The 230,686-nt window shown below is 60.5% G+C and carries 206 protein-coding genes, 4 tRNA genes and 2 pseudogenes (2 of these 212 cut by a window edge); 99 read left to right on the forward strand and 113 right to left on the reverse strand.

What is annotated here, in order from left to right:
- Both A0U93_RS02515 and A0U93_RS02520 read left to right on the forward strand, forming a co-directional pair.
- On the forward strand, positions 1-188 hold the final stretch of the coding sequence (locus A0U93_RS02515) for a capsule biosynthesis protein (protein WP_245825036.1). The gene continues 1,027 nt to the left of window position 1, outside the view; the window shows 188 of its 1,215 coding nt (coding positions 1,028-1,215); the start codon falls outside the window, past its left edge; the stop codon is at positions 186-188.
- Between the two features lie 32 nt (positions 189-220).
- Positions 221-868 carry an ABC transporter ATP-binding protein gene (locus tag A0U93_RS02520; protein WP_077805960.1) on the forward strand — a complete coding sequence of 216 codons (648 nt, stop codon included), beginning with the start codon at positions 221-223 and terminating at the stop codon, positions 866-868.
- Positions 869-990: 122 nt separating this feature from the next.
- Here the strand turns inward: A0U93_RS02520 and A0U93_RS02525 are convergent, their stop codons facing one another.
- The 4 genes from A0U93_RS02525 to A0U93_RS02540 all read right to left on the reverse strand — a co-directional run bounded on the left by A0U93_RS02525 (position 991) and on the right by A0U93_RS02540 (position 5,293).
- Positions 991-2,181, reverse strand: a complete 1,191-nt coding sequence (locus A0U93_RS02525) for a polysaccharide biosynthesis/export family protein (RefSeq protein ID WP_077805961.1) — start codon at positions 2,179-2,181, stop codon at positions 991-993.
- A gap of 16 nt (positions 2,182-2,197) precedes the next feature.
- Positions 2,198-3,517: a glycosyltransferase family 4 protein gene (locus A0U93_RS02530; RefSeq protein WP_245825038.1), complete on the reverse strand. Its 1,320-nt coding sequence runs from the start codon at positions 3,515-3,517 to the stop codon at positions 2,198-2,200.
- A gap of 67 nt (positions 3,518-3,584) precedes the next feature.
- A complete protein-coding gene (locus tag A0U93_RS02535) occupies positions 3,585-4,748 on the reverse strand; it encodes a glycosyltransferase (protein ID WP_077805962.1) in 1,164 nt (387 codons plus the stop codon).
- Positions 4,749-4,756: 8 nt separating this feature from the next.
- Positions 4,757-5,293 (reverse strand): sterol desaturase family protein, encoded by a 537-nt coding sequence (locus A0U93_RS02540; protein ID WP_169852679.1) that lies wholly within the window; start codon positions 5,291-5,293, stop codon positions 4,757-4,759.
- Positions 5,294-6,132: 839 nt separating this feature from the next.
- Between A0U93_RS02540 and A0U93_RS16725 the strand changes: the two are divergent.
- A pseudogene (locus A0U93_RS16725) lies at positions 6,133-6,262 on the forward strand (IS5/IS1182 family transposase); the annotation flags it as partial.
- A gap of 30 nt (positions 6,263-6,292) precedes the next feature.
- Here the strand turns inward: A0U93_RS16725 and A0U93_RS02545 are convergent.
- On the reverse strand, positions 6,293-6,859 hold the full coding sequence (locus A0U93_RS02545) for an HNH endonuclease (RefSeq protein ID WP_077805964.1): 567 nt from the start codon (positions 6,857-6,859) through the stop codon (positions 6,293-6,295).
- A gap of 137 nt (positions 6,860-6,996) precedes the next feature.
- Here A0U93_RS02545 and gluQRS point away from each other — a divergent pair, with 137 nt between their 5' ends.
- Positions 6,997-7,833, forward strand: coding sequence for a tRNA glutamyl-Q(34) synthetase GluQRS (gluQRS, locus tag A0U93_RS02550; protein ID WP_077805965.1), 837 nt, complete (start codon positions 6,997-6,999; stop codon positions 7,831-7,833).
- Between the two features lie 105 nt (positions 7,834-7,938).
- Here the strand turns inward: gluQRS and argH are convergent.
- Positions 7,939-9,359, reverse strand: a pseudogene (gene argH, locus A0U93_RS02555) (argininosuccinate lyase).
- On the opposite strand from argH, the gene A0U93_RS02560 reads away from it, so the two are divergent.
- The 11 genes from A0U93_RS02560 to A0U93_RS02610 are packed head-to-tail and all read left to right on the forward strand — an operon-like array spanning position 9,358 to position 18,918.
- Positions 9,358-9,975: a TlpA disulfide reductase family protein gene (locus A0U93_RS02560; protein ID WP_077805966.1), complete on the forward strand. Its 618-nt coding sequence runs from the start codon at positions 9,358-9,360 to the stop codon at positions 9,973-9,975. The pseudogene argH and the gene A0U93_RS02560 sit on opposite strands and share 2 nt — an antisense overlap.
- Complete coding sequence (locus A0U93_RS02565) at positions 9,972-10,526, forward strand: TlpA disulfide reductase family protein (protein ID WP_077805967.1); 555 nt, start codon at positions 9,972-9,974, stop codon at positions 10,524-10,526. Before A0U93_RS02560 ends, A0U93_RS02565 begins: the two co-directional genes overlap by 4 nt.
- Positions 10,523-11,290: an N-formylglutamate amidohydrolase gene (locus tag A0U93_RS02570; RefSeq protein ID WP_077805968.1), complete on the forward strand. Its 768-nt coding sequence runs from the start codon at positions 10,523-10,525 to the stop codon at positions 11,288-11,290. Before A0U93_RS02565 ends, A0U93_RS02570 begins: the two co-directional genes overlap by 4 nt.
- Positions 11,287-12,129, forward strand: a complete 843-nt coding sequence (locus tag A0U93_RS02575; RefSeq protein ID WP_077805969.1) for a shikimate dehydrogenase — start codon at positions 11,287-11,289, stop codon at positions 12,127-12,129. Before A0U93_RS02570 ends, A0U93_RS02575 begins: the two co-directional genes overlap by 4 nt.
- A complete protein-coding gene (gene coaE, locus A0U93_RS02580) occupies positions 12,130-12,723 on the forward strand; it encodes a dephospho-CoA kinase (RefSeq protein WP_077805970.1) in 594 nt (197 codons plus the stop codon). It begins immediately after the preceding gene.
- Positions 12,720-13,397 (forward strand): DNA polymerase III subunit epsilon, encoded by a 678-nt coding sequence (dnaQ, locus tag A0U93_RS02585; protein WP_077805971.1) that lies wholly within the window; start codon positions 12,720-12,722, stop codon positions 13,395-13,397. The genes coaE and dnaQ overlap by 4 nt, the downstream gene beginning before the upstream one ends.
- Positions 13,385-14,317, forward strand: a complete 933-nt coding sequence (locus A0U93_RS02590; protein WP_077805972.1) for a glycosyltransferase family 9 protein — start codon at positions 13,385-13,387, stop codon at positions 14,315-14,317. Before dnaQ ends, A0U93_RS02590 begins: the two co-directional genes overlap by 13 nt.
- A complete protein-coding gene (locus A0U93_RS02595) occupies positions 14,314-15,375 on the forward strand; it encodes a glycosyltransferase (RefSeq protein WP_245825040.1) in 1,062 nt (353 codons plus the stop codon). Before A0U93_RS02590 ends, A0U93_RS02595 begins: the two co-directional genes overlap by 4 nt.
- Positions 15,375-17,132, forward strand: coding sequence for an asparagine synthase (glutamine-hydrolyzing) (gene asnB / locus A0U93_RS02600; RefSeq protein ID WP_077805973.1), 1,758 nt, complete (start codon positions 15,375-15,377; stop codon positions 17,130-17,132). Before A0U93_RS02595 ends, asnB begins: the two co-directional genes overlap by 1 nt.
- A 27-nt stretch (positions 17,133-17,159) precedes the next feature.
- The gene (locus A0U93_RS02605; protein ID WP_077805974.1) at positions 17,160-18,479 is read left to right on the forward strand and encodes a dihydroorotase; all 1,320 of its coding nucleotides are present in this window, start codon (positions 17,160-17,162) and stop codon (positions 18,477-18,479) included.
- A gap of 55 nt (positions 18,480-18,534) precedes the next feature.
- Positions 18,535-18,918, forward strand: a complete 384-nt coding sequence (locus A0U93_RS02610) for a hypothetical protein (RefSeq protein WP_147150916.1) — start codon at positions 18,535-18,537, stop codon at positions 18,916-18,918.
- A gap of 59 nt (positions 18,919-18,977) precedes the next feature.
- Here A0U93_RS02610 and A0U93_RS02615 read toward each other — a convergent pair whose 3' ends face one another.
- Positions 18,978-19,277 carry a hypothetical protein gene (locus tag A0U93_RS02615; protein WP_077805976.1) on the reverse strand — a complete coding sequence of 100 codons (300 nt, stop codon included), beginning with the start codon at positions 19,275-19,277 and terminating at the stop codon, positions 18,978-18,980.
- Positions 19,278-19,341: 64 nt separating this feature from the next.
- Here A0U93_RS02615 and A0U93_RS02620 point away from each other — a divergent pair, with 64 nt between their 5' ends.
- The 4 genes from A0U93_RS02620 to A0U93_RS02635 are packed head-to-tail and all read left to right on the forward strand — an operon-like array spanning position 19,342 to position 23,525.
- Positions 19,342-20,145, forward strand: coding sequence for a hypothetical protein (locus A0U93_RS02620; protein ID WP_245825042.1), 804 nt, complete (start codon positions 19,342-19,344; stop codon positions 20,143-20,145).
- Complete coding sequence (locus A0U93_RS02625) at positions 20,145-21,536, forward strand: PQQ-binding-like beta-propeller repeat protein (RefSeq protein ID WP_077805977.1); 1,392 nt, start codon at positions 20,145-20,147, stop codon at positions 21,534-21,536. The genes A0U93_RS02620 and A0U93_RS02625 overlap by 1 nt, the downstream gene beginning before the upstream one ends.
- Positions 21,529-22,914, forward strand: coding sequence for a ribosome biogenesis GTPase Der (gene der / locus A0U93_RS02630; RefSeq protein ID WP_077805978.1), 1,386 nt, complete (start codon positions 21,529-21,531; stop codon positions 22,912-22,914). Before A0U93_RS02625 ends, der begins: the two co-directional genes overlap by 8 nt.
- The gene (locus A0U93_RS02635; RefSeq protein ID WP_077805979.1) at positions 22,911-23,525 is read left to right on the forward strand and encodes a cysteine hydrolase; all 615 of its coding nucleotides are present in this window, start codon (positions 22,911-22,913) and stop codon (positions 23,523-23,525) included. The genes der and A0U93_RS02635 overlap by 4 nt, the downstream gene beginning before the upstream one ends.
- 18 nt (positions 23,526-23,543) lie before the next feature.
- Here A0U93_RS02635 and A0U93_RS02640 read toward each other — a convergent pair whose 3' ends face one another.
- Positions 23,544-24,887, reverse strand: a complete 1,344-nt coding sequence (locus A0U93_RS02640; protein ID WP_077805980.1) for a GntT/GntP/DsdX family permease — start codon at positions 24,885-24,887, stop codon at positions 23,544-23,546.
- Between the two features lie 206 nt (positions 24,888-25,093).
- On the opposite strand from A0U93_RS02640, the gene A0U93_RS02645 reads away from it, so the two are divergent.
- Genes A0U93_RS02645 through A0U93_RS02655 form a run of 3 tightly spaced genes read left to right on the forward strand, consistent with a single transcriptional unit; the run spans position 25,094 to position 28,670 of the window.
- Positions 25,094-26,512, forward strand: a complete 1,419-nt coding sequence (locus tag A0U93_RS02645; RefSeq protein ID WP_077805981.1) for a sugar porter family MFS transporter — start codon at positions 25,094-25,096, stop codon at positions 26,510-26,512.
- Positions 26,513-26,525: 13 nt separating this feature from the next.
- On the forward strand, positions 26,526-27,266 hold the full coding sequence (locus A0U93_RS02650; protein ID WP_077805982.1) for a dienelactone hydrolase family protein: 741 nt from the start codon (positions 26,526-26,528) through the stop codon (positions 27,264-27,266).
- Positions 27,267-28,670 (forward strand): MFS transporter, encoded by a 1,404-nt coding sequence (locus A0U93_RS02655; RefSeq protein ID WP_077805983.1) that lies wholly within the window; start codon positions 27,267-27,269, stop codon positions 28,668-28,670.
- Positions 28,671-28,700: 30 nt separating this feature from the next.
- On the opposite strand, the gene A0U93_RS02660 is transcribed toward A0U93_RS02655, so the two are convergent.
- The 3 genes from A0U93_RS02660 to A0U93_RS02670 all read right to left on the reverse strand — a co-directional run bounded on the left by A0U93_RS02660 (position 28,701) and on the right by A0U93_RS02670 (position 32,286).
- Positions 28,701-30,545, reverse strand: coding sequence for a cobaltochelatase CobT-related protein (locus A0U93_RS02660; RefSeq protein ID WP_077805984.1), 1,845 nt, complete (start codon positions 30,543-30,545; stop codon positions 28,701-28,703).
- A gap of 13 nt (positions 30,546-30,558) precedes the next feature.
- Positions 30,559-31,578: a cobaltochelatase subunit CobS gene (gene cobS, locus A0U93_RS02665; protein WP_077805985.1), complete on the reverse strand. Its 1,020-nt coding sequence runs from the start codon at positions 31,576-31,578 to the stop codon at positions 30,559-30,561.
- A gap of 84 nt (positions 31,579-31,662) precedes the next feature.
- The gene (locus tag A0U93_RS02670) at positions 31,663-32,286 is read right to left on the reverse strand and encodes a J domain-containing protein (protein WP_077805986.1); all 624 of its coding nucleotides are present in this window, start codon (positions 32,284-32,286) and stop codon (positions 31,663-31,665) included.
- Positions 32,287-32,337: 51 nt separating this feature from the next.
- Between A0U93_RS02670 and A0U93_RS02675 the strand changes: the two genes are divergently transcribed.
- Together A0U93_RS02675 and A0U93_RS02680 are read left to right on the forward strand one after the other, a co-directional pair.
- The gene (locus tag A0U93_RS02675; protein ID WP_077805987.1) at positions 32,338-32,619 is read left to right on the forward strand and encodes a BolA family protein; all 282 of its coding nucleotides are present in this window, start codon (positions 32,338-32,340) and stop codon (positions 32,617-32,619) included.
- A gap of 2 nt (positions 32,620-32,621) precedes the next feature.
- The gene (locus A0U93_RS02680; protein ID WP_245825044.1) at positions 32,622-33,194 is read left to right on the forward strand and encodes a LolA family protein; all 573 of its coding nucleotides are present in this window, start codon (positions 32,622-32,624) and stop codon (positions 33,192-33,194) included.
- Between the two features lie 28 nt (positions 33,195-33,222).
- On the opposite strand, the gene lipB is transcribed toward A0U93_RS02680, so the two are convergent.
- Entirely contained in the window at positions 33,223-33,897 is a 675-nt protein-coding gene (gene lipB, locus A0U93_RS02685) for a lipoyl(octanoyl) transferase LipB (RefSeq protein WP_077805988.1), read from the reverse strand.
- 94 nt (positions 33,898-33,991) lie between these two features.
- On the opposite strand from lipB, the gene A0U93_RS02690 reads away from it, so the two are divergent.
- The 8 genes from A0U93_RS02690 to A0U93_RS02725 all read left to right on the forward strand — a co-directional run bounded on the left by A0U93_RS02690 (position 33,992) and on the right by A0U93_RS02725 (position 38,690).
- Positions 33,992-34,077, forward strand: a tRNA-Leu gene (locus A0U93_RS02690).
- Between the two features lie 234 nt (positions 34,078-34,311).
- Complete coding sequence (gene galU / locus A0U93_RS02695; protein ID WP_077805989.1) at positions 34,312-35,181, forward strand: UTP--glucose-1-phosphate uridylyltransferase GalU; 870 nt, start codon at positions 34,312-34,314, stop codon at positions 35,179-35,181.
- A 115-nt stretch (positions 35,182-35,296) separates the two neighbouring features.
- On the forward strand, positions 35,297-35,482 hold the full coding sequence (locus A0U93_RS02700; RefSeq protein ID WP_077805990.1) for a DUF3553 domain-containing protein: 186 nt from the start codon (positions 35,297-35,299) through the stop codon (positions 35,480-35,482).
- 7 nt (positions 35,483-35,489) lie between these two features.
- On the forward strand, positions 35,490-36,254 hold the full coding sequence (locus A0U93_RS02705; RefSeq protein ID WP_077805991.1) for a ComF family protein: 765 nt from the start codon (positions 35,490-35,492) through the stop codon (positions 36,252-36,254).
- A complete protein-coding gene (gene grxC / locus A0U93_RS02710) occupies positions 36,251-36,511 on the forward strand; it encodes a glutaredoxin 3 (protein ID WP_077805992.1) in 261 nt (86 codons plus the stop codon). Before A0U93_RS02705 ends, grxC begins: the two co-directional genes overlap by 4 nt.
- Positions 36,508-36,936 carry a DUF1178 family protein gene (locus tag A0U93_RS02715; RefSeq protein WP_077805993.1) on the forward strand — a complete coding sequence of 143 codons (429 nt, stop codon included), beginning with the start codon at positions 36,508-36,510 and terminating at the stop codon, positions 36,934-36,936. The genes grxC and A0U93_RS02715 overlap by 4 nt, the downstream gene beginning before the upstream one ends.
- A complete protein-coding gene (locus tag A0U93_RS02720) occupies positions 36,929-37,414 on the forward strand; it encodes a DUF2147 domain-containing protein (RefSeq protein ID WP_077805994.1) in 486 nt (161 codons plus the stop codon). Before A0U93_RS02715 ends, A0U93_RS02720 begins: the two co-directional genes overlap by 8 nt.
- Before the next feature lie 25 nt (positions 37,415-37,439).
- Positions 37,440-38,690, forward strand: coding sequence for a lactonase family protein (locus tag A0U93_RS02725; protein WP_077805995.1), 1,251 nt, complete (start codon positions 37,440-37,442; stop codon positions 38,688-38,690).
- A gap of 53 nt (positions 38,691-38,743) precedes the next feature.
- Here the strand turns inward: A0U93_RS02725 and ubiG are convergent, their stop codons facing one another.
- A complete protein-coding gene (gene ubiG / locus A0U93_RS02730) occupies positions 38,744-39,478 on the reverse strand; it encodes a bifunctional 2-polyprenyl-6-hydroxyphenol methylase/3-demethylubiquinol 3-O-methyltransferase UbiG (RefSeq protein ID WP_077808276.1) in 735 nt (244 codons plus the stop codon).
- Positions 39,479-39,659: 181 nt separating this feature from the next.
- Between ubiG and A0U93_RS02735 the strand changes: the two genes are divergently transcribed.
- The 6 genes from A0U93_RS02735 to prfA all read left to right on the forward strand — a co-directional run bounded on the left by A0U93_RS02735 (position 39,660) and on the right by prfA (position 46,714).
- Positions 39,660-40,898, forward strand: a complete 1,239-nt coding sequence (locus A0U93_RS02735; RefSeq protein ID WP_077805996.1) for an aspartate kinase — start codon at positions 39,660-39,662, stop codon at positions 40,896-40,898.
- A 7-nt stretch (positions 40,899-40,905) separates the two neighbouring features.
- A complete protein-coding gene (locus tag A0U93_RS02740) occupies positions 40,906-41,985 on the forward strand; it encodes an NAD(P)H-dependent flavin oxidoreductase (protein WP_147150918.1) in 1,080 nt (359 codons plus the stop codon).
- Between the two features lie 26 nt (positions 41,986-42,011).
- Positions 42,012-43,172 carry a helix-turn-helix domain-containing protein gene (locus tag A0U93_RS02745; protein ID WP_245825046.1) on the forward strand — a complete coding sequence of 387 codons (1,161 nt, stop codon included), beginning with the start codon at positions 42,012-42,014 and terminating at the stop codon, positions 43,170-43,172.
- A gap of 87 nt (positions 43,173-43,259) precedes the next feature.
- On the forward strand, positions 43,260-44,402 hold the full coding sequence (ispG, locus tag A0U93_RS02750; protein ID WP_077805998.1) for a flavodoxin-dependent (E)-4-hydroxy-3-methylbut-2-enyl-diphosphate synthase: 1,143 nt from the start codon (positions 43,260-43,262) through the stop codon (positions 44,400-44,402).
- A 3-nt stretch (positions 44,403-44,405) separates the two neighbouring features.
- The gene (gene hisS, locus A0U93_RS02755) at positions 44,406-45,650 is read left to right on the forward strand and encodes a histidine--tRNA ligase (RefSeq protein ID WP_077805999.1); all 1,245 of its coding nucleotides are present in this window, start codon (positions 44,406-44,408) and stop codon (positions 45,648-45,650) included.
- A 5-nt stretch (positions 45,651-45,655) separates the two neighbouring features.
- Positions 45,656-46,714 (forward strand): peptide chain release factor 1, encoded by a 1,059-nt coding sequence (prfA, locus tag A0U93_RS02760; protein ID WP_077806000.1) that lies wholly within the window; start codon positions 45,656-45,658, stop codon positions 46,712-46,714.
- Between the two features lie 4 nt (positions 46,715-46,718).
- Here prfA and A0U93_RS02765 read toward each other — a convergent pair whose 3' ends face one another.
- A complete protein-coding gene (locus tag A0U93_RS02765) occupies positions 46,719-47,153 on the reverse strand; it encodes a hypothetical protein (RefSeq protein ID WP_077808278.1) in 435 nt (144 codons plus the stop codon).
- Positions 47,154-47,183: 30 nt separating this feature from the next.
- Between A0U93_RS02765 and prmC the strand changes: the two genes are divergently transcribed.
- Positions 47,184-48,038, forward strand: a complete 855-nt coding sequence (gene prmC / locus A0U93_RS02770; RefSeq protein ID WP_077806001.1) for a peptide chain release factor N(5)-glutamine methyltransferase — start codon at positions 47,184-47,186, stop codon at positions 48,036-48,038.
- A gap of 285 nt (positions 48,039-48,323) precedes the next feature.
- Positions 48,324-48,755 carry a DUF4167 domain-containing protein gene (locus tag A0U93_RS02775; protein ID WP_245825048.1) on the forward strand — a complete coding sequence of 144 codons (432 nt, stop codon included), beginning with the start codon at positions 48,324-48,326 and terminating at the stop codon, positions 48,753-48,755.
- 18 nt (positions 48,756-48,773) lie between these two features.
- Here A0U93_RS02775 and A0U93_RS02780 read toward each other — a convergent pair whose 3' ends face one another.
- Positions 48,774-49,649 (reverse strand): glycosyltransferase family 2 protein, encoded by an 876-nt coding sequence (locus A0U93_RS02780; RefSeq protein ID WP_077806003.1) that lies wholly within the window; start codon positions 49,647-49,649, stop codon positions 48,774-48,776.
- 79 nt (positions 49,650-49,728) lie between these two features.
- Positions 49,729-49,803, reverse strand: a tRNA-Met gene (locus A0U93_RS02785).
- 175 nt (positions 49,804-49,978) lie between these two features.
- Between A0U93_RS02785 and A0U93_RS02790 the strand changes: the two genes are divergently transcribed.
- Positions 49,979-51,199, forward strand: coding sequence for a mechanosensitive ion channel family protein (locus tag A0U93_RS02790; RefSeq protein WP_077806004.1), 1,221 nt, complete (start codon positions 49,979-49,981; stop codon positions 51,197-51,199).
- A 12-nt stretch (positions 51,200-51,211) separates the two neighbouring features.
- On the opposite strand, the gene A0U93_RS02795 is transcribed toward A0U93_RS02790, so the two are convergent.
- Complete coding sequence (locus A0U93_RS02795) at positions 51,212-52,777, reverse strand: APC family permease (protein WP_077808279.1); 1,566 nt, start codon at positions 52,775-52,777, stop codon at positions 51,212-51,214.
- A 58-nt stretch (positions 52,778-52,835) separates the two neighbouring features.
- A complete protein-coding gene (locus A0U93_RS02800) occupies positions 52,836-53,681 on the reverse strand; it encodes an undecaprenyl-diphosphate phosphatase (protein WP_077806005.1) in 846 nt (281 codons plus the stop codon).
- A gap of 124 nt (positions 53,682-53,805) precedes the next feature.
- Between A0U93_RS02800 and A0U93_RS02805 the strand changes: the two genes are divergently transcribed.
- The gene (locus A0U93_RS02805; RefSeq protein WP_307725016.1) at positions 53,806-54,282 is read left to right on the forward strand and encodes an MlaD family protein; all 477 of its coding nucleotides are present in this window, start codon (positions 53,806-53,808) and stop codon (positions 54,280-54,282) included.
- Positions 54,283-54,291: 9 nt separating this feature from the next.
- Here the strand turns inward: A0U93_RS02805 and A0U93_RS02810 are convergent, their stop codons facing one another.
- Positions 54,292-55,377, reverse strand: a complete 1,086-nt coding sequence (locus A0U93_RS02810; protein WP_408887686.1) for an ATP-grasp domain-containing protein — start codon at positions 55,375-55,377, stop codon at positions 54,292-54,294.
- 54 nt (positions 55,378-55,431) lie between these two features.
- Positions 55,432-55,989, reverse strand: coding sequence for a DedA family protein (locus A0U93_RS02815; RefSeq protein WP_077808282.1), 558 nt, complete (start codon positions 55,987-55,989; stop codon positions 55,432-55,434).
- A gap of 254 nt (positions 55,990-56,243) precedes the next feature.
- On the opposite strand from A0U93_RS02815, the gene A0U93_RS16730 reads away from it, so the two are divergent.
- From A0U93_RS16730 to A0U93_RS02880, 13 genes are all read left to right on the forward strand, one after another.
- On the forward strand, positions 56,244-56,651 hold the full coding sequence (locus tag A0U93_RS16730) for a hypothetical protein (protein ID WP_245825050.1): 408 nt from the start codon (positions 56,244-56,246) through the stop codon (positions 56,649-56,651).
- 52 nt (positions 56,652-56,703) lie between these two features.
- A complete protein-coding gene (locus tag A0U93_RS02825; protein ID WP_077806006.1) occupies positions 56,704-57,672 on the forward strand; it encodes a lytic murein transglycosylase in 969 nt (322 codons plus the stop codon).
- Positions 57,659-58,528 carry a septal ring lytic transglycosylase RlpA family protein gene (locus A0U93_RS02830; protein ID WP_077806007.1) on the forward strand — a complete coding sequence of 290 codons (870 nt, stop codon included), beginning with the start codon at positions 57,659-57,661 and terminating at the stop codon, positions 58,526-58,528. The genes A0U93_RS02825 and A0U93_RS02830 overlap by 14 nt, the downstream gene beginning before the upstream one ends.
- A 9-nt stretch (positions 58,529-58,537) precedes the next feature.
- Complete coding sequence (locus A0U93_RS02835; RefSeq protein WP_371862847.1) at positions 58,538-59,770, forward strand: D-alanyl-D-alanine carboxypeptidase family protein; 1,233 nt, start codon at positions 58,538-58,540, stop codon at positions 59,768-59,770.
- A 7-nt stretch (positions 59,771-59,777) separates the two neighbouring features.
- Complete coding sequence (gene tmk / locus A0U93_RS02840; RefSeq protein ID WP_077806009.1) at positions 59,778-60,422, forward strand: dTMP kinase; 645 nt, start codon at positions 59,778-59,780, stop codon at positions 60,420-60,422.
- Positions 60,419-61,372 carry a DNA polymerase III subunit delta' gene (locus A0U93_RS02845; RefSeq protein WP_077806010.1) on the forward strand — a complete coding sequence of 318 codons (954 nt, stop codon included), beginning with the start codon at positions 60,419-60,421 and terminating at the stop codon, positions 61,370-61,372. The genes tmk and A0U93_RS02845 overlap by 4 nt, the downstream gene beginning before the upstream one ends.
- Positions 61,369-62,910: a methionine--tRNA ligase gene (metG, locus tag A0U93_RS02850; protein ID WP_077806011.1), complete on the forward strand. Its 1,542-nt coding sequence runs from the start codon at positions 61,369-61,371 to the stop codon at positions 62,908-62,910. The genes A0U93_RS02845 and metG overlap by 4 nt, the downstream gene beginning before the upstream one ends.
- A gap of 1 nt (position 62,911) precedes the next feature.
- Positions 62,912-63,691, forward strand: a complete 780-nt coding sequence (locus A0U93_RS02855; RefSeq protein ID WP_077806012.1) for a TatD family hydrolase — start codon at positions 62,912-62,914, stop codon at positions 63,689-63,691.
- Positions 63,688-64,476 carry an MBL fold metallo-hydrolase gene (locus tag A0U93_RS02860; RefSeq protein ID WP_077806013.1) on the forward strand — a complete coding sequence of 263 codons (789 nt, stop codon included), beginning with the start codon at positions 63,688-63,690 and terminating at the stop codon, positions 64,474-64,476. Before A0U93_RS02855 ends, A0U93_RS02860 begins: the two co-directional genes overlap by 4 nt.
- 302 nt (positions 64,477-64,778) lie before the next feature.
- Entirely contained in the window at positions 64,779-66,725 is a 1,947-nt protein-coding gene (locus A0U93_RS02865; protein WP_077806014.1) for a PrkA family serine protein kinase, read from the forward strand.
- A 50-nt stretch (positions 66,726-66,775) separates the two neighbouring features.
- Entirely contained in the window at positions 66,776-68,089 is a 1,314-nt protein-coding gene (locus A0U93_RS02870) for a YeaH/YhbH family protein (RefSeq protein WP_077806015.1), read from the forward strand.
- Positions 68,089-69,585, forward strand: coding sequence for a SpoVR family protein (locus A0U93_RS02875; protein WP_077806016.1), 1,497 nt, complete (start codon positions 68,089-68,091; stop codon positions 69,583-69,585). Before A0U93_RS02870 ends, A0U93_RS02875 begins: the two co-directional genes overlap by 1 nt.
- Positions 69,586-69,817: 232 nt before the next feature.
- The gene (locus tag A0U93_RS02880; protein WP_245825054.1) at positions 69,818-71,203 is read left to right on the forward strand and encodes a peptide MFS transporter; all 1,386 of its coding nucleotides are present in this window, start codon (positions 69,818-69,820) and stop codon (positions 71,201-71,203) included.
- Positions 71,204-71,226: 23 nt separating this feature from the next.
- Here the strand turns inward: A0U93_RS02880 and A0U93_RS02885 are convergent, their stop codons facing one another.
- From A0U93_RS02885 to mutM, 14 genes are all read right to left on the reverse strand, one after another.
- Entirely contained in the window at positions 71,227-73,833 is a 2,607-nt protein-coding gene (locus A0U93_RS02885) for a cation:proton antiporter (protein WP_077806017.1), read from the reverse strand.
- 93 nt (positions 73,834-73,926) lie between these two features.
- Positions 73,927-74,553, reverse strand: coding sequence for a thiamine phosphate synthase (gene thiE / locus A0U93_RS02890; RefSeq protein ID WP_077806018.1), 627 nt, complete (start codon positions 74,551-74,553; stop codon positions 73,927-73,929).
- Complete coding sequence (locus A0U93_RS02895) at positions 74,550-75,323, reverse strand: thiazole synthase (RefSeq protein WP_077806019.1); 774 nt, start codon at positions 75,321-75,323, stop codon at positions 74,550-74,552. The genes thiE and A0U93_RS02895 overlap by 4 nt, the downstream gene beginning before the upstream one ends.
- A 3-nt stretch (positions 75,324-75,326) precedes the next feature.
- Complete coding sequence (gene thiS / locus A0U93_RS02900; protein ID WP_077806020.1) at positions 75,327-75,524, reverse strand: sulfur carrier protein ThiS; 198 nt, start codon at positions 75,522-75,524, stop codon at positions 75,327-75,329.
- A 40-nt stretch (positions 75,525-75,564) separates the two neighbouring features.
- Positions 75,565-76,542, reverse strand: coding sequence for a glycine oxidase ThiO (gene thiO / locus A0U93_RS02905; RefSeq protein WP_077806021.1), 978 nt, complete (start codon positions 76,540-76,542; stop codon positions 75,565-75,567).
- A gap of 220 nt (positions 76,543-76,762) precedes the next feature.
- Positions 76,763-78,586: a glutamine--fructose-6-phosphate transaminase (isomerizing) gene (glmS, locus tag A0U93_RS02910; protein ID WP_077806022.1), complete on the reverse strand. Its 1,824-nt coding sequence runs from the start codon at positions 78,584-78,586 to the stop codon at positions 76,763-76,765.
- Positions 78,586-79,953 (reverse strand): bifunctional UDP-N-acetylglucosamine diphosphorylase/glucosamine-1-phosphate N-acetyltransferase GlmU, encoded by a 1,368-nt coding sequence (gene glmU / locus A0U93_RS02915; RefSeq protein ID WP_077808285.1) that lies wholly within the window; start codon positions 79,951-79,953, stop codon positions 78,586-78,588. The genes glmS and glmU overlap by 1 nt, the downstream gene beginning before the upstream one ends.
- A gap of 135 nt (positions 79,954-80,088) precedes the next feature.
- Positions 80,089-80,889 (reverse strand): DUF3108 domain-containing protein, encoded by an 801-nt coding sequence (locus A0U93_RS02920; RefSeq protein ID WP_245825056.1) that lies wholly within the window; start codon positions 80,887-80,889, stop codon positions 80,089-80,091.
- Positions 80,882-83,335, reverse strand: coding sequence for a DNA topoisomerase (ATP-hydrolyzing) subunit B (gene gyrB, locus A0U93_RS02925; RefSeq protein ID WP_077806023.1), 2,454 nt, complete (start codon positions 83,333-83,335; stop codon positions 80,882-80,884). Before gyrB ends, A0U93_RS02920 begins: the two co-directional genes overlap by 8 nt.
- A 65-nt stretch (positions 83,336-83,400) precedes the next feature.
- Positions 83,401-84,525 (reverse strand): DNA replication/repair protein RecF, encoded by a 1,125-nt coding sequence (gene recF, locus A0U93_RS02930; RefSeq protein WP_077806024.1) that lies wholly within the window; start codon positions 84,523-84,525, stop codon positions 83,401-83,403.
- 12 nt (positions 84,526-84,537) lie between these two features.
- The gene (gene dnaN, locus A0U93_RS02935) at positions 84,538-85,662 is read right to left on the reverse strand and encodes a DNA polymerase III subunit beta (RefSeq protein ID WP_077806025.1); all 1,125 of its coding nucleotides are present in this window, start codon (positions 85,660-85,662) and stop codon (positions 84,538-84,540) included.
- 131 nt (positions 85,663-85,793) lie between these two features.
- Positions 85,794-87,218: a chromosomal replication initiator protein DnaA gene (gene dnaA / locus A0U93_RS02940; RefSeq protein WP_077808287.1), complete on the reverse strand. Its 1,425-nt coding sequence runs from the start codon at positions 87,216-87,218 to the stop codon at positions 85,794-85,796.
- A 295-nt stretch (positions 87,219-87,513) separates the two neighbouring features.
- Positions 87,514-87,783: a 30S ribosomal protein S20 gene (rpsT, locus tag A0U93_RS02945; RefSeq protein WP_077806026.1), complete on the reverse strand. Its 270-nt coding sequence runs from the start codon at positions 87,781-87,783 to the stop codon at positions 87,514-87,516.
- Between the two features lie 164 nt (positions 87,784-87,947).
- On the reverse strand, positions 87,948-88,796 hold the full coding sequence (mutM, locus tag A0U93_RS02950) for a bifunctional DNA-formamidopyrimidine glycosylase/DNA-(apurinic or apyrimidinic site) lyase (RefSeq protein ID WP_077806027.1): 849 nt from the start codon (positions 88,794-88,796) through the stop codon (positions 87,948-87,950).
- A 30-nt stretch (positions 88,797-88,826) separates the two neighbouring features.
- Between mutM and A0U93_RS02955 the strand changes: the two genes are divergently transcribed.
- From A0U93_RS02955 to A0U93_RS02975, 5 genes are read left to right on the forward strand one after another with little or no spacing between them, the layout of a single operon-like run.
- The gene (locus tag A0U93_RS02955) at positions 88,827-89,609 is read left to right on the forward strand and encodes a class I SAM-dependent methyltransferase (protein WP_077806028.1); all 783 of its coding nucleotides are present in this window, start codon (positions 88,827-88,829) and stop codon (positions 89,607-89,609) included.
- Positions 89,610-89,622: 13 nt separating this feature from the next.
- Complete coding sequence (gene coaBC, locus A0U93_RS02960; protein ID WP_077806029.1) at positions 89,623-90,840, forward strand: bifunctional phosphopantothenoylcysteine decarboxylase/phosphopantothenate--cysteine ligase CoaBC; 1,218 nt, start codon at positions 89,623-89,625, stop codon at positions 90,838-90,840.
- Positions 90,841-90,887: 47 nt separating this feature from the next.
- A complete protein-coding gene (dut, locus tag A0U93_RS02965; RefSeq protein ID WP_077806030.1) occupies positions 90,888-91,367 on the forward strand; it encodes a dUTP diphosphatase in 480 nt (159 codons plus the stop codon).
- Positions 91,368-91,400: 33 nt separating this feature from the next.
- The gene (locus A0U93_RS02970) at positions 91,401-93,089 is read left to right on the forward strand and encodes an ABC transporter permease subunit (protein ID WP_077806031.1); all 1,689 of its coding nucleotides are present in this window, start codon (positions 91,401-91,403) and stop codon (positions 93,087-93,089) included.
- A gap of 1 nt (position 93,090) precedes the next feature.
- Positions 93,091-94,410, forward strand: a complete 1,320-nt coding sequence (locus A0U93_RS02975; protein WP_077806032.1) for an ABC transporter ATP-binding protein — start codon at positions 93,091-93,093, stop codon at positions 94,408-94,410.
- On the opposite strand, the gene A0U93_RS02980 is transcribed toward A0U93_RS02975, so the two are convergent.
- The 15 genes from A0U93_RS02980 to A0U93_RS03050 form a co-directional block, all read right to left on the reverse strand.
- A complete protein-coding gene (locus A0U93_RS02980; RefSeq protein ID WP_077806033.1) occupies positions 94,407-95,111 on the reverse strand; it encodes a CBS domain-containing protein in 705 nt (234 codons plus the stop codon). The two genes, A0U93_RS02975 and A0U93_RS02980, sit on opposite strands and share 4 nt — an antisense overlap.
- 45 nt (positions 95,112-95,156) lie before the next feature.
- Positions 95,157-95,837 carry an ABC transporter ATP-binding protein gene (locus tag A0U93_RS02985; RefSeq protein ID WP_077806034.1) on the reverse strand — a complete coding sequence of 227 codons (681 nt, stop codon included), beginning with the start codon at positions 95,835-95,837 and terminating at the stop codon, positions 95,157-95,159.
- Positions 95,830-97,077 carry a lipoprotein-releasing ABC transporter permease subunit gene (locus A0U93_RS02990; RefSeq protein WP_077806035.1) on the reverse strand — a complete coding sequence of 416 codons (1,248 nt, stop codon included), beginning with the start codon at positions 97,075-97,077 and terminating at the stop codon, positions 95,830-95,832. The genes A0U93_RS02985 and A0U93_RS02990 overlap by 8 nt, the downstream gene beginning before the upstream one ends.
- Positions 97,077-98,393 carry a proline--tRNA ligase gene (gene proS / locus A0U93_RS02995; protein ID WP_077806036.1) on the reverse strand — a complete coding sequence of 439 codons (1,317 nt, stop codon included), beginning with the start codon at positions 98,391-98,393 and terminating at the stop codon, positions 97,077-97,079. The genes A0U93_RS02990 and proS overlap by 1 nt, the downstream gene beginning before the upstream one ends.
- 58 nt (positions 98,394-98,451) lie before the next feature.
- Entirely contained in the window at positions 98,452-100,098 is a 1,647-nt protein-coding gene (locus A0U93_RS03000) for a ribonuclease J (protein WP_077806037.1), read from the reverse strand.
- 21 nt (positions 100,099-100,119) lie between these two features.
- Positions 100,120-100,941, reverse strand: coding sequence for a type III pantothenate kinase (locus A0U93_RS03005; RefSeq protein WP_077806038.1), 822 nt, complete (start codon positions 100,939-100,941; stop codon positions 100,120-100,122).
- Between the two features lie 10 nt (positions 100,942-100,951).
- Entirely contained in the window at positions 100,952-101,680 is a 729-nt protein-coding gene (locus A0U93_RS03010) for a biotin--[acetyl-CoA-carboxylase] ligase (protein WP_077806039.1), read from the reverse strand.
- A gap of 21 nt (positions 101,681-101,701) precedes the next feature.
- A tRNA-Val gene (locus tag A0U93_RS03015) sits at positions 101,702-101,776 on the reverse strand.
- Positions 101,777-101,825: 49 nt separating this feature from the next.
- Positions 101,826-102,110, reverse strand: coding sequence for an HU family DNA-binding protein (locus A0U93_RS03020; protein ID WP_077806040.1), 285 nt, complete (start codon positions 102,108-102,110; stop codon positions 101,826-101,828).
- Between the two features lie 200 nt (positions 102,111-102,310).
- Positions 102,311-104,779 (reverse strand): endopeptidase La, encoded by a 2,469-nt coding sequence (gene lon / locus A0U93_RS03025; RefSeq protein ID WP_077806041.1) that lies wholly within the window; start codon positions 104,777-104,779, stop codon positions 102,311-102,313.
- A gap of 160 nt (positions 104,780-104,939) precedes the next feature.
- Positions 104,940-106,205 (reverse strand): ATP-dependent Clp protease ATP-binding subunit ClpX, encoded by a 1,266-nt coding sequence (gene clpX / locus A0U93_RS03030; protein ID WP_077808288.1) that lies wholly within the window; start codon positions 106,203-106,205, stop codon positions 104,940-104,942.
- A 138-nt stretch (positions 106,206-106,343) separates the two neighbouring features.
- Entirely contained in the window at positions 106,344-106,988 is a 645-nt protein-coding gene (locus tag A0U93_RS03035) for an ATP-dependent Clp protease proteolytic subunit (RefSeq protein WP_174807247.1), read from the reverse strand.
- Between the two features lie 130 nt (positions 106,989-107,118).
- Positions 107,119-108,450 carry a trigger factor gene (gene tig / locus A0U93_RS03040; protein WP_077806043.1) on the reverse strand — a complete coding sequence of 444 codons (1,332 nt, stop codon included), beginning with the start codon at positions 108,448-108,450 and terminating at the stop codon, positions 107,119-107,121.
- A gap of 160 nt (positions 108,451-108,610) precedes the next feature.
- Positions 108,611-108,695, reverse strand: a tRNA-Leu gene (locus A0U93_RS03045).
- A 64-nt stretch (positions 108,696-108,759) separates the two neighbouring features.
- Positions 108,760-110,184: an NAD(P)H-hydrate dehydratase gene (locus tag A0U93_RS03050; RefSeq protein ID WP_077806044.1), complete on the reverse strand. Its 1,425-nt coding sequence runs from the start codon at positions 110,182-110,184 to the stop codon at positions 108,760-108,762.
- A gap of 99 nt (positions 110,185-110,283) precedes the next feature.
- On the opposite strand from A0U93_RS03050, the gene A0U93_RS03055 reads away from it, so the two are divergent.
- The 3 genes from A0U93_RS03055 (at position 110,284) to A0U93_RS03065 (ending at position 114,360) form a co-directional block, all read left to right on the forward strand.
- Positions 110,284-110,733 (forward strand): hypothetical protein, encoded by a 450-nt coding sequence (locus tag A0U93_RS03055; protein WP_077806045.1) that lies wholly within the window; start codon positions 110,284-110,286, stop codon positions 110,731-110,733.
- A 357-nt stretch (positions 110,734-111,090) separates the two neighbouring features.
- Positions 111,091-113,049 (forward strand): DEAD/DEAH box helicase, encoded by a 1,959-nt coding sequence (locus A0U93_RS03060; RefSeq protein WP_077806046.1) that lies wholly within the window; start codon positions 111,091-111,093, stop codon positions 113,047-113,049.
- Between the two features lie 27 nt (positions 113,050-113,076).
- Positions 113,077-114,360: a class I SAM-dependent RNA methyltransferase gene (locus tag A0U93_RS03065; RefSeq protein WP_077806047.1), complete on the forward strand. Its 1,284-nt coding sequence runs from the start codon at positions 113,077-113,079 to the stop codon at positions 114,358-114,360.
- Between the two features lie 23 nt (positions 114,361-114,383).
- On the opposite strand, the gene A0U93_RS03070 is transcribed toward A0U93_RS03065, so the two are convergent.
- The 8 genes from A0U93_RS03070 to A0U93_RS03105 form a co-directional block, all read right to left on the reverse strand.
- Positions 114,384-114,749, reverse strand: coding sequence for a HesB/IscA family protein (locus A0U93_RS03070; protein ID WP_077806048.1), 366 nt, complete (start codon positions 114,747-114,749; stop codon positions 114,384-114,386).
- A gap of 16 nt (positions 114,750-114,765) precedes the next feature.
- Positions 114,766-115,128, reverse strand: a complete 363-nt coding sequence (locus tag A0U93_RS03075) for an SUF system Fe-S cluster assembly protein (protein WP_077806049.1) — start codon at positions 115,126-115,128, stop codon at positions 114,766-114,768.
- Positions 115,129-115,155: 27 nt separating this feature from the next.
- Positions 115,156-116,391, reverse strand: coding sequence for an aminotransferase class V-fold PLP-dependent enzyme (locus tag A0U93_RS03080; protein WP_077806050.1), 1,236 nt, complete (start codon positions 116,389-116,391; stop codon positions 115,156-115,158).
- Positions 116,391-117,611 carry a Fe-S cluster assembly protein SufD gene (gene sufD / locus A0U93_RS03085; protein WP_077806051.1) on the reverse strand — a complete coding sequence of 407 codons (1,221 nt, stop codon included), beginning with the start codon at positions 117,609-117,611 and terminating at the stop codon, positions 116,391-116,393. Before sufD ends, A0U93_RS03080 begins: the two co-directional genes overlap by 1 nt.
- Positions 117,608-118,378, reverse strand: a complete 771-nt coding sequence (gene sufC / locus A0U93_RS03090; RefSeq protein WP_077806052.1) for a Fe-S cluster assembly ATPase SufC — start codon at positions 118,376-118,378, stop codon at positions 117,608-117,610. Before sufC ends, sufD begins: the two co-directional genes overlap by 4 nt.
- Positions 118,379-118,389: 11 nt before the next feature.
- Positions 118,390-119,877, reverse strand: a complete 1,488-nt coding sequence (gene sufB / locus A0U93_RS03095) for a Fe-S cluster assembly protein SufB (protein ID WP_077806053.1) — start codon at positions 119,875-119,877, stop codon at positions 118,390-118,392.
- A complete protein-coding gene (locus A0U93_RS03100; RefSeq protein ID WP_077806054.1) occupies positions 119,878-120,381 on the reverse strand; it encodes an SUF system Fe-S cluster assembly regulator in 504 nt (167 codons plus the stop codon).
- Between the two features lie 89 nt (positions 120,382-120,470).
- Positions 120,471-121,784 (reverse strand): DUF445 domain-containing protein, encoded by a 1,314-nt coding sequence (locus tag A0U93_RS03105; RefSeq protein ID WP_077806055.1) that lies wholly within the window; start codon positions 121,782-121,784, stop codon positions 120,471-120,473.
- A 245-nt stretch (positions 121,785-122,029) separates the two neighbouring features.
- On the opposite strand from A0U93_RS03105, the gene A0U93_RS03110 reads away from it, so the two are divergent.
- Positions 122,030-124,708, forward strand: a complete 2,679-nt coding sequence (locus A0U93_RS03110; protein WP_174807253.1) for a phosphoenolpyruvate carboxylase — start codon at positions 122,030-122,032, stop codon at positions 124,706-124,708.
- A gap of 3 nt (positions 124,709-124,711) precedes the next feature.
- Here A0U93_RS03110 and A0U93_RS03115 read toward each other — a convergent pair whose 3' ends face one another.
- On the reverse strand, positions 124,712-126,130 hold the full coding sequence (locus tag A0U93_RS03115) for a pyridoxal phosphate-dependent decarboxylase family protein (RefSeq protein ID WP_077806057.1): 1,419 nt from the start codon (positions 126,128-126,130) through the stop codon (positions 124,712-124,714).
- 42 nt (positions 126,131-126,172) lie between these two features.
- Positions 126,173-126,991, reverse strand: a complete 819-nt coding sequence (locus tag A0U93_RS03120) for a DUF1217 domain-containing protein (protein WP_077806058.1) — start codon at positions 126,989-126,991, stop codon at positions 126,173-126,175.
- A gap of 167 nt (positions 126,992-127,158) precedes the next feature.
- Here A0U93_RS03120 and A0U93_RS03125 point away from each other — a divergent pair, with 167 nt between their 5' ends.
- Genes A0U93_RS03125 through A0U93_RS03135 form a run of 3 tightly spaced genes read left to right on the forward strand, consistent with a single transcriptional unit; the run spans position 127,159 to position 130,561 of the window.
- Entirely contained in the window at positions 127,159-128,622 is a 1,464-nt protein-coding gene (locus tag A0U93_RS03125) for a circularly permuted type 2 ATP-grasp protein (protein WP_077806059.1), read from the forward strand.
- Entirely contained in the window at positions 128,619-129,596 is a 978-nt protein-coding gene (locus A0U93_RS03130) for an alpha-E domain-containing protein (RefSeq protein WP_245825058.1), read from the forward strand. The genes A0U93_RS03125 and A0U93_RS03130 overlap by 4 nt, the downstream gene beginning before the upstream one ends.
- A 44-nt stretch (positions 129,597-129,640) precedes the next feature.
- The gene (locus A0U93_RS03135) at positions 129,641-130,561 is read left to right on the forward strand and encodes a hypothetical protein (RefSeq protein WP_147150922.1); all 921 of its coding nucleotides are present in this window, start codon (positions 129,641-129,643) and stop codon (positions 130,559-130,561) included.
- Positions 130,562-130,577: 16 nt separating this feature from the next.
- Here the strand turns inward: A0U93_RS03135 and A0U93_RS03140 are convergent, their stop codons facing one another.
- Complete coding sequence (locus A0U93_RS03140) at positions 130,578-131,375, reverse strand: SDR family NAD(P)-dependent oxidoreductase (protein ID WP_408887658.1); 798 nt, start codon at positions 131,373-131,375, stop codon at positions 130,578-130,580.
- A gap of 61 nt (positions 131,376-131,436) precedes the next feature.
- Positions 131,437-134,898 (reverse strand): transcription-repair coupling factor, encoded by a 3,462-nt coding sequence (gene mfd / locus A0U93_RS03145; RefSeq protein ID WP_077806062.1) that lies wholly within the window; start codon positions 134,896-134,898, stop codon positions 131,437-131,439.
- Positions 134,899-135,062: 164 nt separating this feature from the next.
- On the opposite strand from mfd, the gene recG reads away from it, so the two are divergent.
- Positions 135,063-137,177 (forward strand): ATP-dependent DNA helicase RecG, encoded by a 2,115-nt coding sequence (recG, locus tag A0U93_RS03150; protein ID WP_077806063.1) that lies wholly within the window; start codon positions 135,063-135,065, stop codon positions 137,175-137,177.
- Positions 137,178-137,319: 142 nt separating this feature from the next.
- Complete coding sequence (locus A0U93_RS03155; protein WP_077806064.1) at positions 137,320-139,044, forward strand: putative bifunctional diguanylate cyclase/phosphodiesterase; 1,725 nt, start codon at positions 137,320-137,322, stop codon at positions 139,042-139,044.
- Positions 139,045-139,095: 51 nt separating this feature from the next.
- Here A0U93_RS03155 and A0U93_RS03160 read toward each other — a convergent pair whose 3' ends face one another.
- Positions 139,096-140,076 (reverse strand): lipid A deacylase LpxR family protein, encoded by a 981-nt coding sequence (locus A0U93_RS03160; RefSeq protein ID WP_245825060.1) that lies wholly within the window; start codon positions 140,074-140,076, stop codon positions 139,096-139,098.
- A gap of 371 nt (positions 140,077-140,447) precedes the next feature.
- Between A0U93_RS03160 and A0U93_RS16915 the strand changes: the two genes are divergently transcribed.
- The gene (locus A0U93_RS16915) at positions 140,448-141,131 is read left to right on the forward strand and encodes a cold-shock protein (RefSeq protein ID WP_077806065.1); all 684 of its coding nucleotides are present in this window, start codon (positions 140,448-140,450) and stop codon (positions 141,129-141,131) included.
- 96 nt (positions 141,132-141,227) lie between these two features.
- Here the strand turns inward: A0U93_RS16915 and smpB are convergent, their stop codons facing one another.
- From smpB to A0U93_RS03185, 4 genes are all read right to left on the reverse strand, one after another.
- Positions 141,228-141,722, reverse strand: a complete 495-nt coding sequence (gene smpB / locus A0U93_RS03170) for an SsrA-binding protein SmpB (RefSeq protein WP_077806066.1) — start codon at positions 141,720-141,722, stop codon at positions 141,228-141,230.
- 3 nt (positions 141,723-141,725) lie between these two features.
- Positions 141,726-142,619: a 4-hydroxy-tetrahydrodipicolinate synthase gene (gene dapA / locus A0U93_RS03175; protein WP_077806067.1), complete on the reverse strand. Its 894-nt coding sequence runs from the start codon at positions 142,617-142,619 to the stop codon at positions 141,726-141,728.
- 94 nt (positions 142,620-142,713) lie between these two features.
- Positions 142,714-143,556, reverse strand: coding sequence for a prephenate dehydratase (locus tag A0U93_RS03180; protein ID WP_077808291.1), 843 nt, complete (start codon positions 143,554-143,556; stop codon positions 142,714-142,716).
- A gap of 19 nt (positions 143,557-143,575) precedes the next feature.
- Entirely contained in the window at positions 143,576-144,304 is a 729-nt protein-coding gene (locus A0U93_RS03185; RefSeq protein WP_077808292.1) for a 3-deoxy-manno-octulosonate cytidylyltransferase, read from the reverse strand.
- Positions 144,305-144,448: 144 nt separating this feature from the next.
- On the opposite strand from A0U93_RS03185, the gene A0U93_RS03190 reads away from it, so the two are divergent.
- The 3 genes from A0U93_RS03190 to A0U93_RS03200 are packed head-to-tail and all read left to right on the forward strand — an operon-like array spanning position 144,449 to position 148,110.
- Positions 144,449-145,258 (forward strand): inositol monophosphatase family protein, encoded by an 810-nt coding sequence (locus tag A0U93_RS03190; RefSeq protein WP_077806068.1) that lies wholly within the window; start codon positions 144,449-144,451, stop codon positions 145,256-145,258.
- A 34-nt stretch (positions 145,259-145,292) separates the two neighbouring features.
- Positions 145,293-146,546 (forward strand): phosphoglycerate dehydrogenase, encoded by a 1,254-nt coding sequence (gene serA, locus A0U93_RS03195; RefSeq protein ID WP_077806069.1) that lies wholly within the window; start codon positions 145,293-145,295, stop codon positions 146,544-146,546.
- Between the two features lie 55 nt (positions 146,547-146,601).
- On the forward strand, positions 146,602-148,110 hold the full coding sequence (locus A0U93_RS03200) for a YifB family Mg chelatase-like AAA ATPase (RefSeq protein ID WP_077808293.1): 1,509 nt from the start codon (positions 146,602-146,604) through the stop codon (positions 148,108-148,110).
- 7 nt (positions 148,111-148,117) lie between these two features.
- On the opposite strand, the gene metC is transcribed toward A0U93_RS03200, so the two are convergent.
- Positions 148,118-149,353, reverse strand: a complete 1,236-nt coding sequence (gene metC, locus A0U93_RS03205; protein WP_077808294.1) for a cystathionine beta-lyase — start codon at positions 149,351-149,353, stop codon at positions 148,118-148,120.
- Positions 149,354-149,382: 29 nt separating this feature from the next.
- On the reverse strand, positions 149,383-150,222 hold the full coding sequence (locus A0U93_RS03210) for a sulfurtransferase (protein WP_147151262.1): 840 nt from the start codon (positions 150,220-150,222) through the stop codon (positions 149,383-149,385).
- A 135-nt stretch (positions 150,223-150,357) separates the two neighbouring features.
- On the opposite strand from A0U93_RS03210, the gene A0U93_RS03215 reads away from it, so the two are divergent.
- Together A0U93_RS03215 and A0U93_RS03220 are read left to right on the forward strand one after the other, a co-directional pair.
- Positions 150,358-151,431: an AI-2E family transporter gene (locus A0U93_RS03215; RefSeq protein WP_149026861.1), complete on the forward strand. Its 1,074-nt coding sequence runs from the start codon at positions 150,358-150,360 to the stop codon at positions 151,429-151,431.
- A gap of 17 nt (positions 151,432-151,448) precedes the next feature.
- Positions 151,449-152,153 (forward strand): endonuclease/exonuclease/phosphatase family protein, encoded by a 705-nt coding sequence (locus tag A0U93_RS03220; protein WP_169852796.1) that lies wholly within the window; start codon positions 151,449-151,451, stop codon positions 152,151-152,153.
- Here the strand turns inward: A0U93_RS03220 and cls are convergent.
- On the reverse strand, positions 152,144-153,559 hold the full coding sequence (gene cls, locus A0U93_RS03225) for a cardiolipin synthase (protein ID WP_077806071.1): 1,416 nt from the start codon (positions 153,557-153,559) through the stop codon (positions 152,144-152,146). The genes A0U93_RS03220 and cls overlap by 10 nt on opposite strands.
- A 124-nt stretch (positions 153,560-153,683) precedes the next feature.
- On the opposite strand from cls, the gene A0U93_RS03230 reads away from it, so the two are divergent.
- On the forward strand, positions 153,684-154,433 hold the full coding sequence (locus A0U93_RS03230; RefSeq protein ID WP_077806072.1) for an arginyltransferase: 750 nt from the start codon (positions 153,684-153,686) through the stop codon (positions 154,431-154,433).
- Here the strand turns inward: A0U93_RS03230 and parC are convergent.
- Positions 154,430-156,640: a DNA topoisomerase IV subunit A gene (gene parC, locus A0U93_RS03235; protein ID WP_077806073.1), complete on the reverse strand. Its 2,211-nt coding sequence runs from the start codon at positions 156,638-156,640 to the stop codon at positions 154,430-154,432. The genes A0U93_RS03230 and parC overlap by 4 nt on opposite strands.
- Positions 156,641-156,685: 45 nt before the next feature.
- Here parC and A0U93_RS03240 point away from each other — a divergent pair, with 45 nt between their 5' ends.
- A complete protein-coding gene (locus A0U93_RS03240; RefSeq protein WP_245825061.1) occupies positions 156,686-157,099 on the forward strand; it encodes a hypothetical protein in 414 nt (137 codons plus the stop codon).
- Here the strand turns inward: A0U93_RS03240 and recO are convergent.
- The 5 genes from recO to A0U93_RS03265 form a co-directional block, all read right to left on the reverse strand.
- Positions 157,093-157,857, reverse strand: a complete 765-nt coding sequence (gene recO, locus A0U93_RS03245) for a DNA repair protein RecO (RefSeq protein ID WP_077806075.1) — start codon at positions 157,855-157,857, stop codon at positions 157,093-157,095. The two genes, A0U93_RS03240 and recO, sit on opposite strands and share 7 nt — an antisense overlap.
- 24 nt (positions 157,858-157,881) lie before the next feature.
- Positions 157,882-158,787: a translation elongation factor Ts gene (tsf, locus tag A0U93_RS03250; protein WP_077806076.1), complete on the reverse strand. Its 906-nt coding sequence runs from the start codon at positions 158,785-158,787 to the stop codon at positions 157,882-157,884.
- A 127-nt stretch (positions 158,788-158,914) separates the two neighbouring features.
- Entirely contained in the window at positions 158,915-159,694 is a 780-nt protein-coding gene (rpsB, locus tag A0U93_RS03255; RefSeq protein WP_077806077.1) for a 30S ribosomal protein S2, read from the reverse strand.
- A 191-nt stretch (positions 159,695-159,885) separates the two neighbouring features.
- The gene (gene dnaE / locus A0U93_RS03260; protein ID WP_077806078.1) at positions 159,886-163,308 is read right to left on the reverse strand and encodes a DNA polymerase III subunit alpha; all 3,423 of its coding nucleotides are present in this window, start codon (positions 163,306-163,308) and stop codon (positions 159,886-159,888) included.
- A gap of 44 nt (positions 163,309-163,352) precedes the next feature.
- Positions 163,353-164,513, reverse strand: a complete 1,161-nt coding sequence (locus A0U93_RS03265) for an MFS transporter (RefSeq protein WP_077806079.1) — start codon at positions 164,511-164,513, stop codon at positions 163,353-163,355.
- Positions 164,514-164,682: 169 nt separating this feature from the next.
- On the opposite strand from A0U93_RS03265, the gene A0U93_RS03270 reads away from it, so the two are divergent.
- On the forward strand, positions 164,683-166,002 hold the full coding sequence (locus A0U93_RS03270; RefSeq protein WP_077806080.1) for an aspartate aminotransferase family protein: 1,320 nt from the start codon (positions 164,683-164,685) through the stop codon (positions 166,000-166,002).
- A gap of 99 nt (positions 166,003-166,101) precedes the next feature.
- Positions 166,102-167,508, forward strand: coding sequence for an NCS1 family nucleobase:cation symporter-1 (locus A0U93_RS03275; RefSeq protein ID WP_077806081.1), 1,407 nt, complete (start codon positions 166,102-166,104; stop codon positions 167,506-167,508).
- Here the strand turns inward: A0U93_RS03275 and A0U93_RS03280 are convergent.
- From A0U93_RS03280 to A0U93_RS03295, 4 genes are all read right to left on the reverse strand, one after another.
- Positions 167,469-168,212, reverse strand: coding sequence for a CDP-diacylglycerol diphosphatase (locus A0U93_RS03280; protein WP_077806082.1), 744 nt, complete (start codon positions 168,210-168,212; stop codon positions 167,469-167,471). The genes A0U93_RS03275 and A0U93_RS03280 overlap by 40 nt on opposite strands.
- A gap of 3 nt (positions 168,213-168,215) precedes the next feature.
- Positions 168,216-169,721 carry a Ppx/GppA family phosphatase gene (locus A0U93_RS03285; protein ID WP_077806083.1) on the reverse strand — a complete coding sequence of 502 codons (1,506 nt, stop codon included), beginning with the start codon at positions 169,719-169,721 and terminating at the stop codon, positions 168,216-168,218.
- 8 nt (positions 169,722-169,729) lie between these two features.
- Positions 169,730-171,892, reverse strand: a complete 2,163-nt coding sequence (locus tag A0U93_RS03290; protein WP_245825237.1) for an RNA degradosome polyphosphate kinase — start codon at positions 171,890-171,892, stop codon at positions 169,730-169,732.
- Positions 171,893-172,080: 188 nt separating this feature from the next.
- Positions 172,081-172,851 carry an HdaA/DnaA family protein gene (locus A0U93_RS03295; protein WP_077806085.1) on the reverse strand — a complete coding sequence of 257 codons (771 nt, stop codon included), beginning with the start codon at positions 172,849-172,851 and terminating at the stop codon, positions 172,081-172,083.
- Positions 172,852-172,945: 94 nt separating this feature from the next.
- Here A0U93_RS03295 and purM point away from each other — a divergent pair, with 94 nt between their 5' ends.
- Positions 172,946-174,013 (forward strand): phosphoribosylformylglycinamidine cyclo-ligase, encoded by a 1,068-nt coding sequence (gene purM, locus A0U93_RS03300; RefSeq protein WP_077806086.1) that lies wholly within the window; start codon positions 172,946-172,948, stop codon positions 174,011-174,013.
- Complete coding sequence (gene purN / locus A0U93_RS03305) at positions 174,010-174,600, forward strand: phosphoribosylglycinamide formyltransferase (protein ID WP_077806087.1); 591 nt, start codon at positions 174,010-174,012, stop codon at positions 174,598-174,600. Before purM ends, purN begins: the two co-directional genes overlap by 4 nt.
- Here the strand turns inward: purN and A0U93_RS03310 are convergent.
- The 3 genes from A0U93_RS03310 to ndk are packed head-to-tail and all read right to left on the reverse strand — an operon-like array spanning position 174,591 to position 177,839.
- A complete protein-coding gene (locus A0U93_RS03310) occupies positions 174,591-175,997 on the reverse strand; it encodes a DUF2142 domain-containing protein (RefSeq protein ID WP_077806088.1) in 1,407 nt (468 codons plus the stop codon). The two genes, purN and A0U93_RS03310, sit on opposite strands and share 10 nt — an antisense overlap.
- Positions 175,994-177,400, reverse strand: a complete 1,407-nt coding sequence (locus tag A0U93_RS03315; protein ID WP_169852684.1) for a DUF2142 domain-containing protein — start codon at positions 177,398-177,400, stop codon at positions 175,994-175,996. The genes A0U93_RS03310 and A0U93_RS03315 overlap by 4 nt, the downstream gene beginning before the upstream one ends.
- A 16-nt stretch (positions 177,401-177,416) precedes the next feature.
- Complete coding sequence (ndk, locus tag A0U93_RS03320; RefSeq protein ID WP_077806090.1) at positions 177,417-177,839, reverse strand: nucleoside-diphosphate kinase; 423 nt, start codon at positions 177,837-177,839, stop codon at positions 177,417-177,419.
- Between the two features lie 202 nt (positions 177,840-178,041).
- Between ndk and A0U93_RS03325 the strand changes: the two genes are divergently transcribed.
- A complete protein-coding gene (locus A0U93_RS03325) occupies positions 178,042-179,934 on the forward strand; it encodes an ABC-F family ATP-binding cassette domain-containing protein (RefSeq protein WP_077808297.1) in 1,893 nt (630 codons plus the stop codon).
- A 159-nt stretch (positions 179,935-180,093) separates the two neighbouring features.
- Positions 180,094-181,230 carry an AI-2E family transporter gene (locus A0U93_RS03330; RefSeq protein WP_077806091.1) on the forward strand — a complete coding sequence of 379 codons (1,137 nt, stop codon included), beginning with the start codon at positions 180,094-180,096 and terminating at the stop codon, positions 181,228-181,230.
- A gap of 50 nt (positions 181,231-181,280) precedes the next feature.
- Here the strand turns inward: A0U93_RS03330 and A0U93_RS03335 are convergent, their stop codons facing one another.
- From A0U93_RS03335 to A0U93_RS03345, 3 genes are all read right to left on the reverse strand, one after another.
- Positions 181,281-181,742: a hypothetical protein gene (locus A0U93_RS03335; RefSeq protein ID WP_077806092.1), complete on the reverse strand. Its 462-nt coding sequence runs from the start codon at positions 181,740-181,742 to the stop codon at positions 181,281-181,283.
- A complete protein-coding gene (locus A0U93_RS03340) occupies positions 181,739-182,899 on the reverse strand; it encodes a DegT/DnrJ/EryC1/StrS family aminotransferase (RefSeq protein ID WP_077806093.1) in 1,161 nt (386 codons plus the stop codon). The genes A0U93_RS03335 and A0U93_RS03340 overlap by 4 nt, the downstream gene beginning before the upstream one ends.
- 62 nt (positions 182,900-182,961) lie before the next feature.
- Positions 182,962-184,905, reverse strand: coding sequence for a polysaccharide biosynthesis protein (locus A0U93_RS03345; protein WP_077808298.1), 1,944 nt, complete (start codon positions 184,903-184,905; stop codon positions 182,962-182,964).
- A 65-nt stretch (positions 184,906-184,970) separates the two neighbouring features.
- On the opposite strand from A0U93_RS03345, the gene A0U93_RS03350 reads away from it, so the two are divergent.
- Positions 184,971-186,005: a glycosyltransferase family 4 protein gene (locus A0U93_RS03350; protein ID WP_245825063.1), complete on the forward strand. Its 1,035-nt coding sequence runs from the start codon at positions 184,971-184,973 to the stop codon at positions 186,003-186,005.
- Positions 186,006-186,063: 58 nt separating this feature from the next.
- Here the strand turns inward: A0U93_RS03350 and A0U93_RS03355 are convergent, their stop codons facing one another.
- Entirely contained in the window at positions 186,064-186,462 is a 399-nt protein-coding gene (locus A0U93_RS03355) for a MarR family transcriptional regulator (protein ID WP_077806094.1), read from the reverse strand.
- A gap of 273 nt (positions 186,463-186,735) precedes the next feature.
- Positions 186,736-188,130, reverse strand: a complete 1,395-nt coding sequence (locus tag A0U93_RS03360; RefSeq protein ID WP_077806095.1) for a leucyl aminopeptidase family protein — start codon at positions 188,128-188,130, stop codon at positions 186,736-186,738.
- A gap of 100 nt (positions 188,131-188,230) precedes the next feature.
- Between A0U93_RS03360 and A0U93_RS03365 the strand changes: the two genes are divergently transcribed.
- From A0U93_RS03365 to fdxA, 3 genes are all read left to right on the forward strand, one after another.
- On the forward strand, positions 188,231-190,855 hold the full coding sequence (locus tag A0U93_RS03365) for a helicase-related protein (protein ID WP_077808300.1): 2,625 nt from the start codon (positions 188,231-188,233) through the stop codon (positions 190,853-190,855).
- 3 nt (positions 190,856-190,858) lie between these two features.
- On the forward strand, positions 190,859-191,167 hold the full coding sequence (locus A0U93_RS03370) for an RNA-binding S4 domain-containing protein (RefSeq protein WP_077806096.1): 309 nt from the start codon (positions 190,859-190,861) through the stop codon (positions 191,165-191,167).
- A 141-nt stretch (positions 191,168-191,308) separates the two neighbouring features.
- Positions 191,309-191,641 (forward strand): ferredoxin FdxA, encoded by a 333-nt coding sequence (gene fdxA / locus A0U93_RS03375; RefSeq protein WP_077806097.1) that lies wholly within the window; start codon positions 191,309-191,311, stop codon positions 191,639-191,641.
- Positions 191,642-191,743: 102 nt separating this feature from the next.
- Here fdxA and cyoD read toward each other — a convergent pair whose 3' ends face one another.
- Genes cyoD through cyoA form a run of 4 tightly spaced genes read right to left on the reverse strand, consistent with a single transcriptional unit; the run spans position 191,744 to position 195,641 of the window.
- Positions 191,744-192,091, reverse strand: a complete 348-nt coding sequence (cyoD, locus tag A0U93_RS03380) for a cytochrome o ubiquinol oxidase subunit IV (protein ID WP_077806098.1) — start codon at positions 192,089-192,091, stop codon at positions 191,744-191,746.
- Positions 192,091-192,708 carry a cytochrome o ubiquinol oxidase subunit III gene (cyoC, locus tag A0U93_RS03385; protein ID WP_077806099.1) on the reverse strand — a complete coding sequence of 206 codons (618 nt, stop codon included), beginning with the start codon at positions 192,706-192,708 and terminating at the stop codon, positions 192,091-192,093. The genes cyoD and cyoC overlap by 1 nt, the downstream gene beginning before the upstream one ends.
- A 2-nt stretch (positions 192,709-192,710) precedes the next feature.
- Entirely contained in the window at positions 192,711-194,696 is a 1,986-nt protein-coding gene (gene cyoB, locus A0U93_RS03390) for a cytochrome o ubiquinol oxidase subunit I (protein WP_077806100.1), read from the reverse strand.
- 6 nt (positions 194,697-194,702) lie between these two features.
- A complete protein-coding gene (gene cyoA, locus A0U93_RS03395; protein WP_077806101.1) occupies positions 194,703-195,641 on the reverse strand; it encodes a ubiquinol oxidase subunit II in 939 nt (312 codons plus the stop codon).
- Positions 195,642-195,771: 130 nt separating this feature from the next.
- Between cyoA and A0U93_RS16110 the strand changes: the two genes are divergently transcribed.
- Entirely contained in the window at positions 195,772-196,125 is a 354-nt protein-coding gene (locus tag A0U93_RS16110; protein WP_149026862.1) for a hypothetical protein, read from the forward strand.
- Between the two features lie 117 nt (positions 196,126-196,242).
- On the opposite strand, the gene A0U93_RS03400 is transcribed toward A0U93_RS16110, so the two are convergent.
- Positions 196,243-197,028, reverse strand: a complete 786-nt coding sequence (locus A0U93_RS03400; RefSeq protein ID WP_077806102.1) for a Bax inhibitor-1/YccA family protein — start codon at positions 197,026-197,028, stop codon at positions 196,243-196,245.
- 169 nt (positions 197,029-197,197) lie between these two features.
- Between A0U93_RS03400 and thpR the strand changes: the two genes are divergently transcribed.
- Together thpR and A0U93_RS03410 are read left to right on the forward strand one after the other, a co-directional pair.
- On the forward strand, positions 197,198-197,755 hold the full coding sequence (gene thpR, locus A0U93_RS03405) for an RNA 2',3'-cyclic phosphodiesterase (RefSeq protein ID WP_077808301.1): 558 nt from the start codon (positions 197,198-197,200) through the stop codon (positions 197,753-197,755).
- Complete coding sequence (locus tag A0U93_RS03410) at positions 197,752-198,369, forward strand: uracil-DNA glycosylase family protein (protein WP_077806103.1); 618 nt, start codon at positions 197,752-197,754, stop codon at positions 198,367-198,369. Before thpR ends, A0U93_RS03410 begins: the two co-directional genes overlap by 4 nt.
- Here the strand turns inward: A0U93_RS03410 and A0U93_RS03415 are convergent.
- From A0U93_RS03415 to A0U93_RS03425, 3 genes are read right to left on the reverse strand one after another with little or no spacing between them, the layout of a single operon-like run.
- Positions 198,360-199,085, reverse strand: a complete 726-nt coding sequence (locus A0U93_RS03415) for a MarC family protein (protein WP_077806104.1) — start codon at positions 199,083-199,085, stop codon at positions 198,360-198,362. The genes A0U93_RS03410 and A0U93_RS03415 overlap by 10 nt on opposite strands.
- Positions 199,085-201,172, reverse strand: coding sequence for a lysylphosphatidylglycerol synthase domain-containing protein (locus A0U93_RS03420; protein ID WP_077806105.1), 2,088 nt, complete (start codon positions 201,170-201,172; stop codon positions 199,085-199,087). The genes A0U93_RS03415 and A0U93_RS03420 overlap by 1 nt, the downstream gene beginning before the upstream one ends.
- 4 nt (positions 201,173-201,176) lie before the next feature.
- Positions 201,177-202,796, reverse strand: coding sequence for a lysine--tRNA ligase (locus A0U93_RS03425; RefSeq protein ID WP_077808302.1), 1,620 nt, complete (start codon positions 202,794-202,796; stop codon positions 201,177-201,179).
- An 88-nt stretch (positions 202,797-202,884) separates the two neighbouring features.
- Here A0U93_RS03425 and A0U93_RS03430 point away from each other — a divergent pair, with 88 nt between their 5' ends.
- Entirely contained in the window at positions 202,885-205,761 is a 2,877-nt protein-coding gene (locus A0U93_RS03430; RefSeq protein WP_077806106.1) for an ATP-dependent DNA helicase, read from the forward strand.
- Entirely contained in the window at positions 205,758-207,326 is a 1,569-nt protein-coding gene (locus A0U93_RS03435) for an amidase (protein ID WP_245825067.1), read from the forward strand. The genes A0U93_RS03430 and A0U93_RS03435 overlap by 4 nt, the downstream gene beginning before the upstream one ends.
- A 5-nt stretch (positions 207,327-207,331) precedes the next feature.
- Here the strand turns inward: A0U93_RS03435 and A0U93_RS03440 are convergent, their stop codons facing one another.
- The 4 genes from A0U93_RS03440 to A0U93_RS03455 form a co-directional block, all read right to left on the reverse strand.
- Positions 207,332-207,886, reverse strand: coding sequence for a TlpA family protein disulfide reductase (locus A0U93_RS03440; RefSeq protein WP_169852686.1), 555 nt, complete (start codon positions 207,884-207,886; stop codon positions 207,332-207,334).
- 162 nt (positions 207,887-208,048) lie between these two features.
- On the reverse strand, positions 208,049-209,692 hold the full coding sequence (gene groL, locus A0U93_RS03445) for a chaperonin GroEL (protein ID WP_077806108.1): 1,644 nt from the start codon (positions 209,690-209,692) through the stop codon (positions 208,049-208,051).
- A gap of 47 nt (positions 209,693-209,739) precedes the next feature.
- Positions 209,740-210,030 carry a co-chaperone GroES gene (gene groES / locus A0U93_RS03450; protein WP_077806109.1) on the reverse strand — a complete coding sequence of 97 codons (291 nt, stop codon included), beginning with the start codon at positions 210,028-210,030 and terminating at the stop codon, positions 209,740-209,742.
- A gap of 155 nt (positions 210,031-210,185) precedes the next feature.
- Positions 210,186-210,377 carry a DUF4169 family protein gene (locus tag A0U93_RS03455; RefSeq protein ID WP_077806110.1) on the reverse strand — a complete coding sequence of 64 codons (192 nt, stop codon included), beginning with the start codon at positions 210,375-210,377 and terminating at the stop codon, positions 210,186-210,188.
- A 41-nt stretch (positions 210,378-210,418) separates the two neighbouring features.
- On the opposite strand from A0U93_RS03455, the gene A0U93_RS03460 reads away from it, so the two are divergent.
- Together A0U93_RS03460 and A0U93_RS03465 are read left to right on the forward strand one after the other, a co-directional pair.
- Positions 210,419-211,108, forward strand: coding sequence for a dienelactone hydrolase family protein (locus A0U93_RS03460; protein WP_245825068.1), 690 nt, complete (start codon positions 210,419-210,421; stop codon positions 211,106-211,108).
- Between the two features lie 49 nt (positions 211,109-211,157).
- Positions 211,158-211,478 carry a hypothetical protein gene (locus tag A0U93_RS03465; protein ID WP_077806111.1) on the forward strand — a complete coding sequence of 107 codons (321 nt, stop codon included), beginning with the start codon at positions 211,158-211,160 and terminating at the stop codon, positions 211,476-211,478.
- Here A0U93_RS03465 and A0U93_RS03470 read toward each other — a convergent pair.
- The 4 genes from A0U93_RS03470 to A0U93_RS03485 all read right to left on the reverse strand — a co-directional run bounded on the left by A0U93_RS03470 (position 211,475) and on the right by A0U93_RS03485 (position 217,517).
- Positions 211,475-214,552 carry an efflux RND transporter permease subunit gene (locus tag A0U93_RS03470; protein ID WP_245825070.1) on the reverse strand — a complete coding sequence of 1,026 codons (3,078 nt, stop codon included), beginning with the start codon at positions 214,550-214,552 and terminating at the stop codon, positions 211,475-211,477. The genes A0U93_RS03465 and A0U93_RS03470 overlap by 4 nt on opposite strands.
- Complete coding sequence (locus A0U93_RS03475) at positions 214,542-215,741, reverse strand: efflux RND transporter periplasmic adaptor subunit (RefSeq protein ID WP_077806112.1); 1,200 nt, start codon at positions 215,739-215,741, stop codon at positions 214,542-214,544. The genes A0U93_RS03470 and A0U93_RS03475 overlap by 11 nt, the downstream gene beginning before the upstream one ends.
- 64 nt (positions 215,742-215,805) lie before the next feature.
- Complete coding sequence (locus tag A0U93_RS03480; protein ID WP_077806113.1) at positions 215,806-216,606, reverse strand: SDR family NAD(P)-dependent oxidoreductase; 801 nt, start codon at positions 216,604-216,606, stop codon at positions 215,806-215,808.
- Positions 216,607-216,626: 20 nt separating this feature from the next.
- Positions 216,627-217,517 carry an S-methyl-5'-thioadenosine phosphorylase gene (locus tag A0U93_RS03485; RefSeq protein ID WP_077806114.1) on the reverse strand — a complete coding sequence of 297 codons (891 nt, stop codon included), beginning with the start codon at positions 217,515-217,517 and terminating at the stop codon, positions 216,627-216,629.
- A gap of 218 nt (positions 217,518-217,735) precedes the next feature.
- On the opposite strand from A0U93_RS03485, the gene hemF reads away from it, so the two are divergent.
- Positions 217,736-218,674 (forward strand): oxygen-dependent coproporphyrinogen oxidase, encoded by a 939-nt coding sequence (hemF, locus tag A0U93_RS03490; protein ID WP_077806115.1) that lies wholly within the window; start codon positions 217,736-217,738, stop codon positions 218,672-218,674.
- A 94-nt stretch (positions 218,675-218,768) separates the two neighbouring features.
- A complete protein-coding gene (locus tag A0U93_RS03495; protein WP_077806116.1) occupies positions 218,769-219,872 on the forward strand; it encodes a hypothetical protein in 1,104 nt (367 codons plus the stop codon).
- Here A0U93_RS03495 and A0U93_RS03500 read toward each other — a convergent pair.
- The 5 genes from A0U93_RS03500 to A0U93_RS03520 form a co-directional block, all read right to left on the reverse strand.
- Positions 219,869-220,435 carry a Smr/MutS family protein gene (locus A0U93_RS03500; RefSeq protein WP_077806117.1) on the reverse strand — a complete coding sequence of 189 codons (567 nt, stop codon included), beginning with the start codon at positions 220,433-220,435 and terminating at the stop codon, positions 219,869-219,871. The two genes, A0U93_RS03495 and A0U93_RS03500, sit on opposite strands and share 4 nt — an antisense overlap.
- Before the next feature lie 65 nt (positions 220,436-220,500).
- A complete protein-coding gene (locus A0U93_RS03505; protein WP_077808306.1) occupies positions 220,501-221,943 on the reverse strand; it encodes a cytochrome-c peroxidase in 1,443 nt (480 codons plus the stop codon).
- A gap of 94 nt (positions 221,944-222,037) precedes the next feature.
- Complete coding sequence (locus A0U93_RS03510; RefSeq protein WP_077806118.1) at positions 222,038-222,883, reverse strand: DNA-methyltransferase; 846 nt, start codon at positions 222,881-222,883, stop codon at positions 222,038-222,040.
- Complete coding sequence (gene mltA, locus A0U93_RS03515; protein ID WP_077806119.1) at positions 222,884-224,041, reverse strand: murein transglycosylase A; 1,158 nt, start codon at positions 224,039-224,041, stop codon at positions 222,884-222,886.
- A 76-nt stretch (positions 224,042-224,117) separates the two neighbouring features.
- Positions 224,118-224,807, reverse strand: a complete 690-nt coding sequence (locus A0U93_RS03520) for a Tim44/TimA family putative adaptor protein (protein WP_077806120.1) — start codon at positions 224,805-224,807, stop codon at positions 224,118-224,120.
- Positions 224,808-224,995: 188 nt separating this feature from the next.
- Between A0U93_RS03520 and secB the strand changes: the two genes are divergently transcribed.
- The gene (gene secB, locus A0U93_RS03525) at positions 224,996-225,523 is read left to right on the forward strand and encodes a protein-export chaperone SecB (protein WP_077806121.1); all 528 of its coding nucleotides are present in this window, start codon (positions 224,996-224,998) and stop codon (positions 225,521-225,523) included.
- Positions 225,524-225,565: 42 nt separating this feature from the next.
- Here secB and A0U93_RS03530 read toward each other — a convergent pair whose 3' ends face one another.
- The gene (locus tag A0U93_RS03530; protein WP_077806122.1) at positions 225,566-226,681 is read right to left on the reverse strand and encodes a Gfo/Idh/MocA family protein; all 1,116 of its coding nucleotides are present in this window, start codon (positions 226,679-226,681) and stop codon (positions 225,566-225,568) included.
- 113 nt (positions 226,682-226,794) lie between these two features.
- On the opposite strand from A0U93_RS03530, the gene A0U93_RS03535 reads away from it, so the two are divergent.
- Complete coding sequence (locus A0U93_RS03535) at positions 226,795-227,103, forward strand: plasmid stabilization protein (RefSeq protein WP_077806123.1); 309 nt, start codon at positions 226,795-226,797, stop codon at positions 227,101-227,103.
- A gap of 13 nt (positions 227,104-227,116) precedes the next feature.
- Here A0U93_RS03535 and A0U93_RS03540 read toward each other — a convergent pair whose 3' ends face one another.
- The 4 genes from A0U93_RS03540 to hemC are packed head-to-tail and all read right to left on the reverse strand — an operon-like array spanning position 227,117 to position 230,487.
- Positions 227,117-228,202, reverse strand: a complete 1,086-nt coding sequence (locus tag A0U93_RS03540; protein ID WP_245825072.1) for a PQQ-dependent sugar dehydrogenase — start codon at positions 228,200-228,202, stop codon at positions 227,117-227,119.
- Positions 228,199-228,639 (reverse strand): DUF1810 domain-containing protein, encoded by a 441-nt coding sequence (locus A0U93_RS03545; RefSeq protein ID WP_077806124.1) that lies wholly within the window; start codon positions 228,637-228,639, stop codon positions 228,199-228,201. Before A0U93_RS03545 ends, A0U93_RS03540 begins: the two co-directional genes overlap by 4 nt.
- On the reverse strand, positions 228,632-229,342 hold the full coding sequence (locus A0U93_RS03550) for a uroporphyrinogen-III synthase (RefSeq protein ID WP_077806125.1): 711 nt from the start codon (positions 229,340-229,342) through the stop codon (positions 228,632-228,634). Before A0U93_RS03550 ends, A0U93_RS03545 begins: the two co-directional genes overlap by 8 nt.
- 50 nt (positions 229,343-229,392) lie before the next feature.
- Positions 229,393-230,487, reverse strand: a complete 1,095-nt coding sequence (hemC, locus tag A0U93_RS03555) for a hydroxymethylbilane synthase (RefSeq protein WP_077806126.1) — start codon at positions 230,485-230,487, stop codon at positions 229,393-229,395.
- Between the two features lie 89 nt (positions 230,488-230,576).
- Between hemC and tsaD the strand changes: the two genes are divergently transcribed.
- A protein-coding gene (gene tsaD / locus A0U93_RS03560; protein ID WP_077806127.1) for a tRNA (adenosine(37)-N6)-threonylcarbamoyltransferase complex transferase subunit TsaD crosses the window boundary here: on the forward strand, positions 230,577-230,686 show its start. It continues 970 nt past the right edge of the window; 110 of the gene's 1,080 nt are visible here — the first part of the coding sequence; the start codon lies at positions 230,577-230,579; its stop codon lies off the right edge, out of view.

A 230,686-nucleotide genomic window follows, 5' to 3' on the forward strand; every position in this document is an offset into this window, starting at 1 on the left:
ATTCTGCGCGCGCGCAGGCAGATAAACAGCAACTTTATCTCGACGAGGTCACGCAACCCAATCTTCCGGACTATCCTCTTTATCCGCGAAGCCTGACGAATATCGCCATCGTATTTCTTACAATGGGTGCTCTATATGTCATGGCCAGCCTAATCATTGCGGGTGCGCGCGAGCATAAGATTCACTAATAGTTTGCTGTTTTGTTGTCTGGGCTGTTCTGATGCTTCGATGTATTGACATTGTGAAAGATTATCATGGGCACTCAGGAACCCGCCGGGTTCTGAATCATGTCAATCTTGAGCTTCGTCCTGGGGAGAAGCTTGGTATTCTGGGACGCAATGGTGCGGGGAAGTCAACACTTCTTCGCATTATAGGTGGCGTGGAACCGATGACCGGCGGTCGAATTGAACAGGATATGTCAATATCCTGGCCTATCGCATTTGGCGGCGCGTTTCAGGGAAGCCTCAGCGGACTCGATAATCTTCGTTTTATCTGCCGTATCTACGATCTCGACTACCACTCAACGCGCGCCTTCGTTGATGATTTTGCAGAACTCGGCAGGCAGTTGGCTGACCCGGTCAAGACATATTCATCCGGGATGCGCGCCCGCTTGGCGTTCGCTCTTTCCATCGTTATCGAATTCGACTGTTACCTGATCGATGAAGTTATTATGGTTGGCGATGCTCGTTTTCACAAACGCTGCCACGACGAATTATTTACCAAGCGGGCAGATCGAAGCCTGATTATTGTTTCTCACAGCATGGATTTTGTTAAAGAAGTCTGCAACAGAGGCGTTCTGTTGCACAACGGTCAGTTACACGATCATGATAGCGTGGCCGGGGCGATCGAAGCGTATGAACGCCTTTGATAATACCGGAATCCGACTTAAATAAAAATCATCCATCCAAAATAATTAAAATTTCCACAGCTTTTCCCGACGCGCCCCATACCGCAAGGTAGGAAGCGCGCGCAATAGTACGACAGCCGCTATTAGTGCGCTATATAAGCTGCTGTCACACCCTGACCAATTAATGTACCAATCAACTGATTGAATTTGTAAAAGCGGTTGGTTTTTGCGTTGGCAATGAAAATCAGGTCCTTGTTTTTCATTGGCAACTTTTGCGCCAGGAAGTAACTATTGGGGTTCATCATATCAAGCTTGTAAACAACTGGCACCCACTGACCAATGGCTGGTGTGGTTATTCCCATACGCCGCGCAGCGGGTATATCTTCAAATCGGAATAGGAATACGGCGTTGGGATCGGCTCGCTGATCCGCAGGTCCACCCACTCGAGCGATAGCCTCGGCCAATGTTAGATCTGGGGAGCGGAACGGCGTTTCTGTGACCCGTTCGCTTGCACCGAAAACCGTATATGTACGCGGCTGATAGATGACGTGAATTCTATCGCCCGGCTTGGCGCGAATGTCCTGATCGGGATGTGCTTCCAGCGTTCCGAGATCGGTTCCGCCCATTCGACCGCCACGCAGCAATTCGACATGCGAATCTTCGGGCGAGTAGGTTGCGCCTCCAGCGATCGCCACAAGGTCAGACAGCCGCTCCTGTGCCGTCGTCAACAATTGTCGCCCTGGCCGACGAACCTCGCCAGAGATGATGACGGTATTGCCGATATCTGTCCCGATATGAACCATAACCTGCGGATTTTGCGATTTTCCGAGAAGTTGTTGACGAATATGGTCAGCAAGGACCTCTGGCGTTAACCCCGCCGCCTTCATCTTTCCGACATACGGAATCAGTATGGTACCATCTTGCTCTACCTGGGTCGGTGGCAAATTGACGTTCGTAACACCCGTGGATGGTCCACCAACCGATCCGGCGCTGCTCAGGCTACCACTCGCGCTTGTAAAAAGGCCGCTCCCGAGTTCAAAGACGGTGATCGCCAGCATGTCACCAGCGCCTATGCGATCATTGGCCAGTGGAATATTATTATTTGTATCTATGTTGGAGATCAGCGGCGGATGCTCACCAGCGAGCACAGAAATGAGCAACGGCGACACCGGGAGGATCTGATAACCCAGTGGATTATCGTTTTTCGCGCTGCTTAAAACTTTTTGTTCCGTCGGGCCACTGTCCGGTAAGGCGTTACAGCCCGCCAACAAAGCGACGCCAGATAAAAGCATACCGAGAAGAGTTGGACGTCGCGAAAAAGAAAGCTGGTTCATAGTAAAGGGTTCGGCCTTAGATGGTTGGATTTGCTGCGATGATCTGGCGATACATTGAGTCCAGTCGGTCCTCGAATTTCTTCATGTCGAAATTTTGAGCCTGCTTGGTGCCCATTTCCTGAAGGCTTTGGCACAGTTCGTCGTCGCGATCCAGACGCTCGAACCCTTGCGTAATCGACGACACATCATATGCATCGACATAGAGCGCTGCTTTTCCTGCGACTTCCGGGATAGCCGTTTCCTTCGACGTCATAACAGGAACGCCGAACGACATCGCTTCCAGGATTGGCAGACCAAATCCCTCCGCCAGAGATGGAAACACAACGGCACGGGCGTTCCTGATCAAGGAATGGAGTGCCAGCTTCGGAAGATATTCGATCGATATGATGCGGTTACATTCTATCCCGCGCTGGAGGAACCGTAACTCGTGTTCGTTCTTCCATGCCATCGCACCAACAAGAACCATTTGCCGATTTGTATCAGCCGATAAAAACGCTTCGATAATTCGCCCTATATTCTTCTTGGGCTCCAGAGAACCAAAGAAAATGAAGTAACTGTGTGGCTCCAAGTCAAAAACACCACGAACTTCCTTTATCGTCTCCGCAAGCGGCCTGCTATCGGATTCTTGGTCCCTAACAAAAGACTGATACGTATTGTATGTTTTATTTTCAACATGAGGAAAAAAAGAAAGTATTTCTTTCTTAGACGCCTCTGATACAGTAGCGATTCCGTCAGAAGTCTCGGTTAACATTTTTATAAGACGAAAATAGTATCCCTTGTCATCCAGTGTCGTGTTCGGGAAGCGCAGGGGCACAAGATCATGGATTGTATAGATATTGATGCTGTTCCGAACCCTTATAGGCAACGGATATGTCCAATGCATGATCTTCGGCGAATTAGGAACCGTAACTGTTAGACAGCGTCCTGTTCGCCGGAAATATCGGCTGGCGCGTTGAAAAACTGCGGGGCAATTCAGAATTCGATCATAGGCAGGCATACGATCAGAGAACTGCCTTTGCTCAACACGATCGGCCATGGGCACTTCGACAGCGTCGTTTCCGCGTAGATAGGTGACTTGGTCCCGCCACCAGGGGAGCGTCAACGGAACCCTTTTTTTTCGTGTATCAGCCTGTCCGAAACTGTTGAAAAACACGACCTCCCGCAAATCGGGCGCCATCCTCCTTGAAATATGCATACCAAAGAGAACATCAACGGGATGGTGCATCTGACGGAGTGCGAAGCTCAGCGTTCTTGCATAGGTGGCGACACCGGTACCGCGCGGCAATGCTAGGTTGAATCCATCGATCCCCACGCGGAATTTTTCAGATGCCGTCAACAGTCATAACCTCTCGGGGAAAGCGTTCGCGTGTTCTGTTCGGGTATAGGCGCACGTCCAGCACGCGTCAAAGCGGCAAGGACCTGACCGGAAGTTGCGTATAGAACGCATGCAAACGTTGCGCGAAATGATGCATCGAAAAATCGCTGGCCCGCGCCAGGCCACGCTGCACATAGGCGGCACGAATGTCGTCTGAGCGATCAAGCGACGCTATCGCTCGCGCGATCTCCTGAACGTCGCAGGGATCGATCAGAAAGGCGCCAGCACTGGCAATTTCTTCAGTTGCATGTCCTCTGCTCGTGATAACGGGCGTTCCCAAAGCCATGGCTTCGACGATCGGCAGGCCGAATCCCTCCGCTAGCGAGGGGAAGACCACAGCGCGCGCTTCGCGGATGGCACGGAGCAGGGAAGGGCGTGAGCACCAGGCGACGCGCCTCACAAGTTCGGGATTCGGATGCAAGCGAAGGGCCGCCCACTCGTTATCTGCTTCCCATCCGTCATTACCGATAATCGTTAAAGGGCGCATGGTGCCGCTGGCAGCATGTGCTGCGATGATCCTGCCAACGTTCTTGCGACGTTCCACTGTGCCAAAATACAGAAAACCACCTTCAGGCGCCACGGAAGGTGAATAAGCTGATTCAGCGACCTCGTGATCCTCAAGGCAGATAGGCTGTCCGAGATTGACGACCTTTTCTGGCGAGATTGGCAGATTTGCGAGAATGTCCTGCCGAACCACGTCGCTGACAGTCACAACAGCGTCTGCACGAGATACGCACGCCAGTAGTAATGATCTCAATCTCTTCGCTGAAATACCGGACATCTCTGGCTTAATGACAGGAATTATATCATGGATTGTGACAACGTTCCGGACATTCCGCCAGTATATAGGCAATGGATACGTCCAATGCATGATGCTTGGTGCCATATTACCAGAGATCGCGGTCATACATCTGGTCAGGCCATATCGAACGTGAGCAGTTCGGTAGAGGTCGTCGCAAACGAACAAATTGTCTTCATGAACATCAACGACACGGCTGGAGCGTATGGCTCGTCCATGACGGCGCACGTAAGCCCTAAATCCCTTGTGTCTTACGACAGTCGACTCGCCGTCTGAAATTCTTGCAACATCCAGGCCCGTCAAGCGAGCCGCCATCTCCAACGCTCGCGCGTATGTTGCAACCCCCGTACCGCCAGCGCGACCCGTATTCCGATCATCGTAGCCTATCAGCATATTTAGTTTCAGCGGCGATGATGGGGCGCCTGCGTACCGAAGAGTCGATCCCAGAAAACAGCTGTGATAGCGAAATTATGCTCGGGAACGGCAAAATGATGTTTGAGATGATGACGCCGTAAATATGTGAGTATCCGATTTCGACTACGCGATTGATGCCCGGCATAGTGAACGAGATCGTAGGTGAAATAGCCGCTGACAAAGCCCAGAAAAGCCGCGTTTCCGGAAGGACCCAACACGCGAATCAATGCAAACCAGATCAGCGCCGCTATCGGTATCGTCACGATAAGGGGCATCATGTTGCGCATGCGATCATTTGGATCGGCATGATGATTGCCATGGATCAGGAAAATGAACTGCTGACCCCACTTCGACTTGAGATCCAGATGAAAGAGGAAGCGGTGGGCAAGATACTCGATCAGCGTCCACAGCACGAATCCACTGACCGCCAGAGCGATAGCCTGTAGTATCGGGAGGCTACCGCACTGCCATGCCACCACAGCCAGAAGAACTGACCATACCGACAGAAACCAGGACATCGGCATGAACGTCATTCGTTCGAGCAATGCATTATGAAACAGTCGAACGCTCAAGCCGGCCTACCTTCACCCATATCGAATCCCCCCTTAATGCCATCAATATGGTTCAGGTGGGAGACGACAATACGGCCATACAGCAACATTTTATGACGGGCTTTCTTGTCTCGTCGGTCCGTCATGACACCCGAGAACATCTGCGCGAAGCTAAATCTATATGAACAGTGGAGAATGTTCCAGCATTTCCCACGGTATTGCCCTCAGTCATGATGCGCTGTCGGATGACAGCCTCATCACCGAGACATATGTGATGCAAGCGGGCTCCAAAAAAGCGAAATATTTTGTTACATAAACACCGAATAAAATATCTGTAGAATAAAAATTGTCACCTTAAGGACAAATATCTTAAATTATCAGAAGCGTAAAAATGATCGGAGTATGACACCAGAGAATAATAATGGACGATTTGAGGTGCGCTCATTATCCGGATACTTATTTTAAAAACTGGAGTAGAATCATATATTTTCGAAAACGCCCCCCTCCATTACGCGTCGTTATGAACCAGATATATTGATAAATCTTTGACGGCATCGTCTACAACGCGTCAGTGATGCCCCGCAGTCTCGCCAATCATTTTATCGCCCACCTCTTGACACCGCACATCGCTGAAGGCGCCGAAGCGGATAAGCGATGGCAACTTGCTCATATAGGTGGAGGTGCCGTCGTACCCCAACTCGTACGGAGTGCCCTTACTGCCTGAGTGAAGGCAAATTGAGTGATCCCAGTGGGTTATGATGCAGGTTTTGTAAGAACCTGATGAGGTGGACTGAAATCGCCTGTGCGCGGCTTTCAGCAGGCGCCCAAATCGTGAACGCAACTTGATGAAGCGCTTCTTACAAACTCAAGCACTTCCGCCGCGTCGTCACCCGCTATGATATGCTCTCCACCAACTTCTTCGCCCTGATGGAACTCGCTTAAATGCGGCCCTGACTCCGTGCTTATAAGTTCCTAGTCGCGGTCCAGTTCGGAGTCCCAATAGAGATAATCGCGCCAACTTTCGTGGAGATAATTGGGGGGGAAGCTGCGACCATTTTCCTGAAGATGTCGGGTAATAGGCTGGACAGGCTTTCTTCTGGGAAACATGCTGATCTCGGATGGCAGCTTGGACCCTTTCAGCAGATTGCAGGGGCTGCACGCCGTCACGACATTCTCCCAACTCGTCTGACCACCTCTTGCACGCGGTATGACGTGGTCAAAGGTCAATTCGTGAGTGGGCAATCGGTCATGACAATATTGACATGAGAAATTATCACGCAGAAAAACATTGAACCGCGTAAATGCCGGCTTACGCGCCATCTGTATATAGTCTTTGAGGGCGATGACACTTGGTAATCGCATGCTCAGACTGGGCGAATGCACTTCAATGTCGTCATATTCGCTCAGGACGGATACACGATCCAGGAATACTGCTTTTATCGCTTCCTGCCAGGACCATAGGGAAAGCGGAAAGTAGGAAAGGGGGCGGAAATCGGCATTCAGGACAAGAGCCGGAAAGTGCTGATTGGTTGCGAGCATTCGTTCGGCTCCTCACTACAAGAATGACGGCCCAATCGATGCATTCGCACGCGAAAACGAATGCTTGTCGATCAGCGCAATTCGTTCTTATCAGTTGACTATTTCAGGAAACCTCCGCCGCCGCAAGCTAAAGAATAATGACACCTATCAGGACACGTTTTGCCCCCAGCCCCACGGGATTCCTTCACCTCGGCCACGTTGTGTCCGCCGTTCATGCGCAGGATCTGTCGCGAAATGGCGGCTTCATCATCCGGATAGAGGACATCGACAAACAGCGCTGCACACCAGCATTCACGACGGCATTGATCGCGGATCTCATGTGGCTGGGATTTACGTCAGGACACCCTATACGACAGCAGTCGTCACACTTCGGCGAATACGAGACCTGCCTGGAATTGCTGCGTCGACGCGGCCTGCTTTACCCCTGTACCTGCAGCCGGCAGGATATTGCGACCCACGCACGGCTCAAAGCACCCGACGGCAGCCTTGTCTATCCCGGCACCTGTCGCCACCGGCCCGTCCCAACCGATCGCCCCGTGACCTGGCGGCTGAACATGGCGGCCGCGACAGCAGAAGTCGGCAGCCGCATGCATTGGCAGGAAATCGACGGCAACCGCGTGGAGCGCGATGTCTCAAACTTCGGCGATATCGTGCTGGGCAGACGCGACAGCGGTGTGTCCTACCATCTGTGCGTAACACATGACGACCATGTTCAGGACATCGATATCGTCACAAGGGGCAGGGACCTTTTCGAGGCCACGGCGATTCATCGGCTGTTACAGATTCTGCTCGGCTATCGAAAGCCGCGTTACGCCCATCACGCGCTTCTTATGGCACCGGATGGGCGAAAGCTTTCAAAACGGGATGGCTCGGAAAGCGTCCGTTCCATGAAGTCACGCGGCATGACGCCCTCTGAAGTGCGAGCCGCGGCAAGATCGGCACTTATTCGGGCGGATAGGTCTGCGGATACGTAATCGCACTGGCCGGACCAGGCGCGTGCGGCGCACCCTTTTTACCGCATGCGACCAGCAACGACGCGCCCAGGACGATACAGCATGTGAACCTGATCAACGATGTCATCACGCTTTCCCCTCCAGACGTTCAAGCCATTCAATCGCGGCGCGACGTACGTTCCCGGGCGCCGTGCCACCTTCGCTTGTGCGTGATGCGAGCGACGCCTCGACCGTCAGCACATCAAAGACGCTTGCATCGATCAGCGGTTCGACATCCTGCATCTCCGACAGGCTGAGTTCGCTCAGATCGCAGCCCTTGCTTTCGGCAATGCCGACCAATCGCCCCGTCACATGATGCGCCGTCCGGAACGGCAGGCGCAGGACACGGACAAGCCAGTCGGCCAGATCGGTCGCTGTTGCAAAGCCCATTCCGGCGACCGCACGCATTCTTGTCAGGTCGGGCGTGAAATCCCTTATCATGCCGTTCATGGCGGCGAGTGACAGCGTCGTCGCTTCCGTTGCATCGAAAACCGGCTCCTTGTCCTCCTGCGTATCTTTTGCATAGGCCAAGGGCAGACCCTTCATTACCGTCAGCAAGCCCATCAGGTCGCCAGTGATCCGCCCCACCTTGGCACGGACAAGCTCGGCCGCGTCAGGGTTACGCTTCTGCGGCATAATCGACGATCCGGTCGTAAAAGCGTCGGTCAGGCGGATAAAGCCGAAGGGGGACGAGCACCACATGACGATTTCCTCCGCCAGTCGGGAGAGGTGCATACCCAGCAGGGACAGGGCCGCAAGATACTCCAGCGCAAAATCACGATCCGACACCGCATCGAGCGAATTGGCGCATGGCCTGTCGAAACCGAGCTCCTGCGCCGTGAAGCGGCGGTCGATCGGAAATGAGGTGCCCGCCAGCGCTGCCGAGCCCAACGGACATTCGTTCAGTCTCGCGCGCGCATCGCGCAACCGTCCGGCATCACGATTCAGCATTTCGACATAAGCCAGCAGATGATGGCCGAACGTCACAGGTTGCGCAACCTGTAGATGGGTAAAGCCAGGCATAGGCGCGTCGGCGAATTCGCGCGCACGCGTTGCCAGGGATGCCATGAGTGTCTCGACCTGCCGGGTCGTCCCGTCGATCGCATCACGCACCCACAGGCGAAAATCCGTTGCCACCTGATCGTTGCGGGAGCGGGCTGTATGCAAACGCTTGCCGGCCTCACCAATCCGTTCCGAAAGGCGCGCCTCGATATTCATATGAATGTCTTCGAGTGCCGGGGAGAACTGGAAGCTGCCGTTTTCGATCTCGTCGGCAATCGCCAGCAGACCGGAGCGGATCTCCGCCTCTTCAGCTTCCGTCAGCAGGCCGACCCGTTGCAGCATGGCGGCATGTGCCAGTGAACCACGGATATCCTGCCGCCACAGGCGCTGATCAAAGCCAATGGAGGCATTGATATCAGCCATGATCGCTGCCGGACCGGCGGCGAAACGCCCCCCCATTGCGGATTGGCGAGGCGGGATTTAGTCTCGTTCACGTCGTTTTCCATGGAGATATCGATTATGCCGGTCAGTCCGCTGAATCGTCGCGCGTTCATGGCCGGAACTGGTGGCCTGACTCTAACGGCGAGCGGCATTCTGCGCAATTCCGCAAAAGCGGCAGTGGAGGAACAGGGCATAGAACCCTTCTCCAAGGCGATGCAGCCCCTCGCAAGACCGCTGCCTGTACCGACAACAACGTTTCAGGACGTGCAGGGCGAAGATGTTTCCCTGTCCCACTGGAAGGGTCAGGCGTTCCTCCTGCATCTGTGGGCCACGTGGTGTCCGCCGTGCATTCGGGAACTTCCGGACGTGGACAGTGCCATTCATGCCCTCGGCAGAAATGGCCCGCCCATCGTCGCCATCAACACGCTCGGTGGGGATGTAGCCATGACACAGGCATTTTATGCCGCCCATCATATCGGCGCCCTGCCGATCTATATCGATCTTCATGGTGAGCTTCTGAAGGCTCTCGGTCCCCTGCCGGGCATGGAACCCGGACAAAAAGGCATTCCGCGCTCATATGTCGTGGATGCGAAGGGTGAGATGCGTGCTGCGTCCCTCGGACTGACGGCATGGGACCCCAGGGACGTGCAACAACATTTTGAAACGTTGACGAAGTCATGATGCCCGCGCTGACCCGCCGTTTCATCCTGGGTGGAACACTTGCCGCAGCGTTGGCAAACCGCGCCGCCCGTGCGGAGGACGATGCGCCCATCCCACTGTCGGCGCTTCGTGCCCTGTCTCACCGGACACTATTCGATATTCCCCTGGTCGACGGCAAGACGCAGATCACGTCTCTTGCGCGATGGCACGGTCAGCCGGTCCTGATCCACTTCTGGGCAACCTGGTGCGCGCCATGCGTCAGGGAACTGCCACAGCTCGACGCTTTTTTTGCCGCCAATGGTCAGACCATGGCCATTCTTCCGGTTGCACTGAAGAGCGGCAAGCCGCAGCAGATCCAGGATTTCTACAGGAAGAATGGCATCACTCATCTGCCGATCTATGCGGCTGAAGCAGCGGACGTCGCGAAATCTCTCGGGGGAACGCCGTTGGCCATCCCCATGACGGTCTTTCTGGATCGGCAGGGACGTCGCATGGCAGAGGCCGATGGTCCCGTCGCGTGGGACGCGCCGGGCGCAACCAACGCCTTGGCACATCTGGCAAAAAGCGCATGATATCGACGCTGCTCGGCTCCGGCGATCCGCCACCTGTCATCATCCGCGCCGCAACACGCCAATCGCCGTTTCTGCTCGTCAGCGATCACGCGGGTCGCGCCGTTCCCGAGGCACTCGGCGATCTCGGCGTTTCGCCGGAAGACTGGACGCGCCACATCGCGTGGGACATCGGAATCCATGGCGTGGGCCGCCTGTTGCACGAGAGTCTGGGCGCGACGCTGATCGAGCAGGTTTATTCCCGACTGGTCATCGACTGCAATCGAGCGCCCGGCCATCCGACATCAGTTCCCAAGCTGTCAGACGGAACGTCCGTTCCCACGAATGCCAACGCTGACGAGGCATGCCGCACGCGACGTGAACGCGAGATTCTGCATCCTTATCATGATTGCATCCAGGAAGCGCTGGCCGCGCGTCGGAGCCAGCCGACGGCCTTGATCGCATTGCACAGTTTCACGCCACGTATGAATGGAGCAGATCGCCCGTGGCATGTCGGCATCCTGCACCATAAGGATACGCGGTCGGCCCATATCATGCTCGACCTGCTGCGTCAGGAAGGCGATCTCACGGTTGGTGACAACGAACCTTATGTCCTGACAGCGACGTCGGACTATACGGTGCCTCGCCATGCGGAAGCTGCGGGCCTGCCTTATCTGGAAATCGAGATAAGGCAGGATTTGATCGCCGAAAATGCGGGACAGGCCGTTTGGGCGGACAGGCTGGCACGGCTGTTGCCGCGCTACTGGGATCAGTTGACTACAGCATGACAATCACAGGCACAACGAAGCTGGCAGGCGTGATCGGCTGGCCGGTAGAGCATTCCCGGTCACCATTGCTGCATAACCATTGGTGCGCGTCTCACGATATCGACGGCGCCTATGTACCACTGCCGGTCCCGCCGGGATCGCTCGACGTCGCGCTGCGAGGCTTGCAGGCCGCAGGATTCCGCGGCATCAACGTGACGATTCCCCATAAGGAGGACGCGTTCCGCTTTGTCGATCGCAAAACGCAGTCTGCCCTGCGCGCGGGCGCCGTCAATACCATCGTCTTTGAGGATGACGGCACGACAACGGGCGACTGCACGGATGGCAAGGGCTTTCTGGCAAACCTTCATGCGCATGGTGTTGGAAACAGCAGGCACGCCATGATCCTGGGGGCAGGGGGAGCTGCAAGAGCCGTCGCCGCGGCTCTACTCGATAGCGGTTGTCGAATAACGATCGCCAATCGGACATTGCAGCGCGCCATCGCCCTGCGGGACGCCCTGGAAGGCGGCGAGGTTGTGGAATGGGACGCGTGGCCAGGACAGCTGGCAAGCTGCGACCTGCTGGTCAACGCCACCTCCCTGGGACTTGGCGGGAGCGCGGGCTACGACTGGTCAGGGTCACTTTCCGGTGCCGCGCCCGATCTGATCGTCAGTGACGTCGTCTATGTACCATTGATGACGCCACTTCTGCAGGCCGCCCGCATGCGCGACCTTAAAATCGTGGATGGGCTCGGCATGTTGATCCAGCAGGCACGGGCAGGCTTCAATGCCTGGTTCGGTATCCTGCCTCAGGTCGATGATACCGCGAGAGCGCTGCTGTTACATAGCCTGAACGGGGACTGATTGCACATTCTCGGCCTGACCGGCGACATGGGCGCGGGCAAGACTTACGTCGCCAACCTTTTCCGGCGGCGTGGCTGGCCGGTGTTCGATGCAGATGCCACCGTCCACCGGCTGCAAGGACCCGGAGGCGAGGCTGTGGCGCCGATCAAGGCTCTGTGGCCAGAGGCCGTGCCGGGAGATGCCATAGACCGAACAGCACTGCGCCACATTGTTATCGGTCATCCGGATCGTCTCAAAGCGTTGGAGGCGATCGTTCATCCACTTGTCAGACAGGAACGCCAACGTTTTCTCAGGCGCATGCAGGCTCGTGGGAAACGCTGGTGCGTGCTCGATATTCCGCTTCTGTTCGAGACGGATGCCTATCGGGCGTGCGACCGTATCCTCGTGGTGACGGCCGCCGAGTCCACCCGATTACGCCGCATCATGCGCCGCCGTGGAATGAGTGAAGAGCAGGCGCGGAATCTCCTTGCCCGGCAGATCGGCGACGCGAAACGCCGCAGGCTTGCGGATGTCATCATTCGAACGGACCTTTCCCGCGCCGCCACATTCAGGCAATTACGGCGCCTGCAACATGATCTGGAGGCCATGCGATGAAACGCTCCATCCTGTTCGATACGGAGACGACGGGGCTGGACCCCGCAACAGGCGATCGTGTCATCGAGGTTGCGGCGATCGAACTGATCGACGATCTGCCGACGGAGACGACCTTCCACGTCATGATCGATCCCGAGCGCGATATTCCCGCTGAAGCAACGCGCGTCCACGGCTTCACGATCGAAGACCTGCAAGGCAAGCCAAAATTTGCCGAGATTGCGGACGACTTCCTGACGTTCATCGGGGAGGATGAAATGATCGCGCATAATGCGCGCTTCGATTTCAATTTCGTCAACGCCGAACTACGTGCCTGTGGAAAGCCGGAACTGGCCATGTCTCGCATGGTCGACACGCTGGAAATGGCGAAGAAGCGCTTTCCCGGCTTACCGAACAGCCTCGACGCCCTTTGCCGACGCTACAGCATCGACCTGTCCGCCAGAACCACCCATAACGCGTTGCTCGACTGCAAACTGCTGGCGGAAGTCTATGTTGAACTGATGGGCGGACGGCAGCGCGGCCTCGGACTGACGCACCAGGGCGGAAAGGGCATGACCGCCGTCTATGAACGGAACCCCGACAGACGGCCGCGCGTCATGGCGCCTCCGTCCGAAGCGGAGGTCGCGGCCCATACCGCCTTCGTTGAAAGCCTGAAGGAACCGATTTGGCTGCAGTGAAAACGCCGCGCATCCTGTTCATCACGGCCAATCGTCTCGGGGATGCCGTGATTTCGACAGGCCTGCTTGCCGAACTTATCCGGCGAAATCCCGGCGCGCGCATAACGGTAGCGTGCGGTCCCGTGGCCGCATCCCTGTTCGAAGCCTGTCCTTCTGTCGAGCGGGTCATTACGGTCGTCAAGCAGCGGTGGGATCGGCACTGGTTCACGTTATGGCAGGCATGCGTCGGCACGGCCTGGGACCTGGTCGTCGATCTGCGCGGCTCCGCCGTCAGCCTGTTTCTCTGGACCCGGCAACGACGGATCCTGCGTGGCGGTCGTCGCCCGGGTCCGCGCATCAATCACATCGGCGCCCTGATGAAACTCTCGCCACCCCCATTGCCCGTCACGTGGTCGACAGCTGGACAGAACGAAAAAGCCGCGCACATTCTGCCACATGACGCAGGCTCCTGGCTTGCACTGGCACCGACAGCCAACTGGGATGGTAAAATCTGGCCTGCCGAACGTTTTGTGGCGGTTGCAAGGGACTTGATGCGGTCGGGCCTCAAACCTGTGGTGTTTTACGGTCCGGGCCGCGAGGAGCAGGCACGCGCGGCGCCCGTGCTTGCCGGATTGCCCGAAGCGCGTGATCTGGGCGGCAACCGACCGATCGGGGAAGTTGCCGCCCTCCTCAAACGTTGCGCACTGTTCGTCGGCAATGATTCAGGCCTGATGCATCTCGCCGCGGCCGGAGGCGTGCCGACATTGGGGCTTTTCGGTCCTTCCAAAGCCTCGGAATATGCACCGAGTGGCGTCGCGGCAAGCCATGTTGCCGCCGACGGACCCGAGGGAAGCGCGGACATCCACAATCTATCGGTCGAGACGGTTCTGGTCGCCGCGCGCCAGCGTCTTGGATCACCCGAGGGACATGCGGCGGCATGACGGGCACCGTGTTATCATCGACGTCCCATCCAAATCCGGTCCGCGTGGCGCATGTGATGGCTGGTGCGCCGTCCGGTGGTGCCGAACTTTTCTTCGAACGTCTCTGCGCGGCACAGGTCGCTTCGGGCGAAATCGTCAAGGCCCTGATCCGGCGCAACCCGGAGCGTCTCGTCCGCCTCGCGAATGATCGCGTGGACACGGAAAGCTTCCGGTTCGGCGGGCGATGCGACCTGTTCACGCGTCGGAGAGTTTCACGAAGCCTTCATGCCTTCGCGCCGTCCGTTACGGTGGCATGGATGAGCCGCGCCGCCCGCTTCCTGCCATCCGGACCATGGGTGCCCGCAGGGCGGCTCGGCGGTTATTACGACCTCTCGAACTATCGCCGCTGTCGCCATCTGATCGGCAATACACGCGGTCTGACACGATGGATGGTCGAACAGGGCTGGGCGCCCGAGCGCGTTCATTACCTGCCGAACTTCGCCGCGGAACTGGCCGATGTCTCACCTCAACGACCGGAATTTCTGCCCACAGGCCAACGTTTCGTGCTCGCGCTGGGTCGCTTGCATCGCAACAAGGCCTTCGACGTGCTGATCCGTGCGATGGCGCATGTGCCGGACGCGACCCTGGTCATCGCGGGCGAGGGACCGGAGAGGGACGCGCTCGAAACGCTGGCCCGAAAGGAAGGTGTGGCCGATCGCGTTTATTTGCCCGGCTGGATTCATCATGGCGGCGCGTGGCTCAAGGCTTGCGATCTGCTCGTCTGCCCCTCGCGGATCGAACCTTTGGGAAATGTCGTGATCGAAGCCTTTTCCGCCGGCAGGCCGGTTGTCGCCGCCGATATTCAGGGTCCACACGAATTGATTGCCGGAACACGGGACGGGTTGCTGGCGCCGGTCGAGGACGACAAGGCACTGGCTTGCAGGATTCGCGATGTTCTCGGGTCGCCAACGTTGGCGACGGAATTGGGGCGTAACGGCCGCACTCGCTATGAAAGAGAGTTCTCCGCACCGACCGTCCTCGCACGCTGGGCGCATTTCCTCCGGCACGAGGTTGTCTGATGTGCGGCATCGCTGGCCTTGCCTGCAAACCGGGCGTTAGTCCGGATCCGACATTGCTGAAGGCCATGTCGGCAGCGCTGCGTCACCGGGGACCGGATGGCATGGGTGAATACGTTACCGATCGCGCCGCGTTGTGCCATCGGCGTCTGTCGATCATCGATCTGGCCGGCGGTGCTCAACCGCTTACGCTGGGTAGCATCGCGCTGGTCGCCAACGGCGAAATCTACAATGATCCAGCATTGCGGCAATCGCTCCCGGATATCCATTTCCGGACTGGCAGCGACTGTGAAACGCCTTTGGCCCTGTGGCCGCGACTTGGCGTCGATTATCCGGCAGCCTTACGTGGGATGTATGCCATCGCATTGCTGGATGGTTCGACGCCGGCAAATGACATCATTCTCAGCCGTGACCCGTTCGGCATCAAGCCACTCTATATCGCGACATATGACGGCGGAATTGCCTTTGCTTCCGAACCTCAGGCCCTTCTGAGCGCCGGCATCGGCGCGCGCGCGGTAAGACCTGAGATACGTGACCAGTTGCTCGCCTTCCAGTTCACATTCGGCTGCGAGACGATCTATCCCGGTATACGCCGCCTTGCGCCAGGTGAGACGTTGCGCATCGTGGACGGACGTATCGTGGAGCGAAAGCTCCATCCGGCCATGCCACCGCGCCCCGCCGGCCCACCTTTGCTCACGAGTGAAGCAGCCGCGCTCGAGCAACTTGATCGCGCGCTGATCGACACCGTCACGGCGCACGAGCGCGCCGATGTTCCGTTTGGGCTGTTCCTGTCGGGCGGCATCGATAGTTCCTCGCTGCTTGCCGCCATGGTGAAAGGCGGATGCCAGAAGCCACGCGCCTGGACGGCCCGGTTCGATGTCGGCTGTGCCGATGAATCGCGGCATGCAGCCGAAATTGCAGCGGCTGCTGGCGCCCGACATGAAATCCTGACGATCGACGATGACATGCTATGGCGCGATCTTCCCAGAATTGTCGCCGCGATGGACGACCCCGTGGCCGATTACGCCATCATCCCGACCTGGTTTCTGGCGCGCGCTGCCAGAGCAGAGGCCACGGTCATTCTGAGCGGCGAGGGCGGGGACGAGCTTTTCGCCGGCTATGGTCGGTATCGGCGCGCCACGACGCCGTGGTGGCGCGGTGGAAAAATGCCGCACAGGAAAAGCGCCTTTCGTGGCAGAAATCATCTCGCACGCACCAAATCACCCAAGCCCTATGCTTCATCGTCAAGCGGCGGCAGAATGTCTCACCTTGAACGGGCTCAGGCCAGCGACATTTCCGAATGGCTGCCCAACGATCTGCTGATCAAACTTGACCGATGCCTGATGGCCCATGGGCTGGAAGGCCGGACACCGCTCCTCGATCCCGTCATGGCAGGCTTCGCCGCAACCTTGCCCGATCACCTGAAAATCCGGAACGGGCAGGGCAAATACCTGCTTCGTCGCTGGCTCCAGAACAACATGCCGGCCGCCCGACCTTTTGCGCCCAAACAGGGCTTCACCGTGCCGATCGGAACGTGGATCGCACAAAAAGCGCCCGCTCTTGCACCGCTGGTCAGCCGAAATGCCGGCATTCGCGCGGCTGGCCAGTCCACGAAAGTCCAGCGCCTGTTCGAAGACGCCGCGAATCGCCGATTCGGTCGTGCCGCATGGCATCTGCTCTTCTATGCCTTGTGGCACCGTATCCATATCGAAGGCGCATCGGCTGACGGTGATGTCTTCGATACGCTTGCCACCCACTAGAACTTTTTTTTGAAGGGGAGCCACCACGTGCATTTCGATCTGATTATCCGCCATGGCACCTGCATGCTGCCCTGGGGTGCAACCGAGACCGATCTCGGCGTCAAGGACGGCAGAATCGCCAGCCTGCGTGCCGCGATCACCGATACGGCGGACCGGGAGATCGATGCGCGACACCTCCATGTCCTTCCCGGAATGATCGACAGCCATGTCCACTTCCGCGATCCCGGCGATCCATCCATCGAGTCCATCGCCACGGGTTCACGCGGCGCGGCACTTGGGGGCATTACGACTGTGTTCGACATGCCGAACACCACGCCCTCGACGACCAGCGCTGCTGCAATCCGCGACAAGTCTGCTCACGCCGAAACGACAAGTCTGGTGGACATCGCACTCTACGTCGGCGCCACGCGCGCCAATACGCCGGAACTCGCAACGCTCGAACGTCTGCCGGGCATATGCGGAATCAAGCTGTTTGCAGGCTCGTCCACCGGCGACCTGATGATCGAAGATGACGCAGGCATTGAGGCCGTCATGAGGAGCGGGCATCGGCGCATCGCTTTCCATTCGGAGGACGAATATCGCCTTCAGGCGCGTCGCGCATTGTTCGAGATCGGACAAGCCCATGAGAAGCATATGGAATGGCGTGATGTGGAATGCGCGTTCCTGGGCACGCGTCGAATCGTCGATCTGGCACATCGCACGAACCGTCCCGCACACATCCTGCACGTCTCGACAGCCGAAGAACTCGACTATCTGGCAAACCACCGTGACATCGCGTCGGTAGAGGTGCTGGTCAACCATCTCTCGCAGGTGGCGCCGGAGTGTTACGAAAAGCTGGGCGCCCTGGCTGTCATGAATCCGCCGCTTCGTGATCGCCGTCATTATGAAGCGAGCTGGCAAGCTGTCCGGGATGGACGCGTCGATGTCGTCTCATCCGATCATGCGCCGCACGCCCTGGCCGCCAAGGCAAAACCCTGGCCCACCTGCCCGGCAGGGCTGACAGGTGTGCAAACAATTCTGCCGATCATGCTGGATCACGTGACACAAGGGCGGCTGTCGCTGTCGCGACTGGTCGATCTCATGGCGGCCGGGCCGGCCAGAATTTACGGCCTGATGTCGAAAGGCCGCCTCGCGGTGGGTTTCGATGCGGATTTTACAATCGTCGACATGCAGGCACGACGCGAAATCCGTAATGAATGGATCGCGAGCCCGGTCGGCTGGACGCCGTTCGATGGCCAGACCGTTACCGGCTGGCCGATGGCGACCGTGGTGCGGGGACATGTTGTGATGCGCGACGATGAAATTATCTCGCACCCCGTGGGCCGTCTGGCCCGATTTGCGCCGTAAATTGCAGGCATGTTCAGAACCTTGCACAACATCCTTCGCAATCAACATGAGTAACATGGCCAAATCCCCGTTCAGCTTCACGCGCGGCGTGGCACTTGCCCTCGTCCTGGCAGCCGCCCCTCTTTCAGCAAGAGCATATGCCGATCCGACTGCCCGTTGCGGCCAGGAACCGGATGCGCCTGTCATCACGGGCGGCGACGCGGCGCATTACAATGCCAGCGTGGACCGCTTCAGCGCCTACGAGAAAGCAGCGCGTGCCTATAATGCCTGCGTCAGTGCGCAGGCATCCAAGGAGGAGACGGCGATCAGTGAGGATGCACGGGCACGGATTGCGAAGGTGCATGCCACGAGTGTGGCGGTACAGCAGCGTATTGCCGCGAACTTCGCAAAACTTAGCGCGTCGCTGACGGCCGCGAGCCATAAGCTCAGCCATCACTGAAGCATCCTCGCGCAGGCGGATAACACTTTGCCTCCTCGCGATAACTACCGATCCACCCTCTATTCGTTCATACGTTTACGATTCTGCAACGGCGTCAGTCCGGTCGGTCCCTCTGCCGTCTGACGCGCCACATTGGGCATCAGGTCCGGTCGCGCCCAGCAATCCGTACCTTCAAAACCAGTGGTGCAATAAGGCTGTGGCGGCGGTGGCCCTTTCGGCGCGGCGCAGAAATCATCGCCGTCATACAAGTATGCTGTATTGCAATCGCGGCCTGTCAGGGTCGAGGCAATGTAGTCCGGACCACAGGACGACAGGCCGAAGCTCATCAGGAGCAGGGTAGAGAAAAAACGAAAGCGCATCCGCGATGGCACTCCTCAAGATCATGCGGAGCATGCCATCGTAGAGTTAACGTGCAGTTAGCCGATGGATCAGGATCGATCATCTTCTGCCGCCGTCGAACGATGCCCGTTTGCCGCGCATCGCGAGCATCTGTATGGTCACGCCGGGCTTTCACGCGAGAGGAAAAGAGTGGCGGACGATATCTTCAGTCAGGCGCAATCGGAACTGCGCGCGCAACAAATGCGCGCCATGGCGCGCCGTTATGCCGCGACCGCCATCGGCTTGGCCGTGGTCGTCGGCGCGGGCATTGGAATCTGGCAATGGCGCGTTCACGACCGGCTTCAGGTGGAAGCCGCTGCATCCAGTCGCTATTTCGAAGCCGTTCATCGTCTGGAAGCCGCAGGACCGGGTGGGAGCAGCAAGGGGCTGACAACGGCGCAACGCGATGCCGAGACAGTCTTCGCGGATCTGGCAGTCCACGCATCCTCGGATATTCGGGATTATGCGGGGTTGAGGCTCGCCGCACTGCGCCTTGCCGATCATGACGCAGCGGGTGCACAGCATGCGTGGTCGGCCATCGCACACGATGCTGATGCCGACCCTGATCTAAGGGCGCTGGCGCGGCTGTTAGGGCTGAACGCCTCCATGGAGACCGCCGATCCGGCAACCTTGCGCGCAGGATATGCGGACCTTGCCAGCAGTGCCGGCCCGTGGCGCGCATTGGCGCAGGAGGGTTTGATCGCGCTCGATCTTCGGGCTGATGCGAACGCGGCACAGCAAGCAGAAGCACGACGCCTGCTGACACACCTATCGACAGCCGCGGACGCACCCGATGGCGCGCGCCAGCGTGCCAATGCCCTTCTTCAGACCTATGGCGGAGCCGGCTGATGCGCCTGAAACCGATTCAATCGTCCTCTCCACTGACCCGGCGCCTGTTTCTCGGCTCTTCCCTGGCCGCCAGCACGGCGCTGACCGCATGCGGCGCATTCAAGGACGAGGAAAAGCCCCGCCTGGCCGGCAAGCGCATCGACGTTCTGTCAACAGGCGCTGGCCTGACGGTCGATACAGAGGATCATACACCGATCGTCCTGCCTCCCGCGGAGGCTGTCTCGGCATGGCCGCAAGCCGAGCGTGTGCCGAGCCATATTGCGACCGATACGCCCTGGGGCGGGCCGAAGCTTGTCTGGAACCGTTCCATCGGCGCAGGCATGTCGGAACCGAGCTTTCTGTCCTATGTCGCGCTCGGCTCAAACGGTCGCGGCGCCATCCAGTCTCCGCCGGTCATTGCGGATGGGCGAATCTTCACCCGTGATGCGGTCGGCACCGTCCGGGCATGGACATGGCCGGACATGCGGCAGCTATGGAGTTTCGTGCCAAGGCCCAAGACCATGAAGTCGAGCGATATCGGCGGTGGCCTGGCGATTGACGGTGGCGTCCTCTACGTCGTGGACGGCGTTGCGCAGACATTGGCGCTCGATGCCTCGACCGGTAACGTCAAATGGCGCATCGACTGCGGCACCCCGGGCCGCTCGGCACCCACCGTGGTCGACGGACGCGTCTTCTTCGGCACGATCGATGAACGCCTCTTCGCCGTGGACGCGGCGACCGGCAATCAGCTCTGGACCTATACGGCCACCGAAGCGGATACGGTCATATTCGGCCAGCCTGCGCCCGCAGTCGTGGACGGCGTGGTCCTTGCCGGCTTCGGCAGTGGCGATCTGGTTGCGTTGCGTGCCGCGACAGGCGAGATGGTGTGGAGCGACAGTCTCGGCGGCGCGAACGGTCGCGGCGCGATGCTCGATCTCTCCTGCGTTCGCGGCGCACCCGCCATACAAGGCGGCACGGCCTATGCGATCAGCATGTCGCAGGTACTCGTGGCCATCGACATGCGTTCCGGACGCCGCCTCTGGGAACGTGAGGTCAGCGGTCAGAACGGGCCGGTCATCTGTGGAGACTGGCTGTTCGTCATCTCCGCCGACCAGGAATTGGCGTGTCTTGACCGCCTGTCCGGGCATGTGCGCTGGATCAAACCCCTGCGCCGTTTCCGACGTATCGCCAAGCAGCGCGATGCGGTGGTCTGGATGGGTCCGGTCCTGGCAGGCGGGAAGCTGGTCTGCGTCTCGTCGCTGCCTGAAGTCGGCATGCAAGTCATCGATGCGATCACCGGGAAGGACGAGGGCGTGGTGCCGACGAAGCAGCCAAGCCTCGTATCCCCAATTATCTGCGACAGCCACGTACTCGTTCTGTCGAGCGACGGGCGGCTGAGCGCTTATGGCTGAAAACATGCAAAATGATTTACCGGTCGTTGTCATTGCCGGACGACCGAATGTCGGCAAATCGACATTGTTCAATCGGCTGGTCGGCCGACGGCAGGCGATCGTCTCCGATACGCCGGGTGTCACGCGCGATCGCAAGGAAGGCGAGGCGCTGCTACGCGGCAAGCGCGTTCGCCTGATCGATACTGCAGGCCTCGAGGAAGCCGCGCCGGACACGCTGTTCGGACGTATGCGCGCGTCGTCGGAATCGGCCGTGTCGATCGCCGACCTTGTGCTTTTCTGTATCGATGCACGTGCCGGCGTGACGCCGGCGGATGCGCATTTCGCGGCATGGCTTCGGAAACAGAACAAGCCGGTCCTTCTGGTCGCCAACAAGGCAGAAGGTGCTGTCGCCACCGCTGAGGCGCTTGAAGCCTACTCGCTGGGTCTCGGTTCACCCTTGGCGCTGTCCGCAGAACATGGCGAGGGCATTGCCCATCTCATGGGGGAGATCGCAGACAGGTTGCCGGAAGGTCCCGGGCGGCGACGTGCGCGGGGCGACGATGAAGAAGAGGAGCGGCCTGCCGGGCCGTTGCGTCTGGCGATCGTTGGTCGGCCCAATGCCGGGAAATCCACATTGCTCAACCGCCTGCTTGGCGAGGAGCGGATGATCACAGGGCCGGAACCTGGTCTTACACGCGATTCGATCTCCGTTCTTCTGCAGGATGAACACGGACCGATCCAGTTGGTGGATACGGCAGGACTGCGCCGAAAGGCCCGCATCGAGGAAAGTCTGGAAAAGATGTCGGTTTCGGCATCGATCGAAGCGCTGAAGATGGCGGAAGTGGTCGTTCTGACACTGGATGCCACTCTGGGCGTCCATGAACAGGATTTGCAGATCGCACGTCTCGTCGAACGGGAAGGGCGGGCCTGCGTGCTGGCGCTGAACAAATGGGACGCGGTCGAGGATCGAACGGCAACACGCAACGCGATCTCATATCGTATCGAGAACTCCTTGGCGCAGATGCGCGGCATACCGGTCGTGGCATTTTCCGCATTGACCGGCGCCGGCGTCAACAAGCTGTTACCAACGGTAAGAAAGGCCTATGAGGTCTGGAACAGCCGCGTTACGACCGGCGAACTGAACCGGTGGTTTGAGGAAGCGCTCGAACGCCATGCGCCGCCGCTCGTTGACGGCAAGCGCCTCAAGCTTCGTTACATGACGCAGGCCAAGTCCCGTCCGCCGACATTCATCCTCTTTGGCACACGCGCCGAAATGTTGCCGGACGCCTATCGGCGCTATCTGGTGAATGGCTTGCGGGAGACATTCCATCTACCCGGCACCCCGATCCGTTTGCAGACACGCGGCACGCGCAATCCGTTCGTGGACAACAAATCATGACGCAAGCCGTCTCAGCGGCCGAGACCGCACTCGTGCTGATCGAGTATCAGAACGACTTCATCTCGTCAGGTGGGGCGATGCATGATGCCGTGCGCGATGAAATCGCGCGTACGGACATGTTGTCGCATACGAGCAGTGCCATCGCACTGGCTCGATCCGCGGGCGTGCAGATTGTCTGGGCGCCGATCGAGTTCGAACCCGGATACCCGGAATTGGGCAATGCGCCTTACGGTGTTCTTGCCAATGTCAAGGCAGCGAATGCCTTCATCAAGGGTGGATGGGGCGCTGCCATCGCGGACCAGTTTGCGCCGGACAGCGCTGATCTGATCGTTTCGGGAAAACGAGGATTATGTGCTTTCGCCAGCACGAATCTCGATTTCCTCCTCCGTCATAACGGCATCCGTCGCATCGCCCTCGGCGGCTTCCTGACGGACTGCTGCGTCGAATCGACCATGCGAACGGCTTACGAGCACGGTTATGACGTCGTCACGCTGACGGACTGCGTCGCCACACTGAGCGAAGCGCAGCATGACGCAGCCATCAACTATACCTATCCGATGTTCTCTCGCCCCATGACGCATGGAGCGTTTTTCACCGAACTGGCGAAGTAGCCGCCGGTCCTGATTGCCTCAATGAATGAAGATTGAGGCAATCAGGCAGAAGAACAGTCCGAAGAACGCAATCAGTGTCTCAACGACGGACCAAGTCTTGAGTGTCTGCGGAACGGTCAGGCCGAGATACTCCTTGAGCTGCCAGAACCCGGCATCGTTCATCGGGCCGAAGGCCACCGAACCCGCGCCCGTCACCAGCACCATCAGTTCCGGCGAGACACCGCTCGAATGCGCGAGGATCGGCCCGGCGATGCCGGATGCCGTGCTCATTGCCACAGTAGCCGACCCGCATGCGACGCGAACGATAACCGCCAACAGCCATGCAAGAATGAGAAGTGGCACGTGCGCGCCAAGCGCCGCGTCCGTGATGGCTTTCGACACGCCGCTATCCACCAGTTCACGACCGAAACCGCCGCCAGCGCCGACGAGCAGCATGATCAGCGCGGTCGGGCCAAGGCATTCGTTCGTGAAACGCAGAATCGTTTCACGCGAAAAGCCACGTGCGATGCCCAGGACATAGAAGGACAGGACCGTCGCCAGAACCAGCGCGATATCGGTATTCCCGACGAAATGAAGAAGACGATTGGGTGCGCTGTGAACAGCCGTCACATGGTCGGCCACCGATCCGATGAGCATCAACATGACGGGCGAAAGGATCGTGAAGACGGTGATGCCGAACCCGGGCAGGTTCTTCGGCACCTCACGGCTGATAAACTGCTCCGCCAACGGATTTGCTTCGGTAATATGGATACGCGGTGCAATGAAACGGCCATAAAGCGGCCCTGCAATAATGGCGATCGGTGTTCCGATTATCACGCCCCAGAAAATCGTGCGGCCCGTATTGGCATGGTAAGCGGAAAGCGCCAGGAGCGTCGCCGGATGCGGAGGCACCATGGCATGGGTCACGGAAAGTGCCGCGCCCATTGGCAATGCAACGCGCAGCAGCGGCGTATCCGTTCGGGCCGCCAACACGAAAGCCAGCGGAATAAGCAGGACAAACCCGACCTCGAAGAAGACGGGAAGGCCGACAAGCAGTCCGATGATCATCATGGCCCAGTCGACGCGTTCGCGACCGGCCGCTTGCGAGATCGTCAGGGCGATTCGGTCGGCACCGCCAGATTCGGCGAGCATTTTCCCCAGCATCGTGCCAAGCGCGATAACAGTACCGACGTGGCCCAACACGTGCCCGGCCCCGGCTTCGAAAGATGCGACCACGTGATCGGCCGGCATGCCGGCAGCCAGCGCAAGGGCGAGCGAGACCGTGAACAGAACGATGAACGGGTTCAGGCGAAAATAGGCGATCAGCACGATAATCGCGATGATCGCCGTGACGGCGAGGCCGATGGCGAGCGTTGTAGTCATGGATTGGCATCTCGACGTGCCAAACTCCCCCTGTCAATCACGTCACCCGGTAAAATGGTCCGGCCCCGGATCACAAAAGAATGCGCGCAGTCTGAAGACTGATGCTTCGGAAACAGATCGCCGTGGCAACGAGCGGCTTTTGTCGCCATAACAGGGATGAAGGCGGCTTCCGTTGCGACAAGACATTTACAGGACACAGTTGATTTATGGTTGGAGTTGCATCGATTCGTTCGGACGAACAGACGACGCATCATGCTCGAAGCACGACACGCGCGACGCTGCTCGGTATTGTCGCGGCATTGGCTGGACTGATGTTCGGCCTGGATACGGGCGTCGTATCCGGTGCGCTTCCGTTCATTGCCACGGATTTTCATCTTTCCTCGCGCACGCAGGAGTGGATCGTGTCGTCCATGATGGCAGGCGCGACATTCGGCTCCCTGCTGGCTGGCAACATCTCCGCCCGCTTCGGCAGGACTGGCGCGATGATGGGCGCGGCAATCCTTTTCCTGCTCGGCACGTTCGCCTGTGCCTTCGCGCCAGCGCCCGCCATCCTCATCGTCGGACGCGTGTTCCTGGGGCTGGCCGTTGGCATCGCGGCGTTTGCAGCACCGCTTTACATTTCGGAAATCACGGTAGAATCGGCGCGTGGCGCCATGATTTCCTTCTATCAACTCATGGTATCGCTCGGCATCTTCCTCGCCTTCCTTTCTGACAGCCTCCTGTCCGGTGGCGGTCACTGGCGCTGGATGCTGGGCATCATGGCCGTGCCCGCGACCCTGTTCCTGCTGAGCGTTCTCTATCTACCGCATTCACCGCGCTGGCTGATGATCCAGAACAGGAAAACGCAGGCCCGGCGCGTATTGAACCTTTTACGCTCCGATGAGGAAGTCGCCGCAGCCGAACTGTCCGACATCGAGGCGCGCCTGCAGCAGGGAACCGACAAGGGCAGGGGATCCACCCTGTTCTGGCGGAACGGGAACTTTCGCCGGTCGGTGTTTCTCGGCATGATATTGCAGGTCATGCAACAGCTCACGGGCATCAACGTGCTGATGTATTATGCGCCGCGCGTCTTCGAGGCTGCGCATTTCGGCACCTCCGCCGCCGTATGGGCAACGACCCTGGTGGGCCTGACGAACATGACGCTTACCGCCATCGCGATTGTGTTCGTCGATAAGTGGGGACGCCGACCGCTTCTCATTCTGAGCTGCGTCATCGCAGCCGCAAGCATGGGTGGAATCGGCCTGATTCTCTGGAGCGGCGCACAGAGCTTCGGTGCACAGCTGGCGCTCGTCGGCTGTGTCCTGCTGTTCGTTGCCGGCTTTGCGATCGGTGAGGGACCTCTAGTATGGACCCTGTGCTCCGAAGTTCAGCCGACACGGGGAAGGGATTTCGGTATCGGCTGTTCGACGGTCACGAACTGGGCGGCTAATTGCCTCGTCAGCAACACGTTCCTCAGTCTTATGGCCGCAGTCGGCAGTGCAGGCACGTTCATTTTATTTGCGGTGCTGAATGGAGCCTTCATCATCGTAACGCTTGCGTTCGTGCCAGAAACGAAGGGTGTCTCGCTCGAGACCATCGAAACGAATCTCCTTTCGGGCAAGCGCCTGCGCGACATTGGCCGTTAGGAAAACAAACGACATGCTCATTCGCACCGATGAAACTGCCGATATCGATACGCCAACCGGGACAATGCGCGTTTATATCGCGCGGCCTGCGCGGGAGGGACGATTTCCTGCCGTGATCCTGTATTCCGAGATCTATCAGGTCACGGCGCCCATCGAGCGTCTTGCCGCCATGATCGCCGGGCAGGGGTATCTCGTCGCGATTCCCGAAGTGTATCACGAATATGAGCCAGCCGGCCGGGTCCTTGCCTACGACAAGCCGGGCACCGACCGCGGCAACGAACTCAAATACACCAAACCGGTCGCTGCATTCGACAGCGACACGGCCGCACTTTACGACTGGCTACTGAAGCACAATGCCTGCAACGGTCAGGTCGGCGCTTTCGGCGTCTGTCTTGGCGGTCATCTCGCTTATCGCGCCGCCTTGCATTCCGGGATCAAGGCGGCGGCGTGCTTTTACGCAACCGATATTCATTCCGCATCGCTTGGAGCCGGAAAGTCGGACGATTCCCTTGCTCGTGCGGCGGACATCAGGGGCGAGATCATGATGGTCTGGGGCCGATCCGATCCGCATGTCCCCTATGAGGGTCGACGCCGCATCCGGGATGCTCTGGAGCAGGCGGGCACCGCGCTCGAATGGCATGAAGTCGACGGTCAACATGCGTTCCTGCGCGACGGCGCGCCACGCTTCGATGCCGCATTGTTCCTGCAGGCCATGAACTGGACAAACGCTCTTTTCCAGCGCGCGCTACGGTAAATGTCCGCTGTCGCATCGGGCGGAGGATCTGCGACCCTTTCGGGCCACGACCTGCAGGGCCTTCATGGAACGGCCCGCACCCGCGCAATGCTCGCGGTGGCGTTGTCCGTTCTGCTATCGGTTCTTGATTACGCTGTCGCCAACGTAGCGCTGCCGAGTATCGCACACGATATTCATGCGTCGTCGTCCCAGTCGATCTGGGTCATCAATGCCTATCAATTGGCATCCCTGTCGATGTTGCTTCCCCTTGCGTCGATCGGCGCGCGTATCGGCTTTGCGCGCATGTGCCGCCTGGGTATCGCATTGTTCCTTGTTGCATCCGTATGCTGCGCGGTTTCGCATTCCCTGCTCGAACTGGCGCTGGCCCGTGCGCTTCAGGGCGCGGGAGGGGCATGCATCATGAGCGTGAACATCGCTCTCGTTCGATTCATCTATCCACATGCGGAGCTCGGGCGCGGCATTGCGCTCAACGGCCTTGTCATCGGCACCGGCGTGGCGCTTGGCCCGACTGTCGGATCGATTGTTCTGTCCTTTGCCGACTGGCCATGGATATTCTGGATCAATCTGCCGCTCGGTCTGGCGGCTCTGCTTCTTGCCAGCCTCGCACTTCCGGTCACGCCACGATCGGAAAGGTCGATAGACCGCGTCGGCATCGTGCTGACGGTATTGGCCTTCAGCACGACTGTTGTGGGTGTTGATGATCTGGTGCATGGCGGCAGCACGCTTGGCGTCGCGGTCGTATTGATCGGCATCGTGTGCTGGGGCGCATTATTGCGATGGCAGCATCGCCGGCCCGATCCGATCGTCCCGATAGACCTTCTGCGGACAGGCAGTTTCGCCATCGCCTTTCTTGTTGGGACGACGGGTTTCATCGCTTCGAATTTCTTCATCATTGCGATGCCGTTCACGCTGGAGACCATATTCCACCGACCGCCGACCGTGACTGGTTTCCTCATTACGCCATGGGCCGTCGGTGTCGCTGTCATGTCGTATCTGATCGGCAAGGCCGCGGATCGTTTTCCCGCAGCCGTTCTTTCAAGCATCGGTCTGGCGATCACGTCATCGGGATTCCTGATGCTCTGGTTACTGCCGGAGACCGCAACCAATTTCGACATCATCTGGCGAACCGGCTGGGCGGGGGCCGGCTTCGGCATGTTTCAGCCACCCAACAACAGGGCCATGATGATCGCCGCCCCACGCGGTCGGGAGGGTGGTGCAAGCGGGCTGGTCTCGGTGGCGCGCCTGGGCGGCCAGACAATGGGCGCACTCCTCGTTGCCGCTGTCTTCGTGTTCGCCCGGCATGCCTCGTCGCTCTGTCTGCTCTGTGCGGCGTGCACGGCGGCAGGCGGCGCGACATTGAGTGTCAGTCGCCGTTTCCTTATGTCTTCGACGAAGAAGACATAGAATGGATGCCCGACGATGACCCCCACATCGTCAAGACCGCGTCGAGAAAAGCTCCGTTAGCTTCTGCATCATCGTACCCCCCAGTTCTTCAGCATTGGTCAGTGTGACACTGCTGCGATAGTAACGCGTGACATCATGCCCGATACCAATGGCAACAAGTTCAGTATCAGCCGATCCTTCAATCCGGCCGATCACATGCCGGAGGTGATCCTCCAGATAGGAACTGGGATTGACGGAGAATGTACTGTCATCGACCGGCGCACCGTCCGATATCACCATCAATATACGTCGATGTTCCGGACGACGGCGTAAGCGGCGCCATGCCCAAAGCAGGGCCTCGCCGTCGATATTCTCCTTAAGAAGACCTTCCCGCAGCATCAGTCCCAGGTTGTTCCGCGCACGCCGCCATGGGCTATCCGCATCCTTGTAGACGATATGCCGCAGGTCGTTCAGGCGGCCGGGCTCAGGCGACCGACCGGATGCAACCCAACGCTCCCGGCTCATGCCGCCTTTCCAGGCGCGTGTCGTGAAGCCGAGCACCTCGACCTTGACGCCACAACGCTCCAGGGTGCGGGCAAGGATATCCCCGCACATCGCCGCAACGGTAATGGGGCGCCCACGCATCGATCCCGAATTGTCGATCAGCAACGTCACGACCGTGTCCCGGAACTCGGCCTCACGCTCATGCTTGTATGTCAGCGAAAGCATGGGATTGACGATGACACGTGCCAGCCGACTCGCGTCCAGGATGCCTTCTTCCTGATCGAATGCCCAGGCACGCTGCTGCTGTGCCATCAGGCGTCGCTGCAGGCGATGCGCAAGCCGGGATACAACTCCCTGCATATTGACCAGTTGTTGATCCAGTTGCTGCCGAAGACGGATCAACTCATCCGGGTCGCACAGATCATCGGCCGTCGCTTCCTCGTCGAAGGCCGTCGTGAAGGCCTTGTAGCCGACCAGCGCGTCATCATCGTCGGCTTCGGGCTCCCGCCGCGAATCGCCGGCTGCTTCTTCGGCGCCACCCTCCTGTTCGTCGGCCCGCTCGTCGCTTTCGGTTGCGTCGGGCGGCCCGGCGGGATCGGCCTGATATCCGGAGTTTTCGTCGTCCTGCGATTCATCTTCAGGCGGCGCATCGTCGTTCTGCGTGGCCTGATCCTGCTCCGCCTTGTCGTCGGTATCCTCGCCCTGTTCGGAACTGTCCTCATCCTCCTGCTGCGTCTCCGTCAATGCGCAGGCGCGCAGAAGATGACTGCACGCATTGGCGAATGCGCGCTGGTCGTCCTGATGTCGTGCCATTTCAGCAAGCGCGGAGCGCGCGTCAGGCGTAAGCGCGTCACGCCATGCCTGCAGGGCGGGTCCCGCCTGTCGCGGTGCCGGGGTTCCGGACATGGCTTCACGTGCCAGCAGGCTCAGCGCGAGCGGCGCGCCCATATCCTGTTGATTGAGCATCTTGCCACATCCGGCGTCGATGCAGTCCTGCGCCACCTTGCGATCGAGATTGGCCTGCATGCCCGCCATATGGCGCGAACCGTAGACCTCGCAACGCGCTTGTTCGACGGCGCCATAGACATCGCGGGCAATCGTCTCCCCCGGCATGCTGGCAGCGTGCAATTGCGCGTCGTGATGGCGGATCTTCAGGGCCGCGGCATCCGCCGCGCCGCGTATGCGTGCAACTTCCGCCGGCGGCATGGCGCGCGACAGATAGGGCAGGCGGACCTCCGCTGTCCGCTGCGCGTCTCGTGCGGATGCATTGTTCGCGAACGCAACCTCGGTCTCGGGTCGTCCGCCGACCGCACGAAGTGTCGCCGCCGTTACGCGGCGAAAATTCTCATTCCGCTCGAGGTCGTCACTGTTCTTTTTCGATGTGCCAGCCATGACAGCCGCCCGATCAGGCCGTCAGCGGATTTTTGTCGAAGCAGCGCTGATAGTACTCCGCAACAATCGCGCGCTCGGCTTCATCACACTTATTGAGGAACGTCAGACGGAATGCCAACGCCAGATCCCCGAATATACGCTCATTTTCCGCCCAGGCGATGACCGCCCGTGGCGACATTAACGTCGACAGATCGCCACTCATGAAACCGGCACGTGTCAGATTGGCCAGCGCGACCATGCTCTCGAGGCGCCGCTGAAGGGTTTTATCATGCGCGTCGCCGCCCAGTTTCGCGCGTACGATGGCGACCTCCTGATCCACCGGCAGGTAATTGAGAGACGCCACGATATTCCAGCGATCCATCTGCCCCTGATTGATCTGCTGTGTGCCGTGATAAAGCCCCGTCGTATCGCCGAGCCCGACCGTATTGGCCGTGGCGAACAGGCGGAACGCCGGATTGGGCCGAATGACTCGGTTCTGATCGAGAAGCGTGAGATGACCTTCGGCTTCAAGAACGCGCTGGATGACGAACATGACATCCGGCCGGCCCGCATCATATTCGTCAAAGACGAGCGCACAGGGATGCTGGAGGCACCAGGGAAGCAGACCTTCCTTGAACTCCGTCACCTGTTTGCCGTCGCGCAGGACGATGGCGTCCTTGCCGATAAGATCGATGCGCGAAATATGACTGTCGAGGTTGATGCGAATACACGGCCAGTTCAGTCGCGCGGCGATCTGCTCGATATGGGAGGACTTACCCGTGCCATGGAACCCCTGCACCATGACGCGCCTGTTATACGCAAAACCCGCCAGAATCGCCCGCGTCGTGTCCCGATCGAACTGATAGGTCGGATCGACATCCGGCACATGCTCCGTGCGGACGCTGAACGCCGGAACCTGCATATCGCAATCGATCGCAAAGACGTCCCGAGCGGAAACCGTGAGATCCGGCGCCCCAAGCACGCTTGTGGGAACGCTCTGGTGCTCGTTTGTCACGACGGTTTCAGGGGCGTCAACAGTTGCGAAATCGCTCATGGTTGTTCCATTTTTCCATTCTCTGGCAAGGGCGTTGGATCAAGATAGGCTCAGCTTGCCCGAACCGCCAGAGGCGAGGCCGGTTTAACCGGCACGTGCCTGTGCGACGCTGGTCGTCTCGACCCGATGGATATGCTCGCGAACGACCGAGTAGGCGGCGTTGACGGCCTTGAAACGTTCCTCGGCCGCGCGGTCGCCGCCGTTGGCATCGGGATGGTGCTGCCGCGCCAGATCCTTGTAGCGAGCCTTGAGGATGTCGAGCGACACAGGCCATGCGAGACCCAGCGTGGACAGAGGCTGGCGGAGCGGCAAAGGCACATCGGAAGCAGCAGCCTGCTCCTGCCGCCTTTTTGCTGCCTGCGCGCGCCGCTGACGGCCGGCGCCAAGAATGTCCAGCGGGTCCAGCACCTCCTCTTCATCGAAGGTCTGGCCGCCGCGCGCGCCAAGACGCCATGACGGGCGCTGCCAGGACGTATCGGCACGGAGATGCGCCTCGATCTGCCCTGGCGTCATGCCTTTATAATAGTCCCAATTGGCGTTGTATTGCCTGACATGCTCAAGACAGAACCAGAAATAGTCGTTAAGCGTATCGCGGCTTTTGGGCGCACGGTATCCGGCACGCGCCGTGCAACCGGGCATCTGGCAACAGGCATCCGGCGCCGCCGGATCCGGATCGAACGCGCGATGTCGAGTGGATTTACGCTGCATGGTCGGTTTTATGTGCTTTCGGACGCGCCGCTTGCAAGAAGGGAATTGAGGATGGCCGAAAATGAACGGGCCCGCCGGATAGAAGCGATACTGAAGGAGGCTTTGGCCCCGGAAGTCGTGGAAATTCATGATGATAGCGCCAGGCATGCCCATCATGCCGGAACGCGTGAACTTGGCGGCGGTGGAGAGACGCATTTCAATATCATGGTGATCAGCCGCCGTTTCAACGGAATGAGCCGCATTGCGCGCCATAGACTGGTCCACGATCTGCTGGCTCAGGAATTCTCCTCAGGCCTGCACGCGCTGTCTCTCGTGCTGAACGACAAGGTCTGAAAATGAAGCAGTTCGGTCGGCTTGCTGCCTTACTCGGAACGATGCTTGCCCTGGCGGGATGCGCTCATGAAGGCCTGAGCACATTATCGAGCGAAGATCGCGTTCAGGCGCATCGCGTCGAACAAACCCTCGGCGATCTCAAGGGACTTACCGGCCGCTTCCAGCAGACGGGTCCGGATGACGCCGTGAGCAGCGGCACGTTCGACTATGCCCCCGGCCGTTTGCAACTGGACTACGCATTCCCGCATGTCTCGCATCTTGTCGCCGCAAACGGCCACATCGTGTTGACGGACGATACGACCGGCGCTGTCACACATCTCTCATTGGCGCGCAACCCGCTTGGGCTACTGCTGCGCACGCCGATCAGTTTCGACAACGGCATTGTGGTGACGTCCGTTCGGCGGGGCAACAACGCCCTCCAGCTTTCCGCCGCACAGGCCAACAATCCATCCCAGGGCGAGTTGACGCTTCAGTTCTCGGATATCGGCGATCATCTGAATCTGATTGGTTTCGACGCGATCGATGCACGACAGCATCATGTCGTGCTGCATCTCTTCGATACGACCAGTCGCTGACGCATACCGATATTTCGCGCCAGACGTTTTATCCCCCGCCTTCCTCCTGCGGCACGCTGGCGAAAACATCCTGCCACGCCTCAAGCAAGGCATGATCCAGATCGGGCATGGATATATCCGGTTTGAAACGGGCAAGGCTTGTCACGCCATAGTCGCGAATACCGCATGGGACGATCCCGTCGAAATCCGTCAGGACAGGATCGAGATTGATCGAAACCCCATGCCACGAGACCCATCGGCTGACGCGAATGCCGAGTGCCGCGATCTTCGCTTCGCATCCCGTCACGGGGTCCTGCACCCAGACGCCGATGCGCCCTTCGCGAGTCTCGGCATGTACACCCAGGAGCGCCAGGGCTCGAATGATCCAACGCTCAAGCGCCTGCACGAACGCGCGCAGATCGCGCGCGGGCACATCGCCATGCGGTCTGGTCAGGTCCAGCATGACGTAGACAATGCGCTGTCCCGGGCCGTGATAGGTCCATTGCCCGCCACGACCGGCTTCAAAAGTATCGAAGCCATGCGGATTGGTCAGGTCCTCCGATCGAGCGGACGTGCCGGCTGTGAAGAGTGGCGGGTGCTCCAGAAACCAGAGCATTTCCGGCGCATGTGACTGGCGGATGGCCTCTGCCTGTGCGGCCATGAAGGAAAGGGCCCTGGGGTAGGGCACGTGTCCATAACTGCGCCTTAGAATAATTTTCGTCATAAAACTGCTTGCTGGTGATTGCTCGTCGCTCATGCATCGGCTATAGGCCCATCCATCCCAGCGGTATCGCCAAAAACGATCCGCTTGTCACGGTGCGGTCGTGGCGGAATGGTAGACGCGCAAGCTTGAGGTGCTTGTGGGGGAAACCCTGTGGAAGTTCGAGTCTTCTCGACCGCACCAAATGACAATCTGATTTGCCATTGAAAATATGCGGCATTTGCATTTTGGACGGGCATTGATGCCGATGCCTTCCTCCCGCCAGATTCCCTGTGTAATAAACGGTTTCAAATAACGGGTTGGCAGTTGACCTGTTATTGCAACGCGACAACGCTTTCTGCGTTCGTTATGGTGTTGCGGATACGGAACCATATCGACCGATGAGTCGATGCACTCCAGGGTTAAGGTGATAGACACGTGATAAAGCCATTGAAGAAAGCCGTGCTGCCCGTTGCCGGGCTTGGCACCCGTTTCCTTCCGGCCACAAAAGCCATGCCGAAAGAGATGCTCCCGGTCGTGGATCGTCCACTGATCCAGTATGCCATTGATGAGGCAAGGGAAGCCGGCATCGAGGAATTCTGCCTTATCACCGGCCGCGGCAAGGATAGTCTGATCGACTATTTCGATATCGCGTTCGAACTCGAAACGACCCTGCGCGAACGCGGCAAGACGGCAGCTCTGGAAGCCCTGTCGCCAAGTGGCATTCAGGCAGGCTCCCTCGTTGCCGTTCGTCAGCAGGAGCCTTTGGGCCTGGGACATGCGATCTGGTGTGCACGTTCCTTCATCGGCAATGATCCGTTCGCCATCCTGCTGCCGGACGATATCGTCAAGAGCAAGCGCGGATGCGTTGCCCAACTTGTCGATGCCTATAATCAGACGGGCGGTAACGTCGTTGCCGTGACTGAAGTGCCGCAGGAGCATACGAACCGTTATGGCATCCTCGATATCGGGGCCGATGACGGCAGGCTGGTCGAGGTCAAGGGGCTGGTCGAGAAGCCCGATCCGAAGGACGCACCGTCCAACCTGTCAATCATCGGACGCTATGTTCTGACGCCTGACGTCATGACCCATCTCTCGAAACTGGAGCGTGGCGCTGGTGGCGAAGTCCAGCTGACAGACGCGATGGCGAAGATGATCGGCCATGTGCCGTTTCATGGTCTGCGCTACGAAGGACAGCGCTACGATTGCGGCGACAAGGCTGGTTTCCTGGAAGCGCAGATCGCTTTCTCGATCGATCGCCCTGACCTGGGGGCATCCGTGAAGGAGTTCCTGAAGAAATACGTGTAATTCAAGGCTTTCTCGACAAGGCAACAGGGGGCCGCTCGTTTTCCGCATGGCTCCCTGTAGTTCTTGCCCGGCGCCTATTTGCTTCAGGTTCCAACCCCATTCGGGAATAGGCTTTATGGCAGATTCTCGCTTTCAATCCTTTCTTGAGCCGGGACAATTCGTGACCCATCCGTTTCATCCGGAATGGGGCTGCGGACAGGTGCAATCCGCCATCGGCTCTCGCGTGACGGTTTCATTTGAGAATGCCGGCAAGGTTCTGATCGACGCTTCCCAAATCGCGTTACAGATCGTCCCGAAGTAGATTACGCATGCGGTCGACGGTTGAAGCGATCACCAATTTTTTTGCGCCGCCACATTGTGCCTGCTGCGGCGCGGAAACCACCTCATCGGGTTTCGTCTGTAGTGCCTGCTTTACTCATCTTCGCCCCATCCAGTCGCCAAGCTGTAATCGATGTGCGGTTCCACTGCCTGCAATGGCCTTCGCGGGACCGCTATCCAGCTGCGTCGATTGTCGTAATAATCCACCACCATGGCGCCACGCGCAGGCCGCCTATGTATACGATGACTGGTCTCGTCGATTGATCCTTCCGCTGAAATACGCGGATCGAACGGAGAATGCCCTTTTCATTGCGCAGGTCATGCAACGCGCCGGAGCGGAAATGCTTCGCGATGCAGATTGGATCATACCTGTTCCGCTTCATCGCTGGCGCCTGCTCAAACGACGATACAATCAGGCTGCACTGATTGCGAAAAAGATTTCCGAAAAGCCGGGTACCCCATCCTACATGCCTGACGTCATTGAGCGAACCATCCCAACGAAAGCCCTGGCCAGGCTGACAGCACGACAGCGAGCCGCCGTCGTTCACGATGCCTTCATCGTCAGCAGACGATATCGGTCTATCATCCAAGGTAAGAAAATCGTAATCTGCGACGATGTATTGACGACTGGTTCCACGGTTGGGGCCTGCACACGGCTCCTTCATGCTTGCGGGGCCGAACGTGTCGACGTGCTGGTTGCGGCGCGCACGGCTCAGGCCCTTCCAGCGAATAAGAATGACGGAAAGGCGCTATGAGCGACATTGAAATCTTCACACAGCCATATTGTCCTTACTGTGTTCGCGCTGTCGAACTTCTGAAAAGCAAGAAACTTTCGTTTTCGGAAATCAATGCGCCTCATGGAACCGCTGAAAGAACGGAAGCCATCAGGCGTTCCGGCGGTCGGACCACCGCTCCGCAGATATTTATCAACGGCCGTTCTATTGGCGGCTGTAGTGAACTGCTTGCCATGGAACGCGCCGGCAATCTGGATGCCCTTCTGACGAGCGCATGATCCGGTTCAAGCTGCTCTGCGCACACGGACATGAATTCGAAGGCTGGTTTCGGAATGCCGAGACATTCGATGTCCAGCAGCAGGCAAGACAAATATCGTGCCCTGATTGCGGGGATGACGAGGTCCGCAAGGCATTGATGGCTCCCGCGGTTGCAAGCGGTCGCCGCGAACCCGCGGGCGATGTCATACCCGATCGTGTTCGGGCAGTGCTCCAACGCGTTCGGAGGGAAGTTGAAGCACAATACGACGATGTCGGCGAAGGATTCGCCGAGGCGGCATTAAACCGCCAACAGATGGCGGAGGACGGGAAAACATTGCCCAGTCGCGGCATATACGGCACGATGACGCCTGAGGATCGTATCCGGCTCGACGACGAAGGGGTCGAATACGCTGCCGTGCCATGGGTGGAGCGAGCGGATGGATAAGGCAATATGGCGGAGCTTGCGGAAAATCCGGCAACTGGCTTTTCTAGTGTCCTCCTGCGTAGCACTGTGTATTGCCGCTCCCGCATTCTCTCAAACGGCCTCGTCACCCCCTCTGGCTGAAGACGGCCTGTGGCTGTCTCAGGAACATGATGGTGTGTTTCGTATCGGACATTGCGGCGACACGCTTTGCGGGCGTCTGATCGGCATGAAATACGAAGGCGATCCACCGAAAGACGTATGGGGTCATCCCCAATGCGGCCTTCTGATGCTGACCGGGTTCAAGCCGGGCGAGGATCAGCGCTGGACCGGTCACATCCTGGATCCGGAAAGCGGCCATGTCTATGATGCCAAGATCTGGTCACCCATCCCCGACGTTCTAAAGCTTCGCGGGTTCGTTCTCGGGATTTCCCTGTTCGGCGAAACCCAGACCTGGACACGCTATCGAGGCGCGATCGGGGCCGATTGCAAACTTCCATGACGGCGGCAGGACAAGAAAGAAAAACATGAACAGGAAACTATCTCGCCGGCATTTTACACTAGGCGCGTTAAGCCTGACAGGCATGGGACATGCCTACGCCCAGTCCTCCGCCTCCTCAGCGCCGCAGTCGGCGAAGCCAACCTCTCGCACAATATGCTTCGTGGGCGGCTACACGAAACATGGTCCACCCGGTGGTGCCGGCAATGGCGAGGGGATCGCGGTGTTCGAGATGTCGCGCGAGAACGGTTCGCTCACGCCGATCACAACCTTCACCGATATCGCCAGCCCGTCTTTCATTACGCTGTCGAAAGACCATCGGTTTCTCTACGCCCTGAGCGAAATCAGCGATTTCAACAAGGATGGTGACGGCTCCGTTACCGCCTTCGCAGTCGATCGCTCGACAGGCTCGTTGAAGAAGCTCAACGTCGTCAGTTCCGGCGGCGCAGTTCCGGCGCATCTCAGCATCCATCATTCCGGCCGATATGTGCTTGTCGCCAATTACATGGGTGGATGCGTGGCGGTTCTGCCAATCCGTTCCGATGGATCGCTGGGCGAGGCGACGGACGTCATACACAACACCGGCCCTCGGCAACCCGAGCGCGCGTCGGACAACCCGGAGGGCAATTTCGCCGTCTCCGATCATTCCGGTTCGCATCCGCACATGATCCATAGCGATCCAAGCGGACGCTTCGTCCTTGCTGACGATGCCGGACTCGACCGCGTCTATGTCTGGACGCTGGACCTCACCACTGGCACACTCAAGCCCGCGAAAAAACCTTACTACGATATGCTGCCGGGTTCTGCTCCCCGGCACTTCGAATTCGATCGCACGGGTAAAATCCTTTACAATCTGTGCGAACAGGACTCGAAGGTTATTGTGTCGACGTTCAATCCCAGCGTCGGCTCGATCACCAATCTGCAAAGCGTCAGCACGGTCACCTCGCATTTCCGGGGCAGCACGCTGGCTGCCGAAATCCTTATCTCGGCCAGCGGAAAATTCGTCTATGCGTCGAACCGCCTCGGCGATTCGCTGGCCGTCTTCAAAATCGCTGATGACGGCACGCTGACGCTGGAAGACGAGGTCTGGATGCATGCCGATTATGGCCGCGCGATGATGTTCGACCCCTCCGGCGAATATCTGTTCTGTGCCAATCAGCGCAGCGATGCCGTGACATCCTTCAAAGTCGATAAAGCCAATGGCAGACTGTCGTTCACGGAGAACTTCACGGCTGTCGGCAGCCCGACGACGTTCGCTTTCATGAACACAGAAGTCTGACAGGCCACACGTTCCCGGACCGTCCTTTCACAGCCGAGAACGTGACCGCGTTCTCAATCCCGCGTAAAAATAGCAATGTAGTTAATGCTGGTGTCGCGCGTCGCACGCCATTTTCCAGGCGCGAAACCCATTCCTGCGATGTCCGTCATGCGCAGGCCGGCGTGACGTCCCATGCGCGACAGATCTGCGGGTGAGACGAATTTCTTCCAATCGTGCGTGCCGACCGGAAGCAATCGCGCGATATATTCCGCACCCAACTTGGCAAAGGCAAACGAGCGAAACGTCTTGTTGAGGGTCGATACGGCAACCATGCCGCCGGGTTTGACGAGGTCGGCCAGAAGATGGAGGAATTGCTGCGGATCGGTAACATGTTCGATTACCTCCAGCGCCGTCACGACATCGAAGCGTTCCGACCGTTCCAGCAGATCCTCGGCGCTACCCTGTCGGTAATCCAGATGGCCAGCGCCAGGCGCCAGGGGATGTGCTGCACGATGTACCTGCGCCGCCGCAATCGCCTCGCCCGATGCATCGATACCCAAAACATCATGTCCCATGCGTGCAAATGCCTCACTCGCCAGGCCAGCGCCGCAGCCGATATCAAGCAGCTTCAATGTCCCGCCGCGGGCGGCATGAAGCGGAGCGATCCGCGTATCGACCCATTCCGTTCGCAGTGGATTCATTTCGTGCAGGGGCCGCATAGGCCCCTTTGGATCCCACCAGTTCTCGGCCAGCCGGCTGAACTGTTCAATCTCGCGAGCGGAGACCGAACTCGTGGTGGCTTGTGACATATGGAAAAAACCCCCTTGAACGCCATGCAAAACCGGGGTTCCGTCATGGACCACTGGACGCCGCGCGTCGAAATATGTATTTCAGCCGACCTTCCACGCACCTTTGTGTCAGACTAAGGTGAGAACCTTAATTTGCTGATGCGGGCTGCCTTGTTCGTCTCGTATCGGAGCCGAGTGCACGATGTCTATGCCCCCCGTCCGGATCGTCATGAAATTTGGGGGCACATCCGTTGCCGATCTGGATCGGATCCGGATTGTGGCCGAGCGCGTGAAGCATGAGCGCGACAAGGGGCATCAGGTGGCCGTCGTTGTTTCCGCCATGGCAGGGGTCACCAACCGGATGGTCGGCTATTGCCACAGTCTCGATGCATCGTGCGATCCGCGCGAATACGATGCGGTGGTCGCCAGTGGCGAGCAGGTCACCAGTGGGCTGACAGCGATCGCCCTTCAGGCGATCGGTATTCCGGCGCGTTCATGGCAGGGATGGCAGATTCCCTTTCGGACGGACGGCGCACACGGCAAGGCCCGGATCGATACGGTGGACGGTGCGGCGCTTCTTGCCTGCATGGCGGATGGCATCGTGCCGGTCATCGCCGGCTTTCAGGGTCTGGGACCGGACGAGCGAATCGCCACGCTGGGACGTGGCGGGTCGGACACCTCCGCCGTTGCGGTGGCTGCGGCCATCCGGGCGGAACGCTGCGATATCTATACCGATGTGGACGGAATCTATACGACCGATCCGAGGATCGTGAAAAAGGCGCGCAAGCTCGACCGCATCACGTTCGAGGAAATGCTCGAACTGGCGTCCGTCGGAGCGAAGGTGCTCCAGACACGCAGTGTCGGTCTGGCCATGCGTGAAAAAGTAAGGGTGCGTGTGCTTTCGAGCTTCGCGCCGGAAACGGACGAAGCCGGCTCGCTGGTCGTTGACGAGGAAGAGATCATGGAAAAGGAACTGGTGACCGGCATCGCATATTCGCACGACGAAGCGAAGATATCGGTTCGCCGCATTCCGGACCGTCCTGGCATTGCCGCGGCCATCTTCACGCCGCTGGCCAAGGCACGCATCAACGTCGACATGATCGTGCAGAGCACCGGCGCGGATGGTATGACCAACCTGACGTTCACGGTCGGGAAGGCCGATCAGGCGGGCGCGCTGGACGTTCTCGAAGGATGTCGTGACGATATTTCCTATGGGGAAATCCAGACGGCGCACGATGTGGTCAAGATCAGCGTCGTCGGTATCGGAATGCGCTCGCATGCGGGAATGGCCAGCACCATGTTCCAGACATTGGCCGATCGCGGCATTAACATGCAGGTGATTTCCACCAGCGAGATCAAGATTTCCGTGCTGATCGACGCCGAATACACGGAACTGGCAATGCGTGCGTTGCATACGGCATATGGACTGGATGCGAACTGATATGGACATGGTGCTCAACGATACTTCCCGCCGGATCGCGGCGCGCCGGGCCCTCCAGGATCTGTGGCAGCCCGGATGCGACTTCCTGGGCAGCGAGGTTGCCATCCTCGGTGGCGCGATGTCCTGGGTCAGCGAACGCCACCTTGTCGCGGCGATCTCGAACGCCGGCGGCTTCGGCGTCATCGCCTGCGGTGCGATGACACCGGAACGTCTGGCGGAGGAAATCGTCGGCACCCAGGCGCTGACGGACAGGCCGTTCGGCGTCAATCTGATCACGATGCATCCGCAACTCAACGATCTGGTCGCCGTCTGTCTGGCGCATAACGTCGGGCACATCGTGCTCGCCGGCGGCGTTCCGTCCGGGGCGACGATCCGCCGGATTCGTGACGGTGGCGCGCGCGTGATCGGATTTACGCCGGCATTGGCGCTCGGCAAACGGCTGGTGAAGCTCGGCGTGGAAGCGCTGGTCATCGAAGGTTCGGAGGCCGGCGGGCATGTCGGCCCGGTTTCCCTGACTGTCCTCGCGCAGGAAATCCTGCCGCATTTGCGCAACGTACCGGTGTTCGTTGCCGGTGGCCTCGGTCGTGGGGATGCGATTCTAGGCTATCTGGAACAGGGTGCGGCCGGTGCCCAGTTGGGCACGATGTTCGCGGCGTCCGAGGAGAGTATCGCGCACGCACATTTCAAGGCGGCGTTCCTGCGCGCGAATGCGCGCGATGCCGTCACGTCGGTTCAACTTGACGAACGCTTTCCCGTTATTCCGGTACGGGGCCTGAGCAACAACGGCAGCCGGCGTTTCCTTCAGCATCAGGCCGAGACCCTGCGTCGCTTCCAGAATGACGAACTCTCCCGCGAGGATGCGCAACTCGCCATCGAGCATTTCTGGGCAGGCGCGCTGCGACGTGCTGTTATCGATGGCGATATCGAGGAAGGCTCGGTGATGGCGGGCCAGTCGGTCGGCATGGTGAAGGCCGTACGCCCCGTGAAGGACATTATCGTCGATCTGATCGAACAGGCCGTCGACGCGCTTTTGCGTCGCGATGAAAGACTTCACAATACGCATCCTGAAAGTGCTCTGGTAAAATGAGTCCGGTCGACGCTCGCCCGAATCGCTTGCCAAACCGTAAGGAAGGTGCGGGCGCGTCTGCAGATCACCACTCGGCGATTGGCGCGGAACTGCGCGCGCGGCGTGAGGAACTGGGCTGGTCGCTTCCTGATGTTGCCAACTGGCTCCGCATCCGGGAAACGCATCTGACCGCACTGGAAGCCGGGCAAACCGATGCTCTCCCAGGCACCGCCTATGCTGTCGGTTTCATCAGGACCTATGCCCAGGCATTGGGACTTGATGGCGAGGATACCGCAAGACGCTTCAAGCGTGAGGCGCATGGCGCGCTCGAACGCAAGCCGGAACTGACTTTCCCTCAACCTGTGTCCGAACGCGGCGTTCCCGTCGGTCTCTGGGTCGGGGCAGGGCTGGCGGTGATCGTTGCCACCTACGTCGGATATTATCATTTCAGCGGAACGCAGTTCAAACCGATCGAGCATGTTCCTCCCGCAACGGAGTTGATGCCGGGCGTCACGACCAAGGGTACGACGTCGCCTCAAATCGCTGCGGTCATGCCCGATCGTGGTAATGCGCCCCCAGTTCAGCCTGCCATCCCCGTTTCAAAGGTCCCGGCCTCCGAAACTGGTAACGGCACACCTAAACCAGCCGTGACGCCCGCCGTAGCGCCCCAGCAGGTGGTGACCCCACCAATGCCGCCAGCCCCCGAGCCAGACCCGGCACCAATGCCATCGGCGGCGTCGCCCACGCAGCCTCCTGAAACCGCGCCGCAATCGACGCCGGTCCCGAATGCTGTGCCGGAACCGTCGAACGACGACGGCATGACACTGAATGCCTCCGCCGATGCATGGGTGCAGGTGCGGGACCAATCCGGCAATATCGTTCTGAACCGGGTCCTGAAAGCCGGTGAATCCTGGAAGGGCGATGCCGCGCATGCTCCCTACCGCATGACACTCGGAAATGCGGGCGGCCTTACCCTTACAGCCGGAAATGTAACGACACCGCCGCTGGGACGCCCCGGTGCGGTTCGAAAAAATCTTGTCGTTTCGCCGGAAAGCGTGCGAGACGGCTCGATCGTGTCGGCCTCCACGCCAGCTCCCGCCAAACGACCGACAGTCACGACCGATCAGACAGCTCCCCGGAAGCCGTCTGACGACGAAAGCGATCGTTTGAACGCTCGACAACTGGATCAATCGTCGCAACCGCGCTAGACGTCGGTGCGAAAACCGCCGAAAGCACGGCAGCTTATCCCGCTCTGGTCTTATGGACTGGACCGTTCGTCTGGAAGGACAGATCACATGAGCAGCTATCGCCCTTATCAGCATATCGAGCGCCGGAAATCGCGCCAGATCCATGTCGGCAAGGTTGCGGTCGGCGGCGATGCCCCAATTTCCGTGCAGACGATGACCAACACGCTGACATCGGATGCCCAGGCGACCATCGAGCAAATCCGTCGTGCCGAGCTGGCAGGCGTGGATATCGTGCGTGTATCCTGCCCGGACGAAGCCAGCACGGCGGCACTGGCGGAGATCGTGCATGAAGTGAATGTGCCGATCGTGGCCGACATTCATTTCCATTATAAGCGGGCGATCGAAGCGGCGAAGGCCGGCGCGGCCTGCCTGCGGATCAATCCCGGCAACATCGGCAGCGCGGAGCGTGTTCGCGAAGTGGTCAACGCCGCGCGCGACTACAACTGCTCGATCCGTATCGGCGTGAACGCCGGCTCGCTGGAAAAGCACCTGCTGGAAAAATATGGTGAGCCGAACCCCGAAGCGCTGGTGGAAAGCGCATTGGAGCACGCCAAGATCCTTCAGGATCACGACTTCCACGAGTTCAAGATCAGCGTGAAGGCATCGGATGTCTTCATGGCCGTTGCCGCCTATCAGCAACTGGCCGATTGCTGCGACCATCCGCTGCATATCGGCATCACGGAAGCCGGATCGAAGCGCGCCGGCACCGTCAAATCGTCGATCGGCCTGGGCAACCTGCTTTGGGCTGGCGTCGGCGATACGATGCGTGTTTCGCTCTCGGCAGCGCCGGAAGAGGAGGTTCTGGTCGGCTGGGACATCCTCAAATCGCTCGGGTTGCGTCACCGTGGCGTCAAGATCATTTCCTGCCCGTCCTGCGCACGTCAGGGCTTCAACGTGGTCGAGACCGTGCAGACGCTGGAAGACCGTCTGCAGCACATCAAGACACCGCTGACTCTGTCGATCATCGGATGCGTGGTCAACGGGCCGGGTGAAGCATTGATGACGGATCTGGGCGTTACCGGCGGCGGTTCCGGGCGGCACATGGTCTATTCGGCGGGCAAGCAGGACCATACGACGGAAGGGCGCGATATGATCGAGCATATCGTTGAACTGGTCGAGAACCGCGTGGCCGCAATCGAGGCCGGGAAGGTGGACAACACCACGGCGAAACAGATGGATCCGGTCGGCTAACGTATGAGTCAGCTTCAACCGGCTCGCGGCACGCACGATCTTATCGGAGAAACGGCGCGCCGCCATGCCCACGTGATCGACACGGCAAGGCGCATCACGGCGACCTACGGCTATGAAGAATGGTCCACGCCTATCTTCGAAGACACGCGGGTCTTCTCGCGGACATTGGGTGACACATCCGATGTCGTGACGAAGGAAATGTATACTTTCCCGGATCGGGCCGGCGAAAGCCTGACATTGCGTCCGGAGGGCACGGCGGCCATCTGCCGAGCCCTGGTGACCAACGGGCTAACGCAGAACCTGCCGCAGAAGGTGTTCTACAACGGCCCGATGTTCCGTTATGAGCGGCCGCAGAAAGGCCGTTACCGGCAGTTCCACCAGATTGGCGCGGAACTGATCGGCGTTTCGGACCCGCTGCTCGACGCCGAGACGATCGCGATGGGGCATGCGATCCTCCGCGCTCTGGGACTGGAACCAGCCATTCAGCTTGAGATCAATACGCTCGGCGATAACGAAAGCCGGTCTGCCTGGCGCACGGCATTGATCGACTACTTCCGTCGTCACGTCGACGATCTGTCGAATGAAAGTCGTGAGCGGCTCGAAGTAAATCCGCTGCGCATCCTCGACAGTAAATCGGCACAGGATCGGGCGCTGCTGGATGACGCCCCGGCGTTCGCGTCCTATCTCAACGATGAATCCAGGCGCTTCTGGGATGGTCTTCGCCGGGGGCTGGACAGTTTCGGCATACCGTTCGTGGAAAATCCACGCATTGTCCGCGGCCTGGACTACTACAGCCACACCGCTTTCGAATTTACCACCGACAAGCTCGGCGCACAGGGTACCGTCCTGGCGGGCGGGCGTTATGATGGGCTGGTTGCCGAGATGGGCGGACCGCCGACGCCGGCCATCGGCTGGGCGGGGGGTATCGAACGTCTGGCCCTGCTTCTCGAAGCACCGCCGGAGCGCCCGGCTGGCATCGCCGTCATCTCAATGGGTGGGGACACCATGAACGCGGCGGTGCAGGCCGTGCAAAGCCTCCGCGAAGCCGGCTTTCGTGCGGAACTCGAAACGCGCGGTTCCGTGAAAAAGAGAATGGAACGTGTCGTGAAGTCCGGCGCGTCTCACGCCATATTGCTGGGCGACGAGGAGCTTGCGCGCGGCAGCGTGCAGGTGCGCGATCTGGCATTACGGGCGCAGCGAGAAGTCGCCATCGCCGATCTGGTCCGCATTGTGTCCGAGAAGGCCTGAACGTCGTGGCATTGGACGAACGGTTCGAACGGATCGTCGCGCGATACGAAGAACTTCAGGCGCTGATGTCGAGCGGGGCAGGCGGCGATGAGTTCATTCAGGCATCGCGTGAATTCGCGGAGCTGGAGCCGATTGTCGCGGCAATCGAGGCCTGCCGGGCTGCTGAGCGTGATGAAGCCAATGCACGCGCACTGCTCGCTGATCCCGAAATGCGCGATCTGGCGCAAATGGAACTCGATGAGATCGCGCTCCGCTTGCCCGATCTGCAACAACGTGTCCGACTGGCGCTCCTCCCGCGTGACGCGGCAGACGAACGAAGCGCCATTCTGGAGATTCGTCCCGCGGCTGGTGGCGACGAGGCCGCCTTGTTCGCCGCCGAACTTTTCGCAGCCTACAAGCGCTTTTCCGATCTGAACGGATGGCGCTTCGAGGTCATGGAATATGCGCAGAGCGACCTCGCGGGCCTGCGTGAGGGCATGGCAACCATTTCCGGCCGTTCGGTCTTTGCCCGCCTGAAATATGAGTCCGGCGTGCATCGTGTGCAGCGCGTGCCCGCGACGGAAAGCCAGGGTCGCATTCATACCTCCACCGTCACGGTCGCGGTCCTGCCGGAAGCCGAGGAAGTCGACGTTGCCATCGATGAGGGCGATTTGCGGATCGACGTCTATCGGGCTTCCGGCGCGGGCGGCCAGCACGTCAACAAGACCGAGAGCGCCGTGCGCATCACCCATCTGCCGACAGGTCTCGTGGTGGCGATGCAGGAGGAGAAGAGCCAGCACAAGAACCGTGCCAAGGCGATGAAGATCCTGCGTGCAAGACTTTACGAGCGCGAACGTGCCCAGGCGCACGCGACACGCGCAGCGGACCGCAAATCACAGGTCGGCACGGGCGATCGATCCGAACGCATCCGTACCTACAATTTCCCGCAGGGACGGGTGACGGATCATCGTATCAACCTGACGCTTCACAAGATTGATCGGGTCATGGCCGGTGAATTCGACGAGATCGTCGATGCTTTGGCGCAGGAAGAGCAGACTGCATTGCTGGCTGCCGAAGGGCTGTAACGGCTCAGGTGATCGGAGCGGCGCAGACACTCGTATGCCCCGGATGATGTTCGACGGCTGTCGGATCTCTGGGGTCGCGCAGGAAAAAGTCCGTAAAATCCTCGGCACCAAGGGCTTCGAACGATCGGCCATCGGGATTGTGCAGAATACCTTCGCTGCTGACCTGATGGATTTCCCGCTTGCCATCGTCGTTGACGATCGTGATCTCGCCGCAAAGGGCATAGTCGTGATTAAGCCGGCCCAGCGGGGTCTGAATACGCTTCGTAAGGGTCGAAACGTCCGGCCCAAGCCTGAACGTCGCTGCGAGATTGCCATCGATATAGAGCCGCGATGTCTCCGAAATCTCGCTCGCCGCACGATCGTCCGTCACGGTGAACTCGCCAGCGAAAGCGGAGCTGATGCCAAGCGCAGGCAGGAGCAGAATAGGAAGCCATTTCATGATGTCTGATATAAACGATAAAAGCAGCTGATGAGCCAAGAATCGCATTCGTTGCAAAACCTGCTTTCTCAGGCGTCGCATGCACTGACCTGTGCCGGCATCGACGACGCCCGTCGTGAAGCCCGCCTGTTGGCGTCGTGGTCGCTAGGGATGGACCTGTCAGGCCTGCTGACACGTACTGCCATGAACGACGACGAGCTTCGTCGCTTCGAAAAGGCGGTAACGCGACGTGTGGAGCGGGAACCGCTTGCGATGATTGTCGAGCAAACCGGATTCTGGACCCTCGATCTTCTTGTGTCACCCGCGACACTCGTGCCGCGCGGAGATACGGAAACCCTTATCGAATCTCTTTTGCGTCTTCGACCGGAGCGACAGGCACCACGACGTATTCTCGACTTCGGAACCGGAACAGGCTGTCTGTTGCTGGCGGCGCTTTCGGAATATCCGCAAGCTTTCGGCATCGGTATCGACCGGTCAAACGAAGCCGCAGCGCTTGCCAGACGCAATGCCGAACGGAACGGACTCTCTGCGCGCGCGGCGTTCGTCACGGGCGACTGGGCGCAGGCGCTGGCCGGGACGTTCGACATCATTCTCAGCAATCCGCCTTATATCGAAACGGACGATATTGCGGGCCTCATGCCCGAGGTCTCGCAATACGAGCCTAAACGAGCCTTGGATGGCGGCGCTGATGGATTGACAGCCTATCGCGCGCTCATGGCGGCTTTTCCGAAGCTGCTGGCGACCGATGGCATCGCGATCGTCGAACTCGGGCAAGGGCAGGCGGCGTCTGTATCGAAACTGGCAGTCGAGGCCGGGCTACAGATCCGAGACATCCGCCGCGATCTTGGCGGCATCGAGCGAGCACTTGCTGTCACACATGATTGATGGCCGATTGTAAAAAGCTGTTGGCATGTGTGGTTAATCTTGGTATGGCCAATGCAACGGCCTCTTCCGAGATCATGATTAGTCCCATGTATCCCCAAACGCCGTAGAAAGCTGCACGGAAAATTTCATTGGAATTTCCGCTTGGCAAAATAGGCTCGGCTGATCGCCCTGCCGACAAGATAATAAACTAGGGTCGTTCACTCCCGGCAGCGCTTCCATCGGCCAACTCTTTGATTGGCGGAATGGCACGTTGCGAACATGAAAGCGTCTCGCAGATCCATGAACATGAAACGTATGAGAAGCCGTCATCACCGTTCGGGCGGAGGCGGGGGCGGAGGAGCGCCGCGCCACAACAATGGCCAGACGCCGCTGAACCGTAACCATGTGTTCGACAGCAACGGCCCGGACCTGCGCATTCGCGGCACCGCGCAGCAGCTTTTCGAGAAATACCTTCAACTCGGACGCGATGCCACCGGCACGGGTGACCGTATTCTGGCGGAAGCCTATTTCCAGCACGCCGAACATTACTTCCGTATCCTGAACGCCATGGCCCAAGCTGCCCAGCAGAGCCAGATCGAGCGACAGGAGCGCCAGCAACAGCGTCAGCGTCATTACGCCGAGCAGCAGGAAGAACGACGCCCGCAGGATGAAGAGAGCGAAGGCGCCGAAGGTGGCGACGAGCAGCAGCCCGCCATATCGGAGGTTTCAGCCGACTGATCGGCACCGACTGGCGTATCAGAACGTCCCGGCGAAGCGTGGTGGTAGCTTCCACAGCGCATCGCCGCTGATGTGCAGGTCAATCTTGTATCGGTCATTCATCCGTGACCGACTGCTGGACAAAACGCGTGCGCGCCAGAGCGCCAGCGTGGGGTCATCGGCGGACAGGCTGATATCACGAATGTCCGGAAGGGCAGCCATGCTTCTCAGCATGCCGGACCAATCCTCATTCGTCATGCGCTGGTGCCTGCCGGCATCCTCGCTGATCCAGGGCTGGCGGCGCGTGCGCTCCAGCCTTTTCACGCCCTGCATCAAATCCGCATACCGCAGATGGAACAGGAACAGCGGCGCATCAAGCTGGGGAACTTTCGTCGTATTGTGAAAGCCAGGCGCCCAATCAACCGGCCGACGGATCAGCACGGGCTTGCACATGGAACTGGTGAAACGCAGATGCGTGCGCTGACGACTGACGGGAACAGACCAGTCGATATCCGGTTCATGCTCGGGAACATGGATGACATCCAGCCCCGTTGCCGTCACGACGGGTGCCGACCATCCGCGTGAGAAGTCGATCAGCGACGGATAAAGCGCCGGATCGGCCACCAGCAGTTCATCCACGTCGACATAGATCATCGCGTCGTACCAATGCAGCAGCGCCGCGCAATAGCAGGCTATCGCCCGGGAGCGCGTTTCATCATCCTGTGGGGATCGTGGAATGCACAGGCGGTTGACGCCGCCCAGATCGTCGGTCGAACCATCATCGGTGCCGTGATCGATGACATAGCAAGCTTTCTCACCAACCTGCGACGCATAGTGGCGACGCCAGAGCGGGAGAAATTCCGGCTCGTTGTAGACCATGGTCACGATTGCAAGCGGTGCTTTCATGAGATGCATGTCTCATGCAGTCTGGCTCGCGTCGAGAGCGAAAAACAGGCTTGATGGCACTATTGATAAGGTGAGGAAACCGGCCGGATGGTAGCGGCGGACGGATTTGAACCGCCGACCAAGGGATTATGATTCCCCTGCTCTACCGCTGAGCTACGCCGCCATCGCGGCCGGTGGGCAGGGAATTAGAGGCCAACTCCGAATGTGTCAACCACTCGAAAGCTTCTTTCTTCAAATCACATTTTCGAGGCGACGGCTCCCGCCAAGGCGTGCTTGATAAGGCCTGAGTCGATCCGACAATTCTTGAATCATCGTTTCAGAGACCACGGAAACCCAGTGTGAAACAACAGTTCCTCAGTTCGCTTTTCATTTTCCGCGCCTATTTCAACTGGCTGCCGGCGATAGTGGTTTCCGTGCTGATGCTGGCGTTGCTCGCCGGCGTCACGTTCTACTTCAGCAAGTTGCTCTCCACGATGATCCTGCGCATCCCCAGCAAGGGGAGTGGCGTCGTCATCCGCAACATCATCGTGGCCATGCGAAAGCCTGTCCGCATGATGATGGTCATCATCGTGGTCTTCTCGGCGCTGCCCGCCGCCTCCGGCTTTTCTTACGAGACGATCGACGTCCTGCGGAAGATACTGGTCTTCACGTTCATCCTCATGGTCGGATACGCTGCGATCATCGCGTTCCGTATCATGACGGAAGCCTATCTGAATCGGATCTCCACGCGGGAGCAGTCCGACGACATCATGATCCGCACGCATCAGACGCAGATCCGCGTGCTTCGACGCCTCATCGAAATCCTTGTCGGCATCGTCACGGTCGCAAGTGCGCTGATGACCTTTGAGCCTGTGCGGCAATACGGCGTTTCACTGTTCGCTTCCGCCGGGGCGGCATCACTCATCGTGGGCCTGTCGGCACGCGGACTGCTGACGAACCTGATCGCGGGCGTGCAGATCGCCATCACGCAGCCGATCCGCATGGAAGATCTCATCATCATCAACGGTGACTGGGCCTGGGTGGAGGAAATTACCTCGACATACGTCGTCCTGCGGGTATGGGACTGGCGACGGCACATCGTGCCGATTTCCTACTTCCTCGAAAACAGGTTCGAGAATTGGACGCACAATTCCGCGGCCATCATCGGCGTGGTGTTCCTGTATCTGGACTATCAGGCACCGATGGACCGCATCCGCGGTTTTCTGCAGGAGATCATCAAGACCTGTCCCCTCTGGGACGGCAAGGTGTTCGACTGTCAGGTCGCGGACTGCAATGCGCAGGTCATGACGATCCGCATTATCGCCAGCGCGCGCAACGCGCTTCAAAGCTGGGATTTACGATGCGATATCCGGGAAAAGATCATCGAGCGCATGAAGGCCGAATGCCCGGAGGCATTGCCGCGCAGCCGCTTCGCCATGGTTCCGCCGGAGCCGGGCAGTGATGCCTGGCCCACTGCCGATATGATTTCCCCACCGATCCATCGTCCGCCGCCGGGTGCCTATCTTGGGCCTGGCGATACCATGCCGCCCTCGGCCGTCGATCCGAAGGGCAGCGCGTAACACCGCAGCAGCTCAGGACCGCAAAAGGTCAGTATTGCCCATATGGGAATTGCGACGGCTGTACCCGTAATAGATCGCGGCGCCAAATAGAGCATACGTCGCGAGCAGCAGTGCAGACACCGGATTGCCACCCGCAAGAGCGTGGAACATGTCCACGAACAACGGCAGCGTCATCACCACGGCGAAAAGAATGCCCAGTGCCGGCGAGACGCCGATCCAGATGCCGCGAACGACAATACCGCCGAGTGGCACGGAAAACGGGCGCGGCATGTCCGGATGCGCATTGCGTTGCCAGATAACCGTAAAACAGACGATCCCGAATGCCGTGGCGGTGCCGATGCTCACAAGGTCGCTGATGATGTCGATTGGCAGTGTCGCCGTCGCAAGGGCGACGACGACACCAACAATAACCGTGCCTTTGACCGGCGTCTGGGTTTTCGGGTTCACATGGGAGAAAAGCGGCGAAACCAGACCGTCCCGGCTCATGGTGAAGAAAACACGGATCTGCCCATAGAGCAGTCCCATCAGTACGGAGCACAGACCGATTGTGGCGCCGATATTGACCAGAAGCGCCAGCCAGGGCTGGTGCATTGCCTGTACGGCGATCGCCAGCGGGTCGGCCACGTTGAGCTGCTGGTAGGGGACGACGCCGATCAATATGGACGCCACGCAGATATAGACCAACGTGCAGATCAGCAGGCTGCCGATAATGCCGATCGGCACGTCACGCGTGGGATTGCGCGCCTCGGATGCCGCGGTGGAAACGGCTTCGAAGCCGACATAGGCGAAGAAGATCACCGAAGCCGCTCGAAATATGCCCGGAACGCCGAAGCGGAAGCCCCCCTGCGATGGAGGGATGAACGGATGCCAATACGTCGGGTGGAGAGCGAGCAGACCGCACCCCGCGAAGACGAACAGCACGCCCACCTTGATACAGACAATGATGACATTGATCCGCGCCGATTCCTGCACGCCTTTCGCCAGCCAGGTGCTGACGACGGCAATGGCGATAACGGCAACGAGATCAAACCTTGCGCCGATCGTGACGGCCGTTCCGCCACTACCCGGAACGGTTTGTATGGTCGCCTGATGCAGGAAATCGGGGATATGCCATCCGAAGCTATCCAGCAGGCTGGTGGCATAGCCGGAAAGTCCTGAAGCCACGGCGGCACAGGAAATGCCATATTCCAGAAGAAGCAGCCAGCCGACAGTCCAGGCCGCGCCTTCGCCCATGGATACATAGGCGTAGGAATAGGCCGAACCGGAAACAGGCATGCAGGATGCAAGCTCGCCGTAGGAAAATGCCGTGAAAAGGCAGGCGAGGGCGGCGATGACAAACGAGATGATGATCGACGGCCCGGCATATTCCGCAGCGGCCGTGCCGGTCATGACGTAAATACCGGCACCGATCGTCGATCCGACCCCGAGCAGGACCAGTTGCGTCGCGGTCAGCGAACGCTTGAGGCCATGCGTCTCGAACTCCGCGACGATCTGATCCAACGGCTTGCGACGGGCAGATGATCGGATTTCGGTAAAGCTGCCGTCCTTGGAGGAATGCGCACGTCGCGAATTTGTCATGTTCTTAACATGCCGCAATGCGTGACGAATGGAAACCGAAATGAATTCGGTTTCCGGCCTACAGAATGGTCAGCGACACCAGCGAGACAACACCGGCCGCCACGCAATAGATGGCAAACGGCGACAGTGCCCAGCGATCATGGTTATGAAAATAGCGCAGCAGCAGCAGCGTGCTGATGAGCGCCGTCACGCCGGCCACGACAGCGGCGATGGCGGACTGCACGATGACGGCATGGGGCACCGCGACGTGACGCAGCTGGAAAGCCTCATGCACCGTCGCGGCCAGCACGGCTGGTTGCGCCAGTAGGAAAGAGAACCGCGCCGAGGTTTCGTGATCGAGCCCGCGCAACAGACCACCATTCATGGTCACGCCCGAACGCGAAATTCCGGGGAGGAACGCGAGGCACTGCCAGATACCGATAATGACGGCATCGCGAATCGACATGTCGGCAATCGAGCGCTGCCGCTGACGCCCCTTATGGCTGCGCAACCATTCGGTCACGATGAGCAGCGATCCGTTCAGTATCAGGAAAAACGCCACGAAAATCGGCGATCCGAATAGGGCGCGAAGAGGATGCTCCAGCGCCGCGCCAACCACGACCAGCGGTACTGTCGCGACGATGAGCAAGAGCAGGATGCGGACGGACTGCTCCTGACGAAACCGTCCGTAACGCCCCGTTGCCCCTCCAAAAATGGCGATCCAGTCCTTGGCAAAAACGAGCAGCAGGGCAATGAAAGTGCCGAAATGCAGCATTGTCAGGAAAGGAAGGAACAGCGGATCGCTCTCGTTCAATCGCCAGTGCAACAATGCCGGAACCAGAACGGCATGGCCAAGGCTGCTGACGGGAAAAAGCTCGGTAACACCCTGAATGATCGCAAGAATCAGGGCCTGAATGGGTGTCATGGCAACTCGATCGCAAAGATGTTGAAAATCATCGCATTTAGTAATGTCGTCCTGCACCAGCCACGGTGTTCCCGCAAGCCCTGCTTGACCGGCCAGAGCCGACAGGCCAAGAGCTAACGACAGTTTGCAGCAGGAGGATGGCATGGTGGCGGAAGCACGAGGTGGCGCGATCGTCAGCAGCGGGCTGGTGCTCGTCGCGGCGGTTCTGTTCACCATCTACGCCAACCAGCAACGTCAGGGAGCGGTGCGTGGAGGGGAGCCGATGCATGCACGTTTCGTCTCCGCCAATGGGCTTGCCGCTGGCGCGGACGTGACGATGGCCGGCGTTCCGGTCGGCAGCGTCCAACGGATCTTCCTTGATGCCAGGACCCAGATGGCAACGGTCGACTTCACGCTCGATCCGACTTTACGCCTGCCAACCGATTCGGTCGTCCAGATCGGCGCGCCGACACTGACCGCCGATAACGCGCTCCAGATCGCCCCCGGCCATGCGAAAACCGTTTTCCCGTCCGGCTCCACGATTCAGAATACGCGGGATCAGGTCTCCCTGGAGCAGCAGGTCAGCAACTACATTTTCGGCGGCGCACTCGGCGGCGACTGAACGCCCGCCTCAGTCGTTCAAGGGGTATGAGGCGAGGAGACGCCGCTGCTTGCGCCAATATCGGAGCATTGTCAGCGCACCGCAGGTTTTCCAGCCGCGTTTCCGATTGGCAGCGCCGATCCGGAATGTCTGTCGATAGTGATAGAATTGCGTGCGATAGGCTTCGGCAAGCGTCGTCCGGCTGTCCCAGATATGAGTCGCCTCCGATCCGACGCCATTGATCTCGATAATGGAAAAACCTCTGCCGTGCCGCAATTCGCCGATCGACGCCGCCTTCACGTCGATCCGGCCGAAATAGAAATCCGGAATGTCTTTTATCAGCGTATCCAGCCGATGCGTCAGTTCCGGCGTGGCATCCGCGCAGCCGTTGCGAAAGATCGATCCCTTGCAATGGTTGCCGGTGAACACAAGCTGCACAGGTTCGCCCGCCGCCGGGACCTCATCAAGACGGTCGGCCAGACGTGGAAGATAGATGTCCGGCAGCAAACTCGTTCTGGGGTTACGACGGACGAGCATTTCGATAGTCGATGAACCATCGCCATACAGGACAGGCACTTCCTTGTAGGTAATGGAAGTGATCCGCCCTGTAGGCTCGTCGGGGTGTCGGACGTAGAAAAGTCCAGCCTCGACCGGTGCATCGACGAGCTTCTGGATCATCAGGCGAATGTTATCCGGGAAAGATGCCAGAACCTCGTTCAGGACCTGCCTGTCACGAACGAGTTTGACGCCGGTCCCGTTGCAGCCGATGTCGGGTTTGACGACGACGGGGAAATGCAAGCCGGCCGCGTCCATGGCAGCCAATGCGATCTTCGTGTCTTCAGACCGTGCTCCGCGAGCCAGTGTCATGACCGTGTAGGGCGCGATCCATTTCTTCGCTTCCGCCCCCGCAAGATCCAGGATGCCGCCCTTGCTCTCGCCACATAGTCCGCCCGTTTCAATGCGGGGATTGGCCGCACTCGGCACGCTGAAATCACCGTAGCGAAATCCCATGGCAATCCAGTATAGCACGATGGGCGTATAGAAAATCGAACCGGGCCAGAACTCGAAAAGCGACAATGGGTTCGCCGGAGCCGGTTCGGCCATTGGCGCATCCATAGTCAGCTCTTCGAGAGCATCTTGCGTATCGATTTTCTGAAGCATCATCGAATATCAGTCACTGAATGTCTGAAGTCGGGCGACCAGACGGCCAACGAAAAACAAGGTGAAAACGAAACCCAGCATGCCGAGCCAGCGCCAACTGGAAAGATGCGCCGACATCCAGCCGCCGACATGCATGGAAATACCGAACAGGAGCGACGTCCAGACCAGCGTCGCACAGATGGCGCTCAACGCAAACCGCCCGAGCGGCGCCCTGAAATAACCGCACGCCGTATAGAGCGGCAATCGGGCGCCGGGAATGAACCGGCTAATGACGACCGTGCGCACCACATGCTTCGAAAACCAGGCATGCCCGCGATCGCGCTTGGGCAAGGTCAGCCATCGCTGCAGCGGAACCCATCGTGCGCCAAGGGCACCCATGCCGTACAAAAGCACATCGCCGGCGGCGACGCCGACGTAAAGCGAGACCAGAGCGAGTGCAGGGCTCAACTTGCCCTGATCCGCCGCCATCGCGGCAAGAATTGTCGTGGCATCCTCCAGGATGAACGTGCCGATCACGATCCCCAGCGCCTTCGCCCACCAGGCCGCCCCGACCCACGAAGAGTCCATGAAGTGCCACAGGGCATTCCAGTTGGCGTTCAAGAGCAGGGGGCCCAGGTATGCGGCACCCCGGAGAAACGAGCCGTTGAGAACGGTCCATACGTGCAAAGGTCGAACATGATGGAAGGCGGTTTGCCACGTGACGGTCAAAATACCAAACGCCCCGCCACATGCCATGTTCGACATCGTTCAATCCTCTGGTGCCGACCGATCGTAATTGCTAGCCTGAGAGGTCCATTACCCCCGGCAGGAAAGACAACGACTTGGCCAAGCCAGCCTCGAAAGTCACCAAAGGCGCCGCTGTGTCCGCAAAGACACGCTCCCCCAAACCTTCGGCAAAACCGACGGCAGCAGCGCCCAAGGCACCTGCCAGGCCTAAACGTCAGGCCACGCCGAAACCGGCGGTGGCGGCGAGCAGGAACCTGCCTGCCGAGGCATTGTATTTCGATGCATCCTGGTATCTGGAGCGGTATCCCGATGTCGCGGCGGCAGGGATATCGGCGGCCGAGCATTTCATGACTGTCGGCTACAAGGAAGGCCGCGATCCCAACGCAATCTTCAGCACATCGGCCTATCTGGCCGCCAATCCGGATATCAATGCGGAGTTCGTCAACCCGTTCCTGCATTTCGTCCTGCATGGCGCCGCCGAAGGTCGTCGTCTCAAAGTCTGAACGCCGCAGGATTTGCGGGCCGCATTTCCAACATGAAGAATTCGAAAAACATATGTTGAAACGTCGTCATCTGATCGCCTCGCTTCCCGCTATCGGGCTGATGACGGGGCGGGCACACGCAGCGCAGGACTATCGTGGTTTCCTTGAATCGGTGAGAAGCGAGGCAATCCGGAACGGCATCGCCAGCGGTGTGGTGGATCGTGCCCTTGCCCTGACACGCCAGCCTAATGCCCATGTTCTGCAACTCGACCGGCATCAGCCGGAATTCACGCTGACCTGGGCGCAATACCGGGCACGTGTCATCGGCACCACGCGCATTTCACAGGGACGTGCCGCCTTCACGGCACGCGCAGCCCAGTTGAACGGCATTGGTGCGCAATACGGTGTCGATCCGCGCGTTATTGTCGGCATCTGGGGCCTCGAATCGGGCTTCGGTCGCAAGATCGGCACGTTTTCGGTCATCGATTCGCTGGCGACGCTGGCCTTTGACGGCCGACGCGCCGCATTCTTTCGCAGCGAGCTTCTGAAATCCCTGCAAATCCTCAATGCCGGCGACATCAGCCCGGAGGGCATGCTCGGCTCCTACGCCGGCGCGATGGGTCAACCGCAATTCATGCCCAGCGCCTATCTCCGCTATGCGGCAGATGGCAACGGCGACGGACGCCGCGATATCTGGACGAACGAGCAGGATGTTTTCGCGTCGATCGCCAACTATCTCGCCCGTTGCGGGTGGCAGGCCGATCAGCCATGGGGACAGCCCGTGACCCTGACGCGCGACATTCCGCAGACGATGACGGGGCGCGGCCAGCAGAAGACATTGGGCGAATGGGCCACGCTGGGCGTCAGGCGAGCCGATGGCCGGGCATTCTCCCGGCCGACGGTCGAGGGTGCGCTCCTGCGACCGGACGGTCCGGGAACGGAGGCGTTCATCGTCTATCGTAACTTCAACGTCATCCGGCGATACAATCCATCCGACTACTACGCGCTTGGCGTGGGCCTGCTGGGATATGCCGTTGCGTAAGCTTCCTGCCTGCGGCTTTCTCTGCGTCATCGCGCTGGCATCCTGCCATCGTGCCGCACCGCCTCTGCCACCGGCACATCCGCATTACGTCATCGGTGGCGGCTGGCAGGGGGGCGGCAACTGGTTCTATCCGGCGGAATCTTTCTCGCTTCGCCAAACCGGCCTGGCGATTCTTGAAGCCAATCAGACACCGCACGTGACGGCAGACGGTGAAGTCTGGTCGGCAAATTCGATGACCGGAGCGCACCAGACGTTACAGTTACCGGCCATCGTATCGGTACGAAATCTGGCCAACGGGCGAACCGTTCGGATTCGTCTCAACGAACGCGGCCCGGACAATGCTGGGCGAATTCTCGCCGTCACGCCGCAAGTCGCGGCGGTTCTGGGCATCGGCCACGATCCGGCGCCCATCGAACTGACGGTCGACGAGGAGGCAAGCCGGGCGATCGCACAGGCCAGCCCGGACGCACCCAGGCTCGATGTCTCTGCCGCGCCGCGGGGCGATGTCGTAGCGCAGTCGCTGGATGGCGGCATTGCGCAGACCGTTGGCGAACATCAGACCGGCGTCGTATCAACGCCAGGCGGACTGAGACTGTCGGAGCTGCCAGTGCGTTACACGCAAGGTTACGCGATGCCTGTCGCCTACAACGTGACGCTGGGCGACTTCTCCGGCCACGGCGCCGCTGATGGCGTTGCACGTCGGTGCGGTGGAGACGTGCGCCGGATATCGGGGAATGATCCCGGACTGAACTGGCAGGCACGGCTTGGTCCTTATCAAACAATCGCTCAGGCAGATCAGGCCTTGGCGCAAGCGCGCAGCTGTGGCATCGCCGGGGCGCGGATCGTGGTCGAATAGGTGACACTCGTGCGGACAAGACGGTTTCTTCTCAGCAGCGCGGCAGGGTTTGCCGCTTGTTCCAGCATTGCGGCGGCGCGCCCGCATCGCGGCCATCGGGCAGCGACGAAAACTGCCGGGGACAGCGATGCCACGCCACCGGCAGATGCAGGCGGCGCGCCAGCGAATACACCCATCGGCCCCCTCGACACCGTTGCGCGTTGGGCCTGCATCACGGACTTCAATACCGGCGCGGTCCTGCTCGAAAAGGCAGCAGACGAACGCATGCCGCCATCGTCGCTGACGAAAATGATGACGGCCTATATCGTCTTCGGCATGCTGAAGACCGGACGTCTCAGCCTGGAGCAGAGTCTGCCCGTCAGTGAAAAGGCGTGGCGCATGCAGGGATCGAAGATGTTCGTGCCACTCGGCTCCAGCATTTCGGTTTCCGACCTGATCCAGGGCATGCTGATCCAGTCCGGCAACGATGCCTGCATCGTTCTTGCAGAAGGGATTGCCGGATCGGAAGAGCAGTTCGTCAATGTCATGAACCAGGAAGCCCCGAAGATCGGGCTGACGAATTCGCATTTCATGAACTGCACGGGCTGGCCGGCCGATGGTCATTACATGACGGCCCGGGACGTCGCGATGCTGGCGACGCATCTTATCCGCGATTATCCGCAGTACTATCACTTCTTTTCGGCGACGGATTATACCTTCAACAAGATCCATCAGGGGAACCGCAATGTGCTGGTCGACAAAGGGCTGGCCGACGGCCTGAAGACGGGACACACCGATGCGGGCGGCTTCGGTTTGTGTGCGAGTTCCGAACGCGGTGGCAATCGAATCGTCATGGCGATCAACGGAACCGCGTCCAGCAACGAACGGGCTCATGAAGGCGAACGTCTTTTGTCCTGGGCCTTCGCGAATTTCGAGAATGTCACGCTCTTCCGGAAAGGTCAGGTCGTTGATCGCGTGCCCGTCTGGATGGGCGATACACCGGACGTCGCCCTGATCTCCACGCGTGATGTGGTCATGACGATGCCGCACGGCTGGCAGCAGCACAGCCATCTTGGCGTGGACTATCAAAGCCCCGCGATAGCGCCCGTCGCCGCCGGGCAGGTTCTGGGGCAGCTCGTCATGAGCAATCCCGGGATGGCCGATGTGCGGCTCGATCTCGTTGCCGAACGCAGCGTCGGAAAGCTCGGCCTGATCGGGCGCGCCATGACCAGACTCGGACATCCGCCGACGAGCCACGGCTAGTATTCGGATGCGGCCAGGTTTTTTCGTTACACTGGAAGGCGGGGAGGGCGCAGGCAAGTCGACACAGGCAAGGCGACTGGCCGAACGGCTGCGTGGCGCGGGCCGTGATGTCGTGCTGACGCGCGAGCCGGGTGGAACGCCTGGGGCCGAGGCGCTGCGTGAACTGCTCCTGTTCGGCACAGCGCCTCTGTCATGGCGCGCGCAGGCGCTTGGGCACATGGCGGCGCGCGCGGAGCATCTCGACCGACTGATCCTGCCGGCCCTGAATGCTGGAAAGGTCGTCGTTTGCGATCGGTTCCACGATTCGACGGTCGTCTATCAAGGATATGGCGTGGGGAGAGCCGACCCGACAGTCCTGGAATTCATCAAGCAATTGCGCGCGACGATGTCGAACGAGCCGGACATGACCCTGCTTCTCGATGTCCCGGCGGATATCGGACGGGCGCGCATACAGGCGCGAGGCGGTGCGATCGACCGCTACGAAGCGGAGGACATGGCGTTTCACATCCGCATTACCGAAGGCTTTCGCGATCTTGCGCGTCGTCACCCCGATCGCATCACGCCAATTGATGCCGGTTGTGCGCCTGAGATGGTCGAGGACGCTATTTTCGATACCGTCACCCGGCGGATGCACGCAAAAACCGCCATATGAACGCGCCAGCGCCGCATTCGCCGCGCGAGACGTTCGCGTTGCATGGCCATGACGCCGCAATGGCTGCGTTTCAGGACAGCCGACGCAGCGGGCGTCTGCATCACGCGTGGCTCCTGCACGGTCCCATGGGGATCGGCAAGGCGACACTGGCTTTTCATTTCGCGCGCATCCTGCTGAATGGCGTCGATCCCCAAAGCCCGGCAGGGCGCCGGATCACAGCGGGCACCCATGCCGATCTCATGGTGATCGGTCGGGGCATGGACGAACGGAAGGGGCGCCTTCGTTCGGAAATCGTCGCAGACGAGGTCCGTCCCATACAGTCCTTCCTGCGTCGGACGGCTGCGGAAGGAGGATGGCGCGTCGTCATCATCGATGGCGCGGAATTCATGAACCGCCATGCGGCGAATGCGCTGCTCAAACTCCTGGAGGAGCCACCGCCGCAAGCCGCCTTGTTTCTTGTCAGTGCGGCCCCGGGCGCTTTATTGCCGACACTCCGGAGTCGATGCCGCGCCCTGACCTGCCTGCCGCTTTCGAATGACGACATGCGACAGGTGCTCCACGAGCAGGGCTATGCCACACAGGATGTGGACCGACTTATCGAAGCGGCGCACGGTTCGCCCGGTCGCGCCGCATTCCTCGGTCATGACCGCGATGGTCGGGTCGCCGGTATTGTCGGGAAATGGCTCGATGGCGGCGCATCCGGCGCATCCCCGGGCGATGCGGAAAGCATTGTCCGGCAAGACGAAGGTTTTGCGCTGCTCTGTGATTTGCTAGGGGATGGGCTCAGTCAACGCGCCCGTCGGCTGGCGGAAACGAATTCACTTGCGGATGCCGCGCGAGTGGCCGCCGCGCATGGCGCGCTGGCGGCATTGCGCCGGGAGACCGAGCGCTTCAACTTGGACAAGGGCCAGGCCGTGCTTCAGGCCGCCACCATCGTGAGTGATTTATGACCGCGCGCTTTTATGTAACGACCCCCATCTATTACGTTAACGGCGCACCGCATATCGGTCATGCCTATACGTCCGTAGCAGCGGACGTGCTGGCCCGCTTCCATCGGCTGGATGGGAAAGACGTGCTGTTCCTTACGGGAACGGACGAACATGGCCAGAAAGTGGAGCAGGCCGCCCAGGTCGCCGGTGTGGAGACGCAGGCTTTCACTGACAGGATTTCCGCCGATTTCCGCACCATGGCGGATGCCATGGATATCTCCTACGACGACTACATCCGCACCACCGAGCCGCGCCACAAGGCCGCCGCGCAGGCCTTGTGGCAGAAGGTGGCCGATAACGGTCATATCTATCTCGGCGCTTACGAAGGCTGGTATGCCCTGCGCGACGAGTGCTTCTATAGCGAAGACGAACTGACGACGCGGCCGGACGGCACCAGGGTCGCACCGACCGGGGCACCGGTCGAATGGCTGCGCGAGCCGTCCTATTTCTTCCGGCTGTCGGCCTTTCAGGACCGGCTCCTTGAATTCTACGAGCAGCATCCCGCATTCATCGGGCCCGAATCCCGGCGACGCGAGATCGTCAGTTTCGTGAAGCAGGGGTTGCGCGACCTCTCCGTCAGTCGCACCAGCTTCAAATGGGGCATTCCCGTCCCGAACGACCCGGATCATGTCATGTATGTCTGGTTCGATGCCCTGGCCAACTATCTCTCAGCGCTCGGTTATCCCGATATCGACGCGCCCAGAATGGCGTTCTGGCCTGCCAATGTGCATGTTGTCGGCAAGGACATCATCCGCTTCCATGCGGTTTACTGGCCGGCTTTCCTGATGGCCGCCGGCCTCGAGCTTCCCCGTACGGTGTTCTCGAACGGCTGGTGGACCATCGAAGGCGAGAAGATGAGCAAGTCGCTCGGCAACGTCGTGGACCCGCGGGATCTCGTGGCGGAGTTCGGTCTCGACCCCGTCCGCTATTTCCTGCTGCGTGAGGTGCCGTTCGGTGGCGACTCCGACCTGAACCGCCGCTCGCTCATCACACGCCTGAATGTGGAACTTGCCAACGATCTCGGCAATCTGGCCCAGCGCACCCTGTCCCAGATCGCCCGAAACTGCGGCGGTGTCCTGCCCGAAGCGGCGGTCCGGACCGAGGACGATCAGTCTCTTCTCGCGCAGGCATCCCTGTTGCCCGCGCTGCTTCGCGGGCAAATGGAACGCTTTGCCCTGACGGATGCGCTGGAAGAGGTATGGAAGGTCGTGCGCGCGTGCAACGCTTATATCGACCGTCAGGCGCCCTGGACGTTGCGTAAAACCGATCCCGACCGCATGGCGGCCGTCCTGCGGGTGCTGCACGATGCCATGCGTGTGATCGCCACTGTTCTCCAGCCCTACATGCCGGGTGCCATGGACAAGTTTCTCACCCAGCTTGGGATCGAGGCCGGGGAACGTCATTTCGCCGCACTCGAGACCCCGGTTCCCGCCGGTCGCACATTGCCGGCGCCGCAGGGGATCTTCCCGCGTTACGTCGAGCCGGAAAGTGCCGCCTGACATGCTGATCGACAGCCATTGCCATCTCGACCGCCTTGTAGATGTCGCCGCCGCGCTCGGCGAAGCGCGAGAGGCCGGTGTGGGCGGCATGGTGACGATTGGCACGCGACTGTCGCAGGCCGCGATCCAGATCGGCCTGACAGGCTATGACACACCGGAACTGCGTGTCTGGTGCGCGATCGGCACTCATCCCGATCATGCGCACGAGGAACCGTTGCCGACGGCCGAACGGATCGCGGAACTGACAACGCCATCACACGTGATCGGCATCGGTGAGTCCGGTCTCGATTATTTTCATGGTGGTGAGGATGTGCGGGACATACAGATCGCCAGCTTCCGTGCCCACATTACCGCCGCTCGCCTGACGGGTCTGCCGCTTGTCATCCATGCCCGGCAGGCGGACGACGACGTCATGGCCATCCTGCGTGATGAGCACGAGAGAAACGGTGCATTCCCGTTTCTCCTGCACTGCTTTGCTTCCGGCACGGCGCTGGCGGAAACGGCGATCGACCTGGGCGGCTATATCAGCTTCTCCGGCTTGCTGACCTTTCCAAAATGCGACGAGATACGCGCCGTGGCGCGCCAGGTACCGCGCGAACGTCTTCTTGTCGAAACCGACAGCCCGTTTCTTGCCCCCGTGCCAAAAAGGGGCAAACCCAATATGCCGGGCTATGTCGCTTACACGGCAGCTCGGCTGGCCGCGGAACGGTCAATCGAACCACAGGCACTCGCAGACCTGACGACAGCCAATTTCTTCCGCCTGTTCCGGCGCGCCGCATGAAGGTGACGGTTCTCGGATGCGGCGGGTCCAGTGGCGTTCCCATGATCGGCGGAGCCGATGGCAGCGGTATCTGGGGTGCCTGCGATCCCGGGGAACCACGAAATCAGCGCACCCGATCGTCCATCGTCATGGAAAGCGACATCGGGCAGCGTCTGCTCGTCGATACAGGCCCCGATTTGCGAACCCAATTGCTCACCCAGCGCATCGGCGCCGTACACGGCGTGATCTACACACACGAACATAGCGACCATGTTGCGGGGCTGGACGAACTTCGCGCGATCAATCGCATGATCGACGCGCCGCTTCCGCTTTATGCGACGCGCACCGTCCTGTCCGAACTCGAATCACGCTTCGCCTATGCCTTTCGTCCGTGGAGCGGCACAGGGTTCTATCGCCCGGTTCTGGACGTGCATCCCGTCGAGGCGGGCGAGAACGTGCCGGTAGCTGGCATGGAATTGTCTCTCTTCGATCAGCGACACGGCCGCATCGCCTCTCTTGGACTGCGATGCGGTGCCTTCGCGTATAGCACCGATGTCGAATACATGACCGATGATGTGCTGGACGGCCTGAAGGGGCTGGATACCTGGGTCGTCGGGTGCTTCCAGTATGAGCCACATGTCGCTCATGCCTGGCTCTCGCTCGTCCTGGAATGGCATGCGCGCATTCGTCCGCGGCGAACGGTACTCACGCATATGGGCCCGGACATGGATTATGAATCCCTGCGGCGGAATTTACCCGAAGGCGTTGAGCCGGCTTTCGACGGCATGATCCTCGAGATCCCATAACGCTCAGCGATTTGTGTCCGGTCGCACGTTTTTCTTGTTGAATCGCGAGCATTCAAAGGAATAGCCTCTGTCTTCCGGGGCCTTCCCGGCATTGAACATGGGCCGAATATCGAGCCATTGCGCCAGGGGAGTTCGCCGACCCCGCAGGCCATTGCACTGCAAATAAACCGGTCCTCAGGCGTGTCCGGCCTTGAATTTGAAAATAATCCGTCGGCCGCCGTCATCCCTGCAGGATCGCCGTCTCCGGTCTCTCTGCATCATGGATGACGTGATCGGCACGTCGTTTACGGAGAGTGCTGTTCATGGGTTCGTTCTCTGACGTCTTCTCTTTGGCCACCACGATGCGCGACGAACGCCGGGAGACGGAAATGTCCCTGGCGTCCTTCCTCGATCTCTGCCGCGACGATCCTTCTTCCTACGCCAGCGCCGCCGAACGCATGTTGAAGGCAATCGGAGAGCCGGTGATGCTGGATTCCGCGCGCGATCCGCGCCTGAGCCGCATCTTCATGAACCGCACTGTCCGGACCTATCCGGCCTTCGCCGATTTCTACGGTATGGAAGAAACCGTCGAGCAGATTGTCGGCTTCTTCCGGCATGCGGCGCAGGGGCTGGAGGAACGCAAACAGATCCTCTATCTGCTCGGCCCCGTTGGCGGCGGAAAGTCCTCGCTTGGCGAGCGCCTGAAATCCCTGATGGAGCGGGAACCCATCTATGTTCTGAAAGCCGGGAAGCACCTCAGCCCGGTTTTCGAAAGCCCCTTGGGCATATTCGATCCGGACCGGATGGGCAGCGCACTCCAGGAGCAATATGGCATTCCGCGCCGTGTGTTGACCGGCATCGCCAGCCCATGGGCCATGAAGCGTCTGGAAGAGTTCGACGGCGACCTTTCGCGCTTCACGGTCGTGAAGCTGCACCCGTCCAAATTGCGTCAGATCGCGGTCGCCAAGACGGAACCGGGCGACGACAACAATCAGGATGTCTCGGCCCTTGTCGGCAAGGTGGACATCCGGCAGCTTGAACACTTCAGCCAGAACGATCCCGACGCCTATGGTTTCTCCGGCGGTCTGAATCGCGCCAATCAGGGCATTCTCGAGTTCGTGGAGATGTTCAAGGCGCCCATCAAGATGCTCCATCCGCTGCTGACCGCAACGCAGGAGGGCAACTACATCGGCACGGAGAACATCGGCGCCATCCCCTTCACGGGCGTCATTCTTGCGCATTCGAATGAAGCGGAATGGCAGACATTCCGCAACAATCGCACCAACGAGGCTTTTCTGGATCGCGTTTGCGTCATCAAGGTGCCTTATTGCCTCCGCGCCAGCGAGGAAGCGAAAATCTATGAGAAGCTGATCCAGTCGTCGGCGCTCGGTGCCGCGCCGTGCGCGCCCAACACGCTGGAGATGCTGGCGCGCTTCGCCGTGTTGTCGCGCCTGAAACCTCATCCCAATTCATCGCAGTTCGCCAAGATGCGTGTCTATGACGGCGAAAACATTCGCGAGACGGATCCCAAGGCGCGCGCGATGCAGGAGTATCGCGACGCGGCGGGCGTCGACGAAGGCATGGACGGCATTTCCACGCGTTTCGCCTACAAGGTCCTGTCGGCAACATTCAATTACGACGCCAGTGAAATCTCCGCCGATCCGGTTCACCTGATGTATGTGCTGGAACAGGCAGTCCGCCGGGAGCAGTTCCCGGCAGAGGTCGAAGCCAACTATCTGGCGGTGCTTAAATCCGAACTGGCGCGCCGGTATGCGGATTTCCTCGGCCACGAAATTCAGAAGGCCTATCTGGAAAGCTATAACGACTACGGCCAGAACCTCTTCGACCGATATCTCGACTACGCGGATGCATGGATCGAGGATCAGGACTTCAAGGATCCGGACACCGGGCAACTGCTGAATCGCGATCTTCTGAATGCCGAACTCACCAAGATCGAAAAGCCGGCGGGCATCGCCAACCCCAAGGACTTCCGGAACGAGGTCGTCAAATTCTCCTTGCGGGCGAGGGCGGCCAATGGCGGGCGCAATCCGTCCTGGACCAGCTACGAGAAGATTCGCGATGTGATCGAGAAGCGCATGTTCAGCCAGGTGGAGGATCTTCTTCCAGTCATCAGTTTCGGCTCGAAGAAGGATAGCGAAAGCGAGCGCAAGCATGGCGAATTCGTCGAACGCATGGTGGCGCGCGGCTACACGGAGCGGCAGGTGAGGCGGCTGGTGGAATGGTACATGCGTGTCAAGCAATCCGCTTGATTGCTGTCACGTTCCCACCAAGTAAGATAGCCGACGATGGAGCGTAGTCCATGGACATCATCGACAGGCGTCCGAACCCGCACGGTAAGAACACCGAAAACAGGCGCCGGGTTCTCGCGCGAGCACGCGACGCCGTACAAAGCGCCGTGCGCACGGCGGTCGCGCAGGGACGCATCCGCGACAGCGCGCAGGGCAATACCGTCTCGATCCCGGCAGACGTTCTGCATGAGCCAAGCTTTCATCGCACCTTCGAACAGGGCGTTCGCCAGTTCGTGCTTCCCGGCAACAGGGAGTTCATACCCGGCGATCGCCTTCGTCGGCCGCCGGGCGGCGCCGGCGGTCAAGGTGGCGGGGAGGGCGATGCCAGTGCCGAAGGGGGAGGTGAGGACTCCTACCGGTTCATCCTGTCGCGCGATGAGTTTCTCGATCTTTTCTTTGACGATCTGGAACTGCCGGATCTGGTCCGGCGCGAGATTGCCGTCGCGACGACAACCGCCAACCAGCGCGCCGGACTAAGTTCCGAAGGGTCGCCGTCGCAGGTCGATCTGGGCCGGACGATGCGCCATTCGATCGCGCGACGGATCGGACTGAAGCGCCCGAAGCCCGAACGCCTGCGTGAAATCGAAGCTGAAATAGAGGAGCTGGAGGCGAAAAAGCCGCTGCTTCCTGAGGCTTACGAGCGCTTACAGCTATTGCGGGACGAACGGAGCGCGCTCAGCCAGCGGTTAGGGCGAATCCCCTGGGTCGATCCGGTGGACCTGCGCTACCGGCGCTTCACGCCGACACCCAAACCCACCACGCAGGCGGTCATGTTCTGCATCATGGACGTCTCTGGCTCCATGACCGAAAAAATGAAGGAACTGGGCAAGCAGTTCTTCCTGCTTCTGCACGTCTTCCTCGAACGTCGATACGAAAAACTCGATATCGTCTTCATCCGCCATGCCGAAACGGCAGAGGAGGTCGACGAAGAAACGTTTTTCACCGATCCCCGAACCGGCGGCACTGTCGTCTCCACGGCGCTCGAACTGATGATCGACATCCAGAAAGCGCGGTATCCTGTGAGCCAGTGGAATATCTACGCGGCGCAGGCATCGGACGGCGATAACATCGCCTCGGACACACCCATCGTGGCATCGCAGATGGCTGAGCGCATTCTGCCGATCATCCAGTATTTCGCCTATATCGAAGTTGCCGGATCAGGCGCAATCATTCGTAACGACAGCGATCTGTGGCGTTGCTACCGCGGCCTTGCCGAGACACATGCGCAACTGGCCATTCGCCAGGTAAGGGACCGGCGCGAAATCTTTCCCGTTTTCCGGGATCTGTTCGCAAGGCGCGAAGCCGAACAGTTGAGAGGTGCGTGATGCTTTACACCGGAACCGACTGGAATTTCAGCATTTTGCGAAACTGCTTTCATGCAATCGAGGAGATCGCGCACAACGAACTCGGATTGGAGACATTCCCCAATCGGATCGAGGTCATTACGTCGGAACAGATGCTGGACGTCTACACGTCACATGGCATGCCGATCAGCTACCCCCACTGGTCGGCGGGCAAACGCTTCGTGGGTCATGAAAACAGCTACAAGCGTGGCTTGATGGGACTGGCCTACGAGGTCGTAATCAATTCCAGCCCCTGCATCAGTTATCTGATGGAGGAGAATACTGCTACAATGCAGGCACTGGTCATCGCGCATGCTGCCTTCGGCCATAATCATTTCTTCCGGAACAACCGACTTTTCCGCGAATGGACCGACCCCACCCAAATTCTCAATTATCTTGAATTTGCAAGATCCTACATCGCAAAATGCGAGGAACGGCATGGCATTCGGGCCGTCGAGCGAATTCTGGATGCCGCGCATGCCTTGCAAGGGCAGGGTGTCGATCGACATACAGGCAACAAGCGACTGGATCTAAAGCATGAGTCCGATCGCGCCCGTGAACGGCGTGCCTATGAGGATAGTCAGTATAACGATCTCTGGCGGACATTGCCCGACCGGGAGACGGATGCGGGCGACGTCAACAGCAGCGATACGCCAATCGGCGGTCTTCCCGAAGAAAATATCCTTTATTTTCTGGAGAAAAACGCCCCACGTCTCGAGCCGTGGGAACGGGAGATCATCCGTATCGTTCGGCTTACCGCCCAATATTTCTACCCGCAGCCGCAGGTCAAGGTCATGAACGAAGGCTGCGCCACGTGGACGCATAACGTCATCATGCACCGGCTCCATCGGAAGGGACTGATCGATGACGCCGCCATCATGGAGGCGATTCATTCCACGACGAACGTCATCACCCAGCGTGGTTTCGATGAGGGCGGGGGACCCGGTTTCAATCCCTATGCGCTTGGCCTGGCCATGATGAACGATATTGCACGTATGTGCGAAAACCCGACAGAGGAAGACCGCGCATGGTTTCCGGATTTCGCCGGCAATGGCGATCCGCTGGGAACATTGAAGCACGCTTGGGCGGAATATCGGGATGAGAGCTTCATTCAGCAATTTCTGTCGCCGAAAGTCATTCGGGATTTGCGGTTGTTCCGTCTGACTGATGACGCTGCGCAACCATATCTGCTGGTCGATGCCATCCATAATGAGGCTGGTTATCGCGATATCCGGCGATCAGTCGCAGCCTCCTATGATCCGGGTAGCCTTGCGGAAGAGATCGAGATCGTCGGTGTCGATTTGAGCGGTGATCGTGTCCTTAAGCTCGAACATCGCACACGACCCGGCCATTTGTTGCATGCGACAGATGCGCGGCTCACGCTCGGTCATCTGGCGGAACTCTGGGGTTACGGCGTGGCGCTCAAGGAGATCGACAGCCAGAATGGCAAGGAACTCGCCAGTTATCATGCTGCATAGACTGACTGGCGCGCGCGGCATCGTCGCGCGCCACTCCGATAAGCATATATGAGTTGGCATAATATATCTTATCGAACTTTTGTGTGCCGGTGATACGAGCTACTGACGGACCTGAATTTTGCCTCTTTGCAGATCATCCGCATCACGTCATCTAATGACGACCCAGCCAGCCCGAACATATGGAAAAATGCCATAAGTCCATGATGCGCGGCCGACAAAGGAAAAAGACGCTTTGCCAGATCCCTTGCCCGACGATATTGCGCCGCTTGTCTCCACCGCCTCCGCGCCGCCCGGAACCGAGCGTCACCCTACCGGCCTGAAAACACTGATAATGACCGAAGGCGGTCTTGCGTTTTCGATGTACGGTTTCGAGTCCCTGCTCGTCCTGTACGTGGTGAACCATCTTCTGAAACCGGATGTCCTGCCGCATGTCTGGGGCATGTCGGCCTTCCTGCCGTTTGTTCAGGCACTTTACAACGCACACACTCCGAATGCGCTTGCCGCTGCAATCACCGGCCTGTTTCTGGCCCTCATCTATGTGACACCCATGTTGGGCGGGTTACTGGCCGACTGGCGTCTGGGGCGGACACGCATGGTCCTGATCGGCGGTTTCCTGCTGATCGCCGGCCTCATCTGTCTGGCGATCGATCAGACTTTCCTCATCGCCCTTGCACTTCTACTTCTGGGCCTCGGCTGTACACGCGGCATCCTGCCCGCCCAGGTCGGCGCCCTGTATGCTGGTGACGACCCTCGCCGAGCGGACGCCTACCAGCTTTTCGTTCTTGGCATCCAGGTTTCGGTCATCGTCTCCCCGGCCCTGTGCAGCACCGTTGCGCAGAATATCGGTTGGCATGCAGGCTTTTTGACCGCAGGCATCGGCATGTTGGTCGGACTATGCTTCTATTTCATCGGTCGCCGGCACCTGCCGACCGACACGATAGCCGGACATACACACAAGAAGGTTCGCCTGACCGCCACGGAGAAGAGAACCTTATTGATATTGTTCGCTATTCTGCCATTACTGGCGGTGGCTACAATTTCGAATACCGATATCTTCAACGGCTACCTGATCTGGGCGGACCGCTACTATCAGCTGACATTCCTTGGCTACAACATGCCGGCAAGCTGGCTCGTTTCCATGGATGGATTCGTCAGCACCTTTACAGTGCTCGGTATCGTCGCATTCTGGCGCGTGTGGAATCGATATCGGTCCGATCCGGGCGAAATGTCCAAGATCATCATCGGTTCGATGATCTGCACAATCGCACCATCGATCCTCGCACTCGGCGCATGGATCCAACCAGGGCCCCACCATATCAGCTTGGCATGGGGAATAGCGTTCCATCTCGTCAACGATGTCGGCTTCGGGCTGTGCTATGCTACCGGCATGGCGCTATTTTCCCGGGCCGCGCCTCAGGCCGTCAATTCGACGGTCGTTGCAGCGTACTCGCTCCACCTTTTCCTTGGCAATCTGCTGGTCGGCAAGATTGCCGGTCTGCTTGGCAGTCTTTCATCGCCGGTATTCTGGCTTCTGCACGTCGTGCTCGCCATGGCCGCCACGACCCTTCTCTGGCTTTTCGCACGCGTGTTTCGCCGGGAACTTTCGCGACAGGCCTGACGCTCAGCGACGGCCTTGCACCCTCACCCGCTTCCCTTACGCGGAATCTGAGGACGATCAACGGCCAGTTCGATGCCTTCCTGGGAGGCCTTGCGCCAGTCACCCGAGCCGGCTTGGGCAGACCCCGCCAGAAGAACAGCCGAGAGCTGGCCATCCCGGCGCTCGGCGGCCCGTTCGTCGATGGTGCGTTGCACGATCGGATAGTCCTTCAGCAACTGCTGAAAACGCGCCGCCGGAATGGCCAGCAGATGCCCGAATTGAAGCGAACGAACAGTCCCACGCGCCGGCACGCCGTTCATCATTGCAGAGGCACCAATCAGATCCCCTGCACCGAACTGAATATCTTGCTCAGCCACATGCACTTCAGCCAGCCCCGCCACGATCGCGTAGATCGTGCGTATCTTACGACCGCGCTTCAGCAGAACCTCACCAGGCGATGCAAAATGCAGGGAAATGCTTTTCGTCAGATCATGCAACACAGCATCCGGAACGCTACGAAAGGCCGGAAAAGCACGAAGACGCTGCTCGATACCGCTCTTGAGATCGAAGCGTAGCGGCGTTTCCAGCCGTCGGCGACGACGCTCCACATCACGATACAACTCGCGGTGCAATTCCTCGCTGATCAGGTTCTCTGTCAGCAATGTGTCATATTCCTCACCCTCGAGCCGCAACGCGATCTGATGCAGGATGCGGCTCTCCAGGGCTTCCGAATAACCATGATAATGCAGACGCAGCGTTTCCAACGCGTCGTCCAGCATACGACGCTGGCGACCCAAAACTTCGGACACTATCTCGCTGATACGCGTACCCAATGTCGGTTCAAGGCGCTCATGCATGAAGCGCATCAACGACAGCGACACAAGGTGCGCGATGATGAGCATCTCGAAACGCTCCATCATGCAATACATCAGTGGCTGATCGATATGCAGTCGATGATGCAGCATCTGCGCGAGGCGAAAGCGCAGCGTCGGCCGCAGACGCCGCCGCAATGCCCGAACGTAGCCGAAGCGTCCTTCAAGACGCGCGCCGTCCACCATTCCTTCCGCCGTGCGAAGCAACGTTTCCATCACACGGCGTGAAAGACCCTGAATGCGGAAGAGATCGAGCAGCAGGGAGCGTTCGCGGTTCGCGATCGTAATCAGGGCGAGCGTTACGCGCTGCCGATCGCCCAGGGCCGTGTCGAACGTATTCGCTTCACGCTCTTCCTGAGCGCGATGCTCGATATGGCCGATGATCGTCTTCTGTGTCGCTGCGCTGAACCCGAGTTCGTCCGAAAGCGCATGCGTCCTCTCGGCCACCTGACCGAGCCCGATGCCAAGAATCTGGTGACGCATCGCCTGATCGATCGGCGAAAGCTGGTCGAGTTTCAGAAACAGCACCAGATACCGTAGCGTCGTCCCATTCAACAGGAGCGTCACCAGGACGAAACCCGTCGCAATAATGCCGATGAAATGCGCCACCTGTGTGGAGACGCGCTGGTTTTCCGTCACGGCCAGCGCCAGCGCCAGTGTGATGGCGCCACGGAGCCCACCCCACACCATCGTGATCTTGAAAGGCGTCGGCACGGGCGGCGAAATTTTCGTGGCCGCCAGAAGCGGCAACATGCCAAAGACGACACCACCCCGCGCCAGCAGACCCGCCACGCTGGCGATGACAATCAGGACACAGTCCCAGCGTGTCATGCCGATCAACAGGCGCGGCACGAGCATGGAAGCCAGCAGAAATACCAGCGACCCCGCCCAGAAAACCAGTTGCTCCCACAATTCGTTCAGGAAACGCCAGACCTGCGGACGGAATGTGGATGGTCCGTAGGCCGATACGGTCAGGCCGGCCGCTGCGGTGGCCACCACGCCGGAAAACCCAAGCAATTCATCGCACAGAATATAGACGATATAGGGCAGCGCCAGCGTCAGGGTGACCTCGGCCGCCTGCGATCCACCCACGCCGGCACTAATCAGGAGCGCCAGTCGCCCCAGGGCCACGCCGACGATCATGGCGCCCCCGAACGACAGGACGAAGTCAAGGATCGCATCCCCGAGATGGATCTGATGGTGCGACGTCACGGCGGCAAGCAGGATCGAGAAGATCGCGATGGCGGCGGCGTCATTCAGAAGCGCCTCGCCCTCGACAAGACGCGTCAACCGCGTTGCCGCGCCGATTTCACGAAAAATTCCGGCAACAGCCGACGGATCGGTCGTCGCGACGATCGAACCCAGCAGCAGACAAACGACCAGAGACTGCCCCGAGACAGGATACAACGCCAGTCCGATCATCGCCGTGGATACCACGACAGCCACGACCGCCAGCAACAGAACCGTTGCGACCTCATGCGCCAGTCGCCGAACATCAATGGCCAATGCGCCCTGGAACACGAGCACCGGAAGGAAGATCAGCAGGAACGCTTCACTGTTGATCGGGAAATCGAGCAGCGTTTCCGCTGCGCCATCGAACATTTCCGTAGCCGAGGAACGCAGGACGAAGGCCGCCAGACCGCCTACGAGTATACCCGCAAGCGCAAGCAGCACGGTCTCGGAAACTTCGAACCGGCGCGCCAGCGGCTGTATAAGACTGACCAAGACCAGCAGCAGCGCAAGCGCCAATAAAATGGCCGCCAGTCCTGTCACCATCATACGGTCATTTCCCCTTCACTCACATCGTTATATTCTAAGTAACAACATAAGCGAAAAATGTGGGTTTCGCGAGGCACTTTGACGAAAAGGCGGCTACCCTACGTCTTTCCTCAATACATTACCCGCGCGAGCCAGCCACCGTTGGACTTGCCGCTCCGGATCGGACGCGCCAATGAAGTCAGACACCGCGGCGACGCTGTCGGCACCCGCTTCAAGGCATTCGGAAAGACGGTCGCATGTGACACCGCCGATCGCGACGATTGGGATGTCCCCACATCGCTCACGCCACTCGGTGAGGCGCGCCGTTCCCTGCGGTCCCCAGGGCATTTTCTTCAGCTTCGTCGGCCAGATCGGTCCAAGCGCAACATAGTCTGGCGCGACGCCAAGCGCCCGCTCCAACTCAGCGTGCGAATGCGTGGAAACGCCGAGCGAAATACCGACGGCGCGAATCTGCGCCAGATCGGCCGTATCCAGATCCTCCTGACCAAGATGGACGTAATCGACGCCCAGTTCGATGGCCAGTTGCCAATAGTCGTTCAACACCAGACGCACATTATGACGAGCCGCCGCAGCCTGCCCTTCCATAACCTGCGCCCTCAGTGCTTCAGGCGCCAGATCCTTCAACCGCAGCTGAATGAAACGCGCACCGGCGCCCCCCAGAACATCGACCCACCGTGGATGATCGACAACCGGATAAATCGGGGATGGAAGACGTGTCATAAGGACAGCATGGCCTTTCCGAGCGTGGGCGTCGAGGGCACCGCCATGTCTCGCTCCGGCATCGGGTCTGCGGCACGGGCGTCCAGTCCGACGCGACAGGCCATGCGGAAGGCGCGCGCCATGGCCACCGGATCGCCCGCCTTCGCCACCGCCGTGTTAATCAGGATCGCGTCGTATCCAAGTTCGAAAGCCGCCACCGCATGCGATGGCTTGCCGATTCCGGCATCGATGACCATCGGCACATCAGGGAAATGAGCGCGCAATGCCCGAAGCCCGAACGGATTGTTCAGCCCACGCCCGGACCCGATCGGCGCGCCCCATGGCATCAGCACCTCGCAACCAGCCCTCAGCAGACGTTCGGCGACGACAAGATCTTCCGTCGTGTAGGGAAAGACCTTGAACCCCTCGCTCGTCAGGATACGCGCTGCCTCAACCAGACCAAATACGTCAGGTTGCAGCAGGTCGCCCTGCCCGATCACCTCCAGCTTTATCCAGTCCGTGCCGAAAACCTCCCGGGCCATCTGCGCCGTCGTCACGGCTTCCTTCACACCATGACACCCCGCCGTATTCGGCAGCACAGGGACGTCGAGTTCCCGTATCAGAGACCAGAAAGCCTGTCCGGCCTTCGTCGCAGCCGCTTCCCGGCGTAGCGAAACCGTGACAACACCCGGCGCCGCAGCCCGTACCGCTTCGCTGAGAATGGCCGGACTATCGTATTGCGCAGTTCCGAGCATCAGCGGCGAGGCAAGTGCCGTGTCATAAAACTTCATGGTTCATCCTCCCTGCATCGGCGCGACGACTTCCAGACTGGCTCCATCCGTCAGACGAAAATCCGCACGGCGTGACACCGGCACGAAGGTCCCATCCACAGCCGTCGCAACCCGCGCCGATCCATAGCCCAATTCGCCGAGCGCCTCCGATACCGTGGCAGCGCTGATCTCGCGTGGCTCGTCATTGAGAAGGATGCGCATACGGAGTTCCTACGTCTGTTTCCACAATATCGGGATCATATCAGTCAGCTTCGGCCGCATTGAAAATGATATCCGCCGCCTGCTTCGCGCGTGAGGGCGAAAGAAGAAAGCCGTGTCGATACATGCCATTCACATAAATTCTCTGTCCGTCGCGACTTACTCTTGGCACATTATCCGGAAAGGACGGTCGCAAGCCTGCATTTGCTTCCACGATCTCCGCATCGGCGAAAGCCGGGTGCAGCGTATAGGCTGCGTTCAACAGATCCGTCATGGCACGAACGGTAATCTGCCGCTCATCGTCGCTCTCGACCATCGTCGCACCGATCATAAAAAGATTATCGGCCCGGGGTACGACATAGACGGGAATGCGCGGATGCAACAGCCGGACCGGGCGATGCAAATTCAGTTCCGGGCATCGCAAAAGAAGCATTTCCCCACGAACGCCCCGGAGTGTCCCGAGTTGCTGCCGCGCGCCCATGCCGGTGCAATCGACATACCAGTCGAAGTTCTCATCGGTCACGCTCGTATCAAGGCGGATGACGCCGCCAAGGCTGCGCAATTTCTCACGCAGGCTGGTCAAAGCCTGACGTGGATCGACATGCCCCTCATCCGGAAAAAACAGCCCCGTATCGAAACGATCGGCGAGATCAGGTTCGAGTTGCCCAATACGCTGCGCACTGATGGTCTCGAAATGACTGGTCCGACGACCGAAGCGACCCAACTCACCGACATCCCGCGGCGGCGCGACGACCAATGTTCCCTGACGTTGGACATTGGGCACATGTTCGATCCACCACTCAAGCGAGCCGACGGCATCCCTCGTCACTTCCGCAGGCGCGGATTCAGCCTCGCACCACGGCGCCAGCATGCCCCCCGCGAACCAGGAAGCACCGCTACCGACCCGCGCGCCCCGTTCATGCAGGACGATCCGCGCTCCCTGCTCCGCCAGCGTCACGGCCGTCACAAGACCGGCAACCCCTGCGCCAAGAACAAGAACGCTGGGTCCGTTTTCTGTCATGCCCCTTCTCCGCACTGGCGTGATCGTCAAGGCCGTTGCATCGATAGCGCTATCAGACTCATCCTTTTCAAAGGATAGTCGAGTCATGGGTGTCGTCCAAGTCCGACATCCCGGTCAGCCAACAATTCGACTCAACTATTTTCCACATAACATTGTAATTTAATAATAAACCCAAGGAAAATTCGCGGTCACGCTTGCGTGCGCGTCCTGTCGCCCGACGTCATTCCACTGTGACTGATTTTGCAAGGTTGCGAGGCTGATCGACATCCGTGCCTTTCAGAAGCGCCACCTCATAAGCAAGGATCTGCACGGGTATCGTGTAGAGGATCGGCGCAACGAATGCGTCGACAGTAGGCAGAACGACAATGGCTTCAGCAAGATCTTTCAACCGCGCGGCACCTTGGGCATCCGTGAATACAAGGATGCGGCCGCCACGCGCCCGGGCTTCCTGAAGATTGGACAATGTCTTGTCGAACAGGATGTTCGACGGCGCAATAACCACGATCGGCACGGTGCGATCGATCAGGGAGATTGGCCCGTGTTTCATTTCTCCCGCGGCATAGGCCTCGGCGTGGATATAGGAAATCTCCTTGAGTTTCAGGGCTCCTTCCAATGCGACCGGGAAACAGATACCGCGCCCGAGATAAAGAACGTCACGCGCTTCCGCGATGATCGCGGCCATGGCCCGGATAGCATCACCCTGAACGAACACCTCCGCCGCCCGTGACGGCAAATCGAGCAGACTCGCCGTCAGATGCTGCTGTCGCGCGGGCGACAGAACGCCACGCGCCTGTGCGATGGCAATCGTCAGACTGGCAAGGACCGCAAGCTGCGCCGTGAATGCCTTGGTGCTGGCGACGGATATCTCCGGTCCGGCCACCATGCCCAGGACCGCGTCGCTCTCACGTCCCATCGTACTGGCTTCGACGTTCAGAACGGACACCACATGCTGGCCGGCACTGCGCAAGCCCCGCAGCGCGGCCAACGTATCGGCCGTCTCCCCCGACTGTGAGATCAGCAGACCCAATCCACCCTCCGTGAGGGGCGGGTTACGATAACGAAGCTCGGACGCCACGTCGATGTCGACCGGAAGACGCGCCTCAGCCTCCAACCAGTAACGACCGATCAGCCCGGCGTAGAAAGCCGATCCGCAAGCCGTGATGACCGCGCGGGGCAAGGTTGCCAGATCGAACGACAACGTCGGCAAAACGACCTGCCGTGTCACCGGGTCGATCATGCGCTGGAGAGTCTGCCCGATCACCACGGGATGCTCATGCAGCTCCTTCTCCATGTAATGGCGGTAGCCGTCCTTTCCGACGGCGCCGGCCATCAGCGCAACGGTCTGGACAGGCCGCTCGACGGTTTCTCCACGAACATCGAAGAAAGTCGCGCCGTCCCGACGCAGGACACACCAGTCGCCATCTTCAAGATAAGCGATACGTCGCGCCAGCGGTGCCAAGGCCAGACTGTCCGAGCCGAGGAACATCTCGCCCTCACCGAACCCGACAGCAAGCGGCGCACCATGGCGTGCGCCGATAATCAGCCCTTCGTGATCCGCGAAGATCATGGCCAGCGCATATGCACCCTGAAGACGCTGCAGAACCGCGAACGCGGCTTCCCGCGGCTCAAGCCCGCGATCCAGGTGATAATCCAGCAGTTGCGCGACGGCCTCCGTGTCCGTTTCCGTCGTGAAGATACGGCCCGTGGCCGTCAGTTCGTCCCGCAGTTCCTCATAGTTCTCGATGATACCGTTATGCACGACGGCAACACGACCAACCGCATGCGGGTGCGCATTGATCTCGTTGGGAGAGCCATGAGTAGCCCAGCGCGTATGCCCGATGCCGGTCGTGCCGGAGAGCGGTCGCTCTTCCAGAACAGCTTCGAGGTGATCGAGCTTTCCTGCCGCGCGGCGCCGGTCCGCCCGTCCATCGACGAGCGTAGCGATCCCGGCGGAATCGTAGCCCCGATACTCAAGCCGACGAAGCGCCTCGAAGATCAGGGGTGCTGCCGGACGATTGCCGACGACGCCGCAAATTCCGCACATCAGCCCTGCTCCTTCCGAGCTTTCAATATGTCGCGCAAGACCGCCGCACGGCCGTCCTTGTTTGTCTGTCGGGCACGTCCCATCGCAAGGGCATCGTCAGGGACGCCCTCCGTGATGACACTGCCTGCCGCGACCAACGCACCGTCCCCAACCTTCACCGGCGCAATGAGTATTGAGTCGGACCCGATGAACGCATTCTCGCCGATGATGGTCCGGTGCTTGAAATAACCATCGTAATTGCAGGTGATCGTACCGGCGCCGATATTCGTGCGGGCACCAATGGTCGCGTCTCCCAGATATGTCAGATGATTGGCCTTCGCACCGCGTCCCAGCGTGGCAGCCTTCAACTCCACGAAATTTCCGACATGCGAGCCTTCCTCGCAGATCGTTCCCGGACGCAATCGGGCATATGGCCCAATGATGGCGCTCCCTCCGACGTCACAGCCTTCCAGATGGCTGAATGCACGAATAACCGCACCGGATCGCACCCGAACGCCCGGCCCGAACACGACGTTCGGCTCGATAGTGACGTCAGCATCCAGTTGCGTATCCGTGCTGAAGAAGACCGTTTCCGGCGCCACGAGCGTCACCCCGCGTTCCAGCGCAGCCTCGCGAAGACGCGCTTGCAGCGCGGCCTCCGCACGCGCCAGTTCCCGACGGGAGTTGATGCCAGCGAGTTCAGCTTCCGGTGCCTCGACGAACCTTACGACACCCCGCTCTGCCGCCAGAGCCACGACATCCGTCAGATAGTATTCGCCCTGAGTGTTATCGGCCCGCAGTTCCGCCAACCAATCCCGAAGATAACGCGCCTCTGCACAGATCACGCCCGCGTTGCACAGGTCGATCGCGCGCTCTGCATCAGTGGCGTCTTTCCATTCGACGATACGCGTGACGCGACCATTTTCGACCACGACCCGCCCGTAACGTCCTGGGTCCATCGGGCGCATCGCCAGCAGGGCAAGCGACGTTCCCGGCTGCGCCCGCGCCGCGAGGAGGGCGCGCATTGTCTCGCCCGAAATAAGAGGATTATCCGCATACAGGATGGCCACATCGCCGTCACCGAACAATGCTTCCGCCGTCCGTGCGGCGTGACCCGTTCCGAGACGCTCCGCCTGCACCACAACAGCATGAGGCGCGCACGCCTGCGCAAGCGCATCCATCTCCGGGCCAATCACAACGACCACGCAATCGAATACAGCAGACGCCGTTTCGATCAGATGCGAGATCATGGGACGACCACCCAGCAGATGCATTGCCTTGGGCAGGGCCGAGCACATACGCGTGCCAAGCCCAGCCGCCAGAATGACGGCTGTCGTCGCGTTGCGCATGGAAGAAGCGGAGACACCCGCAGCGTGATTTTCTCTCATGATCGTGTGGCGTAGCCAAAGCATTCAGGCCAGTCAAACCGTTGCCAAATCACTTCCGTTTGCCGATTGTTGCGTGGCTTTCGCCGCCCCATGATCGCGAACGCCAATCAAGTGTTTGGCAGCAGAAAGCAGCGTCTAGTGGTCTCGCGATAACGTAGGGCGCCGCTGCAAAACGGCGATGATTTTCCCCATTTTCGGATGGTCGAATTCGATGCGAACGGCAACCAGACCAACGCCCGGCACATTCTGGAACCACGCAGCCCCGGGATGCGCAGCCTTCATCTCATTCAGATGAGACGATCCTTTGACGAAACCAGCCGTCTGCTGCCCGATGAAATCGCACCGCAGGCCTGCCCCGCGAAAGACCTCTCCCGTTTCGGTCGGAATGATCGTAGGTGTCGGACCGTGCGCCTTCATCATTGTCAGGCGCAATCCATCGAACACGCGCGCGGAGCCGTCACAATGGCCCGTGTGCTGCAATGTACTCAGAAGCAGTGCCATCGCACTCAGCGTATCGATCGCGTTCGGAAGGTCCGATGCGGGAACAGTTTCCCGGTCCGGCTCCTTCGGTTGAAGGGTCGTGACCGTCGGGGTCCAGTTATCATAATGAATGACGATGGAACGAGATTGTCCGCGCGAGTAGCCCCCGCTCGAATACTGCACGGGTTCAGCGGAACCGTTGATGAAACGACCGTTCGCGCTGCTCGAAACATCCATCCGCAGAAACAGACTAAGCAATCCGCCAGCCTTGATATGCGTATTTATGCCGTAACCCCAATCGGTTAGACGATAATTCGCATCCGCATCCGCAACATGAAAACCATGGGTGTAAACGGCATATGGCGCGCCAATCTGACCGTCGTCACCATATGCATGTCCCGCAATCCCCATCATGCCAAGCAAGGCGAACCCAAGCACGCGACACTTATCAAACATCAAGGTTAGCAACTTTCTGGGCGTTACCGACGATGAAGTCACGTCGCGGCTCAACCACGTCGCCCATCAGGGTCGAAAAAACCTGCCCGGCGTCCTCAACATCGCCGATTTTCACCTGCAACAGAATACGCGTGGCGGGATCGAGCGTCGTGTTCCACAACTGCTCGTTGTTCATTTCACCCAGCCCTTTGAAGCGATTGATCGCCAGACCGCGACGGCCTTGCGCCAGCACCCGCTCGAACAGGGCTGCCGGCCCATTCATCGTATAGACATGGCCGTCTAGCGTCAGCGTGGCAGGACGATCGAAGTCCCGAGCCAACCGCTCTTCTTCCCCAGCAAGCCAGCGAGCCTCGGCCGAGCGAAGCAGGACGGTATCCAGGGTGTAAACTTCGCCAACACCACGCACACTGCGTGCGAGACGCAACTCGCCCCGATCCGTTGGAACGACTTTCCAGCCGCGCTCGCTGACTGGCGATGCCGCATCCAGCCGCGCCTGCAGGTCGGGCGCCCGAAGCTGTGCCTCTTCCACATTCAGGGATATGGCACGCGCGATGAGCGCCTGCTCCAATATCCATGTCGGAACCTTGGTCGCAATCCGTTGAAGCGTCTGCGTCACACGACCGAGCCAGCGCACATTGTCGTTGAGTGCCCCGCCGGTCAGTTCCCGACCATCATGATAGGAGAGACTTGCATTGGCCAGTGCCTTGTCGAGCAGATACTGCTCCAGCGCGGCATCATCCTTCAGATAGCGTTCCTCATTGCCGCGCTTGGCACGATAGAGCGGCGGTTGCGCAATATAAAGATAACCGTTTTCAATAAGTTCCGGCATTTGCCTGAAGAAGAATGTCAACAGAAGCGTGCGGATATGCGAGCCATCGACGTCAGCATCCGTCATGATGACGATCTTGTGGTAGCGCAGCTTGTCGATCGAGAAACCGCCCTGATCCACCTCACCACGCCCAATGCCAGTGCCTAGCGCGGTAATCAGCGTTCCAACTTCCGCCGAACCCAGCATTCGGTCAAAACGTGCCCGTTCGACATTCAGGATCTTACCCTTAAGCGGCAGGATCGCCTGGAAACGCCGGTCCCGGCCCTGCTTGGCCGTGCCGCCAGCCGAGTCACCCTCCACAATGAACAGCTCAGCCTTGGCCGCATCGCGCTCCTGACAATCCGCCAGCTTCCCAGGCAACGACGAGACGTCCAACACGCCTTTGCGACGCGTCAGTTCACGTGCACGCCGCGCGGCATCGCGCGCCGCAGCCGCCTCGATGACCTTCGCAACGATCGCCTTCGCTTCCTTGGGATGTGTCTCGAACCAATGTCCGATAGCGTCTGCCGCCGCAACATGCACGACAGGCTGCACTTCCGACGATACCAGCTTGTCTTTCGTCTGCGACGAGAATTTCGGGTCCGGCACCTTGACCGACAACACGGCCGTCATGCCTTCCCGCATGTCCTCGCCGGTCAGCGACCCCGCCTCGCGCTTGCTGTTCGCCTCGGCATAGCGACCGACGATACGTGTCAGAGCCTGCCGGAAGCCAGCCAGATGAGCACCACCGTCGCGTTGGGGAATATTGTTGGTGAAGCAAAGCATCGTCTCATGGAAACTGTCATTCCACGTCAGGGCAAACTCGACCTTGATGCCGCTTTCCGCATGATCGACAGACGCCGTGATCGGTGGTGAGACAATAGGCGTTTTGGACGCATCCAGCCATTCCGCGAAAGCGGCGAGACCGCCTTCATAGAAGAAGGTTGTCTCGCGTGCCTCGGCATGACGCTCATCCCGAAGCACAATCGTCAGCCCGGAATTGAGGAACGCCAGTTCGCGCATCCGTCGTTCCAGGATGCTGAACTCGAAGTCCACCCTGGTGAAGGTCGCCTTGCTGGGCTTGAACGTCACCAGCGTTCCGCGCGGCTCATCGCTTGCGCCAACGACGGAAAGCGGCGCATCACGTTCACCATGCTGGAAGCGGATGGTATGCTCCATCCCCTGCCGCCAGATGCGGACCTCCATCCACTCGGACAAGGCGTTGACAACAGCCGCGCCGACGCCGTGCAAACCACCGGAAACCTTGTAGGAATTCTGGTTGAATTTGCCGCCGGCATGCAGTTTCGTCAGCACGACCTCGGCGGCGCTGACACCCTCTTCCTCATGCATATCGGTCGGAATGCCGCGCCCGTCATCACGCACGCTGACCGAGCCATCCCCATTCAGCGTGAGGATGCACCGCGTCGCATGCCCTGCCTGGGCTTCGTCCACCGCATTATCGATGATCTCGAACACCATGTGATGAAGACCGGAGCCATCATCGGTATCGCCGATATACATACCCGGACGTTTACGAACGGCGTCCAGTCCCTTGAGGACCGAGATCGACGATGCGCCATAGTCTGCATCATCGACAGCGTTTTCCTGCGTGTCGGCCGGCGCTTTTTGTTCGGACATGTTGACGTGAGACCTCATAAGAAAATGCCGTTGAAATATAGGCGTTCAGTGCCCAATGAACCATATTAAATGCTTGATTCTGGAAAAGAATCGTCGCTTAGACGGTTATCGGATACGCGATGAAAGGCGGCACGCCCCTCCAGTGACTCGAAGAGCGGGCGATCCGTCCCTGTCAGCATGACCGATGCTTCCAGATCGGGCAGCGCCGCAAGCAAGGCTTCGCGACGCCGCGCATCCAGATGCACAAGGGGCTCGTCAAGGAGAATGATCGGCGGATCCCCCCGTTGCCGCGCGATCAATTCGGCATGCGACAGGACGACCCCCAGCAGCATCGCCTTCTGCTGACCACTGCTCGACTGATCGGCTGAGCGACCGCTTGCGCGATCCGTCAGCCCCAGATCAGCACGATGCGCCCCCCAGCGGCTACCGGAACGCATTCGGTCGTCGTCTCGCGACGCCCGCAGTTTCTCCCGAAGCCAGTCTTCGGCTTGCAAGGCGGAGCCCGAGGCGAGCTGCGTGCCAATCGGGCAGATGAGCGCGAGATCGCTTCGTGGAAATCCGGGAACATCGCCCGCCGTGTGGTTCATGCCATCGACCAGCGCCATCCGCGATGCCGTTATCGCAATGGCATGACGGGTCATGGAATCCTCCGCGGCCGCCAGCCATGCCGTTTCACCCGGGCGCTCCGCCAGCAATCTGTTGCGCTGCGCCACGGCCCTTTCATGTGCAGCCAGCTCCCGTGCATGCTGCGGATTAAGCGCAACGACCAGCCTGTCCAGAAAACGCCGTCGTGCTGAGCCCGGATCGGTAAAAAGCCGATCCATCTGCGGCGTAATCCATACACACGAGAAAAATTGCGCGATATCGCCCTGACTGCGCACGGACTGAGCGTCCAGCTGAAAAACGCGACGCGTCCCGCCCTTCAGGTCGTTGCCCGTACCCAGATCAACAAGCATGCCGCCGGCAAGGACTTGCGCCGCGACACCCCATTCGCTCGCGCCATGCAGTGCCAGTTGCGTCAGGCTGGCACCACGGAGCCCGCGCCCCGGCGCGAGAAGCGACACCGCCTCCAGCACGTTCGTCTTACCTGCGCCGTTTTCTCCCGTCAGAACGGAAATCCGGTGCCGTGGCTTCCAGACCTGATGAGCGTAGTTACGAAAGTTCGTGAGTGCGAGGCGTTGTATCTGCAAGAAATACCGACACTACACCCGCATGGGCATCAGAACATACAGAGCCGACGGCGAGTTCGTATCACGCACCAGAGTCGGCGCTGCGCTGTCCGCAAAGGCAAACTCGACTTCGTTCTCGATCTGATCGGTAATGTCATTCAGATAACGCGCCTGAAACCCGATCTCGATCGGCGGCGCATCATAGACGACGCTATTCTCGTCGAGCTCTTCCTTCGCCATGCCCTGATCGGGACTTATGGCGGAAAGCGTCAGCAGGTTTGGCGAGACCGAAAGCTTGACCGGGCGCGAACGTTCCTGGCTGATGGCCGCCACGCGCCCGACGGCATCGGCGAAATCCCGCTTGCCGACACGAAGGATCCGATCGTTACCTTTGGGAATAACACGCTCATATTCAGGGAACGTACCGTCGATCAACTTCGACGTCAGCAAAACCGACCCGGCACGGAACTGAATCCGCGTGTCGGAAAGGTTGACTTCGATGTCCGACGTGCCCTCGTCGAGCAGCTTACGCAGTTCGTTGATGGTTTTCCGAGGCACGATGACGCCCGGCATACCCTCGGCGCCAGCGGGAACCTCCGTCTCGACGCGTGCCAGACGATGCCCGTCCGTCGCAACGGCGCGCAGCATCTGCCCGAGCGGACCTTCCGCAACATGGAGGAAAATACCATTGAGATAATAACGGGTCTCTTCCGTCGAAATCGCGAAGCGGGTTCGGTCAATCAGGCCACGCAGCGTGGCGGTTGCAATCCGGAACGTATTGGGAAGATCACCCGCGACCATGGAGGGGAAATCATCGACCGGCAGCACATTCAGGCTCGTCGCGTATTTCCCCGCCCGCAAGGCAAGCGGCGCATCGCTTCCTGGATGATCCAGTTCCACAACCGAATTGTCGGCCAGCTTTCGGACGATATCATACAGAACGGCGGCCGGTGCCGTCACCGCGCCGGGACGGAGAACCTCGGCCGCCACTTCCTCAACGACCGCAATTTCCATGTCCGTCGCTGTCAGACGAAGCGTGCCATCCTCAACGGAAAGAAGAACATTCGCCAGGATCGGGATCGTATTGCGCTTCTCCGCCACGCTTTGAATATGAGCAAGTGCTCGAATAAGCGTGGAGCGGTCGGCCTTGAATTTCATGGGGTCGTGGATCCTCAGCACCTGATCAGGAATGATATCCGACCGAAGCGCCTTAAAGCTGGTCGTCTGATGTCCACCTATCCTAGCAGACCAACCTCGCCTCGAAAAGCGTGACGACGCCCCAGCCTTCCTTAGCCTTCCAGCATTCTCCGCAGCAGTTCGACATCTTCCGCAAAAGCAGTATCACGCTCCATGATCTCCGCCACGCGTGCCACCGCATGCATGACAGTCGTATGGTCACGGTTGCCAAACTTGCGACCGATCTCCGGCAGTGAGCGGCTCGTCAGCTGCTTGGCGAGATACATGGCAACCTGCCGGGGCCGCGCCACGGCCCGCGCGCGCCGTGCGGAAGACATGTCGGTCAGGCGGATGTTCCAATGCTCGGCAACCTTCCTCTGGATTTCCTCTATGGTCACGCGCCGATCATGCGCCTTGAGGATATCGTGCAACACTTCCTGTGTGCTCTCAAGCGTCACCGGACGTCCAAACAGATTGGCGTGTGCAATGAGCCTGTTTAGCGCCCCTTCGAGCTCACGCACATTGGATGTGATCTTGTGAGCGAGGAATTCCAGCACCTTGCCTGGCACCGTCACGCCGGAAGCCAGGGCTTTCGCCTCAAGGATGGAAATGCGCAGTTCGAAAGTCGTGGCATGGATATCCGCCACCATGCCGCATCCAAGCCGCGTGCGGAGACGATCTTCAAGCCCGGAGAGATCCGACGGCGATTTATCCGCGCTTACAATGATCTGCCGCCCGGCATCGACCAACGCGTTGAACGTGTGGAAGAATTCTTCCTGTGTGTTGTCCTTGCCGATCAGGAACTGCAAATCGTCGATCATCAGCACATCGACCGAACGCAGCTGCTCCTTGAACTCCATGGTCGATTGCGAACGAATGGCCGCGATGAACCGATACATGAACTTCTCGGCGGACATATAAGCAACCGATACCTGTCCGCCCTTCGTGAGTTCGGAACCGATCGCATGCATGAGATGCGTCTTTCCCAGCCCAACGCCACCATAAAGGAAAAGCGGGTTGAAACCGGGACTGGAAGGCTTCTCGGCAACGCGGCGCGCGCATGCATAGGCAAATTCGTTCGGCTTGCCGACGACAAAGCTATCGAAGGTAAAACGCGGATCCAGCGGCGCGGCAAGATCGTTCCTGATCTCTGCAACTGGCGGCTGCGACGTGGAAATCTGTGCGGCAGGCACCTCGTCCGGGATGACCGCCGAAGCCGTCACGGCAGAGACCGGCGTGGGAACTGTTGCTCCGCGTTTTACCTGCAATTCGACACGCTGGACGAGAGGACATTCCGCACGCCAGAGCTGCTGTAGCCGGTCACCATATTGTCCCCGGACCCAGTCACGCAGAAAGCGCGTCGGCAGAAGAAGCGTTACCTCATCTTCTTCCAGCGGACCCAGAATGATCTGTGTCAGCCAGGTCCGATATTCGACCTCTCCGACTTCCCCTTTCAGACGATCCCTGACCCGCTCCCAGTGGTGAGTAAGATTTTCCCCTGAAACGCGAACATCATCCGACGCTGCCGATAGATGCATATGCGACGCGTCGTCTGCCATCTCTTCCCCCGACGTTCATTGAAGATATGACAGAGCTTCGATCCCACCGGAAAATGGCTGATCGATCGCTTGCCCCAAAACTCAAGATACGGAACGCGGAGTATCGAAGCAAGCGACAACGGTACCGCGCCACATTAAATCAACTAACCGACAATCCGGCACAAATAAAAAAAGCACCACCCGGTCAGGCAGTGCCAGTTTTATCGCGCGATCCGGCTTTCAAACCAACAGCACATTATTATTTATTATTGGGCGCTATCGCCCAATAACTGGATCACGCCGTAGCGAGAGCCTTGATGCGCGCAGAAAGACGGGAAATCTTGCGGCTCACCGTGTTGGAAGCAATGACGCCCTTGCCCGCAGCGCGTTGCATTTCCGGCTGTGCCGCACGAAGCGCTTCGTTCGCAAGGTTCTTGTCACCGGAAAGGATGGCTGACTCGACCTTCTTCACGAAAGTACGCATACGCGAAACACGCGCAACGTTGCGCTCGCGGCGACGCTCGTTCTGACGGATGCGCTTACGCGCCGATGCATTATTGGCCATGACGTCTCTTCAGTTCTGCCCGTTCGGCTCAGGATGGTCGCATATGCGACAATTCAATTTGCCAGCCTGATTGTCGCACATCATCGAACGACGTCGGCCAGCGAAGCGCCGCGTTTAGTCCAGCTGATGGATCGTCGTCAAGTATCTTGTGCGATCATGCTGTCTCATGAAGCCGGATGTTGGCGTTGCGGACAATAGAATGTCGAACGCCCGGCCTGCACGATCCGCCGGATGCCGGCGCATAACGGCTGCCCCGGACAATCGGGACAGGCTTCGTGTTCCCGACCATAGACCTGATGCAGATCCTGAAAGCCACCGCTTTTCCCATCGGTCCGCGCATAATCGCGCAACGATGAGCCGCCAGCCGCAATTGCGTTCTCCAGTATGACGGGAATGACGGCTGCCAACCGGACAACCGCATCAGCCGCGACATCGCAGGCGCGGATTTCAGGATGGATGCCCGCACGAAACAGGGCCTCACAGACATAGATATTACCGAGACCGGCAATCAGCCTCTGGTCGAGCAGCACTGTCTTGATCGGCCCCTTGCGCCCTCTCAGGAGCGCCGCCAGTCGTGTCGTCGTGAAATCGGGCCCTAAGGGTTCCAGTCCGATCTTCGCCAGCAGGGGATGCATGTCCTCATCGGTGGTCGGCATCAGATCCAGGGCGCCGAACCGCCGTGGATCGACGAAACCTATGTGAAGCCCGCCATCTGTCTCCAGAACGACATGCTCATGGCGCACAAAGTCCACACCTTCGGCGCGCATGATCCGTATGCGACCGGACATACCAAGATGAAGCAGGATACTGTCATCGCTATCCAGACGGATGAGGATGTATTTGCCGCGCCTCCGCAGGGACACAACCTTTCGTCTTTCCGTGCGACTCGCAAATCCTTTTGGAATCGGCCAACGCAGGGAATCACGCCGCACAATAACGCGTCTGAGCGTTTGCCCTTCAAGTGCGGCACGGAGTTCGCGCAAAACGGTTTCGACTTCGGGAAGCTCTGGCATCTCTGCGCGTGACACTATATCGAGGACAGCATGACCGACAATGCCGATCCCCGCCTATCGCATCCCGCCGCTTCGGACGCCGAGACGACCGATTTCGGTTATCGCGCCGTTCCCCGCGCGGAAAAGAAGCCGCTGGTCCGTGCCGTCTTCGATAGCGTGGCACAGCGCTACGACGTGATGAACGACCTGATGTCCCTCGGCATCCATCGAGTCTGGAAGCGCATTTTCCTGACAACCCTTGCCCCGCGCGCGAACCTCAAGCTTCTCGATCTGGCAGGCGGTACGGGCGATATCAGCTTCGGCTGGCTGCGCGGCGGTGGCGGACCGGCGATGCTGACGGATATCAATGCCGCCATGCTCTCTGTCGGGCGCGACCGCGCGGCAACACGTGGTGTCATCTCCGATCTGACGTTCTGCGTGGTGGACGCGGAAACCATTCCCCTGCCCGATTCGAGCGTCGATCGCGTCGCCATCGCTTTCGGCCTGCGCAACTGCACCGACAAGAGTGCCGTACTGCGGGAAGCCCGTCGCGTCCTTCGCCCGGGCGGCCGCTTCTGCTGCCTGGAGTTTTCGCATGTCCAGGTCGCGGCGCTGTCTCCCATCTACGACGCCTGGTCGTTCGGTGTTCTTCCGCGCATGGGCGCAATGATCGCCAAGGATTCGGAAAGTTATCGCTATCTGGCCGAAAGCATTCGTACTTTCCCCGATCAGGAGACCCTCGCGGAGATGATGCGTGAAGCCGGCCTTTCCCATGTAAGCTACCAGAACCTCTCCGGCGGTATCGCGGCCATTCACTCCGGCTGGCGGCTGTAAGCGGCTACCCGCCATGCACGCCGGCTCCCGTGTTCTGCTTATCATCGGCGGCGGCATCGCCGCCTATAAATGTCTGGAATTAATCCGCAATCTGCGCGGCCGCCATATCGCCGTCACCTGCGTGATGACGGACGCGGCCAAGCATTTCGTAACGCCGCTCGCCGTGCAGACATTGGCTGGTGAGCCGGTCCACGACACCCTGTTCTCACCAACTGCCGAAAGCGAGATCGGGCATATCGCCCTGTCCAGAAGTGCCGATCTGGTCGTCGTCTGTCCGGCCTCCGCCAATCTCCTGGCCCGGATGCGCGCGGGTATCGCCGACGATCTCGCGACGACGCTTCTGCTCGCTACCGATACGCCTGTCCTCGTGGCGCCTGCCATGAACGTCCGTATGTGGACGCATCCCGCCACTCAGGACAACGTCGCCGTTCTCCGACAACGCGGCATCCAGTTCGTCGGGCCGGTCGACGGCGACATGGCTTGCGGAGAGTTCGGCCCTGGAAGACTGACCGAACCGGACGAAATCGCAACGCGCATCGCCATGCTTCTTGCCGCGCCCCGCTCGGCGGATCGGCCGCTTATCGGAAGAAAGGCGCTGGTGACGGCAGGCCCGACACACGAACCGATCGACCCGGTACGCTTCATCGCGAATCGCTCTTCCGGGAAGCAAGGTTACGCCATCGCTGCGGCCCTGCATGACATGGGTGCCGACGTCACCCTCGTCAGTGGTCCGACGACCCTGCCAACCCCAGCAGGCGTTCAGCGTATCGATGTCGAGACGGCACGGGAAATGCTTGCTGCCTGCCGGAGAGCCTTGCCTGTCGACATTGCCGTATGCGTGGCGGCCGTGGGCGATTGGCGTCCCACAGCTCCCAGCACGGTCAAACTCAAAAAGACACCTGTCACCCCTCGGGCACTCGAACTCATCGAGAACCCCGATATCCTGGCGGAGATATCCCGACCTGGCCCCGAACGGCCCCAACTGGTCGTCGGATTTGCTGCGGAAACCGATGCACATCTGGCAGATGCCGTCCATAAACGGCAGAGAAAAGGCTGTGACTGGCTTGTCGCCAATGACGTAAGTCCGGGCGCCGATATATTCGGGAGTGCGGAAAATCAGGTTTCGCTGGTGTCCGAAGCAGGCGTGGATCCATGGCCGAGAATGCCTAAAAATGCCGTCGCGGCGAGACTGGCGACATTGATCGCCAGGCATCTCGTCGGCGATGGGTGATAAACCGACACTTGCCCTTCACCCCCGTTATCGGATCAAGTTCAATCATGACGCACCCGACCATTCCCGTTCAGGTCGTTCGGCTCCCGCAGGCCGAGGATCTGGCCCTGCCTCATTATGCCAGCGCGGGCGCCGCGGGACTTGATCTGCAAGCCGCGATTACCGAACCCGTCGAGTTGCAGCCCGGCGCCCGCGCACTCGTCCCGACGGGATTGAAAGTCGGCTTGCCGCGCGGCTACGAATTGCAAATCCGCCCTCGATCCGGATTGGCCTTGCGTCATGGCATCACCCTGCCGAACGCGCCGGGCACGATAGACGAGGATTACCGTGGGGAAATTGGCGTCATTGTCATGAATGCCGGCAGCGAACCCTTCATCCTGGTGCGCGGCATGCGTATCGCACAGGCTGTTCTTGCACCGGTCGTCCGTCTGTCGTGGGAGGAAGTAGACACATTGGATGAAACCGCGCGTGGCACCGCAGGCTTTGGGAGTACCGGGTTTGTCGCCGTCCCCGTCGACCCTGCCTGATCGCCTGACCGGTTCGACGGAGCGCTGAACGGCATGGCGTCATCCGCTTCTGCACGCCGGTCGGACTGGCTTTTCGGCGCGATCCTCTTCATTGCGCTGCTCTGGCTTGCGACCGGATGGCATCGGGATATGCCGACACCCGTCGCCCGGCAAACGATTGGCATCGATCTGCGTGAGTGCCTCTTGAGCGCACTTGCCACCATGGGACGCATGCTGACGGCCCTGGCAATCGGGTTTTCCGCCTCGATCTCATGCGGCATCGTCATGGCCAAAAGTCGTCTTGGTCGCGCGATACTCTCGCCCCTCATGCGCATTCTGGCCATGACACCGCCACTGGCACTCATGGCCGTCCTTCTTGCCATCACCTCCGATATTGCTCCAAACAGCGCCAACGTGGCGGTTATCGCTGCCACGGCCGCTCCTTTTGCATGGCGCGCAAGCTTCGCACTGGTCGAGGCCTGCGGCCGACTGCCATCGACATTCGACGCCGCAGCCAGAAGCCTTGGCCTCACGACATGGCAGAGACTCTGGCGCGTCGAGATTCCCTTCGCTGTGCCTCAGTTGTTCTCGGATTTCTTCCTGGCGCTACCGGCCGCATGGATCGTACTGATCGCCGGGGAAATGTTTCTGCCAGGCGCATCGTCCCATTCAACTGGCATCGGCGTCATCGCGGGCCTGGCTGCACGCCATGGCCATATCGGTCTCCTGCTGACCGTGGCCTTGCTGATGGCGCTTTGTGTCGTCGTTACGGATCAGTTTTTCCGTCAGCCAACTCTCGCCTGGTCAATGCGATATCGGCATACCGGAAAGACGACCACAGGTGACCCCTGGATGCTCGCGCTTTGGCGGCGTTATCGTCCGCTTCGGATTGTATCCCAGCATATCAAGCGTGCCATCGTTTCGTTCGGGACGTTTCGCTGGGGCACGCGGCCGAGGCGCAATGAGCCGGAACGTCATTCGACCATGCCCGCAGCGCAGATTACATTATCAGCAATTGCGCTGGGTGGCGCACTGGTCCTTTTACATACTGTCGTCACGCATCATGGCGCACCTGACCTTCGGGACATGGCTTTGGCGACAGAAAATGAGGTTTTCACGCTGCTGCGGATCGCCCTGGTCTTGAGCTTCGCATCACTGATCGCCGTGCCGACAGGCATCTGGATCGCCATGAAGCCCCGGCGGGAACACCTTTTCGTCCCCCTCGTGCGTTTCTTCCGCATATTCCCGGCCAATATTCTATATCCGCTTGCAGGATGGCTGATTCTTTCCTTTGCACCATTACAAGCGGAATTCCGCGCCTTGATGCTACTGTTTATCGGGGGCGCCGCACGCCTCATCCTCCACGTTATCAAGGGCATGACCTCCCTACCCGTCGACCTTCTGCGCGCGGCACGTAATCTGAACCTGCGCGGAACACTTCTCTGGCGACGCCTCCTGATCCCCGGATTGGCTGGTGACATTGCCGCCGGTTGCGCGGTAGCCTCTTTCTGGTGCTGGAATGCCGCTATCGTCGTGGAACTGATCCCATGGCGAGGAACGTCGCTCCGTGTTCCGGGGCTAGGCACATTCATCGGTCAGGGAATACAACGCGGCGACGGCACGCAGGTCATCCTTGGAGCCGCCGTCATGACAATTACCGTCGCAGCCGCGCGTCACTTGTTGTGGGAGCCTCTGCGCGCGCAGATTACCAAGCGGCTCAACTTCACGAATCCTTCGCCCTGATATGAATGAAACCGCCCCCCTGCTGTCGATCCAGGCCTGTCGGCAAACCTATCCCAAGGAAAGCGCGACGGATTTCGCGGTCCTTGAGGACGTCAATTTCGATCTGGGACCGGGTGAGATCGTCGGGCTTGTCGGCCGTGCGGGCTCCGGCAAGTCGACGATGCTGCGTATCGCATCCGGCCTCCTCGCGCCGAGCGAGGGTAGGATTTTCTGGAAAGACGCGCCATTGACGGCACCAACCCCGGAAATCGGACTGGTATTCCAGAACTTCGCGCTGTTTCCGTGGCTCACCGCCAAGCAGAACGTCTCATTGGGGCTGGAAGCCAAACGTCTGCCTCGCGCCGAGCGCGAGCAGTTGAGCGATGATATTATCGATCTCCTCGGCCTGGGCGGCTACGATAACGCTTATCCGAAGGAGCTGTCCGGCGCGATGCAGCAGCGTGTGGGACTGGCCCGTGCACTGGTCATGAAGCCGGACCTGCTCCTGATGGACGAGCCGTTTTCGGAACTCGACGTGCTGACGGCGGAAAACCTTCGGACCGACCTCATCGAACTCTGGTCCGAGAAACGCCTGCCGATCCGCTCCATGATGATCGCCACCCATAATGTGGAAGAGGCCGTGCTCATGTGCGACCGAATCCTGCTCTTCTCGTCCAATCCCGGTCGCATTTCTCACGAGTTGCAAGTCCCGTTCGATCACCCGCGCAATCGCGATGACGAGACATTCCGCCTGTTCGTGGATCACATCTATACCTTGATGACCCGCCGGGCTCCGCTCGTTTCGGAAGCGGACGAGGAAACCGGCTCGACATCCGCGCCATCTCCTATGTCGATCGTGCTGCCGGCTCTATCGATCAATGTTCTTGTCGGACTGATGGAGACGCTGTCAGCCGCACCGCTCAACGGGCGCGCGGATCTGCCACTTCTGGCAGAGCGCCTCCAGATGGCGCTCGACGATCTGTTTCCGTTGGGCGAATCGCTTCAGCTTCTTACACTTGCGGAATTGGAAGACGGCGACATCCTGTTGACGGATGACGGTCTGCGCTTCGTCCAGTCCGAACAGGACGAACGCAAGGAGATCATGCGCGCGGCACTCCTGCATTCAATCCCGCTTATTCGAAATATCCGCGCGGTTCTGGACGAACGCCCGAACCACATCGTCGGCGCGGAACGCTTCCGTCAGGAACTCGAAACCTGCATGTCGCCAGGCTACGCACAACAGACGCTTCAGACGGCCATCAACTGGTCACGTTATGCTGAATTGTTCGATTTCGACGAGGAAGCCGACCAGTTCAGCCTCGACGACGAGAGTCTCGGCTAGTCGAGGTCCTCGGGGCGCGAATATCCCGTCCCGGGCGAGAGAAGAAAAAGACCGCCGGTGTCCACGGCTTTCACCCCCGGCAGATTCTGCGCCATGACGCGCAATGCCGATATATCCGCTTCATCGCGCACAACGCCGGACAGGCTGACTTTGCCAGCTTGGGCACGCGCATCGATATCGTGCGGCGCCCAGCGGGTCGTCCGGCATAATGCCTGCAATCGCCGGACAATCTCATCGTCGGCCAGCGGCGGCACGCCATGCTGCAAACTGTCCCTCACAACGCACATAAGATCGCGTCGGCTCACGATGCCGCAAAGTTGCCCGTCCTGAAGCACTGGAACACGTTTGACACCATGCTCGCGCATGATCGCCACCGCTTCCTGCAAATCGGCGTCGATCCCGACCGACAGAACATTTTCCGTCATCACATCCTGAACGAGCCGCCCGTTCAACTGCACGAACGCCATGGCATTCCGTCCATGCTCGAAACGCGCCCATAACGAATTCGGAACACCCCCGGCGCCCAGTTCGGCCCGCTCGAGGAAGTCGCTTTCCGTCACCATGCCGACCAGAATGCCATGGTCGTTCACGACGGGCAGGCCACTCACATGATGGGCAAGCATGTCGGAGATTGCCGAGAGGATCGGGGACGCGGGTGTCGTCGTGACAACATGACGAGACATCACTTCGACGACACGCATGACCGATCCTCTCTCGCTTCAAATCCCCGGAGCGATATGCCCGGTCTAGACGGGCACGACGACACCGTCGCGCAGCGTCAGTATCCTGTCCATACGTGCCGCAAGAGCATCGTTATGGGTTGCGATCAGCGCGGCAACACCCTCTTCACGCACGATGCGCAGCAACTCCTCGAATACGATGTCGGATGTATGGATATCGAGATTGCCCGTTGGCTCATCGGCCAACAGCAAGCGCGGACGGTTCGCCAGGGCACGGGCAATGGCCGTGCGCTGCTGCTCGCCGCCGGACAACTTGCCCGGCAAGGCATGCAGGCGGTGCCCGAGCCCGAAACGCTTGAGAAGATCGTCCGCCCGAGCCTCGGCGTCTTTTCGACTGACCCCGGCGATCAGCTGTGGCAGCACCACGTTCTCGCGCGCCGTAAATTCCGCCAGCAGATGATGGAACTGATAAACGAAACCGATCCTGTCGCGCCGCAACGCCGTCCTTCCCGTGTCCGAAAGGTGCTTCGTCGCGTTGCCGTCGATCAATACCTCGCCTTCCTGAGGGGCTTCCAGCAATCCGGCAAGATGCAGCAGCGTGGACTTACCCGTCCCACTCGGCGCGACAAGTGCCACGATCTCTCCCGGGCGCAGCGAGAGGTCGGCCCCATTGAGAATGGTCAGCATCTCATCGCCCGAATGGAAACGACGCACGATGCCATGAAGGCGGAGAATGGTCTCACTCATGACGCAACGCCTCGATCGGATCAGTGCGCGCCGCCCGCCAGGATGGGTAGAGCGTCGCCAGAAGCGAAAGCAGCAACGCCATCGACATGACCTCGATCACCTGTGACCAGACAAGCTTCGCCGGCAGACGCTCGAGATAATAAACTGTCGGATCGAAAAGGTTGGTTCCGGTCAGATGCTGAAGCGCCTGCCGGATCCGCTCGATGTTGAGACAGAAAACGATTCCCAGCCCGGTCCCCAGAACCGTGCCTGTCACCCCGACAAAGGCACCGCACATCAGAAAGATGCGCATGACGGCGCCACGGCTGGCACCAATGGTGCGCAGCACGGCGATATCACCCGTCTTGTCCTTCACCATCATAATCAGGGACGAGATCACGTTGAACGCCGCCACAAGGATGATCAACGTCAGGATCAGGAACATGACGTTCTGTTCAACGGTCACCGCGCCCAGAAAAGCGTTGTTGCTCTGCGTCCAGTCCATGACGCGCAGGCGGGGATCGTCCAACCGCTCGGCGATTGCCCGCGTGACCGGACGGACCGTCAGGGCATCGGTCGTCGAAACCTGGATAAGGGAGACCGCATCGGGCAGCATCAAAAAACGTTGCGCGGCCGCCAAAGGCATCAGCACCACGCTGCTGTCATAATCGTTGACGCCGGCATTGAAGATCAGTGCCACACGGTAGGCCTTGATCCGCGGCATGGTCCCGAAGGGGGTCGCCTTGCCGTTCGGCGACAACAACGTGATCTTGTCACCCACGGAAAGACCGGCATGCATGGCCATGGTCGAACCGATCGCCACCGCGTCATCACCCTGAAATGCCGCGAGCGAACCGGCATCGATATTGTCGCTCAGCGCATGAAGGTCCTTCAGGCCATCCGGCGTAATGCCTCGGACCACGCCACCGGTGGAGAAGCTGCCTGCGCTGATCAGGACGGTACCTTCCGCCATCGGCGTCACGCGCGTCACGCCCGGCACCTGTCGTATCGCCGCGACATTGTCCTGATAACTGGAGATCGTCTGTCCGGCGCCGAAGATGGTCAGATCGCCATTCAGGCCAAGAATGCGACTCATGAGGTCGGCCTTGAAGCCGTTCATCACGGCCATGACGATGATGAGCGTGGCAACGCCAAGCGCGATCCCGATCAACGAGAAAATCGCGATGATCGAGACAAAGCGCTCGCCACGCCGGGCACGCAGATAGCGCCCGGCCACCATGCGCTCGAACCGGCCGAACATCAGGCTGTCTGAACCTTCGCCAACGCCTCGGCAACGGAGAGTTCAAAGCGCTCATTCGTCGCGCGACGTTTGACCTCCACCTTGCCCTCCTTTGCCGCACGCGGCCCGACGATCAGTTGCCACGGGTGGCCCATCAGATCCGCATCGTTAAACTTGACGCCGGCACGTTCGGATCGGTCATCGTAGAGGAACGCTTCGGGATCGGCAGCATGAAGCTGCTCACAGATCGCATCCGTATCGGCATCACCGGGCTTGAGGTTCAGGATTGCAGCCCTGAAGGGTGCGACGCTATCGGGCCAGATCACGCCCGCATCATCGTGACTGGCCTCGATGATCGCGCCCACCAGACGGGACACGCCGATACCATAGGAACCCATCTGAGGATGAAACGGCGCACCATCGGCCCCCGTCACGGAAACACCCATCGATTCGGTATATTTGGTCCCGAAATAGAAGATGTGCCCGACTTCGATACCGCGTCCCTCGCGGCGCTGCGCTTCCGGAACCTTTTCCCAGGCCTGCGCATCGTGCATTTCATCCGTCGCCGCATAGGACTGTGTGACCTGATTGAAAAATGTCTCCAGGCTGCGATCGTCTTCGATGTCCACATCCTGCGCCAGCCAGTCCTGCTCTTCCAGCGCCGCGTCATAGAACACGCCGCTTTCGCCAGTCGGTGCAAGGATCAGGAACTCATGGCTGAGATTGCCACCAATCGGTCCCGTATCCGCGACCATGGGCACCGCACGAACGCCCAGACGCTGGAACGTCCGAAGATAGGCCAGCATCATACGGCGATAGGATGCAACTGCTGCCTCATAGGTCGCATCGAACGAATAGGCATCTTTCATCAGGAATTCCCGGCCACGCATCACGCCAAAACGTGGACGCAACTCATCACGGAACTTCCACTGAACCTGATACAGCATCTGCGGCAATTCACGATAGGACTTCGCGGATTGCCCGAAGATATCGGTAATCACCTCCTCGTTCGTCGGACCATAGAGCAGCTCGCGATCCTGACGATCCCGCAAGCGCAGCATTTCCGGGCCATACGCGTCATATCGACCCGACTGCCGCCACGGCTCCGCCGACTGGATGGTCGGCATCAGGACTTCCTGAGCGCCAACAGCATTCTGCTCTTCACGAACGATACGCTCGATGTTGCGCAGAACCCGCAGACCGGCGGGAAGCCAGGCATAGATTCCGGCAGAGGTCTGACGGATCAGGCCTGCCCGCAACATCAGACGATGCGAGGCGATCTGGGCCTCGGCAGGAACTTCCTTGAGCGTCGGTAGAAAGGCGCGTGACAAGCGCATGAGCAAAAGCCTTTATTCAAACAAGCCGGATGTCGGCGCTTGGTCGGAAACGATACGATCAGACACGTAGCAGATGGACATCCACGAGCGGGCGCTTCTGCAACTTGCGGCCCAGCGCACGGCGAAGGGCCGTCTTGGCCGCGTCACGGAATGCATTGTCGTCCTGGCGCAGTTCATCGGGAATTTCATCGATCGCATCGGCAAATTCCTGGGTGATGCGGATGCTCTCCGGATCTTCGGATTCCAGCAACCCCGGCGCGCTGATCTTGGGCTCGCCAATGACATAACCTTCGTCATCCACAGCAAAGCTCGCCAGCACGATGCCGTTGAACAGCATTTTGCGACGTGCCGCCAGAACACCGCCTGTCATCGGCAGCAGACGCCCACCATCCAGTGCGAGCCGGCCCGTCGGTGCCGTGTCGATCACCTCCACCGAGCCCGGACCGAGATTGAGAACGTCACCATCTTCCAGCAATACGGCGTTGATGCCCAGATCGCGCGCCAATGCGGCATGGGCAGTCAGATGACGCCACTCGCCGTGGACCGGCACGCTGTATTGAGGGCGGACCAGTTCGTAAAGCGTACGCATGTCGTCACGCGTCGCATGCCCGGATACATGGACGAGATGGTCCTTATCGGTCAGGACCGTCACGCCGCGACGTGTCAGATTATCCTGCACCGCCATGACCGCCTGCTCGTTTCCAGGAATCATCCGTGAGCTGTAGATGACGGTATCGCCCTCGCCCAACGTAATGTTGGGATGGGTATCGGAAGCAATACGCGACAGCGCCGAACGGGGCTCACCCTGACTGCCGGTGATAATCATCAGCAGGTTGTCATCCGCCACCGAATTGGCATCCTGCTCCGTCAGGAACGGCGGCAGATCGGCGAAGTAGCCGCACTCGCGTGCCGCTGTCTCGAGATTGCGCAGTGAACGCCCGACAATCATGACCTCACGGCCCGCCTTCCGTGCGGCTCGGGCAATGGAGTCGACGCGCGCCACGTTGCTGGCAAAGCAGGTGATCGCGATGCGACCGTGAAGGCTGGCAATCAGTTCCGCCATGCTGTCACGCACCGAACCTTCCGTGCCCGATACGCCATCCTTGAGCGCGTTGGTGCTGTCGGACACCATGGCGAGCACGCCTTCATCGCCGATGGCCTTGAATGCCTCCAGGTCGGTAACAGGGCCTACGACCGGCTCCTGATCCAGCTTCCAGTCGCCGGTATGCACGATAATGCCTTGCGGCGTGCGCAGGATCAGCGCCTTTGCTTCCGGCACAGAGTGCGTCACCGAGACGAACTGCAGATCGAACGGACCGACCGTAAACGCCTCGTTCCCGCGCACGGTGTGGATCTTGACCTGATTGAGCAGATGCGCCTCGCCGAGCTTTCGGCGCAGAACCGCCGCGGCGAAAGGCGTCGCATAAATCGGACAGCGGAGTTGCGGCCATAGATGCGCCACAGCGCCGAGATGGTCTTCATGTGCGTGCGTGATAACAAGCCCGCACAGCGATTTCGAGCGTTCTGCGATAAAGCCCGGGTCCGGCATCAGGACCTCCGCCTCCGGCGTATCGTTGCCGGAGAAGCCGATACCGCAATCGACCGCAAGCCACGTGCCGTCGAGGCGGTAGAGATTGAGATTCATGCCGATCTCGCCTGTTCCGCCCAAAGGCAGAAAGGACAAGCCGCCTGTCATATCGTTCATTTCATTTCCTTGCAGATATCATCATGTATTTGAGTCTTGAATCGCATCGCATGCATTCGATGCCAAAGAAGCTGGTGATTCGTGATTGCGCGCAGCCAGCAAGCGCAATCCTTCGAGTGTGAGTTCGGGAACCACGTGAGCGAACAACTCGGTTCCTTCGGAGAAAAGTGGGGCCAACCCGCCGGTAGCAATGACTTTCAGGGAGGTGTCCATCTCAAGCGCAATGCGCGAGACGATCCCCTCGACAAGGCCGACGTAACCCCAGAACAAACCGGATCGCATGGCGACAGTGGTGCTTTTGCCGATTGCGGCGGATGGCCGCCCGACACTGATACGGGGCAACCGCGCAGCCGCCTGATGCAGCGCCTCAAGCGACAGATTTACGCCGGGAGCAATGGCGCCGCCACAATATGCGCCGTCCGCGTCAACGACATCGAACGTCGTCGCCGTGCCGAAATCGACCACCACAAGCGGACCACCAAACATGACTTGTGCAGCCAGGCCATTCAGGCGACGGTCGACCCCAACTTCAGCGGGCGTATCGACACGCAGCGGATAACCCCAGTCGAGGCTCAGGTTTGCAATCAGTGGCTCGATCTCGAGCCATTGTCTGCACAACAGACGCAAGTGGTAAAGCGCAGCGGGCACGACGGTCCCGATGATGGCACGATGGACGCGGCTCGGATCGAGACCCTGGCGCTCCAGCAAAGCGAGCAGCCACATTGCATATTCATCTGCCGTCCGCTGATCGTTGGTCGATATGCGCCAGGTGCCGCGCCACGCCGTCCCGTCATGGACGGCGAACACAATATTGGTGTTGCCAGCATCAACGACGAGAAGCACGCGGAGCCCTTCAACCAGTGAGCAGCACGTCACCTGTCGAAAAGGACAGGTTTTCACCGCTTTCAGTCTGAAGCAGCAGATGGCCGCTTTTATCCAGACCCTTAAAGAAACCTGTTATATAAGAGCCATCACGCTGAACCGCAAGCCGCGTACCAATCGCGTGCGCACGTTCCTGCCACGCTCTTAGCACGATATCGACACCACCCGTTTCCCAGCGCATCAGGGTGTCGGAAAATCCGGCCAGGATGCGCTGTGCGAATTCGGTGGCGGAAGGAACATTTGCCACGGCCTCGGCGAGACTTGAAACTTCCCGCCCTGCAATTTGAGGCGCTGCTACGAGATTGGCGCCAATGCCCACGACGATCCAGCCAGATGCACGGTCCATCGAACTCTCGATCAAAATCCCTGCCATCTTCCGATTGTCGAGCAGGAGATCGTTCGGCCACTTGATCGATATCGGCTTCGTGGGAGCAAGACTGTGAACGGCGTCATACAGCGCAATGCTGCACAAGAACGGCATAACCGGTATCAATGCCGCGATTTCGCGCGGCCTCAACAGAAACGAAAATGAGAGATTGCCACGGATCGACTGCCAGGTACGGCCTCTTGTTCCCCTGCCGGCACTCTGCATGTGAGCAAGGATCGCAAGGCCTTCAGCAGCGCCCGCCATTGCTTCTGATCGGCACAGGTCGGACGTCGAGCTCAACTGCTCGTGACACTCCAGACGCCATTCGATCATAGGTCAAAAACTGCTTCATTATGGTGGGCGATGACGGGATTGAACCGCCGACCCTCTCGGTGTAAACGAGACGCTCTACCGCTGAGCTAATCGCCCCAAAGCTACGGTTGACATAACGGTGTTTGTCAACGCGAAGCCTTATCGCTCAGGAAACGGCGTCTTTCAACCCCTTGCCTGGCTTAAAACGCACTGACGTGGATGCAGGAATATCGATTTCCTTGCCTGTCTGCGGATTTCGTCCTTTTGTGGCCTTGCGCGAGGTGGTCGCGAACGACCCGAAACCCACAAGACGCACTTCCTGCTTGTTGGCGAGCGCCTTTTCGATAGCGTTGAAAACGGCATCTACGGCTTCGCCAGCCTGTGCTTTCGTCAACTCGACTTCATCAGCAACGGCCGCAATCAGTTCTTGCTTGTTGAGTGGCTTTTCCATTTGACGCCTTCCAGATTCGGAGAAAATCCGCTCGGAGCACGAGACGGGTATTTCATTCGAACTGCACTATGAAGCCGTTTTTCGAGGCGTCAACCATCGCTTTGTGGCACTGGGCTGGTGAAACGACATTCGGGCGGCAATGCGACAAGATTGCCATAAAAAACGCCCCGGCATTCAAGCCGAGGCGCCTTTTCTCATGGTCAATGCGGCAACTGAGCCTGCGTCGTACCGTTCCCGGCCGCAGCGATGGGCTCGGCGTCTTCGTCCCATTCGATAGCCTCCGGCTGGCGTGTCAACGCACCGCTGAGCACCTGATCGACATGAGACACAGGAACGATACGGAGCATATTCTTCACGTTATCCGGAATTTCCGGCAGGTCTTTTTCGTTGTCCTTGGGAATAAAGACCGTCTTGATCCCCGCGCGGGTAGCCGCCAGCAACTTCTCCTTCAAACCGCCGATTTCAAGCACGCGACCGCGCAACGTAATCTCTCCAGTCATAGCGATGTCGCGCCGGATCGGGATACCCGTCATCACGCTGACAATGCTCGTCGCCATGGCAACACCCGCAGACGGACCGTCCTTGGGTGTCGCACCCTCAGGCACATGTACATGGATGTCACGCTTTTCAAACAATGACGGCTTGATCCCGAATGTCAGGGCGCGAGAGCGTACAAACGACAATGCGGCCGAGACGCTTTCCTGCATCACATCACCAAGTTTGCCCGTGTTCTTTATCGTGCCCTTCCCTGGAACCATGACACTTTCGATGGTGAGAATCTCTCCCCCTACCTCGGTCCATGCCAACCCGGTCACGACGCCGACCATGTCCTCAAGTTCGGTCTCACCGTGACGGAAACGACGAATCCCGGCGTAAGCATCAAGATTCTCGACCGTTACGGCAACGGATTCGACGTGGGAAGTCACCAGTTCCTTGGTCACCTTGCGAGCAACCTTGGCGATCTCGCGCTCCAGGTTTCGGACACCCGCCTCACGCGTATAGGAACGGATCAGTTCGCGTAACGCATCGTCACTGATCGACCACTCATGCGGCTTCAGGCTATGCGCCTCCGCCTGTTTCCCAACCAGATGACGACGTGCGATCTCGACCTTTTCATCTTCCGTATAGCCGGACAGACGAATGATCTCCATGCGATCCAGCAAAGGCTGCGGCATGTTGAGGCTGTTGGCCGTCGTGACGAACATCACGTCCGAAAGATCGTAATCGACCTCAAGGTAGTGATCGGCAAATGTCGCGTTCTGCTCGGGGTCAAGCACCTCCAGAAGGGCAGAAGAAGGATCGCCGCGCCAGTCAGAACCCAACTTGTCGATCTCGTCCAACAGGAACAGCGGGTTAGACGTTTTCGCCTTTTTCATGCCTTGCACGATCTTGCCGGGCATCGATCCGATATAAGTACGACGATGTCCCCGGATTTCGGACTCATCGTGCACGCCACCGAGTGACATACGCACATAGTTACGCCCGGTCGCCTTGGCGATCGAACGGGCCAACGATGTCTTGCCAACGCCCGGCGGACCGACGAGGCACAGGATCGGCCCCTTCAGCTTCTGCGAACGCGTCTGGACAGCAAGATATTCAAGAATGCGCTCCTTGACCTTCTCCAGCCCGTAATGATCGCTCTCCAGCACCTCCTCGGCGATCTTGAAATCTTTCGAAATCTTGGATCGCTTTTTCCAGGGGATACTCAGTATCCAGTCGAGGTAATTGCGCACGACGGTCGATTCCGCCGACATCGGACTCATGCCGCGCAACTTCTTCAATTCGGCAGTTGCCTTATCGCGCGCCTCGGGGCTCAGGCGCGTTTTCTTGATTTTCTCCTCGATCTCGGCCGTCTCGTCGCGACCGTCATCGCCCTCGCCAAGCTCCTTCTGAATAGCCTTGAGTTGCTCGTTCAGATAGTACTCACGCTGCGTCTTTTCCATCTGACGCTTGACGCGATTGCGGATTCGCTTCTCCACCTGGAGAACACCGATTTCCTGCTCCATATGCGCGAACACCTGCTCAAGGCGCTGCGTGACAGAGGCCGTCTCGAGGATATCCTGCTTTTCCGATATCTTCAGATTCAGATGGCTCGCAATCGTATCCGCCAGCTTGGACGAATCATCGATCTGATTGAGGGAGACCATCACCTCGGGCGCGATCTTCTTGTTGAGCTTGATATATTGCTCAAACTGCGAAATGGCCGTCCGACCCAGCGCCTCGGTCTCGCTGTTGGCAGGATTTTCTTCCTGAACTTCCTCGATTTCCGCTTCGAAATGCCCGTCAATGTCGTGGAACTCGGAAATACGCGCCCGACGTATTCCTTCCACCAGAACCTTGACCGTCCCATCCGGGAGTTTGAGCAACTGAAGAATTGTGGAGACCGTGCCGTAGCGATAGATATCATCGGCACTCGGATCGTCCTGCGAAGCGTTCTTCTGCGCGACAAGCAGGATCTGCTTATCCTCTTTCGTCACCGCCTCAAGCGCCCGAACGGATTTCTCGCGCCCCACGAACAGGGGCACGATCATATGCGGAAATACGACGATGTCGCGAAGCGGCAGCACGGCCATCGTCGGGGCAGGCGACGAAGCCTCCTTCGCTTTAACCGCCGCACTGCGTCCTGACCGCTTCGGTGCAGCCGCCTTTTTGTTGTCGTCTTCACTCATGTTTTTGATCTCCTCAGGGACGATCCGAGCGACTGGCACCCAATATGGCATGCCATCGCCAATCAGCGGAAGAAATTCACCGCGACATATCGTTCATTGTCATATGTGGATGATGTCGCGGCGATGCAAGTAAGTCCGCAGCACAGGCCGGACGGGGCGATCAGGCGGATTGCTCGGCAGGAAGCGACTTGTTCGAACCGTACACATACACCGGAGACGCCTTGCTCTCGGCAACATCGCGGTTGATTACAACCTCTTCGACATTTTCAAGACCTGGCAGATCGAACATCGTGCCCAGCAGGATATTCTCCATGATGGAGCGCAACCCACGTGCACCGGTCTTTCGCGCAATCGCTCGTTGAGCAATCTGCGTCAGCGCATCATCCGTGAATGTCAGGCTGACGCCTTCCATCTGGAACAGGCGCTGATACTGCTTCACAAGAGCGTTCTTGGGCTTCGTCAGGATTTCGATCAGCGCTGCCTCGTCCAGATCTCCAAGCGTCGCAAGAACCGGAAGGCGTCCAATAAACTCCGGAATCAAACCAAACTTGAGCAAGTCCTCAGGCTCGACACTCTGCAAAACCGCGCCAAGCCGCTGGCGGTCAGGATCCTGAACATCGGCTCCAAAACCAATGCCCGAGCCTTTTCCACGCGAACTGATAATCTTGTCCAGACCGGCAAACGCACCACCGCAAATGAAAAGCATATTGGTGGTATCCACCTGCAGGAATTCCTGCTGCGGATGTTTACGACCACCTTGCGGCGGTACGGAAGCAACCGTACCTTCCATCAGCTTAAGAAGCGCCTGCTGAACACCTTCCCCGCTGACATCACGGGTGATGGACGGATTATCCGACTTACGCGAAATCTTGTCGATCTCATCGATATAGACAATGCCTCGCTGTGCACGCTCAACATTGTAATCCGCAGCCTGCAACAGCTTCAGGATGATGTTCTCGACATCCTCACCCACATATCCGGCTTCGGTCAGCGTCGTCGCATCCGCCATTGTAAACGGCACGTCGAGAATACGCGCAAGAGTCTGCGCCAGAAGCGTCTTGCCCGAGCCCGTCGGCCCAATCAGCATAATGTTGGACTTGGCGATCTCGACGTCGTTGTTCTTCTGCGCGTGCGCCAACCGCTTGTAATGGTTATGCACCGCAACGGAGAGGGCCTTCTTCGCCTCGAACTGGCCGATGACGTAATCGTCCAGAACCTTGCAGATTTCCTTGGGAGTCGGCACGCCATCGCGCGACTTCACGAGATGCGTCTTATGCTCCTCGCGAATGATATCCATGCAAAGTTCGACGCATTCGTCGCAGATGAACACCGTTGGGCCAGCAATCAGCTTGCGGACCTCATGCTGGGACTTTCCGCAGAACGAGCAATACAATGTGTTCTTCGGGTCGCCGGATTTGTTGTTCATCATTGCTCCCTCTCCCCTTGGCGAAGGCTCTGACAACCAATCGGCAAAGGAACTCCAATTTCTAGGCCGAGCCTATGCGGCTCGGCAAGTCCCATCCTCGGCGTCATAATCGACGCTCACAAGGATAGGGACAACAAATCAACCACGCTCGGCCAGACCGGGAGGACGCCGCTGCACAACCTCGTCGATCAAGCCGAACTGAAGTGCCTCATCCGCAGAAAGATAGCTGTCACGCTCAAGCTTCTGCTCGATTTCCTCAAGCGTACGCCCGGTGTGCTCACGATAAATCTCATTCAGTCGCTGGCGGATCAGCAAAATCTCGCGTGCCTGAATCTCGATGTCGGAAGCCTGCCCCTGTGCGCCGCCGGAAGGCTGATGCACCATGACACGCGCGTTCGGCAGACAGAACCGACGCCCCTTCTCTCCACCGGCCAGCAACAATGATCCCATCGATGCCGCCTGCCCGATGCAAACCGTGCTCACCGGGCTGCGGATGTATTGCATCGTGTCGTACATCGCCAAGCCCGCAGATACGACACCGCCTGGGCTGTTGATGTAAAACGAGATCTCTTTCGAGGGATTGACACTTTCCAGATACAGAAGCTGCGCAGAGATAACTGCCGCCACCTGATCGTAAACCGGACCAGTCAGGAAAATGATGCGCTCCTGCAGAAGACGCGAGTAGATATCGAACGCACGCTCGCCGCGGGATGTCTGCTCGACGACCATCGGCACCAGCGCGTTGTTGAAAACCTCAACGGGATCGCGATCCCTCATGGCCATTTCCGTTCCTTGATTGCCCGGACGCCATACGGGCGCCCAGGACGGGTCTAACATGTTGGTATGGCCACCATGAACTCCCAGAGCCTGCACGTCAAAAACTTGGCTCCGGGATTCGCCACCATGGCAACGATCAGAGATCGGCAGGCGGAATTTCAGCCAGTTCCTCCGGCGTCACTTCCTTGTCCGTCACTTTCGCAAGCTCGATAAGATAGTCGACGACCTTGTTTTCAAGGATCGGACCACGCAGCCCATCCGCTGCCTGCGGATTTTTGCCGAAGAATTCGAACACGGCCTGCTCTTGCCCCGGATAGCGCATGGCTTCCTGACGCACCGCCTGCATAAGCTCTTCGCGCGAGACTGTGATCTCCTTGGCACGACCGATTTCAGCCAGAAGCAGACCCAGCTTCACACGGCGTTCCGCAATCTTGCGATAGTCGGCGCGCAGCGTTTCCTCGTCCTTGCCTTCGTCTTCCTCATCCGTCTCGCCGTTCGCACGATCCTGCTCCACGCGCTGCCAGATCTGCGCAAATTCGGCGTCGATCATGCTTTCCGGTGCCGGGAAATCAGTTTTCTCGGCCAGAGCATCCAGCAGTTCGCGCTTGATGCGCAGGCGGGAAAGCTGGGCATACTCGTTTTCGGCCTGCTTCGAGACCAGATCGCGAACCTGCTCGATGCCTTCGAAACCGATTTTCTTCGCCAGTTCGTCGTCCAGCGCCGGATCGACAGGCTTCTTGAGCGCGTTCGCCTTGATGTCGAACGTCGCGCCCTTGCCCGCCAACTCCTTGGCATTGTAGTCGGCCGGAAACGTAACGTTGATTACCTTTTCTTCGCCCGGCTTCATGCCTTCGAGCTGCTCGGCGAAACCGGGAATGAACCCTTCCCCGCCGATCTCGACATTCACATCCTGCGCCGTGCCGCCATCGAAAGGCGTGCCGTCCAGCTTGCCAACGAAATCAACGTTCAGAACGTCACCCTGCGCCGCCGGACGATCTTCCTCGATGGACTCGAAGCTGCGCTGGCGCTTGGCCAGCTCGTTCAACGCCTTGTCCACAACCTCGGCGCTGGGCTTCGCAGTCAGGCGCGTGAGCTCAAGGTTACTGAGGTCGGGCGTGGCGATGTCAGGCAGGATTTCGAAATCGATCTTGAATTCAAGATCACCCTTGCCTTCGGCACCGGAAACAAGCTCCACCTTCGGCTGCGTCGCCGGACGAAGCTTCTGATCCTCGATGACCTTGCTCGTGGTGTCGTTGACAGCCTGCTCCAGCACCTCGCCATCGATCGCCGCGCCATAGCGCTGCTTCACGAGCGAGACGGGAACCTTGCCGGGACGAAAGCCAGGCAGGTTGATGGTGCGGCCCAACTCGGCAAGGCGAGCGGCGCGACGCGCCTCCAGGTCGCCAGCCGGCACGGTAACGGTGAAGCCGCGCTTAAGACCTTCGGAATGCGTTTGCGTAACCTGCATCTGCCAGGCGATCCTCTTTGAATCGGGTTGCTGTCGTATGTTCAGGCCGTCGCAACACGATTTATCGCTCCGACAGGCCTGGACCTAGACCAGTTAATGTCGATGCCCTGACCAGACGGGACCAACTCCCAAAGGAGCCCGGCCGTGGCATTGCGACGTTTGGTACGGGCGGAGGGACTTGAACCCCCACAACTTGCGTCACCAGAACCTAAATCTGGCGTGTCTACCAATTCCACCACGCCCGCTACGTACGTCGAACCTCGCCACACGAGGCATCAAGCGCGCGCCTTTACATGAACTCTTCGATCTTCACAAGCCGAGACGCACCGCCTTATCGCGTGCGGCACCCAGAAAACGGTCCAGATCCTCGGCAATCGGCCAGTCGCCAGCACGCAATCCGGCCTCACCATGAATCCACACACCGGCACAACACGCCTCCCAGACCGGCATGCCGGCCGCCAGCATCGTTCCGATAATACCGGCCAGCGTATCGCCGGACCCCGCCGTCGCCAGGGCAGGACTTGCATGATCGTTGATCGCGGCCCGTCCATCAGGGGACGCAATGATCGTATCAGCCCCCTTCATGACCACGACGGCATTGATCTGCCGCGCAGCATCGCGCGCTGCCTTCAGGCGGTCGTCTCCGGGTTTGCCGAACAAGCGTGAGAATTCGCCAATATGTGGAGTGATAGCGGCAACACCCCGGAGCCGGTCCGGATTCTCACTTGCCCAACCCAATGCGCCGGCGTCCGCCAGAACCGTGCGATCAGCGGCAATCAGAACGGGAAGGCTCGCCGCCACCTCATCCGCCGTCAGGCCGGGACCACAAATCCAGACCCGTCGGCGGTCATCCTTCAACAGCGTCTCCAGCGGCGCGTCATCCACGATCAATCCCGGCGCGCCGAGCTTGTAGGCTGCTGCATTATTACCTGCGCTGATCCGCACCAGCCCGGCACCGCTCGCGCGCGCGCCGGCTGCCGCCAGGCGCGCTGCGCCCGGCATGGCACCCCCTGCACACAGGCTGACAGCGCCCCTGCTATATTTATGGCTGAACGCCGCCATATCCGGCACATGCCATAATCCCGGCTCGTTGTGCCATGTCCTTATACCCTGCTCCTTGACCAACGCCTCCGGCATGCCGATGTCGGCACAGATCACGTCGCCACACATCGGGCCACCCGGCGTCAGAATATGCCCGGGCTTCCGCCGCACGAATGTGACCGTCAAAGCCGCCGATGGCACATCCGCCAGAACTGCGCCGGTTCCACCCGATATCCCGGTCGGCATATCGATCGCGACGAGGTGCCGCGCTGCCCGCAGCATGTCGACGATCTGCGCACCAGGCGCACGGCTGAGACCCGCGCCAAAAATCGCGTCGATGACGATATCCGCACGTTTCACCTCATCGACCGAGAACGGCACCATCGGACCGAACCACCGGTTGGCGGCCATGGCAGCCGCCGACCCCTCCTGCGGTGGCCCGAGTGCTGCAACGGCCACGGGCCATCCGGCCTCGGCAAGAACTCTTGCCGCCACGTAACCGTCCCCTCCATTGTTCCCCGGCCCACAAAGCACCAGCACACGACCCGGACGAAAGCGGCGACGCACGGCCCGCGCGACGGCCCAGCCAGCGTTCGCCATCAGTTGCGAAATGGGCATGGCCTTGCTGGCCTGAATATCCAGCGCATGACATTCGTCTGGATTGGGCAACAACAGGTGTTGGTCGTTCATCATGTGACATCCACCTCGCACCGAAAAAGAAGAAGACTTGCGTTGATGTTACGAACGAACGAGAAACGGAACCGTTCGCGTTGCCTTTTCGTCAGGATTCCCATGGCCGGTTCAATTCTATGGAGCCTCGTGCTCGCACTCCATATTCTTTGCATTGCGTATTGGGTGGGCGGCGGCGCCTTCCTCACGCTGACATTGCGCAACAGCATCACACTGCTTGAACCGGCAGCCCGCCTCAACGTCCAGTTACAGACCTATTCGCGCTATTGTCGCGGGTTACGGCATATTGTCCCGGTAACGCTTCTGACCGGATGGGCGCTTGTCTTCCACGTCGGTGGCTTCGCGATGGTGCCGTGGCCGATCAATGCCATGCAGCTGCTCGGGCTCGTCATGACCGCCGTCTACCTGAGCGTCGAACTGGGACCACTGCGCGCCGCACGCCGCGCGATCCGGCCGCAACCGGCCCTATTCAACACAATCCGCAACCGCATCGTTATCATGCTTGCGCTCGGCGCCCTGACCATTCTCTGCGCCGCCATGGGCACGATTTAATTTCGCTTCCCCGATGGTTGCATCATTGAAATACTTGATTTGTCGGACGAATGGCGATAACGCACAGCCACCGTCATGGACCCACAACTCGAATATCGGCTGGCCAATACGTAGCGAATCGGTATTCGACACAATTGTGAAGCATTCGAGAGCAGTTTGAGCCCCAAGAAAACCGCAGCTTCCAGTTCGACTCGCCCCTCCCGGAAGCGCGTCGTCAAATCAAGCGTGTCAGAGGCGGCAACATCGCCGACGCCGGAAATCGCCGCATCGCGGCCTGCTCCTGAAGAAGAGAATGCTTCTGCACAGAAGCCGTCGTCTCAGGTGTCCCCTGCTGCCGCCAAAGCGGAAAGCACGCCTGTGAAACGCGGTCGTGGTCGCCCAAGGAAAGCCGCCGTTGCGCCGGAGGTTGTCGCGGACGTTCCGCCTGCAACAAAGACGGCCGTCAAAAAGACGCGCAGGAAGACGGAAGCACCGTCAGTTGAAAATTCGCCGGTGAATCAGAAAGCGGCTACTCCTGCGAAGAAAACAGCAAAATCCGCCGCGACCAAACCACGTCAATCCAAAACGAAGGTGGCAGGCGCACCGCCTGTCCCTAATGCGGCGGTCGAGGCCGTCGCCTCTCCGGAACCGGCCACCGAGGTCGAAACCACCGCTGTTGCAGCACCGAAGCGTCGTGGACGCCCACGGAAAGCCACAGCGGCGCCCGAGGCATCCGCGAGCGTAAAGCCGACGAAAAAAAACATACGTCCCAAACCAGTTCCAGAAACTGAAGACGTCGACGCACCGGTAGTTGCCTCCGAACACTTGGAAGACACGCCTTCCAAGGACATCGAGACGGTTGAAGAGAAGACGGACAGCGTCTCCTTGCCGCCCTTCTCGGAACTGGGTCTGTCCGAACCGATCATGCGCGCCATCTCTTCCATGGGCTATGAGCGACCGACCCCCATCCAGGCAGCGGCCATTCCGGTGGTGCTGAGTGGGCGCGACGTTCTTGGCGTGGCACAGACCGGCACCGGCAAAACGGCATCATTCACATTGCCGATGCTGGAACTGCTATCCGGTTCCCGCGCGCGCGCCAGGATGCCGCGCTCGCTTATTCTCGAACCAACACGCGAGCTGGCACTTCAGGTCGCCGAGAATTTCAAGTCATACGGTCAGCATCTGCGTCTTAGCCATGCGCTGCTTATCGGCGGTGAAAGCATGGCGGACCAGCGCGCCGTCCTCAATCAGGGCGTCGACGTGCTGATCGCAACACCCGGTCGCCTGCTGGACCTGTTTGAGCGTGGCGGTCTTCTGCTGACCCAGGCGAGACTGTTGGTAATCGATGAAGCCGACCGCATGCTCGACATGGGCTTTATTCCCGATATCGAGCGCATCGTCGGCTTCCTTCCGACCGATCGACAGACGCTGTTCTTTTCGGCCACGATGGCACCGGAAATCCGCAAGCTTGCCGATGCGTTCCTGCGCACGCCAGAGGAAATCACTGTAGCCCGAGCGGCATCTGTCGCCGCGACAATCGAGGAAGCCCTGCTCGTCGTCGATGAGCACGACAAGCGACGCACCTTGCGCAAGCTGTTGCGCCATGAAGACGTGCAGAATGCGATCGTTTTCTGCAATCGCAAGCGCGATGTCGATGTTCTCTACAAATCACTTCACAAGCATCATTTTGCCGTCGGTCACCTGCATGGCGATCTGCCCCAGTCCGTGCGGTCGAGCACGCTTGAGCGTTTCAAAAATGGTGAACTGAAAATCTTGGTCTGTTCGGACGTGGCGGCACGCGGCATCGACATCAGCGGGCTGTCGCATGTGTTCAATTTCGATCTGCCGTTTCATGCGGAAGACTACGTCCATCGTATCGGACGCACAGGTCGGGCCGGAAAACTCGGTCACGCCTACAGTCTGGCAACGCCCTTTCAGCACAATCTGCTGGAAGCGATCGAAAAGCTGACCCACAAGACCATCGCACAGCCAGTGATCGACGGTATTGAAACACTGCCTTGGGCCGACCCGGATGCGGAACCGCCGCGTCGCGATCATCGCAGGAAAAACGATCGTAAGCACGACAAACGGCGGACACGCCACGACGATGCCCGCCGGGAAGATAGTCGGACCGAGACGCAAGCGCAGCACCCCGAAAAGCCAAGCCGTCGCGCCCCTGCGCCCGTCGCACCGGCCGCCCATTTCGACCATGATGCGCCGGCAACAGGGTTCGGGTCCGAAACGCCCGCTTTCATGCTTCTACCACGTCGTACACCCAACCGAGTTTCGGAGCCGGATCGTCAGGGCCCGGTTCAGCATCGTGGCGAATCCGCTTAAGTCTTGTTCGTGGATGGTCATGACAGGATGTTCGAACTCTCCATCGTCGCGCTCGGCGCGGATGGAGATGGACTCGGCCATCATCAAAACGAGACAATCTTCGTTCCGGGCGCACTGCCTGGCGAAATCGTCGAAGTAGAACGCCAGTCACCCCGCGCAGCGGCGTTGCGATCGATCCTGCATGCCTCGCCGGCACGCGTGGTGCCCCCATGCCCGCTTTTCGGCGCATGCGGTGGCTGCACCCTGCAAATGCTGCGTCTCGATGCCCTGCTCGACTGGAAAGCCGACCGCGTGCAGCAAGCGCTTTCGGAAGCCGGCTTTATCGTCGTGCCCGAGCCGGTTCTCTTCCAAACCGCCGAGCGAACGCGCCGTCGGCTCGACCTTGGTATTCAGCGCGTTCCGAACGGCATGGTCATTGGACTGCATCAAAGGCATGGGCCACCTGTCGATATGACGACATGTCATGTGGCCAGTCCGGAAATCGTGGCATTGCTGGAACCATTGCGCCTGGTCTTCTCAACCCTTGGCGCCTTGACCGGTGTCGGCGATCTGCAAATCAATCTCCTCGCTACCGGTCCAGACCTGCTGTTACGAACCGCCAATGAGCCGACAGCCTCCGATCGTGCGAAATTGGCAGATTTCGCACGCAAGCATTCGATACCGCGCATATCCTGGGCATCGAGCGCGCGTTCGCCGCAGCGAGAGACGCTGGCGCAGATTGCACCAGTGAACCAAATCTTCGGGCCATTAACCGTGTCACCGCCGACAGGCGCTTTCCTGCAAGCAACGCCTGAAGGCGAGAACGCAATCGTTCAGGCTGTGCTGAGAGGCCTGCCGACGCTTAACAAGCGCGATATTATTATCGAGCTATACGCCGGATGCGGCACATTGACAGGCCCGCTGTCGCAAAAAGGGAAGGTCCAGGCCTACGAGGGCGATACTGCCGCTGCGACCGCCCTGCGCAAAGCTCAGGCGGGCCACCGTATCGATACATTCAACCGCGACCTTGTCCGGCAACCGCTCAGCGCACAGGAAATCGCCAAGGCGCGGGTTGTCGTCCTCGACCCACCGTATTCCGGTGCCGGTCCCCAGCTGGACGCGATCGCAGCGTCGGATATCGCCGACATCATCTATGTCAGCTGCAATCCGAAAGCTCTGGTCAAAGACGCACGATCCTTGAACAAAGCCGGATACGAAATTCTCGACCTCACAGTCATCGACCAGTTCCTCTGGTCGTCAGAGGTTGAGACCGTGGTGACATTCAGCAAGGACCGAAAACGCCTGCGCAAGCGTTACCCTGCCGCCGCCTGACCGACGGCAGCAAGGGATACTCTTCAGACGTGGAAACTCTCGCCACATCCGCAGCGACCTTTTTCATTGGGATTCGTGAAGGTAAACCCCGATTCAAGGTCTTTCGTTTCGTAATCCATGACGGTCCCGATCAAAAACAGTGTCGCACGCCGGTCGACCAGAAGCGTCAGATCGCCATCGACAATCTTCTCGTCATGCTCGGCGGGTGCATCCACGAAATTCATGTCGTAGGACATGCCCGAGCAGCCTCGCGTCGAAACGGAAATTCGTAGTAACCGTCCCTGATGGGCGGTGGCATACAAAGACCTGAGGCGCGCGGCCGCGCGATCGGAAAGCGACATTAGAGGCGGAAGCGTCCGCTGAACCGTTGCGGCTTGCGTTTCAGACATCAGTTAGCTCCTCAGGTCAGAACATGTTCAGCGCAAGACGCGCATCATCACTCATGCGGCTCATATCCCATGGCGGATCCCAGACGATATCGACCTTCACGTCACTAACCCCGTCCAGCTTCGCGATGGCGTCCCGTACCTGCTCAGGCAGCTCCTGCGCACTTGGGCAGTTCGGTGCCGTCAGCGTCATCTCCACGCCAACACGACCATCCTCGTGCAGATCAATGGCGTAGATGAGACCCAGTTCGTAGATGTTAACCGGAATCTCCGGATCGTAGACGGATGCGATCGCACCGATCACAGCGTCCTCGTCCGGTGCGCCCTGCGGCTTTTCCTGTTCATCGCGCATCGTCAGACTCCTGATCGATGAGTTGGTCATGGCGTTATCGTCCGACAAGCGCAGTCCTTAAATCAGCAGTGTTCTGGCACGCTTCAGCCCTTGGGCCAGCGCATCGATATCCTGCGTGGTCGTGTAGATGCCGAAACTTGCCCGGGTGGTCGCTGTCAGCCCAAGACGACGCAACAAAGGCTCGGCACAATGCTGTCCGGCACGCACGGCTATTCCCTGCTGATCCAGCAACGTCGCCAGATCATGGGGGTGGGCTCCGTCACATATGAAGGAGATCACACCGCCCCGACGCGCCGGAGCACCGATGATCTGCACGAAATCCAGATCATCGAGCACATCCAGCGCATATTGGGTCAAGCTGGCTTCATGCGCGGCAATAGCATCCATGCCGATTGCTTCCATGAACGAAAGTGCCGCACCCAGTCCGATTGCCTCGATAATCGCGGGCGTGCCCGCTTCGAACTTCTGTGGAATCGACGCCCAGGTGGAGCGCTCGAAGCTAACCGTTTCGATCATATCGCCCCCTCCCAGGAACGGCGACATGGCTTCGAGAAGCTCCCGACGCGCCCACAACACACCGATTCCGGTAGGGCCGTAGAGTTTGTGTCCTGTGCAGACGAAGAAATCGGCACCCAGCGTGGCGAGGTCAATCGGACTGTGAACGGCCGACTGCGAACCGTCCAACAGGATGCGCGCCCCGTGACGATGCGCGATCTCCGCCAGGATCGGCGCTGGCGTCACGGTCCCCAGGACATTGGACATATGGGTGATGGCGACGAGCCCGACCTTGCCATCAGCCAGCAGCGCTTCGTAGCGCGCCATGTCGATATCGCCCGCGTCTGTTATCGGGGCTACACGCAGTTCGATACCGCGCCGGTCCCGCAACATCTGCCACGGCACGATATTGGCGTGGTGTTCCATCTCCGAGATCAACACCGCCTGCCCCGGCTGCAACAGGTCGCCAAAGCTGTGCGCAACCAGATTGATGGCTTCAGTGCTGTTACGGACGAAGACGATTTCTCTGCGGTCGCCAACCCCCAGAAAGCGCGCAACCTGCGCACGGGATGCCTCATAGGCCTCCGTCGTGCGCTCGCTCATCCAGTGAAGGCCACGATGGATATTGGCGTATTGATGCCGCATCGTGTCGGCCATCGCATCGATCACACAATCGGGTTTCTGCGCGGAAGCGGCACTATCGAGGAAAACGAACGGCTTTCCATGTACGCTCTCACGCAGAATCGGAAATTGCTTCCGAATGATCTGTGTTTCAAAGGCTGGCGTTGCAACATCCATCAGGAAACACGCCTTTCCCACCACCGCGCGATCCGCCCATCCAGCCACGCGCGCAGGCTCTCATCCGTTACGAGATCAACGGCATCCTGCAAAAACGCACCGACAAGCATCGAGCGCGCTTGCGGCAGTTCGATACCTCGTGAGCGCAGATAGAACAGCTGCTCGTCATCCAGCGCGCCGACCGTCGCACCATGGCTGCATTTGACATCGTCAGCATAGATTTCCAGTTCCGGCTTACTGTCGATCTGCGCCTTTTCAGACAGCAGCAGCGCCTGGTTCATCTGGTAGCCGTCTGTCTTCTGGGCAACCCGGTCAACGAAAATCTTACCCTGGAACACCGCATGCGCAGCGTCAGTAATCACATTCTTCACGGTCTGGCGTGAGTCGCAATCCGGTGCGGCATGCGTGATTACGGACGTCAGATCGGCATGGCGATCCTCGCCCAGAAGCTGCGCCACGTTCGCATGAGCCGCAGCATGCGGGCCATGCAAATCGGCATGGACTTCATGTCGGGCAAGCTTTGCTCCAAGCGTCAGCGTGAAGCTGTCATAGGTAGCATGCTCGGCCACCTGCGCCGCAACCAGTGCAAGATGCGTGGCATCGTCACTTTCCTGTTGCAGCTTCACATGCGTCAACGTCGCGTTCTTCGCCACATCGAATTCGAAAAACGGATTGCTTAGATAATGACCCTTACCGACATGTACGTCGCGCAATGTCAGCCGCGCACCGGGTGCCAGACTGACGACATGGTGCGGATGCGTCGAGAACGGCGCAGCGCCATCGTTGATGCTGATGAGGCGAACTTCGCCGGCATCAACGCCTTCCGGCACATGCAGATGAACCCCGTCCTGGCGCAACGCCGCATTCAGAATTGCAAGGGGATGCTCCTGCAACATCGGCGCAACCGTCGCCTTGAGTTCGACATCTTGGGGGAAAGTCGAATTCGCTGCCGAGAGGCGCCCATTGATGAATACGACACACGGACCATCGCAGTCGGCGGCCAATTCAGTCAGCAAATCACGCGCACGCGCCTCGTCAATCACCGGCGCATCGGCAAATGCGACCCTGTCGAGCGCTTGTAGGGACGTGTAACGCCATGCCTCCTGACGCCGCGACGGCAACCCGGCGCACCGCAAAAAATCGGCACGGTCGCTGGCGCGGGCAATGAACGATGCCAATGCCGCTGATGGTGCCGCCTCGGACTTCGTCACGGCATTCATGCGGCGGCCTCAAGATATTGCGTGTAGCCCTGCGCTTCGAGCTGACGAGCGACTTCAGGCCCTCCACTGTGGATAATCCTGCCCTTGGCCATGACATGCACACGGTCCGGCTGGATATAATCCAGCAAGCGCTGATGATGCGTAATGATCAACGCCGAGAACTCCGGACTGCGCAAGCTGTTCACCCCATCGGCGACGACGCGCAGCGCATCGATATCAAGACCGCTATCCGTCTCGTCGAGAATCGCCAGCGACGGCTGCAGCATCCGCATCTGCAGCACTTCGTTTCGCTTCTTTTCACCGCCCGAGAAACCGACATTGACGTTCCGCTTGAGCATGTCGTCGGACATGTGCAGGCGCTTCGTTTCCGCCCGCACCGCCTTCAGGAAGCCGACAGCATCCAGCTCCGCCTCGCCACGCGCACGCCGAACCGCATTAACGGCTGTACGCAGGAAATTCGCATTGTTCACGCCCGGCAACTCAACCGGTGCCTGGAATGCGAGGAACAAACCGGCGGCAGCGCGCTCGTCCGGCTCCATGGCCAGCAGATCTGCATCCCGCAAGGTTGCCGACCCTGCCGTCACCTCGTAGTCCTCGCGACCCGACAGGACATAGGACAACGTCGATTTGCCGGAGCCGTTCGGCCCCATGATCGCATGGACCTCCCCTTTCGGTACGGCGAGATCGACACCGCGCAGAATGTCCTTAGGCGTTCCATTGTCGTCAATCCGCGCACAAAGGCCGGAAATTTTAAGAAAATCAGTCATTATCCGGCCCCTTAACCAACACTGCCTTCTAGGCTGATCTGAAGCAGTTTCTGTGCTTCGACCGCGAATTCCATAGGCAGTTCCTTGAGAACATCCTTACAAAAACCGTTGACGATCAGACCAACGGCATCCTCTTCCGACAGACCGCGCGAGCGGCAATAGAAAAGCTGATCCTCGGAAATCTTCGACGTCGTCGCCTCGTGCTCGACACGCGCCGTCATGTTCCGGTTTTCAATATACGGAACGGTGTGCGCCCCACACCGATCACCGATCAGCAAGCTGTCGCACTGCGTGAAGTTTCGTGCGCCACGCGCTTTCGGCATCATGCGGACAAGTCCGCGGTAGGTGCTGTCCGACTGTCCGGCGGAGATCGTCTTCGCGATGATCGTCGAACGCGTATTGGGCGCCAGATGGATCATCTTGGTGCCGGTATCGGCCTGCTGATGATTGTTCGTCACCGCCACGGAGTAGAACTCGCCAACCGAACCCTCCCCCGCCAGGATGCACGACGGATACTTCCACGTGATTGCCGAACCCGTTTCGACCTGCGTCCAGGAAATTTTCGCGTTACGCCCGCGGCAGGCGCCGCGTTTCGTCACGAAATTATAGATCCCGCCACGACCGTTCTCATCGCCGGGATACCAGTTCTGCACCGTAGAATACTTGATGCTGGCATCATCCATGGCAACCAGTTCCACGACTGCCGCATGCAGCTGATTTTCATCGCGCATGGGCGCGGTGCAGCCCTCGAGATACGAAACGGAGGCACCATCCTCGCAGATGATCAGCGTGCGCTCGAACTGTCCCGTATTTCGCGCATTGATGCGGAAATAGGTCGAAAGCTCCATCGGGCACCGGACGCCTTTCGGCACGAACACGAAAGATCCGTCAGTGAATACAGCAGAATTCAGTGCCGCGAAGAAGTTGTCACCCGCCGGCACGACACTACCCAGATAGGCCTGAACCAGTTCGGGATGTTCGCGGATCGCATCGGAAATCGGACAGAAGATGACCCCCGCCTCGGCAAGCGTCTTGCGAAACGTCGTGACAACCGAAACGCTATCGAAAACCGCATCCACGGCGACCGGCATGCGGCTCTCGCCCTCCGGCGTCTCGACGCCGGCGAGAATGGCCTGCTCATGCAGCGGGATGCCGAGCTTCTCGTAGGTCCTGAGCAGTTCGGGATCGACCTCGTCCAGACTCTTCGGGCCGGGCTTGCGCTTCGGCTCGGCAAAATAATGCGCATCCTGATAGTCGATAGGCGGATAGTGCGGCTTCTGCCAGGTCGGCTCGACCATCTTGCGCCACGCATGGAAAGCCTTCAGCCGCCATGCAAGCATCCATTCCGGCTCCTCCTTGCGGGCGGAGATCAGGCGTATCGTATCTTCATTGAGGCCCTTCGGCGCGATATCCATCTCGATATCGGTTTCGAAGCCCCATTTATACGTGGATTCACCGAGGTTTTCGACAGCCTCGCGAGTTTCAGTGACAGCGGGCATCTAAACCTCCTTTTCGGACCAGGCAGTCGCATCGGCATAGGAACGCGCGGATACGGGACCATCCGCCGGCTGAGCCGACGGCGGTAAATTCAAAAAAGCGTTGCGCTCAGGCGCACGGGCCATTTCAGCCAACGAGATCGACAGCAGCGTGTTACGAATTGCGTCATTCACCATATCCCAGTGACCCGACAGATTGCACAAGGAGCGCGCTTCGCAGGCATTACCATCGACGCAGGCCGTAATGGCGATCGGACCGTCCACAGAGTGAATGACCGTCGCGACAGAGATTTCCGACAGAGCCCTGCCCAACCGATAACCGCCCCGCGCGCCGCGATGGGAGACGACCAGACCGTCCGACGCCAGCCCCTTCAGCAGCTTGGCAACGGTCGGCTCCGGAACACCCGTCTCCGCCGATAATGCCGTTGCCGTCACGACAGCATCATGCTGCCCCAACTGCACCAGCAGAACCGTCGCATAATCGGCCAGCTTCGATAGCCTGAGCATCGCGCTCCCCTTGAATAGACCCGATCGACATCGATAGCAGACCGATGCAGTCCTGATTGAGCATCAAATGCGCGCCGCAGGCTTCCACGTCAAGGCATAACCCCGAAAAACAGCCGAGATATGACATCGAGTGCCGCACCGGCCAGGAAACCGACCAACGTGCCGTTGATCCGGATATATTGCAGATCGCGCCCGACCCGCTGCTCCAGCCGCTCAGCCATTTCGGCCTCATCCCAGCGGGTAACGACGGACGCGATATAGTGCGACAGCTTATCGCGCAATGTCGGCAGGACCCGGCGTGCCGCAAGTGCCGCACCTTGCGCGATACGATTGCGCAAAGCGCCGTCGCTGGCCATTTCGTCGACAAGATGCTCGATACCAGCATTGATGACCGCGGCACTCCAGCCCTCATCGCGTGCGAGATCCTCCTGCATCATGTTACGCAGCCGAACCCACAACTCGCTGCTCCAGGCGCGCAGGCTGTCATGCGCGAAAACGCTGCTCACGGCCCCGACGAATTGCGCCCGCCGCGCCGGTTCGTATTCAATGCGATCGATCTCCTTGCGAACCCAGACCGTAAAGCCTTCACGCAGGCTGGAATCCCGCGGGTCCACGCGTTCCAGTTCCATGTTGAGCGCCGAGAGCACCCGACCCGCAACCGATGCGCCGATCGCCCAGCCGAGCACCCGGCCACCCTGTTCGCGCACCCGCGCTTCGATGAACTCGCGCAATATCGGTTCACGCTTCTGAAGTGCGGACTTTACCTTCGCCAACAGAAACGAGAGGACTTCCTGATGCAGTTCGCTATCGACCAGCGCTCTCAGTGAGCGCGCGGCCAACCGCGCCGTGTCCTCCCCCTGGAGCAATACCGGCAATGCACGTTCCAGCGCCGAAACGGCGCGACCGTCCTCCAGCTGGTCGATAAGTCCCGGGATCGTCAACCTCAGCGTGCGGGCGAGCGCCTGCATGTTGTTCTCATCGCGCAGCGTATCCGCAATCACGCGCGGCAGATCGACCTTTTCAAGCGCGCGCGTCACATCCGCTTCCGTGAAGAACTGCGTCGCCACGAACCGCCCCAACGCCTCGCCGAGACGATCCTTTTGCTGAGGCAGGATCGCCGTATGCGGAATCGGCAATCCCCACGGACGCCGGAACAATGCCGTCACGGCAAACCAGTCGGCAATTCCGCCGACCACCCCGGCACGGGCACCCGAGCGCAGAATCTGTAAAGCCGTCGTGTCCGCCACCCAGTGCCATGCCGGCAGCGCCGTGGTGACAGCCAGACCACCCGTCATTCCCAGCAGCAATCCGCTGGCCAGACGCCGCGCCGCACGAAAGGCCGCAAGACGTTCGGCATCCGGATCAGACTGAGCGGGCGCTGAAAGAAAACTGGAACGGATCATGTCTGACGCGATAGCATCCCGGCGTGCCCCTGTCGCCCCGAAGCGACAGTCCGCCATTGCGCGAGAATGGCGAACATGAAAGATACTCGCGATAAACCACTTGTTACCGACGCTTTCATGACGAGGTTGTTTTGCCCGAGTCAATCGCCGCTCACAATGAGAACACGACATCGCTGATCGCCGAGATACAGCGGCTGGAACAGCGCGCGACCTCGGAACGTCAATTTGGCGATCCCATTCAGGCGATGTGCGCCCAGATCGCCGACATGCTTGGCGAAAAAACCCTCTCCCCGGCTGATCTCGAACATATCGTCAGAGAATTGCGCGACAGGAAACTGCGCGATCGCGCCCTGCATCTGCGCCGATATCTCGCGCTGGACGACGACATATCACCGCGCGAGAAGCTGGAGGCCGCGGCACGCACCGTTGTTGAACGGCAACCCGATGTCGTCTCGCTCGCACAGGCACTTTCGAAACCGCAATTCGCCGCCGTTTTCACGGCACATCCGACATTTGCCCTTGCGGACCGTGTCTATCGTCTTCTGGAAGAAATCGCCGACGACCCGCAAAAACCGATCCCGTCACGGGCCACGCACCGTCGCTCCGGGCCGCCCACGCTTGCGCATGAACAGACGTTGGCCCTTGCCGCCATCCTTCGTGGGCGCGATGCGCTGGACATCTATACGACCGCCATCCTGCGCCATGCGACAAATCGCTGGCCCGATACGCTGCTTTCGCCCAGTCCGATCGTGCTCTCCACGTGGGTCGGCTTCGATACCGATGGCCGTAGCGACATCACCTGGTGGGATACGCTGCGCATTCGCCTGTCGCTGAAGCGCCTCCAGTTCGAGCGCCTGCATACCCAGCTGTCGCCCATCCTGCGACCCGATTCGTCACTTCTGACGCGCCTCACGCGTGCCATCGAAGCAGTATCGCGGCAGGAAGACGCGTGCCCCGATCAGCATCATCACGACATATCGCGCGTCGTTGCCTTCGCGAAGGCCATGATCGCCGATCGGACGGCGGCGATCAGCGATGCCACGGAACTTCTTCCGTTATTCGAGGAAGCGATCGCGGAAACCGATCATGCCCAGCGCATCGATCTCCTCACGGCTCGTGCCGGCTTCCTCGCGCACGGCCTGAGTGTCGCACACGTCCATACACGGCTGAACGCGGTGCAAATCTACAATGTGGCCCGGCAACGTCTCGGTATCGAGGACGATCCGGCCATTCCATCCCGCCGGCGCGTCGTGCTCTCCCAGATCAACGAGGCACTGGATAATCTGACGCCCGTTGCCGTCGATTTCGGCGCCCTGATGATCGAGCAGTCATCCGCCGCGCGCCTGATGATGACCATGGCGCAGATGGTCAAGCATATCGATGCCGGAACGCCGGTCCGCTTTCTCATCGCCGAGACGGAAAGCGGCTTCACCCTCCTCGCCACGCTCTGGCTCGCCAGGCTTCTGGGCATCGAGGATCGACAGATTCAGATATCGCCGCTCTTCGAGACGCAAAGCGCGCTGGAGCATGGTGAAACCATCCTTGAGGAAGCTTTCCGCTCGGAGCACTGGCGACAGTATCTCCGTGCCAACGGAAAGCTCTGCCTGCAGTTCGGCTACTCGGATTCGGGCCGCTATATCGGCCAGCTTGCGGCGACCAACCTTGTCGAACGCCTCAGATTGCGCACCCTCTCCCTGCTCAAACGTCACAAGATGCAGGACATCGAGGTCATTCTCTTCGATACCCATGGCGAGAGCATCGGTCGCGGGGCGCATCCGTTTAGCCTTGCCAAGCGGATGAACTATTTTTCCCCCGAACACACGAGCGCGCAATTCGCCGCCGCCGGCGTTCATGTCCGGGAGGAGACCGCCTTCCAGGGCGGCGATGGCTATACCCTGTTCGGGACACCCAATCTGGCGCTGGCGACGATCGCCACCATTGCGGAACACACGCAGCGCGACCTGGATGCTTCGGAACCTGATCCGATCTACGATCAGCCCGATTTCTCCTCCGATTTCTTCTCGACCATCGCCCTGTCCATGAGCGCGCTGGTCGCGGACCCCGGCTATGCCGGGCTGCTCGGCGCGTTCGGTCCAGCCCTGATCGATAAATCGGGCTCGCGTCCCTCGGCACGGCAGGGAGACGGCGTCACCGTGGTGCGCATCACGCACCCGAACCAACTTCGTGCAATTCCCAATAACGCAATTCTCCAGCAACTCGGCTGGTGGGCCAATGTCCTTCAGGGCTTGGGTGACGCCGCGACACGGCATGCGGAAGATTTCGATTTCTACGCCGCCCGAAGCAAACGCTTCGGACTTGCCATGGATTTCGCACGCCAGGCTCTGGCGCATTCCGATCTCGACGTCCTGCACAGCACCGTGCGCCTGCTCGACCCCGGTACGTGGCTGGATCGGGCGGCGGCTTCATCGGACGACGAGACACGGCGCCGCTTCATGGACCTGTCGAACGGGCTCGAAGGCCTGGAGTTCTGGGTCAGCCTGCCAGCCATGTTCCGCCGCATCCAGGCAGATCATCTCATGTTGCGCATGGTCTGGCGCGACGCCCCCCAGATGCAATCGGATGAGCGGTTGCTGCATGCCATTCGTATCGCGATCATCGAGCGCATATGGCTGCTTTCCACCCGAATTCCGTATTTCAGCCCTCGAAACAACGTCTCGCGCGAGGCGCTGACGACGATGATCCTGCGGCTGGAGATCGAGAACGCACTTTCCCACCTCAAGACGATTTTCCCGCTGGGCGGCGATGCCATCGACGACCTCGATTTCTTCGAGCCGACCGGCCCACGGGAGGATCATGGCTTCCGGCGGGAACATGAGGAAGTCTTCGAGCCGATGGCGCGTCTGTTTGCCTTGCTACGCGAAGTCGGCGTGGCGATCATGCATGCCAACGGCGCGTTCGGCTGAGATTCAAGGCGTTGCGAGGTATCGCTCTCGCAACGCCAGCAGTGCATCGAGCATGCGATCGATTGTCCCGCATGTCGTGCGATGATTGACGATTGCGGCGCGAACCGCCAGCCGTCCTGAAATCCGGGTCGTGGACGGCGCGGCAATACCGCTTTCCTGCAAGTCTTTCACCAACTCACCCACATCGTGGTCGCTCAGGCCGCGAATACCGAAGCAGACGATATTGAGCGCGACAGGCGCCAGGCGCTCAAGCCGTTCATCATCGTCGACCCGTTGCGCCAGATAGGCGGCAACAGCGCACGCGTTCTCGATCATCTCGCCCATGCGGTCCGCACCGTAATGAGAAAGCGTCATCCAGACTTTCAGCGCGCGGAATCCCCGTGAAAGATCGGGTCCGAAATCGCAGAACCATGGCGCGTTTCCCGCAAGTCCGCGATCTGCACGCTGAAGGTAATGCAGGGTCTGCGCGAATGCCTGTGCGTGAAGCCGTGCGTCGCGCACCATGACGCAGCCCGCGTCATAAGGCACCTGCCCCCATTTGTGGAAATCCACAGCCAGACTATCTGCACGCTCGATGCCATTCAGGAGGGAACGATATCGCGGCGAGAGGCATGCCAGAGCGCCGAACGCACCATCCACATGAAACCACAGCCCCTCATCAGCCGCGAAGGAGGCCAAGGCCGCAAGGTCGTCGATCGCACCGCAGTCGACTGTCCCTGCCGTGCCGACGATCATGAAAGGTGTCTTTCCAGCCGCCCGATCTTCCGAAACACGCCGCGCCAGAAGATCCAGCCGTATTCGATGATCCGCGTCGACGTCGATCAGACGCAGGGAATCGCTCCCGAAGCCCGCCAGATCAAACGCGCGGGGCAGACACCCGTGCGCCGTTCGGGCAGCATAGCCAACCAGACCCGACGCCCCCACCCCCTCATGCCGGTAAGTCATTGCATGGTGTCGGCTCGCAACGATAACGGAAATGAAATTCGCAAGAGACGATCCGGTGACGAGGCAACCGGAGGCGTCGGTCGGGAGGCTCATGATCTCGGCCGTCCAGCGAATGACCTGTCGCTCGACTTCAATCGCAGCATGGTCGCGGCCACCGCAATTGTCGTTCAGACCTGCTGCCAATAATTCCGCCAGCACACCGATCGGCGTGCCCGCCCCTTGCACCCACCCCATGAACCCAGGATGGGGATTGCCGTTGCTATAGGGCGCGATATCGCGTTGGAAGACGGTATAGATGTTCTCGGCATCCGTGCCGGTTCTCGGCAAATCCGCCTGAAAAGAAGCACGTATCGCAGGCGGCATCGGTCGCCAGACCGGCCCTTCTCCCAAATGCTCCAGACGATCGAAGATATCGTCGAGCATCCGGTGCCCTAACGATCGCAGGGCTGAAAAGTCCTCCGGATCAAGTCCCGCCATGGCTGTGAAATCCCCTCCTGCGATGTCGGCGGGGATAATGCGTCAGGTCAACATCGAGAACAACGAGGCCGAAGACGCGCCGCCCGATTGTCCGAACAAGGACAGGATGCCAGCCGACCCGCCGCTGGCGCCGTACAGGGATAATGTGGTCGCCGGTGTACTCGTGGGTTGGGGATTGACCTGCAACATGGCGAGATAACGCTGCGCATACCGCTGGATGCCGGCCGGACTGCTGAAATCCTTCATGTTGATTTTCGGCGTGAGAAGACGAACCTGCTCATCGTAGTCCAGAGCGCCGAATTGAGTAGAGTCGAACCCGGACACCGTTTCAACAACATTCAGGAGCTTCGGATCGGCCATGATCTGGCTGACGCTGCTGACGTTCGACATCGTACGGGTAAAATAAAGAGCATTGCCGACGCCGGGCGTTTCGGCCTGCTTGGCCGTCTCGAACTGATTCGTCATATATTTCTGCGAAATCTGGGCAATCGCCTCCGCGGACCCCAACGGTGACGGCGACCAGCTCGCGAAACTCTTGGCAAAGCTGAGCCATTTCGCGTTGCCGGACTTGCGTGCCAACGATGTCGGCGCATCCGGATCCTGGGTCAGAAGATCGCGCACAACAGCCGTCTGCCCCATAAGCGAGGACAGTCCATTCGCGCCAAGAACCACTTTCAGCGCCTTGTAATTGGCAAGGAGCGCCTTCGCGGAGTCGATCGTCGGTGCAGTCGCCCGAAATGCCGCCACCTCGTGCTGATCCGCGGGCACGGTCTGTTCGTAGCGCGAAACCGACGCGGCCTCGTTCCGAACGATGGTCAGGTATTGCGGAATGGCCGGCATTACCGAGAGGCTGGACGACATGTGAAACGGTCCTCGAACGTTCGCGGAGCGTCAATGTGCATCCAAGTCCTTAACACGGCGTTAAGCCTTGCAGAACCGGATTGACGCACTCCTTCGACATGCGCCACAATTCGTTTCCAATTCATAATGTCTTGTAAAAAGATCAGTTGCGCCGCGGAGGTTCGTTCATGGCACCTGCCTCAAATCCCGAACGACCCGATCTGTTCGCCACCTACAAAACAGATCGTTTTTTCTGCGAATTGATGAACAACGGCGGTCTGGATGACGAAGCCATCAACACCGTCCGCCAGCGCCTCGCGATGATGACCCCCGCCCTCCTGAACGAACGTGCGCGTGCCGCCGAGGTCGAACTCTATAATCTCGGCATCACCTTCACCGTTTATACGGAGCGCTCCTCGATTGATCGCATTCTCCCCTTCGATCTCATCCCCCGACTCATCGTCCGGCAGGAATGGGAGAAGCTCGAACGCGGCATTCGACAACGCGTCACGGCGCTGAACCGCTTTCTGTGGGATATCTACCACGACCAGCGCATTCTGGCGGACGGCCTGATCCCACGCGAACTGGTCCTGACCAACCCCAATTTCCGCAAGGAGATGCAGGGGTTCGATCCGCCGTGCGGCACATATGTCCATATCTGTGGTACGGACGTCGTCCGGGACGAGACAGGCCGCTTCCTGGTGCTCGAAGACAACGCACGCACGCCTTCCGGCGTCAGCTACGTCATCGAGAACCGCCACATGATGCGCCGCTGCATGCCCGATCTCATCGCGGATCTGGACGTGGTGCCTGTCGAGGAATACGGTCTGCGACTACGCCAGACACTTCTCGACGTGGCACCGGTCGGCATCATGGATCCGCAGATCGTGCTCCTGTCTCCCGGTGCCTACAATTCCGCCTATTTCGAGCACGTCTTTCTGGCCCGGGAAATCGGTGCGCCTCTCGTGGAAGGCCGGGATCTGGTCGTTCAGAACGACCGGGTCTTCATGCGCACCATCGCCGGCCTCAAGCCGGTTCACACCATCTACCGCCGTATCGACGATGCGTTTCTCGACCCGGAGACATTCCTGCCGGACAGCATGCTCGGCGTACCCGGCCTGATGCGCGCCTACCTTGCCGGCAATGTGACCCTGGCCAACGCGATTGGCACAGGCGTGGCCGACGACAAGGCCATCTATGCATATGTGCCGCGCATGATCCGCTATTATCTGGGCGAGGAACCCATTCTGGATAACGTCGAAACACGCATCTGCGCCGAACCCGACGATCTGGCTTATACTCTCGACCACATTGCGGAACTCGTGGTGAAACCTGTGGGCGAATCCGGCGGATACGGCATGATTATCGGGCCGCACGCAACACCCGCCGAGCGCGATGCTTTTCGCGTCAAGCTTCGGGCCAATCCAGCCAACTATATCAGCCAACCGGTCCTGAAACTATCAACGACACCCACGCTCTGCGGTGACCGCGTCGAAGCGCGGCATGTCGACCTGCGTCCGTTCACCCTCACGGGCCAGACGTCCTGGACATTGCCGGGCGCCTTGTCCCGTGTGGCGATCAAGGCCGGTTCCCTTGTCGTGAATTCTTCCCAGGGTGGTGGCTCCAAGGACACATGGGTGATGGGCTCATGAGCGATACGGAAAGCAACATTTTCTACGCACCGCTTCTTTCCCGTTACGCGGAAAGCATGCTTTGGCTGGCACGATATATCGAGCGCATCGAGAATCTGGCGCGTCTCATCGACGTGAACGAGACCTTCGTGCGCTTGAGAACCGCCGTGAACGGCTGGCAATGCATCATCGATATCAATGCCGATGCCGCCCCCTATTTCGCACATCATGACGGAATCAGTGGCGCGGAAGTCATTGCCTTCTATGTGCTTGATCCTGAAAATCCCAATTCGATCGTCAGCATGGCCCATGCCGCACGCGAAAACGCCCGCGCCCTGCGCCCGCTGATTTCGACCGAGATGTGGACGCAGCTCAACATTTTCACCGATACGATCCGCCGTCTGACGCCAGCCGACATTGCCGGCAACCGTCTTTCGATGCTTTGCGCCCGCATCAAGCAGGAATGTCAGACCCACGCAGGAATCACGGAAGGCACGCTGTTTCGCGATCAGGCATGGCTGTTCCACCAGATCGGCAAGCATATCGAGCGTGCCGACCAGATCACACGCCTCATCGACATCAAATATCAAGCCCTCCTCCCGACGATTGACGCCGTGGGGTCGGAAATCGATTTGAGCCAGTGGACGGCGGTCCTGCGCTCCGCTGCCGCCTATCACGCCTTTCGGCGTCTCTGTCCCAACGACCTCTCACCGGCCATCGTGGTTGGTTTCCTGCTACAGAACAACGGATTCCCGCGTTCGCTCTCCACCTCGTTACGGCAAGCGCACTATGCGGTCCATCTCCTGCGCAGTGACTACAATCTGCGTGGCACAGCACCGATCCTGGAACGGGTCGAGCACCTTCAGGCGCTTCTTCAGGGGCTCAGCGTGAACGAGATCATCATCGGCGGCCTGCACGAATTTCTGGACGGCGTTCAGAGTGAGCTTGCAGACATCTACAATCATATCGCCGAAGCCTTCTGGCCCCAACCATAGGAACCGGATTGCCTAGGCGCGCTTCTCGCGCCATGCTTCATCCCATGAAATATATCGCTCCCGGTATCACGGTGCTTCTGGCTTTCTCCGGTGTTGCCGAAGCGGCGCCGACCCTACCCGCTGCATGTATGGCCAGCCGCGCCCAATACGAACAGAACGTCGGCAACGACCTCAGCCAGTCGGGCTACCGCGCGCAACTGGGCAATACGGCAGCCCAGATCAGGATCGATCAGGCCAGCCTCAATGATGCCGCGCACCGATTGGATACATCCCAGCTGAAACACGCGAACGATATCGCAGCTCTTGGCGCCCTGCTGGCACTATATGGCAAGACGACGCCAGCCTGCGATACGCCCCAAGCGCATCAGGCAGCCGAGGACATCGCCCGACGCATCCGGGAAGGCGCGCAACCGGAACTGACATGGCATAACGTCAGGCTCATGAAGGCCGACCGCTCCTATACCGCTCGGACCGCGCATATACGCTTCCTGCCTGACACAGGCGCGCGGTCCGCACAAATCCGCGTTCAACTCAGTGTCTCGGGCATCGCAGAGGCGAGCGGAAAACTTGCGCCGCAAAGCTTTGCCGCCGATATCAGCGTGCCACCCCGCGCGCTCACGGATAACGACGGTTCAGAGGGGCAGACAATGACGGTTCGCCAGGGCGAGACTGCAACGATCAATAATCTCCATGCCGTCTTCGGTGCGAGCAACGTCGATGGTCACGGATTCGTGCAGCCCGGCGCCGACTGGCGAACCAGCACGAGCCAGATGCATCTGGAGATCACCAATATCGGCGATCTGCTCAATGCCGTTCGCGCCAACAGTTCTGCTGGCGTGACGACAGCACTGGCCATGGCCCAGTTCATGGGACACAGGGATGGCAACCGGCTTTCCTGGGATGTCGCCCTGGGCAACGGCACCGTGACGGTCAACAACGTGCCGTTGCCATTGCCCCTTCCCTAAGTTCCGTCCGCCCGATCTAGCCCGGATTGCGCAACAGGCCGCCCTCAACCCGCAAGGCCGCGCCAGTTGTCGCCGATGCCAGTGGCGAGCAGACATACGCCACCATGTTCGCCACCTCTTCCGGCTCAATCAGACGCTGGATGATGGATGCCGGTCGATGCTGCGGGATGAATTCGGCAGCGATTTCTTCCGCCGGCCTTCCGGTCTGCTTGGCAGCCTCATCGAACATGGCCAGAACGCCCTCCGTTCGTGTCGGTCCCGGCAGGACACTGTTCACGGTAACGCCCGACCCCGGCACGGATTCGGCAATCCCACGCGCGATCGCCACCTGCGCCGCCTTGGTGAAACCATAGTGGATCATGTCCGGCGGTATGTTGAAGGCGGATTCACTCGCGATGAACACGACGCGCCCCCACTGCCTGTCGACCATGCCGCCCAGATAATGACGGGTCAGACGCACACCGCTCATGACATTGACGTCGAAAAATCGCTGCCATTCCGAGTCTGGTGTTTCCTCGAAAGAGGCCTGCGTGAAAATGCCCAGATTGTTCACAAGAACATCGATCTGCGGAAAAGCCGCGCTCACGGCCTCAAGGCTTTCCGGCTTTGCGAAATCCGCCGCAAATCCACTCACCGTGGCATCCGGCAACAAGTCCGCAATCGTTTTGACCGCCTCGTCGGTTCGCGCCTGCGTGCGGCCATTGACGATCACATGCGCGCCGGCTTCCGCCAGCCGTTTGGCAATGGCAAGACCAATGCCGGCGGTCGATCCCGTGACCAACGCCGTGCGACCTGTCAGATCCAGTAACAACATAACCATTTCTCCCATTCGCCATGTTCGACTTCCTTGGAACATAGCGAATGGATGAACCGCTTCAAGCGTCCACTTTCTCGACCTTGTCCACCAGCTTCTTCATCGCGCCCATGACCTTGCGCGCCATGGTGATTCGCTGCGCGTTCGTCATTTCGCGCACGACCGCCAGCTTGTGATCGGGTCGCAGTTTCACGCCCTGATCTCGATGACGCTCCACCCACGACAGCAATCCGCCAGGGTTCCTGAAAGCACGGTTGCGGAACTGGATGACCATGCCCTTCGGCCCGGCCTCCAGCCGATCCACACCGGCAATCCGGCAGAGACGCTTGATTACGACCACGTCCAGCAGGTTCTCGACCTCGGGCGGCAAACTGCCGAAACGATCGACCAGTTCCGCCCGCATGGCGTCGACTTCCGCCTCACCGTTCAGCCCGGCGATACGCCGATACAGCCCGAGCCGCACCGGCAGATCCGGCACATAGGCATCCGGTATCAGCACCGGCAAGCCCAGCACGATGTTCGGCGTCCAGTTCTCGTCTTCTGCGCGACGGCGGCCTTTTTCCGCGCGCAGATCGGCAACCGCATCCTCGAGCATCTGCTGGTAAAGCTCGATGCCCACCTCCTTGATATGACCCGACTGCTCGTCGCCCAAAAGGTTGCCTGCACCGCGAAGGTCGAGATCGTGCGACGCCAACGTAAAGCCCGCACCCAGTGTATCCAGCGTCTGCATGATCTCCAGCCGCTTTTCGGATGCCGGTGAGAGACGATGAGTCTGCGGCCACGTCAGATAGGCATAACCGCGTTGCTTGCCGCGCCCGACGCGACCGCGCAACTGGTAGAGCTGCCCCAGGCCGAACATATCGGCACGGTGGATAATCAACGTGTTGACGGCCGGCATGTCCAGCCCGCTCTCCACGATATTGGTGGACAGCAGGACATCGAACTTGCCGTCCGAAAACTCGGTCATGACCCGTTCGAGTTCCGAGGGGGTCAGCCGTCCATGCGCCTGCACCGTCTTCGCATCCGGCACGATATCGCGCAGACGTTCGGCCATCCGGTCCATATCGTCGATGCGCGGCACGACGCAGAACACCTGCCCGCCACGAAAACGCTCCCGCTGGATGGCTTCGCGAATCATCACGCTGTCGAATGGCGTGATGAAGGTGCGCACCGCAAGCCGATCGGTCGGCGGCGTCGCAATCAGGCTCATCTCCCGGACGCCGGAAAGCGAAAGCTGAAGCGTACGCGGCAGTGGCGTGGCGGAGAGCGTCAGCACATGCACGTCCTCCCGCAGCGATTTCAGTCGCTCCTTGTGCCCAACGCCGAAATGCTGCTCCTCATCGATGATGAGGAGACCCAGATTACCCAGCGCCACATTCCTGGCCAGCAGGGCATGCGTGCCGACGACGATATCGATCGTCCCGTCCGCCAGACCTCGCCGGACCTCCGTCGCTTCCTTCGCCGTCACGAGACGTGACAACTGGGCCACCCGGACAGGGAAACCTTCGAAACGCGTCGAGAAACTGCGGAAATGCTGCCGGGCAAGCAGCGTCGTCGGCACCACGACAGCCACCTGCACGCCCGACAGAGCCGCCACGAACGCGGCACGCAACGCCACCTCCGTCTTTCCGAACCCGACATCGCCGCAAACAAGCCGGTCCATCGGTCGACCGGAACTCATATCCTCCAGCACGTCCGCGATAGCCCGGGACTGATCGTCCGTTTCCACGAACGGGAAGCGGGCACAGAACTCGTCCCACAACCCCTCCGCCGGTGCGAGGGTCGGGGCATCCTTCAGGGCGCGGCCCGCCGCTGTGCGAATCAGTTCGGCCGCCATGTCCCGGATACGGGACTTCATCTTGGCCTTGCGCGCCTGCCACGCCTGCCCGCCCAGCTTGTCGAGTGCGACACCGCCCTGATCCGAACCGAAGCGGCTCAGCAGTTCGATGTTCTCGACCGGCAGGAAAAGCTTCTGCGCACCGTCATACAGAAGGCGGAGGCAATCATGCGGTGCCACGCCGTCGCTGACGGTCTCCAGTCCCTCATAACGGCCGATGCCGTAATCGGCATGAACAACAAGATCGCCTTCGGCAATTTCGGAGGCCTCGGTAATGAACTGCTCCGCACGGCGCTTGCGCCGAGGCGGCCGGGAAATACGCTCGCCAAGCAGATCCTGTTCCGACACCAGGGCAAACCGGTCGCCGACAAAGCCGCGCTCCAGGCCAAGGGTCAGCAGCCCGACCACACCCGGCGCGATTCCAGCAGCCGTGCTCCAGCTTTCATGCATCTCGCTGGCAATGTCGTGTTCGCGCAGCAGTGCGGCAATCCGCTCGCGAGAACCACGTGTCCATGCCGTGACATAGGTGCGTCGCTTCGCTTTCGCCCAATTCGCCACCTGCATCGCGAAAGCCTCGAATACGCCCTCCCGGTCGCCATCCTTGCCACGTGCGAAGAGCGGCCCTGGACGACCACCCGCATCGAATCCCTCCGTCAGATCAGGCTTGGCGAACGGGCTCAGCATCGCACGCGGCACCCGCGACAGCATCGCATCCCAACCATCGCGATCGAGATACAGCCGATGCGGCGGCAGGGGCCGATACGGCATTTCGCCCTCGCGCACCGGTGCCCGCCGTGCCTCGTAGTGGTCCGCGATCATCTCCAGCCGCGCCGCGAAAATATCCGGCACCTGATGGTCCGCGCTGACGGCGGCATCCGGCATGTAATCGATCAGCGTGTCCGTGCCGTCGTGGAACAGAGGCAGATAATGATCCAGTCCCGGATAGCGCCGACCATCGGACACATTCTCGTAAATCGTGTCCGAGGCAGCCGCCGGGCCGAACAGATCGCGCCAGCCACTGCGAAACCGGCTGATGCTGTCCGGACCCAACGCGTATTCCGAAACCGGCCGCAGATCGAATTGCGAAAGCGAGCCGGTCGAGCGCTGCGAACCAACATCGAAACGCCGGATGTTCTCGACCTCGTCACCGAAGAGATCGAGCCGGACCGGTTCGCTTTCCGCTGCGGGATACAGATCGAAAATCCCGCCACGCGTCGCGAACTCGCCCGCTTCCATTACCGTATCGGTGCGCGTGTAACCACTTGCGATCAACAGATCGATCAACATGCCCTGATCGAGCGATTCGCCGGCGCGAATGCTGAGGGATTGCCCTTCGAACGCCTTTCGCGGCGGCACCCGCTGGATAAGCGCATGAACGGTGGTCAGGACGATACGCCGGGTGCTGGAAGGCTCCAGCAGGCGTGTCAGCGTCCCGGCCCGCTCGGCGGTGATCGACGGATTGGGCGAAACCCGATCGTAGGGAAGACAATCCCACGCGGGGAACCGCAGCACCTCGACTTCCGGCGCGGTATAGCCAAGCAATTCCGCCAGAGCCGCGACGGCGGCGTCATCCCGCGCGATATGCAGGAGCGGCCCTGCATGTTCGCCGAGCCGATGGCGCAGCAGGAAAGCGGTGTAAGCTTCCGGCACGCCCCAGATGGTCGGCCAGGAGGTTGCGTCGTTCATTCGCGATTCCGGCGGTCATGGCGCAGGGTGGACAACGTCGAATATACCGCACCCCACGCGATGGTTTCGTTTTGTTCCATGACGGGCTTGTCCTATAGCGTCGGGACGATGTCCTGTCAGCCCATCATGCTTCGGTTGTACCCAACCATCTGGAATTCGATCCCATGACGGAGACGCCAACCGAACCGCCAATCTTCGAGCGCATCCTGCATACGCTATCCACACCTCTCACGGCGCTGCCGGGTATCGGCACCAGGCAGGCAGTGCTGCTACAGAAGGTGACCGGCGGCAACCGGATCATCGACCTTCTGTTCACCCTGCCGGAAAACATGATCGATCGGCGAACCGACTGCACGCTTGCCGAAGCACGCCGCATGGTTCCGCCGGGCGGCGTTCTCACGACCCGCGTGGAAGTAACGGGGATCGATCGACCGCAACGGCCACGCCAGCCGTTCCGCATCCACGCGCATGACGGCACGGACGACATCGATCTGGTATTTTTTCATGCCCAGTTCATCCGACATATACGGATCGGCGACAGACTGGCCATATCCGGCAAACTGGAACGCTACGGTTCGCGGCTCACCATGCCGCATCCGGACCATATGGTCGCAGCCGACCGCCGCGACGAGATCCCGGTGCTCGACCCCGTTTGGCCCCTGACGGCAGGACTTTTCCCCTCCGCCATGCGTCGCGCCGTGCATGGCGCCCTTGCGCTTCTGCCCCCCCTACCCGAATGGCAGGATCCGGCCTTGCTGGCCAAACGTCAGTGGCCCGATTTCACGACTGCTCTTCGTTTGTTGCACAACCCGTCTCGCGATGACGCCGAGCACTGGAGCGCACGCGCCGAACGCGCGCGTGCCCGCCTGTCGTGTGACGAACTCCTCGCGGACCAGCTGTGCATGGGTATTGCCCGCCTGCACGCCAGGGCGCGTCCGGGCCGGGCCCTGATCGGCAACAACACCTTGCGACAGGAAGCGCTCAGACGCTTCGGTTACAGCATGACCGGCGCGCAAGCACGCGCGGCAGGGGAGATCGCCGCCGATCTCGCAGCCCCACGCCCCATGATGCGACTGCTGCAAGGCGATGTCGGCGCCGGCAAGACGCTGGTGGCGGTTCTGGCGCTTCTGCAAACCGTCGAGGCTGGGGCTCAGGCCGCCTTCATGGCCCCGACGGAAATCCTGGCCCGCCAGCATTATGCCGTCGTCGCCGCATTGTCGCCTGTGCCCTGCGTCTTTCTGTCCGGGAACGTCAAGGGCAAGGCCCGTCGTGACATTCTCGCCCGGATCGCGGACGGAACCGCTTCGATCATCATCGGCACACATGCCTTGTTTCAGGACAAGGTCGTTTTCCACGATCTCGGCCTTGCGGTCATTGACGAACAACACCGCTTCGGCGTCGCACAACGCATGAAACTGGCCAACAAGGGCCATGCGAGCAACGTCCTGGTCATGACGGCCACCCCTATCCCGCGCACCCTGCTCCTGACGCAATGGGGTGAGTTGCAGGTCAGCCGCCTCGATGAGAAGCCACCGGGCCGGCTGCCGATCGCCACGTCGATGCACGGCCTTTCCACACTTGAGGACGTCGTCGCCGGCATCGAACGCGCACTGTCCAGGGGCACGCAGGTATTCTGGGTCTGTCCTCTGGTCGAGGAAAGCGAAGCGCTGGACGTAGCCGCCGCCGAAGCCCGCTGGGCCTTTCTGTCAAAACGTCTGGACGCCCGGATCGGCCTCGCGCATGGCCGACAGGACATCCAGATACGTCAGGCCGCGCTCGATGCATTCCGCGACCACGAGACCAGCCTCCTCGTCGCAACCACCGTCATTGAAGTCGGTGTCGACGTCCCCAATGCCGCCATCATGGTCATCGAGCACGCGGAACGCTTCGGCCTGGCGCAGCTCCATCAGTTGCGCGGTCGAGTCGGTCGTGGACAGGCGCGATCGTTCTGCCTGCTGCTGTTCGACGACAACGCCAGTGGCAATGCCAAATCACGCCTGGCCCTTTTGCGGGAGACGGAGGACGGCTTTCGCATCGCAGACGAGGATTTTCGGACGCGCGGTGGCGGCGATCTTGCCGGCAGTCGTCAATCCGGCCTGCCGGGCTTCCGCCTCGCCGCGGGCGTCAACAGCGACAGGCTGCTGACGATTGCGTGGCAGGACAGCGAACGAGTGCTCCAACGCGACCCCATCCTCAAGGATGGGCGTGGCCCGGCACTACGCCTGCTTCTGTCAATTTTCGATCGGGACCGGCCGGACCGCATACTTCTTTCAGGATAACACTCGGGAGAGAGAGATTATTACAAAAAATACATGATATAGTAATGATCAGAAAGCGTAAAAATTTCGTTATACGGCTTTGTTTCCGTGTATTCCAAATGCGCCCTATAAGAAGAAAAAATAAAGAGTTTCCGGAGTCGGTATGAAAAACGTATCTGTAGCGTTGAGTGTGCCCAATGCCCTAAACGATACCCATACGGCCCGCCAGGCAGTGCTTCGTCTGACGACGCAACTCATGAGCTGTCCGTTCGCCGCGCTCGTATCGCTCATGCCTGACGGCGCATTTCATGAAACCAGCCACGTCGGGACCGCCCCTGCCAACGTATTGAAACCCCACCTTCTTCGGCTACTGGCCGAAGCGACGACACCCGTGGTTTTCCCTAGCGACAGCAGCGATGCGGCATGGTCGCTGGCGGGCGTCCAGATCGCGACGATCGGCCACGCCGAAACCCAGACGATGGAATTTCTCCTCGTCGCTTCGCCACCAAGCGATCCGCTCGATATCGCCTACCTTGCTCCCCTCACCGACCTGGCGGCATGCATGCGCCCACTTCTCCGCGAGACGACACTAAGCAGTGATCGCCGTACGATGAACGCGCGCCGGAGCAGATTGCCAAACCGCACGGCTTTCGGCGGCCATATCCAGAATTTGGTCAGCAGGGCCGCTCGCGAGACACGGGTCGGAAATTTTGGCGTCATACGCGTCGAGCTGGATCATCTTGCGCAGATCAACGAACGTCAGGGTTGGGACACGGCCGACATCATCATCGATGAGATGATCGAGCGCATCGAGAGCGTTCTGCCTGAAAATGCATATCTGAGCTATTTCGGCGGGGGAAGCGTCGGTGTTGCGACCCCGCTCAACACCAGCCTTGTCAATACACGCTCGCTCGTGAACGCCATACAGCAGAAAACCCAGGATCCGGTTACGCTGGGCACGGGTCCGCTGGGTCTGTCGATCTCGATCGGCTGGGCGATGTTCCCACAGGATGGCGATCAGGCCGAAGACCTGACTGCTGGCGCGCGTGCCGCGCTTGCCGAAGTCAGTCGCAATGGTGGCGGCCACAACCGAAGGGCGAATCAGGAGCTTCTGACGCGCTTCCGGGATGCGTCCAGCCTGGAACAGGATCTGGTTCAGGCCATCACGAACGAATGCCTTTCGCTCAACTGGATGCCCATCATCGAAGCAGGCTCCCAGCGCGTCGTCGCGTTGGAAGCGTTGCTTCGGTGGAACAGGCCAGGACATGGCACCATTTCTCCTGATCTCTTCATCCGTTGCGCGGAAGAAGCCGGCATCATCGAACAACTGGACGCCTGGAGCCTGCGCAACGCCTGCCTGGCGGCGCAGCGCTGGTCCAGTCCGCTGCGCCTGTGCGTCAATATCTCGCCGGTGTGGCTGGTCAACGAGCGTCTGGCAAACCTCGTGGCATCGGTCCTGAAAGAGACCGGCCTGTCACCGGATCGCCTCCAGATCGAACTCTCCGAGCGCCGCCCATTCGGCCCCCGCACCCTGGCGCATCGCGAATTATCTCGACTGCGCGCGCTCGGCGTACGCGTTGCACTGGACGATTTCGGCGCGGGTTACTCGTCTCTTGAACGACTCGGAACTTTCCCGGTCGACCAGATCAAGCTGGATCGGGCATTTGTGCGACGATTGGGTGACGACTCACGCGTCGACGATATTCTGCGCAGCATATTGCAGCTGGCATTGACCCTTGGGGTCACGTGTTGCGCAAAGGGCGTCGAAACCGAACACCAGTTGGCATTCCTGGATGCCTATGGCTGTGAGGAAATTCAGGGATACCTGTTGGGAGAGCCTGTCGCCGAATATGCTGATGCCCATGGTCTGACAGCCATGGCGGAATGACATGAGCACCATCGGGAGCGGGTTTCGCTCCCGATGGTGCTCACTGCCACTTCAAAACTTCACAGACAGCTTGAGCGAACCGTAGTTGAACAGCCCGGAACGGGACGTCTTGAATTCTGCGGTCTGCCAGTTCTGGCTGTACGACAGCCGAACGCCATGCCACATCACCGCCAGGCCGGCATGAATTTCGCCGACATCCCACGTCTTGCTGACGTGGGGCGAGTTGTTTCGCAACGTGTTGCCCTGAAGCGTCGCATCATAGGCAACGGCCTGCCCCTCGACGCCGCCATAGAAATACCAGTCGAACGGCTGGACGGGCGTGAACGCGTCCGTCCCATCCAGGCCGGGTCCAACTGTCGCGTTACCAAAATCGCTCTTCAGCCCCTGTCCGATGCGAATCGTGCCCGCGACATCGCCATAGGTACGATAATCGCCCGCCGCGCCGGACACGGCAGGCAGTACATCCATACCGAACCCATGGAAATTGACGATCGGAAGACGCCAGATACGCCCGGCCTGAACCTGAAAGACCGGCTGGTTGCCAATCTGATGAGCCCAGCCCTTGTTGGGCGTATCGCTGATGAGATTGTGAAAGCCGTTCTGCACCTGACGACCGAGGCCACCCGGACCCAGGACACCGAACTGAATACCCGCAACGCTGCGTGACAGATCGGTATCGTTGATGAAATTGACCGTCCCGAGCAGAACACCCGCATAAGGGTGATCGCCGGCAGGCGGATTCACCGCCTGTGTCGCATGCGGCGTGAAGATGGACTGCTGCACATCGAGACTGACACGTTGCACGCCCTGCCCCAGAAGGAACTGGTTAAGATCGTGAAACGGCTTGGGGAGATTATCCGTCCCCGATGTCCAGCCAACACGCAAGCCGGACGTATAATATTGGTCGGACGTGCCTTTCAGGGTCGAGACCGCATCGTTCTCACCCTGCACGGTCCATGTCCCATAGGGGTCCTGCAACGGCGTGGCATTTGCCGAACCGGCAGCGACTCCGGCCAACGCCACGAAAGACAACGGGCAAACCGTCCGACGCCACACTTCCTCGAACCGCAATGCCCATCTCCCCCATGACTTTGCAATGTCCGCTCGTGTGTATGTCACGGCCAGACAAAAAACAACGCTCGCGAAGCGGACTTTTCGACGGTTGAAAAGGGTTTGATGTCGAGGTGGCGCGTACAGGACACATCAAATCGTCATCTTTCATCGGCCGAAAACGCGTTTTCATGTGGCAGCGCCGAGAATAAGCATGTTAAAGTCGCTGAGAAATCGAGCGAGGTCTGCTGTCCCGTTTTTAAAGCGAGCCGGTTCTCTCCTTGTCGTTTCGACTTATGCCACGTGCGGTCTCTGGAAAAAGTGACCGCCTTATACATCTCGGGATCAGACCGTTGAGAAGCAATAGAACCGACCGCAGCCCACGTTCCCCGCGCCGCGGCGGATTTGACGATGATTTCATGTCGCCGCCGTCGCCCTCTTACGGCGACCGTGGCGGTGCGCCGTTCCGTCGTCCGAGCGGTGGCCCGCAGGTCATCGCATCAGGACCTGAAATCAACGCCAGCGTTAAATGGTTCAACAGCGAAAAGGGCTTCGGCTTCGTCGAACTCTCTGACGGATCTGGCGACGTTTTCCTGCATGCCAACGCACTCTCCAGCGCTGGCCATGATAGCGTAAACCCGGGCGCCACCCTCAACGTGCGCATCGGTCAGGGTCCGAAGGGTCGTCAGGTCGCGGAAGTCCTTTCCGTCGACGAAAGCACCGCGGAAGCGCCTCGTCCCCGTAGTGCCGGCTTTAACGCAGCACCTCGCAGCCCGGGTGGCTTCGGTGGCCCCCGCCAGTCGCGCCCGGCGCCGGATCTGTCGCAGGCTCAGGAACTGCGCGGCACCGTGAAGTGGTACAATGCCACCAAGGGGTTCGGCTTCATTACGCCGGAGACCGGCGGCAAGGACATCTTCGTGCATGCGTCGGCTCTCGAGCGTTCCGGTCTGGTGTCGCTGAACGAAGGTCAGGCTGTCGACGTCAAGGTCGTACAGGGCCAGAAGGGTCCGGAAGCCGCTGGCATCAGCATTCCCTGATCGCCAGCATTTCTGAAAAGGGCCGGTTGAACAGATGTTCAACCGGCCCTTTTTTATGCGTCACCAGGACTACTGCTGCCCACCTGTAGCGCGATGTCAGTAATCGCGCCCCTTGCTGCGAAGCAACCGCGCCTTGTCCCTTTGCCAGTCCCGCTCGGCAATGGCGTGTCGCTTGTCTTCCTTTTTGCGACCCTGCCCTAATCCAAGCGTAAGCTTCGCGACACCGCGAGCGTTAAAGTGAATGTCGAGCGGCACCAGAGACGCACCCGCACGAGAAACAGCCCCGAGAAAATGAGCAATCTGTTTCTTGTGCAGCAGCAGTTTGCGCGGCGCACGTGTATCGAAGCGGGAAAGGACGCCGCCCTGATATTCCGGAATATATGAATTGAAGAGCCATATCTCGCCATCGCGCTCGCCGGCGTAGGCTTCGTTGATCGTGGCGCGACCCAGACGAAGGCTTTTAACCTCCGGACCTTTCAGGACAATTCCGGCTTCAGTGGTTTCCAGAATACTGTAATTAAAGCGTCCCTTGCGATTCTGCGCGGCAATACCGTGTGAAATCATGCCGCTCTTGTTCTTTTTTTCTGCCACACTCTACTCCATCAGACCCACGATCCGCAGGGCATCATCGATCACACTGCGGGACGCGACCGAAGGTTCCGTCATCGGCAACCGCACCGTTGGGCGACATAATCCAAGCCGCGACGCGGCATATTTTACCGGGATCGGGTTGGTTTCACAGAATAGTGCATCGTGCAACGGCATGAGGCGATCCTGGATCGCCATGGCCGCAGCGATATTCCCGGCCTGCCATTCAGCATGAAGCTGGGCGCAAAGTGCCGGCGCCACATTTGATGTCACACTGATACAGCCATTTCCGCCCGCAGCCAGAAAGGACACGATCGTGCCATCCTCGCCGGAAAGCTGGTTGAATTCCCTACCCGCCAGCAATCGCACCTGAATCGGACGAACAAGATTGGCGGTCGCATCCTTCACGCCGACAATGTTCGGATGGCGCGCCAGCCGACCGATCGTCTCCGGCAAGACCTCCACGCCCGAACGCCCAGGTACGTTATAGATATACAATGGCAGATCGGTCGCATCGGCTACGCTCATGTAATGCCGATACAAACCCTCCTGCCCCGGCTTGTTATAGTAGGGCGCCACCACCAGCAGTGCATCCGCGCCGACAGACTGCGCATGGCGCGCCATGCCGATCGCCTCATGCGTGCTGTTGGAACCCGCCCCGGCCATGACCCCGACACGACCTGCCGAAGCCTCGACTGTATGAGCCACGACCAGAGCATGTTCTTCATGGCTGAGCGTCGGGCTTTCGCCCGTTGTCCCTGCCGGGATCAGGCCGGATGTGCCATTCTCGATCTGCCAGTCAATGAAACGTGTCAGAGCCGGGAGATCAAGATCGCCGTTCTCGGTCATCGGCGTCAGCAACGCGGTCAACGATCCCTGGAAATTCTTGTCTCTCGCCATTGTCTCACCCGTCCCGGCCGGCGTCTTCCCCCGGCTTTGTTTTACCGCGCATCCCTTACGCAGGCCTCAGCCCGCGTCAAGTCGGCATCGCGAACTAGGAATTTACGACGTGGTGAGGGCGGCTCGACGGATAAACCCCCAGAATACTCCACGCGTCACAAAGTTGCGGCAGGATCGCCAAGGCTTGCGCCAATCCCGATTGCTGAGGATGGCCCTCGACGTCCAGCAGGAATTGCGTTGCGGCGAACGATCCCTCCAGCATGTAACTCTCCAGCCGCGTCATGTTGATTCCCGCATCGGCAAAAGCACCAAGCGCCCGATAAAGCATGCCAGGCGCATTCCGGACGCGAAAAAGAAGCGTCGTCATCATTGACGACAAGGCCGGGTCCGGCCACGCCGCGTCCCGCGCGACGATGTAGAAACGCGTCGTGTTGTGGCCTGCATCTTCCACATTACGCCGCAAAACCGTCAGGCCATTGAGGTCCGCCGCCAGTTCCGAAGCGATCGCACCTTCCTCGATCCTGCCCCACTCGCGTATGAGTTCCGCCGCACCCGCTGTATCGAACGCCGTCACGGGCGTGACGCCCAGTTCGGCAATCAACCGCCGCACCTGCCCCAGCGCGACCGGATGAGTATGAATACGACGGATATCGCCCAGCGCTGCGCCCGGCAGGGCAATGAGGCAATGCTCGACGCGCTGAAAATATTCGCCGACGATATGCAGCCCGGCCTCGGGCAGCAATGTGTGGATTTCCGGAACACGTCCGACAAGGGAGTTCTCACACGCCAGCATGGCGGCATCCGCCACGCCGTCATGCACGGCCTGAATGGCAGCGGGGAAACTCTCACACGGCAACGTCGTCCAGCCCGGACGCGCTTGCCGGCAGGCCAGATCCGAGTAAGCGCCCGGGCGTCCCTGAAAGGCAATGATCGGCATGATCGGCATGATCGTGTCGTCAGACGAAATGTGCGCGAACACGCGCAAGGTCGTCAGGCGTGTCGACGCCAAGGGGAGCCTGTTCGATCGCTGCACAGCCAATACTCATACCCGCCTCCAGCACTCTGAGTTGTTCAAGGGACTCCCGCTGCTCCAAGGGGGACGGCGACAACGCCACGAATCGACGGAGGGCCGCACGACGCCACGCATAGACACCGACGTGATGCCACAAAGGACCAGCACCCCAAGGGATTGGCGCCCGGGAGAAATACAGCGCGCGTGCAACCCGGATATCGGCGGGAAAGGCGCAGGCCACCTTGACGATGGAATTCGCCACCGTCTCACGCTCGTTCTCGATCGGCGCCACGAGCGTGCCGACGTCAAACGGCGTATCGTCCAGTGTTGATACCACGCGTTGCAGATCATTCGGCGCAAAAAGCGGCAGATCGCCCTGCAGGTTGACGACCCTGTCGAAGCTTTCCTCAGGATCGATGATTTCCAAAGCCGCGTGCACGCGGTCCGAACCGCTCGGCAACAGGGGATCGGTCAAAATCGCTTTCACCCCTAGCGGCCTGACCGCCGTCGCGATCGCTTCATCCGCCGTTGCAACGACGACCGGACCGATATCCGCCGCCAGGGCCTGACGCACCACGCGCACGATCATCGGCTGACCGCCGATCTCGGCCAATGCCTTGTTCGGCAAACGTGTCGAACCAAGCCGCGACGGAATAAGGACGATCGTGTTCATAACGGAATAAGTCCGGGGAATGAGCCTGCAGGGCGGCAAGAAATGCCGCAGCGGCCCTGCACCGTCAATCATATCGTTGCCAAGACAATGCGATCGGGACAATTAAACACAACATTCCCGCCCTCTCCCGGAGGATCATGTCCGATGACCGTCATCCTGCCCGCCCATGCCCTGGAAACCGCCAGACTTTGCGCCGCGGCAGCCCGCGCGGCGACGCTGCCCCATTTTCGGGCCAGAACGGCCGTTGAAGACAAGTCCGATGATAGCCCGGTCACGGTCGCGGATCAGGGCGCGGAACGCGCCATGCGTGCCATCATCGCGCAGCATCATCCCGATCACGATATCCTCGGCGAGGAATACGGTGGCACTTCGACAAACCGCCGGCACTGGACCTGGGTGATCGATCCCATCGACGGCACACGCGCCTTCATCACGGGACGGCCAAGTTTCACGACATTGATTGCGCTTCTATATGATGGGCGTCCGGTATTAGGGCTGATCGACCAGCCTGTGACGGGCGAACGATGGATCGGCATCGAGGGCCAGCGCACCACGTTCGAGGCGCGGACAATGCCGGGGGAAATCGGCACGCGACCATGCCGCGCCCTGGACCGGGCCGAACTCTCCTGCACGTCTCCCGACATGCTGGTGCCCCCATTCGATGATCGCTTTGCATCGCTGAAGCGCACCGTCAGGCGCACCAGCTGGGGCGGCGATGCCTATGGCTACGGTCTTCTGGCGCTCGGTCAGATCGATCTGGTGGCCGAATGCACGATGAAGCCATGGGACTGGGCGGCGCTGGTGCCGGTCGTCACGGGTGCCGGCGGCAGCATGACGGACTGGGCGGGCGCGCCGCTCTCACTCGACGGCGACGGCACGGTGCTCGCCTGCGGAGACCCTGCCATGCACGCCGACGCCATAGCGGCGCTTTCCCCACGCGCCACGATCCGCTAGGAAACGGCTCGCTGTCACCGACGGGAGCCGTATCATGGACGCAACATTTTCCCTGCCCAAGGACAAGATCCGGATTCTTCTTCTGGAAGGCATCCATGAGAGCGCGGTTGCTCATCTCAACAGTCAGGGGTACCACGAGGTAACCCGCCTGAAGACAGCGCTGGACGGCGATGCCCTGCGGGATGCACTTCGTGGCGTGCACATGGTCGGCATCCGTTCCCGCACGCAGCTGACGTCCGAAATGATCGAAGCCGCCGACCGACTGATGGCGATCGGCTGCTTCTGCATTGGCACCAACCAGGTTGATCTCGACGCCGCAAGAATGGCCGGAATTCCCGTGTTCAACGCTCCTTTCAGCAACACTCGCTCCGTCGCCGAACTGGTGATGGGCGAAATCGTCATGTTGCTGCGCCGCATTCCGTCGCGCTCCGAAGAATGCCATCAGGGCGGCTGGGATAAATCGGCTGTCAATTCATGGGAGGTGCGAGGCAAGACGTTGGGCATCGTCGGCTACGGCTCGATCGGCTCACAACTTTCCGTCCTGGCCGAAGCGTTCGGCATGAGCGTGATCTATTACGATGTTCAGGACAAACTGCCGCACGGCAACGCAAAGCCCGTTGAAAGTCTGGAGGCTTTGCTGGCCCAGTCCGACATCGTCAGTCTCCACGTTCCCCAGACCGAGCAGACACGCAGCTTGATCGGGGAGAAGGAAATTCGGGCCATGAAGCCGGGCTCCATTCTCCTGAATAACGCCCGCGGCACTGTTGTCGATATCGACGCTCTCGCCGCGGCCCTGAAGGATAATCATCTGATGGGCGCTGCCATCGATGTGTTTCCGGTCGAGCCCAAAGGCGCGGGCGATCGTTTCGAAAGCCCGCTGCAAGGCCTGCCGAACGTTCTGCTGACGCCGCATATCGGCGGCTCCACGATGGAAGCGCAGGAGCGTATCGGCGTCGAGGTCGCACGTCGCCTCGTGGAATATTCCGACGTCGGCTCGACGGTCGGCGCCGTGAATTTTCCGATGGTCCAGTTGCCTGAACGCCCACGCGGCACGCGCTTCATGCACGTGCACCACAATCGCCCCGGCATCCTGCGACAGATCAACGAACTGTTCGCGCAGGAAGGGTGCAACATCACCGGACAATTCCTCCAGACGGACGGCGATCTCGGCTATGTCGTCGTCGAAACCGATGCCGGACCGGACCTCGCGCTGGATCAACGCCTGCTGGAAAGCCTCCGTCATCTCGATGGTACCTTGCGCGCACGTCTGCTGTATCAACGAAGCTAGGAAAACCCAGGCTTGTTAACCACTCCTTAACCCTATGCGATGGAGACTGGGCGGCATGTCGAATGCCGCCCCTGCTCCCGTCGCTCCCGCCGTTGCTCGCATCCAGAGCTTTGCCTTCGTCGGAATCGACGCGGTGCCGGTTACGGTGGAAGTGCAGATTGCCAGCGGACTGCCGGCGTTTTTAGTAGTGGGCCTCGCTGACAAGGCCGTCGGCGAAGCGCGGGAACGGGTTCGTGCCGCCTTGACGGCGCTCGGACTGGCCCTGCCGCCGAAGCGCATCCTGATTAATCTGGTTCCAGCCGACCTGCTCAAGGAAGGCGCCCATTTCGATCTGCCGATCGCTCTCGCCCTGCTGGTCGGCATGGGCGTCATCCCGCACGAAAGCGCCTATGCCTACGCCGCCGTCGGCGAACTGTCGCTCGACGGACGAATCAACCCGGTCGCCGGCGTCCTGTCTGCGGCATTGGGCGCCGTGGAGAGCGACCTGGGCCTGATCTGTCCTGCTGCACAGGGTGCGGAAGCGCGATGGGCCGGCAGCGATCTCGATATATTGGCCCCGAGGGATTTGCAGGCGTTGATCACGCATTTCCAGGGCCATCAGGTTCTCGATCCGATACCGGATCCCAAGCGTATTACCCTTCCGCCCTTACCGGACCTCGCCGATATTCGCGGCATGCCCGTTGGACGACGCGCGCTGGAAATCGCAGCGGCTGGCGGTCATTCGTTGCTGATGTGCGGCCCGCCGGGAGCCGGGAAGTCGATGCTCGCAGCCCGCCTGCCGTCGATCCTTCCCGATTTGACGCATGAGCAGAAGCTGGAAAGCAGTCGCATCCATAGTGTCGGCGGTCAATTGCCCGGCGGCATGCTTGTCTCCCGGCCGCCATTTCGTGAGCCGCATCATTCCGCCACACTTGCCGCCCTCGTCGGCGGGGGCGGAAAGTCACGTCCGGGCGAAGTCAGTCTGGCCCATCATGGTGTTCTCTTCCTGGACGAATTTCCGGAGTTTTCCCGCGCCTGCCTCGAGGCGCTTCGCCAACCGATCGAGACCGGTCGTATGACCGTGGCGCGCGCCAGCCAGACGGTCACGTATCCAGCACGCTTTCAACTGATTGCGGCCATGAATCCGTGTCGGTGCGGCTATCTGGGGGATCCGGAACGACAATGTCGCAAGGCACCGCGTTGCGGCGAAGATTACGCCGGCAAGATATCAGGGCCGATGATGGACCGGATTGACCTGAACGTGACCGTCCAGCCTGTTTCCCCTCTTGAAATCAGCCGCTCCGCCCGGGGTGAAGACAGCGCGACCGTCCGCATGCGCGTCGCAGCGGCGCGCGAGCGCCAGATCGTGCGGCAGAACTGCTGCAACGCCGAAGCGGACGCCACCGCCTTTGTCATGACGGATGCCGCTCGCGAAACTGTCGAGCATGCAGCGGAAAAATTGCGACTATCGGCTCGCGGCCTGACGCGCCTGTTGCGCGTCGCCCGCACGATCGCCGACCTCGACGAAAGCGAGGCGCTGGAACATCGTCATGTCGCGGAAGCACTTGGATTTCGGCGACGATAGCGCAAGCCTATCCCGCCCATGAGGCGCGCAGCACCGCCAGACCGCCATCGAGGTCGGCAATAAGTTCATCGACGTCTTCAAGGCCGATATGCAATCTGAACGCCGGCCCTTGCAGCAGGCCGCCGGGAATATTGCGCCGAATACCACCCGTGGTGGGAAGAACGAGGCTTTCATAGCCGCCCCAGGACGCACCCAGTCCGAACATCGCCAGTGCGTCAATCATGTCATGCATGGCGGAGACCGGCATTTCCGGCTGGAGTTCCACGCCGAAGAGTCCGCTGGCGCCACTGAAGTCCCGCAGCCAGAATTCATGTCCGGGGCATTCATCGAACGCGGGATGCAGGACACGCGCGACCTCCGGTCGTCCGCGCAGCCATTCCGCAATACGCAAGGCCGATTTCGCCTGATGCCCGAGCCGCACCGCCATGGTGCGCAAACCGCGCAAGGTCAGCCAGCAGTCGTCAGGGCCGGCAACCTGCCCAAGCTGGATCGCCGCGTCACGAAGAACGCGCCAATCGGCCTCATCCGCCACCGTCACGCTCCCAATGATCGCATCCGAATGACCGGCCGGGTATTTGGTCAGCGCCTGGATGGAGACGTCCACGCCATGGTCGAAAGGCTGGAACACCCCAATGCCCCATGTATTGTCGAGCATGAGTTTCGCACCATGCTCATGCGCCACGCGCGACAGCATCGGCACGTCCTGCACTTCGAATGTATGGCTCCCTGGACTCTCCGCAAAGACGATCCGCGTCTCTGGACGAATCAGGTCGCGCAACGCAGTTTCATCCAGAAGCGGCGGATAATAAGTCGTCTCGATCCCAAGACGACGAAGCATCGTATCGGCAAAGCGCCGCGTCGGAGAATATACGGCATCAGGCAATAACAGATGATCCCCCGCCGCCAGAAACGCCAGAAGCGGCGTCGTGCAGGCAGCAAGGCCGGAGGAGACAACCTGGCAATGCGTTCCGCCCTCGATCTGCGCGATCAGCCGCTCGAGTTGATGCTGTATCGGCGTTCCCATCGCGCCATAGACCAGTTCGTGGTCATGACTGCGTGTTCCATTCTCCCGCATCGACGCCAGATCCGGGAACAGGACGGTCGATCCGCGACTGACCGGTGAGTTGACGAAAACACCGTCAGCGGAAGCCGCATCGGGCCGTCCGCCCTGCACCAATGTCGAGGCCAACCGCTTCCAGCCACCGGATACACGCGCCGAAGGATCGGCTTGCTCTTCACTCATTTCCCGGTCATTCCCATACGAGTTCGGCATCAGTTTTCCTCAATCGGCAGCGCAGGGTCCGATCCCCATTCGACCCAGGAACCGTCATAGAGCCGCCCCGGGGGCAATCCCGCCAGAACAAGGCCCATCGTCAGTGTCGCCGCGGTGAGACCGGAACCACAGGTCGTAATGACCCGCTGCCCTTGCCAGCCTGCTTTTTCGAAACGCCCGCGCAACGCTGTCGCCTCCTTGTATCGTCCCCCTTCGGCCAGCAATTCGCCATACGGAATATTGACGGCACCCGGCATATGGCCGGCGCGCACCCCGGGGCGCGGTTCCAGTGCCTGCGCGGCGAAGCGCGCGGACGAGCGCGCATCCACGATCAGCGTCCCTGCATCGCCCAACGCGATCAGAACATCCCCGGCACCCGCCAGAAGGTCGTAGCGCGATCGCGTCCGATAGCCATCGACAGGCATATGGGCAACCGGCACGCCCTGCTCGACCACACCTCCGGCGGCCGCATAGGCCGCAAGACCGCCATCGAGCACGAAAACCTTCTCATGGCCGAAAAGCCTGGCGAGCCACCAGGCCCGGCTGGCGCCCACACTGCCCTGACGATCGTAAAATACGATCGGATCGTCATGTCGTATCCCAAGCAACATCATGCTCTTCGCGAAACCACCGGCGGTCGGCGCCATATGCGGCAGCCCCGTTTCACGATCCGACAGCCGATCGATATCGAAGCGTCGCGCATTCGGCAGACGCGCCTCGCGGAAATCAGCGTCGGGATCACCACTCTGGCCCGGCAACAGGATACTGGCGTCCAGATAAATAGTACCGTCCCCGATGCGTGCGTCGTCATCAGGTCGGATCAGCGGTCCGGTCATCATGCGCCACCCTTGCCTAAAACAGTCTCGTTTTGCACGATAGCAGGATGGTCGGCACCGCGGTCAATCCGATACGACGAACCGTGCGGAAGCCGCTGCGTTGATCGACCGACGGCATCTGGGAAAAGATCGAGGCATTTGACGACGGAACGCATCATGTTGGGCCTGCTGCTGGTCGGTGTGGCTTATGGCTGTAGCGTCGTCCTCTGGCCCTTTCTCTCCGCCATCCTCTGGGCGGCGATCCTCACATTCACAACCTGGCCGCTCTATGTCCGCCTGCGCCGCTCGATCAGGCCGGTCCTTGCGGCATTGGTCATGATGGTCAGCAGTGCGATCGCGATCCTCGTGCCCCTCGGCTTCCTGACATCGACAGGAGTCGCCGATATCCCCGATGTCATACGCGGCATCGACCATGCACTGGTCCATATCGCAACGTCCGAACCCGCGCCGCCCTGGATTGCCCATATTCCACTTGTCGGCAACCAGGCCCAGGCGGCCTATCATTACTGGACCCACGATCTCCGCACCGTTGGACAGACGCTCCAGCCCTACGCCGGACAGATCGCGCGCTATATGCTGTCCGCGCTGATGCAACTCGCCAGTGGTATCGCCGAATTGCTGATGGCCCTCTTCGTGGCTTTGTTCTTCTGGATCAATGGCGATGCGCTCGGGCGCGTCATCCGGGCACTGCTGACGCGCATCACCGGCGATTACGCAGCCCGACTCATCGCGGTCATCGGCAACGTAATCCGCGGCACGGTCTACGGCATTCTCGGCACCGCCATCGTTCAGGGCGTGCTGACGGCGATCGGGCTGCTGATTTTCGGCGTATCGGACCCGGTTCTGCTTGGCGGGCTGGCGGCGTTCTTCGCCGTGTTTCCCGTCGGCGCGCCTCTGGTCTGGGTTCCAGCGGCCATCTGGCTCGCCGTCCATCACCATCTGGTCGCCGGCATCGGCCTCGCCGTCTATGGTATCGTGCTCATTTCCGGCGCCGACCACATCATTCGCCCGGCCTTCATCGCGCGCGGCGCGCAATTGCCCTATCTGTTGACCGTCCTTGGCGTTCTCGGCGGCATTGTCGCTATGGGCGGACTTGGTATTTTTCTCGGGCCCGTCCTGTTGGGCGTCGGCTACACACTGACTGTCGAATTCGCGAACGGTCGGGCAGGCTCATCCATGCCCGCCACGCAGGAGGTCAAGAAAGCATCATGACGCATACCGTCCTTCATATGCCCGAGCGCACGGCTGGCCATCAGGCATCGCATCACGCGCCCGGTGTGGGACATTCATTCAAGATTCTCAGTTGGAACCTGCTGAATAAAAGCGGCGCCACGCTTGACGAGGTGATTGCACTCGCCCGCGAGCAGGCACCCGATATCCTTCTGATGCAGGAGGCCAAGGCAGAAATCGATGCCCTGCCCGCCGCCCTGCCAGGACACTATGCGCGCATTCCCCTGCCGGGCCGTGTTCATGGCACTGCCTGCTGGAGCCGGTTTCCGTTCGCCCGCCCGCCGGTATCCTGCCTTCTGCCATCCGGTCTCGTCGTCCGACGAACGGCTCAGCTGATTGACTTCGGCAGTTTCTCCATCGCGAACGTCCACCTTTCACATGGACAGATTCTCAACCGACGGCAGTTGCGTCGCATTGCAGAGATGCTTCGCCCGCGCGCGCTCGTCATGGGGGATTTCAACCTCGTGGGCCCCACCCTGCTGCCGGGGTTTCAGGATGTCGGCCCGCGCCTTCCGACCCACCGCATGATCGATCTCCTCCCGATCCGCATCGACCGCTGCCTGACACGAGGCATGACACCCCTTTCCGCTGACGTCATGCCCAGCTTCAGTTCCGACCACCATCCGATCGTCGTGACCCTTCGTCTGGGCCAGAGCGCGCAGTCGTCATGGCGAACGCGCCTTGCCAAAGCCGCCTACAGATAGGGCATGAACAGGCGCACACCGGCGTTGCGCAGCTTCACCATTCCGGACTGACTGTCCAGTGTGTGATGGGTCAGACGTCCATGCCGGTGCCGGTCAATGAACGCTATCAGTTCCCGCGCCAGATCCTTGTCATAGACTTCCATATTGATCTCGAAATTCAGGCGCAGGCTCCGCACGTCGATATTACTGCTGCCGACGAAGGACCAGTCCTCATCGACAACAAGAAGCTTGGCGTGGTTGAACGGGGGTTGCGCCATCCAGATACGACATCCCGCGTCAAGGAACGGCGCCAGATTCGCGTCACGTGCGTAGTCGATCAACCGATGATTGCTGCTCCCCGGCACGATGATATCGATTTCAACGCCTCGCAGGGCCGCGAGACATAGTTCGGACGTCAGGCGCTCATCCGGCAGGAAATATGGCGTCATCAGCCGCACGCTCCGTCTCGCCAGGGCAACGCCCTGCAACATCGCGAATTCGATCTTCTCAAGGTCATTATCCGGCCCCGACGTGACGATCCGCATCGGTATGTCGCCAACGCTATCGAGCTGCGGAAAGTAAATCTCTCCATCAAGCTCCTCCTGACAGGTGAAGGACCAGTCGCGTGCGAACGCCTCCGTCAGCTGGTGCACGATCGGCCCCTCGATCCGGAAGTGCGTATCCGCAACCGGCACCTTCGTGCGCAGCCGCAACATATTTTCCTCGCCAATGTTCAGCCCACCCATGAAACCGACGCGACCGTCCACCACCAGAATCTTGCGATGGTTGCGCAGGTTGATGAACGGCATTCGCCACGGCCATAGCGAGTGCATGAAGCGGTGGCAGGCAATATTGCGCCGCCTCAACGCCGATGCCACACCGCTGTGAAAATATCCGCTGCCGATTCCATCGACCAGCACATGCACCCGCACGCCCCGCGCCTGCGCATTGGCCAATGCCTCTATGAAACGGTTACCGACCTCATCCGCCCGGAAAATATACGAACAGAGCAGAACGGATTGCCGCGCGTTGTCGATGGCCGCCAGCATGACCGGATAGGTATTGTCGCCATCATGGAGGCACTGGATAACGTTGCCACCGAGAAGCGGTCGTTCGGTCAACCGCCCCAACATCCGCGCCAGAGGCGCGAACTGACCGTCCACCTGTTCGCGGTGCTGCACAAGGGCGCCACGCCCGTCCCATTGATGGCTGCCGATCAGCTTTCTCGCCAGACGCCGCACGCGATTGACGCCGAACATCACATACAGTGCCGCCCCGGTAAGCGGCATCAACCACGCGATGCCGATCCATCCTGTGGACGCCGCCGTATCACGCTTGGTACGCAGCACATGGATCGTCACGGCCAACGCCAATGCATAGCGCGCAAGGACGAGCAGGATATCGAGAACGGTATAGTGGTGGTTCATTGCTGCCAACGATAAAGCAACATTGACGATTGAACAGCCGCGAAGCTTACGCGAGGGATGCAATCCGGCGTATGATTGCCTAGATTGGACAGAGAGACCCACACCAGCCGAGGAGGACGCGAAAATGACAGTCGCCACCACGCCCCGGTTGTTCTATACCACCACCCCCAGCCCGTGCCCCTATCTTCCGGATCGCCAGGAACGCAAGGTCATCACGGAACTGACCGGCCCGGATGCCGGCGCCCTGCACGATCGCCTGTCCCGTGCCGGTTTTCGACGCAGCCACGCGATCGCCTATGCGCCCGTCTGTGCCGGCTGCCATGCCTGCATTCCAATTCGCATTCCCGTGCAGCGCTTCACGCCCGATCGTACGCAGCGACGTGTCAGACGTCGTCTGGCCGATATCACCCTCATGCAGATCGAACCACGGGCTACCCCCGAGCAATATGCGCTCTTTCACGCCTATCAGTTCAATCGCCACGCAATGGGCGACATGGCGCAGATGAGCTTCGACGAATATCGCGCCATGATCGAAGACAGTCCCGTCCAGACATGCCTGTTCGAATTCAGGGATCGTTCGGACCGTCTGCTCTGCGTGTCCCTCGTGGACAAGCTCTCCGACGGACTATCGGCCGTCTATACCTTTTTCGATACGACCGACCCGTCGGCATCTCTCGGCACCTATTCAATCCTCTCGCTGATCGATGAGAGCCGTGCGCGCAGTTTACCGTATCTCTATCTCGGCTACTGGGTCAAAGGCAGCGACAAGATGGCATACAAGTCACGCTACCATCCTGCCGAAATCATGACGGGCGGTCAGTGGCAACCACTCGATGCCAGCACGCCCATCGAGCGCAGCATGCCACTCTTCTAGGCCTGCTTGCGCGTCATCCAGATCGGCGCGGTCTTGCCGGCATCGCCGCGCTTGCCATCCAGTGCCGCAAGATCGGCCGCACTCCGCGGCTTCGCCCCCGCGACCCACACCAATCCGGCTTCACGGTCGAACACACGCAGGTCGCGCAAGCCGCCCGAGGCGTATTTCTGAAGCGTGACACCCATGCCGCGCGTCATTTCCGGCATCTGATCGAGCGGGAAGATCACGGCGCGCCGGTTATCGCCCAGTATGAGCACATGCGTGCCCATTGCCTCGGCGCATATAATGCCCTTATCACCTTCGCGCAGATTCAATACCTGCTTGCCGGTCCGCTTCTCCGCGACGAGATCGGCAGCGCGCACAATCATGCCCTTGCCTTTCGCGGTGGCAAGAAGACGCCTCTGCTCCGGATCGACCGCGAACATGGCAATGGTCGCCTCATCCTGGGGGATTTCCGCCAAAACCCGCACCGGCTGACCGAAACCCCGCCCACGCGGCAGATCGCTGGCCCGGAGCGTGAAGGCGCGACCGCCATCGGTAAACAGACATACCCGATCAGTGCTCTGGCACTCGACGGCCATGTGAAAGCCGTCACCTTCCTTGAATTTCTGCGCCTCGATATCGAGACCATGCCCGCGCACAGCTCGAATCCATCCTTCTCGCGAAAGCAGAACGGTTATCGGCTCGCGGTCCACTTCCAGCGCGGCGGTCAGATCGACCGGTTTCGGCGGCAACGCGATCTGCGTCCGACGCGCGCCGAGAGCACCATCGCCGAACTTCTTCGCCGTCGCTTCCAGTTCCTTGCCGATCCTGGTCCATCTTTTGCGATCGCTGGCGAGCAGGCCTTGGAGACTCGATCGTTCCGCCTCCAGAGCATCGCGCTCCTTACGAATCTCGATCTCCTCGAGACGTCGCAAGGATCGCAGACGCATGTTCAGCACGGCATCCGCCTGAAGCTCGGTCAGGGAGAATGCCGTCATCAATGCCGGCTTCGGCTCATCGCTTTCCCGGATGATCCGGATCACTTCGTCGATATTGAGGTAAACCGCAAGAAATCCGTCGAGCAGTTCAAGGCGCCGTTCAACCGCCTTCAGGCGATGATTGCTGCGACGCACCAGAACCTCATGCCGATGGTCGAGCCAGGCCCGCAGGACACCGCGCAGACCCATCACATTCGGTACACGGTCACCGTCCAGCACGTTCATGTTCAGGCTGAACTTGTTTTCCAGGGCCGTGAAACGGAACAGCGTCTCCATCAGCACTTCCGGCTCGCAGCCCTTGCTGCGCGGTTCCAGAACCATCCGGATGTCGGTCGTGCTCTCGTCGCGCACGTCACCCAGCAGGGGCAGCTTCTTCTGCTCCATCAACTCGGCAATCTGCTCGATCAACCGGGACTTCTGCACCTGATAGGGGATTTCAGTCACAATAATCGTCCAGGTGCCGAAACGCCCCTGCTCGACCGCCCATGTCGCCCGCGTGCGGAAGCTGCCGCGGCCTGTCTCATAGGCCTGCAGGATGGCGTCCGGGTCCTCGACGATCACGCCACCCGTCGGAAAATCCGGTCCTGGCATATGCGCCAGCAACTCGGCTGTGGTCGCGTCGGGCGCGTCAATCAGATGGCGCGCGGCACGGCAGATTTCCGCCGCATTATGCGGCGGAATGCTCGTCGCCATGCCCACGGCAATACCGGTCGCACCATTCGCGAGCAGATTGGGAAACGCGCCGGGCAAGACGACCGGTTCATGATCCTCGTTGTCGTAGGTCGGACGAAAGTCGACGGCGTCGTCCTCAAGCCCGTCGAGAAGGGCTTTCGCAACATCCGTCAGGCGCGACTCGGTGTAACGCATCGCAGCGGCGCCATCGCCATCGATGGACCCGAAATTGCCCTGTCCCTCGACCAGGGGATACCGGACGGCGAAGTCCTGCGCCAGACGCACCAGCGCGTCATAGACGGCCACATCACCATGCGGATGGAACTTACCGATGACGTCACCAACGACGCGTGCACACTTTTTAAACCCTGATGTGGGATCAAGGCGAAGCTGCTGCATGGCATAAAGCAGGCGGCGATGAACGGGCTTCAGCCCATCGCGGACGTCAGGAAGGGAACGCGACATGATCGTTGACATCGCATACGCGATATATCGCTCGCTCAGCGCATCGGCGAGCATGGTGTCTTGAATATGACCAACCAGATCGCGGCTCATTCGGTCCCCCTTTGTTCCAGTGCAGATAAAGCGTCAGCCCCGCGAATGTCCAGCCGCTTCCGCCATACGCTTGCCGGTCTCGTTGTCTTCGGCATCAGCGCCTGCTCGCCCTACGCGCCGGCGCAACGTACGGAAAACGACCTTGCGCTCAGCGGCTTCGTCGCCCATCCGGCAGATACCACCGCACGGTGGCAGATGATGAATCTCCTGCCCCCCAACCATCTGGCCTATCGCATGTCCAGCGCTGGCCCCATACTTCTCTACGCCGATCCCCTCGCCTGCGGCTGCGTCTATTTCGGCGATCGTCAGGCTTATCAGTCCTACACCGCCCAACATCGCCAGACGCCATTGCAGGAGAAACAGATGACCGCGGAGATCAACCAGCACCCGGGCTGGGACTGGAGCGTCTGGGCACCGACGGCTGATCCCGCTGCCGTCGAAGCCCGACGGGGTTACTGATCGTCCGCATCCCCCACTGGCGGCGAGATCGATCGCAGGCGCAACCGTTGCACCAGACGTTCGCGCGCATCTGGCAGGGGAACATGGCGAACACCGTAAACATGCCGCGCCAGAAAATACCCGGTGAGGTCGAAACCCTTGACCCAGTCGTCCCCATGACCGGGATCGGCATCGTCCCGCAGCAATGCCGGCATGGGCAGAAGTTTGTCACGCCACTCGCCCGCTGCATCGTCGGACACGGCACGACCGGTGCGCGGCGATACATAGGCCAGTCCGTCCGTCGCGCCGGTCACGGCGCAACTCTCAAGACGCAGGCCATAGCCGAGAGCGGCCAGCAGATCCCGCTCCCAACGAATTGCCATCGCCATAGGCGGATCGTCAGGCATGACACCGATCGCCGTCACCAGCCGAACAAGAGAAATGAACAAGTCGGGATGCGGCTCATGCTCGGGCAATGCACCGTCCGCCAGCGCCGTGACCGATGCCAGCAACGCTAGCGACAGCGGATGGTCGAGAAGCCGCGAAGCGGCGCTTTGCACCAACTCCGCCGTCACATGCCCAAGCTGGTCGGGCAAGCGTGCGCGCCAGCGCGCAAGAACGAGGTTGCCCGGCTGCCAGACGGCAACCTGGCGCCTGGAAACGCCACCGCGCACAAGACCCGCGGTCACGCCCTGCTCCTCGCTTAACAGACGAACGATCGCGCTCGTCTCGCCGTAAGGGCGAGCGGAAAGAACGAAGGCCGGTGCCTCCCAGTCCATTCCACCCGTTCCCCGATCGGCTAATCAGGCGCCAGCGGCAGCCGCCACTTCCGCCGCGAAATCGCTCTGTTCCTTCTCGATGCCCTCACCGAGATGGAAGCGCTCGAAAGCCACCAGCTTGGCACCGGCCTTTTCGATCACCTTGGCAACGCGCGTTTCGCCGTCATGCACCCAGACCTGCTCCAGAAGCACGACTTCCTCGTAGTACTTGCGGATACGACCATCGACCATCTTCTCGATGATCGCTTCCGGCTTGCCGGATTCACGAGCCTGCTCGATCAGAACGGCACGCTCGCGCTCCAGCGCTTCCGGGTCCACACCGGAGATATCCAGCGCGGACGGCCGCGTCGCAGCAACGTGCATGCCGACCTGGCGACCCAGCGTCTCCAGCGCATCCGTCTCTGACGGCGCTTCGATCGCCGCCAGAACACCGATCTTGCCGATGCCAGGACGCAGCGCGCTGTGAACGTAGCTGGCCACCGTGCCCGACGAAACTTCCAGCACCTTGGCGCGGCGGATCGACATGTTCTCGCCGATCGTCGCGATCAGATGGGTCAGTTCATCCGCCACCGTGCGACCGCTCGCAAGCTTTGCCTGCTTCAGCGCTTCCAGATCATCGCCAACTTCCAGCGCCGCATGGGCAACAGCTTCGACAAAGCCCTGGAACGCTTCGTTACGACCGACGAAATCCGTCTCGGCGTTGACTTCAACCATCGCGGCGCGCTGCGGCCTGGATGCCACACCAATCAGACCCTCAGCCGTCGTGCGGCCCGACTTCTTGGCGGCCTGCGACAGACCCTTGGTGCGCAGCCAGTCGATCGCGGCATCCATGTCGCCAGCGGCCTCGGTCAGGGCTTTCTTGCAATCCATCATGCCCGCGCCGGTCTTCTCGCGCAGATCGCGTACCAGTGCTGCGGTGATTTCAGCCATATCCCACATTCCTTCGATAATGAAACGGCGCGCCGGGCCATAACGCCCGACACGCCTTTAGATGATCTTTACCAATCGTCCTCACCCGTCACGACCTTGTCGGCCCTGACGAGCGGCAAGCCATTTCTCAGGCTTCAGCAGCTTGCGGCGCAGCTTCTTCGACAACGGTTTCGACCGGCAGTTCCTCGGAAGCACCGAAATCGACACCCGAAGCACCGAGCTCAGCCGAAATACCGTCCAGCACCGCCGATGAGATCAGATCGCAATACATGGTGATCGCACGGATCGCGTCGTCGTTGCCCGGGATCGGGTAGGTCACGCCAGCCGGATCGGAGTTGCTGTCGAGCACCGCGATGACCGGAATGCCGAGCTTGTTCGCTTCTTCGACCGCCAGCTTTTCCTTGTTGGTGTCGATGATGAACAGGATGTCCGGCAGGCCGCCCATTTCCTTGATACCGCCGAGGGAGCGCTCAAGCTTCTCCTTGTCGCGGGTGATGTCGAGGATTTCCTTCTTGGTCAGCCCCTGCGTGTCACCCGCAAGCATTTCGTCGATCTGGCGCAGACGCTTGATGGAGCCCGTGATGGTCTTCCAGTTGGTCAGCATGCCGCCGAGCCAGCGATGGTTGACGTAATACTGGCCACAGCGCTTGGCTGCATCGGCAACGTGCTCCGCCGCGGCGCGCTTCGTGCCGACGAACAGGACGCGGCCACCGCCGGCCACCGTGTCGCGAACCGCCTTCAGCGCACGGTCGAGCATCGGCACCGTCTGCTGCAGGTCGATGATGTGGACCTGATTGCGAACGCCGAACAGATATGGCGCCATCGCCGGGTTCCAGCGGCGCGTGTGGTGACCGAAGTGAACGCCGGCTTCGAGGAGCTGGCGCATGGTGAAGTCTGGCATCGCCATGATGCTGAATTCCTATTCTTCTGGTTGAGCCTCCGCATGACATTGTTCCATCGGAACACCAGAAAGTCTGACGTCACGCGTGCGGATTATCGACGCCTCATGGAAGCGCCGCGCCGCGATATGGCGTTTTTCAGCACCAAAATCAACCATAACCCCGCCGTTTACGCGGAAATTTCATTCCGCGCGGCTTGTCAGCGATGATCGACACGCTGAACGCCGGGAATGGCCCGCAGCATTTCGCCCAGTCGTGGCGTAACGGGATACCGCCCCCGCAATGCGACCTCGACGGCCGTGGTCTCGGTCACGGCAGGGACAAGGACGATCCGCCCCTTGCCGCCCTTCTGATCACTCAGCAGCGCCTGTATGCCGCGCGCGGCCTCCGGCTGGTCCACCCATACCCGGATTTCACTTTCCTCCTGTGCCGCCGCACGTTCGAGGTCCACCACATCCTGCGCGGTGATCCGCAGCGCGTCGCCGTCGAGCTTGAGTTCAGCGTGCACCAGCACCGCATGGCCAGCGATCAGCAGATCGCGGCAGCGCGACAGCACTTCCGAAAACAGCGTCACCTCGCAACCACCACCGGCATCGGAAAGACGCACCCACGCCATCTTGCTACCGGTCCGCGTCGGCCGCTCCTTCCTGTCTACGACACATCCGGCGATCTTGACGCGAACCGCACCATTCTGCGCCGCGGCCATGAGTTGCTGCGACGTCATCGCGCCGGTGCGACGCAACATCGGACGATAGGCATCGATCGGATGAGCGGTCATGTAAAACCCGATCGCCTCCGCCTCGAAAGCAAGGCGATCGAATGTGGCCCAGGGCGCAACCACCGGCAGACGCAACGGCTCCGGCGGAGCCGCCACACCGCCGAACATGCCGATCTGTCCGGACGCCAGTTCCTGCGCCTGCGCCTGTGCACGACGCAACATCGTTTCGGCCGAGCCGAAGACGACATGCCGTTGTGGCATGATAGAATCGAAGGCGCCGGCCTTGGCCAGATTCTCGATCTGCATCTTGTTCAGTTGCTTGGCATCGCAGCGCTGCGCAAAATCCGCCAAATCCTGAAATGGCCGATCGCCACGCGATTCAACGATCGCTTCCATCGCCGAAAAACCGACCCGCTTGACCGCTGCAAGCGCGTAGCGGATGGCATAACTGCCGTCCTCGCGCTTTTCGAGCGTGAAGTCAGCGCCGGAGCGATTGATATCCACCGGCAACACGTCAATCTTCATGCGACGCGCTTCCTGACACAACGCCGCCAACTTTTCCGTCTTTTCCCGCGCCAGCGACATGCACCCGGCCAGAAACGCGACAGGGTGGTTCGCCTTCATCCAGGCGGTCTGATACGACACAAGCGCGTAAGCGGCGGCATGGGATTTGTTGAAGCCGTAATCCGCGAACTTCGCCATCAGGTCGAAAACTTCGGCCGCCTTTTCCGCACCGATGCCCCGCGCCGTAGCGCCTTCGACGAAGATCTCCCGCTGCTTGTCCATTTCCGCGCGGATTTTCTTGCCCATGGCCCGTCGCAGAAGGTCCGCAGCACCAAGGCTATATCCGGCCATCTTCTGCGCGATCTGCATGACCTGTTCCTGATAGACCATGATGCCATAGGTCTCGGACAGGATATCGCGGATTTCCTCGTGCGGCGGCTCCCATGCCTCGCCATGTTTGCGACGGCAATAATCCGGAATGTTCGCCATCGGACCCGGACGATAAAGCGCCACAGCCGCGATGAGATCCTCCAGCCGCGTCGGACGCATCTGTTTCAGAACGTCACGCATGCCCGCGCCTTCGAACTGGAAAACGCCCCCCGCATCGCCACGGGCCAACATATCGTAAGTTGCTTCATCATTTAAAGGAAGAGATGAAAGATCGACGCTAATGCCCTGTTGCTGAATGAAATCGACGCCACGTTTCAAAATAGTCAGCGTGGTCAGCCCCAGGAAGTCGAACTTGACCAGACCGGCCTGTTCGACGAACTTCATATTATACTGCGTCACCAGCATATCGCTCTTGGGATCGCGATAAAGCGGCACCAGTTCCACCAGCTTGCGGTCGCCGATCACGACACCCGCCGCATGCGTCGAGGCGTGCCGGTACAGCCCCTCCAGCTGAAGTGCGATTTCCATCAGGCGGCGCAACGCCTCATCGTTGTCGCGCATCTCCTGCAGGCGCGGCTCACCATCGATGGCCTGCTTCAGAGTCACAGGCTTCGCAGGGTTGTTGGGGATCAATTCCGCGACGCGGTTCACCATACCGAACGGCAGACCGAGAACGCGGCCGACATCGCGAACAGCAGCCCGCGCCTGAAGCTTCCCGAACGTGATGATCTGCGCCACCCGCTCGCCACCATATTCATGACGGACGTAACGAATGACCTCATCCCGCCGGTCCTGACAGAAATCGATATCGAAGTCCGGCATCGAGACGCGTTCCGGATTGAGGAATCTCTCGAACAGCAGATTGAAGGGCAGCGGATCGATATCGGTAATCGTCAGCGCCCAGGCCACCAGCGAACCAGCGCCCGAGCCGCGTCCCGGCCCCACGGGAATGCCGTGATCCTTCGCCCACTGGATGAAGTCGGCCACGATCAGGAAATAGCCGGGAAACCCCATGCGCCCGATGATGCCGAGTTCCATTTCAAGACGCTCACCGTAACGGGCACGCGTCTCGTCATCCGCCTCCAGCTTGTCGAGCCGCCGCGCCAGTCCTTCCCGCGTCATGGCGCGCAGCGTTTCCTCCTCCGTCGCGCCTTCATGCACTTTCGGGCACACAGGCAGCAGCGGTGGCCGCGTCATAACCTTGACGGCACATTTGCGGGCGATCACCAGCGTGTTGTCACACGCTTCCGGCAGGTCCGCAAAAAGTTCGCGCATGGTGGCCGGCGGTTTGAACCAGTGTTCACGCGTTACGCGACGGCGGTCTTCTTCCGCCATCGTCCGGCCCTGTGCGATGCACAGCAGGGCGTCGTGCGCCTCGTGCATGGTCTCCTTGGGAAAGAAGCATTCATTGGTGGCGACCAGCGGCACATTGCAACGGTCAGCCAACGCGATCAGCCCCGGTTCGATTGCCGCCTCCGCCGCCAGGCCATGCCTCTGGATTTCGACGGCAACGCGATCGCCGAATGCTTTCTGCAGGCGATCGAGAAATGCCCAGGCCTCTTCCTCCTGCCCCTCCGCCAACATGTTGAAGAGCGGTCCGTTGGTCCCGCCAGTCAGAACGAAAAGACCCTCGGCGTGGGCGCATATGGTTTCAAGCGGTACCGTCGGGTCGCCCGGGTCACCGTGCAGGAAACTTTCCGACGACAGGAATTGCAGGTTCGCCAGCCCGTCCTCATTCTGCGCCAGCAAAACGATCGGCTCAGACGGAGCGCCAGGCTTCTCGATCCGTGGCGGCAACGCGATCTGACAGCCAACAATCGGCTGCACGCCTTTGTTTGTGCAGTATTGTGAGAACTCGAGCGCACCGAAAAGATTGCTCGTATCCGTCAATGCCACCGCCGGCATGCTGTTTTCCGCGGCAAGTCCTACGAGGTCCGAGACACGGATGGCGCCCTGGCTGAGCGAGTAGGCGGAGTGATTGCGGAGGTGAATGAAATCGGCAAAAGGCATGCCGCCAGTCTAGCAGCAAAGCGTGTCGCGAAGGAGGGCTTTCATCAACCTTCCGGCGCCAGATGGCTCCTTCGCGCCAATACCACGAGAATGACGCCGATCATGGCCAGACCGAACCCCAGCGCCGATACCAGCGCATAACCCAGGCCAGCGGACAACACGATTCCCCCCAGCGCCGCCCCCAACGCGTTACCAAGGTTGAATGCCCCGATATTCACCGACGATGCCAGACCCGGCGCATCATGGGCTGCCTTCATCACCCGCATCTGCAACGCGGGCATGATGGAGAAGCTGGCCGCTCCCCAGATCAGCACACCGATCAACGCCCCTGCCGACGTCGTGGCCGCAAAGGGAAACGCAAGCATGATGACGCCCAGTATCGGGAAGAACGTCAGCAACGTGCCGTCCAGCGACCGATCGGCCGCGCGACCGCCAATCGCATTGCCGATGCTGAATCCCACGCCGATCAGCATCAGAGCCATCGCAATAAGCGTCGGCCCCGCATGCGTGATATGTTCCAGCATCGGTGCGATATACGTGTAGAGTTCGAACATGGCCCCCGCGCCGATGACCGTCACAGCCAAGGCCATCAGGACATTCCCGCGCATCAGGGCACGCAACTCACGCACTGCATCCGGACGGGGCCCCGCCTCCGCGAACGGCAATGCGCATTGTAACGCTGCCGCCGCGATCAGCCCCAGAATCGACGTCGCCACGAAAGCCTGCCGCCAGCCGAGCGTGTCACCCAGCCACGTTGCGGCGGGCACCCCGAAGATATTGGCGATCGTCAGCCCCATGAACATGGTCGCGACAGCGCTGGCCCGCTTTGTGGGCGCCACAACGCTGGAGGCTTCCACGGCTCCGAGACCGAAGAACGCGCCATGGGCCAGGCTTGTCAGCACGCGTGACAGAAGAAGCAGGGTGTAATCGCCACTTGCCGCCGCCGCGAGATTACCCACCGTGTAAAGCAACATCAGCCCAATCAGGGCATGCTTGCGTGCGTATCGCGCCAAAACCAACGTCATCAGTGGCGCACCCGCCATCACACCGAATGCATAGGCACTAATCAGACCGCCTGCTTTCGGAACGCTGACATGCACGCCCTGTGCGATGACGGGCAACAGGCCCATCGGCGTAAATTCCGTCACGCCTATTGCGAACGCACCAGCAGACAAGGAGAGCAGCGCCCAGTTCGGTCCCGACATGAAAGCCTTTCAATGAAGATAAATGCCACCTCGCCGCAGGGCAGCGGCGGTTCTCCGGCCGATGCCCATCCCGTCCAACCCGAGAAGGCGAGCACGAGACTGGCCCGACAGATGTCTTCATGCCACAGTCGGACACGAAACGAAAAACGCCGTTATCGGAGCCTCGACCATGGACATTCCCTCGAATCACTCCAATCACGATGCTCTCTGGTTGCCATTCACCGCGAACCGACAGTTCCGCTCAACACCCCGCATGCTCGTTTCGGCGCACGGCATGTATTACAAGGACGATCGCGGCCACGACGTTCTCGATGGATGCGCGGGCCTTTGGTGCGTGAACGCCGGGCATACACGCCCGCGTATCGTCGAAGCCGTGCAGAAAACCGTGGCGACGCTCGATTTCGCCCCGGCCTTCCAGATGGGCCACCCATTGGCATTCGAAGCCGCTGACCGCGTCGCGCGGCTGGCACCCGGCAATCTGAATCATGTCTTCTTCTGCAATTCCGGATCGGAAGCCGGCGACTCAGCCCTGAAGATCGCACTGGCCTATCAGCGCCTGCGCGGCGAAGGCACACGCACACGGTTGATCGGCCGGGAACGCGGCTATCACGGCGTCGGATTCGGGGGCATATCGGTCGGCGGCATCTCCGGCAATCGCAAGCTTTACGGAACGATGCTGGGCGGCGTGGACCATCTGCCTCATACCCTCGATCTTGAACGGAACGCATTTTCGCGCGGCCAACCCGAACATGGCGCGGAACTGGCGGATGCGCTGGAACGCATCGTGACCCTGCACGATGCCTCCACGATTGCAGCCGTCATCGTCGAGCCCATGGCAGGATCCACGGGCGTTCTCCCCGCGCCGAAAGGCTATCTGAAACGTTTGCGCGACATCTGCACAAAGCACGGCATCCTGCTGATTTTCGACGAAGTTATCACCGGATTCGGTCGCCTCGGCGCATCGTTCGCCGCTGAAAAATATGGCATTGTCCCGGATATCATGACGGTCGCCAAAGGCATCACAAACGGCACCGTGCCGATGGGTGCGAACATCGTTTCCGATACGGTGTTCGATGCCTTTATGCAGGGACCACCCGAGGCAATCGACCTGCCGCACGGCTACACCTACACCGCGCATCCCATTGCTTGCGCCGCCGCAATCGCAACACTGGACACCTACGCAGAGGAGCATCTGTTCGAACGCGCCGCGGCACTGACGCCTTACTTCGAAGACGCCGCCCACAGTCTTCGTGGCCTGCCGAACGTGGTCGACATTCGGAACGAAGGACTTGTCGCCGGGATCGAACTGGCACCACGCGATGCGAAGACAACCCGCGCCTACGAGATTTTCGATCGCGCGTTCCATGAAGGCGTCCTGCTGCGCTACACAGGCGATATCGTCGCCGTCTCACCGCCATTGATCGTTGAAAAGGCGGAAATCGATCGGATATTCGAGACAATCGGTCGCCTGATACGACAGGTGGCATGAACGGCCCCGGGGACAACCGGCCTCGCTCTTCGTCACGGACCAGGAACATTCCAATCTCCGTCTTCACCTCGTAACGATAGCGTGCCAATCTCGAAAACGATGACGCACGCTACCGATCCCGCTCTCTACAACGACGATCTTGCGCCGATCCCCGTCGAGAAGCGGGACTGGACCTGGATCAACATGGCGACGGTGTGGATGGGCATGGTCCATAACATCGTGGTCTATGAGGGCGCCGCCGGCCTCATGGCGCTGGGCTTTTCCGCCTGGGAGTGCATGGAAGTCGTTGCCGTCTCCTATATGGTCCTGTTCGTGGCCATGTGGTTCAATGCCCGCGCGGGAACGCGATACGGCATACCGTTCTGCGTCCTGATCCGCTCGGCCTTCGGTCCTTTCGGCGCTCAACTTCCTGTCGTATTGCGCGGATTTTGCGCGATTTTCTGGTTCTCGGTTCAGGCATTTGCCGCCACGCAGGCCATCGACGCCATTGTCGGAACCGTCTGGCCCTGGTGGAACACGCTCGCCATGCCCTTGCTCGGCATGTCGCTTCACCGCTGGGGCGCTCTATGCCTGGTGTGGGCGTTGCACGTCTGGGTGATGAACCATGGCGTCACGCGCATTCGCAACTTCGAGCTGGTCGCAGGTCCCCTCGTCATCGTCATCGGTGCCATGGCAACCGGGTGGGCCCTGCATGTCGGCCATGGTCTGGGGCCACTTTTCGCCGTGCCATCGCGCTTGCACGGTTCAGCTTTTACGCTGGCTTTCGCCGAGGGTGTCACAGGTATGATCGGCATGTGGGCAACCTTCGCCGTCAACATCCCGGACCTGTCACGTTTCGTCCGCTCACAGCGCGATCAGGTTCTGGGTCAGGCGATCGGCCTGCCCGTGACCGCGTTGGTCTTCACGCCGATGGCGATCATCACAACATCCGCCACGGTATTGCTGTTCGGTCGACCGATCTGGAATCCCGTCGAGTTGTTGCTGGCCTTAAATCACCCGGTAGTCACGGTCCTGGGTGGTGCTGTCATCGTTCTGGCCACGCTGTCGGTCAACGTCGTCGCCAACATCATGCCGGCCTGTTACGACCTCATCAATCTCGCGCCGCAAACGCTGAACTTCCGTCGCGCCGGGTTTCTCGTACTCGTTCTGGGATTGCTCTTCATGCCCTGGCTTTGGTTCAGCGAGGCCGAGAGCATCTATCGCGTGCTGGACATCATCAGCGGCCTGCTCGGTCCCGTCACGGGCATCATGCTCGCGGACTATTTCGTGCTCAGACGCCAAAATCTCGTCGTCGCCGACCTCTATCGCCGTGACGGGCGTTATGCCGGGCGTCACGGCTGGCACCTCCCGGCGCCAGTCGCATTTGTCGTCGGCGGCGTATGCGCCAACATCGGAATCATCATTCCGGCCCTGGCATCCGTCGGCAGCGTTTCATGGTTCGTCGGACTTGGCGTCGCGGCCGCGCTTTACCTTGCGCTCGCCGGGAGGAAAGCGCGGCATGCGTGATCCTGCAGAACCTCACCCGAAGCGCGATCCAGTCCATGTGCCGCATCATCCAGCAAGATGAAGCTTCCATGCGTCGGTATGACAACCAACGTATGGGCGCGCATTTCGGTCTGGGGTGACGACAGGCTATCCGCCAGAACCCTGAACGGTGAACGATCCAGATCCGGCAGGCGAATGGCGCGATAATGATGACCTTCGACCGCCTGTGGCAGGTCCGACCACATGGGCCCGATCAGCCCGTCCTGTGCATCCAGACTGCGCCGTGTCTCCGCCGTCATACAATCAATATGAATATGCAGTTGGTCTTGCGACCGACCGGGCTTTGAGTTGATGGCGAGCGACAGCGCATCGGTAGGAAGCGTGACGCCGTAGGCCTTCGAAACGCGATCTCGCTCCAGCCATGCCAACGCGAAATAATTCGGCGTCCCAGGCTGCAACAGGGCCGGGCTTTCGATGCCGCTCATCCTGACTGTCGGCATCAGCAGATACTGGCCCTTGCCTTCAAGACTATGAAGCAGGGCATAGCCGGCTTTGGCGTCATACACAGCGCATGGACGACCGCCGATCGCACAACGCTCGTGAACGATTTTCCACAGCGCATCCGGGTCACGTTCATGGACAGCGGCACAACCGGCCACGACCAGCCCCACCAACACCGCAAGGCCGGTCAGTCGGCTATTTCTCGACAAAGATATTTTCGACACAAATCAACTTTCACGCATGATCGTCGGCACGCCCATCGCCTGCCCCAACCGCTCCAGTCGGCGACGGACGCTCCCGCCCACGATGCGCCGGTCTTCCGGCGTCAACGACAGCAGCAGGGCGCCGTCCTCCAACGCCAGCGATGTTCCGTGCAACAGCGCGGATGTACCACCGCAAAGCGTATAGGCCAGACGCAACGCAAGACCGAGCTGAACGGCCGCCGCAAGCAGTACCCGATCCAGCAGGAAACGGGACGGCTCCAGCAACGCATCCGAAGTATCGGTTTCGTAACGGATAGCCAGCGTCATGGCAACGAAGGCCCGCGCCGTATGGTCGAAGCCCACGCCGTGCATGCGCAGGACACGAAGGTAAGTCTGGGCGCCGCGATATTCCGGATGGTCGTAGGATCCGATATCGGACATCGCACAACTCAACGACCGAAGGCGACGCAGACGGTCGCTCTCACAGGAGAATAGCGGCGCAGTCCACGCAATCAGGTCGGCAGGCAACTGCGCGCTGCGGCTTAGTCGCCCCGCCATTTCGGCGGCCAAAGCCTCACAAGGCTCCAGATCCGCCACTGATGAGGCGACCTTGCGCATGTACCAGCCTTCCCGCAGACCATCGACACTGAAAACGACTTCCGATGGCTGCGCGACAAGCATCAACTGCTCCAGCACGGTCGCCGCAAATGGCACGTCATCCAGACGCTTCTTCGGAACGCCAGGTAGTTTCTCAAGCGTTTTCTTTCCGCTTTTAAGAAGCCACGCCACCATTTCCCGTGCCTGCGGCGCCGTCATCGTAAAGAGATGCACGATATTGAGTGGATACTGCGTCCGCGCGATCTGCAGTCGCGCAAGCGCCCGAAATGCACCGCCGACGAGATAGAGAGGCTTCCCCCGAATACCTTCCAGCCACGCGACCGCGGTCAAATCCTGGCGCGCAAGATCGCGTGCCCTCCCAATGCTGGCATCGGCACGATCGGAGAGGCGAATGACACCCAGTGGCGTGGTGCAGGCGTCCTGATGGCGGCCTTCTGCAATGCGAATCAGTTCCAGTGATCCACCACCGATATCGGCGACAAGACCGTCGGCCATCGGCATACCGCACAGGACGCCAGTCGCCGAGTAATCCGCTTCTTCCTCGCCGGAAATCACCCGTATGGGCACATCCGGCATACGCTCCTGCACGGCACGCACGAAATCCGGACCATTAGTGGCATCGCGCACCGCCGCCGTGGCGATCACCTCGAAAGGATCGGCATTCATTGATCGGGCGATCGCATGGAAGCGGCTCATGACATCCATCGCCAGCGCCACACCCTCCTCGTTCAGCTTGCCCGTCGCCTCAAGGCCGCGCCCCAGTCTCAGCGTGGCTTTTTCGTTGAAAATCGGAACAGGGTTGCGCGTGATCCCCTCGAACACCACCAGCCGAACCGAATTGGAGCCGAGATCGACAATCGCGGCCCGCTGATGGTCGGTCGGATGGCTCGCGGCGTTTTCGGCAGCATTCATGTCCGTTATCAATCCTCCAAAATCCGATCCTGACGCACCCGCCGTGTCATCGCGGGTGGAAGATTCTGCTTCTCGCGTGCCGCTGACCCCCTGCCGGACAGGGACGGGTTATGCATGAAATAGTCGTGCGCCGAAAATGGTTGGGCACCAGGATGCACGCGCCGCCAGTGCCCATCGGCCGCCAAAAGCCAGGACTGAAGATTATCCTTGAGGTCCATGGTCATGATCTGCCCGAGGATCTGCGCATGAACCGTCGGGTTGACGATCGGGACCATGGCCTCCACCCGCCAATCCAGATTGCGCACCATCCAGTCGGCGGAAGATATATAGAGCTTGGCGTTGCGCGAGGGCATGCGGTGGCCGTTGCCGAATGCGAAGATACGCGCATGTTCGAGAAAACGCCCCACGATGGAACGCACTTCGATATTCTCGGACAACCCCGGCACACCCGGACGAAGGCAACATATACCACGCACGATGGCCGCGATCTTCACGCCTGCATTGGATGCGGCATACAGCGCATCGATCAGTTCCGGGTCGACTAGACTGTTCATCTTCAGCCAGATCCGCGCCGGCCTGCCTGCCTGGGCATGCGCGATCTCATCAGCAATCAACCGCAGGAGCGTCTTGCGCAACGTGATCGGCGCAAAGGCGATCGCCTCCATCTCCGCCGGAGCAGCATACCCCGTCATGTAATTGAACAGGCGTGCGGAATCCGCCGTCAGTCGCGCATCGCACGTGAAGAACGACAGATCGGTATAGATACGGGCCGTAATGGGGTGATAATTGCCCGTGCCGAAATGCGCATACGATCGCAGAACGCCCCCTTCACGACGCACGACAAGGCTCAGCTTTGCATGCGTCTTGAGGTTGACGAACCCGAAGACCACCTGCACGCCCGCAGCCTCCAGAGCCCGTGAAAGGCGGATGTTGGCCTCCTCGTCGAACCGCGCGCGAAGTTCGATCATCGCTGTCACGGATTTGCCCGATTCCGCCGCCTCGATCAGGGCCCGCACGATCGGGCTGTCGCGCGAAGTCCGGTAAAGCGTCTGCTTGATCGCCACGACATTCGGATCGAGCGCTGCCTGCTTGAGGAACTGCACGACCACATCGAAGCTCTCGAAGGGATGGTGCACGACGATGTCTTTCGCGCGGATCGCCGCGAAGCAATCACCATCGAAGTCGAGAATGCGTTCGGGGAAACGCGGGGTATAGGGTGGAAAAACCAGATCGGGCCGGTCGTCCACGATCATCTGTTTCAGGTCGACGACCGCGACCATATCGGTCTGAACGAAGATGTCCTCTTCCGAGACATCCAGCTCCTCGCCGAATTCACGGCCAAGGGCGAGCGGCAATTTCGCATCGATCGCAAGGTGAACACCCACTCCCCGTCGTCGCTGTTTGAGCGCCGTCTCATAGGAGCGCACCAGATCCTCCGCCTCGTCCTCGAACTCGACATCCGAATCACGGATAACGCGGATCACGCCCCCTTCGGCGATTTCCATTCCCGGAAACAATCGCCCGATGAACAGCCGGATGACATCTTCCAGCAGCACGAAACGCGAAACGGAACGCGTATCGGCCTTGCTGCGCGGACCGGTCGGCAAGCGGATGAACCGATTGAGCTGCGACGGCAGAAGGATCAGCGCATCCATCGTGAATGTGGCACTGCCGGGCTTGCGCAGCCGCAATGCCAGCGCGAGCCCCAGATTGGGAATGAACGGCATCGGATGGGAAGGATCGACGGCCAGCGGCGTGAGAACGGGGAAAATGCGCTCCTCAAAGATCGCGGCGAGTTCGGCACGCTCCCTGTCGGACATTTTTTCGGGCGCGATCAGCCGTATGCCGGCCTCGGAAAGTTCAGCCCGCAAATGGCGCCATATACGCTGCTGCTCCTGGAGCAGGCGCGCCAGTTTCTTGCGCACCAACGCCAACTGCTGCGTCGGCGTCAGTCCATCCGGCGACGTTGTGACCAGCCCCTCGCGCACCTGTCCGACAAGCCCCGCCACCCGGACGGAATAGAATTCATCCAGATTGCTGGCGCTGATAGACAGGAAGCGAACACGCTCGAGCAGCGGATTACGCGCATTTTCGGCCTCCTCGATCACGCGCTGATTGAAATCGAGCCAGGAATTCTCGCGATTCAGGAAGCGGGATGGATGCGTCAGCATGTCGCCCTCGGGCAATTCGAAGACCGGAACACTGCGGCGCTTGCGCCGTGTCGATGTTCTGCGTCCCGACGTCGATGTATCCTTCACAGCATTGTTCGGGGTGGTTGAAGACGCATTATTGTCCATCGTCACGTTAGCTTGCCCTGTCGAAAAACCTGCTGCGACCATCCGTTGGCCTCCGGAACCTGTCAAACGACCGGACCCGTTGCCGCCTCATCTATCATGAAATCGTCATCATCATCGTATGCCGAACCATCAGGGGCCAGCAGATCGGCCAGCACAAGCTGGGCAAATGCGCGCGTGACCGGACGGCCATGCGTCAGGGCCGCCTCGTCCAGTCGCTGCACGGCCTGAAGGATCGCGCTGCCCGTGCGCGGCAGATGCTGCCAGAGCCAATCGACGACGGGCTGGGGCACCACCAGTTGCCGCTCTGCCAGAAGCCGCAGCAGCAGTGTTGCCCGAAGCCGGTCATCCGGACGCGCGATCGCGACGGCCGCGATGGCGCGCAGACGGCTGGCGAGGTCGGGCAAGGCGACATCCAGTCGCGCGGGCGGCACGCGCGCTGCCAGCAAAAGACGCACCCTTTTCTCGCGGGCGCGATTCAGCAGATGCAGAAGCGCACGCTCATCCCTACAGGATTCGAGGCTGTCGATCGCCAGAGCCGCGCAGGCAGGATCGTCCCGCAACAGCGTTTCCGAATCGAGATGCCGTGCGTCCACAACAGGCGCGGCCATCCGGTCGGCCCAAACATGCAGCAGATGCGTCTTGCCGCTCCCCTCCGGTCCCCAGAGCCAGAGCCGTCGATCGGGCCAGTTCATCTGGGCGAGCCAGGTCCGGGCCGCCGCGTTGGAGACCGCGGGCACGAATCGCGCTGCCGTCAGGTCCTGTGGCGGACGCAGGGCAAGGGTCAGTTGACGGCGCGCGGACGATGCAGCATCGCCACGTTCATCCCCCACCATTCGATCCTCCCCCTTCCGGCGCTTTGCGGCACGAAACGCTTCCTCTAGAAGATTGCCGATACACGACCATCGACCGTCTAGCGAGAGCATCATCATGACCCTACCCGATTCTCCCTCCACGAACGGCGCAAGCTATCGAGCGGCAGGAGTCGATATCGAGGCAGGGGACGCGCTGGTCGAGGCCATCAAGCCCGCCGCGAAAGCAACCGACCGCCCCGGCACGATGGGTGGGCTTGGCGGGTTCGGCGCCTTGTTCGACCTGAAGGCCGCGGGCTTCACCGATCCCGTTCTCGTCAGCTGCACCGACGGCGTCGGCACGAAGCTGATGGTCGCCATCGAAAGCGGACAGCACGATACCGTCGGCATCGACCTCGTGGCGATGTGCGTGAACGACCTTGTCGTGCAGGGTGCGCAGCCGCTTTTCTTCCTCGACTATCTCGCCACCGGCAAGCTGGCGGTCGAAGACGCGGCGCGCGTGGTGCGCGGCATCGCACAGGCCTGCAAGGAAACCGATTGCGCCCTCGTCGGCGGAGAAACGGCGGAAATGCCGGGCATGTATGCGCCGGGCCATTACGATCTCGCAGGCTTCAGCGTCGGCGCGGCGGAACGCACGGCGTTGCTGCCGTCCGGCATTGCGGCGGGCGACACGCTTATCGCGCTTCCCTCCTCCGGCGTGCATTCCAATGGCTATTCCCTGGTGCGCGAGATCGTGCGCCGCAGCGGACTGGCCTGGGATGCGCCCGCACCGTTTGCCCCCGGTGAGACGCTGGCGCAGGCACTGCTCAAGCCAACGGCTCTTTATGTGCGCAGTGTCATGGCATTGCATCGTGCAGGGCTGCTGCATGGCTGCGCCCATATCACGGGCGGCGGCCTCCCCGGCAATCTCCCGCGCGTTCTCCCCGAAGGACTTGGCGTGCGGATCGACGGCAGCAGCTGGCCCGTCCCGCCGGTCTTCAACTGGCTGGCCACCACCGGCGCGGTCGATCCAACGGAGATGCTGCGCGTCTTCAACTGTGGCGTCGGCATGGTCCTCGTGACACCCAGACCCGACGATGTTCTGGCGGCGCTGGCCGCGCGAGGGGAAACCGGCTACGTCATCGGTCACGTCGTCTCGGGCGGCCAGACCTACGAATTAAGCAACACGCCCGATTTTGCCGCATGACGAAACATCCCATCGCGATCCTGATCAGTGGCCGCGGGAGCAACATGCGCTCGCTGATCGATGCCTGCGCGCAGCCGGATTACCCGGCGCGCATCGCGCTGGTGCTCAGCAATCGGCCGGATGCGCCGGGGCTGGAGACCGCGCGCGAAGCTGGCCTGAATACCGTTGCGATCGACCACAAGCCCTTTGGCAAGGACCGGGCCGCGCATGAAAGAGCGGTTAATGCCGCGTTGCGCGACGCCGGGGTGGAGATCGTCTGCCTCGCCGGATACATGCGTGTGCTGACGCCCTATCTCGTCCACGCATGGCAGGGCCGGATGCTCAATATCCATCCCAGCCTGCTGCCGGCTTTTCCCGGACTGCATACTCATGCCGCCGCAATCGCGGCAGGTGCTTCAACACACGGATGCACGGTTCATCTGGTGACGGACGGGGTGGACGAAGGACCGATCCTCGGTCAGGCCGACGTGCCGGTCCTGAAGGACGATTCACCGGATACCCTTGCGGCGCGCGTCCTATCGCAGGAACATGTTCTCTATCCGGCAGTGCTGGCCCAGTTCTGCGAAACCCTCGACACTCACCAGTAGCGTGCTGATAAAGCGGTGACACTGGCGCCGATGGCCACGCCCAGCGTCACGCCGGTGAGCCCGAGGCTGGCGGCCATTCGCCATCCCGGAGCGGAAACAGGCGGTGGCCCGGCAGGCAATGCCAGAGAGGCAAAAAGCGCAAGCGGAATGAAATAGCGTCCCTGTATGCCGTCGATATGATCGTAGCCCACCACGGTCCACGCGACATACAACGCAAGGGAAACAGCCCAGACCGACACCGCTACGACAGCCAGAATGGCTCCCGCCTGCATGACGCCTCTCAGCCTGTCTTCCCGCGCACGATGAAATAGACAATAGGCCAGGACACCCGCAAAGAGGCACTCCATCACCCTGTAGGACCAATTGGGCAAAAAGGCATCGACCCAGCCGAGCACGCCGAAAAACTGCTGGATGAAATTGCGCGCAAACAATTCGTACGTCCGGATGACGACATGACAGGTCGCGCGCGGATGACTGACGATAAAATGCACCTGTTGCCCGGCATCGACACCGGTGCCATGCAGGAAGGGCACGCCAGCGGCCCGCACGCCGACATGAAGCCATAAGGCAGCGATCAGGACGCCCGGCACAATCGCCAGCACCACCGACCGCCATTTCGCCGTCGATCCGAGAATGGCCGGCAATATCAGAAGCGGCGCATAGGGCAGCTTCGAAGCAACAATGCAGCCGAGCATGAGGCCCACACCTGTGGAAGCCAGCGGCGAGAAACCACTCCGAAGCCGCCAGCGCCCCATAAGAGCGACGCAAAGGGCGCTGCTGACGATCAACATGCCATCCTGGGAACAGGAGGCACACAAACCCAGCGTCATGGGCATTGACAGAATAAAAGCCAATGCCAGCCGCAACGCGCCGGGCGCCAGAACAAGCGCCAGGGTGCCGATCGCCGCACAGATCAGGACATTCGCAATCCGCGCCAGATAGAACGATTCCTCAACGCTCAAATCCAGTATGCGTCCCACATCCACCCCAACGGCCGCCGCCAGATAGAATGCAGGCGGATACAGAACCGTATTGGGAAATCCGGCTTTCATCCGTTCCGGCGTCCACGCGATCCGGTTTATTTCCCGCAATCGCGCCAGCGAAACCTTGCGCTCCATATGAAAGGGAATGTCGTCGAAGGCATGGGCGAAACGAAAAGCCGCCGTGGGCACCTCGCCACCACTATCGTAAGGGTTCAACCTTGCGCCGACGAAATGCCCTTCCCCGACCTGAACCACGCGCAAAAAATGATTCTGCTCGTCCGGAGACTGGATCGGCGGGGTAAGGAACACCAGAAGAAGAAGGAACGGCAACGCAACCGCACACCAGAGCGTCCCGATCTGTCGATCGGAAAACATCAACGCCGCATACGCTCCGAACGCATTCACCCGTTTCATCGACCGACAGGCAGCCAGTAGAAAGCCATGATCGCCCGCTGCGCCGTCATGGCACCAGCCACCATAAACCCCCCCAGAAAAACAGCCTGTCGCAAGGGTGTCCGGCCTACCGGCAACCCTTCCGGCGATTGCGGAAACAGCAGCGTCATCATGATGGCAATGGGAATGAAGTATCGCCCCTGAATACCTTCGATCAATGGTGCCGCGACCGGCGTCCAGATCATGTATAGCGCCATGAACACGGCCAGAATGCTGCCCGCCAGAATGCCCCCGGTTGCGGCATTGCGCCAGGAGACGAGGCCCTTCCCCGTCTTGCCAATGCCGCTCAACGCCGCCACGAGCAATGCCACTACCGCAGCCCCGTCAGACACCGCGCCAAGATCGACCTGTAACCGCCCCAGAACCCCAACGAACTGGCGCATATACGTCCACCCCATCAGGCGGAGGGTCGACGCAAGAATATGCGCCACGTGCAACGGATGCCGCACCACATACATAAGTTGCACGGGCGCCGCGACATGGTCCGCAACACGAAAACCAACTTTTGCCGGATGGGTGAAAAGGACTGTACATATCAGGGGAACCAGCATGGCCAGACAACTGGCCACGACAGCCATGCGCATTTTATGACGACCGGCGCTCATACATGTCATGGGCAGGAATGCCAAAGGCAGATAGGCCGGTTTGGCGGCGATGACCAATCCCAGCAGCAGCGCCGTCGCGATCAGACCCCGATCCGTCGTGCAGCGGCCAAGACCCACCGCCACGAGCGCCGCCGTCGCAATCTGCACGCCATCCTGTGCGCAGGACACGAAAAGACCCATGTCCATCGGCAGCGACAGCAGCAGGGCAAGAAGCAGCCGCGCACGTGTCGCCCAGGCAATCGCACAGGCACCCAGAAAGCTTGCCGTCAGCAACACCGCCAGCCTTGCGCAAAGATAGGCGAAAAAAACCGGTGCACCGAGCACCCGGGCGATACCTAGCGCAACAGCCGAGGGAAAATAAAAGAATGGCGGATAGATCGCGGTATTCGGATAACCGGCCGGCACGTAAGGGCCATCGAAGCGCGCCCGTGTATCGCCGATCAGATTGACGAAAGCATAAGGACGGCGTGGCGGATAGACCGTGTTGTTCGCTGTCCAAGCAAAGCGGACCAGACCTTCCGAAAGAAGGGAACCTGCGTCATGTGCATTGAGCCGATGCGCGACCCAATCGCCTTGCGATATCGCCTCGGCTTTCAACAGATGCGTCAGTTCGTCGGGCATCTGGAGAGGCGGCAGTGTCAGAAGAAGAGTGATACCGCAGAGCGGCATCAGGACGAGATAGGTCAGTGCTAACCGGTCTCGTCCGATGAAGAGCAGGATGGCGCGAAACAGATCGCCCGTGCGTCCGAAGCGCGCCATCGCCGCAGGCTGGATATTACGCCAGGATTTCGGTCTCGGCAAAGAAGAACGCGATCTCGTTCTTCGCATTCTCCAGGCTGTCCGAACCATGGACGGAGTTGGCTTCGATGCTCTCGGCATACAGCTTGCGCACCGTGCCCTCAGCCGCCTGCGCCGGGTTGGTGGCGCCCATCACGTCACGATGATGCGCGACCGCGTTCTCACCCTGCAGAACCTGAACCACAACCGGCTCGGCGATCATGGACGCCACGAGGCTGCCATAAAACGGGCGCTCGGCATGAACGGCGTAGAAAGCCTTCGCCTGCGCTTCGGTCAGCTGAATACGCTTCTGCGCGACAATCCGCAGACCCGCATCTTCGAACACGGCATTGATCTTGCCGGTCAGGTTGCGCTTCGTCGCGTCGGGCTTGAGAATGGAAAGCGTGCGTTCGATGGCCATGGCCGTCTCCTTCGTGCATCGGAGTCCCCGCGCCGATACGTGGGCCGTCCGAGAAAAACTGCGCTGCCCTTTACCGCAGTTTCAACGCGCCCGAAAGCGGCTGCCAGGACAAACGGGAAAAAAGAAGCACGCCCCTCTGCAAGACGCGCCGCCCTTCCGGTATGACAGCCCTATCCCAAAGCGAACAGAGAACGACGACGCCGTGAGCCTTTTGACCATCACCGATCTGACGCTACGCATCGCCGGGCGGACCCTGCTCGACAACGCGTCGCTCAGCATCGATCCCGGCCGGAAAATCGGCCTTGTCGGTCGCAACGGCGCCGGGAAGTCCACCCTGCTCGCGGCCATCGCGGGCGACATCGCGCCCGATGGCGGCAACATCGTCCTGTCCAGTCGCGCCAGCATGGGCCGCGTGAAGCAGGAGACGCCCTCCGGCGACCGATCGTTGATCGATACCGTTCTTTCCGGCCATCTCGAACGCGAAGCCCTGCTGCACGAAGCGGAAACGACACAGGACGCAACGCGCCTTGCCGACGTGCACGAACGTCTTCTCGCAATCGACGCCCATGCGGCACCGGCGCGCGCGGCGGCCATCCTCTCCGGCCTCGGCTTCGACCAGGATGCGCAGCAGCGCCCCGTCTCCGATTTCTCCGGCGGCTGGCGGATGCGCGTCGCACTCGCGACGGCGCTGTTCCTCAATCCGGACCTGCTGCTGCTGGACGAGCCGACCAATCACCTCGATATCGAGGCCACGATCTGGCTCGAAGGCTGGCTCAGGAATTACGGCGGATCGGCGCTGATCGTCAGTCACGACCGGTCCCTGCTCGACAACGTGGTGGATGCGATCGCCCATCTGGATCGCGGCAAGCTGTCGCTCACGCCCGGCGGCTACGAGGAATTCGTGCGCATCCGCACGGAACAGGCCCTTCAGCAGAACCGCGCCGCCGAACGCCTCGCGGCACAGCGCGCTCACATGCAGTCTTTCGTCGATCGTTTCCGCGCGAAGGCCACCAAGGCACGACAGGCACAGGCCCGCCTGAAGGCGCTCGAACGCCTGCCGCAGATCGAGTCCGTGATCGAGGATACGCCAACGCGCTTCTCCTTCCCCGAACCCTCGGCACTGCCGCCACCGATGTTGACGATGGACAAGGTCAGCATCGGCTATGACGGTCGCGTGGTCCTGCGCAATCTGTCGCTTCGCCTGGACATGGATGACCGGATCGCACTGCTGGGCCAGAACGGGCGGGGCAAATCGACCTTCGCCAAGCTTCTGGCCGGGCGCCTCGCCCCCATGCATGGATCGGTCCAGCATTCGCCGAAAATGCGGATCGGCTATTTCGCCCAGCATCAAAGCGACGAGTTGATTTTGACCGACACGCCGATCGACCACATGGCCCGCGCCATGCAGGATGCCACGCCTGTCGCGGTTCGCGCGCAACTGGCACGCTTCGGCCTCGATGCCGCACGGGCTGAATCAAGGGTGGGCGACCTCTCCGGCGGCGAGAAAGCCCGTCTTTTGCTCGCGCTGGCGACACGCGATGCCCCCCACCTGCTCCTGCTCGACGAGCCGACGAATCATCTGGACCTCGATGCGCGCGACGCCCTGATCCGCGCGCTGGCGGATTTCGAAGGCGCCGTCGTACTCATCAGTCATGATTCTCATCTCGTGGAATCCGTGGCCGATCGACTCTGGCTCGTCGAGGACGGCACGATCGCTCCCTTCGACGGCGACATGAGCGCATATCGGACATGGCTTGTGGAGCGTGCCCGAAAAGCGGCGGCAGGCAACGAGAACGCGCCGGACAATGACGGCAGCGGCCGCAAGGAAGCACGGCGCGACCGTGCCGAAATCCGCCGCGCCCAGGCGCCGCTTCGCAAGGAGGCGCGTGCGGCGGAAGCCCTGCTCGGCCAGCTTCACAAGGAACGCGCGCTCATCGAGAAACGTCTCGCCGATCCCGCACTTTATGACGCGGGCGATACGCGTGAGATCACCACGCTGAACACACGCCTCGCAGCGTTGACCGCCGAGGAAGCCGCGGCGGAAGAACGCTGGCTGAATGCGGAAAGCCAGCTCGAAGAAGCAGAACCCAGCTAAGGCAACATCTGAAAAATTCCATACAGACAGTTGTTTCAAAAAAATATCCTTCAGCTGCTCTCCTGAGTGCGTCCCTCTTTCGAAAACTATGTTTCCAAACTTCACCGTTGATCAAAACGTTCATTCAGCTCATCCCTTTAGGGTCGAAAAATCAAACCCATGCCTTCTGACGTCACACCTTCGTCCGATCATTCTCCCCAGCGGGATCTCTCCCATATCTTTCGATTGTTGCGCTTCACGCTGATCGTCACGGTCGCTGTCATCGCCATCTGGCTCCTGGGCGATGTGCTGACGGTTGTTTTCGCCGCAACGCTGGTGGCCGTCGTCCTTCACGGACTGGCCCGCGCGCTGCGGCGCAAGTTTCCCATTCCCTATCAGCTTGCGGTGGGATTGGTTGCACTCATCGTTCTTCTGGCAATCGTCGCCCTTGTTTATTTCAGCGGGCCGCAAATCGGCGATCAGTTCATGCGCCTGAAACAGGCGTTGATAACCCAAGCAGGCGATCTGAAAGGCCGGCTCGGGCAGTCGAGCTGGGGCCAGTTTGCCCTTGATCACCTGCCAAGCAGCCTCGGCGGTAACGAATCCAGTAGCAACAGCAGTGGCATATTCGGAACCGGACTGGCGAGCTCCGTCACCGGCATTCTCAGCAGCGCCTTTGGTTTGCTCGGCACCATCGCGGTCGTCCTGATCGCGGGACTCTATTTCGCCATGTCGCCCGCCCTCTACGTGGACGGTACGCTTCGGCTCGTGCCACCGGGCCATCGACCTCTTGTTCGTAAATTGCTGCTCGCGGCGGGTGCGACACTGTGGTCATGGACGATTGGACAGGCTTTCGACATGCTGGTCGTCGGACTTGCTTCCGGTATCGGCCTGACCATTATCGGCGTTCCGCTCGCGCTCGCGCTGGGTGTCGTCGCAGGGTTGTGCAACTTCATCCCCTATATCGGCGCCATTCTCGGGGCCGTACCCGCCATCCTGATCGCGCTGTCCGATGGCACCCGCGAGGGCCTGACGGTTGCCGGCCTGTATGCCGTCATCCAGTTTCTGGAAGGCAACGTGCTGGCGCCGTTCATCCAACGCCATGCCGTGCATATGCCGCCGGCGCTGGCGATCCTGTCCCAGACAGTCTTCGGTTCCATCCTCGGTATTCCGGGCCTGATCCTGGCATCGCCCCTGACGGCGGCGTTGCTGGTCGTCGGCGACAAGGCCACCGCCCCGCTGGACGACGATATTCGCGTCGGCAGTGATGTCGGCGAGACATGTGAACCGGAAGCGGAAAAGAAGAAATACGCCTGATCAATCAAGACGCGTTCATTGCGCGAGATTTCGCAATGAACGCATCAATCTCAGGGCGCGAGACTGCGCCGATACGGCTGCTGCTGAACCAGTCGACGCATAACATCGAAGTCCTCGTCTTCGAACGCATGCAGGCGGAAAGGCGCGGTCGGCGAAGATTGGACGACAGCCGTATCGTTCCAGTCCGCGCTACTTACACCCGTCCATAAGGTGATCGTATAGGCTTCGCCCTGCTGCGGCACGATATGCAGGATCGCATCGCCGGTCGACGGCGTCTTGGTGGTGAGCGGTCCCCATCCGTGTTTATGGGCATGGAGCCACTGGTCGAGGGCCGTGACCTCATCGGCGCTGAGCACGCGCTGCTGACGTTCCGGACCGGTCGTGAGGGTCGCGCTGGCAACATGCTGGAAGTTCATCGGCCGCAAATCGGGCAAGGCGAATACCCAGATCAGCCCCGACGTTCCCAGAACAATCGCCAGGAACGCCACGACCAGAAGTGTTTCCTTTCTCATGCCGCGCCATTCTCCAGTGCGGCACAGGTGGCAACGGCATCAATCACGCGTTGTACTTCCTCGTCAGTCAGTTCAGGATGAATCGGCAAGGCCAGAACATGCTCGCCGAGCGATTCGGCTACTGGAAGCCGGACGGTTTCATCGTGCTGGTCGCGATAGGCAGGCTGAAAATGAAGCGGGCGTGGGTAATAGATCGCGCTCGGCACGCCCTTTTCACGCAGATGAGCTTGCAGGGCGTCACGCGTGGCCGCGTCGGGCAGCGTAATACAATAGATCGCCCACGCGCTTTGCGATTGTGGTACGCGAGCCGGGATCGAGACATAAGGCTGCAAACCGGCATCGTAGGCGCAGGCGATCGCTTCCCGTCGGGCCAGTTCATCATCGAAAGCATCCAGCTTCGCCAGCAGGACCGCCGCCTGCAAGGTGTCGATGCGCCCATTGATCCCGATACGCAGCACCTCATAACGCGTGCGCCCCTCGCCATGGGTCCGCAGCGAACGATAGAGCTCGGCCCGTTCAGGATCGTCCGTCAGGATTGCGCCGCCATCGCCATAGCCACCCAATGGCTTGGAAGGAAAGAATGACAGCGTTGTCGCCATGGCCTCCCGGCCGAGCTTCCGGCCGTGATAGGAGCCGCCGAAGGACTGCGCACAGTCATCGACCAATGTCAGACCATACCGATCCGCGATGGCGCGGAGCTGATCCCATGGTGCCGGCTGTCCAAAAAGATCCACGCCGATAACCACTCTTGGTTCAAGGTCATCCTGCGCAAGGACAGCATCGATCCGCGACACCAGACTCTCTGGCGAAATCTGGAAAGTCTTCGGATCCACATCGACGAATACCGGCGTCGCGCCCAGCAACAAGACCACTTCCGCCGTCGCGGTATAGGTGAAAGCGGGCAGGAACACAGCATCGCCCGGCCCGATCTCCTCCCCCATCAACACCATGAGCAGGGCATCCGTCCCCGAGGAGACTCCAATGGCATGGGCGGCACCACAATAGGCCGCCAGGCGCCCTTCGAGTTCCTCGACCTCCGGGCCCATAACAAACCGGCAGTGACGCATCACGGCATCGACACGCCGCTGAATGGTATCACCGAGACGCGCCTGCTGACGCGGCAGGTCGAGGAACGCGATGGGAGAATTACGGGTCATGACGCGACCATCCTTCTGACGCAGCGAGCCGACAGCTCTTCTGCGCCTCTACTGACACAATTTTACAAATTTGCCGATATCCAGGCTTTCTGGACCTTGCCTTCCGGATTGTGCTCGAATTCCGGCACCAGCAGATGGAGAATCTCAAGGGCTCGGGCAACATCGCCCCTCCTGCAGGCGTCACGCAGCCGGTCGAGCGATGTCGCTGCGGCATCAAGATCGACCGTACGCGGCGTTGCGATTCGAAGCCCCGCGGCATCGGTGGGAACCGGCGCCTCGCGCCCATGGAAGAGTTCCTCGAACAGCTTCTCACCGGGACGCAACCCTGTCACCCGGATCGCAATATCCTCTTCCGGCCGCAGTCCCGCCAACCGGATCATCTGCCGTGCCAGATCGAGGATGCGCACGGGCTCACCCATATCCAGCACGAAGATGCCGCCGTCCCGAAGGCGAACATCCGTCTCATCAGCGCTTTCCCGATGCGCGGTTCCCCGGACGCTGGCCTGTAGAACCAGCCCCACCGCCTCCGGCACTGTCATGAAGTAACGGGTCATGTCCGGATGCGTGATGGTCAGCGGCCCGCCATTGGCCAGTTGCCGCTGGAACAGCGGCACGACGGACCCTGTCGATCCCAGGACATTGCCGAAACGCACGGTAACGCAAAGCAACCCGCCATCACCCTGACGGCGCGACTGCTTGTCCAGCGCCTGACAGTAGATTTCCGCGCAACGTTTGCTCGCCCCCATCAGGCTGGACGGATTGACGGCCTTGTCACTGGAGATCAGCACCATCGCCTGGGCCCCATGCCGCGCCGCTGCATCGGCCACGATACGCGTGCCGATGACGTTCGTCAGAATCCCCTCGCAGGGATTGGCCTCAACGATCGGTACATGCTTCAGCGCCGCCGCATGAAAAACAAGCGCCGGACGGTAATGCTCGAAAACCGCCTCCATACGCGCTTGATCCCGAATATCGGCGACGATCACCTGCCGCGCCACTTCGGGATAACTCTCGGAAAGTTCGAGATCGATCTGCCAGAGCGCGAACTCGCCATGATCGAGCAAAAGCAGCAGGCTCGGCCCCAGTGACGCGATCTGTCGCACAAGCTCCGATCCGATCGTTCCGCCCGCGCCCGTGACAAGCACGACGCGCTCGCCGATAAGGCGCGCCATGCCATCCAGATCCAGCGGCACCTGAGGCCGGTTCAGCAGATCCTCCAGCGCGATCGGCCGCAACTCGACCCGCGCCGCCGGTTGCAGACTGGTCAGCGACGGCGTGCGCTTGACGCTCACCCCATGTTCCTGCGCCGCTTCGAACACCCGCGACAGTGCCGCGCCGCGCAGATCGGGATCGGTCAAAACAATCTCCTGCGGCAAGGGACCGCGCCAGCGCGCCAGCAGCCCGGCGCAATCGTCGATCGTACCCAGGATCGGCGTATTATGGATACGCCGCCCCGTTTGACCGGAGGCCTCGGTCAGCAATCCCATGACCTGATAGCGCTGCAAGCTGTCCCGCTCGATCGCACGCATGAACAGATCGGCGCCCAGATCGGAACCCAGCAGCAGCACGCGGGTATATGCACCCGAGCCCTGTTGCCGCCACCGCGCGGCAAGGCGTGTTGCCATGCGCACGGCGCCAAGCCCGCATAGCAGGACAAGGGCATGAATGACCGGAAATGTCGGCGATGGCAGAGGGTAACCCGTCAGTCGCAAACCAATGGCGAAGAGCAGGGCACTGGCCACGGAAGCTCCGGCGATTCCGACCAGATCGGCCAGCCCCGAAAAACGCCAGTACTGTTGCGGCACCCTGAATGGCAGCCCACTGACAAAAAGCGTGATCGCACCGCCGGCAATGAACCAGAGCGGATGCAGCAGGCCTCCATAAGGCTCAGCCAGAAAGCGCGCGATCGGCGCCGCGGAGGCCGATACGACGCCATCGAGCACGATATTCAGCGCGATCCGGCCAGTTGGGCGGCGACGCGGGCGCGTTGGGACGGATGACGGCATGTCATTCGGGGATTGTTGCAGAGGCTTCACACGCATCTTATAGCGCCGAAAGACATCCTGTCGCGATGTCTGTCATAATCCACCCTATCGCAATCTTCCCGGAAGGCACCCGCAAGCGCATGCTCTGGCCGTTATTCGTTTTGATCGTCGCCATGTTGCTCTGCGCTTTTCTGGTCCAGTTCATGATGCATGTCGGCGTCATGGATATACCAGGACATCGCAGTTCGCACGACCGGCCGATTCCGAAAGGCGGCGGCGTGGGCATCGTGACCGCCTTCGCTCTTGGCCTGCCGATATTACGGGCCGCCGTCGGCCTGCCGCCTCTGACATCCGAGACGCTGTGCCTCCTGTGCGGCACGGTGTTCCTGGCTGTCGTCTCGTGGCTGGACGACATGTATTCATTCCCCGCCCGCCACAAGCTGCTGGCGCAGGCTGTGGCTTCATGCCTGATCCTCGGTGCGGCTGGCTGGATAGGGTCGTCGATGTGGCATCTGGCAATACCGGGGCTGATCTGGCTGCTATACATCACCAATGCCACGAATTTCATCGATGGAATCAACGGTCTGGCGTCTGGCAGCCTGATGATCGCAAGCGCCGTCTTGGGCCTTGTGTTCCTGGCGCACCACGATACCGCAAGCGCATTGCCCGCCGTCATGCTTGCCGCCTGCCTGCTGGCTTTCCTGCCCTTCAATTTCCCCAGGGCAAGCATCTTCATGGGCGATGTCGGCAGCCAGGGCGCCGGCCTCGTCATGGGCTGGATGGGCCTTGTCGCACTCGACACCCTGTCCGAACCCCTGCTCGTCCCCATGCTGATGTCCGGCATCCTGTACGATGTCGCTTTCACGCTTGTCCGGCGCGCCATCGCAGGCGCCCGTCTGTCGCAGGCACATCGAAGCCATCTTTATCAGCTTGCCGTTCGCAGCGGCTCGTCGCCCATTCTTGTTACGACGCTTTACTGGTGCTTCGTCGTATGGGGCGGCATCGTGGCGTGGTCCGGGAGCACGACGTCTGTCGCCATCGTGGCAATCATGGTGCCGCAGATCATCTGGACAGTCGTAACCATCCACCGCGCCCGCCAGTTGATCTCACAGCCATGGTGACAAAAAAGGGGTCATGCCACGTGGCATGACCCCCATTATCTCCAATCAAGCGGACTGCTTAGCCGGCCGCGCGACGACTGCCGATCCGCTCAACAGATGCCTGCTTCGTCTTCGTCGCCTTCGTGCCAGAAGCCTCGCTCATCAGCGAGCGCATTTCGCGCAGGAAGGACGAACCTTTCAGCGTGCGCTGCACCAGCACCGAGCGACGATCAAGCGGGTCGACCTTGCGACGGGCCAGATCCAGCTCGCCCAGACGGTCAAGGGCGCGGGTGATCGCCGGCTTCGACACGTGCAGGTCGGAGGCCAGACCACGAACGGTATGGGCACCTTCCTGAAGATAGCATGTCAGAAACACGCCGAGCTGGCGCGCGGACAGATCGGGACCATCCTTGCGCACCATGGACACGATGGTGTCCCGTAACAGGGTGAGCATTTGGTCATTCGTAGCCTGGGCCATAACGTATCCTCTCTTGCATTGGCGCAACCGCGCCGCACTATCGATCGTCGCCCAAGCCAGTCGCCTTTGTATCAAGCGGCACGCCTTGGGTGCGTGTTCATCTTCCGCGTCTTCTTGCCGCCTGACCGGCGGCGTAAGCTTCTTGGTTCCACTGAAACTGACCCTATAGTCAGCTTATGTGAAACGATCCACCTGCATATAGGTTCGATTACGCAATTGGTTCAGTTTCCCAAGATGAAGTTTTCGAGAAACTCGACAGTCCAACCTTCCGGTTTACTTAATAAACCGTAACAAAAATTGCGAAATTGCGCGTAGGGCCAGTGTCTCGCCACCTGCCGGACGCCCCGGTCGCGATGCGTCATTCCAGGCATACGTATCGATATGAGCCCAGTTTATCTGGGGTTTTACGAACCGACGAAGAAACAGCGCCGCCGTGATCGCACCCGCCATCGGCTTCTCGGCGACGTTTCCGATATCGGCAATTTTGCGGTCGAGCCATGCGTCATAACCATACCAGAGTGGCAAACGCCACAGATCATCTCCGACAACGCGCCCCGCTTCCAACAACATTTCGCAGACGAGATCGTCCGTACCAAACAGCGCCGGCAGATCCGGACCCAGCGCCACACGAGCCGCGCCCGTCAAAGTCGCCGCATCGAGAAGAAGATCGGGGGATGCCTCGCAAGCCTCGGTCAACAGATCGCAAAGAACCAGCCGCCCTTCCGCATCCGTATTGCCGATCTCGACATTGAGTCCAGCCCTTGTCGACAGGACGTCACCGGGTCGCATGGCATGTCCTGAAATGCTGTTCTCCACGCATCCCAACCGCAGTTCCAGCCGAACCGGCAGGTCTCGCGCCATCGCCACCATCGCCACAGCCAGCATCAGCGCCGCGCCGCCCATGTCCTTCTTCATGCGCAACATGCCGGCAGAGGGCTTGATGTCGTAACCGCCCGTGTCGAAACACACACCCTTTCCCACCAGCGAAATCAATGGGGCGTCAGCAGTCGCTCCACTTCCCTGCCAGCGCGACATGACGACATGCGCCGACCGGTCGGATCCCGCACCGACTGCTGCAAGACATGGGTAGGCCGCCGTTACCGCCGCCCCCGTCAGGATGCTTGTTTCCGCCCCGAAGGGAGCCAATGCATCCCGCGCCAGAGAGGCCAGTTCGGCCGGTCCAAGATGGTTGGCGGGCATATTGATGAGATCCCGGCCCAGCCAGATGGCACGCGCCATCGTCACGGCATCGTCCGTTCCGTCCGGCAAGACGAGCCGCACCGGGGCCGCTTCGCGCGTCCCCACCCGATAGGCATAGGCCTCCATGCAGAAGCCCAGCACGGCATCGTGCGCGAGCAATGCGACGCGCGACGCATCATATCCATCGAACGACAGGCGCCATGGTCCAGGCGGCAACGTCGTTGCCAGGGCGGCAAAGGCCAGAGGGTCATGCCTGTGCTCGGACGATACCACGATCACCGCGCTGTCAACGCCGCTCTCGCCCGGCACCAGCGCCACCTCGCCGGTCCGGCCGCCAAAGCCGTTTTCCCGGACATATTTCTCCGCCGGTCCCAACCATGCGGCAATCGACGCCGCGTTATCGACGACATGGACCACACGCGCATCCGGTGCATCGTCCAGGAGGCATATTGTCTTGGGATCATACATCTCGATTTTCCTGTCGCTTTCGCATGGCTCGATGTTCGCGCCGCCCGTTTTCGCGGGCATCACGCTTGCTTTTAACGCGTCCATGCGAAACCATCACCTCATGACGCGCAAACCAAGCGGATCGACCTTCTCGGACCGCCACCACACCATGCCGCGCCGCGTGCGCGCCGTGCTGGGGCCGACCAATACCGGCAAGACGCACTACGCCCTCGAACGCATGCTGGCCCACGCCTCGGGGATCATCGGCTTCCCGCTCAGACTTCTGGCGCGCGAGAATTACGAGCGCATGGTCGCGATCAAGGGTATCCGTGCTGTCGCGCTGATCACCGGCGAGGAAAAGATCGTCCCGCCCGGCGCGAAATGGATTTCCTGCACGACCGAAGCCATGCCTCTGAACCGGCAGGTGGAATTCGTCGCCATCGACGAAATCCAGCTTTGTGCCGATCCGGACCGTGGCCATATCTTCACCGACCGCCTTCTGAACGCACGCGGCATGGTGGAAACGCTCTTCCTCGGCGCGGAAACGATCCGCCCGCTCCTGCATCGCCTCGTCCCCGAAATCGAGATCGACACGCGCCCACGCCTGTCGCAGCTGATCGGCACGGGCCATACGAAGCTCTCCCGCCTCCCGGCGCGTTCGGCCATCGTCGCATTCTCCGCCGCAGACGTGTATGCCATCGCCGAAGCGATCCGTCAGCGTCGCGGCGGCTGCGCGATCGTCATGGGGCGCATGTCTCCCCGCACCCGCAATGCGCAGGTCCAACTCTACCAGAACAAGGAAGTCGATTATCTGGTGGCCACGGACGCCATCGGTATGGGCCTCAACATGGACGTCAACCATGTCGCCCTGGCAGCCCTGACCAAGTTCGACGGCACCACCATCCGTCCCCTCCGCCCACAGGAAATCGCCCAGATCGCCGGACGCGCCGGCCGCGGCACCCGCGATGGCACATTCGGCACGACGGCGGAGGCCCGCCCGATGAACGAGGCCACCGTGGAAGCTATCGAGGCGCATCGCTTCGACCCGTTATCGCGCCTCTACTGGCGCAACGGCCAACTGGACTTCACCAACCCGCGCACCCTCCTTGCCAGCCTGCACGCCCCGCCCCCCACGGCAGGGCTGACTGCCGGCCGACCCGCCACCGATCTCCTGACGCTCGAAGCCCTGGCGGAGGAACAGGATATCCTCGGCGCGACAACTGACCGCAAGGCGACGCAACTCCTGTGGGACGTCTGCCAGATTCCGGACTTTCGCAAACTGGGCGACGATTCCCATATCCGCCTCTGCCAGCGCCTGTTCTTTCATATCCTGCGTGAAGGAACCGTTCCGGATGCATGGCTGGAAAGCCATATTGCCGGCTTCGCCCGGACCGAAGGCGACATCGAGACACTGATGCATCGCCTGTCCGGCGTGCGTATCGCAGCCTACGTCGCGGCCCGCACGGACTGGACAGCCAAGGCAGCGCATTGGCAGGAACGTGCCCGCCATGTCGAGGATATGCTGTCGGACGCACTGCATGAACGCCTGACCGCCCGCTTCGTGGACCGACGCGCCACATCACTCCTGCGGCGCCTGGATTCCGATGGCGACCGGACACTGCTTTCCGCCGTCACAAACACAGGCGATGTCGTGGTTGAAGGCCATGCCGTCGGTCGCGTTGAAGGATTTGCGCTCAAGCCGCATTTCGCCGCTACCGGTCCGGAGCAGAGACTGATGCTGCGCGTCGGACGACGCGCGCTGCTACAGGAAATCCCACGCCGGATTCAGTCGCTGTCCGATGCGCCCGATTCCGAATTTGCCCTCTCACTGGAAGATGGCAGCCTGACATGGCAGACGGTGCTCATCGGCAGGCTGATCGGCTCGGCGACTGTTCTCGAACCGGATCTGCGCGTGCTGCAAGGCGAATTTCAGGACGCCAGACAACGCGATCGCGTTCAGGATCGTCTCAGGTCTTTCATGGAGACGGAAATTCGAACCGTTCTCGCGCCGCTCTTTGCCGCACGCGATGCGACAGCCGGCCATCCGCACCTGCGGGGCATCGTGCACCGCCTGATGGAGAACGGCGGGATCGTGCAGCGTCAGGCCGATGACCATGCCATTTCATCCGGCATGCACGCACATCTGCGCCGACTGGGCATTATCGTCGGTCACCTTGTCATCTACATGCCCGCTTTGCTCAAGCCGGGAGCCATGGCTTTACGCCACCTGCTTCTCTCCCTGCATGATGGCTGTCAGATCAGCGTTCCGCCGTCGCATCGCGTTGTCATGCCGATTGCCGACTTGGAAAAGAAAGAAGCCCCTTCACTGGCAACAAAGGAGACGGTCTCGCAAGCGACGTTACGACGCAACCTTGGCTGGCTCACCATCGACCCTTATCTTCTACGTATCGACGTCGCGGAACGTCTGCTTTCCGCTATCGGCGCACTTACCCGCGATGGTGACAGACCGGCCCCCGCGGATCTGGCATCACGATTTGGGCTCTCGCAGGATATCCTCATCTGCGCGCTCGATGCGCTGCACATTCGGCACCGGCAGGCGCATCCGCCCCACCCATCCTTCTATGGTCCCGCAGCTCCCCTCATGCTGCTGCACAAGGCGCGAAAGCAGAATCGAAGCAAGGTCGTTTCGCGTCCGCGCATGACCGGCAGAAAACAGCCATCTGCCGGTCATGCGCCAATCGATGGCCCCTTCGCGGCCCTGTCCGCCCTGCGCCGAAAGCTCTAGCCTATGACTGTTGCCTACCAGAGACTTGACCTATGGCTTTGGTATGCGCGCGTCGCCCGTCAACGAAGCGACTGCGCAGCACTCATCGCCAAAGGGAAAATCCGGATCAATCGACAGGCAACCACGAAGCCGCATGCCAAGGTTCATATCGGCGACGTGCTGACACTCCCGTCCCCCCGTCCCCCTGGCGTTCGGGTTCTTCGCGTCGTCGATCTCGGCATGCGGCGTGGATCGGCGACGGACGCCGCGTGCCTTTTCGACGAGATTGAGGAGACGACGTCACAGCCCGGCCATTCATCGAAAGAAGAATGAATCTGATGCTTGCCAGCGACGGCAAAGCCTCGCATACCACCGTTTTTCAGCCTTGGCGCAGAATATAGCCGCGCGTTCGTGGCAAGACAGTGCGCTACCGCAGGCCGCCTTGCGGCCTCATGACACGATCGGAGACGAACAATGACCTATGTGGTCACTGAAAACTGCATTCGCTGCAAATTCATGGACTGCGTGGAGGTTTGCCCGGTCGACTGCTTCTATGCGGGCGAGAACTTCCTCGTCATCAACCCGGATGAATGCATCGACTGCGGCGTATGCGAACCTGAATGCCCTGCGGAGGCGATCCTGCCGGATAGCGACGGGCGCGCGATGGCATGGCTGGAAACCAACAGCAAATATGCCGCCGTCTGGCCGAACATCACTCGAAAGGGCGAGCCGCCAGCCGACGCCGACGAATGGAAAGACAAGCCCAACAAGACCGAATTGCTGTCGCCCGAACCTCATAAGAACTGAGATCGAAGCGCCTAAAAAAAGGCCGGTGGGAACTCCCACCGGCCTTTTTTATTGAACTCTGCACCATGGCCGCGAGACCATGATGCAAGGAACGTCGAAAAATCAGCGCGACATCATGTTGATGCTGGTGTCATGCAGAATGAACAGCGTGCCACCAACGATAATCAGCACGCATGCCACGGCGAAGCAGAACGCCATGAGGTTCCAGCTCTGCTCCGAACTGCCGTTCATATGCAGGAAGAAAACCATATGGACGACAATCTGGACCACCGCGAGAAAAGCGATGACGCCGACAGTCGCGCCCGGCGAAATCACGTGCATCATGACGGCCGCAAAAGCGGCCGCCGTCAGCACGACGGAGATCACGAAGCCAATCAGATACGAGGCGTAGGAGCCGTGGCTCTCTCCGCTCTCGCCATTGGTCATGACGGTAGTCGGTGCTTGGCTCATCAGACAACACTCAACAGATAGACAAAGGTGAAGACGCAGATCCAGACGATGTCCAGAAAGTGCCAGAACAGGCTAAGACAGGTCAGCTTGCTCATGAAGCGCGGCGTGAACGACTGAGCGCCCAGGCTCTGGAACATCACCACCAGGATCCAGATCAGACCGGTGCTGACGTGCAGACCGTGCGTTGCCACCAGCGTGAAGAACGCCGACAGGAATGCACTGCGATCCGGCCCGTTTCCTTCCGCGATCATGTGCGTGAATTCGCGAATCTCAAGACCCACGAACGACAGACCCAGAACGAACGTCACGGCCAACCAGAAGAGGAAGCCGCCCTTCTTGTGCGACAGCGCATTCAGCGCGCCGAACCCGAAGGTGATGGAGCTGAGCAGAAGAATACCGGTCTCCAGGGCAACACCCGGGAGTTCGAACACTTCCTTGCCGGTCGGACCGCCAGCGAACTGGTTGTGCAGCACGGCAAAGGCGGCGAACAGCGTGCCGAAGAGCACGCAGTCCGTCATCAGGTAAACCCAGAACCCGAACACCACAGGTGACTCATGGTGATCGTGACTATGGTTATCGGTTTCCGCCAAGGGCGGCATTGTTGCTTGATTTGCCATTGTTACTCTGCCGCCTGTGCCATCAGTCTACGGGACTGCTCTTCCTGGTCGCGCGTGATGTCGCTCACCGGCACATAGTAATCGATGTCGAGATTGCTGCTGCGCAGGATGACCGTCGCGAAGACGCCAACCAGACCCAGCGCCGCAAGCCACCAGATATACCAGATCGCACCAAACCCGATCAGGAAGCTGAAGAAGCCGACAAAGAAGCCCGCAGCCGTGTTCTTCGGCATGTGGATTTCATGCAGCGGCTTGTTCGTGCCACGCTGGCCAAGCTGCTTTTCCGTGTGGAAGCTGTCGATGCCATGAATGTCGGGAATGACAGCGAAGTTGTAAGCCGGCGGGGGCGAGGAGATCGACCACTCCAGCGTACGACCGTTCCACGGATCGCCCGTGAAATCGCGGCTCTCAGCCAGATTACGATCACGGAACGTGACGTAAAGCTGGATAAGCTGACATGCCACACCGCAAGCGATCGTCAGCACGCCCACTTCGGCGATCAGCATCTGAACGTGCCAGTCGGCATTGTCGTAATGGTTCATACGACGGGTCATACCTTCGAAACCGGCGATGTAGAGCGGAACGAACGCCAGGTAGAAGCCGATGAACCAGCAGAAGAACGCGCGCTTGCCCCAGGTCTCGTTCATCTTGAACCCGAATACCTTCGGGAACCAGAAGTTCATGCCCGCGACATAGCCGAAATACACACCGCCGATGATGACGTTATGGAAGTGAGCGATCAAGAACAACGAGTTATGCAACACCCAGTCGGCAGCCGGCATGGCCAGCATGACGCCCGTCATACCACCGATGGAGAAGGTAATCATGAACCCGATCGTCCAATACATGGTCGAATGGAATTCGATGCGACCCTTATACATGGTGAAGAGCCAGTTGAAGATCTTCACACCCGTCGGCACGGCGATGACCATCGTCATGATGCCGAAGAACGCATTGACGTTTGGACCAGCGCCCATCGTGAAGAAGTGGTGCACCCACACGATGAAGGACAGAACCATGATGGCCATGGTCGCATAGACCATGATGCGATAGCCGAAGAGAGGCTTGCGCGAGAACGTCGAGGTTACTTCCGAGAACACACCGAACGCCGGGATCACGAGGATATACACCTCAGGATGGCCCCAGGCCCAGATCATGCTCAGATACAGCATCACACTGCCGCCACCATCGTTGGTGAAGAAGTGCATGCCAAGATAGCGATCGAGCGACAGACAGCCGAGCGTCACGGTCAGGACCGGGAAGGCCACCATAATCAGCACTGTGGTACAGAAGGCCGTCCACGTGAAGATCGGCATCTGCATCCAGCCCATGCCCGGCGCGCGCATCTTCACGATCGTCGTGTAGAAGTTCACACCCGTCAGCAACGTGCCGATACCCGAAAGCTGCACGGCCCAGATATAGTAGTCGACGCCGACGCCCGGGCTGAACTGCATCTCGGACAGTGGCGGATAGACCAGCCAGCCGCACTGAGCGAATTCACCGATGAACAGCGAGACGTTGATCAGTACCGCGCTGATCGTAGTCATCCAGAAGCTCAGCGAGTTCAGGAACGGAAAAGCCACGTCACGTGCGCCGATCTGTAGCGGCACCACAATGTTCAGCAGACCCGTCATGAACGCCATGGCCATGAAGAAGATCATGATCGTGCCATGCGCGGAGAAAATCTGGTCGTAGTGATGCGGCGGCAGGTATCCGGGGTTGCCGGCATAAGCCAGCGCCAGCTGCGTGCGCATCATCAGGGCGTCCGCGAAGCCGCGAACGAGCATGACCAGGGCGAGCACGATGTACATCACGCCCAGGCGCTTGTGGTCGACCGAGGTCAACCATTCGCGCCAGAGATAGCCCCATTTACCATAGTAAGTGATCAAGCCGAGAACGGCGAGACCCGCCACGGCGACACCGATGAAGGTGCCGACGAGGATCGGCACATCCAATGGGATGGCCGAGAATGTCAACTTGCCGAGCATTGTGCCTTATTCCTTCATCTGCATGTCGGACATGGCGGACTGCATGTGCATCACTTTGCCCGTGCTCTTATCGATGACCGTGCCGTTATTGTATTTGGCCACGATGCCATCGAACAAACCGGGCTGCACATGTGCGAAGTACTGTACCGGAGCCGCTTCCTGCGGCGCGGCGATCTTCGGATAATCGGCGCTGTCCAGCGTGTCGGACGTCGCCTTGATCTTGTCGACCCAGGCATTGAATTCATTGCCGGGCATCGCCAGCGTACGGAACTTCATGTCCGAGAAGCCGCGACCGCTGTAATGCGCTGCTTCACCCTGATAATCGCCCGCTTCCGACGCCATCAGATGCAGCTGCGTCTGCATGCCGGCCATCGAGTAGATCATCGAGCCAAGACGGGGAATGAAGAACGACGTCATAACCGCATCGGAGGTGATGCGGAAGTTGACCGGCGTATTCACGGGAATGGCAAGCTGGTTGATCGTCGCAATCCCTTGGTCGGGATAGATGAACAGCCACTTCCAGTCCAGCGATACAACCTCGACGTTCAAGGGCTTCTGCGGTGCCGCATCGGCCGTCGCCGTCGTCGTCAGGCGACGATACGGGTCAAGTGCATAGGTCGACCACAAGCTGAGACCGCCCAGGACAAGAATGATGACCGCAGGCGCACCCCAGACGAAAATTTCGATCTTCGTCGAGTGATCCCAGTTCGGCAGATACTCGGCCTTCGTGTTCGACTCGCGGTATGTCCACGCATAGTAAAGCGTCAGCCCGATCACCGGCAGAACGATGGCGAGCATGACCAGCGCCTCGATCACGATGATGTTGCGCTCCGTCATGCCGACCGGTCCGCGCGGGTCCAGCACGTCGAGGGTGCAACCCGGCAGAAGCAGTGCCGGCGCCAGCGGCAGAAGCCGCCGCAATTTCGGCAAAATTCTATTATTCATAATTGGCCCCGCTCATTGGTCCGACGACCGGACCGTGTCGCGACGGACTATCGCTACAGCCGACCGAAGCACGGTCGCTTGTGGCGATAGCGTTGTCAGAGAATGTCACGCCATCCCTCCTATACCGGCGATGAACGTGCTGCGCCCGGCCATAGGAACCATTAACCCGCCTGCCTTTACGCATCGACGCAAAGCAGGCGCACCAAAGGTTCCACTGAACACAGTACGTCGCATCGTTTTTCGCTCCATTCCGCCGAACCCTGAAAATATCGCCGCGAGACAGCGAAACGATCAGGATCGACGCGCGCTGGGCCTCAGTGCCCAAGCTCTGCCTGCTGTAATCTGCCTGATCGGCGGTCAAAGCAAGCACTCTTCCGCGATGAAGCTCCGACAAGGGGCAACGCGCAAAAGAAACAAATCGTTATATATCAGCGCGTTAGAAGGCACCGATAAGACGACCCTTCTTATTCTTTCCGATTTTTAAGGTTTACGTCGTCGAACCGTATAGCTTGACATGTATTGGGACCAGCTTGGTCTGAATAAAAAAAGGCGCGGTGAGGTTGACCTCGCCACGCCTTCTTCCAACTAAGTTGAAATATACTTAGTTGTTATTGCTAGAACGCACGCCCATGAACTGCATGAGGAAAGTAAACAGGTTGATAAAGTTCAGATACAATCCAAGCGCATCGTAAACACTGCGCTTCGCCACTTCATCAGCACCAGCATAGGCCATGTATTGCAGATAGACAGCACGAATGCGTTGTGTGTCGAAAGCTGTCATCAGCGTGAAAATACCAACACCAGCAATGCTGACGATGAAAGCCACCTCCGAACTGCGCAGGAAAATGTTCACGACCATCGCGATCAGCAGACCAATCATGCCCATGAACAGAAACGAACCCATGCTGCTCAGGTCACGCCGCGTGGTATAGCCCCACAGAGACATGGCGCCGAAAGTTGCTGCCGACACGAAGAAAGCCCGCGCTACGGATTCTCCGGTATAGACCATGAGGATATTCGAGAGACTCGCGCCCATCACGGCGCAGAAAGCCCAGAACAATGCCTGTGCTGCCTGTCGCGAAAGCCGGTTGACGCCAAACGACATCACCATGACGAAGGCCAGCGGCGCAAACATCGCAAGCATGCCAAGGCCCGTCGGGCGAAGCGCTAGCCCGCCTGACATCGTTTGCACGACATGAAAGAAAAGATCGCGCAGCGACGTCTCCGCAACGGCATAAGCCACCAAACCGGTCAGCGCCAGGCCAGCAGCCATCCAGTTGTAAACACGGAGCATATAGGCACGAAGCCCGACATCAACCGTGTCAAAACTCGCGGCCGCCCCATAACGGTTCTGGTCGCCAGAACGAGAATTGGGAATGAAAGCCATAACACCCTTTCCTAGACCAGAGAATTCCAGTCAGTCTTACAAGCAATGTGGCGCTTTTTCCATGAGGGTCAAGTTCGGCACCGGGATCAACGCATGCGAAAAGGGGCTAGGCACAAAATGTAATCATGCCATGCTGCGTCCGCGATCCCGTCAAGGAGCCGACCAGCCGATGCGCCTTTTCACCGCACTCGACATAGCGCCGCCACAGAAAAAGGTGCTCGCCAGCATGCGCGGCAGTCTGCCGGGCGCCATATGGCTTCCCCCGGAAAGCTATCATGTCACGCTGCGTTTTCTGGGAGAAATCGAAAGCCGACATACAGCCGAAGAGATTGATTTCGCCCTGTCTCGCATCACGGCAGTCCCCTTCGCTCTCCAACTCAACGGTACGGGGCTGACCACCACAGGGCGCGGGCGCAAATTGTGGATCGGCGTCGAGCGATCCGATGAACTTCTGCGCTTGCAGGCACGGATCGAATCAGCCCTCCGGCGGATCGGGCTGGTGCCAGACAAGCGACGTTTTCAGCCCCATGTCGTGATCGCGCATCTTCCCGACGATACGTTGGTCGAACGCTGGATGCAAATCCATAACCTGGGACGGTACGACCCAATGCCGATAGACCGTTTCGCGCTGTTCGAATCCCATCGCGGCCCTGATGCGCCGCATTATGAAAATTGTGCTGAATATCTCCTGGACCCGAAAGCGGTTTCTCTCGTTCACCCCGCATGAATAATCAGCCAGATCCGTCCACGACCGAACGCCTCGATGCGCTCGTTCGCGAAGTCCGCGCCTGTCGCGTCTGCGCGGAACACCTACCTCTCGGCCCACGTCCTCTCATTCATGTTTCGACAAGGGCCCGTATCCTCATTGCCAGTCAGGCACCCGGAACCAAGGCTCATCTGAGCGGGAAATCATTTTACGATCCCTCCGGCAATCGACTCAGGGAATGGCTGAATCTCACGTCGGAACAGTTCTACGACACGAGCAAGGTCGCCATCCTGCCCATGGGACTATGTTATCCCGGGCGTCTGCCGAATGGTGGGGACAGGCCACCCAGACCAGAATGTGCGCCAATATGGCGGGACCGTGTCCTGGCGCTTATGCCCAGCCTGCGATTAACCTTACTCGTTGGCAGCTACAGTCAGGCGCATGTGCTTGGTCGAGGCTCGGTTTCCGACCGTGTGGCGCATTTTCACGACTACCTCCCGCGCTACTTCCCTCTTCCACACCCGTCCTGGCGAACCGGGGTTTGGGAAAAGCGCGCACCCTGGTTTCAGGCCGAGGTCATTCCCGCCTTGCGGACGATCGTGCACGATATTCTGAGTGACGACGATCAGGTGTGATAAGTACGCCATTGCTGCGCGACGTCATTGACGAAGCCTTCGATCCCCGAAAACAGAATCTGAATCCCGATGCATAAGAGGATAAGCGCCGCCAGCCGGCTGACGATGCGCGCGCCCGTAACGCCGAGCAATGCGACGATCCTCTCGGCATAGGCATAGACGATCCCGACCGTAACCGAGATGCAGATCACCGCCAGCGTCAGTCCCATGAAATAGGCTGGCCGGGGATCAACAGCCGGGCGTTCCGAGCTTAAGGCGATCGCCACCGAAATACTGCCGGGCCCGACAGTGAACGGCATCGCGAATGGAAAGAACGCCTTGTCCCGGAGATCCGGCGTTGCAACCGTGCGGCCTCCCTGCAACGCCTGCCGCTCCTTGCGGGCTTCGCTCTCTTCTGGCTCCTGCAGCATGCTCCAGGCTCGCGTAGCGACAACGAGACCGCCTGTCACACGCAATGCATTGATCGTGATACCGAAAAAAGTCAGAATCTCGCCGCCAAACCAGATCGAAACCATCAGGACGACGAAAGAATAGAACGCCACCAGACGCGCGAGCGATACGACCTCCGGCCGCGCGCGCCCCATTGTCGCCTGCGCAAAGATCAGGGATGCGCCAAGGGGATTGACGATCGAAAACAGTGCCGAATACGCCATAAGCCAGATGGACGACACATATTGCAGGCCGATGTTTTCCGTTACGACATGCGAAGTGACCATCAGCCCGAGCCGTCACGTGTCCGTATGTCAGACGCCACGAAGCGGTTCTGCCGCAATCCGCGCTGGATACGACGTTTCTCGCTGCTGAGAACCGCCTGTATGGCCTTGATATCTTGTGCCAGGCAGCAGAGCGTCCCGCCAATGCCTGCGCCATTCGGGCACACCGTCATCCCGATATCATGATAGACGCCGATCAACGATTGTCCCACGCGAATGAAGGCCGGATGGCGCCCTTCCTGCAAGGCGAGATCGCGCAGGCGCCAGATCGCCGCGACACAGTCACGCTCCGCGCCCGCGGGATCGCCCAGTCCAATGATGAAACGGCCGGTTCGCAGGAATGGAATGCCCGCGCGCCCGCCTTCACCCAGCAGGAAGCCACTCGGACGACGGGGCCCCAACTCATCCAGCGCATGATCGAGCGACCGGTAGCAGAGTTCGCTCTCCTGATCCCAGGGGCGAATGGGGATGTGACCACGCCGCATCATCTGCCCGATCGCGATAAGGCCCAGGAGCGCGGAAATACCGAGTGCCCACCGCGCGACGGACGTATGCGCGTCGTAGATCAGGGAGCGCCACCACGCCTGCCCGAAATGACCGCGTAATGCAAAGAGGCCCACTGTCGCCAGGCTGAAGAACCATAACGTCACCGGCGCGATCATGCTGGGCCGCAAGGGCTCGACCAGCAGACGCGCCCTTCGGTAGTAACAGCCGCGAAACGGCGCGATCAGGAACATCACAAGCATGAGCGACAGCGGCACGCCGAGCGGCGCTTCCCGCAGCAGGACCAGAAGGATCGCAAATCCCAGCAGGCAAAGCGTCGCGCGCCAGGCCAACGTCACGCGCTGGGACAGGCCGATCGCCAGACCAACAAGCCCAACACCGACAAAGCAGAGCAGGAAGTCGGAAAACTGCGGCAACCAGCGCCCGACGATGGATATCTGATACACGTGCGGCGGCACGAGAACGGCATAGAAGACCAGCAGAATGCCGGTCGCAGCGACGACCCCCGTTGCGACGGCAACCGAGAAATCCGCCTCGGATTCCCGGATCACCTGGCTCGGCCGACGCGGTCCACGATCGGGCGACGCAACACCACGCTTGCGCGCCAGAGCGGCGTCGCCACGCAGGAACAGTTCATGCCCCGCGAACATCAGCCCGGCGAGAATCAGGGGAATGATGTAGTAGAACAGCCGGAAAACGAGGATCGTGCCCAGAATACGCGAAGCTGGGAGATAGGGCCCGAGCGCCAGCATCATCGCACCGTCGAAAACGCCGAGACCGCCCGGAACGCTGGCTACCAGTCCCGCCGTATATGACGCGATATAGATCGCCAGAAACGCGCCAAACCCCATGGGCGTGCCACTCGGCAGAAGCACATAGGCGATCAACGCCGTGGCCGCCATATCCGCTGCACTGACAAAGACCTGTGCTATGGCAATTCCGATATGCGGCACATCGATCTGATAGCGCCCGACCCGGATTTCCCGCCAGCGCACCGCGGCACCGATATAAGCCAGAATGGCCAGCCAGCTGGCAGCACCGGCGACCTGCAGGACGGCACGCGGCAGACGATCCAGCAGTGGAACATGCTCGGGCTCCAGCAGCAGAACGCCGCCGATCAGCGCAAGTGTTCCAAGGAGATACGTCGTCGAACAGAACGCGATGATCTGCGCAATCCCGCCGGCACTTACCCCCCAATTGCGATAAAGCCGGAAGCGTACCGCCGCTCCGGAAATCGCGGAACAACCGAGATTATGCGACAGTACATACGAGCAGAATGCCGCAAAAGCACTCCGCCGATAAGGCTGCCGCGCCTCAACGTGACGACATGCGAGATAGTCGTAAAACGTCAGGATGAAATAGGATAGCAGCGTGCATGCCGCGCCGAGCATCAGTGCGCGATCCGGTATCGCCCGCAACGCCGAGCGGACATCCGCGATCGACAGATGTCTGAGTTCGCGCTGGATGACGAAGAAGGCCGCGACAAGCAACACGATCCCCAACAGCGCCGGCAGACGATGCAACAGCATGCGTCCGCGCGATGCACGGTCGGGACAGGTCTTCACCTCAGGGGTGTCGGCCCGCATGCGGTCAGCCCTGTTCCGTTTCCGCTGGCACCGCATCGCGCGCCAGCGCACCCTCGATCAGCGCCACCGTCTCCGGCAGACCGAACAACGCTGCGAAAATGCCGAAGCGCGGCCCCTCCGTCTGACCGAGCAGCACCTCATACAGGCAGCCGAACCACGAACGCAGCGGCTGGAACTGATGCCGCTTTCCAACCTCGAACACGATGTCCTGCACCTCGACCGGCGAAAGCTTCGGGTCCGCCGCCGCCAGCGCTGCCGCAAGATCGGCCAACGCCGCACGCTCCTGTTCGGTCGGCGCGCGGAAGGTCTTTGCGGGTTTGACGAATTCCTGGAAATAAACGACGGCATGCCGGACCAGACGATCCACATAGGAATGCGTCTCGGGCGACAACGACGGATCGTAGCGCTGCAGGAACTTCCATAATGTCGAGGCCGAATTGGCATTGGCGACCGACGCCAGGTTCAGGAGGGCCGTGAAAGACACCGGACTGCTGTCCTGCGGCCGGATCTCGCCTCCATGGATGAACCATGCCGGATTGGCACGCAGCACCGTCTGCTCGCTCTCCGTCGCCGCCTTGTCGACATTGGCGATGTATTCATCCATGGCACGCGGAATAACATCGAAAAACAGCCGCTTGGCACGGGTCGGCTGATTGAACATATACTGCGCCAGACTTTCGGGCGGCGCATAACGCAGCCAGTCCTCGATCGAAAGACCGTTGCCCTTGGACTTGCTGATCTTCTGCGCGTGCTGGTCCAGAAACAGTTCGTAGGTCAGGCCAGCCGGCGGCGCCTTACCCAGGATCCGGCAAATCCTGCTCGACAGCTTGACGCTGTCGATCAGGTCCTTGCCCGACATTTCGTAGTCGACACCCAGCGCATACCAGCGCATGGCCCAGTCGGCTTTCCACTGCATCTTCGCATGGCCGCCAAGCACGGACGTTTCAAAAGTCTCATCGCTGTCCGGGTCTTTCCACACAACCGTCGCGGCGATGGGGTCCACCTTCAGGACCGGCACCTGCATGACCCGCCCCGTTCTTGGATGAATCGGAAGAACCGGTGAATACGTGGCCCGACGTTCCGCGCCGAGCGTCGGTGCGATCGTCGCGACAACCTCATCATGCACTTCAAGCATGCGGCGCAGTGCATCGTCGAAGCGACCGCCCGTGTAATAATCCGTCGCGGAAGCAAACTCATACTGGAAACCAAAGCCATCCAGGAATTCGCACAGCATGGCGTTGTTATGCGCGGCAAAACTATCGAAACGCCCGAAGGGATCGGGAATGCGCGTCAAGGGCAGCCCAAGATGCTGCGTCAGCATCTCCTGATTGGGCACGTTGGTCGGAACTTTACGCAGCGCGTCCATGTCATCGGAAAATGCGAGCAGACGCGTGGAACGGCCCGTCAGCGCCTCATAGGCCTGGCGCACCCACGTTGTTCGCGCCACCTCGCCGAATGTGCCGATATGCGGCAAACCCGATGGGCCATAACCCGTTTCCAGGAGTGCCGGCCCGTCACCACCGCGCGCATCCACATGCGCGACGATTTTTCGTGCTTCCTCGAAAGGCCAGGCTTTGGGCAGTGCGGCCTGATCGGCGGCGATTTTTTCTTCTATGCTGGACATGATCGACAGAAAATTAGGTAGGGACAACGCCATGGTCAAGCAATCCGCACGCTAGGCTCATTGCCCGTGCGGCTGTAATGTTCCGGACATGCCCCTGCCGCGCCATCGCTTTACCTCTCCCTATGACGCTCCGGCGCTGGTCGCGCATCGCGGCAAATCGTCCGTCCTGTCACCGGATGGCGAACTGCTCGATATCCCGAGCACCGACGTCGCGCGCCAGCTCGCGCAATGGGCGCCGCCTTTGATGGTCCATGGTCCAGCGACCTTCCGGTTCCTTGAAATGGGGTCACCTCCGCCGCCCGCCACCTACTTCGATCTGCTCGAATTATTTCTTTTCGTTTCACCGGCCACCAACGCCGCCCCGACGCCGCGCGGGCTTGCCTTGGCGCTCGCTATTCCCGCCCCGGCACGAATCGAGGCGGATTTTCTCCACGTCATCCTGAACGCTCTCCTCGCCGCGCTTCGCACCCTGAGCGAAACACGCCATGGCGATACGATGCGCGCCCTGCTACCGGCATTATCCCGCGCGGGCTGGCCCTGGGCAGGCGTAGTCGCGGAAACGATCGGCATGCCCGCCGATACATCGCTTCATCCTCTGGAAGCCCTACGGGTCTGGCGGCGGCTACCGAAGTGGGAAGAAACGGCGCCCAGACCCGCGCCGGGGAGCCAACCGGTGCCACAGGCCGCAGCGCGGGCGCGCTTGCGCGCGATGCTCGGCCCCGATGCCGAGGAACGTGCCGGACAGGCGGATTTCGCGTCAGTCGCCACAGCCGCCTTCGCACCACGACAGAATTTCGGCTCCCCGCACATTGTCCTGGCCGAGGCCGGCACGGGCACCGGCAAGACGCTGGGTTACGTCGCCCCGGCCAGCGTATGGGCCGAAAGCAACGGCGGCGCGGTCTGGATCAGCACCTACACCCGGCACCTTCAACGCCAGATCGAGCAGGAACTCCTCCGTCTTTATCCGGACGAAGCCGCCCGTCGGCGTGCCGTCGTGGTACGAAAGGGGCGCGAGAACTATCTCTGCCTCCTGAACATGGAAGACGCCGTCAACACCGCCGCTTCCCGTGGCGAGGCCGCGGGCACTGTCGTCATTGCCCTGTCGCTACTGGCGCGCTGGGCGGAAGCCACACAGGATGGCGACCTCATGGGAGGCGACCTGCCGGGCTGGTTCGGCGAACTCTTCGGCGCCGGAACGGTCTTCGGCATGGCCGATCGGCGTGGCGAATGCATCCATGGCGCCTGTCCGCATTATCAGCGCTGCTTTGTCGAGCACACGATCCGCCGCGCGCGCGACGCGGACCTCGTCGTCGCCAACCATGCGCTGGTCATGTCGCAGGCGGCCTGGAATGCGCTGGGGCAGGATGATGTCCCGGAAGAGGACAGCACACCCACGCGCTATGTATTCGACGAAGGCCACCATCTTCCAGACGCCGCCGACAGCGCGTTCGCCATAACCTTCTCCGGCGTGGAAGCCGCCGAACTGCGGCGCTGGCTGCTGGGCGCGGAAGGCAGCCGTTCACGCGCGCGCGGATTGCGCCGACGACTGGAAGATCTGGTCGCCGGCGTGCCCTCGCTGGAAACCCCACTGGACGCCGTGCTGCAAGCCGCACGCGCGCTTCCCGCTCCCGGCTGGCTGGCACGCCTTCACGAACCCGAAAACGCAGTCCGCGAACATGTGCCGGACACGATCGCCAATCCCTCGGAAATTTTCCTGCGCGCGCTGGACCAACAGGCGCGGGCGAGACAGGCTGCCAAGAAAGCCCAGGGCGACGCCGAATGCGAACTGCATCCCGTCGAACCTGCCGTCGCCGAAAGCGCCGAGGCCCTGTCCCGCGCGCTGGTCCGCCTGAGCGAGCCATTGGAAATTCTGGTCAAACGCCTGAAGGCCCAATTGACCGAGGAAACGGAAACGCTGGACGCCGCCACGCGCGGTCGGCTGGAAGCCACAATCCGCACCTTGCAGCGGCGGGCCATCAGCCGTGTCCACGGTTGGATTTCAATGCTCGATGCCACGCGCACACCGCCAGAGCCGGGCACCACACCCGTTCACGTCGACTTCATCCGCACGGAAGCCATCGCGGGACGCGGCCCGCGCGCAAACGCCGAACGGGATGTCGGCCTGCATCGCCACTGGCTCGATCCGACAGTGCCCTTCGCGTCCGTCATGCAGGCGCCGGCCCATGGCATTCTGGTTACGTCAGCGACATTGCGCGACCAGACCGACAACGCGACGGGCGACGATCAGGAAACGGCCTGGGATGCTGCGGAGGCCCGTCTGGGTGCCACGCATTTTCCGGCGCCCGCGCTTCGCGCCGCGCTGATGAGTCCGTTCGATTACGCACGACAGACCCGCGCCTATGTCGTCTCGGACCTGCCGCGTGACGACATCGACGCCCTCGCCGCTGCCTATCGCACCCTGTTCCTTGCCGCCAATGGGGGCGCCCTGGGATTGTTCACGGCTATCGCGCGCCTGCGCGCCGTGCACAAGCGCATCGCCGAACCGCTCGAAATGGCCGGCCTGCCTCTTTATGCACAGCATGTGGACGCCATGGACAACGCCACGCTGGTGGATGTCTTCAAGACCGAAATCGATTCATGCCTGCTCGGCACGGATGCCATGCGGGATGGCGTGGACGTTCCGGGCAACGCCCTGCGCATGGTCGTGTTCGAGCGCACCCCGTGGCCCCGCCCGGACATCCTGCATCGGGAGCGCCGCCTGCATCTGTCACATGGCGCACCGAACGAATACGATGATCGCCTCACACGCATGAAATTACGGCAGGCATTCGGGCGCCTCATTCGCAAAGCCACGGATCGTGGCGTTTTCGTCATGCTCGACCGGCGCATGCCGACCCGCCTCTTTTCGGCTTTCCCCGAAGGCGTCGACGTCCGGCGCCTGCCCTTTGACGAAGCGGTACGGGACATCGCCGCTTTCCTGCAATCCGGAGAAAACAACGCATGACAGCGTGGCAATGGTTACTGATCGGGTCCGCCCTTGCCACCACCACGGCAAGCGCCGCGCCAAACCCCACGATGCGGCATCGCACCCCGGCAAAGGCGGCGCACATCACCGCACCAGTAGCGGAAGACACGGCGTCCGAGCAGATCGCCCGGGTCCGCGCAGGCAGCCTGACGCCGGAAGCCCTGCTCGCACTCTATGCCGCGCAGATTCACCGGCACGACCCGAATCTTCATGCCATTCTCGGCCTGAACCGTCAGGCTGAAAGCGAGGCTGCTTCCGCCTCTCTCGCCGCGCCACTCTATGGCCTTCCGATCCTGATCAAGGACAATATCGACACCCGGGACTTTCTGCCGACCACGGCCGGCTCGCTGGCCCTGGCCGCCAATCTCGCCGGTCGTGACGCCGTCGTGGTCGATCGCCTCAGAAGCGGCGGCGCCGTGGTCCTGGGAAAAACCAATCTCTCCGAATGGGCCAATTTCCGTTCGGATCACGCCAGCAGCGGCTGGAGCGCTGTCGGCGGCCTGACGCTCAATCCATGGGATACGACCCGCTCGGCCTGCGGTTCCAGCGCGGGAAGTGCCGTGGCCGTGGCTGCCGGCTTCGCTGGCGCTGCCATCGGCACCGAAACCGATGGTTCGATTACATGCCCGGCCGCCACGAACGGGATTGTCGGCCTGAAGCCGACGGTCGGGCTCGTTTCACGCACCGGCATCGTCCCGATCTCTCCAGCGCAGGATACCGCAGGCCCCATGACGCGCGATGTGCGGGACGCCGCGCTGCTGCTGAGCGTCATGGCCGGAAGCGATCCGGCGGATCCAGCCACACACGATGCCGATCGTCATCGAACGGATTATACGCAGGTTCTGCAATCGAACGGCCTGCGTGGTGCCCGGATCGGCGTGCTGCGTTTTGCCTCGGGCACGGACCCGGCCGTCCATGCCCTTTTCGACAGGACGCTCGCGACACTGCGGGCGCAGGGCGCCATTCTTATCGATATTCCGGCCTTCGACCGCAAAAATCTCGACGCGCTTGAGATGGCGGCCATGTTGAGCGAATTTCGCGACAGCGTGAACGCCTATCTCGCGCATACGCCGCCGCGTGTTAAAACCCGCACACTTGCAGATCTTGTTGTCTTCAACCGCGATCATGCCGAACAGGAAATGCCCTGGTTCCAGCAGGAACTTTTCGAGCGCGCCTTAGTCGCACCGCCCCGTTCCGATGCGCATTATCTCGACGCTCGGAATCAGGCACGCCAGATCGCCGGCCCCGGCGGGATCGACGCCCTCTTGCATCGTGACAATCTGGAAGCCCTGATTGCACCCACGATCGGCCCTGCCTGGTCCAACGATCTGGTTAACGGCGATCGTCCCGGTGATGGCACGGGCGCCGGATCATTGGCGGCGATTGCGGGCTACCCCCACCTGACCGTTCCGATGGGTCAGGTAAAGGGTCTGCCGATCGGACTTTCCTTTATCGGAACGGCCTGGTCCGAAGGCACCCTGCTCCGGCTGGGCTATGCCTTCGAGCAGGCACGCGGCAAGTGGCACGCACCGCCCGGCTTCTAGCCGCCCTACCCGGCTTTCGCCGTTAGCGCCGTATCGATGGCCTTGACCAACTGGCTGAAATCCTCCGGCGTATACCCTTCCACCCGAAAAACGACCTTGCCGGTCTGGTCGACAACATAGGTCCGTGGAATGCCCCGCGTCGCGAATTGGGCATAGACATGCCGATCCGCATCCAGCCCCAATGGAAATGTGTAATCGGGATGTTTCTGGTGGAACGGACCGACCTTCGCTGCATCCTGCTCCCTGGCGATCGCCACGAAGGCAAAATCGGGCCTGTCCTTATACTTTTGCCAAATATCCTGTTGAATATGTGGCATTTCCATCTGGCATGGACCGCACCATGTCGCCCAGAAGTTGACGACGACGACCTTGCCCCTGGTCGCCACGGTCGAGAAATTACCGCCACCGAGTTCCGGCACCGAGAATTCGGGAAGCCTGTCACCGACCACGACATGGTCGTCCCCCGCCGCGACCGCCGGCCCCATCGAGACGCCCAGACCCGCCAGCAATGCCAGTAACGATCGGCGAAACCACCATGCTGTCTCGAAACGTCCGGTCATGTCCATCTCCCTGATTGATACCTGATCGTTACGATAAGATACGACACCCGAAGCCGATACAACGACAAAAGATCGTTTTTAGCCAAATTCACAAAAAAACCGCCCCGTCTTGCGACGGAGCGGCTTTCCTGCGGACCGAAAGAGCGGTTCGTGCGATCTGGATCAGAAATCCATGTCGCCCATGCCGCCCATGCCACCCGGGCCACCGGCCGGAGCAGCCTTCTTCTCGGGCTTCTCGGCAACCATGGCTTCCGTCGTAATCAACAGGCCGGCCACCGATGCCGCGTCCTGAAGTGCCGTCCGGACAACCTTGGTCGGATCGATGATACCGGCCACGACCAGATCCTTGTACTCACCCGTCTGGGCGTCGAAGCCCTGGTTGTACTCGTTGATCTCCAGAACCTTGCCGGCGATGACCGCACCGTCTTCACCCGCATTGAAGGCGATCTGGCGCAGCGGCGCCTGCAGGGCCTTGCGGATGATGTCCGCGCCGACGCGCTGGTCGTCGTTGTGGAACTCAAGGTGACCGAACGCCGTGGAAGCACGTGCCAGCGCGGTGCCGCCACCAGGAACGATGCCTTCCTCGACGGCTGCGCGCGTTGCATGCAGCGCATCGTCCACGCGGTCCTTGCGCTCCTTCACCTCGACTTCGGTGCTGCCACCGACGCGGATGACGGCCACGCCACCGGCGAGCTTCGCCAAACGCTCCTGCAACTTCTCGCGGTCGTAGTCCGAGGTGGTTTCCTCGATCTGCGCACGGATCTGGCTGCAACGGCCCTTGATATCGTCCGTCTGGCCTGCGCCCTCGACGATCGTGGTGTTCTCTTTCTCGATATGCACCTTCTTGGCGCGACCGAGCATGTCGAGCGTCACGGTCTCGAGCTTGATGCCGATGTCTTCGCTAATCACCTGGCCACCGGTCAGGATCGCGATATCTTCCAGCATCGCCTTGCGACGATCGCCGAAGCCCGGCGCCTTCACGGCTGCAATCTTCAGGCCGCCACGCAGCTTGTTGACGACCAGCGTCGCCAGCGCTTCGCCATCGACGTCTTCGGCCAGGATCATCAGCGGACGACCGGACTGCACGACGCTTTCCAGCAGCGGCAGCATCGGCTGCAGCGAGGACAGCTTCTTTTCATGGATCAGGATGTAGGGGTTATCCAGATCGGCCGTCATCTTTTCGGCATTCGTCACGAAATACGGCGAGATGTAGCCGCGATCGAACTGCATGCCCTCGACGACGTCGAGCTCGGTGTGGAGGCCCTTGGCTTCCTCGACCGTAATCACGCCTTCCGTGCCGACCTTCTGCATGGCGTCGGCGATCATCTTGCCGATTTCATGCTCGCCGTTCGCGGAGATCGTGCCAACCTGAGCCGTTTCGCCCGGCGTGGTGATCTTCTTGGTGTTCTTCTTGAGTTCCTCGACGACCACCGCAACGGCCTTGTCGATACCGCGCTTGAGGTCCATCGGGTTCATGCCGGCAGCAACCGCCTTGGCACCTTCGCGGATGATGGCCTGCGCCAGCACCGTCGCCGTCGTGGTGCCGTCACCGGCAATGTCGTTGGTCTTCGAGGCCACTTCGCGCACCATCTGGGCGCCCATGTTCTCGAACTTGTCAGCCAGTTCGATTTCCTTGGCGACCGACACACCGTCCTTGGTGATGCGCGGTGCGCCGAAGCTCTTGTCGAGAACGACGTTACGGCCCTTCGGACCCAGCGTCACCTTGACCGCGTCGGCCAGGATGTCGACGCCGCGCAGCATGCGCTGGCGAGCATCGGCACCGAATTTTACATCTTTGGCAGCCATTTGAATAACTCCGTTTGAGGTTCAGTTGCGATGATGGGCGGGCTTGTTCAGCCGATCACGCCCATGATGTCGCTTTCCTTCATGATCAGCAGCTCTTCGCCATTGATCTTCACCTCGGTGCCGGACCACTTGCCGAACAGCACGCGGTCGCCTGCCTTGACGTCCAGCGCCACGATCTGACCCTGCTCATTGCGAGCACCCGCGCCGACGGAGATGACTTCGCCTTCCATCGGCTTTTCCTTGGCGGTGTCCGGAATGATGATGCCGCCCGCGGTCTTCTCTTCGCCATTCAGGCGACGGACCACGACACGGTCGTGCAAAGGCCGAAAATTCGTCATAATGGATCGCTCCACAAATTGAGGCCGCGCCCTTATCGAAAGCGACGCCGCCGGTATGCGCCCGCTTAGCCGCAGCGCGTTAGCACTCCCCTACCGAGAGTGCCAACGGAGGTAGGACCGCCACCGCCCAACGTCAAGATGTGCGACCATGACAATTATTCTTTTTCCCGCTCCGGATTCAGCCGCGTCATCTCCAGCCGGGACGCCACACGCTCGGCTGCGGCTTCGTCCCGCAGGCGCTCCGCCTTCGTCCGCCCGGATAACGCGCGATTGGTCTGCGCCTGCGCGGCATCCATCCGGCGGATCGCACGTTTACGTTCACGACGCAGATTGACGATCTCACCCATAAGACGTTCCCTACTGCGACACGCTTTTGATGAAACAGAACATGGAGCCTTCCTTCATGGGACGCATGATCTCCCTGACAGCCGCCGATACCCACCATTTCGCGGCCTACGAGGCCGGGAACCCCGACAGTAAGCACGCGGTCGTCATCGTTCAGGAAATCTTCGGCCTGGCAGACCACATCAAGTCCGTCTGCGACGAGTTGGCAAGCCATCATGGCTATCACGTGATCGCGCCTGCCCTGTTCGATCGGGCGGAACGCGACGTCGTCCTGCCCTACGATCAGGCCGGAATGCAAAAAGGTCTGGCCTTGCGCGCGAAAATCCAGCCGGAAGATCTGCTCGCCGACGTCACGGCCTGTGCGCATGCGCTGAACAAGCATGGCCATGAGAAAGTCGGCATTCAGGGTTTCTGCTGGGGCGGCTTCGTCGCCTGGATCGCGGCAACACGGACGCGAGAATTTGCCGCGTCGGTCGCCTGGTATGGCGGCGGCATCGCGCAGGTCAGCCACGAAAAGCCGCATTGCCCCGTGCAGCTGCACTTCGGTGGAGAGGACGACCACATCCCCCACACGGACGTGCAAAAAATCCGCGCCGATCAGCCCGATGTGGAAATCTACGTCTATGACGACGCCGGCCATGGCTTCGGCTGCCCCGATCGGCCGAGCTTCAATCAGGCGGCCCGCGATCTGGCGCATGAGCGCACGATGGCTTTCTTCAAGAGTCATCTCTGAAGCTGGCGTAACGCCGAGATTCATCCATCACGATGAAAGAGTTATCGATATGGTTGCCAATCCCCTCGCTCCCAGCCCCGAGCGCGACGCGAAAATCCGCGCCAAGGCCAATGAGCTCTGGACCGCCGACGGCAAGCCCGATTGCGGTGCTACGGCTTACCACGAGCAGGCTTCGGAAATCATCGGCATGGAGGAGCACCCTCACGCCGGCGAGATTTCGGTCAATGACCTGCCGCCGCCGGATCGTGCTGACATTCAGGTCGAAAACGCCGAAATTCAGGAAAATCTCGGCGAATTTCCCGAGCGGCAGACCGATCAGGGCGATCATGCCCATTTTCCCGAAGCCAAGAACGAGCGTAACGCGTCCTAGGCGCCTCGCCGCGTCCTGAACAGCATGGCGTAGAGCGACGGAAGAACGAGAAGCGTCAATAACGTCGATGAGACAAGCCCGCCGATCACAACCGTCGCCAGCGGGCGCTCGACTTCCGCGCCCGCACTGCCCGAGAATGCCATCGGGAAAAAACCAAGGCTCGCCACGAGCGCCGTTCCCATGACCGGACGAAACCGGCTTCTGGCTGCATCGAAGGCTGCCTTGGCGGCATCTTCGCCCTGACGGCGCAAATCCTGTATCTGGCTCAGCAATACGACACCGTTCAGGATCGCAACGCCGAACAGCGCGATAAACCCGATACTTGCAGCAATGCTGAACGGTAACGCACGCAGGGTCAGCGCGACAACGCCTCCACTGGCCGCGACAGGCAGGTTGCAGAACACCAGCAGCGCGGCGCCAAACGATTCCAGCCCGATCACGAGCAGAACAAAAATAAGCGCCAAAGTGACGGGCAAGACGACCTCAAGACGATGCATGGCTGTCTGGAGGTTCCTGAACTGCCCTGCCCACGCCACACGATACCCTGCTGGCAGCTCAAGCTTTTGCTTGACAGCCGCCTGGGCTGCTCGAACGAATGAACTCGTATCCCTTCCCCGGACATTGGCCTGGACGATCACCCGACGTCTGATCCCGTCCCGGTCGATCCTCGGCGGCAAATCGACGACATGAATGTGGGCGACTGTCGACAACGGCACCATGCCGCGCCCGTCAACACGGCGCACCCATAATCGCCCGATACGATCCGGACTGGAGACGGCCTGCACAGGCCAGCGCACCTGAGTCGGAACGATGGCGTTGTTAACGACGATCGGTTTGCCGATATGGCCTCCAATCGCCTCGGTGACGTTCAGGATATCGGGAATAGCGACGCCGAGCCGGGCAGCCGCGTCACGGTCAGCGTCGATCTGGAGGAACGGGATCGTCCCCCCACCGCCCGCAACCGCAACATCGACCGCACCCGGTACATCGTTGATCGCCGCGATGGCATCATTCGCCAGATGCGTGAGCGTCGTCAGATCATCGCCATAGATGGAGAGGGCAACAGTCGAGCGCACGCCCGAAAGCAGATCGTCCATCCGCATTTCGATAGGCTGCGTCCATGAATATTGCGCATCGGGCAATTCATTGCGTAACGCAACGTCCATTTTCTCCAGCAGCTCCTGCTGTGTGGACGCTGTTCGCCATGTCGAACGCGGCTTGAGAAAAACAAACGTGTCCGTCTCGCTGGTTCCCATCGGATCGGTTGGAATGGCCGATGTCCCGGTATTGCTCATCACAATGCGCACTTCGGGAAAACGTCTGAGAATCTGCTCTTCGCGCATCACGGAATGCAGCACCGTCGGCAACGATGCGCTGGGCAGACGCGTGGACGTCACCAATAGCGAGCCTTCTTCGAGCGTCGGGACGAATTCACCCCCCAGTCGCATCGCCAGCACGACAGAAGATCCGAAGACGAGAACGGTTATGACCGCCAGGAACACGCCGTGCGCCTCGCTCCATCGCAGGGCCGGCTCGTAATAGCGACGGAGAAAGCCGACGATCCGCGTTTCCCGGTCGACTGGAGCGTCGCGCAACGCCCATGACACCAGGACCGGTACGCAGATCACCGCGTAAAACAGGGATACGACCAGCGCCATGATGATGGTCTGGGCCATCGGCCTGAACATTTTCCCTTCGACGCTCTGCAATGTCAGGATAGGCATATAGACGAGAATGATGACGCTGACGGCAAAGCAGACCGGCCGCATGACCGCACGCAGTGTCGCGACGGCCTGATTCTCAACACGCATTTCCGGATCGCGATGTGCCAGAAAATGCTCGACGATGACCAGCGAGCCATCGACGATCATCCCGAAGTCGATCGCGCCGAGGCTGAGCAGATTGGCGGATATCCCGAAAACCCGCATTCCGGCCATCGCGGCCAGCAGAGAGAACGGAATGACGGACACAATCACCATCGCAGCCCGCCAGTTACCGATAATAGCGATCAGGACCAGAAAAACCAGTCCGGCGCCGGTGACGAGATTCTCCTTCACCGTGTCGATCGTGCGATCCGTCAGGTCGGACCGACGATAGAGCGGGATGAGTTTGACCCCGGGCGGCAGCGATTGCCGGATCGACGGCAACGCCGCGTCGATATGTGACAGAACAGCGTTCGAACTTGCGCCGCTTTCCATCAGCACCACGCCATTGACGATCTCGCCCCGCCCATCCCGCGTGACCGCGCCGAGCCGCGTGCGTGGCGCAAGGGAAACAACGCCCAGATCGCGCAATCGCACAACCTGCCCGTTGACGCCCATCCTGACCGGAATCGCCCCAAAATCCGCCAGGCTTTGCACGCGCGCCCGCCCGACCACGATATTCTGCTCATCCTGCTGCCTGATCCAGCCGCCGCCAGCAGACGCATTATTTTCGTCGACTGCCTGATCGACAGCACTGACGGAGACATCGAATGCACGCATCCGTGCCGGGTCGAGCGTGACCTGATAGGTTTCCTCGGCCCCACCATTGACATTGACCGCCACGACACCCGGCACGAGACGCAGTTGCGGCGCGACGGTCCATGTCATGATGCGGTTGAGCGCCATGTCGTCGTAACCGCCGCCGACAATCTGGATCTGCATGATCTCGCCCATGCCGGTCGCCAGCGGCCCCATCGCGATCGAGAGATTGGGGATCGCGATCGCATCGCGCGCCTGCGTCAACCGCTGGGCGACACGCTCACGGTCGAGCAGAATATCGGTGCTGTCGTCGAACTGAATATAGACGACGGAAACCCCGGTTCGGGAAACCGAACGAAGGTCCACGATGCCGGGAATGCCTGTCATCGCCGTCTCAAGCGGGAAACTGAGTTGTTTCTCCACTTCTTCTGTTGCCAGACCGGGGGCCGTGACCGAAACGAAAACCTGTTTCGGCGAAATGTCGGGGACAGGTTCGACCGGCAAACCCGAAATCAGAAACAGCGATCCAATTGAAAAAGCGACGACTGCAAGGAAGATCGGAATTCGGCGACGCTGCACACCATGCCAGAAACCGGACATGTCAATCGGCATGCATGTCCGCCATCAACGCCATGGATTTAAGCGCGAAGCTGCCCACAGTCACAATCGGGTCGCCCGGATGCACGTCACCTTGGACGAGAACATCCGTGTCATCGCCAAGGCCGGTCTGCACGACATGCGGCTGGAACCTGTCCGACGCAATGCGAACATAGACGATGCTCTGCCCACCGACACGCTGCACCGCTGCGCGCGGCACGACGACACCAGACGCCTCCGATGTCGTCTGGAGCGTCGCGTCGAGCATCTCCCCCGGCCGCAAATTTCCTGTCGCATGATCGACAATCGCCACGACCCGCACAAGACCCGTAGCGGGATCAGCCTCGCCATCAATCGTCGCAATCGACACGATCAGCGGCTTGGCATCCTCATGTCCGGCGGGCCGCACGACGACACGCCCGCCGATCGCCAGCATGCCGGCGTCCTGTGGGAGCACCTGCGCCACGACCCAGACGCTGGAGAGATCGACCACGCTCAGCAGCGGATCGCCCGGCTTGATGTCATTGGCGACAGCCGTGTGGATCGATTGCACGACGCCATCCACGGGCGAGATCAGACTGGACACCTCGTCCCGGTCGATCCTTTCCGTAACGGAATTGAATTCTTCCTGAAATCGATGCTCGATCGTCCCGACATCCGCTTGCCGGGCGATGATCGTCTGCCTTGCTTCTTCCGCTACGGCACGCCGCCGCTGCACTTCACCGGTCGGGACGGACGTGCCGTCCAGCAGGCGACCGCGTCGATAGGCGATCTCTGCCTCCAGACTGGACGCCTTCGCGGCCGCAAGTGCGGCTTGCGCCTGAGCGTATTGAAGCTGGACCACATGCAACGCGTGATCGACATAATCCAGCAGGTGTTGGCCGGTATGAACATGCTCGCCGGGCGTCACCAGGACCTGCAACACCTTGCCCTCGCCCGCCGGGCGCAACGTGATCGACCGGCTCATATTGGCCGAGACGGTCCCCATGGCCGATATGGTGCCATGCAACGTTTTTTCCCGAGCAGGAACGATCCGTATGTCTTCATTATCCTGCGCCTTCGCTGACATCGTCAGCGGTGCGAGGGAAATCCCGGATTGTGCGAAGGAGCTGCGTACCGGAAGGAAGGCGGTAGTCGAAACGAACGCTGCCCATAAAATTCCGGCATGCCACGGATTTATGTAAGGGACTCGATATGACGGCATTATCAACTGACGTCGAGGGAACCCTGCCACCCTATCTCCAACGGCAAGTCAGAAAGAACGATGCCTACAGGATACCGCCCGAGATTGGCAAGGTGACACCGGTCATATAGCTGGAATCCTCGCCCATCAGGAACGAAACCACCCCCGGTATTTCGGAAATGTCACCAAGGCGGCGCATCGGCACGCTGCCGATCATCGCCTTGCTCACTTCCTCAGGGTCGGAGGAGAAGTACTGGGTTCCTGCCTTCGCCTGAAGCTCGACCTGCCGGTCCCACATAAAGCCCGGTCCCATCAAGGCGGGTGCAATGCCGTTCACACGGATATTGTGCGGCGCAAGATCCTTGGAGGCCGTCTGCGTCAGGCCCACGATACCGAACTTGGCGGCGGCATAGGCCCCCATGTTCGGCGGCCCCTGCAAGCCGGCCATGCTGGCCGTGTTGACGATACGCCCGAAACCATGGGCGACCATGCGTGCAGACACGGCGCGAAGCACATGAAAGGCGCCAATCAGATCGATCTGGATGACCTTGGCGAAATCCTCCGGCGAATAATCCTGAATCGGCGTGAAAGCGCCCTGGTAGCCGGCATTGTTGAACAACAACGCCACCGGTCCCAGCAATTCCTCTGCCCGCGCAACCGCGGCGTCGACACTGGCGAAGTCGGTGACGTCACATGTGGCGGTTTCCACTCTGGTGCCGAACGTCGCGACAGCGTCCTTCGCCTCGGCCAGTTTATCGGCGGCGATATCCAGCAGGACGATATCCGCACCGTCTTCGGCAAGGCGCCTGGCCGTCGCCAGACCGATATTGCCTGCCGCGCCCGTCACAAGGGCAACACGACCACTAAAACGCTTTTCGCCGCTCATTTCGGCTCCAGTCCACGGGGTTAACGATTAAGGACGCGTCCGGCCACGGCATCGAGCTTCGCCAGAAGCGCGGGATCGCGCGCGGCGGGAGCAGTGATAAGCGCGTGGTCGAGCGCACGGTCACAACCAGCGGGACATGGCGCGCGGCGCTGTCCCAGGGCCGGGATCACTGCCCGCACCAACGCACGAGCACGCTCGCTGTTGCGTTGCATGACCTGAACAACCGCATCGACCGTCACGCTGTCATGCTCGTCATGCCAGCAGTCGAAATCCGTCACCATGGCGACGCTGGCGTAGTCGATTTCCGCTTCACGCGCGAGTTTGGCCTCCGGCATGTTGGTCATCCCGATCACCGAGCAACCCCACTGACGATAGAGTTCACTCTCGGCGCGGGTGGAGAATTGCGGTCCTTCCATGACCAGATACGTCCCGCCCTTGCGGATGGAGATGTTCAGCAAATTCGCCTGCCGCATGACCTCGTCGCCGATTCGGGGACAGACCGGATCGGCCATCGCCACATGCGCCACGCAACCACGTGTGAAGAACGTCTTGTTGCGGGCGAAGGAACGGTCGATGAACTGGTCCACCAGGACGAAGCTGCCAGGCGGCAGGTCGTCGCGCAGCGAACCGACGGCCGAAAGCGACAGGATGTCAGTCACGCCCGAGCGTTTGAGCGCATCGATATTGGCACGGAAATTCAGTTCCGACGGGGGAATGGGATGCCCGCGACCGTGTCTCGGCAGGAAGACGCAGCGAACGCCATCCAGACGCCCGAACAACAAGGCATCGGACGGCTCGCCCCACGGAGTCTCGACGTGCCGCCATTCCTTGTCCTGCAAACCATCGATATCGTAGAGGCCCGAGCCACCGATGATCCCGATGACCGGTTCGATCGTGTTCTCTTCCGCCATGTCTGCTCTCCGCTTATCGCATTGGGTGATTGACGACATGGAGGAACATGAGACGGCGCAATCCGCAAGCATTCGTTCATGGCGGGCCCATCCGGAACCCCATTCGCCAATGCCGACACAAAGGATGCAGACGGGCAATAGCCTCCCGATCACGATTCTGCTATGGCACGCTCGGTTCTGTCGGCCCGGTGCCGACTGACAGCCTATCGGAGCCTGCCATGAGCGAGACGGTCGAACCCGTCACCTTCGCCGACCTGCAACGGGCCGACGTTCCCCACGACGCCCTCAAACGCGCCGCAACAGCGTGGTTCGAGAGCCTGCGCGATCGAATCTGCGCATCCTACGAGGCGATCGAAGACGATGCCGCGGAACTTGGTTCACCGGTCCTCAGGGATCGCATCGCGCCCGGCCGTTTCGAGCGCACGGCCTGGACGCGGGACGAGGCAAACGGATCGCTGCATGGCGGCGGCGTGATGTCCGTCATGCGTGGCCGGGTGTTCGAGAAGGTGGGCGTCAACGTGTCCACCGTCTGGGGTAGGTTCTCACCCGAATTTCGCGGCAGCATCCCGGGCACGGAGAACGACCCGCGCTTCTTCGCGACCGGTATCTCCCTCGTCGCGCATCCCTGCAATCCGCATGTCTGCGCCGCGCATTTCAACACGCGCCTTATCATCACCAGTCAGGGATGGTTCGGCGGCGGTGGCGACATCACGCCGATGTTCCCCGACAGCGATGCAGCCCGGGAAGACGCCAGACTGTTTCACGCCGCTTTCGAAAGCGCATGCGAACGGCACGACCCGGACTACTACCCGCGCTTCAAGGATTGGTGCGACCGCTATTTCTACCTGCCGCATCGGCAGGAACCGCGCGGATTGGGCGGCATTTTCTTCGACCGCCACGACACGGGTAACGCGGAAGACGATTTCGCCTTCACGCGCGACGTCGGCGATGCCTTCGCCGAAGCCTATCCCGCCGCCGTCCGGGCCCGCATGATGCAGCCCTGGACCGAAGCCGACCGCGACGCCCAGCTGATCCGTCGTGGCCGATACGTGGAATTCAATCTCATCCACGATCGCGGCACGATCTTCGGCCTGAAGACCGGCGGCAATACCGAAGCGATTCTGATGAGCATGCCGCCGGAGGTGAAATGGCCGTAAGAACCGACGGTCACTGTTTCGCCGCAAATCGCTGGCGTATTCGCGCATCCATTCCTTCAGCGATGCCGAAAAACCCAGTGTGCGTGATTTGACAATGAGCAACGATAAAAAGCGGTCATACGCGCGTCGCCGCTTTCTCGGCGGCATGGTCGGCCTCGGACTGACTGCCACGATGCGGCCCGCCCATGCATGGGACGCAACCGAGAACCAGACAGCGGTCGACGATCCGCAACTTATTCTCGGAGGCGGCCCGGACAGCCTGCCCGGCCAGATTGCGCCGCTTCTGTCCCACGCGCTCGAACGTGGTCTCAACCTCGATATGCCTTTGCGGACACGCACCGATGTCGGGCGCGACGGCGTCACGGCGGCGAACCTGTTCGATACCGGCATGGCGGCGGACGGCGCCACCGCACTGGTCGCACCCGGCGCGGCGCTGGTGGCTTCCCTTTCCGGTGACCCACGCGTGCATTTCGACTACAGCCGCTGGGTCCCGATCATGATGGCGCAACGCCCGGTCGTGACACTCGCCCGCGCTGAACTGCATCGAAGCCTCAAGGAACGTCTCGAAGGCTGGCTGCACGATCACCCTGTTCGTCTGGCCGTATCCCAACCGACCGGCGTCGAACTGGCGAGCCTGCTCGGCCTTTCCCTTCTCGGCCTGCACCCGGTGCCGGTCGAAGGGCTGGCCTCACAGGACGCGGCCCTGCGCGCATTGCAAAACGGCACGGTGGATGCCGTGCAGCTGACATCCAATCCTGCGGGCGAAAGCATCGAGAAGATCATCGCGCAGGCGCCGTCTGGAACACTGCCGATGTTCCATATCGGAAATGAGGAACTTTCCTTACCGAGTTTCGGGCAATCGTTCGAAGAGGCACGACGTCGGCAACCGGGCGGCCCTCTGTATGACGCATGGCAATCCGTCGCCCTGGCAGCGTCAACCGGCCTGACGGTCGCCTTGCCGATGCTCACGCCGGCACCACTGGTCGCCCGCTGGCGCCATGCGGCCACCCTGGCGGCGGAAACGCCGGAACTGCGGAACTGGAGCCGCGGCAATCAGGTGTCGCTGGTCTCCGGCGCCGAATCGGCTCCACTGCTCTCGGCACTGACCCCCGACCTGACGGCCCTGCTCGCGCTTCGACGCTGGATCAACAACAACACGCCACGCTGGCGCCTCGGCCAGGAAACACGTCCGACCTAACGCGAACGCCGGCGCAGCAGGATGCGCACGGCGCCCTTGTTGCGGGCATGCGTATGCACGACAGCCAGCACAAGGGGACGCAGGTCGCCCCGCGCCAGCCAGTGCGGCAATTCGCGCCGGATCACCCCGCCATCGCGACCGCTTCCCAATCCGGTCACGACCTCGACGCAACGCAATCCTTGCGCGCTGCTCCTAAGAAGGAAGGTATGCAGCCGCTCGAAAGCATCCTGCGCGAAATGGCCGTGCAGATCGAGACGTCGCTGCGGAGACATGCGGCCAGTCGAGAGTGCCCGCCAGCTCGTGTCGTCCAGCCCCGGCTGCCGCGCACCGATTTCGATCGTCGGATGCGCCGCAGGCCGCGTGGCCGCCACCACGCGGGCTGGAATCACCTTGATGGTCAGTGGCGGCAAAGACGGTGATGCCTCGGATGATGGCACCACTGCCGTCGACGCTTCAGGCTTCTTCGCCGCTCGCCGAGCGCGCCGCGATTTCAGCGGCTGGATGTCACGGGCAAAGGTCGCCCATAGCGCCGCTTCTTCCTTTTCGAGTTCCCGGCGCGCCACGTTTCATCCCCCCTGAACTTCGCCCCTAACGGAGCGAAGCCGTAACGTCCAGAGGGAAAGCCCAATCAGTTGGCCGATGAGCGCAGCGGCGGCTCGGCAGGAACATCACGCAGCGGCAGGCCCTGGAACTTGCCGGTCAGCGTCTTCAGGAACGCCGTGATATCCTCGACATCCTGCGTGGAAACATCCGCGTCCGGCGTCTGGTAACGCGCCATCAACCGCACCGCATCCGGCAGGGTCTTAACGTTGCCATCGTGGAAATAGGGGCCGGTCAGTTCGATGTTACGCAGATTGGGCACCTTGAAGCGTCGCGCATCGGAGAGGGCATGCGTGAATGCCTCGCGCCCCTCATCGGCCGCCGTCAGCGGCGTGTGGCGGTCGTTAAAATACGGGCCTTCCAGACCCATTACCTCATAGGCATCGCCGCCCATGGAAACACCGCTATGGCAACCTGAGCACCCGATTGCCTTGAAACGCTCATACCCGCGCAGTTCCTGCGCCGTCAGCGCCTTCGCATCGCCCTTGAGATACAGGTCGAAACGGCTGTCGGGCGTAATCAGCGTCTTTTCATACTCGGCAATCGCATTCGTCACGTTTTCTTCGTTAACGGCATCCGACCCATAGATCGTCTGGAACGACGACGCATATTCAGGCACTGCCGCCACCGTCGCGGCCACCGCATTCCAGTCATGCGACCCCATTTCGACCGGGTTTGTCACCGGACCGGCAGCCTGCGCGGCGAGATCCTTGGCACGACCGTTCCAGAACTGGGCGATATTGAACACCGAATCATAGACCGTCGGCGTGTTGATCGGACCCTTCTGGCCGTTGATACCCGTCGCCGTCACGAGGTTATCCACGCCACCCGTATTCAACCCATGGCAGCTGGCACAGTTGAGCTGACCATTGCCGGAAAGGCGCTTGTCGAAGAAAAGCTCACGCCCGAGCGCCGCCTTATCCCAGTTGACCGGCACGCTTTCAGGAATCGGCTGGATCGGTTCGGCGGCGAACTGCGCCGCGACACCCGGTGTCGCATAATAGCGGCGGCGCTGGTCGCGGACCCAGTTCAGGATATCATCGCGTTGCTTCTCGTTCAGATGAGCATGCGGATGCATGAGCAGATAGGCAGCAGGCGGCATGCGGTTCTGCGAAATCACCTCCTCGATCCGCGAGAGCTGCTCCACCGACGGCGGCTTGCCTTGCTGGAAGGCGGCGATGACCGGCTCGACCCGGAAATGGCGCAGCCCTTCCTGTAGATCATGTCCCATGATCTGGTTGGCCAGCGGCAGCTTGAAATAGAACGGCAGGTCGGTGCCCTTGGCATGGCAGTAGTCACACCGCACTTCCGTCAACGCCGACCACGCCGCCATCGATACGGCATCGTGCCGCGTCGCGCTGTCTGCCGGCAGTTGCGGCGCGCCTGCATGGTCGAAATGGGTGAGATAGGCGAGCGTTCCGCCATAAGCCACGGCGCCAAGCGCCACGAGACCCAAAACTGATTTCTTCACTGCGGACGCGTTCAAACCGATCTTCTCCCCTTTAGCTCACGAACCCGTTACTTTTGCCGGGGATAAGACCGTTATGTCAAAACGCTCCTGTCGATCATCCTGATCGGTCGGACCGATCAATGAGCTGACGCAGGCGCTGCCGTGCCGTCGCAACATATCCGGTGTCGCAATCGATCCCCATGCCCGACAGGCCCATCTCCTCGGCGGCCAGCAGCGTTGTCCCCGTCCCCATGAAAGGGTCGAGAACCGCAGCGCCCGGCCTCGCGCCATGCAGCGTCAGACACGCCGTCGGCAACGCGACGGGAAATGTGCCGGGATGGGAGAATTTCTGCTGTTTCGTCCGAACCGTCTCATAGGGAATGAACCACGTATCGCCCCGACAGCGCCGATCGACGGCATGGTTTCGCCGCGCGATATTGCTTTTGTCCGTGAACGGCACGCCCGCGGCCAGACGCTGGAGAGGCACGTCCCCGTTCAGCGTGAGATGAAAGACGTGTTCGTGATTGCGATTGACGTAGCGTGCCGAATTCACCGGCTTGAAATGCCCATGCGTCACGTCGGCGATCGCAACCGATTTGATCCAGGTAATATGGTTCTGGAGGACAAAGATCGCGCGCAGCCGCACCATCAGTTCGAACGGCAACCAGGGTGCGGATGATGAACCGGCGATATTGAGGAAGAACGATCCGCGCGGCTTCATGATCCGTGCCACCTGCCGTCCGATATCGGTCATCCAGTCAAGATAGGCCGCCTCGCTCAGCGTGTCCCGATAGGTCTGGTACGCCAGTCCGATGTTGTAGGGCGGCGACGTCACGACGACGTCCACGCTGTCAGCTGGCAGCCGCCGCAGGACGTTCATCGCATCGCCCCGGATCAGGGTATGACGACCAATCGTCTCACGCCTCGAGCGCGGCTTGGGGACGGCTTCCCTGGATGTCATTCAGGCTGGCGGTCGCGGCAGCAATACCGTCATCGTGCCGCTTTCGCGCAAGCCACCGGCAACCGCTTCCGCTGCCGGTCCCCACCCGGTGAACAGGTCCGCACGACCCGGCCCGGCAATGTCCGTCCCGATATCCTGCGCCAGCACCAGATGGCGCCAGTCGCCGACCTGCCCCTGAGCATCCGGTAGTCGCGTTTCCACCCATACGGGCACACCCAGCGGCATGACATTACGATCGATCGCAATCGACCGCCCTGGCGTCAGACCGATACCCAGGGCACCCGGCGCACCGCTGGCCGCATCGAGGCCTTCCAGACGCTTGAAGAAAACATAGTTGGCGTTTTTCTCCAGGATGCTCCGTGCCTGATCGGGATGAGCGGCCAACCAGTTGCGGATATTGACCATCGTGACGTCATGCGCCGCAAGGTCGCCGTTTTCGACCAGAACATGCCCGATCGGCGTATAGGGGTGCCCGTTGCGACCGCTGTATCCAACGCGCATCACGCTCCCGTCCGGCATCACGATGCGCCCGGATCCCTGGATCTGAAGAAAGAACAGATCTTCCGGGCTTCGAAGCCATGCCAGTTCCAGCCCTTTGCCCGCCAGCGCCCCCTGATCGATTTCCGCACGGCTGAAATGCGGCGAAAACCGTCCATCCTGCCAGCGGCCACTGACCCATGACCCCGCCGTGGTCCGTGCACGCACGAGATCCGTCGGCCTGGCATAAAGCGGCGTCTGGAAAGCACCCTGCCTTGTTGGAGACCCGAAGACCTGTGGTTCGTAATACCCTGAATAGAACGCGTCCTGTTCAACGCGGTAGGGAACGAACCATGCCTGAAGATAACGCTGCGCCGAAGAGGCATCATCAGGCGTCGTCGCCAGAACACCGCATGCTCCGGCCCAGTCGCCCGCGCGGCTGCCGTTGGGAATCGTCGGTGCGCTGCCACCGAGATGCGTCTGTGGCGGCAGGGTCGCGAAACGCCGGCATTCTGCCCGCAGGGATGACAGGACGGACAATGCTTCCGCACCGGACCATCCCGTAAGCGCCTCATACGCGACAGGCGTCAGTGACAATGTCTCGTTGGAGGAAGGCTGCTCGGCGCATCCCGCCACCAGCAGCATCCCCAGCGGCAAGGCGCGCAACGGAGAGAATTTCATGGACCGATTTTAACCGAAGACAATCAGAAGAACAGGGGCCGGTCGTACCACCGTCGCCCCCCGCTCGCCAACCCCATCATGCAGCGCGTGCTGCCGCCAGACGCCAGGAAGCACCACCGGTCTGCGCGCCGAAAACGCGCTCGAAACGCCAGAGGTCGGAAAATTCGGTGACGGATTCCGTCCCGACCAGCGGCTGGCTGTCGCGATCGTTCAGAAGGCTGATCTGCCGCGAGACGATCAGCACGTCGATCGCGCCGCGGGTCACACCCTGCGCCGGCTCCGCCACATCCGCGTCCTGAATCGCCAATGACTGGATTGCAACGATCTCCGTTCGCTGGACCTCCCCGGCCGCCTCCCGCGCATCGATTGCCGCCGCGAAACCAGCATAAGCGTCCGGCGTCAGCGCGGCACGCAGCTTCTCCCGGTCCCCCATGGCAAACGCCGTCACCACATTCCGAAACGACGTCTCGACCCCGCGCAGAAACTTTTCCGGAGAGAAGCCCGGTTCCACCAGGGCCATGCGCCCCAGTATGCCGCCGACACGCGTCGCAGGGGCGGGAATGTCCAGAGCGGCGCCCGGTTCCTCGACCTTGGGCGCCACGTCGGTCCTGGGCTGCACGGCACGGGGCGAAGCGACATGGCGCACCGCAGCCATCTCCTGAACGCCCATGCGTCGCCCCAGAACGCTGCGTAGCCGAAGCGCCAGGAGAATGCTGATGATCGCAAAGATCACGATATCGTAGGGAATATGAGATAGAACGGACATGGACGTCGGCTTTGCTGAAATCTGGAGAATATAGCGCGTTCTCCTTAATTAGGTTTTCAACGCCGCCATCACAACATGCGATCTTCATTTGGGCTGTTGGCGGCATAGCCCGGGCATGCTACCGCGCAGGACAAGACGCGCGACCTGGCCGTCGTGCGCGTGTCGTCCTCCCGCAATTGAGAGAGCCCATGTCCGAAAGCAATCCGACCCCCGCCAACGATACGCCGGAGAACGGCGCACCGCCGGGCATGCCGCTTGCCGTTAACCTGCAATACACCAGGGATCTGTCGTTCGAAGTGCCGGCCGGCGCCGCCATCTTCAAGACACTCCGTGGCGCACCGCAAGTCGGCGTGAATATCGACGTCCGGGTGGACCCGATCGAGGAAAACCAGCCGATCTTCGAAGTCTCGCTGGTCGTCCGCGTGGAAGCAACGGAGCCGCCGGAACAGGAAGGCGGCCAGAACGGCCGCACCGTCTTCATCGCCGACCTGACCTATGCCGCGATCGTGACGCTGAATAACGCACCGCAGGAAATCGTCGAGCCGCTTCTGCTGGTCGAAGTGCCGCGCCTGATCTTCCCGTTCGCGCGCAACATCATCAGCGACGTCACGCGCGACGGCGGTTTCCCGTCCGTCGTCCTGGCCCCGATCGACTTCGTGGCCCTGTGGCAGGCCAAGCGGGCCGCGCAGTTCCCGGAACCCGCCGGTCACGCCTGATCGGAACAGGGACCTCGGGCGCTGGCGTGCCCGAGGTCATCCTTATGCTGACTGGGGAACGATGCCGATCATCTGGTCCTCGGACGGCTCCTTCACCACTTTCAACGAGCGAACCTGATCAGGCTCCGCCCGACGCTCACGACGACGCGGCTCTAGTTTCTGCGCCTCGCCGGTTTCCAGCGCACGTTCGACAGCCGCCAGAACGCGGACGTCCATCAGCCCCTCTTCACCATTGGGCTCCGGATCGATGTCGTTCAGAATGCAGTCCGAGAAATAATCCGTCTCCCCGCCGAATTGTTCGACCGGCTTTTGCGCGCGCGTCTCTTCCTTGCCATCGATGATCGTTCGATAGGTGATGCCGATGCTCGGCCCGAACATGAAGCATGGTCCCGCATGGACGGTCCCCTTGTCGCCCACCAGCGTGAAAGTCTCGACCGGCGCGGAGGCATAGCTGACGGTGAAATGTGCCAGTTTTTCATCCGGGAAACGCAACGTGACCGACACCGTATCGAAAAAATTGAAGTTACGCCCCGGCGTCTTGCTGCCGACAGCCCGCACCTCGATCGGCTCGTCACCGAACAGGTTCCGCACAGCGTTGAGCGGGTATGTCCCCATGTCCGGCACGGGGCCTGACCAGTAGCCCGAATGGCCACGATGGTTTTCTTCCGAGAAATTCTGTCCGAACGTCGAATTGAAGATCATGAGCCGACCGAAATCACCCTGTCGGCAACGCTCGATCAGTTCCACCGTCCCGGGTTCGCAATGCAGCCGGTAGGCAATCATCAGCTTGCCTCCGCCACGTCGCTGGGCGTCGATAATGGCCTGACAATCCTCGACGCTCGCCTCCATCGCCTTTTCCAGCAGGACATGCTTGCCCGCTTCCAGCGCCGGCACGGCATAAAGGCGATGCTTGGCATTGGGTGTGGCGATATAGAAGGCGTCGATATCGTCGGACGCGCAAAGCTGCGCGAAGTCGTCGTATCCATACGCGGGAATATTATATTGCTTGGCGAGCTTGTCCGCTTTCTCCGGGTCGCCCGTCACCAGCGCCACCAGTTCAGAATTTTCCGCGCGCGCAATGCCCGGCATGAACGCCTGCTGCGATATCTGGCCGCTGCCGACCACGGCATAACGCACTTTCTTTGTCGATCCGAACATGTCCTACCCCTTTTGCTGATCTCGCAATCCAACGTTGCGAAAGAAGGGGCAGTTGCCGAAAACTTCCCTGTTGCATCTGCCGTTATACGACAATCCAACATCGGAGGCCGATCATGCCACGTGGCGATAAATCGAGCTACACGGACAAGCAGAAACGCCAGGCCGAACATATCGAGGAAGGTTATGAGAAGCGCGGCGTTCCCGAGGAGGAAGCCGAGCGACGCGCCTGGGCCACGGTCAACAAGGAAACCGGCGGCGGCAGGAAAAGCGGCAGCGGTCGGGGGCACCCGGTCAATACCGAGCCTTCGCACAAGGGCGGCGAAACAGGGGGCGCCGCATCGGCTCACCGCCCGAAAGCCGACCGGTCCGCAGCCGCGAAGAAGGCGGCGGAAACAAGACGCAGGAACGCCGCGAAATCTTAATTCCCATGTCCCGTCAGCGCTTGTCGCGCAGAAGGCGGAATATGGCGCCCTGACGATCGTCACTGACCAGGACCGATCCGTCGGGCAGCGGCTGCACATCGGCCGGACGGCCAAGGACATGACCATCGGCATCGCGGAAGTCCAGCAGAACCTGCTGGTTCATATCCCGGGATATGCCGACAACCCGGTAGCCCGATGGTGTGCCCCTGTTCCACGATCCGTGCTCGGCAACAATGATGCCATCATGCAAGCCGGGCCAGTCGCCCATGCGGTAGAAGCGCATCCCAAGCGCTGCAACATGCGCGCCCAGCTTGGCGACCGGCGGCGTATAGTTCGTGCATGAATGCCCCTTCCCAAATACCGGGTCTGTAATGTCTCCCTGATGGCAATAAGGGTAGCCGAACTCCTGTCCCTCATGATCGAGACGGTTAAGTTCATCGCTTGGAATATCATCGCCAAGATTGTCGCGGCCGTTATCGGTGAACCAGAGCTTCCGCGTGTCGGGTTGCCAGTCGAAGCCGACGCTGTTGCGGATACCGAAAGCGATATCCTGACGATGCCCGCCATCCGCATCCATCCGCAGGATCTTGCCAAAATCGTGCCCCACAGAGCAGATGTTGCACGGCGCGCCGATTGGCACATAAAGTTTGTCATCCGGCCCGAAGGCAATGAATCTCCAGTCATGGTCGCCTGCCCGCCAGGGAAGGCCCTTCACCAGTTCCCTGGGTTGCGGCGGTGCATCAAGCGACGACATGATGTTCGGCAACACCAGGATGCGTGCGACGTCGGCCACATATAGCGTGCCATTGTGAAAGGCGACGCCGACCGGCATGTCCAGATCATGCGCCACGACATGCACGCGAGCAGCATGGTCGGGATGAAGCGGATCGTAGGTTATCGCATAGACGTTCCCCGCATTCATCGAACCGACAAAGATCGTCCCGGATGGCCCCAGCGTCATCTCCCGCGCCGAAGGCACATCGGGCGCGAAAACCTCGACGCGGTAGCCGGTCGCCGGATGAGGCAATGTCACGGCATGACCGGCACTGGCCAATGCCCCGCCGAGAACCGCAGTCAACATGCAGGACAGGCGTTTCACGCATCGTCTCCATCGGTATCCAGCAATTTACGGGTCAATGGATCGTCCTCGCCGCCGAAGAAAGCCGCAAGCGCGCGTTCGAACACCGCCTCATCGGGTACAGCCGCTCGAAAAAGCGTCATGCAGGACCGGAATTTCAGATCGTCCGGCGTCCCGAATATCGCGGTAATGCTCTTCTTTTCATGCTGCACCACCAGCGCCGTGTCGTCGCGCAATCTGCCGCCCAGAACCGGATGCGCTGCATAGGCCCGGGCTTCCGCCAGGGATGCGATCCCGTAGCGACGCGCCATCTCACTACGCCCCAATTCGCGCAGTTGCGGAAAAACGAACCACATCCAGTGACTGGTCTTGTGCCCGGCAGCCAGTTCGCGCCGAACCGCCGTCATCACCGGTTGCTGGGCGTCGAGGAAACGATGAAGGTCGAATGATTCACTCATGGTCGCGGCTTTCGCTCCGGGGGTTCCTTCCCAGAACGTCCAGCAGCGCAGCCTGTTCCGGGCGAGCGGCAACCTCCAGCCGCGACCATCCCGCAGCACGGAGCGGCACAGCAACCTGCTCCGACAAGGCGATGGCGCGTATCGGCGATCGAGCAGATTCCGGAAGTTTCGACACGCAGCGAAGAAACGCAACCGCCGTCGCTGCCGAGAAAAGCAGGACGGCATCCACCGTGCCAGTGGCTAGTTCTCGCGCAGCCGGGGATGGCAGTTTCGTCGCCGCCTGCGCCCTGTAAACCACCCGCCGCGTGACGCGCCAACCCTGTTGTCGCGCACCCTGCGCCAGGACCGCCCCCTGCCTCCTGGCAATCGGCAATAAAACGCGCGATCCACCGCCTGTCGGAGAGCCTAAGAGTGTCAGAAGTGCTGCAGCGTCGCCATCAGCCGAGCGCACGCATTGAAACCCGGCCTCTCGGGCACGCTGCGCCGTTGCCGCGCCAACCGTCAGAAGGGAGGCATCGAAAGGCACGACACCGACAAGCGACGGCACCGCCTGCCCGCTACCGAGTAGAACATGGTCGAAGCCATGGGCATCCAGACGCAGCGGGCAATGACGGATCAGCAGCATCGGCGCCGCAATCGGCCGCCAGCCCAGCGACTCGACCCGTGGCAGTGTCGCCGAAAGCCCCGGCTCCGGACGCGTCACCAGAACCGCGTCTCTTACAGGCCCTGACGACCGGCCATTCGGGCCGCGCGTCAATCCTCGAAGATATCGGCCGGTGAGTCCTTGCGCAGCGACGCACCGAGTTCCTGCCCCAGACGCAGCGCGTCACCCGGCGCACCGACCAGTTCACGCTTCAGGAAGAAGGACCCGTCCTCCCGCGCCACCAGCCCCGTCAGAACCAGATCGTATCCGCTGAGCGCACCATGACCGGTCCGACCGCCGGGTTTCGCGACAAGCCGCGCGTAGCCGCCGATCGGCGTGCGACAGGAACCATCCAGAACGGCAAGAAGCGCCCGTTCGGCCGTCGCCACCGCGCGGGCTTCCGGATCCTCGATCGCGGAAAGCAGGTCGAGAAGCTCCACATCCGCTGAGCGCGCCGTCACACCGACGATCCCCTGTCCCGCCGCCGGAATCATCTCCGAAGGATCGAGCACGACATCGGCGCGGTCCTCCATGCCCAGACGCCGCAATCCGGCGAGAGCCAGCATGGTCGCATCGCACGCGCCGCCCGACAGCTTGTCGAGACGCGTCTGCACATTGCCCCGCAACAGACAGAACCGCAGATCGGGCCGACGATGCAGCAATTGTGCCTGCCGGCGGACGGACGCGCAGCCGATCAAGGCATTCGGCGGCAGAACATCCAGCGGGTCGGCCCCCTCCCGCACGGCGGCACGCAGACGCGGATGCAGAAGCAGAACGTCGCGCGCATCCTCCCGCTTCAATGTGCAGGCGAGTTCGAGCCCGTCCGGCAGATCCGTTTCGAGGTCCTTGAGACTATGCACCGCGAAGTCGATGCGCCCGGCGGCCAGCGCTTCGTGAATTTCCTTGGCGAACAGTCCCTTGCCACCAATTTCGGCCAGAAGCCGCGACTGGACCTGATCGCCCGTCGTGCTGATCTGGTGCTCCTGGAATGCGCCCATGTCACGCAGGACCGGACAGAAACGCGTCAGGCGCGTCAGGAAGGCACGCGTCTGCACCAATGCAAGCGGCGAACCGCGCGTCCCGACACGCAACGGCAGCGTCCGACGATGCGACGGGGGGTGGCTGGCGGCCTGCCGGCGCATCGCTTCTGCCGCGACGCGTTGCAGGGAATTGACGACGGTGCCCTCGGCCCCGTTCGACGACATGGCGTTCATGGACGTCTTACGTAATCCAGTCGGAAGGACATGAAAAGACATCTCTCGCACGTGGCGACGGAGGGCGATATAGAATAGTCATGCCTGTAATCAACGGCCCGCTTCTGGCCATCGAATCTTCCTGCGACGACACCGCCTGCGCCATCCTCTCGCCCAAAGGCGACATTCTGGCCGAACGCGTGCTGTCCCA

It is taken from the genome of Neoasaia chiangmaiensis (assembly GCF_002005465.1).
GTDB lineage: Bacteria > Pseudomonadota > Alphaproteobacteria > Acetobacterales > Acetobacteraceae > Neoasaia > Neoasaia chiangmaiensis.

Excerpts from the sequence above, each read along its gene's own strand:
- A0U93_RS02520 (WP_077805960.1), top strand. The coding sequence starts at position 221 with ATGCTTCGATGTATTGACATTGTGAAAGATTATCATGGGCACTCAGGA.
- A0U93_RS02525 (WP_077805961.1), bottom strand. The coding sequence starts at position 2,181 with ATGAACCAGCTTTCTTTTTCGCGACGTCCAACTCTTCTCGGTATGCTT.
- A0U93_RS02535 (WP_077805962.1), bottom strand. The coding sequence starts at position 4,748 with ATGCTGATAGGCTACGATGATCGGAATACGGGTCGCGCTGGCGGTACG.
- A0U93_RS02540 (WP_169852679.1), bottom strand. The coding sequence starts at position 5,293 with ATGCCGATGTCCTGGTTTCTGTCGGTATGGTCAGTTCTTCTGGCTGTG.
- A0U93_RS02545 (WP_077805964.1), bottom strand. The coding sequence starts at position 6,859 with ATGCTCGCAACCAATCAGCACTTTCCGGCTCTTGTCCTGAATGCCGAT.
- gluQRS (WP_077805965.1), top strand. The coding sequence starts at position 6,997 with ATGACACCTATCAGGACACGTTTTGCCCCCAGCCCCACGGGATTCCTT.
- A0U93_RS02560 (WP_077805966.1), top strand. The coding sequence starts at position 9,358 with ATGGAGATATCGATTATGCCGGTCAGTCCGCTGAATCGTCGCGCGTTC.
- A0U93_RS02565 (WP_077805967.1), top strand. The coding sequence starts at position 9,972 with ATGATGCCCGCGCTGACCCGCCGTTTCATCCTGGGTGGAACACTTGCC.
- A0U93_RS02570 (WP_077805968.1), top strand. The coding sequence starts at position 10,523 with ATGATATCGACGCTGCTCGGCTCCGGCGATCCGCCACCTGTCATCATC.
- A0U93_RS02575 (WP_077805969.1), top strand. The coding sequence starts at position 11,287 with ATGACAATCACAGGCACAACGAAGCTGGCAGGCGTGATCGGCTGGCCG.
- dnaQ (WP_077805971.1), top strand. The coding sequence starts at position 12,720 with ATGAAACGCTCCATCCTGTTCGATACGGAGACGACGGGGCTGGACCCC.
- A0U93_RS02595 (WP_245825040.1), top strand. The coding sequence starts at position 14,314 with ATGACGGGCACCGTGTTATCATCGACGTCCCATCCAAATCCGGTCCGC.
- asnB (WP_077805973.1), top strand. The coding sequence starts at position 15,375 with ATGTGCGGCATCGCTGGCCTTGCCTGCAAACCGGGCGTTAGTCCGGAT.
- A0U93_RS02610 (WP_147150916.1), top strand. The coding sequence starts at position 18,535 with ATGGCCAAATCCCCGTTCAGCTTCACGCGCGGCGTGGCACTTGCCCTC.
- A0U93_RS02615 (WP_077805976.1), bottom strand. The coding sequence starts at position 19,277 with ATGCGCTTTCGTTTTTTCTCTACCCTGCTCCTGATGAGCTTCGGCCTG.
- A0U93_RS02620 (WP_245825042.1), top strand. The coding sequence starts at position 19,342 with ATGGATCAGGATCGATCATCTTCTGCCGCCGTCGAACGATGCCCGTTT.
- A0U93_RS02625 (WP_077805977.1), top strand. The coding sequence starts at position 20,145 with ATGCGCCTGAAACCGATTCAATCGTCCTCTCCACTGACCCGGCGCCTG.
- der (WP_077805978.1), top strand. The coding sequence starts at position 21,529 with ATGGCTGAAAACATGCAAAATGATTTACCGGTCGTTGTCATTGCCGGA.
- A0U93_RS02635 (WP_077805979.1), top strand. The coding sequence starts at position 22,911 with ATGACGCAAGCCGTCTCAGCGGCCGAGACCGCACTCGTGCTGATCGAG.
- A0U93_RS02640 (WP_077805980.1), bottom strand. The coding sequence starts at position 24,887 with ATGACTACAACGCTCGCCATCGGCCTCGCCGTCACGGCGATCATCGCG.
- A0U93_RS02645 (WP_077805981.1), top strand. The coding sequence starts at position 25,094 with ATGGTTGGAGTTGCATCGATTCGTTCGGACGAACAGACGACGCATCAT.
- A0U93_RS02650 (WP_077805982.1), top strand. The coding sequence starts at position 26,526 with ATGCTCATTCGCACCGATGAAACTGCCGATATCGATACGCCAACCGGG.
- A0U93_RS02655 (WP_077805983.1), top strand. The coding sequence starts at position 27,267 with ATGTCCGCTGTCGCATCGGGCGGAGGATCTGCGACCCTTTCGGGCCAC.
- A0U93_RS02660 (WP_077805984.1), bottom strand. The coding sequence starts at position 30,545 with ATGGCTGGCACATCGAAAAAGAACAGTGACGACCTCGAGCGGAATGAG.
- cobS (WP_077805985.1), bottom strand. The coding sequence starts at position 31,578 with ATGAGCGATTTCGCAACTGTTGACGCCCCTGAAACCGTCGTGACAAAC.
- A0U93_RS02670 (WP_077805986.1), bottom strand. The coding sequence starts at position 32,286 with ATGCAGCGTAAATCCACTCGACATCGCGCGTTCGATCCGGATCCGGCG.
- A0U93_RS02675 (WP_077805987.1), top strand. The coding sequence starts at position 32,338 with ATGGCCGAAAATGAACGGGCCCGCCGGATAGAAGCGATACTGAAGGAG.
- A0U93_RS02680 (WP_245825044.1), top strand. The coding sequence starts at position 32,622 with ATGAAGCAGTTCGGTCGGCTTGCTGCCTTACTCGGAACGATGCTTGCC.
- lipB (WP_077805988.1), bottom strand. The coding sequence starts at position 33,897 with ATGACGAAAATTATTCTAAGGCGCAGTTATGGACACGTGCCCTACCCC.
- A0U93_RS02700 (WP_077805990.1), top strand. The coding sequence starts at position 35,297 with ATGGCAGATTCTCGCTTTCAATCCTTTCTTGAGCCGGGACAATTCGTG.
- A0U93_RS02705 (WP_077805991.1), top strand. The coding sequence starts at position 35,490 with ATGCGGTCGACGGTTGAAGCGATCACCAATTTTTTTGCGCCGCCACAT.
- grxC (WP_077805992.1), top strand. The coding sequence starts at position 36,251 with ATGAGCGACATTGAAATCTTCACACAGCCATATTGTCCTTACTGTGTT.
- A0U93_RS02715 (WP_077805993.1), top strand. The coding sequence starts at position 36,508 with ATGATCCGGTTCAAGCTGCTCTGCGCACACGGACATGAATTCGAAGGC.
- A0U93_RS02720 (WP_077805994.1), top strand. The coding sequence starts at position 36,929 with ATGGATAAGGCAATATGGCGGAGCTTGCGGAAAATCCGGCAACTGGCT.
- A0U93_RS02725 (WP_077805995.1), top strand. The coding sequence starts at position 37,440 with ATGAACAGGAAACTATCTCGCCGGCATTTTACACTAGGCGCGTTAAGC.
- ubiG (WP_077808276.1), bottom strand. The coding sequence starts at position 39,478 with ATGTCACAAGCCACCACGAGTTCGGTCTCCGCTCGCGAGATTGAACAG.
- A0U93_RS02735 (WP_077805996.1), top strand. The coding sequence starts at position 39,660 with ATGTCTATGCCCCCCGTCCGGATCGTCATGAAATTTGGGGGCACATCC.
- A0U93_RS02740 (WP_147150918.1), top strand. The coding sequence starts at position 40,906 with ATGGTGCTCAACGATACTTCCCGCCGGATCGCGGCGCGCCGGGCCCTC.
- ispG (WP_077805998.1), top strand. The coding sequence starts at position 43,260 with ATGAGCAGCTATCGCCCTTATCAGCATATCGAGCGCCGGAAATCGCGC.
- hisS (WP_077805999.1), top strand. The coding sequence starts at position 44,406 with ATGAGTCAGCTTCAACCGGCTCGCGGCACGCACGATCTTATCGGAGAA.
- A0U93_RS02765 (WP_077808278.1), bottom strand. The coding sequence starts at position 47,153 with ATGAAATGGCTTCCTATTCTGCTCCTGCCTGCGCTTGGCATCAGCTCC.
- prmC (WP_077806001.1), top strand. The coding sequence starts at position 47,184 with ATGAGCCAAGAATCGCATTCGTTGCAAAACCTGCTTTCTCAGGCGTCG.
- A0U93_RS02775 (WP_245825048.1), top strand. The coding sequence starts at position 48,324 with ATGAAACGTATGAGAAGCCGTCATCACCGTTCGGGCGGAGGCGGGGGC.
- A0U93_RS02780 (WP_077806003.1), bottom strand. The coding sequence starts at position 49,649 with ATGCATCTCATGAAAGCACCGCTTGCAATCGTGACCATGGTCTACAAC.
- A0U93_RS02795 (WP_077808279.1), bottom strand. The coding sequence starts at position 52,777 with ATGACAAATTCGCGACGTGCGCATTCCTCCAAGGACGGCAGCTTTACC.
- A0U93_RS02800 (WP_077806005.1), bottom strand. The coding sequence starts at position 53,681 with ATGACACCCATTCAGGCCCTGATTCTTGCGATCATTCAGGGTGTTACC.
- A0U93_RS02810 (WP_408887686.1), bottom strand. The coding sequence starts at position 55,377 with ATGGATGCGCCAATGGCCGAACCGGCTCCGGCGAACCCATTGTCGCTT.
- A0U93_RS02815 (WP_077808282.1), bottom strand. The coding sequence starts at position 55,989 with ATGGACTCTTCGTGGGTCGGGGCGGCCTGGTGGGCGAAGGCGCTGGGG.
- A0U93_RS02825 (WP_077806006.1), top strand. The coding sequence starts at position 56,704 with ATGTTGAAACGTCGTCATCTGATCGCCTCGCTTCCCGCTATCGGGCTG.
- A0U93_RS02830 (WP_077806007.1), top strand. The coding sequence starts at position 57,659 with ATGCCGTTGCGTAAGCTTCCTGCCTGCGGCTTTCTCTGCGTCATCGCG.
- tmk (WP_077806009.1), top strand. The coding sequence starts at position 59,778 with ATGCGGCCAGGTTTTTTCGTTACACTGGAAGGCGGGGAGGGCGCAGGC.
- A0U93_RS02845 (WP_077806010.1), top strand. The coding sequence starts at position 60,419 with ATGAACGCGCCAGCGCCGCATTCGCCGCGCGAGACGTTCGCGTTGCAT.
- metG (WP_077806011.1), top strand. The coding sequence starts at position 61,369 with ATGACCGCGCGCTTTTATGTAACGACCCCCATCTATTACGTTAACGGC.
- A0U93_RS02855 (WP_077806012.1), top strand. The coding sequence starts at position 62,912 with ATGCTGATCGACAGCCATTGCCATCTCGACCGCCTTGTAGATGTCGCC.
- A0U93_RS02860 (WP_077806013.1), top strand. The coding sequence starts at position 63,688 with ATGAAGGTGACGGTTCTCGGATGCGGCGGGTCCAGTGGCGTTCCCATG.
- A0U93_RS02865 (WP_077806014.1), top strand. The coding sequence starts at position 64,779 with ATGGGTTCGTTCTCTGACGTCTTCTCTTTGGCCACCACGATGCGCGAC.
- A0U93_RS02870 (WP_077806015.1), top strand. The coding sequence starts at position 66,776 with ATGGACATCATCGACAGGCGTCCGAACCCGCACGGTAAGAACACCGAA.
- A0U93_RS02875 (WP_077806016.1), top strand. The coding sequence starts at position 68,089 with ATGCTTTACACCGGAACCGACTGGAATTTCAGCATTTTGCGAAACTGC.
- A0U93_RS02885 (WP_077806017.1), bottom strand. The coding sequence starts at position 73,833 with ATGATGGTGACAGGACTGGCGGCCATTTTATTGGCGCTTGCGCTGCTG.
- thiE (WP_077806018.1), bottom strand. The coding sequence starts at position 74,553 with ATGACACGTCTTCCATCCCCGATTTATCCGGTTGTCGATCATCCACGG.
- A0U93_RS02895 (WP_077806019.1), bottom strand. The coding sequence starts at position 75,323 with ATGAAGTTTTATGACACGGCACTTGCCTCGCCGCTGATGCTCGGAACT.
- thiS (WP_077806020.1), bottom strand. The coding sequence starts at position 75,524 with ATGCGCATCCTTCTCAATGACGAGCCACGCGAGATCAGCGCTGCCACG.
- thiO (WP_077806021.1), bottom strand. The coding sequence starts at position 76,542 with ATGACAGAAAACGGACCCAGCGTTCTTGTTCTTGGCGCAGGGGTTGCC.
- glmS (WP_077806022.1), bottom strand. The coding sequence starts at position 78,586 with ATGTGCGGAATTTGCGGCGTCGTCGGCAATCGTCCGGCAGCACCCCTG.
- glmU (WP_077808285.1), bottom strand. The coding sequence starts at position 79,953 with ATGAGAGAAAATCACGCTGCGGGTGTCTCCGCTTCTTCCATGCGCAAC.
- A0U93_RS02920 (WP_245825056.1), bottom strand. The coding sequence starts at position 80,889 with ATGTTTGATAAGTGTCGCGTGCTTGGGTTCGCCTTGCTTGGCATGATG.
- gyrB (WP_077806023.1), bottom strand. The coding sequence starts at position 83,335 with ATGTCCGAACAAAAAGCGCCGGCCGACACGCAGGAAAACGCTGTCGAT.
- dnaN (WP_077806025.1), bottom strand. The coding sequence starts at position 85,662 with ATGAAATTCAAGGCCGACCGCTCCACGCTTATTCGAGCACTTGCTCAT.
- dnaA (WP_077808287.1), bottom strand. The coding sequence starts at position 87,218 with ATGCATCTATCGGCAGCGTCGGATGATGTTCGCGTTTCAGGGGAAAAT.
- rpsT (WP_077806026.1), bottom strand. The coding sequence starts at position 87,783 with ATGGCCAATAATGCATCGGCGCGTAAGCGCATCCGTCAGAACGAGCGT.
- mutM (WP_077806027.1), bottom strand. The coding sequence starts at position 88,796 with ATGCCAGAGCTTCCCGAAGTCGAAACCGTTTTGCGCGAACTCCGTGCC.
- A0U93_RS02955 (WP_077806028.1), top strand. The coding sequence starts at position 88,827 with ATGACCGACAATGCCGATCCCCGCCTATCGCATCCCGCCGCTTCGGAC.
- coaBC (WP_077806029.1), top strand. The coding sequence starts at position 89,623 with ATGCACGCCGGCTCCCGTGTTCTGCTTATCATCGGCGGCGGCATCGCC.
- dut (WP_077806030.1), top strand. The coding sequence starts at position 90,888 with ATGACGCACCCGACCATTCCCGTTCAGGTCGTTCGGCTCCCGCAGGCC.
- A0U93_RS02970 (WP_077806031.1), top strand. The coding sequence starts at position 91,401 with ATGGCGTCATCCGCTTCTGCACGCCGGTCGGACTGGCTTTTCGGCGCG.
- A0U93_RS02975 (WP_077806032.1), top strand. The coding sequence starts at position 93,091 with ATGAATGAAACCGCCCCCCTGCTGTCGATCCAGGCCTGTCGGCAAACC.
- A0U93_RS02980 (WP_077806033.1), bottom strand. The coding sequence starts at position 95,111 with ATGCGTGTCGTCGAAGTGATGTCTCGTCATGTTGTCACGACGACACCC.
- A0U93_RS02985 (WP_077806034.1), bottom strand. The coding sequence starts at position 95,837 with ATGAGTGAGACCATTCTCCGCCTTCATGGCATCGTGCGTCGTTTCCAT.
- A0U93_RS02990 (WP_077806035.1), bottom strand. The coding sequence starts at position 97,077 with ATGTTCGGCCGGTTCGAGCGCATGGTGGCCGGGCGCTATCTGCGTGCC.
- proS (WP_077806036.1), bottom strand. The coding sequence starts at position 98,393 with ATGCGCTTGTCACGCGCCTTTCTACCGACGCTCAAGGAAGTTCCTGCC.
- A0U93_RS03000 (WP_077806037.1), bottom strand. The coding sequence starts at position 100,098 with ATGAACGATATGACAGGCGGCTTGTCCTTTCTGCCTTTGGGCGGAACA.
- A0U93_RS03010 (WP_077806039.1), bottom strand. The coding sequence starts at position 101,680 with ATGATCGAATGGCGTCTGGAGTGTCACGAGCAGTTGAGCTCGACGTCC.
- A0U93_RS03020 (WP_077806040.1), bottom strand. The coding sequence starts at position 102,110 with ATGGAAAAGCCACTCAACAAGCAAGAACTGATTGCGGCCGTTGCTGAT.
- lon (WP_077806041.1), bottom strand. The coding sequence starts at position 104,779 with ATGAGTGAAGACGACAACAAAAAGGCGGCTGCACCGAAGCGGTCAGGA.
- clpX (WP_077808288.1), bottom strand. The coding sequence starts at position 106,205 with ATGAACAACAAATCCGGCGACCCGAAGAACACATTGTATTGCTCGTTC.
- A0U93_RS03035 (WP_174807247.1), bottom strand. The coding sequence starts at position 106,988 with ATGGCCATGAGGGATCGCGATCCCGTTGAGGTTTTCAACAACGCGCTG.
- tig (WP_077806043.1), bottom strand. The coding sequence starts at position 108,450 with ATGCAGGTTACGCAAACGCATTCCGAAGGTCTTAAGCGCGGCTTCACC.
- A0U93_RS03050 (WP_077806044.1), bottom strand. The coding sequence starts at position 110,184 with ATGATGAACGACCAACACCTGTTGTTGCCCAATCCAGACGAATGTCAT.
- A0U93_RS03055 (WP_077806045.1), top strand. The coding sequence starts at position 110,284 with ATGGCCGGTTCAATTCTATGGAGCCTCGTGCTCGCACTCCATATTCTT.
- A0U93_RS03065 (WP_077806047.1), top strand. The coding sequence starts at position 113,077 with ATGTTCGAACTCTCCATCGTCGCGCTCGGCGCGGATGGAGATGGACTC.
- A0U93_RS03070 (WP_077806048.1), bottom strand. The coding sequence starts at position 114,749 with ATGTCTGAAACGCAAGCCGCAACGGTTCAGCGGACGCTTCCGCCTCTA.
- A0U93_RS03075 (WP_077806049.1), bottom strand. The coding sequence starts at position 115,128 with ATGACCAACTCATCGATCAGGAGTCTGACGATGCGCGATGAACAGGAA.
- A0U93_RS03080 (WP_077806050.1), bottom strand. The coding sequence starts at position 116,391 with ATGGATGTTGCAACGCCAGCCTTTGAAACACAGATCATTCGGAAGCAA.
- sufD (WP_077806051.1), bottom strand. The coding sequence starts at position 117,611 with ATGAATGCCGTGACGAAGTCCGAGGCGGCACCATCAGCGGCATTGGCA.
- sufC (WP_077806052.1), bottom strand. The coding sequence starts at position 118,378 with ATGACTGATTTTCTTAAAATTTCCGGCCTTTGTGCGCGGATTGACGAC.
- sufB (WP_077806053.1), bottom strand. The coding sequence starts at position 119,877 with ATGCCCGCTGTCACTGAAACTCGCGAGGCTGTCGAAAACCTCGGTGAA.
- A0U93_RS03100 (WP_077806054.1), bottom strand. The coding sequence starts at position 120,381 with ATGCTCAGGCTATCGAAGCTGGCCGATTATGCGACGGTTCTGCTGGTG.
- A0U93_RS03105 (WP_077806055.1), bottom strand. The coding sequence starts at position 121,784 with ATGATCCGTTCCAGTTTTCTTTCAGCGCCCGCTCAGTCTGATCCGGAT.
- A0U93_RS03110 (WP_174807253.1), top strand. The coding sequence starts at position 122,030 with ATGTGCGCCCAGATCGCCGACATGCTTGGCGAAAAAACCCTCTCCCCG.
- A0U93_RS03115 (WP_077806057.1), bottom strand. The coding sequence starts at position 126,130 with ATGGCGGGACTTGATCCGGAGGACTTTTCAGCCCTGCGATCGTTAGGG.
- A0U93_RS03120 (WP_077806058.1), bottom strand. The coding sequence starts at position 126,991 with ATGTCGTCCAGCCTCTCGGTAATGCCGGCCATTCCGCAATACCTGACC.
- A0U93_RS03125 (WP_077806059.1), top strand. The coding sequence starts at position 127,159 with ATGGCACCTGCCTCAAATCCCGAACGACCCGATCTGTTCGCCACCTAC.
- A0U93_RS03130 (WP_245825058.1), top strand. The coding sequence starts at position 128,619 with ATGAGCGATACGGAAAGCAACATTTTCTACGCACCGCTTCTTTCCCGT.
- A0U93_RS03135 (WP_147150922.1), top strand. The coding sequence starts at position 129,641 with ATGAAATATATCGCTCCCGGTATCACGGTGCTTCTGGCTTTCTCCGGT.
- A0U93_RS03140 (WP_408887658.1), bottom strand. The coding sequence starts at position 131,375 with ATGTTGTTACTGGATCTGACAGGTCGCACGGCGTTGGTCACGGGATCG.
- mfd (WP_077806062.1), bottom strand. The coding sequence starts at position 134,898 with ATGAACGACGCAACCTCCTGGCCGACCATCTGGGGCGTGCCGGAAGCT.
- recG (WP_077806063.1), top strand. The coding sequence starts at position 135,063 with ATGACGGAGACGCCAACCGAACCGCCAATCTTCGAGCGCATCCTGCAT.
- A0U93_RS03155 (WP_077806064.1), top strand. The coding sequence starts at position 137,320 with ATGAAAAACGTATCTGTAGCGTTGAGTGTGCCCAATGCCCTAAACGAT.
- dapA (WP_077806067.1), bottom strand. The coding sequence starts at position 142,619 with ATGGCGAGAGACAAGAATTTCCAGGGATCGTTGACCGCGTTGCTGACG.
- A0U93_RS03180 (WP_077808291.1), bottom strand. The coding sequence starts at position 143,556 with ATGCCGATCATTGCCTTTCAGGGACGCCCGGGCGCTTACTCGGATCTG.
- A0U93_RS03185 (WP_077808292.1), bottom strand. The coding sequence starts at position 144,304 with ATGAACACGATCGTCCTTATTCCGTCGCGGCTTGGTTCGACACGTTTG.
- A0U93_RS03190 (WP_077806068.1), top strand. The coding sequence starts at position 144,449 with ATGACCGTCATCCTGCCCGCCCATGCCCTGGAAACCGCCAGACTTTGC.
- serA (WP_077806069.1), top strand. The coding sequence starts at position 145,293 with ATGGACGCAACATTTTCCCTGCCCAAGGACAAGATCCGGATTCTTCTT.
- A0U93_RS03200 (WP_077808293.1), top strand. The coding sequence starts at position 146,602 with ATGTCGAATGCCGCCCCTGCTCCCGTCGCTCCCGCCGTTGCTCGCATC.
- metC (WP_077808294.1), bottom strand. The coding sequence starts at position 149,353 with ATGAGTGAAGAGCAAGCCGATCCTTCGGCGCGTGTATCCGGTGGCTGG.
- A0U93_RS03210 (WP_147151262.1), bottom strand. The coding sequence starts at position 150,222 with ATGATGACCGGACCGCTGATCCGACCTGATGACGACGCACGCATCGGG.
- A0U93_RS03220 (WP_169852796.1), top strand. The coding sequence starts at position 151,449 with ATGCCCGAGCGCACGGCTGGCCATCAGGCATCGCATCACGCGCCCGGT.
- cls (WP_077806071.1), bottom strand. The coding sequence starts at position 153,559 with ATGAACCACCACTATACCGTTCTCGATATCCTGCTCGTCCTTGCGCGC.
- A0U93_RS03230 (WP_077806072.1), top strand. The coding sequence starts at position 153,684 with ATGACAGTCGCCACCACGCCCCGGTTGTTCTATACCACCACCCCCAGC.
- parC (WP_077806073.1), bottom strand. The coding sequence starts at position 156,640 with ATGAGCCGCGATCTGGTTGGTCATATTCAAGACACCATGCTCGCCGAT.
- A0U93_RS03240 (WP_245825061.1), top strand. The coding sequence starts at position 156,686 with ATGTCCAGCCGCTTCCGCCATACGCTTGCCGGTCTCGTTGTCTTCGGC.
- recO (WP_077806075.1), bottom strand. The coding sequence starts at position 157,857 with ATGGACTGGGAGGCACCGGCCTTCGTTCTTTCCGCTCGCCCTTACGGC.
- tsf (WP_077806076.1), bottom strand. The coding sequence starts at position 158,787 with ATGGCTGAAATCACCGCAGCACTGGTACGCGATCTGCGCGAGAAGACC.
- rpsB (WP_077806077.1), bottom strand. The coding sequence starts at position 159,694 with ATGGCGATGCCAGACTTCACCATGCGCCAGCTCCTCGAAGCCGGCGTT.
- dnaE (WP_077806078.1), bottom strand. The coding sequence starts at position 163,308 with ATGCCTTTTGCCGATTTCATTCACCTCCGCAATCACTCCGCCTACTCG.
- A0U93_RS03265 (WP_077806079.1), bottom strand. The coding sequence starts at position 164,513 with ATGTCGGGACCGAACTGGGCGCTGCTCTCCTTGTCTGCTGGTGCGTTC.
- A0U93_RS03270 (WP_077806080.1), top strand. The coding sequence starts at position 164,683 with ATGGACATTCCCTCGAATCACTCCAATCACGATGCTCTCTGGTTGCCA.
- A0U93_RS03275 (WP_077806081.1), top strand. The coding sequence starts at position 166,102 with ATGACGCACGCTACCGATCCCGCTCTCTACAACGACGATCTTGCGCCG.
- A0U93_RS03285 (WP_077806083.1), bottom strand. The coding sequence starts at position 169,721 with ATGAATGCTGCCGAAAACGCCGCGAGCCATCCGACCGACCATCAGCGG.
- A0U93_RS03290 (WP_245825237.1), bottom strand. The coding sequence starts at position 171,892 with ATGCTGACGCATCCATCCCGCTTCCTGAATCGCGAGAATTCCTGGCTC.
- A0U93_RS03295 (WP_077806085.1), bottom strand. The coding sequence starts at position 172,851 with ATGGTGGGGGATGAACGTGGCGATGCTGCATCGTCCGCGCGCCGTCAA.
- purM (WP_077806086.1), top strand. The coding sequence starts at position 172,946 with ATGACCCTACCCGATTCTCCCTCCACGAACGGCGCAAGCTATCGAGCG.
- purN (WP_077806087.1), top strand. The coding sequence starts at position 174,010 with ATGACGAAACATCCCATCGCGATCCTGATCAGTGGCCGCGGGAGCAAC.
- A0U93_RS03310 (WP_077806088.1), bottom strand. The coding sequence starts at position 175,997 with ATGAAACGGGTGAATGCGTTCGGAGCGTATGCGGCGTTGATGTTTTCC.
- A0U93_RS03315 (WP_169852684.1), bottom strand. The coding sequence starts at position 177,400 with ATGGCGCGCTTCGGACGCACGGGCGATCTGTTTCGCGCCATCCTGCTC.
- ndk (WP_077806090.1), bottom strand. The coding sequence starts at position 177,839 with ATGGCCATCGAACGCACGCTTTCCATTCTCAAGCCCGACGCGACGAAG.
- A0U93_RS03330 (WP_077806091.1), top strand. The coding sequence starts at position 180,094 with ATGCCTTCTGACGTCACACCTTCGTCCGATCATTCTCCCCAGCGGGAT.
- A0U93_RS03335 (WP_077806092.1), bottom strand. The coding sequence starts at position 181,742 with ATGAGAAAGGAAACACTTCTGGTCGTGGCGTTCCTGGCGATTGTTCTG.
- A0U93_RS03340 (WP_077806093.1), bottom strand. The coding sequence starts at position 182,899 with ATGACCCGTAATTCTCCCATCGCGTTCCTCGACCTGCCGCGTCAGCAG.
- A0U93_RS03345 (WP_077808298.1), bottom strand. The coding sequence starts at position 184,905 with ATGCCGTCATCCGTCCCAACGCGCCCGCGTCGCCGCCCAACTGGCCGG.
- A0U93_RS03350 (WP_245825063.1), top strand. The coding sequence starts at position 184,971 with ATGTCTGTCATAATCCACCCTATCGCAATCTTCCCGGAAGGCACCCGC.
- A0U93_RS03355 (WP_077806094.1), bottom strand. The coding sequence starts at position 186,462 with ATGGCCCAGGCTACGAATGACCAAATGCTCACCCTGTTACGGGACACC.
- A0U93_RS03360 (WP_077806095.1), bottom strand. The coding sequence starts at position 188,130 with ATGTATGATCCCAAGACAATATGCCTCCTGGACGATGCACCGGATGCG.
- A0U93_RS03365 (WP_077808300.1), top strand. The coding sequence starts at position 188,231 with ATGACGCGCAAACCAAGCGGATCGACCTTCTCGGACCGCCACCACACC.
- A0U93_RS03370 (WP_077806096.1), top strand. The coding sequence starts at position 190,859 with ATGACTGTTGCCTACCAGAGACTTGACCTATGGCTTTGGTATGCGCGC.
- fdxA (WP_077806097.1), top strand. The coding sequence starts at position 191,309 with ATGACCTATGTGGTCACTGAAAACTGCATTCGCTGCAAATTCATGGAC.
- cyoD (WP_077806098.1), bottom strand. The coding sequence starts at position 192,091 with ATGAGCCAAGCACCGACTACCGTCATGACCAATGGCGAGAGCGGAGAG.
- cyoC (WP_077806099.1), bottom strand. The coding sequence starts at position 192,708 with ATGGCAAATCAAGCAACAATGCCGCCCTTGGCGGAAACCGATAACCAT.
- cyoB (WP_077806100.1), bottom strand. The coding sequence starts at position 194,696 with ATGCTCGGCAAGTTGACATTCTCGGCCATCCCATTGGATGTGCCGATC.
- cyoA (WP_077806101.1), bottom strand. The coding sequence starts at position 195,641 with ATGAATAATAGAATTTTGCCGAAATTGCGGCGGCTTCTGCCGCTGGCG.
- A0U93_RS16110 (WP_149026862.1), top strand. The coding sequence starts at position 195,772 with ATGAACGTGCTGCGCCCGGCCATAGGAACCATTAACCCGCCTGCCTTT.
- A0U93_RS03400 (WP_077806102.1), bottom strand. The coding sequence starts at position 197,028 with ATGGCTTTCATTCCCAATTCTCGTTCTGGCGACCAGAACCGTTATGGG.
- thpR (WP_077808301.1), top strand. The coding sequence starts at position 197,198 with ATGCGCCTTTTCACCGCACTCGACATAGCGCCGCCACAGAAAAAGGTG.
- A0U93_RS03410 (WP_077806103.1), top strand. The coding sequence starts at position 197,752 with ATGAATAATCAGCCAGATCCGTCCACGACCGAACGCCTCGATGCGCTC.
- A0U93_RS03415 (WP_077806104.1), bottom strand. The coding sequence starts at position 199,085 with ATGGTCACTTCGCATGTCGTAACGGAAAACATCGGCCTGCAATATGTG.
- A0U93_RS03420 (WP_077806105.1), bottom strand. The coding sequence starts at position 201,172 with ATGCGGGCCGACACCCCTGAGGTGAAGACCTGTCCCGACCGTGCATCG.
- A0U93_RS03425 (WP_077808302.1), bottom strand. The coding sequence starts at position 202,796 with ATGTCCAGCATAGAAGAAAAAATCGCCGCCGATCAGGCCGCACTGCCC.
- A0U93_RS03430 (WP_077806106.1), top strand. The coding sequence starts at position 202,885 with ATGCCCCTGCCGCGCCATCGCTTTACCTCTCCCTATGACGCTCCGGCG.
- A0U93_RS03435 (WP_245825067.1), top strand. The coding sequence starts at position 205,758 with ATGACAGCGTGGCAATGGTTACTGATCGGGTCCGCCCTTGCCACCACC.
- A0U93_RS03440 (WP_169852686.1), bottom strand. The coding sequence starts at position 207,886 with ATGACCGGACGTTTCGAGACAGCATGGTGGTTTCGCCGATCGTTACTG.
- groL (WP_077806108.1), bottom strand. The coding sequence starts at position 209,692 with ATGGCTGCCAAAGATGTAAAATTCGGTGCCGATGCTCGCCAGCGCATG.
- groES (WP_077806109.1), bottom strand. The coding sequence starts at position 210,030 with ATGACGAATTTTCGGCCTTTGCACGACCGTGTCGTGGTCCGTCGCCTG.
- A0U93_RS03455 (WP_077806110.1), bottom strand. The coding sequence starts at position 210,377 with ATGGGTGAGATCGTCAATCTGCGTCGTGAACGTAAACGTGCGATCCGC.
- A0U93_RS03460 (WP_245825068.1), top strand. The coding sequence starts at position 210,419 with ATGGAGCCTTCCTTCATGGGACGCATGATCTCCCTGACAGCCGCCGAT.
- A0U93_RS03465 (WP_077806111.1), top strand. The coding sequence starts at position 211,158 with ATGGTTGCCAATCCCCTCGCTCCCAGCCCCGAGCGCGACGCGAAAATC.
- A0U93_RS03470 (WP_245825070.1), bottom strand. The coding sequence starts at position 214,552 with ATGCCGATTGACATGTCCGGTTTCTGGCATGGTGTGCAGCGTCGCCGA.
- A0U93_RS03475 (WP_077806112.1), bottom strand. The coding sequence starts at position 215,741 with ATGCCGTCATATCGAGTCCCTTACATAAATCCGTGGCATGCCGGAATT.
- A0U93_RS03480 (WP_077806113.1), bottom strand. The coding sequence starts at position 216,606 with ATGAGCGGCGAAAAGCGTTTTAGTGGTCGTGTTGCCCTTGTGACGGGC.
- A0U93_RS03485 (WP_077806114.1), bottom strand. The coding sequence starts at position 217,517 with ATGGCGGAAGAGAACACGATCGAACCGGTCATCGGGATCATCGGTGGC.
- hemF (WP_077806115.1), top strand. The coding sequence starts at position 217,736 with ATGAGCGAGACGGTCGAACCCGTCACCTTCGCCGACCTGCAACGGGCC.
- A0U93_RS03495 (WP_077806116.1), top strand. The coding sequence starts at position 218,769 with ATGAGCAACGATAAAAAGCGGTCATACGCGCGTCGCCGCTTTCTCGGC.
- A0U93_RS03510 (WP_077806118.1), bottom strand. The coding sequence starts at position 222,883 with ATGACATCCAGGGAAGCCGTCCCCAAGCCGCGCTCGAGGCGTGAGACG.
- mltA (WP_077806119.1), bottom strand. The coding sequence starts at position 224,041 with ATGAAATTCTCTCCGTTGCGCGCCTTGCCGCTGGGGATGCTGCTGGTG.
- A0U93_RS03520 (WP_077806120.1), bottom strand. The coding sequence starts at position 224,807 with ATGTCCGTTCTATCTCATATTCCCTACGATATCGTGATCTTTGCGATC.
- secB (WP_077806121.1), top strand. The coding sequence starts at position 224,996 with ATGTCCGAAAGCAATCCGACCCCCGCCAACGATACGCCGGAGAACGGC.
- A0U93_RS03530 (WP_077806122.1), bottom strand. The coding sequence starts at position 226,681 with ATGTTCGGATCGACAAAGAAAGTGCGTTATGCCGTGGTCGGCAGCGGC.
- A0U93_RS03535 (WP_077806123.1), top strand. The coding sequence starts at position 226,795 with ATGCCACGTGGCGATAAATCGAGCTACACGGACAAGCAGAAACGCCAG.
- A0U93_RS03545 (WP_077806124.1), bottom strand. The coding sequence starts at position 228,639 with ATGAGTGAATCATTCGACCTTCATCGTTTCCTCGACGCCCAGCAACCG.
- hemC (WP_077806126.1), bottom strand. The coding sequence starts at position 230,487 with ATGTCGTCGAACGGGGCCGAGGGCACCGTCGTCAATTCCCTGCAACGC.